At 57.2% G+C, this 216,661-nt stretch carries 204 protein-coding genes, 4 tRNA genes, 2 pseudogenes and 1 riboswitch; of the genes and pseudogenes, 112 read left to right on the top strand and 98 right to left on the bottom strand.

The genetic code is table 11. The features are described from left to right. The coding region (locus ACR0L9_RS17820) for a COG4223 family protein (RefSeq protein WP_480896309.1) at nt 1-1,120 on the top strand (1,120 nt) is incomplete at its 5' end. Nucleotides 1,121-1,130: 10 nt separating this feature from the next. Further along, nucleotides 1,131-2,642 (top strand): heme biosynthesis HemY N-terminal domain-containing protein, encoded by a 1,512-nt coding sequence (locus tag ACR0L9_RS17815; protein WP_480896308.1) that lies wholly within the window; start codon nt 1,131-1,133, stop codon nt 2,640-2,642. A gap of 127 nt (nt 2,643-2,769) precedes the next feature. Here the strand turns inward: ACR0L9_RS17815 and ACR0L9_RS17810 are convergent, their stop codons facing one another. The 3 genes from ACR0L9_RS17810 to ACR0L9_RS17800 are packed head-to-tail and all read right to left on the bottom strand — an operon-like array spanning nt 2,770 to nt 6,520. Further along, nucleotides 2,770-3,519, bottom strand: coding sequence for a PhnD/SsuA/transferrin family substrate-binding protein (locus ACR0L9_RS17810; protein ID WP_170625375.1), 750 nt, complete (start codon nt 3,517-3,519; stop codon nt 2,770-2,772). Then, on the bottom strand, nt 3,516-4,133 hold the full coding sequence (locus ACR0L9_RS17805; RefSeq protein WP_170397932.1) for a response regulator transcription factor: 618 nt from the start codon (nt 4,131-4,133) through the stop codon (nt 3,516-3,518). Before ACR0L9_RS17805 ends, ACR0L9_RS17810 begins: the two co-directional genes overlap by 4 nt. Then, complete coding sequence (locus tag ACR0L9_RS17800; protein ID WP_480896307.1) at nt 4,130-6,520, bottom strand: ATP-binding protein; 2,391 nt, start codon at nt 6,518-6,520, stop codon at nt 4,130-4,132. The genes ACR0L9_RS17805 and ACR0L9_RS17800 overlap by 4 nt, the downstream gene beginning before the upstream one ends. 242 nt (nt 6,521-6,762) lie before the next feature. On the opposite strand from ACR0L9_RS17800, the gene ACR0L9_RS17795 reads away from it, so the two are divergent. The 5 genes from ACR0L9_RS17795 to ACR0L9_RS17775 all read left to right on the top strand — a co-directional run bounded on the left by ACR0L9_RS17795 (nt 6,763) and on the right by ACR0L9_RS17775 (nt 13,998). Continuing rightward, a complete protein-coding gene (locus ACR0L9_RS17795) occupies nt 6,763-7,725 on the top strand; it encodes a TAXI family TRAP transporter solute-binding subunit (protein WP_170397937.1) in 963 nt (320 codons plus the stop codon). A 107-nt stretch (nt 7,726-7,832) separates the two neighbouring features. Then, nucleotides 7,833-10,442, top strand: a complete 2,610-nt coding sequence (locus tag ACR0L9_RS17790; protein WP_480896306.1) for a TRAP transporter permease — start codon at nt 7,833-7,835, stop codon at nt 10,440-10,442. Continuing rightward, a complete protein-coding gene (locus ACR0L9_RS17785) occupies nt 10,439-10,870 on the top strand; it encodes a universal stress protein (protein WP_170397943.1) in 432 nt (143 codons plus the stop codon). Before ACR0L9_RS17790 ends, ACR0L9_RS17785 begins: the two co-directional genes overlap by 4 nt. A gap of 84 nt (nt 10,871-10,954) precedes the next feature. Next, entirely contained in the window at nt 10,955-12,706 is a 1,752-nt protein-coding gene (ggt, locus tag ACR0L9_RS17780; RefSeq protein ID WP_170636616.1) for a gamma-glutamyltransferase, read from the top strand. Between the two features lie 86 nt (nt 12,707-12,792). Continuing rightward, the gene (locus ACR0L9_RS17775) at nt 12,793-13,998 is read left to right on the top strand and encodes an MFS transporter (protein ID WP_170407966.1); all 1,206 of its coding nucleotides are present in this window, start codon (nt 12,793-12,795) and stop codon (nt 13,996-13,998) included. Between the two features lie 59 nt (nt 13,999-14,057). Here ACR0L9_RS17775 and ACR0L9_RS17770 read toward each other — a convergent pair whose 3' ends face one another. Together ACR0L9_RS17770 and ACR0L9_RS17765 are read right to left on the bottom strand one after the other, a co-directional pair. Continuing rightward, nucleotides 14,058-15,533: an NAD-dependent succinate-semialdehyde dehydrogenase gene (locus ACR0L9_RS17770; protein WP_480896305.1), complete on the bottom strand. Its 1,476-nt coding sequence runs from the start codon at nt 15,531-15,533 to the stop codon at nt 14,058-14,060. A 2-nt stretch (nt 15,534-15,535) separates the two neighbouring features. Next, nucleotides 15,536-16,813 carry a 4-aminobutyrate--2-oxoglutarate transaminase gene (locus ACR0L9_RS17765; RefSeq protein WP_480896304.1) on the bottom strand — a complete coding sequence of 426 codons (1,278 nt, stop codon included), beginning with the start codon at nt 16,811-16,813 and terminating at the stop codon, nt 15,536-15,538. 149 nt (nt 16,814-16,962) lie between these two features. Between ACR0L9_RS17765 and ACR0L9_RS17760 the strand changes: the two genes are divergently transcribed. The 12 genes from ACR0L9_RS17760 (at nt 16,963) to ACR0L9_RS17705 (ending at nt 30,311) form a co-directional block, all read left to right on the top strand. Beyond that, entirely contained in the window at nt 16,963-17,529 is a 567-nt protein-coding gene (locus tag ACR0L9_RS17760) for a cupin domain-containing protein (protein WP_170397957.1), read from the top strand. A gap of 137 nt (nt 17,530-17,666) precedes the next feature. Further along, complete coding sequence (locus ACR0L9_RS17755) at nt 17,667-18,140, top strand: VOC family protein (RefSeq protein ID WP_170397960.1); 474 nt, start codon at nt 17,667-17,669, stop codon at nt 18,138-18,140. Continuing rightward, nucleotides 18,137-18,487, top strand: a complete 351-nt coding sequence (locus ACR0L9_RS17750) for a hypothetical protein (protein WP_170397963.1) — start codon at nt 18,137-18,139, stop codon at nt 18,485-18,487. The genes ACR0L9_RS17755 and ACR0L9_RS17750 overlap by 4 nt, the downstream gene beginning before the upstream one ends. A 130-nt stretch (nt 18,488-18,617) precedes the next feature. Next, nucleotides 18,618-19,586 carry a carbon-nitrogen hydrolase family protein gene (locus ACR0L9_RS17745; protein WP_170407972.1) on the top strand — a complete coding sequence of 323 codons (969 nt, stop codon included), beginning with the start codon at nt 18,618-18,620 and terminating at the stop codon, nt 19,584-19,586. A 42-nt stretch (nt 19,587-19,628) separates the two neighbouring features. Next, a complete protein-coding gene (locus ACR0L9_RS17740) occupies nt 19,629-22,361 on the top strand; it encodes an aminotransferase class I/II-fold pyridoxal phosphate-dependent enzyme (RefSeq protein WP_170819078.1) in 2,733 nt (910 codons plus the stop codon). A 22-nt stretch (nt 22,362-22,383) separates the two neighbouring features. Beyond that, nucleotides 22,384-23,832, top strand: coding sequence for a biotin carboxylase (locus tag ACR0L9_RS17735; RefSeq protein WP_170407976.1), 1,449 nt, complete (start codon nt 22,384-22,386; stop codon nt 23,830-23,832). Between the two features lie 8 nt (nt 23,833-23,840). Next, nucleotides 23,841-24,830 (top strand): C45 family autoproteolytic acyltransferase/hydolase, encoded by a 990-nt coding sequence (locus ACR0L9_RS17730; protein ID WP_480896303.1) that lies wholly within the window; start codon nt 23,841-23,843, stop codon nt 24,828-24,830. Nucleotides 24,831-24,968: 138 nt separating this feature from the next. Next, the gene (locus tag ACR0L9_RS17725; protein WP_480896301.1) at nt 24,969-26,453 is read left to right on the top strand and encodes an ArnT family glycosyltransferase; all 1,485 of its coding nucleotides are present in this window, start codon (nt 24,969-24,971) and stop codon (nt 26,451-26,453) included. Nucleotides 26,454-26,594: 141 nt separating this feature from the next. After that, nucleotides 26,595-27,356 carry a glycosyltransferase family 2 protein gene (locus tag ACR0L9_RS17720; RefSeq protein WP_480896300.1) on the top strand — a complete coding sequence of 254 codons (762 nt, stop codon included), beginning with the start codon at nt 26,595-26,597 and terminating at the stop codon, nt 27,354-27,356. Continuing rightward, nucleotides 27,353-27,652, top strand: a complete 300-nt coding sequence (locus ACR0L9_RS17715; protein WP_039542759.1) for a lipid-A-disaccharide synthase N-terminal domain-containing protein — start codon at nt 27,353-27,355, stop codon at nt 27,650-27,652. Before ACR0L9_RS17720 ends, ACR0L9_RS17715 begins: the two co-directional genes overlap by 4 nt. 175 nt (nt 27,653-27,827) lie before the next feature. Continuing rightward, on the top strand, nt 27,828-28,463 hold the full coding sequence (locus ACR0L9_RS17710) for a GNAT family N-acetyltransferase (RefSeq protein ID WP_480896299.1): 636 nt from the start codon (nt 27,828-27,830) through the stop codon (nt 28,461-28,463). A gap of 78 nt (nt 28,464-28,541) precedes the next feature. Beyond that, nucleotides 28,542-30,311 (top strand): adenylate/guanylate cyclase domain-containing protein, encoded by a 1,770-nt coding sequence (locus ACR0L9_RS17705; protein WP_170407986.1) that lies wholly within the window; start codon nt 28,542-28,544, stop codon nt 30,309-30,311. Between the two features lie 27 nt (nt 30,312-30,338). On the opposite strand, the gene ACR0L9_RS17700 is transcribed toward ACR0L9_RS17705, so the two are convergent. Then, nucleotides 30,339-30,716 (bottom strand): winged helix-turn-helix transcriptional regulator, encoded by a 378-nt coding sequence (locus ACR0L9_RS17700; RefSeq protein WP_170397987.1) that lies wholly within the window; start codon nt 30,714-30,716, stop codon nt 30,339-30,341. Nucleotides 30,717-30,897: 181 nt separating this feature from the next. On the opposite strand from ACR0L9_RS17700, the gene ACR0L9_RS17695 reads away from it, so the two are divergent. Beyond that, nucleotides 30,898-31,662, top strand: a complete 765-nt coding sequence (locus tag ACR0L9_RS17695; protein WP_170664116.1) for a nuclear transport factor 2 family protein — start codon at nt 30,898-30,900, stop codon at nt 31,660-31,662. Nucleotides 31,663-31,763: 101 nt separating this feature from the next. Here ACR0L9_RS17695 and ACR0L9_RS17690 read toward each other — a convergent pair whose 3' ends face one another. The 4 genes from ACR0L9_RS17690 to ACR0L9_RS17675 all read right to left on the bottom strand — a co-directional run bounded on the left by ACR0L9_RS17690 (nt 31,764) and on the right by ACR0L9_RS17675 (nt 36,672). Next, entirely contained in the window at nt 31,764-32,684 is a 921-nt protein-coding gene (locus ACR0L9_RS17690) for a pentapeptide repeat-containing protein (RefSeq protein ID WP_170397991.1), read from the bottom strand. 137 nt (nt 32,685-32,821) lie between these two features. Continuing rightward, entirely contained in the window at nt 32,822-34,132 is a 1,311-nt protein-coding gene (locus ACR0L9_RS17685) for a gluzincin family metallopeptidase (RefSeq protein ID WP_170397993.1), read from the bottom strand. A 12-nt stretch (nt 34,133-34,144) separates the two neighbouring features. Continuing rightward, nucleotides 34,145-35,482 (bottom strand): TfuA-like protein, encoded by a 1,338-nt coding sequence (locus ACR0L9_RS17680; protein ID WP_170625383.1) that lies wholly within the window; start codon nt 35,480-35,482, stop codon nt 34,145-34,147. After that, a complete protein-coding gene (locus tag ACR0L9_RS17675) occupies nt 35,479-36,672 on the bottom strand; it encodes a YcaO-like family protein (protein WP_480896298.1) in 1,194 nt (397 codons plus the stop codon). Before ACR0L9_RS17675 ends, ACR0L9_RS17680 begins: the two co-directional genes overlap by 4 nt. A gap of 160 nt (nt 36,673-36,832) precedes the next feature. Between ACR0L9_RS17675 and ACR0L9_RS17670 the strand changes: the two genes are divergently transcribed. Then, nucleotides 36,833-36,908 (top strand) — tRNA-Thr (locus ACR0L9_RS17670). A gap of 27 nt (nt 36,909-36,935) precedes the next feature. On the opposite strand, the gene ACR0L9_RS17665 is transcribed toward ACR0L9_RS17670, so the two are convergent. From ACR0L9_RS17665 to ACR0L9_RS17570, 20 genes are all read right to left on the bottom strand, one after another. Further along, nucleotides 36,936-37,832 (bottom strand): FAD:protein FMN transferase, encoded by an 897-nt coding sequence (locus tag ACR0L9_RS17665; RefSeq protein ID WP_480896297.1) that lies wholly within the window; start codon nt 37,830-37,832, stop codon nt 36,936-36,938. After that, complete coding sequence (locus tag ACR0L9_RS17660) at nt 37,829-38,344, bottom strand: nitrous oxide reductase accessory protein NosL (RefSeq protein ID WP_170648283.1); 516 nt, start codon at nt 38,342-38,344, stop codon at nt 37,829-37,831. Before ACR0L9_RS17660 ends, ACR0L9_RS17665 begins: the two co-directional genes overlap by 4 nt. After that, nucleotides 38,341-39,162 (bottom strand): ABC transporter permease, encoded by an 822-nt coding sequence (locus tag ACR0L9_RS17655; protein WP_170566627.1) that lies wholly within the window; start codon nt 39,160-39,162, stop codon nt 38,341-38,343. Before ACR0L9_RS17655 ends, ACR0L9_RS17660 begins: the two co-directional genes overlap by 4 nt. Continuing rightward, entirely contained in the window at nt 39,159-40,052 is an 894-nt protein-coding gene (locus tag ACR0L9_RS17650; protein WP_170566629.1) for an ABC transporter ATP-binding protein, read from the bottom strand. The genes ACR0L9_RS17655 and ACR0L9_RS17650 overlap by 4 nt, the downstream gene beginning before the upstream one ends. Further along, nucleotides 40,042-41,298 (bottom strand): nitrous oxide reductase family maturation protein NosD, encoded by a 1,257-nt coding sequence (locus ACR0L9_RS17645; RefSeq protein ID WP_480896296.1) that lies wholly within the window; start codon nt 41,296-41,298, stop codon nt 40,042-40,044. Before ACR0L9_RS17645 ends, ACR0L9_RS17650 begins: the two co-directional genes overlap by 11 nt. Nucleotides 41,299-41,300: 2 nt before the next feature. Then, nucleotides 41,301-43,208 carry a TAT-dependent nitrous-oxide reductase gene (nosZ, locus tag ACR0L9_RS17640; RefSeq protein ID WP_170466506.1) on the bottom strand — a complete coding sequence of 636 codons (1,908 nt, stop codon included), beginning with the start codon at nt 43,206-43,208 and terminating at the stop codon, nt 41,301-41,303. Between the two features lie 15 nt (nt 43,209-43,223). Then, the gene (locus ACR0L9_RS17635; RefSeq protein ID WP_480896313.1) at nt 43,224-45,374 is read right to left on the bottom strand and encodes a 4Fe-4S binding protein; all 2,151 of its coding nucleotides are present in this window, start codon (nt 45,372-45,374) and stop codon (nt 43,224-43,226) included. 17 nt (nt 45,375-45,391) lie between these two features. Beyond that, a complete protein-coding gene (locus tag ACR0L9_RS17630; protein ID WP_170398112.1) occupies nt 45,392-45,856 on the bottom strand; it encodes a DUF2946 family protein in 465 nt (154 codons plus the stop codon). Between the two features lie 102 nt (nt 45,857-45,958). Then, nucleotides 45,959-46,222 carry a hypothetical protein gene (locus ACR0L9_RS17625; protein ID WP_170398115.1) on the bottom strand — a complete coding sequence of 88 codons (264 nt, stop codon included), beginning with the start codon at nt 46,220-46,222 and terminating at the stop codon, nt 45,959-45,961. Beyond that, nucleotides 46,179-47,732: a cytochrome D1 domain-containing protein gene (locus ACR0L9_RS17620; RefSeq protein WP_480896295.1), complete on the bottom strand. Its 1,554-nt coding sequence runs from the start codon at nt 47,730-47,732 to the stop codon at nt 46,179-46,181. The genes ACR0L9_RS17625 and ACR0L9_RS17620 overlap by 44 nt, the downstream gene beginning before the upstream one ends. Beyond that, complete coding sequence (gene nirJ / locus ACR0L9_RS17615) at nt 47,707-48,921, bottom strand: heme d1 biosynthesis radical SAM protein NirJ (RefSeq protein ID WP_480896294.1); 1,215 nt, start codon at nt 48,919-48,921, stop codon at nt 47,707-47,709. Before nirJ ends, ACR0L9_RS17620 begins: the two co-directional genes overlap by 26 nt. Nucleotides 48,922-48,924: 3 nt before the next feature. After that, complete coding sequence (ahbB, locus tag ACR0L9_RS17610) at nt 48,925-49,407, bottom strand: siroheme decarboxylase subunit beta (RefSeq protein ID WP_480887280.1); 483 nt, start codon at nt 49,405-49,407, stop codon at nt 48,925-48,927. Next, a complete protein-coding gene (locus tag ACR0L9_RS17605; RefSeq protein WP_480896293.1) occupies nt 49,404-49,853 on the bottom strand; it encodes an Lrp/AsnC family transcriptional regulator in 450 nt (149 codons plus the stop codon). The genes ahbB (ACR0L9_RS17610) and ACR0L9_RS17605 overlap by 4 nt, the downstream gene beginning before the upstream one ends. Beyond that, a complete protein-coding gene (gene ahbB / locus ACR0L9_RS17600) occupies nt 49,850-50,839 on the bottom strand; it encodes a siroheme decarboxylase subunit beta (protein ID WP_480896292.1) in 990 nt (329 codons plus the stop codon). Before ahbB (ACR0L9_RS17600) ends, ACR0L9_RS17605 begins: the two co-directional genes overlap by 4 nt. A gap of 1 nt (nt 50,840) precedes the next feature. Then, nucleotides 50,841-51,986, bottom strand: coding sequence for a cytochrome D1 domain-containing protein (locus ACR0L9_RS17595; protein WP_480896291.1), 1,146 nt, complete (start codon nt 51,984-51,986; stop codon nt 50,841-50,843). After that, a complete protein-coding gene (locus tag ACR0L9_RS17590; RefSeq protein WP_170566648.1) occupies nt 51,983-52,354 on the bottom strand; it encodes a c-type cytochrome in 372 nt (123 codons plus the stop codon). The genes ACR0L9_RS17595 and ACR0L9_RS17590 overlap by 4 nt, the downstream gene beginning before the upstream one ends. Next, on the bottom strand, nt 52,347-53,108 hold the full coding sequence (gene cobA, locus ACR0L9_RS17585; protein WP_170425532.1) for a uroporphyrinogen-III C-methyltransferase: 762 nt from the start codon (nt 53,106-53,108) through the stop codon (nt 52,347-52,349). The genes ACR0L9_RS17590 and cobA overlap by 8 nt, the downstream gene beginning before the upstream one ends. A 189-nt stretch (nt 53,109-53,297) precedes the next feature. After that, nucleotides 53,298-53,699: a plastocyanin/azurin family copper-binding protein gene (locus ACR0L9_RS17580; protein WP_170398140.1), complete on the bottom strand. Its 402-nt coding sequence runs from the start codon at nt 53,697-53,699 to the stop codon at nt 53,298-53,300. Nucleotides 53,700-53,753: 54 nt separating this feature from the next. Then, nucleotides 53,754-55,538 carry a NapC/NirT family cytochrome c gene (locus ACR0L9_RS17575; protein WP_480896290.1) on the bottom strand — a complete coding sequence of 595 codons (1,785 nt, stop codon included), beginning with the start codon at nt 55,536-55,538 and terminating at the stop codon, nt 53,754-53,756. A gap of 125 nt (nt 55,539-55,663) precedes the next feature. Then, nucleotides 55,664-57,340 carry a cytochrome D1 domain-containing protein gene (locus ACR0L9_RS17570; protein WP_170398146.1) on the bottom strand — a complete coding sequence of 559 codons (1,677 nt, stop codon included), beginning with the start codon at nt 57,338-57,340 and terminating at the stop codon, nt 55,664-55,666. Between the two features lie 242 nt (nt 57,341-57,582). On the opposite strand from ACR0L9_RS17570, the gene ACR0L9_RS17565 reads away from it, so the two are divergent. Continuing rightward, complete coding sequence (locus tag ACR0L9_RS17565) at nt 57,583-58,773, top strand: NnrS family protein (RefSeq protein ID WP_480896289.1); 1,191 nt, start codon at nt 57,583-57,585, stop codon at nt 58,771-58,773. Nucleotides 58,774-58,788: 15 nt separating this feature from the next. Here the strand turns inward: ACR0L9_RS17565 and ACR0L9_RS17560 are convergent, their stop codons facing one another. After that, a complete protein-coding gene (locus ACR0L9_RS17560) occupies nt 58,789-59,901 on the bottom strand; it encodes a Hint domain-containing protein (RefSeq protein WP_480790611.1) in 1,113 nt (370 codons plus the stop codon). A 272-nt stretch (nt 59,902-60,173) separates the two neighbouring features. Here ACR0L9_RS17560 and ACR0L9_RS17555 point away from each other — a divergent pair, with 272 nt between their 5' ends. The 6 genes from ACR0L9_RS17555 to ACR0L9_RS17530 are packed head-to-tail and all read left to right on the top strand — an operon-like array spanning nt 60,174 to nt 65,592. Next, entirely contained in the window at nt 60,174-60,623 is a 450-nt protein-coding gene (locus tag ACR0L9_RS17555; protein WP_170398152.1) for a c-type cytochrome, read from the top strand. A 16-nt stretch (nt 60,624-60,639) separates the two neighbouring features. Beyond that, a complete protein-coding gene (locus ACR0L9_RS17550) occupies nt 60,640-62,007 on the top strand; it encodes a cbb3-type cytochrome c oxidase subunit I (protein WP_170398155.1) in 1,368 nt (455 codons plus the stop codon). A gap of 5 nt (nt 62,008-62,012) precedes the next feature. Further along, nucleotides 62,013-62,822 carry a CbbQ/NirQ/NorQ/GpvN family protein gene (locus tag ACR0L9_RS17545; protein ID WP_170398158.1) on the top strand — a complete coding sequence of 270 codons (810 nt, stop codon included), beginning with the start codon at nt 62,013-62,015 and terminating at the stop codon, nt 62,820-62,822. 9 nt (nt 62,823-62,831) lie between these two features. Continuing rightward, on the top strand, nt 62,832-64,754 hold the full coding sequence (locus ACR0L9_RS17540; protein ID WP_480896288.1) for a nitric oxide reductase activation protein NorD: 1,923 nt from the start codon (nt 62,832-62,834) through the stop codon (nt 64,752-64,754). Continuing rightward, the gene (locus tag ACR0L9_RS17535) at nt 64,751-65,299 is read left to right on the top strand and encodes a cytochrome c oxidase subunit 3 (RefSeq protein WP_170613128.1); all 549 of its coding nucleotides are present in this window, start codon (nt 64,751-64,753) and stop codon (nt 65,297-65,299) included. Before ACR0L9_RS17540 ends, ACR0L9_RS17535 begins: the two co-directional genes overlap by 4 nt. Nucleotides 65,300-65,304: 5 nt before the next feature. After that, a complete protein-coding gene (locus tag ACR0L9_RS17530; RefSeq protein WP_480439537.1) occupies nt 65,305-65,592 on the top strand; it encodes a cytochrome C oxidase subunit IV family protein in 288 nt (95 codons plus the stop codon). Between the two features lie 59 nt (nt 65,593-65,651). Here the strand turns inward: ACR0L9_RS17530 and hemA are convergent, their stop codons facing one another. Beyond that, the gene (hemA, locus tag ACR0L9_RS17525) at nt 65,652-66,875 is read right to left on the bottom strand and encodes a 5-aminolevulinate synthase (protein WP_480896287.1); all 1,224 of its coding nucleotides are present in this window, start codon (nt 66,873-66,875) and stop codon (nt 65,652-65,654) included. Nucleotides 66,876-67,060: 185 nt separating this feature from the next. Between hemA and ACR0L9_RS17520 the strand changes: the two genes are divergently transcribed. Beyond that, a complete protein-coding gene (locus ACR0L9_RS17520) occupies nt 67,061-67,762 on the top strand; it encodes a Crp/Fnr family transcriptional regulator (protein ID WP_480896286.1) in 702 nt (233 codons plus the stop codon). 27 nt (nt 67,763-67,789) lie between these two features. Here the strand turns inward: ACR0L9_RS17520 and ACR0L9_RS17515 are convergent, their stop codons facing one another. The 14 genes from ACR0L9_RS17515 to ACR0L9_RS17450 all read right to left on the bottom strand — a co-directional run bounded on the left by ACR0L9_RS17515 (nt 67,790) and on the right by ACR0L9_RS17450 (nt 79,665). Next, nucleotides 67,790-68,047, bottom strand: a complete 258-nt coding sequence (locus tag ACR0L9_RS17515; RefSeq protein WP_170566660.1) for a hypothetical protein — start codon at nt 68,045-68,047, stop codon at nt 67,790-67,792. Nucleotides 68,048-68,060: 13 nt separating this feature from the next. Continuing rightward, nucleotides 68,061-68,753 carry a NapC/NirT family cytochrome c gene (locus ACR0L9_RS17510; RefSeq protein WP_170471354.1) on the bottom strand — a complete coding sequence of 231 codons (693 nt, stop codon included), beginning with the start codon at nt 68,751-68,753 and terminating at the stop codon, nt 68,061-68,063. A gap of 26 nt (nt 68,754-68,779) precedes the next feature. Continuing rightward, the gene (locus ACR0L9_RS17505) at nt 68,780-69,214 is read right to left on the bottom strand and encodes a nitrate reductase cytochrome c-type subunit (protein ID WP_170398181.1); all 435 of its coding nucleotides are present in this window, start codon (nt 69,212-69,214) and stop codon (nt 68,780-68,782) included. 12 nt (nt 69,215-69,226) lie between these two features. Next, nucleotides 69,227-70,138, bottom strand: coding sequence for a quinol dehydrogenase ferredoxin subunit NapH (gene napH, locus ACR0L9_RS17500; RefSeq protein ID WP_480896285.1), 912 nt, complete (start codon nt 70,136-70,138; stop codon nt 69,227-69,229). Next, nucleotides 70,135-70,953 (bottom strand): ferredoxin-type protein NapG, encoded by an 819-nt coding sequence (gene napG / locus ACR0L9_RS17495; RefSeq protein ID WP_170664133.1) that lies wholly within the window; start codon nt 70,951-70,953, stop codon nt 70,135-70,137. Before napG ends, napH begins: the two co-directional genes overlap by 4 nt. 27 nt (nt 70,954-70,980) lie before the next feature. Beyond that, nucleotides 70,981-73,473 (bottom strand): nitrate reductase catalytic subunit NapA, encoded by a 2,493-nt coding sequence (gene napA, locus ACR0L9_RS17490; protein ID WP_170625402.1) that lies wholly within the window; start codon nt 73,471-73,473, stop codon nt 70,981-70,983. 17 nt (nt 73,474-73,490) lie between these two features. Further along, nucleotides 73,491-73,763 carry a chaperone NapD gene (locus tag ACR0L9_RS17485; protein WP_170425561.1) on the bottom strand — a complete coding sequence of 91 codons (273 nt, stop codon included), beginning with the start codon at nt 73,761-73,763 and terminating at the stop codon, nt 73,491-73,493. Then, nucleotides 73,760-74,269 (bottom strand): ferredoxin-type protein NapF, encoded by a 510-nt coding sequence (napF, locus tag ACR0L9_RS17480; RefSeq protein WP_480896284.1) that lies wholly within the window; start codon nt 74,267-74,269, stop codon nt 73,760-73,762. Before napF ends, ACR0L9_RS17485 begins: the two co-directional genes overlap by 4 nt. A gap of 140 nt (nt 74,270-74,409) precedes the next feature. Then, nucleotides 74,410-76,338 carry a 1-deoxy-D-xylulose-5-phosphate synthase gene (gene dxs / locus ACR0L9_RS17475; protein ID WP_480896283.1) on the bottom strand — a complete coding sequence of 643 codons (1,929 nt, stop codon included), beginning with the start codon at nt 76,336-76,338 and terminating at the stop codon, nt 74,410-74,412. Between the two features lie 14 nt (nt 76,339-76,352). Further along, entirely contained in the window at nt 76,353-77,219 is an 867-nt protein-coding gene (locus tag ACR0L9_RS17470) for a polyprenyl synthetase family protein (protein WP_170625405.1), read from the bottom strand. Then, nucleotides 77,220-77,462: an exodeoxyribonuclease VII small subunit gene (locus ACR0L9_RS17465; RefSeq protein ID WP_170613140.1), complete on the bottom strand. Its 243-nt coding sequence runs from the start codon at nt 77,460-77,462 to the stop codon at nt 77,220-77,222. Beyond that, a complete protein-coding gene (locus ACR0L9_RS17460; RefSeq protein ID WP_480896282.1) occupies nt 77,459-78,385 on the bottom strand; it encodes a histone deacetylase family protein in 927 nt (308 codons plus the stop codon). Before ACR0L9_RS17460 ends, ACR0L9_RS17465 begins: the two co-directional genes overlap by 4 nt. A gap of 69 nt (nt 78,386-78,454) precedes the next feature. Further along, complete coding sequence (locus ACR0L9_RS17455; protein WP_170513633.1) at nt 78,455-79,156, bottom strand: response regulator; 702 nt, start codon at nt 79,154-79,156, stop codon at nt 78,455-78,457. Continuing rightward, the gene (locus ACR0L9_RS17450; protein WP_480896281.1) at nt 79,153-79,665 is read right to left on the bottom strand and encodes a MarR family winged helix-turn-helix transcriptional regulator; all 513 of its coding nucleotides are present in this window, start codon (nt 79,663-79,665) and stop codon (nt 79,153-79,155) included. Before ACR0L9_RS17450 ends, ACR0L9_RS17455 begins: the two co-directional genes overlap by 4 nt. A gap of 158 nt (nt 79,666-79,823) precedes the next feature. Here ACR0L9_RS17450 and ACR0L9_RS17445 point away from each other — a divergent pair, with 158 nt between their 5' ends. The 4 genes from ACR0L9_RS17445 to ACR0L9_RS17430 all read left to right on the top strand — a co-directional run bounded on the left by ACR0L9_RS17445 (nt 79,824) and on the right by ACR0L9_RS17430 (nt 82,713). After that, on the top strand, nt 79,824-80,690 hold the full coding sequence (locus tag ACR0L9_RS17445) for a branched-chain amino acid aminotransferase (RefSeq protein WP_170819098.1): 867 nt from the start codon (nt 79,824-79,826) through the stop codon (nt 80,688-80,690). Nucleotides 80,691-80,806: 116 nt separating this feature from the next. After that, the gene (locus ACR0L9_RS17440) at nt 80,807-81,757 is read left to right on the top strand and encodes an AraC family transcriptional regulator (protein ID WP_170408132.1); all 951 of its coding nucleotides are present in this window, start codon (nt 80,807-80,809) and stop codon (nt 81,755-81,757) included. Between the two features lie 111 nt (nt 81,758-81,868). After that, nucleotides 81,869-82,234: an SPW repeat domain-containing protein gene (locus ACR0L9_RS17435; RefSeq protein ID WP_170664135.1), complete on the top strand. Its 366-nt coding sequence runs from the start codon at nt 81,869-81,871 to the stop codon at nt 82,232-82,234. Between the two features lie 269 nt (nt 82,235-82,503). After that, a complete protein-coding gene (locus tag ACR0L9_RS17430; RefSeq protein WP_170398221.1) occupies nt 82,504-82,713 on the top strand; it encodes a hypothetical protein in 210 nt (69 codons plus the stop codon). Here ACR0L9_RS17430 and cobO read toward each other — a convergent pair. The 5 genes from cobO to ACR0L9_RS17405 all read right to left on the bottom strand — a co-directional run bounded on the left by cobO (nt 82,710) and on the right by ACR0L9_RS17405 (nt 86,656). Continuing rightward, nucleotides 82,710-83,309 (bottom strand): cob(I)yrinic acid a,c-diamide adenosyltransferase, encoded by a 600-nt coding sequence (gene cobO / locus ACR0L9_RS17425; protein ID WP_170625409.1) that lies wholly within the window; start codon nt 83,307-83,309, stop codon nt 82,710-82,712. The genes ACR0L9_RS17430 and cobO overlap by 4 nt on opposite strands. 58 nt (nt 83,310-83,367) lie before the next feature. Then, on the bottom strand, nt 83,368-84,303 hold the full coding sequence (locus ACR0L9_RS17420) for a DMT family transporter (protein WP_170613150.1): 936 nt from the start codon (nt 84,301-84,303) through the stop codon (nt 83,368-83,370). A 54-nt stretch (nt 84,304-84,357) separates the two neighbouring features. After that, a complete protein-coding gene (locus ACR0L9_RS17415) occupies nt 84,358-85,041 on the bottom strand; it encodes an HD domain-containing protein (protein ID WP_480896280.1) in 684 nt (227 codons plus the stop codon). Next, nucleotides 85,004-86,104 carry a chorismate synthase gene (aroC, locus tag ACR0L9_RS17410; protein ID WP_170733829.1) on the bottom strand — a complete coding sequence of 367 codons (1,101 nt, stop codon included), beginning with the start codon at nt 86,102-86,104 and terminating at the stop codon, nt 85,004-85,006. The genes ACR0L9_RS17415 and aroC overlap by 38 nt, the downstream gene beginning before the upstream one ends. A 111-nt stretch (nt 86,105-86,215) precedes the next feature. Further along, entirely contained in the window at nt 86,216-86,656 is a 441-nt protein-coding gene (locus tag ACR0L9_RS17405) for a 6,7-dimethyl-8-ribityllumazine synthase (protein ID WP_170733830.1), read from the bottom strand. 72 nt (nt 86,657-86,728) lie between these two features. Next, nucleotides 86,729-86,875: riboswitch (FMN riboswitch) on the bottom strand. A gap of 55 nt (nt 86,876-86,930) precedes the next feature. Between ACR0L9_RS17405 and ACR0L9_RS17400 the strand changes: the two genes are divergently transcribed. Beyond that, nucleotides 86,931-87,545: an FMN-binding negative transcriptional regulator gene (locus ACR0L9_RS17400; protein ID WP_170595101.1), complete on the top strand. Its 615-nt coding sequence runs from the start codon at nt 86,931-86,933 to the stop codon at nt 87,543-87,545. Between the two features lie 22 nt (nt 87,546-87,567). On the opposite strand, the gene ACR0L9_RS17395 is transcribed toward ACR0L9_RS17400, so the two are convergent. After that, nucleotides 87,568-88,014: a c-type cytochrome gene (locus ACR0L9_RS17395; protein ID WP_170425585.1), complete on the bottom strand. Its 447-nt coding sequence runs from the start codon at nt 88,012-88,014 to the stop codon at nt 87,568-87,570. A 485-nt stretch (nt 88,015-88,499) separates the two neighbouring features. Here ACR0L9_RS17395 and petA point away from each other — a divergent pair, with 485 nt between their 5' ends. From petA to ACR0L9_RS17380, 3 genes are read left to right on the top strand one after another with little or no spacing between them, the layout of a single operon-like run. Continuing rightward, the gene (gene petA, locus ACR0L9_RS17390; protein ID WP_170398293.1) at nt 88,500-89,084 is read left to right on the top strand and encodes a ubiquinol-cytochrome c reductase iron-sulfur subunit; all 585 of its coding nucleotides are present in this window, start codon (nt 88,500-88,502) and stop codon (nt 89,082-89,084) included. Between the two features lie 14 nt (nt 89,085-89,098). Beyond that, on the top strand, nt 89,099-90,430 hold the full coding sequence (gene petB, locus ACR0L9_RS17385) for a cytochrome b (protein ID WP_170398296.1): 1,332 nt from the start codon (nt 89,099-89,101) through the stop codon (nt 90,428-90,430). 17 nt (nt 90,431-90,447) lie between these two features. Further along, nucleotides 90,448-91,233, top strand: a complete 786-nt coding sequence (locus ACR0L9_RS17380; RefSeq protein WP_170398299.1) for a cytochrome c1 — start codon at nt 90,448-90,450, stop codon at nt 91,231-91,233. A gap of 144 nt (nt 91,234-91,377) precedes the next feature. Here the strand turns inward: ACR0L9_RS17380 and mtaB are convergent, their stop codons facing one another. Continuing rightward, entirely contained in the window at nt 91,378-92,634 is a 1,257-nt protein-coding gene (mtaB, locus tag ACR0L9_RS17375; RefSeq protein ID WP_480896279.1) for a tRNA (N(6)-L-threonylcarbamoyladenosine(37)-C(2))-methylthiotransferase MtaB, read from the bottom strand. Next, entirely contained in the window at nt 92,631-93,473 is an 843-nt protein-coding gene (gene dapF / locus ACR0L9_RS17370; protein WP_480896278.1) for a diaminopimelate epimerase, read from the bottom strand. Before dapF ends, mtaB begins: the two co-directional genes overlap by 4 nt. Nucleotides 93,474-93,682: 209 nt before the next feature. Between dapF and ACR0L9_RS17365 the strand changes: the two genes are divergently transcribed. Further along, nucleotides 93,683-93,758 (top strand) — tRNA-Lys (locus ACR0L9_RS17365). A 338-nt stretch (nt 93,759-94,096) separates the two neighbouring features. Here the strand turns inward: ACR0L9_RS17365 and ACR0L9_RS17360 are convergent. Together ACR0L9_RS17360 and ACR0L9_RS17355 are read right to left on the bottom strand one after the other, a co-directional pair. Beyond that, nucleotides 94,097-95,398, bottom strand: coding sequence for a hypothetical protein (locus ACR0L9_RS17360; protein WP_480896277.1), 1,302 nt, complete (start codon nt 95,396-95,398; stop codon nt 94,097-94,099). A gap of 226 nt (nt 95,399-95,624) precedes the next feature. Continuing rightward, nucleotides 95,625-95,831, bottom strand: a complete 207-nt coding sequence (locus tag ACR0L9_RS17355) for a helix-turn-helix domain-containing protein (RefSeq protein WP_480896312.1) — start codon at nt 95,829-95,831, stop codon at nt 95,625-95,627. Between the two features lie 741 nt (nt 95,832-96,572). Between ACR0L9_RS17355 and ACR0L9_RS17350 the strand changes: the two genes are divergently transcribed. Both ACR0L9_RS17350 and ACR0L9_RS17345 read left to right on the top strand, forming a co-directional pair. Continuing rightward, nucleotides 96,573-98,036 carry an AAA family ATPase gene (locus ACR0L9_RS17350; RefSeq protein ID WP_480896275.1) on the top strand — a complete coding sequence of 488 codons (1,464 nt, stop codon included), beginning with the start codon at nt 96,573-96,575 and terminating at the stop codon, nt 98,034-98,036. Between the two features lie 49 nt (nt 98,037-98,085). Beyond that, on the top strand, nt 98,086-99,126 hold the full coding sequence (locus tag ACR0L9_RS17345; protein WP_480896273.1) for a 5-methylcytosine restriction system specificity protein McrC: 1,041 nt from the start codon (nt 98,086-98,088) through the stop codon (nt 99,124-99,126). Here ACR0L9_RS17345 and ACR0L9_RS17340 read toward each other — a convergent pair. From ACR0L9_RS17340 to ACR0L9_RS17275, 14 genes and pseudogenes are all read right to left on the bottom strand, one after another. Continuing rightward, nucleotides 99,076-100,371, bottom strand: coding sequence for a DNA cytosine methyltransferase (locus tag ACR0L9_RS17340; protein WP_480896272.1), 1,296 nt, complete (start codon nt 100,369-100,371; stop codon nt 99,076-99,078). The two genes, ACR0L9_RS17345 and ACR0L9_RS17340, sit on opposite strands and share 51 nt — an antisense overlap. Nucleotides 100,372-100,383: 12 nt before the next feature. Further along, nucleotides 100,384-101,559, bottom strand: a complete 1,176-nt coding sequence (locus tag ACR0L9_RS17335; RefSeq protein WP_475211987.1) for a DNA cytosine methyltransferase — start codon at nt 101,557-101,559, stop codon at nt 100,384-100,386. A 653-nt stretch (nt 101,560-102,212) separates the two neighbouring features. Then, entirely contained in the window at nt 102,213-104,372 is a 2,160-nt protein-coding gene (locus ACR0L9_RS17330) for a glycosyltransferase family 2 protein (RefSeq protein WP_480896269.1), read from the bottom strand. A 411-nt stretch (nt 104,373-104,783) separates the two neighbouring features. After that, nucleotides 104,784-105,395, bottom strand: a complete 612-nt coding sequence (locus ACR0L9_RS17325; protein WP_480896268.1) for a hypothetical protein — start codon at nt 105,393-105,395, stop codon at nt 104,784-104,786. Between the two features lie 79 nt (nt 105,396-105,474). Next, a pseudogene (locus tag ACR0L9_RS17320) lies at nt 105,475-105,627 on the bottom strand (transposase); the annotation flags it as partial. Nucleotides 105,628-105,777: 150 nt separating this feature from the next. Then, nucleotides 105,778-106,875 carry a M56 family metallopeptidase gene (locus tag ACR0L9_RS17315; RefSeq protein ID WP_170567383.1) on the bottom strand — a complete coding sequence of 366 codons (1,098 nt, stop codon included), beginning with the start codon at nt 106,873-106,875 and terminating at the stop codon, nt 105,778-105,780. After that, entirely contained in the window at nt 106,862-107,257 is a 396-nt protein-coding gene (locus ACR0L9_RS17310) for a BlaI/MecI/CopY family transcriptional regulator (protein WP_170392848.1), read from the bottom strand. Before ACR0L9_RS17310 ends, ACR0L9_RS17315 begins: the two co-directional genes overlap by 14 nt. Before the next feature lie 66 nt (nt 107,258-107,323). Beyond that, complete coding sequence (locus ACR0L9_RS17305; RefSeq protein ID WP_170392847.1) at nt 107,324-107,725, bottom strand: DUF2160 domain-containing protein; 402 nt, start codon at nt 107,723-107,725, stop codon at nt 107,324-107,326. A gap of 8 nt (nt 107,726-107,733) precedes the next feature. After that, the gene (locus ACR0L9_RS17300) at nt 107,734-108,531 is read right to left on the bottom strand and encodes a carbohydrate ABC transporter permease (RefSeq protein WP_480896265.1); all 798 of its coding nucleotides are present in this window, start codon (nt 108,529-108,531) and stop codon (nt 107,734-107,736) included. Continuing rightward, a complete protein-coding gene (locus ACR0L9_RS17295) occupies nt 108,528-109,391 on the bottom strand; it encodes a carbohydrate ABC transporter permease (protein ID WP_170392846.1) in 864 nt (287 codons plus the stop codon). The genes ACR0L9_RS17300 and ACR0L9_RS17295 overlap by 4 nt, the downstream gene beginning before the upstream one ends. Then, nucleotides 109,388-110,464: an ABC transporter ATP-binding protein gene (locus ACR0L9_RS17290; protein WP_170401961.1), complete on the bottom strand. Its 1,077-nt coding sequence runs from the start codon at nt 110,462-110,464 to the stop codon at nt 109,388-109,390. Before ACR0L9_RS17290 ends, ACR0L9_RS17295 begins: the two co-directional genes overlap by 4 nt. 1 nt (nt 110,465) lies before the next feature. Next, nucleotides 110,466-111,515 (bottom strand): ABC transporter ATP-binding protein, encoded by a 1,050-nt coding sequence (locus ACR0L9_RS17285; protein WP_480896264.1) that lies wholly within the window; start codon nt 111,513-111,515, stop codon nt 110,466-110,468. An 81-nt stretch (nt 111,516-111,596) separates the two neighbouring features. After that, complete coding sequence (locus ACR0L9_RS17280; RefSeq protein WP_480896262.1) at nt 111,597-113,336, bottom strand: ABC transporter substrate-binding protein; 1,740 nt, start codon at nt 113,334-113,336, stop codon at nt 111,597-111,599. Nucleotides 113,337-114,097: 761 nt separating this feature from the next. Next, on the bottom strand, nt 114,098-114,697 hold the full coding sequence (locus ACR0L9_RS17275) for a serine hydrolase (RefSeq protein ID WP_480896261.1): 600 nt from the start codon (nt 114,695-114,697) through the stop codon (nt 114,098-114,100). Nucleotides 114,698-115,390: 693 nt separating this feature from the next. Here ACR0L9_RS17275 and ACR0L9_RS17270 point away from each other — a divergent pair. Then, complete coding sequence (locus ACR0L9_RS17270) at nt 115,391-115,879, top strand: hypothetical protein (protein ID WP_480896259.1); 489 nt, start codon at nt 115,391-115,393, stop codon at nt 115,877-115,879. 200 nt (nt 115,880-116,079) lie between these two features. Here the strand turns inward: ACR0L9_RS17270 and ACR0L9_RS17265 are convergent, their stop codons facing one another. Continuing rightward, nucleotides 116,080-116,349, bottom strand: a complete 270-nt coding sequence (locus tag ACR0L9_RS17265) for an HlyU family transcriptional regulator (protein ID WP_170402606.1) — start codon at nt 116,347-116,349, stop codon at nt 116,080-116,082. 47 nt (nt 116,350-116,396) lie between these two features. Next, nucleotides 116,397-117,596 (bottom strand): ROK family transcriptional regulator, encoded by a 1,200-nt coding sequence (locus ACR0L9_RS17260; protein ID WP_480896311.1) that lies wholly within the window; start codon nt 117,594-117,596, stop codon nt 116,397-116,399. A gap of 186 nt (nt 117,597-117,782) precedes the next feature. On the opposite strand from ACR0L9_RS17260, the gene ACR0L9_RS17255 reads away from it, so the two are divergent. The 5 genes and pseudogenes from ACR0L9_RS17255 to ACR0L9_RS17235 form a co-directional block, all read left to right on the top strand. Beyond that, the gene (locus tag ACR0L9_RS17255) at nt 117,783-118,802 is read left to right on the top strand and encodes a sugar ABC transporter substrate-binding protein (RefSeq protein WP_170392952.1); all 1,020 of its coding nucleotides are present in this window, start codon (nt 117,783-117,785) and stop codon (nt 118,800-118,802) included. A 117-nt stretch (nt 118,803-118,919) separates the two neighbouring features. Then, nucleotides 118,920-119,990 carry an ABC transporter permease gene (locus ACR0L9_RS17250; protein ID WP_170392953.1) on the top strand — a complete coding sequence of 357 codons (1,071 nt, stop codon included), beginning with the start codon at nt 118,920-118,922 and terminating at the stop codon, nt 119,988-119,990. Then, the gene (locus ACR0L9_RS17245) at nt 119,990-120,772 is read left to right on the top strand and encodes an ATP-binding cassette domain-containing protein (protein WP_170392954.1); all 783 of its coding nucleotides are present in this window, start codon (nt 119,990-119,992) and stop codon (nt 120,770-120,772) included. The genes ACR0L9_RS17250 and ACR0L9_RS17245 overlap by 1 nt, the downstream gene beginning before the upstream one ends. Continuing rightward, nucleotides 120,769-121,440 carry a nucleoside/nucleotide kinase family protein gene (locus ACR0L9_RS17240; RefSeq protein ID WP_480896257.1) on the top strand — a complete coding sequence of 224 codons (672 nt, stop codon included), beginning with the start codon at nt 120,769-120,771 and terminating at the stop codon, nt 121,438-121,440. Before ACR0L9_RS17245 ends, ACR0L9_RS17240 begins: the two co-directional genes overlap by 4 nt. A 92-nt stretch (nt 121,441-121,532) precedes the next feature. Beyond that, nucleotides 121,533-121,691, top strand: a pseudogene (locus ACR0L9_RS17235) (transaldolase family protein); the annotation flags it as partial. 262 nt (nt 121,692-121,953) lie between these two features. On the opposite strand, the gene ACR0L9_RS17230 reads toward ACR0L9_RS17235, so the two are convergent. After that, complete coding sequence (locus ACR0L9_RS17230) at nt 121,954-123,165, bottom strand: TIGR00180 family glycosyltransferase (protein WP_480571822.1); 1,212 nt, start codon at nt 123,163-123,165, stop codon at nt 121,954-121,956. A gap of 615 nt (nt 123,166-123,780) precedes the next feature. On the opposite strand from ACR0L9_RS17230, the gene rfbF reads away from it, so the two are divergent. The 10 genes from rfbF (at nt 123,781) to ACR0L9_RS17180 (ending at nt 133,305) form a co-directional block, all read left to right on the top strand. Beyond that, complete coding sequence (rfbF, locus tag ACR0L9_RS17225; RefSeq protein WP_170408162.1) at nt 123,781-124,548, top strand: glucose-1-phosphate cytidylyltransferase; 768 nt, start codon at nt 123,781-123,783, stop codon at nt 124,546-124,548. Continuing rightward, the gene (gene rfbG, locus ACR0L9_RS17220) at nt 124,530-125,594 is read left to right on the top strand and encodes a CDP-glucose 4,6-dehydratase (RefSeq protein WP_480896255.1); all 1,065 of its coding nucleotides are present in this window, start codon (nt 124,530-124,532) and stop codon (nt 125,592-125,594) included. The genes rfbF and rfbG overlap by 19 nt, the downstream gene beginning before the upstream one ends. After that, complete coding sequence (rfbC, locus tag ACR0L9_RS17215; RefSeq protein ID WP_480571815.1) at nt 125,594-126,142, top strand: dTDP-4-dehydrorhamnose 3,5-epimerase; 549 nt, start codon at nt 125,594-125,596, stop codon at nt 126,140-126,142. Before rfbG ends, rfbC begins: the two co-directional genes overlap by 1 nt. Beyond that, nucleotides 126,139-127,362 carry a methyltransferase domain-containing protein gene (locus tag ACR0L9_RS17210; protein ID WP_480896252.1) on the top strand — a complete coding sequence of 408 codons (1,224 nt, stop codon included), beginning with the start codon at nt 126,139-126,141 and terminating at the stop codon, nt 127,360-127,362. The genes rfbC and ACR0L9_RS17210 overlap by 4 nt, the downstream gene beginning before the upstream one ends. Then, entirely contained in the window at nt 127,359-128,471 is a 1,113-nt protein-coding gene (locus ACR0L9_RS17205; RefSeq protein WP_480896249.1) for a DegT/DnrJ/EryC1/StrS family aminotransferase, read from the top strand. The genes ACR0L9_RS17210 and ACR0L9_RS17205 overlap by 4 nt, the downstream gene beginning before the upstream one ends. A gap of 9 nt (nt 128,472-128,480) precedes the next feature. Then, complete coding sequence (locus tag ACR0L9_RS17200; RefSeq protein ID WP_480896248.1) at nt 128,481-129,164, top strand: class I SAM-dependent methyltransferase; 684 nt, start codon at nt 128,481-128,483, stop codon at nt 129,162-129,164. Further along, nucleotides 129,161-129,847, top strand: a complete 687-nt coding sequence (locus ACR0L9_RS17195; RefSeq protein ID WP_480896245.1) for a formyltransferase family protein — start codon at nt 129,161-129,163, stop codon at nt 129,845-129,847. The genes ACR0L9_RS17200 and ACR0L9_RS17195 overlap by 4 nt, the downstream gene beginning before the upstream one ends. Beyond that, nucleotides 129,826-130,554, top strand: coding sequence for a WbqC family protein (locus ACR0L9_RS17190; RefSeq protein WP_480571800.1), 729 nt, complete (start codon nt 129,826-129,828; stop codon nt 130,552-130,554). The genes ACR0L9_RS17195 and ACR0L9_RS17190 overlap by 22 nt, the downstream gene beginning before the upstream one ends. Next, nucleotides 130,541-131,317: a cephalosporin hydroxylase family protein gene (locus ACR0L9_RS17185; protein ID WP_480896243.1), complete on the top strand. Its 777-nt coding sequence runs from the start codon at nt 130,541-130,543 to the stop codon at nt 131,315-131,317. Before ACR0L9_RS17190 ends, ACR0L9_RS17185 begins: the two co-directional genes overlap by 14 nt. 131 nt (nt 131,318-131,448) lie before the next feature. Further along, nucleotides 131,449-133,305, top strand: coding sequence for an SLC13 family permease (locus ACR0L9_RS17180; RefSeq protein WP_170398548.1), 1,857 nt, complete (start codon nt 131,449-131,451; stop codon nt 133,303-133,305). A 9-nt stretch (nt 133,306-133,314) separates the two neighbouring features. On the opposite strand, the gene ACR0L9_RS17175 is transcribed toward ACR0L9_RS17180, so the two are convergent. Further along, the gene (locus tag ACR0L9_RS17175) at nt 133,315-134,415 is read right to left on the bottom strand and encodes a Gfo/Idh/MocA family protein (protein WP_480896241.1); all 1,101 of its coding nucleotides are present in this window, start codon (nt 134,413-134,415) and stop codon (nt 133,315-133,317) included. 12 nt (nt 134,416-134,427) lie between these two features. Then, complete coding sequence (locus ACR0L9_RS17170) at nt 134,428-135,138, bottom strand: GntR family transcriptional regulator (RefSeq protein ID WP_480896239.1); 711 nt, start codon at nt 135,136-135,138, stop codon at nt 134,428-134,430. A gap of 105 nt (nt 135,139-135,243) precedes the next feature. On the opposite strand from ACR0L9_RS17170, the gene ACR0L9_RS17165 reads away from it, so the two are divergent. The 6 genes from ACR0L9_RS17165 to ACR0L9_RS17140 are packed head-to-tail and all read left to right on the top strand — an operon-like array spanning nt 135,244 to nt 140,821. Continuing rightward, the gene (locus ACR0L9_RS17165; protein WP_170613198.1) at nt 135,244-136,398 is read left to right on the top strand and encodes an LLM class flavin-dependent oxidoreductase; all 1,155 of its coding nucleotides are present in this window, start codon (nt 135,244-135,246) and stop codon (nt 136,396-136,398) included. Continuing rightward, on the top strand, nt 136,398-137,288 hold the full coding sequence (locus tag ACR0L9_RS17160) for an aldo/keto reductase (protein WP_170733834.1): 891 nt from the start codon (nt 136,398-136,400) through the stop codon (nt 137,286-137,288). The genes ACR0L9_RS17165 and ACR0L9_RS17160 overlap by 1 nt, the downstream gene beginning before the upstream one ends. Continuing rightward, entirely contained in the window at nt 137,288-137,803 is a 516-nt protein-coding gene (locus ACR0L9_RS17155) for a flavin reductase family protein (RefSeq protein ID WP_170408253.1), read from the top strand. Before ACR0L9_RS17160 ends, ACR0L9_RS17155 begins: the two co-directional genes overlap by 1 nt. A gap of 53 nt (nt 137,804-137,856) precedes the next feature. Further along, the gene (locus tag ACR0L9_RS17150; protein ID WP_170398319.1) at nt 137,857-138,444 is read left to right on the top strand and encodes a TRAP transporter small permease; all 588 of its coding nucleotides are present in this window, start codon (nt 137,857-137,859) and stop codon (nt 138,442-138,444) included. Beyond that, entirely contained in the window at nt 138,445-139,734 is a 1,290-nt protein-coding gene (locus tag ACR0L9_RS17145) for a TRAP transporter large permease (protein ID WP_170398321.1), read from the top strand. A gap of 25 nt (nt 139,735-139,759) precedes the next feature. Then, nucleotides 139,760-140,821 carry a TRAP transporter substrate-binding protein gene (locus ACR0L9_RS17140; protein ID WP_170408182.1) on the top strand — a complete coding sequence of 354 codons (1,062 nt, stop codon included), beginning with the start codon at nt 139,760-139,762 and terminating at the stop codon, nt 140,819-140,821. 30 nt (nt 140,822-140,851) lie between these two features. On the opposite strand, the gene ACR0L9_RS17135 is transcribed toward ACR0L9_RS17140, so the two are convergent. Next, complete coding sequence (locus ACR0L9_RS17135) at nt 140,852-141,322, bottom strand: tetratricopeptide repeat protein (protein ID WP_170408184.1); 471 nt, start codon at nt 141,320-141,322, stop codon at nt 140,852-140,854. A 15-nt stretch (nt 141,323-141,337) separates the two neighbouring features. On the opposite strand from ACR0L9_RS17135, the gene ACR0L9_RS17130 reads away from it, so the two are divergent. The 3 genes from ACR0L9_RS17130 (at nt 141,338) to ACR0L9_RS17120 (ending at nt 145,239) form a co-directional block, all read left to right on the top strand. Further along, nucleotides 141,338-142,606, top strand: coding sequence for a cytochrome c peroxidase (locus ACR0L9_RS17130; protein ID WP_170425629.1), 1,269 nt, complete (start codon nt 141,338-141,340; stop codon nt 142,604-142,606). 75 nt (nt 142,607-142,681) lie between these two features. Next, nucleotides 142,682-144,067: a bifunctional enoyl-CoA hydratase/phosphate acetyltransferase gene (locus ACR0L9_RS17125; protein WP_480737584.1), complete on the top strand. Its 1,386-nt coding sequence runs from the start codon at nt 142,682-142,684 to the stop codon at nt 144,065-144,067. Continuing rightward, entirely contained in the window at nt 144,067-145,239 is a 1,173-nt protein-coding gene (locus ACR0L9_RS17120; RefSeq protein ID WP_480737586.1) for an acetate/propionate family kinase, read from the top strand. Before ACR0L9_RS17125 ends, ACR0L9_RS17120 begins: the two co-directional genes overlap by 1 nt. 213 nt (nt 145,240-145,452) lie before the next feature. On the opposite strand, the gene gph is transcribed toward ACR0L9_RS17120, so the two are convergent. After that, on the bottom strand, nt 145,453-146,115 hold the full coding sequence (gene gph, locus ACR0L9_RS17115) for a phosphoglycolate phosphatase (RefSeq protein WP_170613205.1): 663 nt from the start codon (nt 146,113-146,115) through the stop codon (nt 145,453-145,455). 225 nt (nt 146,116-146,340) lie between these two features. Between gph and hemP the strand changes: the two genes are divergently transcribed. After that, nucleotides 146,341-146,508 carry a hemin uptake protein HemP gene (hemP, locus tag ACR0L9_RS17110; RefSeq protein ID WP_170398358.1) on the top strand — a complete coding sequence of 56 codons (168 nt, stop codon included), beginning with the start codon at nt 146,341-146,343 and terminating at the stop codon, nt 146,506-146,508. Beyond that, complete coding sequence (locus ACR0L9_RS17105; RefSeq protein ID WP_480896237.1) at nt 146,505-146,981, top strand: hypothetical protein; 477 nt, start codon at nt 146,505-146,507, stop codon at nt 146,979-146,981. Before hemP ends, ACR0L9_RS17105 begins: the two co-directional genes overlap by 4 nt. A 46-nt stretch (nt 146,982-147,027) precedes the next feature. On the opposite strand, the gene ACR0L9_RS17100 is transcribed toward ACR0L9_RS17105, so the two are convergent. The 3 genes from ACR0L9_RS17100 to ACR0L9_RS17090 form a co-directional block, all read right to left on the bottom strand. Beyond that, a complete protein-coding gene (locus ACR0L9_RS17100; protein ID WP_480896235.1) occupies nt 147,028-150,093 on the bottom strand; it encodes an aminotransferase class III-fold pyridoxal phosphate-dependent enzyme in 3,066 nt (1,021 codons plus the stop codon). 105 nt (nt 150,094-150,198) lie between these two features. Further along, nucleotides 150,199-151,125, bottom strand: a complete 927-nt coding sequence (locus tag ACR0L9_RS17095; protein WP_480459897.1) for an NAD(P)-dependent oxidoreductase — start codon at nt 151,123-151,125, stop codon at nt 150,199-150,201. Between the two features lie 114 nt (nt 151,126-151,239). Beyond that, on the bottom strand, nt 151,240-151,881 hold the full coding sequence (locus ACR0L9_RS17090; RefSeq protein ID WP_480896233.1) for a pyridoxamine 5'-phosphate oxidase family protein: 642 nt from the start codon (nt 151,879-151,881) through the stop codon (nt 151,240-151,242). A gap of 219 nt (nt 151,882-152,100) precedes the next feature. On the opposite strand from ACR0L9_RS17090, the gene ACR0L9_RS17085 reads away from it, so the two are divergent. Continuing rightward, nucleotides 152,101-153,258: an acyl-CoA dehydrogenase family protein gene (locus ACR0L9_RS17085; protein ID WP_170513737.1), complete on the top strand. Its 1,158-nt coding sequence runs from the start codon at nt 152,101-152,103 to the stop codon at nt 153,256-153,258. 217 nt (nt 153,259-153,475) lie between these two features. Beyond that, nucleotides 153,476-154,228 (top strand): nuclear transport factor 2 family protein, encoded by a 753-nt coding sequence (locus tag ACR0L9_RS17080; RefSeq protein ID WP_480896231.1) that lies wholly within the window; start codon nt 153,476-153,478, stop codon nt 154,226-154,228. A 7-nt stretch (nt 154,229-154,235) separates the two neighbouring features. Here ACR0L9_RS17080 and ACR0L9_RS17075 read toward each other — a convergent pair whose 3' ends face one another. Next, nucleotides 154,236-155,135, bottom strand: coding sequence for a LysR substrate-binding domain-containing protein (locus ACR0L9_RS17075; protein WP_170613215.1), 900 nt, complete (start codon nt 155,133-155,135; stop codon nt 154,236-154,238). A 217-nt stretch (nt 155,136-155,352) separates the two neighbouring features. Between ACR0L9_RS17075 and ACR0L9_RS17070 the strand changes: the two genes are divergently transcribed. Genes ACR0L9_RS17070 through ACR0L9_RS17060 form a run of 3 tightly spaced genes read left to right on the top strand, consistent with a single transcriptional unit; the run spans nt 155,353 to nt 159,889 of the window. Next, the gene (locus ACR0L9_RS17070; protein ID WP_480896229.1) at nt 155,353-157,545 is read left to right on the top strand and encodes a dehydrogenase E1 component subunit alpha/beta; all 2,193 of its coding nucleotides are present in this window, start codon (nt 155,353-155,355) and stop codon (nt 157,543-157,545) included. Continuing rightward, entirely contained in the window at nt 157,542-158,576 is a 1,035-nt protein-coding gene (locus ACR0L9_RS17065; RefSeq protein ID WP_170398386.1) for an ACP S-malonyltransferase, read from the top strand. Before ACR0L9_RS17070 ends, ACR0L9_RS17065 begins: the two co-directional genes overlap by 4 nt. Before the next feature lie 41 nt (nt 158,577-158,617). Next, on the top strand, nt 158,618-159,889 hold the full coding sequence (locus tag ACR0L9_RS17060) for an NAD(P)/FAD-dependent oxidoreductase (RefSeq protein WP_480896227.1): 1,272 nt from the start codon (nt 158,618-158,620) through the stop codon (nt 159,887-159,889). Between the two features lie 2 nt (nt 159,890-159,891). On the opposite strand, the gene ACR0L9_RS17055 is transcribed toward ACR0L9_RS17060, so the two are convergent. After that, entirely contained in the window at nt 159,892-160,593 is a 702-nt protein-coding gene (locus ACR0L9_RS17055; RefSeq protein ID WP_480896225.1) for an SDR family oxidoreductase, read from the bottom strand. A 103-nt stretch (nt 160,594-160,696) separates the two neighbouring features. Between ACR0L9_RS17055 and ACR0L9_RS17050 the strand changes: the two genes are divergently transcribed. After that, complete coding sequence (locus ACR0L9_RS17050; RefSeq protein WP_170425659.1) at nt 160,697-161,548, top strand: LysR substrate-binding domain-containing protein; 852 nt, start codon at nt 160,697-160,699, stop codon at nt 161,546-161,548. On the opposite strand, the gene ACR0L9_RS17045 is transcribed toward ACR0L9_RS17050, so the two are convergent. Further along, nucleotides 161,539-162,441, bottom strand: coding sequence for a LysR family transcriptional regulator (locus ACR0L9_RS17045; protein WP_480737605.1), 903 nt, complete (start codon nt 162,439-162,441; stop codon nt 161,539-161,541). The genes ACR0L9_RS17050 and ACR0L9_RS17045 overlap by 10 nt on opposite strands. Nucleotides 162,442-162,518: 77 nt before the next feature. On the opposite strand from ACR0L9_RS17045, the gene ACR0L9_RS17040 reads away from it, so the two are divergent. From ACR0L9_RS17040 to ACR0L9_RS17020, 5 genes are all read left to right on the top strand, one after another. Further along, entirely contained in the window at nt 162,519-165,731 is a 3,213-nt protein-coding gene (locus ACR0L9_RS17040) for a reductive dehalogenase (protein WP_480896223.1), read from the top strand. 129 nt (nt 165,732-165,860) lie between these two features. Beyond that, the gene (locus ACR0L9_RS17035) at nt 165,861-166,727 is read left to right on the top strand and encodes an FAD binding domain-containing protein (protein ID WP_480896221.1); all 867 of its coding nucleotides are present in this window, start codon (nt 165,861-165,863) and stop codon (nt 166,725-166,727) included. After that, nucleotides 166,724-167,203: a (2Fe-2S)-binding protein gene (locus ACR0L9_RS17030; protein ID WP_170613227.1), complete on the top strand. Its 480-nt coding sequence runs from the start codon at nt 166,724-166,726 to the stop codon at nt 167,201-167,203. The genes ACR0L9_RS17035 and ACR0L9_RS17030 overlap by 4 nt, the downstream gene beginning before the upstream one ends. Next, nucleotides 167,203-169,458 carry a xanthine dehydrogenase family protein molybdopterin-binding subunit gene (locus ACR0L9_RS17025; RefSeq protein WP_480896219.1) on the top strand — a complete coding sequence of 752 codons (2,256 nt, stop codon included), beginning with the start codon at nt 167,203-167,205 and terminating at the stop codon, nt 169,456-169,458. Before ACR0L9_RS17030 ends, ACR0L9_RS17025 begins: the two co-directional genes overlap by 1 nt. Continuing rightward, complete coding sequence (locus ACR0L9_RS17020) at nt 169,451-169,696, top strand: MoaD/ThiS family protein (protein WP_170408213.1); 246 nt, start codon at nt 169,451-169,453, stop codon at nt 169,694-169,696. Before ACR0L9_RS17025 ends, ACR0L9_RS17020 begins: the two co-directional genes overlap by 8 nt. A 28-nt stretch (nt 169,697-169,724) precedes the next feature. On the opposite strand, the gene ACR0L9_RS17015 is transcribed toward ACR0L9_RS17020, so the two are convergent. Further along, entirely contained in the window at nt 169,725-170,597 is an 873-nt protein-coding gene (locus tag ACR0L9_RS17015; protein WP_480896217.1) for a LysR family transcriptional regulator, read from the bottom strand. A 99-nt stretch (nt 170,598-170,696) separates the two neighbouring features. Between ACR0L9_RS17015 and ACR0L9_RS17010 the strand changes: the two genes are divergently transcribed. The 6 genes from ACR0L9_RS17010 (at nt 170,697) to ACR0L9_RS16985 (ending at nt 178,343) form a co-directional block, all read left to right on the top strand. Continuing rightward, a complete protein-coding gene (locus ACR0L9_RS17010) occupies nt 170,697-172,139 on the top strand; it encodes an aldehyde dehydrogenase family protein (RefSeq protein WP_170566730.1) in 1,443 nt (480 codons plus the stop codon). After that, complete coding sequence (locus ACR0L9_RS17005; protein WP_170625438.1) at nt 172,139-173,116, top strand: membrane dipeptidase; 978 nt, start codon at nt 172,139-172,141, stop codon at nt 173,114-173,116. Before ACR0L9_RS17010 ends, ACR0L9_RS17005 begins: the two co-directional genes overlap by 1 nt. Continuing rightward, on the top strand, nt 173,116-174,798 hold the full coding sequence (locus ACR0L9_RS17000; RefSeq protein ID WP_480896310.1) for a hypothetical protein: 1,683 nt from the start codon (nt 173,116-173,118) through the stop codon (nt 174,796-174,798). Before ACR0L9_RS17005 ends, ACR0L9_RS17000 begins: the two co-directional genes overlap by 1 nt. Further along, nucleotides 174,795-175,424: a DUF3726 domain-containing protein gene (locus tag ACR0L9_RS16995; RefSeq protein WP_480896215.1), complete on the top strand. Its 630-nt coding sequence runs from the start codon at nt 174,795-174,797 to the stop codon at nt 175,422-175,424. Before ACR0L9_RS17000 ends, ACR0L9_RS16995 begins: the two co-directional genes overlap by 4 nt. A 13-nt stretch (nt 175,425-175,437) precedes the next feature. After that, the gene (locus tag ACR0L9_RS16990; protein ID WP_480896212.1) at nt 175,438-176,448 is read left to right on the top strand and encodes an Ldh family oxidoreductase; all 1,011 of its coding nucleotides are present in this window, start codon (nt 175,438-175,440) and stop codon (nt 176,446-176,448) included. Between the two features lie 77 nt (nt 176,449-176,525). After that, on the top strand, nt 176,526-178,343 hold the full coding sequence (locus tag ACR0L9_RS16985; protein ID WP_170514568.1) for a BCCT family transporter: 1,818 nt from the start codon (nt 176,526-176,528) through the stop codon (nt 178,341-178,343). Between the two features lie 147 nt (nt 178,344-178,490). Here ACR0L9_RS16985 and ACR0L9_RS16980 read toward each other — a convergent pair. Then, nucleotides 178,491-178,565 (bottom strand) — tRNA-Thr (locus ACR0L9_RS16980). A gap of 83 nt (nt 178,566-178,648) precedes the next feature. Between ACR0L9_RS16980 and ACR0L9_RS16975 the strand changes: the two genes are divergently transcribed. The 10 genes from ACR0L9_RS16975 (at nt 178,649) to ACR0L9_RS16930 (ending at nt 185,359) form a co-directional block, all read left to right on the top strand. Further along, nucleotides 178,649-178,804, top strand: a complete 156-nt coding sequence (locus tag ACR0L9_RS16975; RefSeq protein WP_170425679.1) for a hypothetical protein — start codon at nt 178,649-178,651, stop codon at nt 178,802-178,804. Between the two features lie 6 nt (nt 178,805-178,810). Continuing rightward, complete coding sequence (murA, locus tag ACR0L9_RS16970; protein ID WP_170398447.1) at nt 178,811-180,079, top strand: UDP-N-acetylglucosamine 1-carboxyvinyltransferase; 1,269 nt, start codon at nt 178,811-178,813, stop codon at nt 180,077-180,079. Beyond that, nucleotides 180,076-180,552, top strand: a complete 477-nt coding sequence (locus ACR0L9_RS16965; protein ID WP_170408222.1) for a DUF2948 family protein — start codon at nt 180,076-180,078, stop codon at nt 180,550-180,552. Before murA ends, ACR0L9_RS16965 begins: the two co-directional genes overlap by 4 nt. Continuing rightward, the gene (locus tag ACR0L9_RS16960) at nt 180,549-181,070 is read left to right on the top strand and encodes a GNAT family N-acetyltransferase (protein WP_480896210.1); all 522 of its coding nucleotides are present in this window, start codon (nt 180,549-180,551) and stop codon (nt 181,068-181,070) included. The genes ACR0L9_RS16965 and ACR0L9_RS16960 overlap by 4 nt, the downstream gene beginning before the upstream one ends. Nucleotides 181,071-181,130: 60 nt before the next feature. Continuing rightward, a complete protein-coding gene (gene hisD / locus ACR0L9_RS16955; RefSeq protein WP_480896208.1) occupies nt 181,131-182,432 on the top strand; it encodes a histidinol dehydrogenase in 1,302 nt (433 codons plus the stop codon). A gap of 98 nt (nt 182,433-182,530) precedes the next feature. Then, nucleotides 182,531-183,010: a UPF0262 family protein gene (locus tag ACR0L9_RS16950; RefSeq protein WP_170398457.1), complete on the top strand. Its 480-nt coding sequence runs from the start codon at nt 182,531-182,533 to the stop codon at nt 183,008-183,010. Between the two features lie 3 nt (nt 183,011-183,013). Next, nucleotides 183,014-183,466 (top strand): arsenate-mycothiol transferase ArsC, encoded by a 453-nt coding sequence (locus ACR0L9_RS16945; RefSeq protein WP_170398460.1) that lies wholly within the window; start codon nt 183,014-183,016, stop codon nt 183,464-183,466. Between the two features lie 2 nt (nt 183,467-183,468). Then, nucleotides 183,469-183,867 carry a ketosteroid isomerase-related protein gene (locus ACR0L9_RS16940; RefSeq protein ID WP_170398462.1) on the top strand — a complete coding sequence of 133 codons (399 nt, stop codon included), beginning with the start codon at nt 183,469-183,471 and terminating at the stop codon, nt 183,865-183,867. Continuing rightward, nucleotides 183,860-184,453, top strand: coding sequence for a GNAT family N-acetyltransferase (locus ACR0L9_RS16935; protein ID WP_480896206.1), 594 nt, complete (start codon nt 183,860-183,862; stop codon nt 184,451-184,453). The genes ACR0L9_RS16940 and ACR0L9_RS16935 overlap by 8 nt, the downstream gene beginning before the upstream one ends. 144 nt (nt 184,454-184,597) lie before the next feature. Then, a complete protein-coding gene (locus ACR0L9_RS16930) occupies nt 184,598-185,359 on the top strand; it encodes a hypothetical protein (protein WP_170513804.1) in 762 nt (253 codons plus the stop codon). Nucleotides 185,360-185,414: 55 nt separating this feature from the next. On the opposite strand, the gene ACR0L9_RS16925 is transcribed toward ACR0L9_RS16930, so the two are convergent. After that, complete coding sequence (locus ACR0L9_RS16925; protein ID WP_170398471.1) at nt 185,415-186,188, bottom strand: FadR/GntR family transcriptional regulator; 774 nt, start codon at nt 186,186-186,188, stop codon at nt 185,415-185,417. A 330-nt stretch (nt 186,189-186,518) separates the two neighbouring features. Here ACR0L9_RS16925 and ACR0L9_RS16920 point away from each other — a divergent pair, with 330 nt between their 5' ends. The 3 genes from ACR0L9_RS16920 (at nt 186,519) to dld (ending at nt 191,463) form a co-directional block, all read left to right on the top strand. Beyond that, a complete protein-coding gene (locus ACR0L9_RS16920) occupies nt 186,519-187,571 on the top strand; it encodes a TRAP transporter substrate-binding protein (protein WP_170398473.1) in 1,053 nt (350 codons plus the stop codon). A 128-nt stretch (nt 187,572-187,699) separates the two neighbouring features. Beyond that, the gene (locus ACR0L9_RS16915) at nt 187,700-189,766 is read left to right on the top strand and encodes a TRAP transporter large permease subunit (protein WP_480896204.1); all 2,067 of its coding nucleotides are present in this window, start codon (nt 187,700-187,702) and stop codon (nt 189,764-189,766) included. Nucleotides 189,767-189,780: 14 nt separating this feature from the next. After that, nucleotides 189,781-191,463: a D-lactate dehydrogenase gene (gene dld / locus ACR0L9_RS16910; protein WP_480896202.1), complete on the top strand. Its 1,683-nt coding sequence runs from the start codon at nt 189,781-189,783 to the stop codon at nt 191,461-191,463. A 33-nt stretch (nt 191,464-191,496) separates the two neighbouring features. On the opposite strand, the gene ACR0L9_RS16905 is transcribed toward dld, so the two are convergent. After that, a complete protein-coding gene (locus ACR0L9_RS16905; RefSeq protein WP_170398478.1) occupies nt 191,497-192,120 on the bottom strand; it encodes a DnaJ domain-containing protein in 624 nt (207 codons plus the stop codon). A 107-nt stretch (nt 192,121-192,227) separates the two neighbouring features. On the opposite strand from ACR0L9_RS16905, the gene ACR0L9_RS16900 reads away from it, so the two are divergent. The 8 genes from ACR0L9_RS16900 (at nt 192,228) to ACR0L9_RS16865 (ending at nt 202,299) form a co-directional block, all read left to right on the top strand. Further along, complete coding sequence (locus ACR0L9_RS16900) at nt 192,228-192,482, top strand: BolA family protein (protein WP_170398480.1); 255 nt, start codon at nt 192,228-192,230, stop codon at nt 192,480-192,482. A gap of 162 nt (nt 192,483-192,644) precedes the next feature. After that, the gene (locus tag ACR0L9_RS16895) at nt 192,645-193,748 is read left to right on the top strand and encodes a cytochrome c peroxidase (protein WP_170398482.1); all 1,104 of its coding nucleotides are present in this window, start codon (nt 192,645-192,647) and stop codon (nt 193,746-193,748) included. Nucleotides 193,749-193,759: 11 nt separating this feature from the next. After that, entirely contained in the window at nt 193,760-194,944 is a 1,185-nt protein-coding gene (locus ACR0L9_RS16890; RefSeq protein WP_170625463.1) for a cytochrome c peroxidase, read from the top strand. 5 nt (nt 194,945-194,949) lie between these two features. Continuing rightward, nucleotides 194,950-195,519, top strand: coding sequence for an arsenate reductase (azurin) small subunit (locus ACR0L9_RS16885; protein WP_170425700.1), 570 nt, complete (start codon nt 194,950-194,952; stop codon nt 195,517-195,519). A gap of 13 nt (nt 195,520-195,532) precedes the next feature. Continuing rightward, on the top strand, nt 195,533-198,214 hold the full coding sequence (locus tag ACR0L9_RS16880) for an arsenate reductase (azurin) large subunit (RefSeq protein ID WP_480896200.1): 2,682 nt from the start codon (nt 195,533-195,535) through the stop codon (nt 198,212-198,214). A 143-nt stretch (nt 198,215-198,357) separates the two neighbouring features. Next, entirely contained in the window at nt 198,358-200,562 is a 2,205-nt protein-coding gene (locus ACR0L9_RS16875) for a HEAT repeat domain-containing protein (RefSeq protein WP_480896198.1), read from the top strand. Between the two features lie 14 nt (nt 200,563-200,576). Further along, nucleotides 200,577-201,062, top strand: coding sequence for a plastocyanin/azurin family copper-binding protein (locus ACR0L9_RS16870; RefSeq protein WP_170513830.1), 486 nt, complete (start codon nt 200,577-200,579; stop codon nt 201,060-201,062). Beyond that, nucleotides 201,055-202,299: a molybdopterin molybdotransferase MoeA gene (locus ACR0L9_RS16865; protein WP_480896197.1), complete on the top strand. Its 1,245-nt coding sequence runs from the start codon at nt 201,055-201,057 to the stop codon at nt 202,297-202,299. The genes ACR0L9_RS16870 and ACR0L9_RS16865 overlap by 8 nt, the downstream gene beginning before the upstream one ends. Nucleotides 202,300-202,452: 153 nt before the next feature. On the opposite strand, the gene ACR0L9_RS16860 is transcribed toward ACR0L9_RS16865, so the two are convergent. The 8 genes from ACR0L9_RS16860 to ACR0L9_RS16825 all read right to left on the bottom strand — a co-directional run bounded on the left by ACR0L9_RS16860 (nt 202,453) and on the right by ACR0L9_RS16825 (nt 206,757). Beyond that, nucleotides 202,453-202,971 carry a GNAT family N-acetyltransferase gene (locus tag ACR0L9_RS16860; RefSeq protein ID WP_170425708.1) on the bottom strand — a complete coding sequence of 173 codons (519 nt, stop codon included), beginning with the start codon at nt 202,969-202,971 and terminating at the stop codon, nt 202,453-202,455. Continuing rightward, entirely contained in the window at nt 202,968-203,522 is a 555-nt protein-coding gene (locus ACR0L9_RS16855) for a helix-turn-helix domain-containing protein (protein ID WP_170513838.1), read from the bottom strand. The genes ACR0L9_RS16860 and ACR0L9_RS16855 overlap by 4 nt, the downstream gene beginning before the upstream one ends. 116 nt (nt 203,523-203,638) lie before the next feature. After that, the gene (locus tag ACR0L9_RS16850) at nt 203,639-204,655 is read right to left on the bottom strand and encodes a Fe(3+) ABC transporter substrate-binding protein (RefSeq protein ID WP_170398498.1); all 1,017 of its coding nucleotides are present in this window, start codon (nt 204,653-204,655) and stop codon (nt 203,639-203,641) included. A 141-nt stretch (nt 204,656-204,796) separates the two neighbouring features. Further along, nucleotides 204,797-205,360: a hypothetical protein gene (locus ACR0L9_RS16845; protein WP_480896195.1), complete on the bottom strand. Its 564-nt coding sequence runs from the start codon at nt 205,358-205,360 to the stop codon at nt 204,797-204,799. 20 nt (nt 205,361-205,380) lie between these two features. Beyond that, entirely contained in the window at nt 205,381-205,902 is a 522-nt protein-coding gene (locus tag ACR0L9_RS16840) for a hypothetical protein (RefSeq protein ID WP_480896193.1), read from the bottom strand. Then, nucleotides 205,892-206,278 carry a hypothetical protein gene (locus ACR0L9_RS16835; protein WP_170398504.1) on the bottom strand — a complete coding sequence of 129 codons (387 nt, stop codon included), beginning with the start codon at nt 206,276-206,278 and terminating at the stop codon, nt 205,892-205,894. The genes ACR0L9_RS16840 and ACR0L9_RS16835 overlap by 11 nt, the downstream gene beginning before the upstream one ends. Nucleotides 206,279-206,464: 186 nt before the next feature. After that, nucleotides 206,465-206,590, bottom strand: a complete 126-nt coding sequence (gene ykgO, locus ACR0L9_RS16830; protein ID WP_005648635.1) for a type B 50S ribosomal protein L36 — start codon at nt 206,588-206,590, stop codon at nt 206,465-206,467. Between the two features lie 92 nt (nt 206,591-206,682). Continuing rightward, nucleotides 206,683-206,757: transfer RNA gene (locus ACR0L9_RS16825), tRNA-Val, on the bottom strand. Between the two features lie 149 nt (nt 206,758-206,906). Between ACR0L9_RS16825 and ACR0L9_RS16820 the strand changes: the two genes are divergently transcribed. Beyond that, a complete protein-coding gene (locus tag ACR0L9_RS16820; RefSeq protein ID WP_480896192.1) occupies nt 206,907-207,779 on the top strand; it encodes an N-formylglutamate amidohydrolase in 873 nt (290 codons plus the stop codon). A gap of 2 nt (nt 207,780-207,781) precedes the next feature. On the opposite strand, the gene ACR0L9_RS16815 is transcribed toward ACR0L9_RS16820, so the two are convergent. Continuing rightward, complete coding sequence (locus ACR0L9_RS16815; RefSeq protein ID WP_480896190.1) at nt 207,782-209,035, bottom strand: DNA polymerase IV; 1,254 nt, start codon at nt 209,033-209,035, stop codon at nt 207,782-207,784. 91 nt (nt 209,036-209,126) lie between these two features. Here ACR0L9_RS16815 and ACR0L9_RS16810 point away from each other — a divergent pair, with 91 nt between their 5' ends. Next, nucleotides 209,127-209,525: an NUDIX domain-containing protein gene (locus ACR0L9_RS16810; protein WP_480896189.1), complete on the top strand. Its 399-nt coding sequence runs from the start codon at nt 209,127-209,129 to the stop codon at nt 209,523-209,525. Between the two features lie 257 nt (nt 209,526-209,782). On the opposite strand, the gene pyrF is transcribed toward ACR0L9_RS16810, so the two are convergent. Continuing rightward, nucleotides 209,783-210,487 carry an orotidine-5'-phosphate decarboxylase gene (gene pyrF, locus ACR0L9_RS16805; protein WP_170514647.1) on the bottom strand — a complete coding sequence of 235 codons (705 nt, stop codon included), beginning with the start codon at nt 210,485-210,487 and terminating at the stop codon, nt 209,783-209,785. A 141-nt stretch (nt 210,488-210,628) separates the two neighbouring features. Here pyrF and ACR0L9_RS16800 point away from each other — a divergent pair, with 141 nt between their 5' ends. Both ACR0L9_RS16800 and clpB read left to right on the top strand, forming a co-directional pair. Continuing rightward, entirely contained in the window at nt 210,629-210,949 is a 321-nt protein-coding gene (locus tag ACR0L9_RS16800) for a hypothetical protein (protein WP_170636920.1), read from the top strand. A gap of 127 nt (nt 210,950-211,076) precedes the next feature. Next, nucleotides 211,077-213,695, top strand: coding sequence for an ATP-dependent chaperone ClpB (clpB, locus tag ACR0L9_RS16795; RefSeq protein WP_170566798.1), 2,619 nt, complete (start codon nt 211,077-211,079; stop codon nt 213,693-213,695). A 72-nt stretch (nt 213,696-213,767) separates the two neighbouring features. On the opposite strand, the gene ACR0L9_RS16790 is transcribed toward clpB, so the two are convergent. Further along, on the bottom strand, nt 213,768-214,145 hold the full coding sequence (locus ACR0L9_RS16790) for a VOC family protein (protein ID WP_480896187.1): 378 nt from the start codon (nt 214,143-214,145) through the stop codon (nt 213,768-213,770). Nucleotides 214,146-214,185: 40 nt separating this feature from the next. Between ACR0L9_RS16790 and ACR0L9_RS16785 the strand changes: the two genes are divergently transcribed. The 3 genes from ACR0L9_RS16785 to msrQ all read left to right on the top strand — a co-directional run bounded on the left by ACR0L9_RS16785 (nt 214,186) and on the right by msrQ (nt 216,375). Beyond that, nucleotides 214,186-214,725, top strand: coding sequence for a winged helix-turn-helix transcriptional regulator (locus tag ACR0L9_RS16785; protein ID WP_480754663.1), 540 nt, complete (start codon nt 214,186-214,188; stop codon nt 214,723-214,725). 131 nt (nt 214,726-214,856) lie between these two features. After that, the gene (msrP, locus tag ACR0L9_RS16780) at nt 214,857-215,756 is read left to right on the top strand and encodes a protein-methionine-sulfoxide reductase catalytic subunit MsrP (RefSeq protein WP_480896185.1); all 900 of its coding nucleotides are present in this window, start codon (nt 214,857-214,859) and stop codon (nt 215,754-215,756) included. Nucleotides 215,757-215,760: 4 nt separating this feature from the next. Continuing rightward, a complete protein-coding gene (gene msrQ, locus ACR0L9_RS16775) occupies nt 215,761-216,375 on the top strand; it encodes a protein-methionine-sulfoxide reductase heme-binding subunit MsrQ (protein WP_480896183.1) in 615 nt (204 codons plus the stop codon). The last annotated feature ends 286 nt before the right edge of the window (nt 216,376-216,661 follow it).

Genomic DNA, 216,661 nt, shown 5'->3' with positions numbered 1-216,661 from the left:
CGAAGCCGAAGCCGAAGCCGAAGCCGAAGCCGAAGCCGAAGCCGAAGCCGAAGCCGAAGCCGAAGCCGAAGCCGAAGCCGAAGCCGAAGCCGAAGCCCTGAACAGGGCCGAGCCGACCGAAGAAAAGGTGATCGAACGCACAGTCGAAAAACGCGGTGGGTTTGTTCCGGCTTTGTTGGGCGGGGTTATTGCTGCAGGCCTCGGATTTGCTGCAGGCAACAGCGGGTTATTGTCTCAAGGAGCAGATAGCTCGGACGCAATTTCCGCGCTCGAGTCGAAGCTGGCGGAACAATCCGATCAGATTGCCCAACTGACAAAATCTCTTGCTGAAGGCCCCGATGTCTCGGGCTTGTCAGATCAGATCAAGGCGTTGTCGGATAAGCTTGCTCCGGTCGAAAGCGATCTGACTGCCGTGAAGAGCAGTGTTGATGGCCTGACCGGTAAGGTCGACCCGCTTGAGGAACGCCTGACCGCGCTTGAGAAGCAGCCGCTTGAAGCAAATGTCTCGCCCGAGGCCACAGCCGCGTTCGAGGCAGAATTGAAGAAACTACAGGATTCTCTGGCCGCTCAGCGTAGCGAAGTGGAAAAGATGGTCTCAGACGCGCAGGCTTTAGAGGCTAAAGCTTCGGCCGAAGCGCGCGCGGCGACCAACGCTGCCATCCTGTCGCGTTTGCATGGTCAATTGGATGCCGGTCAACCCTATGAAGATTTGGTCTCTGAACTGAAAGCCGGTGGTGTCGATGTGCCCGATGCTTTGGCTGCATCTTCGAAGGACGGAGTTGAGACGCTTTCGGCGCTGCGCAGCTCGTTTGCCCCCGCAGCCCGCGCCGCACTGGCGGATGCCCGTGATGCCGATAAAGGCACAGGCTTGGTTGCTTTCTTGCAGCGCCAGACAGGCGCGCGGTCGGTGACCCCGCAAGAGGGCGACGATCCGGACGCGGTCTTGTCACGCGCTCAAGCGGCGTTGGCGGATGGTGATGTCACTAAGGCGTTGACCGAACTGAAATCCTTGCCCGAAGCGGCGCAGACCGCATTGGCGGATTGGGAGCAGGCGGCGCAGACACGGGCCTCTGCCGTCGAGGCCGCAAATACGCTTGCTTCAAGCCTGAACTCGAACTGAAGGACCTGCCATGCTGTGGTCATTGTTAAAGATCCTTGTTTTTGTTGCGATTATCGGCCTGCTGGCCATGGGTGCTGGGTTCTTGATGGAATCATCCGGCGGCGTGCAGATCACCGTCGCAGGCACCGAATACACACTGGGCCCGCTGCAATCAGTGATCGCGCTGGGCGTGCTGGTGTTTGCGGTCTGGTTGTTCTTCAAGCTGCTTACGCTGCTGATCGCCACGCTGAAATTCCTAAACGGTGATGAAACCGCCCTTTCACGTTATTTCGATCGCAGTCGGGAAAAGCGAGGATATCAGGCGCTGGCGGACGGGTTGATGGCGCTGGCCTCGGGTGAGGGGCGCGTGGCGATGACCAAGGCTCATAAGGCCGAGAAGCTGCTGAACAATCCGGAACTGACCAATTTGCTGGTGGCGCAGGCAGCCGAGATGACCGGCGATACCAAGAAAGCGTCCGAGACTTACAAGAAGCTGGTCACCAACAACGCCACGCGATTTGTCGGTGTGCGCGGGATCATGAAGCAAAAGCTGGCCGAAGGCGATGATGAAACCGCGCGCAAGCTGGCCGAGAAGGCTCTAGCCCTCAAACCCCGGCATGAAGAAACGCAGGATGTGCTGTTGAACCTGCAGACCAAAGCGCAGGATTGGGCCGGTGCGCGGTCCACGTTGACCTCGAAGCTGAAGGCCGGGTATTTGCCGCGCGACGTGTTCAAACGGCGCGACGCAGTCCTGGCTTTGTCCGAGGCCAAAGTGCTGCTGGACGACACGGCGACGGTCGAACAGCAGGAACATGCGATTGAGGCAAACCGCCTTTCACCCGATCTTGTCCCAGCAGCCGCCATGGCCGCGCGCGCCTATATCGAAAAGGGCAAACCGCGTGCAGCCACCAAGATTCTGAAAAAGGCGTGGGAAGTACAACCTCACCCCGATCTGGCCCATGCCTTTGCCGAGATTGCGCCAGACGAAACACCTGAACAGCGGATCAAGCGGTTCACCGCTTTGACCCGCATTCATTCAAAGAATATGGAAACACGCCTGATTTTGGCCGAGCTGAACATCGTAGCCGAAGACTTCCCCGAAGCGCGACGCGCGCTGGGTGATGTTGTCGAAAAGCAGGGGGATGCACGGGCCTACACGCTGATGGCTGCGATTGAACGGGGCGAGGGCGCCTCGGACGCGGTGGTTCAGGGTTGGCTGGCCAAGGCGCTGAACGCACCGCGCGGGCCGCAATGGGTATGCACCAATTGCCACGACATTCAGCCTGAATGGGGACCGGTGTGCCAGAACTGCGGTAGCTTCGATACGCTCAGCTGGCAGACGCCTCAGACGCCCGAGATTGCTAGTGCGACGGGTGTGCACATGCTGCCTCTGATCGTTGGCGCGCTTGAGGATCAATCAGAGGCTGAAGAGGCAGAGGAACCTGAAGAAAGTGCTGAAGAGTCAATTGAAGAGCCGGTCGAAGAGGACGTGATCGAGGGAAAGGCCGAGCCGGTCTCGGAGGAAGTCGCGCGACAGACCTAACGCGCGGTCTCGGCGTTGAAAGCGTCGTTCCGCAGCTTAAACAACCCGGCCCACCGATTTTGATCAAGGACGACCAAAGCCATTATGTGCGATCGGCTGTCGTCGGCGACACCGGCACACAAGACGACTAAACCGATCCCGGCGGGTTCTGCACGTCCAGATAACGTTCGGCCGGAATCCTCACGAGACCTTTGATCCCCAAGGCAGTACGATCCGCATCATCCAACTGCGCAATCGCCCGTTCAACCGCTGTAAAAATCGCTTGCTGATCGTTACCCTCCGCAGTGATCAATGGTAGGCTAGGCGTCGGGTCCGTCCACTCTAACACCCGCAGAGATGCGGCAAACTCTTCATACTCAGCCATCAATCGCCAAGAAACCGCATCAAGGGCGGCGATATCGGCGTGACCTTCCGCAACGGCATGCGCCGACTTCAGGTGACCTTCGGTTTGCACACGGTGCTTGAACCAGAAGCCATGCGGCTCAAGATGCCAATAAGGCGCGGCGTAGCCAGATTGCGAAAAGGTCTGGTTGTAAGCGAACACCGCTTCCCGAAACGCCATCAGATTTGTGCGTGGATCATCGGCGCGCACGACCAGAGCACTGCGGTAATAGCCGGGCGGACACCCGTCGAGACCATAGTCTGGCGTGCCAACCAACGCGACCTTATCGTGTAGCCATGTCCGGTACGGCATGCCGCAAGTCTGGCTCAGCACCAGTTCCGGGTGCTGCCAGACCGAGAATTCCTCGACGTCCTGCGACAGATGCTCAGGGCTCTCGATCCCGGCGCGGTTCAGATTGTCACGGATGAGGCTCCAGTATCGCAGATGTGCCTCATCAAGCTGAGGGCGGGCATACATCATCAGGCTTGCGATCATTGCATCTGCCCGAACAGTTCATACAGCTCTATCGTGGTTTTCACGCCGACCTTCTGCTGGATGCGCCCGCGATGAATTTCTACCGTGCGGGGGCTGATACCCAAGGCAGTTGCGATCTCCTTGCTCGACGTGCGCGCGGGGTGGGTCAGAATATGTTGCAGGACCTGCTCCTCGCGGTCGGTCAAAAGTCTGCGCTTATCCGCAAGCATCTGACGTCGCGATTTCTCGGCGCGCAGACGGTCGCCTATTTCAAACGCGGCCTGTATCCGTTCGATCAGCACCTGCAGGTCAAAGGGTTTTTCCAGAAAATCAATTGCACCTGCCTTGGTGGCCCGCACGGATTCCGGAATGCCGCCATGACCCGAGATGAAAATGACCGGTATGGTCGACTCGCGCCGGTTCAGATGTTCCTGCAATTCCAGCCCGTCCATGCCGGGCATGCCATAGTCCAGGATCAGGCAACCTTTTGCGTCCTCATGCACCTGATTCAGAAATGTCTGCGCATCGGCAAAATGCTCGACCCTTAGTCCGCGTTTGCTGAGCGAGCGTGATAAGGCGACGCGCACATCTTCATCGTCATCGACGATATAGACGACCAGCGGCTCAAAGGTCATGCGTGATCCTCCTTGGGCTGATCGCGGCGCTGCAGGGTGAAACAGAAGCGCGCCCCGGACGTCTCAGTAGGCTCGTACCAAATGGCTCCGTCATTGGCTTTGACGATGGTCCGACAAATGGACAGGCCCAGCCCCATCCCGTCGGTCTTCTGGGTGTCAAACGAGTTGAACAAGGTGACACCATCGCTAATCCCGGGCCCGTTATCCTCAACCCGCACCTCGACCAGTTCATCGCTGGTCTTTGTAGTGATGGTGATTTTACCCTTGCCATCCGGATCCAGGGCCAAGGCGTCGATCGCGTTGCGCAACAGGTTAACCAGAACCTGAGCGATCTGCGTCCGGTTTCCGATGACAAGAGGAAGGTCGGTTTCTTCATAAAGCAGCTTGATCTCGTGTAACTTCGCCTCGGCGTCCATCAGGCTGACGGTTTGCCGGATCAGCCCGTTCAGTTCAAACGGAGTCTGACGTCCGCGATCCTTACGCACCACATCACGCAGGGCGCGGATGATGTCGCCCGCACGGCGCGACTGGCGGTCGATGTCCGAAAGGATTTCTATAACCTCAGGATCGGGATCGCCGATTTCATCCAGCGTGATCTTCGCGGCGTCGACATTATAGGAAATCGCGCTTAGCGGTTGGTTCAGCTCATGCGCCAGCCCCGAGGCCATCTCGCCCATCAGGTTGACCCGTGCCACATGGGACAGATCGCGGCTGAGGCGGCTTACTTCATCCTCGGCCTGCTTTCGATCGCTGACGTTGTCGATAATGGCAACCGCATGATCAGGGGTCCCGCTTTCATCGCGGATGAGGATGGCATTGACCCGCAACCAGATGGGGGATCCGTCTTTTCGAATAAACTGGTTCTCGGCGATGAACTCGGAATCCTGCAGAAGGGTTTCGCGAAACTTGACCGCGATCTGCTGTTCATCTTCCGGCAGGATGTCGGCCAGCGTCATCTTCTCCAATTCATTCGGCTGATATCCCATGATATCGCACAGCTGTTCGTTGGTCCGCAGAAACCGCCCCGTTTCGGGCGAGATCTGCGCCATCCCGCGCGAGGCCAGATCGAAGGTGCGGCCATAGGCGGTTTCGAACCGTTGCCGTTGCCGAACTTCCTGAGTCAGAGCCGCACCGGTATCTTCCAGCTCGCGATAGGGGCTGTGCAGGCCTTCTTCGGTGGTGATCTCTCCGCTGCGCAATTGCTGGCTCTGGCTGGCGAAGGTGCGCACAGGGGCATAAATCCGGTCGGCCATGGCCAAACCAATTGCGCCCGTCAGAATGGCAATGGCAAGCGCGATCCAGACGCCTTGCGTCCGGTTCTTCTTGATCTCGCCAATAAAGTTGTCCTCGGCCGCATAAAGCCCGATCAACCAACGCAGCCCCGGCTCGGACACCTCGATCAGCATCGCCACATAGTCCTGACCGTTCAGCTGGAAATCGGTATGAACCGGTCCTTCCGTGTCGCTCAGACCGGTTTGCACGACATCTCCGAACGCCTTTTGCGCGATGGGGTCTGCGATTTGGTCCACACGCGTCAGCTCGGGCGCTTCCATATGTGCTTCCTGCCGGATCAGCACCAGCGTTGGATGCGCCAGCACCGCGCCATTTTCGTTCAGAACCAGCGCGGCACCGCGTCGTTCCGACCAGATGTCCAGCAGGAACCCCGACAGGGCGTCGATCTGGATATCGACACCCAAAATGGCACGGATAGCTCCGGTATCGTCCAATATGGGGACACTATAAGTGATTCCCGGCTGGCGCGTGGTGAAGAAGATATAAGGCTCTGTCCAGATCGGTGCTTTGGCTTCGGTCACCATTCTGAACCAGGGCCGGGTGCGCGCCTCATAGGTGTCAGTCTGGGTAGTGGCCGTTTCCAGCAATGTGAACTGATCGTTGCGCCATTGGAAATCGGCGGGATGTTCCGCGGTGCCGGGCAGGAATGGCGGAACGAACTTGGTGCGATAGCGTCCGGGCTCTTCCGCGCGCATGACGTAGACAAACCTGCCCGTCGCATCGGCCAGATACATCCCTGCGAGTTGAGGCGCGACCTGTAGCTGCTGAAAAAAATGGCTTTCCAATACGCCAGGATCGCTGATATCCAGTACGTCATTTTCAGCAAGTCGCCGAGTTGCATCCAAGGCCTGCCGGGCGGGGTTCAGAAAACTTTTGACTTGGCCGATGACATTGACACTGACTTCGTTCAGTGATGTTCGGGATTGCCGCAACAGCGCGTTCTCCGAGCTGACAAAGGTCGACAGGATCACCGAAAGGATGGCGATGAACTGCAGCCCGCCCAAACACAGCGCAAGCGTGGCGCGCAGCGATCTTCGCCTGCGGGCTGGCTCAGTGTGGTCCTGGCGTATTTCTTGTTGCCCTGCGTAGTTCAATTCTTGTCCAAACGACCTTCTGCACGGGTCGGTATCACAGTCACAGAATGTGATCAGTTACCCTCTTTCCCCTATATCTGAATCCGAGCCTATACGTAATCTACCGTATAGACACCTGCTGTTTGGTTTCGCTTTCCTCTTTATCATCGGGGGGCCTGATTCCAGTGCGATTTTTTCTGTTGTGTTCTGAAAGGTTTCAGGCACCCCACAGATCAAAAAAGACTGACAACAGGAGTGTCAAAGTGTTCAAGAAAACCTCAATCACCGCATTTGCCGCGGCGGCCCTGATGGCACCAGCGGCATATGCTGAAGAATTTATCACGATCGGAACTGGCGGCGTTACGGGTGTCTATTACCCGACGGGTGGCGCGATCTGCCGTCTGGTCAACAAGGGCCGGAAAGAGCACGGGGTCCGGTGTTCGGTGGAGTCGACTGGGGGGTCGGTTTACAACATCAACACCATTCGCGAAGGCGAGCTTGAGTTTGGGGTGGCACAGTCGGACTGGCAGTACCACGCATTCAACGGCAGCTCGAAATTCGAAGAAGCCGGCCCGTTTGAGAACCTGCGTGCCGTGTTCTCGGTACACCCAGAGCCGTTCACGGTTGTGGCGCGTGCCGACGCGGGTATCTCGAATTTCGAAGACCTGAAGGGCAAGCGCGTCAATATCGGCAATCCCGGTTCCGGTCAGCGTGGCACCATGGAAGTGCTGCTGGGCGAAATGGGTTGGACCACCGACGATTTCGAACTGGCGACCGAGCTGAAGGCGGCTGAACAGTCCGCTGCCCTGTGCGACAACCAGATCGATGCGATGGTTTACACCGTTGGTCACCCATCGGGTTCGATCCAGGAAGCAACCACCGCCTGTGACTCGGTTCTGGTGAACGTCAGCGGCGACGCGGTTGACAAGCTGGTTGGTGACAACTCCTTCTACCGTACCGCAACCATCCCAGGTGGCATGTATCGTGGTTCGGATGGTGACACCTCGACATTTGGTGTTGGTGCAACCTTCGTGACTTCGGCTGACGTGTCGGAAGACGCGGTTTATGCGGTTGTCAGCTCGGTCTTCGAGAACTTCGATGACTTCAAAAAGCTGCACCCGGCATTTGCCAACCTGAAACCAGAAGAGATGATTGCGGACGGCCTGTCGGCACCGCTGCATCCGGGTGCTGAGAAGTACTACAAAGAAAAAGGCTGGATTCAGTAACCAGACCTGACACGGGGCGCCTTTCGGGGCGCCCCGATTCATATCCGGGCTAAACCGGAGACAAGACGGCCGTAAAAACCAAGGCCGAAGGACAGGGAGATACCAACATGAGTTCCGACACACAGGGCAATCGCCCTCTTTCCGAAGAAGAGCTTCAGGAACTGGTTGCCTCATCAGATGCAGGCGCGCGTGATCCGGCGGGAAATGTCGGGCTGTTTCTGGCGATCGTTGCGGTCTTGTGGTCGGTGTTTCAGGTCGTTCTGGCCTCACCCTTGTCGAATTATCTGCTGCCGGGCAGCGTGGTGAACAACTCGCGCCAGATTCATCTGGCCTTTGCGATGTTCCTGGCCTTCTCGGCCTATCCGGCGCTTAAATCCAGCCCGCGGGATTACATTCCGATCCAGGATTGGATCATGGGCATCGTGGGCGCGTTTCTGGCGCTGTACGGTTATTTCTTCTACCAAAAGATCGTTGATGCAGGCGGTCTCGCGGACGACACAGACAAATGGTTCGCCCTTGTTGGCCTTCTGTTGTTGTTCGAAGCCGCGCGTCGCGCGCTTGGCCCCGCGATGGCCATCATTGCCACGATCTTTCTGGCCTATGTCTTCTTCGGCGCATCCGAATGGGTACCCGAGGTGATCCGTTGGAAAGGTGCCAGCCTGCAAAAGGCGATGAGCCATATGTGGATCACGTCCGAAGGTGTCTTTGGCATCGCGCTGGGCGTGTCGACCAAGTTCGTCTTCCTGTTCGTTCTTTTCGGCGCCCTGCTCGATAAGGCGGGCGCGGGCAACTACTTTATCAAGATGGCCTTTGGCGCGCTGGGGCACCTGCGCGGTGGCCCGGCCAAAGCGGCTGTTGTTGGTTCTGCGGCGACCGGCCTGATCTCGGGCTCGTCCATTGCGAACGTTGTCACGACCGGCACCTTCACTATCCCACTGATGAAGCGTGTGGGCTTTTCCAGCGAACAAGCGGGCTCGGTTGAGGTCGCCTCATCCGTGAACGGCCAGATCATGCCACCGGTGATGGGCGCTGCTGCCTTCCTGATGGTGGAATATGTGGGCATCTCATACGTTGAGGTGATCACCCACGCCTTCCTGCCTGCTGCGATTTCCTACATCGCGCTGGTCTACATTGTGCATCTTGAAGCGGTGAAGCGGAACATGCCGACGCTGGGCGACCGCGTCGTTTCGATGGGGCGCACAATCGGTGGAATGGCGCTGTTCTTCGTGGGCTTTGCCGGGCTGTGCTATGGCATCCAGTACCCGATCAAAGCGATTGTCGCGCTCATGCCCGATGCGTCGGGTCTGGTCCTGTCGGCGCTGATCGTTTTGGCCTATCTGATCCTGCTTTGGCTGGCTTCCGGAGTAGAGGACTTGGTGCCTGACGATCCTAATGCCAAAGAGGTTGAACTGCCGGTAATTGCCGAAATCTACAAGGCCGGTCTGCATTACCTGCTACCGATCATCGTGCTGGTCTATTTCCTGATGATCGAACAGAAATCACCGGGCCTATCAGCCTTCTGGGCGACTTCGCTGTTGTTCGTGATCCTGCTGACGCAGAAACCGCTCAAGTCGATCTTCCGGGGTGAAAGTGACACCGCGAATGCCTTCAAGGCCGGTGTCGTCGACCTGTGGAATGGTCTGATCGACGGCGCGCGCAACATGATTGGTATCGCGCTGGCCACCGCCACTGCGGGTGTGATCGTGGGCACCGTGACGCTGACCGGCGTGGGCCAAGTGATGGCCGATCTGGTCGAGTTCCTGTCAGGCGGTAACCTGATCGCCATGCTCGCGCTGGTGGGTCTGCTCAGCCTGATCCTCGGGATGGGTTTGCCGACTACGGCGAACTATATCGTGGTCAGCTCGCTGATGGCGGGTGTGGTCGTGGAATTGGGCGCGCAGGATGGGCTGATCGTGCCGCTGATCGCGGTGCACCTGTTCGTGTTCTACTTCGGTATCATGGCTGATGTGACACCGCCGGTTGGTCTGGCGAGCTTTGCAGCCGCCGCCGTTTCTGGTGGGGATGCGATTAAGACCGGTTTCACCGCCTTCTTCTACAGCTTGCGCACCGTGGCACTGCCTTTCGTGTTCATCTTCAACACCGATCTGTTGCTAATCGATGTGGGTTGGGTACAGGGCATTCTTGTGGCCGTCTCTGCGACCATCGCGATCCTGATCTTTACCGCCGGTACCATGGGCTGGTTCCTGACCAAGAACCGCATCTATGAAAGCGTGGCGCTGATTCTGATCGCCTTTGCGCTGTTCCGTCCGGATTTCTTCATGAACCGCATCGCACCGCCCTTTGCGCAGATCGAACCGGCACAGCTGACACAGGCCGTGGGTGAGGCCGCACCCGGCAGCACCATGCGGATTGAGGTCGCAGGTCCGGACTTTGACACTGGCAATATGACCGAAACCACCGTTGTTCTGGACATTCCGGAAGGGGCCGACGGCACAGCACGCATTGACGCTCTGGGCCTGATGACGCTGGAAGAGGATGGTCTGGTCAAGCTCGACGAGCCGATGTTCGGTACGCCGGTCGCGGATGAGCTGGATATGTTCGACTATTATGCTGACGATGCCGTTCGCATCACCAGCATTCAGGCCCCGCAAAGCCAGCCCGCGAAAGAGCTGATCTTTATCCCGGCGCTGATCCTGTTGGGTCTTGTCGCCTTCCTCCAGCGCGGCCGCGCCGCAAAACAGGGAGAACCCGCATGACCCAAGCAATTCTGTGCGCCGTGGATATCAGCAATGGCGATCTTGATGTTGCTGTCCTTGAACGCGCCGCAGCGCTGGCCGAAATGGATGGCGCGCGGCTGGATGTCGTGACCGTGACACCTGACTATGGCGAAGGCTTTGTCAGCAGTTTTTTTGAGCCCCACCACCACGAAAAGGTGATTGAAGAGGCTCATGAAAAGCTGGTCGCCCTCTGCGCCGCCACGCTGGGGGAAGAGCGCAACGCCAAGGTCCGTCATGTGGTGGCAACTGGCAGCGCCTATCAGGAGATTCTCAAAACCGCGGAAGGCGCGGGCTCGGACTTGATCGTGATCGGCGCGCATAAGCCTGACTTGAAAGACTATTTGCTTGGTCCGAATGCGGCGCGCGTCGTGAGGCATTCGCACACGTCAGTATATGTTGTGCGGTAAATCGATCGGATTTAAGCTGAGAATCTGCCATTTGAAGCTTGTTACTCAGTAGCCAATCTCGCAGATCCTTACCGGGAGATTTCTATGATGAAGACATTCATGAAAACCGGCGCCGTTCTGGCGTTGGGTGTTGTCGCTTGCGCGGCCAATGCGCAGGACCCTGCGCCGGAATATGGCTATGGTTGGGAGGACAAAAACTCGGTGACTGGCACCGAGTTCATGGTCTCGGCCGCCAATCCCATTGCTGCCAAAGCGGGATATGATGTGCTGGCCGCAGGTGGCACAGCCGCAGATGCGATGATTGCCGTGCAGCTGATGCTCAATCTGGTTGAACCGCAATCATCGGGCATCGGCGGTGGTGCGTTCATGCTGTATTGGGATGCGTCGGCTAAAACTCTGACCACCTTTGATGCGCGCGAAAAGGCGCCGGCCAAGGCCACGCCTGAACGGTTCCTGTTGCCGGACGGGGAAAAGATGCCGTGGCCCGAAGCTGTTGTAGGCGGACAATCTGTTGGCGTTCCGGGCATTCTGCGCCTGATGGAAGTGACCCATAACCTCTATGGCAAGAAAGACTGGGCCTCGCTGTTCCAGTCTACCATCGATCAGGCCGAGCAGGGGTTTGAGGTTTCGCCCCGCATGGCAAACTCGATCCAAAGCACGATTGAACGTGAGCGCTCAGTCGGTGTGTTCCCGGCGGGCAAAGCGTATTTCTTCAACGAAGATGACACGCCGCTGCAGGCTGGAACCTTACTACGGAACCCCGAGTTTGCCGAAACCCTGCGCATTCTGGCCGATCAGGGCGCAGGCGCCTTCTATAGCGGCCCCATCGCCGAAGATATCGTGGCCGCAGTGGATGCCACATCCAAGGTTGAAAACAACATCACGCTTGAAGACCTGGCCGACTACCGCGTCAAAATCCGCCCCGCCGTCTGCGCCGATTATCGCGGTTACGATGTTTGCGGAATGGGCCCACCAACCTCCGGCGGCCTGACCGTCGGGCAGATTCTGGGGATCCTCAGCAACTTCGACCTCGAAGGCACCGGTTGGAACGCCGAGATGGCGCATCTCTATGCCGAGGCCGCCAAGCTGGCCTATGCCGACCGCGCGCTTTACATGGCCGACGGCGATTTTATCGATGTACCGGTCAAGGGTCTGCTGGACGCGGACTATCTAAAGCTGCGCTCGGAGATGATCGACCCTGCTGCAGCCAGCGAGAAGCGTCAGGCAGGTGAGCCGCCACGTGATCACACCGCCCTGTTTGCGCCCTCGCAAAACCCGGGTCGTCCCGGCACCAGCCATATCGTGATCCGAGATCAGTACGGCAACGCGCTGTCGATGACGACCACTATTGAGACCGCCTTTGGCAGCCGAGTTTTTGTGCGGGGTTTCTTGCTGAACAACGAACTCACCGATTTCGACCGCGCACCAAAGGATGGCGACCGTCTGGTGGCCAACCGCGTTGAGGGTGGCAAACGCCCGCGCAGTTCGATGTCACCAACTATCGTGATGAAGGATGGTGAGCCCTATCTGCTGATCGGTTCACCCGGCGGTAGCCGCATTATCAACTATGTGGCCAAAACGATCATTGCGATCCTGGATTGGGAAATGGACCCGCAGGATGCCATCGAAACCGGGCATTTTGTGCATCGCAACGGGTCTGCGATGGATCTTGAGCAGGGAACATCCGCTGCCGAATTCGCTGATGCTCTGACAGCCAAGGGGCATGAGGTCAAACAGGTCGATCTCAACAGTGGGCTTCACGCCATCCTGATCAAGGATGGCCAGCTGATCGGAGCGGCTGATCCGCGCCGCGAAGGCGTGGCACTAGGCCAATAAAGGCGAACTGCAAAAGGGCTGTTGGACAATTGTACCACGCAGCCCTTTTCTCTTGCTTTAACAGCGTACTCGTCCGATAGGGCGGTATGTTCAAAAGCCGCGCGATAACCTTTATCCTGATCACGCTGATGATTGATGCCATCGGTATCGGCATCGTGTTCCCGATCATGCCCGACCTGATGGATCGCGTCGGTGCGGGCAATACCGGGCAGGGGGCTTTTTGGGGTGGGCTGCTGATGGCCGCCTATGCCGGGGCGCTGTTCCTGTGCGGACCCATTGTCGGCAGCATTTCAGATGCGGTCGGCCGCAGGCCGATCCTGATCGCGGCACTGACCATGTTGGCGCTGGATTATGTGATCATGGCGCTGGCCGAAACGTTTTGGCTGCTTCTTCTGGGACGGACGCTCGCGGGGCTTGCGGGGGCGACCTATATCACCGCAACGGCTTACATCGCTGACATATCATCACCGACCGAGAAGGCGGCGAATTTCGGCCTGATCGGGGCGGCCTTCGGGATTGGGTTTGTGCTTGGACCGGCCATCGGCGGCATCGCTGCCGGGATCAGCATTACTGCGCCGTTCTGGATTGCCGCGGTCTTGTCCGCCGCCAACGCCTTGTTCGGAGTATTCGTCCTGCCCGAGAGCCTGAAACCAGAAAAACGCCGCCCCTTTGGCAAGCGCGACCTGAACCCGTTCAAATCGATCTTTGACGCCTTCCGCTTTCCGGGGCTGGCAGTGCCGCTGCTGTGCATTTTCATCTTTGAATTTGCCAACATGGTCTACCCCACCCTCTGGGCCTTCTGGATACGAGAGGTGTTTGGCTGGTCCACGCTGTATATCGGCCTGTCGCTGGCTGCATACGGCGTGCTGTTGGCCTTCGTCCAAGCCGGACTGATGCCGGTCTTCATTCGCTGGATCGGCGACTACCGGACCCTGCTGCTGGGGATGGTATCGGCATTGGTCGGAATGATCGGCTTTGGGTTTACCGTAACGGTTACGGCCCTTGTCATCTTTATTCTGCTTGCCGCGCTGTCCGACCTCGTGCCTGCCTTGATCACGGCTATGGCCTCGAACCAGGCGGACGAAGACCGGCAGGGCGTGGTGCAGGGAGTCATCGCGTCACTGTCTTCTGTCGCTGCGGTTCTGTCGCCTTTGGTGATGACCGGCATCTTTCAGGCGTCGGTCGATGGCGAAGGCACTTATCTGCCCGGCGCACCGTTCTTTTTCTCGGCGGCTCTGGTCTTGGTGATGATGCCGTTGGTGTTCCGTCTGCGCGGGCACGCATCGGTCTGAAACGAAAAACGCACCCGCAGCGGACTGCGAGTGCGTTGAATTTTCAAGGCACGAGGCGCTTACTGAATTTCACCCATGCAGAGATATTTCATCTCAAGGAAATCCTCGATCCCGTATTTCGAACCCTCACGGCCTAGACCGGATTGTTTGACACCGCCGAACGGGGCGACTTCGGTCGAGATCAGGCCAGTGTTGATGCCCACCATGCCCGATTCCAGCGCCTCGGCCACACGCCAGACGCGCGCCAGATCGCGGCTGTAGAAATACGAGGCCAGGCCGAACTCGCTGTCATTGGCCATGTTGACGACGTCGTCTTCTTCCTCGAATTTGAACAGCGGAGCGACGGGGCCGAAGGTTTCGTCCTTTGCCACAACCATGTCGCGGGTTACGCCAGTCAGAACGGTGGGTTCAAAGAATGTCCCACCCAGATCCGAGCGTTTGCCGCCCAGCGTTACAGTCGCCCCTTTGGAAACCGCGTCCGATATATGTTCTTCAACTTTGTCGACCGCCGCCTGATTGATCAGGGGACCTGTGGTGATGCCGTCGCCAAAGCCGTCGCCGACATTCAAAGATTTGGTCTTCTCGGCCAGCTTGGCAGCAAACTCGTCATAGACGCCCGCCTGCACATAGATGCGGTTGGCACAGACGCAGGTCTGGCCATTGTTGCGGAACTTCGCGATCATCGCGCCATCCACGGCGGCATCCACGTCGGCATCGTCAAAGACGATGAATGGTGCGTTACCGCCCAGTTCCAGCGACATCTTCTTGATGGTGCCCGCCGCCTGACGCATCAGGATCTGTCCTACACGGGTCGAGCCGGTGAATGTGATCTTGGCGACCTTGTCATTGGTGCAAAGCTCATTACCGACGCCTGAGCTGTCGGTGCCCGGGATCACGTTGAACACGCCCGCCGGTATACCTGCACGTTCACCCAAAACCGCCATCGCCGTCGCCGACAGCGGCGTCAGCGTCGCTGGGCGCGCCACAAAGGTACAGCCCACGGCCAGCGCCGGGCCAACTTTGCGCGCGATCATCGCGTTGGGGAAATTCCAAGGCGTGATTGATCCCACTACGCCCACGGGCTGCTTCAGCACCACGATGCGCTTGTCGCGCTGGTGGCCGGGGATGACGTCGCCGTATACACGCTTGGCCTCTTCCGAGAACCACTCGATAAAGGACGCGCCATATAGGATTTCACCGCGCGCCTCGGGCCAGGGTTTACCCATCTCGGCGGTCAGGATGGTTGCCAGATCGTCTGCGTTTTCGACCATCAGGTCGAACCATTTGCGCAGAATGGCGGCGCGTTCCTTGCCAGTCTGAGCAGCCCATTCCTTCTTCGCAGCGTAAGCTGCATCGATGGTCTGTGTTGTGCCTTCGATGCTGACATCTGTCACATTGGCGATCAGATCACCGGTTGCAGGGTTGTAGACAGGGAACGTTGCCTCACCTTCGACCCATTCACCGTTGATATAGGCGCGGGGTTCCAGAAGGCTGGGATCTTTCAGCTCCAGCTTGGTCACTTTGGTATCCAGCATGTTCAGGCTCCTTTGGCAGCGTCGATCGAGGCTTCGAGGATATCCATGGCCTCGGCGAAGATTTCGTCCTGCACCGTCAACGGCGCGAGGAAACGAATTACGTTCCCATATACGCCACATGTCAGCAGGATCAATCCACGCTTCAATGCCTCGACCCGTATGGCGTTTGCCATATCGGGATTCGGGGCGCTGCCGTCGGTCGTGTTGAACTCGGCCGCAACCATAAGGCCCGGACCACGAATATCTACGATCTCGGGCGTGCGGGAACGGATCGATTCCAGACGCTGTTTCAAGCGCGAGCCCAGCTCATTGGCGCGCGTGCACAGGTCTTCTTCCTCGATCACATCCATCACAGCATGGGCGGCGGCGATCCCCAGCGGGTTGCCGCCATAGGTTCCGCCCAAACCACCCGGGTGCGCGGCGTCCATCAGCGCAGCACGACCGGTGACGGCGGCCAGCGGCAGACCACCGGCCAGACCTTTGGCCATAGTGGTGATATCAGCAGAGACGTCATAAGCGTCCATCGCGAACAGGTTGCCAGTGCGGGCAAAGCCGGTCTGTACCTCATCGGCAATCAGAACGATGCCATGTTCGTCGCAAAGCGCGCGCAGACCACGCATCAACTCAGCCGGAGCGGGGTAGAAGCCACCTTCGCCCTGAACCGGTTCGATGATGATCGCGGCCACCCGGCCCGGATCAAGATCGGCCTTGAACAGTTTAGTCAAAGCACCCAGCGAATCTTCGGTCGAGGTGCCATGCAGATCGATCGGGAACGGGACGTGATAGGTATCGGGCATCATCGCGCCGAAGCCCGCTTTATATGGCTGAACCTTGCCGGTCAGTGACATGCCCATGAACGTACGGCCGTGAAAAGCGCCGCCAAAGGCCACTACAGCCGGGCGGCCAGTGGCAGCACGCGCGATCTTGACGGCATTCTCGACCGCCTCGGCACCTGTAGTGACAAAGACGGTTTTCTTGGTGAAGTCGCCGGGCACTTTCTCGTTCAGGCGCTCGGCCAGACGGATGTAATTCTCATAAGGCAGAACCTGATGGCAGGTATGGGTGAAGTTTGCGGCCTGTTTCTGAACAGCCTCCATCACCTTGGGGTGGCAATGCCCTGTGTTCACAACGGCGATGCCTGCGGCGAAATCGATATAGCGTTTGCCTTCGACATCCCAGACCTCGGAATTCACGGCACGGTCCACATAGACTTGCGTTTGCATCCCCACGCCCTGCGCGATCGAGGTATTCCGGCGTTCAGCAATCTGAGCGTTCAGCATCTTGCGTCCTTTCCCGTTTCCGGGCGCGGTGCCCGTATGTTTGACTGCGCGACTGTAGTATCTGCGCCTGCAAGCGAAAGCCTGTTTCTTGTGATTCATAAGCCATTGATTTACCGTCCCGGCAGGATCAAGTGTTGCGGATACTGAACATGAAGAACACCAGCCAAGAGGATTTGACCCTCGGATTGCGCCTGCGAACCTTGCGAGAGAGTGCAGGCTTATCTCAGCGGGCGCTGGCCAAGAAGTCGGATGTGCCGAACTCAACCATCTCACTGATCGAGTCGGGCAAGATGAATCCATCGGTTGGTGCGTTACGGCGTATTCTGCAAGGCATACCGATTGGCATGTCCGATTTCTTTTCCTTCGAAATCGAACCTGAGCAGACCGTGTTTTACGCCTCAGAAGAACTTACTGAGATCGGAAAGGGTGGGCTGTCTCTGCGGCAGGTAGGATCAAACCTGCATGGTCGCGCGATGATGATCTTGCAGGAAACTTACGAGTTAGGGGCTGACACCGGTCGCGTGATGTACGGGCATGAGGCGGAAGAGGGCGGTATTGTCATCTCGGGTCGGGTGGAGGTGACCGTGGGCGATAAGCGCAAGGTACTGGGACCAGGCGATGCTTATTATTTCGACAGTCGCACCCCGCACCGGTTCAGGCAGGTCGGCCCCGAAGTTTGCCGGGTCATCAGCGCCTGTACTCCGCCTACATTCTAAGCATTACGGCAGAAAATTCAGCACTATGCATCATAGTGTTGCAGTATCTCCTGGTTTGATCCACAGTATGATGCATAGTGCGGGAAATTCCTGCAGATAATCCAGGGTGTCCGCCGCCCAATTCAGAGAGTACCGGAATGAAAAAGAAACCTGCCACTCTGCCACGTGGCTATCGCACCTGCACCGCATCGCTTGCCGTCGCCGACGTCGATGCCGCGCTAACTTTCTACGAAAGCGCCTTTGATGCGAAGATACAGGCCTATGACGCGGATGAGGCCCCCGGCTTTGCCTCGATCAAGATCGGCAACTCGATGCTGTTTGTCACCGCCGGATGGGGTGCGCACGGCCCCGCCATTCCGGGCACAGTCACTCCGATTGGGCATCATATGTATGTCGAAGATGTGGACACTGCCCTTGCAGTCGCGTTGGAAAGCGGTGCCAGCCTGATCGCTGAGGCGGCGGACACCTATTGGGGCGAACGCTGCGCCACGATTGCCGATCCGTTCGGTCATGTCTGGACGTTGGCGACCCGCGTCGAAAACCTGAAGCCAGCGGATATCAGTGAACGGCGCAAAGCGTTGCTGGACGCGGCGCAGATCGAGGCTGCATGAACGACGCCCCCCTTCCCACATTCACGATCCGTCAAAACGATCTGGCCATTCTCGCGGCTGAGGGTCGCATCGGCGACTATCCGGTCGCCGTTCGCACGGCGCGTGAGGTGATCAGCGGCGGCTTTGCCAACCACTCGGCGCATCCCAATACTTGGACTGTATACTTTCTGGTCGATGGCCAATGGGCGCTGGTCGAATCCACGCGCGGGCTGCGGCGGGAGTGGTCCAGCCTTGATCGGCTCGAGAAATGGCTGCGCAGTTGCGGATTCCGGTTCTTCTGGGTTCGCAACGACATCGATTTTGTGGAACCGCAGGCAGAAGATACCGCCGAGGAAGCCGCAGTATGAGGGCAGTCGCCTCGGAAAACCATAGCCTGAGGACAGCAGGCTTGCGTGACCACACGGTTTTATGTTCCGATGAAGAACGCCGGATCAAATCGGCGGTCGCAATCGGCAAGAAAATGAGAAGAAACGAAAAATGACCCCTTTTGCGATAACCGGAATCCAGATGCATGTCGGTGCGTTGCAGTCGAATGTCGACGCGATGCTGCACCGGATCGACATTATGATGGCACGGTTCCCCTGGACCCAGATGGCCCTGTTCAGCGAACTGGCGCCTCATGGTCCGCTCGACCGGTTTGCCCAGCCCTTTCCCAATGACGACCTGTCGCGCTTTCAGGATGCCGCTCGGCGTTATGGGATCTGGCTGATCCCCGGTTCGATGTTCGAAAAGCACGAAGATGGACGGATTTTCAACACCTCGGTGGTGATCAACCCCGAAGGTGAGATCGTCTCAAAATACTCCAAGATGTTCCCGTTCAAGCCTTATGAGCAGAACATCGCATCGGGTACCGAATTCTGCATCTTTGATGTGCCGGATGTGGGCCGGTTTGGCCTGTCGATCTGCTACGATATCTGGTTCCCCGAAACCACCCGCCACCTGACTAGCCAAGGGGTCGAGGTTCTGCTGCACCCGGTTCTGACCGGCACAACCGACCGCGAGGCCGAGCTGTCGATCGCCAAGGCGACCGCTGCGCAGTTCCAATGCTATGTGTTTGACGTGAACGGGCTGGCCGCCGGGGGCGTGGGCCGCTCACTGGTCGTTGATCCCTCGGCCACCGTGCTGCACCAGTCTGCGGGACAGGAGGATATCTTCCCTATCGAGATCGATCTTGATCAGGTCCGCCGCCAGCGCGAGGTCGGACTGAAAGGTCTGGGGCAGGTTCTCAAAAGCTTCCGCGACCGCGAGGCGGAGTTCCCGGTCTATGACCGTACTAGCGGGGCGGATGCCTATCTGCACACGCTCGGCCCGCTGCGCATTCCGCAGAAAGGCGACGTTGCGGGCGTCGCTGCATCCGACCCCAGAACGGCGCTGGGATATACTGAAGACGCCGCGACCAAGCCCGACAATCTGTATCTCTATAAAGGGCGCTCTGGCACAGACTGATACCGGCCCAGCTTTTCGGTATCGGCAGAAAGGAAAAATTTCATGCACGGCATTTCCGATAGCGAAAAGCTCCACACCATCTCGGACTACTACAGCGCCTCGCAATTGAGGGCAGACCGATGGAGCGCGCTGCGGGAAACGGCCGAGTCTCTGGATCAGGGCGGTAACGAAAAAGATCGGGACCGGGCACGGCAGTTGCTGCAGGCGCTGGCCCCGATCGAGGTGTATTTCGCTTTTCCGGGCGGATCGGCGTTCGACTATCTGCGTCGTTTGCTGGACCATGGAAACTTTGGCGATTTCTCAACCGCCGTGCGCCGGGTGTCGCGGGCGCTAACCTCAGGGGCGTATCGTCGCCGCTCGATCCCGCTGATCGCGGATGAGACCGAGGTTGACGAGTTTGAAGACGAGTCCACCCAAAGCCATGAAGCCCGCGCGCTGGGCCGCCCTTATTTCGAAGTGATGATCGTTGACAAGGTCAACGAACATCAGGAACGGTTCCTGCAAACCAGCCTGCAACGGATGCGCCGCAGCGAAGATCCGTTTATTTATGAAACCGTTGTCGTTCCCAGTGTCGAGGATGCGCTGATCGGGGTTCTGTTCAACCAGAATGTACAGGCGGTCATTGTTCGCCCGGGCCTTAGCCTGAAGTCCAAGAACGAAACCAATGTTTTGGGCCGCTATATCAGCCTCTATGGCGAGGGCGCCGATCTTGATGCGCTGTCCCCCTCGGAATACGGCCCTGAAACCTGCCGCCGGATCGGCATGCTGCGCCCCGAGCTGGACGCTTATCTAATCACCGACCGTTCGGCGGAAGATATTGCCGGTCTCGATCTGGGCCTGTGCCGGCGGGTCTTCTACAATCAGGAAGACTTTCTGGAATTGCACCTGAACATCCTGCGCGGAGTGCAGCGGCGCTATAAGACGCCGTTCTTCACGGCGCTCAAGGAATACTCAAAACAGCCCACGGGCGTGTTCCACGCAATGCCGATCAGCCGGGGTAAATCGATCAGTCGCAGCCACTGGATTCAGGACATGGGGGCGTTCTACGGATCAAATATCTTCATGGCGGAAACTTCGGCCACCTCGGGCGGGCTGGATTCTCTGCTGGAACCCAAAGGTCCGATAAAAGAGGCGCAGGAGGCTGCCGCACGCGCATTCGGCTCTAAACAGACGTTTTTTGCGACTAACGGCACCTCGACCTGCAACAAAATCGTTGTGCAAGCACTGGTACGGCCCGGAGATATCGTGCTGATCGACCGCGATTGCCACAAATCGCACCACTACGGCATGGTGCTGGCGGGGGCGAGCGTGGTCTATATGGACAGCTATCCGCTGCACGATTACTCGATGTACGGCGCGGTGCCGATCCGAGAGATCAAGCACAAGCTTTTGACCCTGAAGGCCGAAGGCAAGCTGGATCAGGTTCGTATGGTTCTGCTGACCAACTGCACATTCGACGGCATCGTCTACAACGTGCAGCGGGTGATGCAGGAATGCCTGGCGATCAAAAAGGACCTTGTGTTCCTGTGGGATGAGGCGTGGTTCGGTTACGCGCGCTTTGCCCCAAATTCGCGCGTACGTACTGCGATGCGATCAGCCAATATCCTGCGCGAACAATTCCGCACCCCAGAACATGCCGAGGCTTATGCCAACCAGCAGGAGGAACTGAAGGGCGCGGATGATGAAACCCTTCTGAACACCCGCCTGATCGCTCCGCCCGATGCACGCGTTAGGGTCTATGCCACACAATCAACGCATAAAACGCTGACTGCGCTGCGGCAGGGTTCGATGATCCACGTCAATGACCAGCAGTTCAAAGGTGCGGTCGAAGAGGCGTTTCACGAGGCCTATATGACCCACACCTCGACCTCTCCCAATTACCAGATCATCGCCTCGCTGGATGTGGGCCGCAGGCAGGTCGAGATCGAAGGGTACGAGTTCGTCCAGCGGCAGGTCGAAAGCGCGATGGCAATCCGCCGGGCCGTGACGACCCATCCGCTGCTTAGAAAGTATTTCAAGCTGGTCACGGCGGGCGACATGATCCCCGAGCAATATCGCGAAAGCGGCATGACCAGCTATTTCGATCCCGATCAGGGCTGGGCCGATGTTTGGGATTGCTGGGCCAAGGACGAGTTTGTTCTGGATGCCACCCGCATCACGCTGCATGTAGGCGCGACGGGCTGGGATGGGGATACGTTCAAGACCAAAATCCTGATGGATAAATACGGCATCCAGATCAACAAGACCTCGCGCAATACCGTGTTGTTCATGACCAATATCGGCACCACACGCAGCTCGGTCGCTTATCTGATCGAGGTTCTGGTCGAGATCGCCAAGGAGTTGGACGATCTGATGGACGATGCCTCGAAGATGGAAAAACGGGCCTTTGAAAAGCGCGTCAGGAATCTGAGCGAACACGTCCCACCTCTGCCCGATTTTAGTCGGTTCCACGATGCGTTCCGCTGTGAAGCAGGTACCGAAGCCGGTGACATCCGTACGGCGTTTTTCCTGTCCTATGACGAAGACAATTGCGACTATGTCGAACCCGACAAGGAGATGTTGGAACGGCTCGAAGCCGGGGAAGAGATGGTCTCGGCCACCTTCGTGATTCCCTATCCGCCGGGCTTTCCCATTTTGGTACCGGGGCAGGTGATCAGCCCCGAAATCCTCAAATTCATGCAGGAACTGGACGTCTCGGAAATCCATGGATTCCGTGCCGATCTGGGCCTGCGCATTTTTACCGAAGACGCTTTGAAATCAGTAAAGAACCCCTAAGGGGTCAGGGAGGACAACAATCATGCCAAAGAAGGTGCTGAAAAACATCTCGGAAATCCGCCGGTATTTCCATACCAACAAGGACCCGATCTATTTCGTATCGGCAACCAATTTCAACCTGTTGGGGCTGGATGAATGGGTGATGAACTTCACCTATATCTGCTACATGGATTGCTTTGACGGGCGACATCCGAACGTGTTTGTGCCTTCGGAAATGCCGCATGATGAGTTTCAGTCCATCGAAGACATCAACAATTATCTGCTGCAGCACAAAGAGGTCATCGACCTGGTCAAGCGGCGCGGCGGCAAGCCCAAGTTTGTCTTCCTGATGTTCGACGAGACGACCGAGAAGCTGGTCAAGGAGCTGGGCGGTCAGCTGTGGTTCCCCAAAGCCAAGCTGCGCACCAAATGTGACAACAAGATCGAAACTGTCCGTATCGGCAATAAGGCGGGTGTGCCTTCGGTGCCCAACACGCTGAGCGTTGTCAAAAGCTATGATCACCTGAAAAAGATCTGCGAAAAGGCCGGATTGGGGAATGATCTGGTGCTACAATCCGCCTTCGGCGACAGTGGCCATACGACGTTTTTCATCAAGTCCGAGGCCGATTTCAACAAGCACAAAGACGAGATCATCGGCGAAGGCGAGATCAAGATAATGAAGCGGATCGACTGTCGCGGGGCGGCGATCGAGGCCTGTGCGACCTCGGAGGGTACCATCGTTGGCCCGCTGATGACTGAGCTTGTGGGCTTCAAGGAACTTACCCCCTATCGCGGCGGCTGGTGCGGGAATGAGATTTTCTCGACCGCTTTCCCACCAAAGGCCCGCGAACAGGCCCGGCAGCTGACGTTCCAGTTCGGTGAAGAACTGCGGAAATCCGGCTATCGCGGCTATTTCGAACTCGACTTTCTGATTGACAAGAAAACCGATGAGCTGTGGCTGGGTGAACTGAACCCCCGTATCACTGGCGCCAGTTCGATGACCAACCACGCGGCCTTTGCGCACGCTGATGCGCCACTGTTTCTGTTCCATCTGCTTGAGTTTTCAAAGAAGCCCTTCGAGCTGGATGTCGAGGAACTGAATGCCCGCTGGGCGGATCCGGACATGATCGACAGCTGGTCGCAAATGGTAATCAAACACACCGATGACAGTGTCGACCGGATCACGCAGGCCCCACAGTCGGGCATCTACAAGATGCTGGAAGATGGCCGCGTCGTGTTCGACCGCTTCGACTATCACCGCCGCGCGGTGGGCGAGAACGAAGCGTTCTTCCTGCGTATCTCGAATGTCGGTGATTACCGCTATGAGGGTGCTGATCTGGGTATCCTCGTGACTCGCGGGCGGTCGATGACCAAGGGCTTCAAACTGACAGACAAATCGAAGAAGTGGATTCATGGGATCACTTCGGCTTATACGGCTGAACCGCTGCCCGCCGCACAACCGATGGAAGACCCCGCGTTCAAAATTATGTAGAAAGCCCTATGGCGCTTGTTTTTCGCTCAATCGACGAGGAGCAGCCCGGTCCCAAGCTGGCCGGGCTGTTTGCCGAATACTGGCCCGCCTACCGCAAATGGTGGGCGCAAGAGGGATATTCGGCCCGCCCCACCTATCGCGAATGCCTCCGCGCCTTGCAAAAGCACATGCCCGAGATTCTGCCGCTTTATGAAGAGATCGTCGAATTGGTCGGCGGCAGCGACAGCCAGGCGCGGTTTCTCAGCTTTTACTGCCCCCCGAAATATCTTTCGGGCTGCAGCCAGGCGATCTGGCGCGGCAACCCCCCGTTTCTGGTGCGCAATTACGACTACCATCCGAAAACCTTTGATGCGGCCCTGCTGAAAACCCAATGGGGCGGGCGCGGGGTCATCGGGATGAGCGACGGCGTTCTGGGTCTGCTTGATGGCATCAACGATGCTGGTCTGACGGTCTCGCTCACCTTTGGCGGGCGGCGCGAGGTCGGCGACGGCTTTGGCGTGCCTCTGATCCTGCGCTATGTCCTTCAAACCTGCGAGACCACTGCGCAAGCGGTTGACTGCCTGTGCCGCATCCCTTGTCATATGAGCTATAACGTCACCGTTCTGGATGCGAAACACAATCATAGCACGGTGTACCTTGCCCCGGACCGGCACCCGCAAATCTCGGACCAACCAGTGGCGACAAACCATCAGGGCCATGTCGAATGGTCCACCCATGCGCGCTTTACGGCCACCGTGGAACGCGAAAGATTCTTGCTCAACCGTCTCAACCAGCACCCGGAAAGCGAGAAGCGGTTTATCGATGCGTTCCTGCGTCCGCCGCTTTATTCAACGGCTTTCAGATCAGGTTTCGGCACGCTCTATACTGCGGTCTATCGGCCTGCGAAGAAGCAGTTGCAACTGCTTTGGCCCGGTGCCAGCTGGGACTTGTCCTTCGATGGCTTCAAAGAGGGTGAGCTGAGCCTGATGTTGCCCGACGAGGCCGAGCCTGCAGTCTGACAAGCGCGGTCGCCCTTCTAAACTTCTTGCTCTTGGACGGGCGACGCAATAATGGGAGCGCGACGCGCGGCAGTTTCAAACAAGGCCCGGCGGGATCAACACCACATATTTCTATGACGCGATAGGACCTCGGAAAGCATGACCGGTACCTCCCCAAATTGGCTAAGATTGCTTCCTTACTTCGTCACCGCATTGGTGATGGTCCTGGTCTGGTCCTGGTATCTGACTGATCTGGGTGTTGGGAACATCTATCACTACGATGAATTCTACACTTATGACCGCAGTACAGGCTTTGCGCGCAATGGGGACTGGCTGGCGGTTTATTCCAACAACGAACCCAGCCTGAAAAAACCGCCCATGCAGTATTGGATGTCTGCACTGCTGATGGAGTTTGGCGTATCCGATATTCTGGCCTTGCGCCTGCCGTCGATGATCTTTGCGCTGGGCGCGCTGATGGCAACTGCCGTACTGGCGCGGGTGATGATCCCGGACAGCCCCTGGGCCATGCTGCCTTCGGTCCTGCTGGTGGCCACGTCGCTTCAGTTCTGGCAACACGCCACATCCGCGATGCTTGATACCGGTGCGGTTTTCTTTTCGACCCTTGGAATTGCAGCCCTGTTGGCAGCGTTGGAAAAGCCGAAATACTGGCCTTATTTCGGCGCAACTCTGGTGTTGGCCGCCTTGCAGAAAAGCCCAACCCCGCTGGCCTTTCTAGCGCTGGCACTACTGACGCTGAAGTTGACCAACAGATGGCAGACGGAACCGTTCAGCGAGATCTGGCAGAACAGAACGTTTCGCCGGACACTCAAGATTGCGATCCCGCTGGCCTTCGCCTGGCCGATCCTGCAAGAGCTTCGGTTCCTCTTTGGCGACTCGCTTGATGGCAACATCAAAGGCGAGATGCTGGATCGTTTTCGCCCATCGCTCAGCGATCGCGGCTTCGGGAAACTCTATGATCTGATCATCGCGGGCGAGCCTTGGTTGCGGCTGCTGGGTTTTGTCGGCATCTGCGCTCTGCCATTTCTGCAAAAGCGGCCCAGACTTCTTGCTGCAACAGGGATAGCAGCGTTCTTCGTTATCATGATGTGGGCCGCAGCCGGCAAGGTCTATGCACGCTACACCCTGCTGATCCTGCCGATGCTGATGGTCGCGGCAACCGGTTTGTTGTTTTCGGTCAAGCGCCTGCGCTGGGCCGGGATGGTGGCCGCGCTGGGTCTGGTCTTTGTTGCAGGCGGCCTGTTCTATGACCGCGATGCCACCGATCTGGGCAAGGGCCGCGTGCGCTTGGGCGTGCCCGAGGCCGAGATTTTGACCCCTTTGGGTGCAATGCTGCAGCCGGATGAAACCCTGCTGCTCTGCGCCTATGACCGCAAGTTGCGCGTACCGCCCGGGGCCGCATCGGTCTTTGCTTCCAACGGTAGGCGCTTTGTCTATCTAAGACGGCTGGAGCTGCACAAATACCTCGACAGGTTCGGCTATACCACCGGCCCGCTGCGAGGGCTCTGTTCGGAGGGTGAGTTGTCTGAGCTGGCACCTGACCTAATCGGGCTTGAGACGCAGACAACTGCGGTTGAGGGTTTGGTCTATTGGTCGGCAACCGGTGTCACGCCCGCCCCTGAATAGGAAACACGGTGCAATCCGCCCCATCGCTGAACAATGCCCCAACAAGTTGCGCAGATGTTGGCCTGCGATGCGGTGGCCACTTGAATTTTCGCCGTTGATCCCGCAAAAGCCCTGAGACTGAAACAAGTAAAGCTATCCACCATGCATGCTGATCATGATGCCAACGCTGACAATCGACCCACTGTGTCGATCGTGATTCCCATGCATAACGAACAGGGGGCTGTTCCTGGTCTTATCCAGGGCATCTGCACTGCTGCGACCGCATTGCCCGCGTTCGAGATTGTCGCGGTTGATGATGGATCGACCGATGGCACTTTTGCGGCGCTGCAACAGATGCAGAAAGACTGTCCGCAACTGCGCATCCTGCAGCACCAAACGGCCGGTGGCCAAAGTGCTGCCGTGCATTCCGGCGTCAAGGAAGCACGCGCGGATATCTGCTGTACGCTGGATGGCGACGGACAGAACCCGCCGGAAGAGCTGCCAAAGATTTGGGCGCCGCTGGTGTCGGGTGGTGATGCCTCGATTGGCCTGGTGGCGGGGCAACGGGTTGGCCGGCAAGACACTGCGTCAAAGAAGCTTGCCTCGCGCTTTGCCAATGCACTGCGGGGCTGGATGCTGAAAGACGGCACCCGTGACACCGGCTGCGGTTTCAAGGCGTTCCGACGGCAGGCTTTCCTCGATCTGCCCTTTTTCAATCATATGCACCGTTATCTGCCCGCCCTGTTTAAGGCCTATGGCTGGAATATCGCGCTGGTGGATGTCGCGCATCAGCAGCGTTTGTCGGGCGAATCCAAATACACCAATTTCGGTCGGGCCATGGTCGGCATCTGGGATCTGTTCGGCGTCGTCTGGCTGACCCGCCGCGCCAAATCCGTTTCCGCAACCGAGGCGTCCCGGTCATGAAAGAAACCATTCTGGAAATCCTGCATGTCGACAGCCCGACCGAGGCGCTCTGGGTCTTTATCGGTCTGGCCGGTCAGCTGATGTTCAGCGCCCGGTTTATCGTGCAATGGATCACTTCCGAGCGCGCCAAGAAATCCGTTATCCCGATGGCGTTCTGGTACCTTTCGATCGGCGGCGGGCTTATCCTGCTGAGCTATGCGATCTATCGCCGTGACCCGGTCTTTATTCTGGGTCAGTCGATGGGCCTGTCCATCTACCTGCGCAACATCTTCCTTATTCGCGCTGAAAACCGCTGATTGATCGTAACGCTTCTTTACGACCTGCCACCCATTACAAGTTTGTCGGCTGCACCCGTTCAGCGGGTAGCGGCCTACGGCTGCGTTGTGTGAACAACCTCTTATTGTTTCTGAAATTTTCGTGCTAGTATCCCGCGAATAGATTTTCAGAATTGTACTCGGAGGATATTTTCTCTTGCCCGATAGCTCACCCCGGTTGTTCAGATTGCGCCCTTTGGAAAAGGCGGATCTGGGAACAGTTGCGCGCTGGTTTCAGGATATCCATGACCTGGCCCTGTTCGACCGTACGTCGCGCATTCCGCAGAACCTGGTACAGACCGAGCAATATTGGGAAGACGCGATAAACGCCTCAAAAGACTGCTGCAAATGCTGGTTCGCAATCGAATCTGACGGTGGTGATCTGGTGGGGATGACCGGGCTTGAAGCAATTTCCAGCGTCAACAGGGATGCGGTGGTTCCGGTATTTGTCGACAAATCCATCCGTCGACATGGCGTGGCGGTGCGTTCGGTTGCGCTGATGCTGGATTTCGCATTCCGGCAATTGGGGCTGAACCGTATCACCTCGTATTACCGGGCCGACAATCACAGCAGCCGCGATCTGATCCAGCGAATCGGCTGCGAGATCGAGGGCACGATGCGTCAGGCCTGGTTCGCGGATGGGCAGTTCCATGACATGGTTGTCGTGGGGATGTTGCAGCAGGACTGGCTCGCGCGTCGAGAGGTGCTCGCGCAGGAGTTAGGCGCCCAAACAGTGGTCAGTTTTGATGCCTCTGGGTGGTCTTGGCCCCCCGATTCCGGTGCAGATACCTAAAATGTTACGTATTCTGAGTCATTTTTTGCTAAAACAGTCCTGTCGGATTCGACATGACAACACAATTGAGTATTGCCAGTGAACACGACCGGTTCGGACGCATCAATAAAACAGAAACTAGGCGCGGTGCTTTTTGCCGACGTTGTCGGCTATTCCCGCCTGATGAGCGAGAACGAGATGGATACGTATAACGCGTTGAAGTCTTTGCTTTCGCAGCTTGAATCGGCTTGCTCAAAGTATCAGGGCAAAATCATCGAAGTGCGCGGTGACGGCATCCTTGCCTTATTCGACACGGCGACCAGTGCGGTAGAGTTCAGCATCGAACTGCATCGGATCGCTGCGGAACATAATCAGGCGCGCGATGATGAGCACAACATCAAATTCCGCGCTGGAGTTCACATGGGCGAAGTTCTGATGGACGAACGCGGCATCCATGGTGACAACGTCAATATCGCTGCCCGCCTGCAGGAGATTGCCGAGCCAGAACGGGTTTATGTCAGCGCAGCCGTCTATGAACAGATCCGTAACCGCCTGCGCTATGGCTATGAATTCCTCGGTCCCAAGCAGCTCAAGAACATTATGTCTCCGGTCGCGACCTACTGTGTCCGAACCGAGGTCGAGGGTGCAACAATGGCCGCAACCCTACGTCCTGAGATGCAGCTGGAAGTGCTTGAAAGGCCCGATAACCCGTCGGTTGCGGTGCTGCCCTTTACCAGCCAAGGCGGGGATGAAGATGACAGCTGGGTCGCCGAAGGGCTGACCGACGACATCATCATGAACCTGTCCAAGTTCCGGAACCTGTTCATCATTGCCCGGAATTCCTCGTTCTTCTTCAAGACCCAGTCGATGTCGCCGCAAGAGGCCGCTCGGCGTCTGAACGTGCGCTATATCGCGCGCGGCAGTGTGCGCCGCTCGTCCAGTCGTATCCGGATCACGGCCGAGCTAATCGACGCCAACACCGAACGCACCATCTGGGGTGAACGGTTCGACCGTAAGCTCGATGATATCTTCGACATCCTGGATGAGGTGACCGAGTGCATCGTTGCCGCCACTGCAGTCATGATCGAATCGCATGAAAAGCTGCGCATGGTGCAGGCAATCCCGTCCGACCTGCGGGCCTATGGCTCGGTCCTGCAGGGGCAGCACCATATCTTCAAATACACCCGCAACGACAATCGCAAGGCGCAGCATTGCTACGAATCCGCGCTTGAGCGCGACGGCGGGTATGCTCGGGCTGCGGCGGCGCTGTCACGCACGCTCAACATCGATTGGCGCTATTCCTGGACCGAAGACCCAAACAGCGCGCTGGACAAGGCGCTGTCGCTGGCTCAGCGTGCGGTGGAGCTTGACCCCACAGACGCGCGCGGGTTTGGAGAGCTGGGCTATGTGCAGCTTTATCGTAAAGAGCATGACTCGGCGATCGAATCCTACAAACGCGCCCTGCAGCTTAACCCCAACGATGCGGACATGCATTCGGACTACGCCGATGCGCTGGCCCATTGGGGCGACAACGAAACCGCCATCAAACATCTGCAGCAGGCGATGCGCCTGAACCCCTATTTCCCCGATCAGTACCTGTGGCATCTGGGCGGGGCCTATTACAATCTCAAACGCTATGACGACGTGATCTCATGCGTGAACAAGATGAACAACCCGACCGAAGGGCAGCGCGTGCTGGCCGCCAGTTATGCCCATAAGGGCGAGTTGGAAATGGCCCGCCAAATCGCAGACAAACACCGCGCAGCGCATCCCAATTTCTCATTGTCGCGCTGGGCCAAGGTTCAGCCAGACCGCCTGTCCGACGACACGCAGCATTTTGTCGAGGGGCTCAAAAAGGCCGGGTTCTGAGCTGCTGCCCGATCTCGCCTATAAAAATCAACTCGCCTGTTCGCGGTCGAACTGCATGCGTAGTCGTCTGACTTCATCCATCTGCTCATGCGACCAGAAGACGAGCGGTTTCAGCATTTCAAGCAGGCTTCGGCCTAAAGGTGTCAATTCATAAGACACTGCCACTGGCGGTCCGGGATCGACGGTGCGGGTCAAATAGCCATCACGTTGCAATCCGCGCAGGTTTTCGGTCAACACACTTTGTGTGATGTCTCCGATACAGCGCTTGAGATCGCCAAAGCGTTTCGGCTCATCCTCCAGCGCAAGGATGATGATCATCCGCCATTTGCCCGTCACATTGGACAGTACGGAACGGATTGAGCAGTTGGAAGCTTCTGCCTTGTTGGCAACACCAATTGGTAGCATCTCAGTCTCTGGTATTGTTTCGAAACTTAATCGCACAATAGCGTCACGTTGGCCTCGGTACAACTCCCTGAAAATTCAGGCAGTAGCCTCAAGCATACCAGGTCATTTTAAAGTACGTAATTGAAATGTAGTATGGATTTGCTACCACGTATCCAGTAGATACGAATCACAGGAAATCAACATGTCCCCCAAAGAACTTGTAATCGCACTTTTTACGGCTGCCTTTGCTGAACATGATCCGGAGGCAGCGCTACAGCTCGTTACCCCGGACTATATTCAGCACAACCCGCAAGTCCCGACCGGAGCCGAAGGCCTGGCCGGCCTGATCCCTTTGGTCGAACAATCCGGGATGACTGCAACTACCCACCGGGTCATCACCGAGGGCGATATGGTTGTATTGCACAGCACGTTCGACAACGCGGACGCTTTTGGTGCACCGACCCTCGCCGCCTTTGACATATTCCGCGTCGAGAATGGCAAAGTTGCTGAACATTGGGACAATTTGCAGCCCGTTCCTGAAACAACAGTGTCGGGCCGTGGCATGACAGATGGGCCGACCGAGATCACCGATCTTGAGAAAACAGAAGAAAACAAGGCGCTGGTTCTGGGGTTTGTGCGTGACGTTCTGGGCGGTGCCGCGCCCGAGAAAGCTCCGATGTATTCCGAGGTCTATATGCAGCACAATCCAATGCTTGCCGATGGGATCGATGGCCTGATCGAGGGCACCAAAGCCTGGGCAGAGCAGGGGAATGTGATCACCAAATTCGAGCCGCAGATTGTGGTGGCCGAAGGCAACTTTGTCTTTGTCGCCTCAGATGCCACCGTCAGCGGGAACCCTTGGGCCTTCTTCGACCTATGGCGCGTCGAAGATGGAAAGATCGTTGAACATTGGGACGTCGTTTCGCCTACGCCAGCCGAAATGGCGCACGAAAACGGCAAGTTCTGATCTTCGAAAGGGATGGCGGGTCAGGCATAAATGGCCCGCCAACCCAAAGCAGACGTTGGAATAAAACCAAACGTCAATCGGTCAGGATCATTTCAACCTTCCTATTCACCACGTGCCTTTGCGCCGCTGACTTTGGCACCTGACACCTTAGCACCGGACACCTTGGCCCCGCTGACCTTGGCGCCCGAGACCTTGGCCCCGCTCACCTTGGCGCCCGAGACCTTGGCTCCGGACATCATCGGTGCGTCATACTCAAAATAGACGTCCAGCAGCACGTCTTCGATCTGACCGGCTGCGATATCCATGCGGATGGTGTAATCGGCCTGATCGTAGTTCCAGACGCGAATATCATTGGCCATCTGGTAATCCGCTGCCGCGACGCCCGAAACCGAGGGGTTCATCGGCGCGCGTGCGGCCTGTTGCGTGGTGTCCGGCGCGTTAGCGTCATTGCTGGTCTGCAGCTTGAAGCCATGGGGCAGGTTGCCACCCGTCGCGCTCTCGCCTTCGCCATGCACCAGAAAGATCGTGGGTTCCGGCATCTCGTAATAGGTGCCGTCATAGGCGAAGCCGTAAATCCGGGCCAGTCGTGCATCGCCTCCGAACTGGTCCCCGATGAAATTATTGACGCCGCGACCCCTCCGGCGGCCATCCTGTTCGATGAACAGCTGCTCCGAGTGACGGTTCGCGATCTGCTGCCAGTGGGTATGTTTGAACTGACGTCCGCGACGGATGTAGACAAACGAGTCGTGCGGAACCTTCTTCCGCTTGTCGAACTTGAACTTATCGCCGTCCTTGATGACCTTGTAGATGCCGGACTTTTCGTTTGCCGCATCCCCGACCTGGACCAGAACACGATCGTCTTCCCGGACATGTACGCCGTCGATTTTGGTGAATTTCTTACTGAAGTCGTAGTCTTCCTCAACCTCTTCGGCCAACCGGACCGAGCGTTGTTTCAGTTTTAAATCACTTAACTCTCGCCCAAACAGTAATACCTCGGAAAAACTGAGTAAGGACTCAGACATATCACTTTCTCCCTATCGGGGGTCGACGCTGCCGATTGCCTCGCCTGTCCCGGTTTGCGCATTCAGTGCGCGTTGAATGTCACTATTATCACCCCGTGCGCGTAACCTGCCACAATAGCGGGGGAAAAACAAAGACTTTAAGGTTCATTCACCTCGGGTGACAGCGTACGAACCGACGCGGCATGGCTCGTGCCGTCGGGCTTGGTCAAACGGGGGCCGGGCGCTGTCAATCCGATGTGGCGCATGCGGAAATTGCCTTCGATAATCTGCCGGAATGCGCCGCCGGTGACCTCGTGATCGACCATGACCAAGGCGCGTTCAACGCCGAAGTAGCTCAGCATATCGGGGTCCAGTTTCTCCCACGCATCTGCAAGGTAGGACCCCAGCAGGTCCCGCGCTTCGATCAGGGCGACCCGAAAGCCTTCGGGGTCGGCTGCGTAATGTTCGTCGAACAGGTCCTGCATGATCGCATTGTATTCGTCGGTTCCTTCCAACTCGTCCGAGAGCTCCTCCATCTCCGGGTCGATCACGTCATGTGCTACCAGTCGTTCGTGGTAGATATCGACCAGAATATCGAACATCGCCCCGGTCAGTGGTTCCGAAAGGGCGTGTTCGCTGGACCATCCATGCGAGAATTCAGAAAGCGTCCGGTCATTGGCGGCGATCCGAATTTGCGAGTTCTGCGACAGCTCGGCAAAGCGGCTCAGCCGGTTATAGGTATAAAGGTTGCCGCGCGTGTTTTTCAGCAATTCATCCACGACCGAGCCGAAATGCAGCGACGCCAACAGCGCCACCATATCGGCCGCCGATTCATGGAACCCGTAATACTCGCCGGTCGCATCCTCTTCGGACGGCATGCCGACCACGCTGTAGATGATGGCATGGCCGATCTCATGCGCGACCACATCGAAGTTCAGGCTATAGGGGCGGTATTCGTCACCGATATCGCGGGTGCCACCTGTTTCCAGAAATCCCCAGCCGATATGCGCGTTATCTAGACTTGGCAGCAACGATAGCTCAAGCCGCTCGAAATCACGCGCGAAATGCCAGGGGATCGGGCGATTAAAATAGCCCTCCCAAACATCCATGGTGAAATGGGCCGCTCCGAACAGATGGGCGGCTTCAAAGGCCGGGTCCTCGGGATCGATATGGATGAAATTGCCAAACTCATCGGGCTCGGGCGGCGGCAGGATATAGCCGTCCCATGCGGGCAGATACATCTCGGGGCCGTCTTCACCCTCGATCATCGCGCCATAGGGGGTCGTTTTGTCGACCGGGTACATCGCATACATGCGGGGGCCCGATGGGCCTGGGCCTATGGTCCCTTGCGGGGCCGATATTTCGACCAGTTCGGGCTTGGAATTCGGCTCTAAAAAGGGCGATTGCGGATATAGTAAGAACCGCGTGCCGGGGGGGTCATTCTCTGAATAGTCGGGCCAGATTGCCATTTTTCCCTCCCGTTATCCGCCTGCGCGCAGACCTGTTGCCAAGCCTGGCTCTTGATCAATCTGATCGCCGCTGGTGTGGCAAAACAGGAACTCGGCTTCAATCAGATCGACCAAGGCATCGCGCCCCTCAAGGCCAAGCCCGATCGCGTAGGAGTCAAGATCATCCGGCACCCTCTGGTCAAGACGTGTTTCAAAATACCAGACCAAGGCACGCGTTCGAATTGCGGCGTTGCTCGGGTCCAGCGGCAGCGCCGCTTTGCGCTGGGCCCGGTCGCGCAACGCGCTGTAGTCGCCCGAGCGTCGAAGCTCGGCTAGCAAAGCGGCATCCATTGTCTCGGCCAGCGTTTGGATTGCGATATCGACACGGGATTTGTCGGCCAGCATCGCCTCGTACTGCACAAGGGTCAGGTCATTTTCTTCCAGCCATTCAAGCAAATCCGCATGGCGGGGTAGCCGGGCCTCCAGCCGATGTTCGGTCATCTGCTTGACCACGGCGTCTTTATCCGGGTCCAACCCCTGTCGGCGGGTCTCGTCCTTAGACAGCAAGCCTAACGCTGCGCGATCACGCAGATGCGCGTAGAGAACCGGATCAAGCCGCAGCTCATCCACTAGCGCCCGCGCCTCGCTATCCTGTTGTGCGGCTTCCCCATCCACACGAGCGCAGAGGTCACGCCAGACCAGCGTCCGTTCGGTGCGATGTGAGTCTGACACATTCGTTCCAGCATTCAGAAAGCGGGCCATCTCAGCCAGCATCGCGCGGGCGTCATCCCCTTTCGCATCCACCTGCCCCTCGGGCAACCATCGTTGAAAGGGTTGCGGGTCCGAAGCGCCCTCAAGGATGCGATCCCAAACCCGGTCACGGTAGTGCAGGTCTTTCGCCTTTTGCTGCAACGCGTCGCCCGTCTCAGACGACAACACACCCGCTGTCTTGGCTTGCGCAATGGTGGCGCGGATCGAGACCATAGGCTCGCTCAGCGGTGGAAAGCCAAGCTCGGCAGGGCCGTGCAGCACCGCCACCTCGTCATCATCTTCGATGGCACCATTCAGGTAACCCTCAAAAATCTGGCCGATCCCGATCATCCCGAAATCCGCCAGCTCTGCCGCGCGCAGCGCACCCATGCTGGCACTGCCAAAGACCGGTATACCTTGCTCCAAGGCCCACAGGATTTCCTTGTGCCAGACCGAGGGCACCCCGTCGAAATACCCGTCTATAATCCCGATCGCACGCGGCTTTTCCCGCACTGCCCGATACACATCGCCCTGCTGAACCGGGGGTAGAATAGTGGCGTTCAGATGTTCGCGCACGGCTTCGGCCCGTAGCGTCGGCCCGACAAATACAACCACACTCATGACATCACCGCTCGCGCACGGGGGCCTGCGACAAAGTCGGGATCGTCATGGGGCGCTTCCAAGCCCGGTATCACCGCGCGCACCACTGCGATGTCAATTTCGGGTCGCGACAGATCAACAGTGACCACCTGATCAATGCCTGCCTCGGACAGGCGCGCCAGCAACAAAGACAGGTCATCCGTGAAAGATCCGGTCACGTAGGTTGGGCATTCGGTGAAATCACCGATAGGCGCCGAGCCATCGATCAGTTCGCGGATGTATCCGCTGCGCCAGTTCCGGGCAGTGTCCGAGAACTCTTCCGGGTCCAGATCATCCCGCGCGCCCGAGATATAGGTCAACCGTGTTTGCGCCGCCTCGGTCAGCGCCCGCAGCAGGGCAATGGCGCGATCCGGGTGGCAGCCGTCGCCGATGCCGATATGGCCCGTCGTGCTTCCGCCCTCACAGATCGCGCAGCGAAAGCTGGCGATGCCGATGTCCGAGGTCGTTTCCCAGATTCCCAAATCCAGCCCCGCCGCAGTAATCTGTTCCATCGCCTCAAGGCAACGCGGGTCGTCCACTGTACGGGGATCAACACGCGGGGTTGCGCCCCGGTGGTGCCACAGCGTTGTGGCGTCACGCTCGATCAACTCGCAGATCGCGTGGCAACTGGCTTCGGTCAGGTTGTTGCCGGACGCCAGCCCGTTTGTCGTTCGCGGAAACGCCCGCTGCCCAGCCACGGGCGAGGTGGTATAATCGGTGTCCACCATCTCATACGGCACCCAGCAGGGCTGGCCTGAGGGCAGATCGCGCCCCAGCACCCACAGTATCGCCTGATGAGGGTCGAACTGCCCGCCGGTGACGCTGGGCAGACGGTCGGCATCGACCACATACTCCACCGCCAGATCAGCAAAGCTGGACAGCCGTAGCGGCAGTTCGATCCGCTCTGCGTGCCAGGATTCAATCGCTTCCATCACGCCCGAAGCCCGGGCTGCGCTCAGCGACAGCCCCTTGCCCAGCGACACCGCGACCGAGCGCGAGTTTGGCCGCGTCACCATCACTGTCGGCAATCCAACCCGGTCCAGTCCCGTCAGGTTGGCGATCCGGGTTATGCCCATCTGCTTGAAGAATGGTTTGACGATGGCCAGGGTCTCTTCCGGGTCGCGCAGCCGGTGGGTGTCTAGCACATAAGACTTCTGCGAATTCCCGGACATCCAAATGACCTTGCCAAATATCTGATAAACCACCGTAACCCGCCGGGCGGATCATGTTGGCGTCAGGATGCGGGATGAATGCGTAGTGGTCAACCGCGCACCGGCCCGGCAATCCACGCTTGCATGACCCGCGCGCTGCCGTTAAACGAGCTTCCGCATCGCCTCAATAGCTCAGCTGGTAGAGCAGGTCCTTCGTAAGGACAAGGTCGGGGGTTCGAGTCCCTCTTGAGGCACCATCCCCTTACGACAAGCTTTACCCGAGTTCAGATACTCATCTCGATACGCGCGCCCGGAAAACGCGATATCAGCGCGTTTGCTTTGGCACGTGGGGTCAGGCACAGGGCGGTTGAGAGCCCGTCTGCCAATGCTGCCTGCGGGGCTGAGATTGATACAGCCTGATAGGGCGCACCCAACCCTTTCGGGTTCAGGATATGCCCCTGATCGCCCTGCAGCATGGTGCCTTCGGGGGCCGAGGTTGCGACGGCGCGGTCCTGCAGTGTGATCCGCTTGGCGACAGCACCGTCGGGCTTGGCCAGCCCGACGCGCCACGGCTCGCCATTGCTCCGCTGGCCAAGGGCGGCGACCTCGCCCATATCCACCAGCACATCGCGCAGATCGAAGGATCGCATCAAAGCGGCAATCCGGTCAGTGATCGCACCTTGAGCAATCCCGTTCAGGGTAATCGCCGAGAGTCCGGGATGCGGCAGGCGGATCTCACCGGCGCTTACGTGAACCTTGTCCCAACCAATCGTCTGGCGTGCACGTTCCACTTGCGACCCCGCCGCGCCACTGGCGAGTGCTAGCCACAGGGGCTGGATCGTCGGATCAAACACCCCGCCCGAAGCGTCGTGAAGCGTGGTACACAGGCTCAGCACCTCCAGCAGCTCAGGCGCCGGGGTGACCACGTGGCCGATCCGGTTAAGCTGACTGATCTGCGAGTGCGTCCGGTAGAGACTGAATACATCCTCCAGCCGATTCAGCTCTGCTTCGACCGCAGCAAAGATCGGCGCGGCCTGTGCGTCCGTCGAGCCTTCCAGCCTCAGGCTGGCGGGTGCGCCCAGCGCGATACCGCGCCATTGGGCGACGTTGCCAGCAGCAGCGGGTACGGCGGCGCAGGCGGCTGAGATGGCCAGGAAACGGCGGCGGGTCAGAATGGTCATGCGGGCGTCTCCAGCGCGAGGTTCAAATCGACGGGGCCCAGCACTTCGGCATCGGGAATATCAGACAGTGGCAGGGCGGCGCCGCCATATTCGGCAATGAACGCCTCTGCCGCAGCGGGGTCGCCAAAGGGCACGACTTCTCGCGCACCCATGCCACCGGCCACATCGGCGCCGACGACAAAGGTCGCACCATCGGCTGCGATCCAGTTGGAAATCCCCGGTTGCCGCCAGCTGGGCGCGACGCTCATGTCACTGACATAGGCAGCGGTGATCTTGGCGTCACGTTCGGGGCTTTTCAGATAGGCCAGCATGTCGCGCACCTGCGCAAAGAACAAAGGCGCGGGATAGCCTTCCAGATGGATCTGCCCTTTGGGCCCGCCGTGTTCCGCGATGTTCATCTGGCAGAAATAACTCAGCGCATCCGGGGTGAGATCAACCGGGTCGGGGGCCTCGGCCACCTCTTCTTTGCAGGCCGTCAACGCGACCAGAGCGATCAGGGCAAGGTATCTCATGGCTCAACTCTCCGAAATGCGAGACGCGCAAGGGCAAAGCCCAGCACCGGCCAGATCAGCAGCGAGGCGGGCGCGGCCCAGACCGGCAGGGCCTGCGCCGCCCCGGTCATGCCCGAGGCCATGGCAACGCCCTCGGTTGCGGCGATGTTCCACAAACGGAATGCGTCGGCCGGGTTGGCCACCATCACCCATGGAAAGACGGATTGGGTGAAGGTGCCGCCCTTGTCCATGACGACGGCCCCCAACAGGCCCAAATCATAGAGGACGACAAAAACCAGCCAGAGCCCGGCCGACAAACCTGCCGCCGCCGTGGCCCCCTTTGCCAAAGCGGACAGCAGGTATCCCAGCGCCAGAAACACGGCGCCCAGCAGGATAGATGTGAGGATCAGGCGGGCCAGAGCCATCAGGCTTTCCGGACCCGCGCCGCCAAAGAAGGCGGCCACTGCGCCAGCGGTGCCGAAACCGATGGTCATGGCAAAGGCCAGCGCGGCCAGATGGGCGGTGAACTTGCCCAACAGGATTTCTCCGCGCCCGGCCGGGTAAGACAGCAGCAGTGACAGGCTGCCGCGATCCACGTCGCCCGCGATGGCGTCAAAGGCGATCATCAGCGCCAAGAGCGGTGCAAGATAGACCGAAAGCGTGGTCATCGACGCGACCGAGACGGTCAGCATGTCGACTCCCAACGTGCCGGTTGGTGCGCTGCCCGCAAAGGTCAGCGCCAAAGCGAACAGCACCATGATCAATGTGGCGACCAGCAGCCAGCGATTGCGGCGCAGGATCAGCATTTCGGTGCGGGTGATGGCGAGGAAGCGGGTCATTGCAAATCCTCCTGTGCGTAGTGGCGATAGAGGTCTTCCAGCTTGGGCGGGGTCATCTCGACATCCGCCACCGCGTCGCCCAGCCCGGCGATCCGGCGCAGGGCCTCCATCTTGTCAGCGGGGGTGCAGAGCAGTTCCACCGATGCGCCGTTGATCCGGTTGCCACCCAGTTCTGCGGCCAGCGCATCGGCATTGGCGCTGGCGCGCACCTTCAGGCGGATCGGCAGACCGGCCAGCGCCGACAGGTTGTTCAGCGTGTCGTCGGCGACCATCCGACCCTTGCGCATGATGGCGATGCGGTCGGTGCGGGCCTCGACCTCGGTCAGCGCATGGCTGGCGATTAGAACGGCTGTGCCTTGGGCAGCCAGTTCGTCGATGATGGCGTACAGGTCCTGCCGAGAAATCGGGTCCAGCCCGCTTGTCGGCTCATCCAGCAAAGCCACTTTCGGTTGACCCAACAGCACCTGCGCCAGACCCAGACGTTGCCGCATGCCTTTGGAATAGGTACCGATCCGGCGGTCCAATGCGTCGCTGAGACCAACGCGCTCCAACAGGCCAAGCACGTCGGCCTTTGCACCTGAAAGCTGCGCAAACAGGGTCAACTGCTCGCGCCCTGTCAAAGCGGGATGAAACGACACCGCTTCGGGCAGATAGGCCGTCTCGCGACGCGCCTGCGCGCTGCCGGGGGTGGCGTCTCCGATCCGAATGGCTCCGCCATGGATCGGCGTCAGGCCGAGGATGGATTTGATCAGCGTCGACTTGCCCGCACCGTTATGGCCCAGCAGCGCAACGCGCTGACCAGGGGCAAGAGACAGGGTGATATCGTCAAGAACGCGGGTTTTTCCACGGTCCTTGAGAACATGGTCGATTGACAGGGCCTTATCCGTCATGAGGCACCTTTTTCATAGCTGGGGGTTCAGGGGCTTGCATCAATGGGTTGCTGTCCATCACACCCCCCGGCAACAGCGCCGGGAAGGCCGATTGCGACCAGCGCACCAGTTGCACGGCAGGGGAGCCGAGCAACAATTTGGCTGCGGGTTGGGTCCACAGAACATGGTCCATACTGTCATTGGGGCGATAGGGGGCATCGGCAATGCCGTTGCCATCCACATCATAAGCGGCGAAATCGGACCAGTAGTTGCCGCGCCCGTCCTCGGACCACTCGACCCATTTGGTCGAGACGTATTTCACCTGCGTCCGGTTCCCGATGAATGAATTGCCAACGATGCGGTTGCGCTCGCTGCCAGCGGTAAAGTGGATGCCGATGCCGCATCCCTCAAACCAGTTATCGGTGAACTCGTTCTTGTTCGAGTTATAGAGGAAGGTGCATTTCTCTTTCGCACCTTTCACAACGTTTCCGGTGATGGTGCTTTTGTTGGCGTAGTTCAGCATGACGCCATGTTCGCGGTCGCCGATCGAGACGTTATTGGCCACGGTCACATTGGTCGTGAACATCACCGCGTAGCCCAGATCATTGCCGATCGAGACGTTGTCGCTGACCACCGAATTGTCCGCATACATGTAATGAACGGCAAAACGCAGATCACGGAACAGGTTACCGGTGAAGGTGTTCTTCTTCGACGAGTTTACAAAGATTCCGTCGCGGCCATAGCGAATATCGTTGTCCTCAACCACCGCACCCGGCGCGTTCCAGACATAGACGCCATTGCCACGCTCGTTCATGCGCTGGTCTTGCCGCCCTTCGATCCGGTTGCGGCGCACGATGCTGTCCTTGGCACCGTGAATATCGACGCCATAGAGATTGCCCAGCAGCACGTTATCCTCAACCACCGGCGCATGGGCCGTTTTGGTCAGCTGGATACCGCTATCGATCCCGTCATGGTCCGAGCCTGAGCCGATCACCGTCAGTCCGCGCACAGTCACGCCCGGCCCGGTCACGGTGATGACGCTGCCTTGGCCTTGGCCGTCGATGGTGGCCTGTCCCAGCCCATCAATTGTGATGGGCCGGTCCAGTACCAGTCGTTCGGCATAAACGCCGGGGCTCAGGCGGAGGGTGTCCCCATCCGCCGCCTGCGCCAGTATCTCGTTGATGGCCCCTGCCCGGTTGGGCACATCCCAATCCGCCGCCCAAAGGGGCGAGCCGAGCAGGAGCGGTATGAGCAGGGACCAACGCATGGTTACGCGCTCCGCGGCTCAACGAACATCCGGCCGCGCATCTCCATGTGCAGCGCGTGGCAGAACCACTGGCAATAGAACCAGTGCACGCCCGGACGGTCGGCAATGAAGGTGACCGAGGCGGTGGCCTGCGGCGCAACCTCCATCGCGATGCCGAAGTTCGACAGACACAACCCGTGGGTCACGTCATCCACGTCATCCAGGTTGGTGACATACAACGTTACCTCGTCACCCTGTTTGACGGTGAACTTCTCAAGGCTGAACACCGGCGCGGTCGAGGTCATGTAGACCCGCACCTTGTTGCCATCGCGGATCGGCTCCTCGGCGCCCTCTTCAAGGTCCACACCATCGGCGGCAGCCTGCTGGCGCGCTTCTTCCCACATCGGATCGTTGCGATCCCAGACATTGACCGGGTTCACCTTGGACCGGTGCACGAGGATCGAGTCATGCGGTTCCGCGAAGGTCGGGCCGTCATGGACCACCTTCATCTTATCACCCGAGATATCGATCAACTGCTCGTTTTCCGGCTTCAGTGGCCCGACGTTCAGGAAGCGGTCTTTCGAGAACTTGTTCATCGAAATCAGCCACTTGCCATCAGCCTCAGCCGTTTCGCCCATCGAGGTCGAATTGTGGCCCGGCTGATAATGCACATCCACTTTGTCGAGGATCGGATCAACATCCGCACCACCGTAGGCTTCGATGGCCTTGGCGATGTCCCACTTCACCACCTGGCTGTCCAGGAACAGGGTGGTGTAGGCGTTGCCTTTGCCATCAAACGCGGTGTGAAGCGGGCCAAGACCCAGCTGCGGTTCCGCCACGATGGCCGAGCGTGGATCGGCATTGTCGGCAAACAGCGCATCGACCTTTTCCACATCGATCACGGATACGGTCGGGGACAGCTTGCCGTTGATCATGATGTGTTTCTTGTCGGGTGCTGCGTTCACTCCGTGCGGCGAGTTCGGGATCGGGATGTAACGGGTCAGGTTACCGCCCGCCTCTTTGCGCCCGTCCACGACCTTGACGCCGTTCAGCTCCTGATAGTTGCCAGCAGCAATCGCGTCTTCGATGCCTTTCAGGTTGAACACGACCACGTGGTCCAGCTCATTCTCGGTCATCTCGGCCAGGTTCATACCCATTTCCGAGTTATACGAGGTCGAGAATGCGTATTTGCCCTGATAGTCGCAGTCAGTGTTGTCGAGGTTGCCCGACACCATCACCTGCCATGCGATCTCCATAGTATCACCGTCGATGGCGGTAAAGATGTTCACGTATTGCGACGGATCGTCGAGGATTTCGCCATCATTGACCAGCGGTGCCTCGTGTTCGCCATTGGCGAAGATATAGCCGGTGCGCGGGTATTTCTGCGGACGCAGACCGTGGATGTCATGCGCGTTCGGGATTTCGATGATCTTGTCGCATTTCATCACGTCGCAGCGGATGCGCGCGACGCGCGTGTTGGCCTTGTCATTCATGAACAGATAGCGGCCATCATAGGTGCCATCGGTGAAGGACATGTGCGGGTGGTGCAGGTCGCCATTGTCGTAGGTGACTTTGCCATTGGCGGCCAGGTACTGCTTGGTCTCTGGCAGCAGCCCTTCGGTCAGGATCTTCAGCGACTCGTTGGTTTGGCCCCAGCCGGTGGCCGAGCAGCGGTTGAATACCGGAATGCGCATCAACTCGCGCATCGACGGCACACCGAGGATACGCACCTCGCCGGTCTGACCCGAGGACCAGAAGCCGTAATATTCGTCCAACTCGCCGGGCTCCAGCGCGGCATTGGCGGCGGCGCTGGCCTCTTTCGCGGTCATCAGGGTGCTGCCCAGACCGGTTCCGGCCAACACGGCGCCGGTTGCAGATGCACCCAGCAGTCCGCGGCGTGTGACGTTCAGTTTCTTATCGTGTTCCGACATGATCGTTCCTCCTTTTTAGGAAACGGATTGCGGTTTGGCGTTCGGATGGTTCGCCGGTGGTTGTCCGAGGGGGGTTTTCGGTTGAACCGACCCTGTCTTGGCCCGCCGTTTCAACTGGCGGATAACGACGGGACATTTGTCCTCGGACTGGTAGAGCACCTGACAATGCAGGCAGGTGACGCACTCGTTCGGATTGATCTCACCGGTTGGGTGGATCGCCTGAACGGGGCATTCGTTGGCGCAGGTCTGACAGGGGGTGCCGCAATCCTTGTAGCGGCGCAGCCAGTCGAACATGCGGATACGGGCAGGGATCGCCAGCGCACCACCCAAGGGGCAGAGATAGCGGCAATAGAACCGTTCGATGAACAGCCCGATCCCCAGCAGGGTCAGCGCAAAGACCACGAAGGGCCAGTCGCGCATGAACTTCAGAATGATCGCGGTCTTGAACGGCTCGACCTCGGCATAGGTTTCAGCCAGCGGGATCGAGACAAAACTGATCCCGAACAGCACGAGGAAGATCATGTATTTCGCAGGCCACAGCCGTTCGTTCAGACCCCAGGGCAGGGTCCATTGCGGTACTTTCAGCGCCCGCGCGATCTTGTTGGTCAGTTCCTGCAGCGCGCCAAACGGGCACAGCCAGCCGCAATAAGCACCCCGACCCCAGAACAGCAGCGCGGCAGCGACAGCGAACCATTGGATGAAGACCAACGGGTCCAGCAAGAAGGCATCCCAGGAGAAGCCGGTGCGCAAGCTGCCTGCCAGCGCCATCAGGTTCACCACGCTCAGCTGCGCATTGGCGTACCAGCCGATGAAGAACAGCGTCATGGTCAGGTATCCGATGCGGAACCAATAGAAGACGCGGGCGTTCATGGTGGCGTGGAACTGGAAGAAGAATGTCGCCGTCAGCACCAAAAGCATGACGCCCAGCACCCCGATCTCAACCGTGCGATCCTTCCAGATGCGTTTCCAAAGCGCGGCCTTGGCTGCTGCCTCGCCGGTGGCGTCATCGACGACTACAGGGGCCGTAACGGGCAGCAGATACTGCTCGGGCAGTTTGTAGCCCAGATCGAAGGTCAGAAAGGTCTTCTCAACCGCGCCCACAGCCCGCTGCGCCAACAGTTGCAGGCGGAAGGGCTCGGCCGGATCAAACTCGGCCTCAGCGGGGATCTTGAAGATGTCCAATTCCGTGAAGCTTGGGGCATCGGGTGCCGCAACCTTGCCCAACCGGCGCTGCTGCTTGTCGAAGAATCGCACCGAATTGTCGCCTTGGATCAACTGAATCCGGTCGAAAATCCCGCCCCGGACATAGCCCGAGCCCTTGAAGCTGTAGGCCCCACGCCCCAGCACCAGAATGGCCTGCTCGCCTTCGTCCAGCCAGTCGACCATGTTTTGATATTCGGCCTCACCCAGCAGCGACTTGCCGATCGACGGCACGGATACCAACGCCATATGCATATCAATATAGGTGTCATCTGGTTCGCCGGGTTCAGGGCGTTTGATGGCGCGCTGATCTCCGGTGGCTTCGAACGCAGCGTTGACCTGCCCGATATCCAGCGTCAGTCGCCGGACCGAGCCGTCGCCGGACAGGGTGGTCCAGTCGTATACCGCATCCTGCGCCAGATCGACTTCGCGTTTCGGCCCATCGGCCTGCAGCGGAGACAAACCGCCCAACCCCAGCGCCCGCGCCACCTTGATGCCGCCGCGCACAAGACTGTCATCAATCACCATGATCGTGACGGTGGCCCCCGAGATGATATCGAGGTCATGCCCCTCACCGCCGGTTTCAGCCTCAACCTTCAAGTCCAGACCGGCATAGCCTTCGGTCAGCTCAACCATGCGCGCGTTGGGGATGCCAATCAGAACGATGGGCTCCGAGTGTTTGACCAGTTGCACACCGGTCAGCACCGCTTGTTCATCGATGGCGGCGACCACATGGATCGGTTTGCCGGAATAGCCGGTGGTGCCAACGAAGTCAGAGGTTAGGAAGGCCCAGGCAACGGTCTCGCCGGCCTTCAGAACGGGTGCAACCGGAACGTCATCGCGGACCGGCCCAATGGCATCAGCACCGGGGGCCAGATCGGCGGGTTCAATCTCGGGCAGGAAGCTGGCAAGGCTGTCGGCATGGGCACTGATCGCCATCAGGCAGGACAGGGCAAGGGCCAGCATTATGTGGATTGCGCGACTTACGACCACGGCGCACCTCCGATACTTAGGGTGGACGCCATGGACGCGCGCAGGGTGCGTTCAGCAGTTTCTTGGGTCGGGCGCGGAGGTCCCCGGGTTTCGGGCCACAGCTTATGCGACTTGTACAACATGGAAGATTTGCTGTTCTGAAGCTGTACAACACGGAAGTTTCCGATTTGCGGTATCTGCACCAGCTCGGGTGCGGGCGCTGCACTGGTGACAGCGCACAGCGCGCAATCGGCGCATTTTGGGCAGTACGCGGTCGGGTCTTCGGTGTCCTCCTCAAGATCAACTTCAACCCAGACCGCGCCGCCTTCCGAGCAGATCTCCATCCAGACACTTTCACCGGGACTCGCCAGCACCGGTCCAAAGGCCTGCAACAACAGAAGGAATATGCCTGCCAACCCACATGCCGCGCGAGTTGCGCGTACAGGGAGATTGTGCAGAGGGATCAGGGCAGGCATGGAGTCTCCGACTCGGAAAGCTATGCCTTTGGGGTATTGGATTCTACCGAGTCGCGACTTGACTTAGGTTAGGTGAAGCAAATTTCTGATTTTCTTTTCAAATCAATCGTCTGCCTCATCCATCAGGCCACGCACCCAGCGCCCTGCCAGCCATGAGGCGGGCACGCCCAAGGGGATGGACCATAAGATCGCAGGTACTGGTTCAATCGCACCAAACCCCGCGCTGTGCAGGATCAGCCCAGCCAGAAACAGGTTGATGGCCACGGTCAGAGCCGTGGCCGGATAAAGCAGGATGGCCAGCTTCCAGACCGGCCATTTGCCTTCAGTGGCTGGTGCCTTCCGAGAAGGTGATTTTGTTCCAGACATTGTACTTCCCAGACGGTTTGCGCATCGGCAGGCGCCGGACCTCTTCCAGCGTTTGCGCGTCATAGACGATCACCGCGCCGTCATCTTCCCAGATCGAAACCAGCGCGTGACTGCCATCCTTGGTGAATTCTACATGCGCCACGGTTTTGCCCGGCGCGGGGCGCAAAGTCTTTACGATTTCAAGGCTTTGCTTGTCGATCACGTGCATGGCATCCTTGTTCGGGCCAAAGAACACATCGGCCCAGACGTAAGGCGAGTTCTCATGGCTGCGCATGAAAAATCCTGGCCCTTCGGTTTTGATCCGCTTGACGGTTTTCCATGTTCCCATGTCGATCACCGAGACCGTGCCATCGGTCAGATGCGGCGTAGCCATCACGGTGGTGTCGCCCTGCTGCCAGGTGATCCCCGAACCTAAGTGAGGCATCCCCGGCAGGTCCAGATCTGCGATCTTATGACCGATCACCAGATCAATCACCTGCCCGCCCTTGCCATCACGCGAGGCGCCCATAACGTATTCATAACTTTGATCGAAAAAGAAATCGTCCAGATAATCAGGCGTGGTGATCTTGCGCACGGGGAACGGGTCGGGGTTCTTGAACTGCCCCTCGATGCGGAAATCGTGGCCTATACCGGATTGCGGCGGGTTGGCCCCGTAGAACACCTCCCAAAACTCGGGGACATCCTTCAGCGCCAGAACAAAGCTTTCGCGCGGCGGTGCCTGATAAACGGCGGAAACACGGCTGGGAACGCCCTTTTTGCTTTTGACTTCAATGACTTTCGCGACCGACAAGTCCTCTGTCGACAGCAGGGTCAGCGAGTTCGGTAAATAGTTCGCTACCGCCACCCATTTGCCGTCACCCGACATGGCGATGTTGCGGCTATTTAACCCCGCGCGCACGCGGCCCACCTGTTTCAGCGCCCAGATATCATATTTCTGCACCCAGCCATCGCGCGACATGATGAAGACATAGCGCCCATCGGGGCTGAACTTCGGCCCACCATGCACGGCGAACGGGGTTTCGAACCGATCCAGAACCTCGAACGTATCGCCGTCCAGCACGCTGACATGATGATCGCCTGTTTCCACCACCAGCGTGATGTTCATCGGGTCGCTGTCCCAGACAGGCGCGTCAACCGATACGTACTCATCATCCAGAGTCCGGCTGGCCATGATATCGGCCTCACCCCATTCGGGATCGGTCTCCAGCGGAGATTTCAACCATCCCGCCAGTTCCTCGATCTGCAACGCGTCCAACTCGTGCGAAAACGCAGGCATCTGGGTGGCCGTACGCCCTTCGGCAATCACCGCCGCCACGCGTGGCCCACGCATCCGTTTCAACGTCTCGGGGATCAGCGCCGGACCGACCCCACCCAGACGGTTTTCGCCATGACATGAGGCACAGAATTCAGCATAATCCGAAGGTGCATCAGCCCAAGCTGCGCCGGTCAGCAGCAGCGAGCAGAATGTGCCGATTTTCAAGGTGTCAAAAGAATTGATGCGCCGGATCATGGCTTTTCCCTCGGAACGGCGTGACCTGCAGACGCTCGCCTGCGCCCTGCACGCCGATTTCTTCGTTTGATAGATAGCAGGCCGGGTCCTCGGCCCACGGGTCGCCGGTCAGTTGCAGAGCACGGATGCGGGTGTTGCCGCCGCAGACATCCTTTAACTGACAGGCCCCGCAACGCCCCTTCAAAGGACGCGGACGGGTACGCAGCATCGCCAGCATCGGGTCATCGCTGGTCCACAGCTCGGAAAACGGTTTGGTCTTCACATTGCCGACCGTGTAATCGGACCAATAGGTGTCGGGATGCACGCGGCCCAGATTGTCGATATTGGCCACGCCCAGCCCGCTGGAGTTTCCACCCCACGCCGCCAGATGCTCTCGCACATGCGCTGCCTTATCGTCGTCGAAATGCGCCCGGACCCAGTTCAGGAAATACCCGGCATCGGCATCGTTATTGCCAGTCACGATATCCAGCGAACGACCGCCCGAGACGGCTTCCCACGCACGTTCCAACAACAAATCCAAACCCTTACGGGTGCGCAAATGCTCGGCATCCTCGCCTCGGTTCTTGTCACCGCGCCCGGCATAGACGAGGTGAGACAGGTAGAACTTGTCGACACCCTCGTCGTCGCACAGTTGCAGCAGGTCAGGCAGGTGGTGCTGTGTGCCCTCGGTCAGGCAGAAACGCAGACCCACTTTGATGCCGCGTTTCTTACATTCGCGAACACCGCGCAGGGCGTCGGCAAAGGCCCCTTCGACGCCCCGGAACCAGTCGTTTGTGGCCCCGATCCCGTCCAGCGAAATGCCGACATAGTTGAAGCCCACGTCGGCGATCATGTCGGCGGTTTCGTCGTAAATCCGCGTACCGTTGGTCGACAGTGCCAGCATCGGCACCAGATCGCGGGCGCGTTTGGCGATGTCGAAGAAATCGAACCGGTCCAGCGGTTCCCCACCCGAGAGGATCAGGGCCGGGACGCGGAATTGGCCCAGATCCTCAAGGGTTACCATGGCTTGCTCGTGACTGAGCTCACCGGGGAACGCGACATCTGCTGAAACGGTGTAACAGTGGCGGCATTTCAGATTGCAGCGCCGCGTCAGGTTCCAGATTACTACCGGCTTCACCGGGCCGGGACGGCGTCTGCGCACCGGTGTCGGTTTGACGAGCTGCTGCATGTATTCGGTCAGGCGGAACATGTCTCAGCCTTTCTTTTTCAACCGCAGCCCTGTCTTCTTCAGGATGCGCGTGGAATAGAGGATGTCCTTGGCCCGGCAGGCACCACCCAAAATTGCGGTGATCTCGGCGCGTTTTTCCTCGACCTCGTCCCGGTCAGAACCGTGGACCATGGCGAACAGGTTATATGGCCAATCGGGCAGGGCGCGGGGACGTTCGTAGCAGTGGGTGACAAAGGGCAGCGCCCCGATCTGAGTGCCCAATTCCGCAATCTGGCTGTCGTCTACATCCCAAACAGTCATCCCGTTTGCCGTCATCCCCAGCTTGTAGTGGTTCGGAGCGGCGGCGATGCGGCGGATAACACCATGGGATTTCAGCTCTGCCAGACGATACAAAAGGGCATCCTCGTCCAACCCAAGCGTTTCGGCAACGGCTGCGTAAGGCGCAGGCACAAGCGGCAGACCGCTTTGCAGCGCTTCGATAATCTCTCTATCCTGAACGTCGATCATGCTGCCACCCGGAAGCCGATGAAAAATTCCTGTAGTTTGGGGAAACGGAGAACTTCGATCTCCGTTTCCCGTTCGATCGCATCAGCGGCGGCTTCGATCCCCTCAGGCGTTTCGGTGGCCAGCACGAACCACATGTTCAGCCGGTGCGTACGCTCATAATTATGGGCAACCTCGGCGTGCGCATTGACTTTGGTCAGGACGGTATCGAATTCATCCTCTGGCACTGCCATGGCGCACAGGCAGAACGCTCCACCCATTGCAGCGGCGTCGAAAAACGGGCCGAAACGTGTGATGATCCGCTGCTCTTTCATTCGTGCGAGACGGGTTAGGAGTTCGTCTTCGGGAATCCCAAGTTCCTGGGCTACACTGGCAAAGGGATGCGCGGTCAGCGGCAGGTCATCCTGCATCCGGTTCAGGATCGCGCGGTCGGTGTCGTCGCGCGTCATGCGGCGGCCTCCTTCGGTTGGATCAATGCACCGGTCTGTTTGAAACAGCGGGTCGAGAACAGGACTTTGCGCTGCGCGCCAAATAGTTCGGGCAGCGCGGCGGCCCCGGCCAAAACTTCCATCGCCTCAGGGCGCGAACGGGCATGGATCATGGAATAGAGGCGATAGGGCCAGACATCCTCAACCGGGTTGCGCTCATAACACAGTGTCACGCCGGGATGCGCCGCCAGTGCCGGGCCAGCGCTGCCGACCTGCTCGGCCGGCATATCCCAGACCACCATTGCGTTGGCGGACCAGCCAAGGGCGCGGTGGCGTACGATCACGCCCAGGCGAGAGACGATCCCGGCCCGGTGCAAGGCGGCTACGCGATCCATCACGTCTTCTGGGTCGCGGTTCAGGGACCGGGCCAGCGCCGCAAAAGGATCAGAGACCAGCGACAGGCCGGAACTGAGAGCCTGCAACAGGGGTCGGTCGCCTTCTCGCATGGCCGATCGATCCACTTTCCGCGGGCCAGGGGCATTGCGGGTCTCACCCGACATACGAAAGCCCAGATCAATGTTGAACGGCCGCACCAGCCGCAGATCCAGAACCCGCAGCCCCGAGCGCTGCGAGATCCTTGCGAGGGTGTCATTCACATGTGCCCGGTCCGGGCCGGTGGCCACGAACCACAGGTTCCAGTCATCCTCGCGCTGGTAATTGTGGTTCACACCAGGTTCTGCATCGATCAGCGCCGCGACCTCTTCCAGCCGTTCTTCCGGAGCGGCCACGGCCGCCAGCGTACTGGCCGAAACCGCGCCGGGTGCAATCGTCGCACCAACCCGCGTTATGCGCCCGGTTTTGCGCATCCGGGCCAGACGGTCGAGCACTTCTGCCTCTTCCAGCCCAAGCGCGTCGGCCAGAACCTGAAACGGGCGCTCTACGATGGGAAAATCACGCTGGAAATCGTCCAGAAGACGGCGGTCGATCGGGTCGGTGATATGCTGCATGTCAAAGCCCCGTTCTGTGCGCACGTGCGGTGAAGAAAATACCCGAGGGGCTGTCGGCCTCGATCTCGCGCAGCTTTTCAAAGGTTTGGGTGTCGTAAACCATGACTTTGTTGGCATCGCGGACGCTGAGCCAGACCTCGTGACCGCGCGGGGTGAATTCCATATGGAGCACCGCCGGACCCGGTTTGAATTCGTGAATGATCTCTTTGCTCACTGAATCAATGACCTGAATTGTATCGTTCAGCGGGTGCGCAAAGTTCACCCAGACCTGTCGTCCGTCGGGTCGGGCCATGGCAAAGACTGGCTGGCCGTGGGTCTGCGTGCGCCCGGTCTCGGTCAGGGTGTCGGCGTCGATCCACAGAACCTCGTGATGGCCGACGGCGGGCAGCACGAATTCGCGCCCGGTCAGCGCCCAGCCTTCGAGGTGGGGCATCTTGTAGACCGGCATTTCTTCTTGCCCGCGCCCATAGTTGGGCAGCACGCGGATGGGTTCGGGCGTCTCGGCCCAAAGGTCCAGCGCGGTCAGGCCATCCTCGCCAAACAAGCCGGTGATATAGGTGCGGCCATTTGCGGTGATCAGCGCGTCGTAAGGATTCTTGCCCATGTCGGGGATCTTGGTGATCGCGGGTGCGCCGTTGGAGAAATCAGCAATCCAGGTCTCGCCCGTGTCCCACATGGTGAAGACGAACCGGCGGCCGGGTGCATCGACCAATCCGATGGTTTTGCTGTCGGTAGGAATGTCCGCGACCATCTCTAGCGTGTCCGCATCGAAGACGCGCACACCGCCAGGTTCATAATTCGATACAGCGACCAGCTCGCCGTCATCCGAAATGGCACCGCCAATGGCGTTGCCCGCCTGCACGACCCGGTTCACGATCTGGCGGGTGACGATATCCACCTTAGTCAGGCCGCCGTCTCGTCCAAATACATAGGCAAAGCGTTCATCGGGTGAATAGACCAGCGAGGCATGGGACAGATCGCCCAGACCTTCGATCCGCGCCAGCGCTGCGCGGTCGGATTGGTCCACCAGAAGAACCGAGCCCTTGGCGCGTTCGATCACAAGTCCTAGGTCGCCGGTCGCCGTGGGTTCAGCCTGGGCGGTGGTCATCATTAGGGTGGCGGCGAGGGTAAGGATGAGCTGTTTCATTGTGCCTCCTGTGCCAGCAGGTAACGGGCGATCCATTCGGCCTCTTCTTCGCTGATCAAGGGCCGCCATGGGGGCATCGCGGTGTCGGGAATGCCGTCGAGGATCACGCCGGTCAGTACCTCGGCATCGTAGTGTTCCAGTGTTTTGGACCGCAGATCGGGGCCGAGACCGCCTTTCAGCGACAGCCCGTGGCAAGAGCCGCAGTCCTGATGGACAAGACGCTTCAGTGCGTTGGGGTCAAGAGTGTCGGCGGCGAAGGCCGTGGTGGCAACAAGCACTGCGGAAGTGAGAACAGCACGTGCCGCCCATCCTTTGCGTCCTCTCACAGCCGGTTGCTGTGCCGGCCTTCTGGAACCGAACTTAGCCATGCGCCTGCTCCAAAAGGTCGGCCACAGGCCGTTCTGCGTAAAGTGAAACTACCTTGCCGATGATGAACAGCGTGGGCGCCTTTAGCCCGGCCTTGCGCACATCAGCGGCCAGCCGATCCAGCCGGGATACCATCCGGCGCTCATCAGGTGTGGTCGCTTTGCCAACCGCCAAAACCGGAGTTGAGCCGGGCAGGTTCTCGGTCATCAGTCCCATGGCGATCTGGCCGATATTGGCGACGCCCATATAAACGACTAAGGTCGAGTCCGGGTCGGCCAGACGTTTCCAATCCAGATCCAGCACCTTGTCGGCCTGTCGGTGCCCGGTGACATATTGCACCGATGTCGCCAACCCGCGATGGGTCAGCGGCACGCCTGTCGAACAGGATGCCCCCTGCGCTGCGGTAATGCCTGGCGCGTATTCGACTGGGATGCCGTTTGCCATCAGGTACGCGGCCTCTTCCGAGCCGCGTCCGAAGATCATCGGGTCACCCCCCTTGAGGCGAGCAACGGTGTGACCGGCGCTGGCTTCCTCGACGAGGATTTCGTTGATGCGATCCTGCGGCACGGTATGACACTTGGGGGCCTTCCCAACCGGGATCAGCCGTGCGCCATCAGCGTGCAGATTGAGGATATCGGCCGAGACCAGACGGTCATAGACCACCACGTCCGCCTCTTGCAGCATCCGCAGCGCGCGCAGGGTCATCAGTTCGGGGTCACCGGGGCCTGCGCCAATCAGAAAAACCTTACCGCTCATGTGCAAACTCGCTTGGTCTGAATGTCTTCGGAGCCCGGAATTCCTGCGCGATCAGGGGACGTTGCTGGGTGAGCCGGGCGTGTCATGCGGCCAGACTGGCGTAATCGGAAAGGAACCTCCTTGACTAAAGTTAAGGAGCGCGGGAATTGCCCCGCGCTCCTTTCGGCTTGCCTGTATGATTGCCTCGGCTCAGGGTTCGACGGTGATCATGCCGATCATGTTCTGTGTCTCCCAATGTGGGCCACACAGATAGTCCTGTGGACCCGGGGTGAGGAAGGTCAGGTCAACCGTCTCCTCAGGAAACAGACGGTCGCTTTCGGGCTCGCTGCCGTCTTTCAGCAGGACCGAGTGACTGGTGCGCTTATCGACATTCACCCAGCGCACGGTTGTGCCCGGTTTCACGGTTAGCTCGGCTGGGCAGAACGTGTATTTGTACATCAGCACCACATCGGCACCCTCAACGGCGGAGGAGGGCTGACCGAACAGCTCGACATAGCGCTCTTCGGCTTCGGCACACAGCGCGGCGGTGTCCTCTGCCCATGCGGGCGCGGCCAGAAGCAGCAGCGCAGGGAGAAGGTGTTGGGGTTTCATTGTCCAAGTCTCCTCTTTTGAGCGGAAGGGACCGGATCGCCCGGTCCTTCTTCCTTATTGTTTGACGACGTTGATGAAGGCGTTGTCGTCGTCCAATGCCAGGCTGGTATCCAGCGTCACATGGTGAAACCGTGCGGCGGCAAAGTCATCGTGGATGGCAAAGCCCACCGTATAGGTCTGACCGGCCTCCAGCGGCACGTCACCAGCAGCGCCCGAGTTCAATGGGCGCGTGAAGACCACGGTCCACATACCTGCATCAAGGCTGGCCGAGGCGGCGATCTCACCGTCATTGACCACGCGCTGTTCCAGCAGATAGCCGTTGGTGGCGCTGCCGTCCGCGTAGACGCGCATCAGATCCAGATAGGTGCCATCGGCCAAATACTGCTCGATCTGATCGGCGGCCTGCAGCTTGTCCCAGCCACCCAGCGCCTTACCGCGGCGGCCTTTGATCTCGACCTCGGTGCGGCTTTCGCTGATGTATTTGGTCACAGTGTCCTGCGTGCTCAGCCGACCCGAGACATCGCCATTTGCGGCAATCGCCTCGGCACCCGGGTCAAAGGGCATGTAGCTGTTGTCTGCATGGCAGGAGGCCCAGCAGCCCACTTGATCGCCCAGCTCGATCCCTGTGCCAGTGATCATCATGGCCACCTTGATCTGGTTGTCCGGGTCCATCTTGCCACCATCCACAAACGGGGCAGGGTTGTGACCCGCATCCGGCCATTGCAGACGGATATAGAGGGTCTCATCATCATGTGCGGCTTGAACGGTGGCGTCTATCACGCCGCGTTTGCCCGGGATCGGGGTTGGTTCCAGATCCCCACCGGCCACGATCTTGTTGCCGATCGCGTCCAGTTCGGCAGCGTGACAGGTGGTGCACTTATCTCCGCCCTTGGTCAAAGGACGTGCTCCTCCGTGGGATCTGCCGTTCTGAACCCATTCAAACGAGGCCTGACCAGGATAGAACAGTTTCATATCTGCACCGGGGACAGCGGCCCAATCGATATTTGTGCCAACTCCGCTGCCGCCACCTGCCGGGGCTGCGGCTTCTTCGCCAGAAGCTTTGGCACGCTCTTCCGCGACGGCTGCGTCAACCGCTGCTGCGATCTGGGCCTGTACGGCCTCTTGCTGGGCTACACGCGCGGCTTTCTCAGCCTCGGCATCGGCGGCTTCTTTGGCTTCGATGCGTTCGAGACTGGCCAGATATTCGGCCGGGATTTCGCGAATGAAAGCGGGGTTCGGCGCTTCAAGCTTTTCCAGATACTCTTCGTCGGCCCGGTCGCGGGCGTCCGAGTGCGCAATCCCCTTGTGGCAGTCAATACAGGTCTGACCGACGGTCATCGCGTTCAGGTGCTGCTGACGGGCGCGGGGTTTCTGGAACTCAGGCATCATCGACTCGAAGTCATGGCAGTTGCGGCATTCGCGCGAGTCCGTGGATTTCATCCGCTCCCATTCATTCATAGCCAGATGCACGCGCTTGGCTTCGAATTTCTCGCGCGTGTTTATGGTGCCGACCACCTTGCCATACAGCTCTTTGGACGCCTTGATCTTGCGGATGATCTTGTGAGTCCAATCCTTGGGCACGTGACAGTCGGAACAGACCGCGCCTACGCCCGAACGGTTCACGTCGTGGATTGTGCCGGTGTATTCTTCGTAAACGAAATCTCGCATCTCGTGGCACGAGACGCAGAATTCCTTGGTGTTGGTAGCTTCCATAGCGGTGTTGAACCCGCCCCAGAAGATGATGCCGGCGGTAAAGGCCGCAGCGATCCCGGCCACGGGCATTCCCCACAGGAAATACCGGCGCCAGATTGGTTTTTTCTTTTCCGGTTCGGAGGTCATATCCGGTCTCCGTTTTGGCTTCTTTTTCTGGCCCTGGATGTCAGGCCTGTGGATTTGGCTGATGAGTCAAACGAGGAAAGGGCGGGCGAGGGGCCCGCCCTTTCCGGTGCTGAGTACAAAACCCGTCAGGTGACGTGGTTCGAACGGTTGTAGACGTTGAACTTGCCGGTGGGTGCAAACAGTCCTTTCACGCGGCCGATCTCTTCCAGCGTCTTGGCGTCGAAGATCACGATCTCACCATTTGGCTCTTTCGAGGTCGAGCGGTTCCACTTGGACACCCAGACCTCGGATCCGTCTTGGTTGAACTCGAAGTGGACGGCGACGTTGCCTTCTTCTTCTGTGATCTGGATCGTTTTCACGATCTCACCGGTTGCCTTGTCGATGACCTGCACCGATTGCTGGATCTCAGGCTCGGGGTGCTTGGTCTGGTCGGCCCAGATGTAGTCCGAGTTCGGATGGGTCCGGATGAACAGACCGGGTCCGTCGGTTTCCACCTCGTAGCAGACTTTCCAGGCATCGTCCGGGCGGCCTTCGGGGTCGTTGCCCCAAACGGTAACCGTGCCTTCGCCCAGGTGGGTCGTACCGGCAACAGGACCGCAATTCGGGTCATCCCAGTTGGCGCCCGGGCCGGGGTGCGGCAGCGGCGCGGTATCGATCATAGCTTCCAGCTTATGAGTCTCGGTATCGACCACGACCATCTTGTTCGACGCGTTTGCGGCGATCTGGAAATAACGGCCGGTCGGATCAAAGAACCCGTCATGCAGGAACTTTGCGCTGTCGATCTTGTCGATCCGCAGGTTGTCCAGATCGGAGTAGTCCACCTGCCAAAGCTGACCGAGCTCCTTGACGGCCACGATCCATGTGGGCTCGTTCGGGGTGGTGTAGATGGCGGCCACGCGGGCCTCTTCCACATAATCCCCGTCCACGTTGTAACCCCGGGTCGAGACAACCTTTTTCGGCTCCATGGTTTCGGCGTCGACGATGGCGAAATGAGGGGGCCAGTAGGCGCCACCGATGACGTATTTACCGTCACCCGATACCGCCACGTCGCGCGCGTCATAACCAATGGTAACCTCGGCAACCAGCATGTTCTCGGGGTTCTGCCACAGGTCGATCTTGGTCATCTTCCCGTCGCGGCCCATGGTGTACCAGAAGCGGCCCGGATTTTCGGGTTCTTCCAGTTTATGGTGCTCGGACGCTTTCAGGACGTGCACGGCGTAACCGGTCGGGATATGCGCCAGCACCTCTTTGGTGTCGCCGTCGATCACGGCCACTTTGCCCACGTCACGTTCGATGACGACAAAGAAGTTTTCCCAGTTGCGGCCATGCAGCGGCTCGGTCGGGTAATCTTCGGGTTCGACATAGACCTTGCGGGTCGCCATCATCTGTTCAAGCGACATTTCCGGCGGTTGGGGCGGCTCCATCTGGATGTAGGTCGCCATATCGCGGATTTCTTCTTCGGACATCACGTCCGAGAAGTTGTTCATCCCGCCTTCGGTGCCCCATGCGATGATTTTTTCCAGTCGCTCCTGCCCCAGTTTCAGGGTGCCAGACTCGGTTACGGTACCATCGTCATTCTTCGTTTCAACCAGAGGCTCAAGGCTTTTGCCGGTTGCCCCTTTGCGCAACACACCGTGACAACCGGCGCAGCGCTCAAAGTAAAGTTGTTTTGATGATTCAAAGGCTTCCTTGCTCAGGGTTGGCTCTTCGGCAAAGACTGGCGCAGCGACGCTGCCCAGCAACATTGCCAAACCGACCCCTAAGGCGCGGCCAGTTCTGTTGTAGCTGATTCCAAGTGACATGATCACTCTCCATTTGCTGGTGAGGCAGGTCCTAGGGTGAAACATCACGCGTTTGTCATCCTTGACGAAAGTCAACGGAACGCGCGCAAATTGGAAATTGACGGGCTATAATGAGCCATAAAACAAAGGGAAAACCTGAGTTTCAGGGACATGTTTTTCGGATGCTTGATTTCGGTTAAGTCCATCACTGGTCGGCCTTGCTAAACCTGTTCCAACAGCCATTGAGGCCGAGGAGAACAGGCATGTCGGCAGTGATCGCGCGCGTATTGGGCGAGGGGTTTCGCATCTTTTTCCTGTCCGCCGGACTTTTTGGTCTGTTCGCGGGAGGCGCGTGGGGTTTTTGGTTGATGACGCAGACCGGGTTGGTCGGATACGAAGACCCAACCTATTCCATGAGTCCCCCAATGTGGCACGCGCATGAGATGATCTTTAGCTATGCCACAGCAGCTCTGGGCGGGTTCTTTCTGACGGCTGTTCCCAACTGGACCGGGACCCCAGAGGCGCGCGCCAGGTTCATCATGCTGGCCGCAGGTCTCTGGTTGGCCGGGCGGGTAGCGATGTGGTTCTCCGGTGCGCTGCCGCCGGTTCTGGTCGCTGTGTTCGATCTGGTCTTTGTTCCAATTCTGGCGGCAAAGATTGCTACTCAGCTGATCCGACGCCCCAAACCGCAGAACATGGTATTCCTTTTGCTGCTCAGTGCGATCTGGATTGCCAACTTGTTAACCCATTTAGAGTGGATCGGTGTGACCAGCGATACGCTGGACATCGGATTGCGGGCGGGGTTGCTGACGCTCTGTAGCCTAATCGCGATACTTGGCGGGCGCATTACGCCAGCTTTCACCCGAAATGCGATGAAACGCGCGGGAGAGCCCGAATCCAACTGGCCTATTTCGGTAGGAGCGTTTGATAAAGCCGCCATGGGGCTTGCACTGTCACTGCCGCTGAGCGTGCTCGTCTTTGGAATCGCACCTGTATCAGGCGCTATCGCGCTAATGCTTGGCGTTGCTCAGATCCTGCGCATGGCACGTTGGCGCGCACGCTGGGCACTGCGGCAGCCGATCCTGATCGCGTTGCATCTGGGGCTGGGCATGCTGGCGCTGGGCCTGATCCTGTGGGGGCTGGCTGTGCTGGGGTTCGGCAGCGAGATCGGGGCGCTGCATGTTCTGGGCATTGGCTGCGTCGGCGGCATGACCCTTGCCGTGATGAGTCGGGCCGCCCTTGGCCATAGTGGCCGTGCCCTCGTGGCCCCGCCACCCATGGCGATCGCTTACGGTTTGATGGCGGCAGCCGCAGTTTTGCGCTGGGTCGGGTCGGCGTTTGACCAGGGATATCTGGTTGCGATGCTGGCCTCAGATGGGCTGTGGATCTGCGCCATCGTCTTGTATCTGGTTGCGATGTGGCCCGCGTTGACCGGGCCACGTCTAGCGGCCTGAGCAACGGTTCTTAGATTAAGAAAGTCGGAGCAACGCCCTGTCATTTTTAATATGCCGTTGCAGCAAAGTATGGATTTGTCTTCCGCGTTTTGGAATCTGGCGGGCTGCGATTGGTTGATGGTCTGGCAAAGCTAACTCTGGGAAGAGCGCAACAATTTCGGCCAGCGCCTCGGGCTGTATTCCTTTCAAGGCTTGCTTGCCTGTGAATAGGCTTTCTGACGGCGCGCCTTCCGCCAGCACGATCTCATGCCGGTCGAACAGAACATGGAAATACACAACGCCCTGAGCTGTCTCGTCGACGGTTATGCCGGGTATGCCGACCAGCTTATGGGCTGGGACCAGAACCTCTTCGCTGTCGAACATGCGATCGGCGATACTCGAACGGATCAACATGCGATGCTGCGGTGAGACCAACAGATCGCGTCGCGGCAGGTTGCTTCCCAGACTGCCCGCTGCGATTCGGATCGGGCGCAGCTTGGGATTGAGCGCAAATTCAGACCTATCCAGAGCGCGCGCGCCGATCCAGCGAATTGGTTGTGGTCCATGATCCAAGGTGACAACCTTGTCACCAGCGGAAAGCGTTTCTATCGCGACATCACCATCAGGTGTCGCAATAAGCGTTCCGGCTGAGAAACAAGGAACATCAACGATGGAATCGGGGTCAGTCGTGTCCGGTGCGTTGCTCGGTGTAACGTTGACGACGCTCATCGAATACGTCACCCCGGGATCTAGGGGCTCAGAGGTTATGTAGCCAGCGTTGGTTCCTTCAACCTCGACAAGGTACACAGTGATTGTCCCACCACTGGGATTCGTCAGAATGTAGGATTCTTCCAGATAGATGTCGCCGCTCAGAAACGTTGTCGAACCATCAAGGTTTGTTACTGTTCCGGTCTGTGTATCGTCGTCGCCATTTTCGTTGTTGAATCTGTCGCCGTTGAAAACATCCCCGGTATCGGGAACTGGCGGGCCAAACCCATTTCGAATGAAACCACCGGCCTCGTCCTCAACATTGAATACCCTTCGGTCCGTCGCGGGGTCATAGCTTGCGTCCAGGGTGATCGTATCAGGCCCAATTGTATTCACCGTAATAACGCCGGGTGCGTACCCGATGTATGAGTAGTTCGCCATTCTTTAACCACCACGCTTCAGGTGCCATCTACGCACCTCTATTCACCAATAAATCGAGAACGCTCGCTTCAACTGTTCGAACGTCCGGAAACATGCTGTTCTAAGTACTATTTTTCAAGGCAATCTGAGGGCATTTTAGTGATACTGGCGCAATTATGATCACTGGTGTCCAATTCCGCGCTTACTTTGGCATGCTTGACTTTCGTTAAGGCAGCCCTGCGACCCACCCGCCATTGTCATCAGACTAGCTAATCTGCGCAAAGGAGAGCGCAATGCGAGAAGTCATGACAAAGAGCATGGCTCGCAACATATTCTATGGCGGGTCACTGTTCTTCATCCTCATCTTCCTGGCCCTGTCGGCCCACTCGCACTGGTACATCGTCAACTCCGAGAATTCGGCGAAGCTTGATGACAGTGTGGTTCGGGGCAAACATGTCTGGGAAAAACATGCCTGCATCAACTGTCACACGATCCTGGGTGAGGGCGCCTACTACGCGCCGGAAGTCGGGAATGTGATGACCCGCTGGGGTGTGCTGGACGACCCGGAATCGGCCTTTGAAGCGCTCAAGGGCTGGATGGAGGCGCAGCCGACCGGCATTCCCGGTCGTCGGCAGATGCCCAATTTCAACCTCAGCGACGAAGAGATCCGCGATCTGACCAACTTCTTGATCTGGACGGACAACATCGATGCGCAGGGCTGGCCGCCCAACGAGGCAGGCTGAGAAAGGGAACGGAGCAATGAAATACGAATCCCAAAAAATCGCCTACGCCTACTTCGCAGTAGCGATGGCCCTGTTCGCGGTACAGGTAATCGGCGGCCTGCTGGCCGGTTTCATCTATGTATTCCCGAACTTCCTGAGTGAGCTTCTGCCGTTCAATATCGTACGGATGCTGCACACCAACTCTCTGATCGTCTGGCTGCTGCTGGGCTTCTTCGGTGCGGCCTACTTCCTGATCCCCGAAGAGACCGAGCGCGAGATCCATTCGACCAAGCTGGCCTATCTGCAGTTGATTATTCTTGTGGTTGGCACGCTGGGCGTGGTCGTGACCTATGTCTTCAACCTGTTCGAAGGCAACTGGCTGCTGGGCAAAGAGGGGCGCGAGTTCCTTGAACAACCCAAATGGGTCAAGGCGGGCATCGTCGTGGCCGCGCTGATGTTCCTTTACAACGTGTCACTGACCGTTCTGAAGGGCAAGAAGACTGCAATATCGAGCATCCTTGTTCTGGGCCTCTGGGGTCTGGCGCTGCTGTTCCTGTTTGCTTTCTACAACCCGGGCAACCTGTCGCTCGACAAGCAATACTGGTGGTATGTCGTCCACCTATGGGTCGAAGGCGTATGGGAGCTGATCATGGCCTCGATCCTGGCCTACCTGATGCTGAAGCTTACGGGCGTTGACCGTGAGGTGGTCGAGAAATGGCTCTATGTCATCGTCGCCGCCGCGCTGTTCTCGGGCATCCTTGGGACAGGTCACCACTACTATTGGATCGGTACACCCGGCTATTGGCAGTGGATCGGTTCGATCTTCTCAAGCCTCGAGGTGATCCCGTTCTTCGCGATGATGGCCTTTGCCTTCGTCATGGTCTGGAAGGGCCGTCGTGACCACCCTAACAAGGCTGCTCTGCTGTGGTCACTGGGCTGTGCAACGCTTGCCTTCTTCGGTGCCGGTGTCTGGGGCTTCCTGCACACGCTGCACGGGGTGAACTACTATACCCATGGCACGCAGATTACCGCAGCCCACGGTCACCTGGCTTTCTACGGTGCTTATGTCTGCCTCAACCTGGCGATCTTCAGCTATGCGATGCCGATCCTGAAGAACCGTGATCCCTACAATCAGGTTCTGAACATGGGCTCGTTCTGGCTTATGACCAGCGGCATGGTCTTCATGACCTTCGTCCTGACCTTCGGTGGTACCGTGCAGACTCACATGCAACGTGTGGTCGGTGACTACTTCATGGACGTGCAGGACCAGATCGCGATCTTCTACTGGATGCGTCTTGGCTCTGGTGTGGTCGTGGTCCTTGGTGCGCTGCTGTTCATCTACTCGATCTGGGTGCCCCGGAAAGAGGTGATTGAACCCGGTGCCTCTGAAACCCCGGCGGAGTAATGGATATGGATGGCTCCATGAAACTGAATGAGGGGGCGGCGAACGCCCCCTTCTACCTCGCCCAAAGCGATGAATGCGATGTGTTCACCGCCGCCTACAACAACGACCTGCCGGTTTTGCTGAAAGGTCCAACAGGTTGCGGTAAGACCCGCTTTGTGGCCCATATGGCCGCCAAGCTTGGCCGCCCGCTTTACACCGTGGCCTGCCACGATGACCTCGCCGCCGCCGACCTGATCGGTCGCTACCTTTTGAAGGGCGGCGAAACCGTCTGGGTTGATGGCCCTCTGACTCGTGCGGTGCGAGAAGGCGCGATCTGCTACCTTGATGAGGTGGTCGAAGCCCGCAAGGACGTCACCGTTGTGCTGCACCCGCTGACCGATGACCGGCGCATCCTGCCGATCGACCGCACCGGTGAAGAGCTTGAGGCCGCGCCCGGCTTCATGCTGGTGGCCTCGTACAACCCCGGATACCAGAATATCCTGAAAACCCTGAAACCCTCGACCAGGCAGCGGTTCATCTCGCTGGAATTCGACTTTCCTTCGCCCGAGATGGAGGCCGAAGTCGTCGCGCAAGAAAGCGGTCTGCCGCTTGAACGCTGTAAACCGCTGGTACGCCTTGCAGGTAAGTTGCGCGGGCTTAAGGGTCAGGACCTTGAGGAAGGCGTGTCCACCCGGCTGGTCGTTTATGCCGCGACGCTGATCGCACAGGGCATGTCCACCGACCGCGCCATCCTCGCCGCAATGATCGAACCTCTGACTGATGATGAGGATATCAAACGCGGGCTCCTCGATCTTGTCACGGCTGTCTTTGGGTGAGGCCGGCCGATGGTCAGGATCGATTTTGAGCCATGGGAACCCGAAGAAACGATCGGGAAACTGTGGCACACCCTTGCCAGTCGCCTTGATGCACCTGAAGTGCATGATGGAGCCGCGGTCGACCTCTCAGAGGTCGCAGGGCGGCTGGCAGTCCTCTTTCGAGGACTTGGGGGTAGTCCGGGCGTAGAATTGCGCCCGGTCTCGCCCGAGATTTCGCGCCACCGTCTGGGGTGGCGTCGTCGTCTGGCAACCGAGGCCGAGATGATGCCGCGTGCGTCGTTCGATGGCGAAGTTCTGCGTTTGCCGGATCGGCTGGCGGTGTTTCCCGCGCGTGAAGCCAACGGTGCGCTTTATGTCTGGCTGGCCGCCGCCGCTGCACATGCCGGAACTCGTATCGACGAAGACGACCCGTTGCGCGCCGATCTGCGTGCGCTGAACGCCGCGCAGCAGATGGTTGCCGCCACGCTGGACAATGCCCCCGGGCTGCGCCCTCTGTACACCGAACTGTGCAAAGGTCTGCTGTATCAGCGCGACATCCCGGCCCTGCCGTCTGTCGAGGCCGCTGTCGAGGAACTGGTCCGCCAAATGCTGGGCGATCCGACACCATTGTCGAGCCAGGCCAGGCAACTGCGATCGCTTGCGGATGACCTGACCGCCCCGCGCGGCTATCAGCATTTTCGCCCCGTCGCCCTGTGGCCCGATCTGCGCGCCGTGGGGTTCTCGGAACATAACGAGGTTGAAAACCCCGAAACCGAAGGCCCGCCCGAGGAAACGGGCGAGAAAACCCACCGCGCCCGCCGCCGCAAATCGGATCAGGCCAACCGCAGCGACAGTTTCATCCTGCACAAGTTCGAGGCGATCCTCAGCTGGGCCGAGTTTCTGAACATCAACCGGCGCATCGATGATGACGATCCCGACAACGCCAAGAAAGCTGCCGATGATCAGGACGAAATCGGGCTGGGCCAGATCTCAAAGGCGCCGCCGACGCGGCTGAAACTGCATCTGGATCTCGCACCCGAGGATGTGAACCGCGAACGCCTGTCGGGCCGGGTTCTCTATCCCGAATGGGATGTGCGCACCGGCCAGTACCTGCCGGATCACGTCAATGTGCTGACCTCGGATGCCGAGATTCGCGAAGACGCTGCTGAGTTTGGCAAAGACCCCGCCACCGCCCGCCGCATCCGCGCCGTCAAACGCCAGTTCGAGGCGCTGCGCCCGGGCCGTGTGATGACACGCGGCCATCTGGATGGCGATCAGCTGGATATCGAGGCCGCCGTCCGGGCGCAGGTCGACCGCTGCGCCAATGGCGAAGGCACCGAACGCATCTGGATGCAATCCCGCCCCGAGGCGCGCGATCTGGCAGTATCGATCCTGCTGGATGTCAGCCGCTCGACCGAAAGCGCGGTGACAGGCCGTGCCGTGATCGATATCGAACGCGAGGCGCTGGCGGCACTGGCCTGGGGTCTGAACGCCTGCGGCGACGATTTCGCCATCCAGGCCTTCAGCTCGCTGAAACGCCAGCGGGTTTACTTGCAGCGCTGCAAACGCTTCGATGAGCCGATGGGCGGCTTGGTCGAACAACGCATCGCCTCGCTGCGCCCCGGCCACTATACCCGCCTCGGTGCCGCGATCCGCCATTGCTCGGCCGATCTGGCCGGTCAGACGCGCAAACGCCGGTTGCTGTTGATCATCACTGACGGCAAACCCAACGACCTGGACCATTACGAGGGTCGCCACGGTATCGAAGACACCTGCATGGCCGTGCGCGAGGCGCGTAGGGCAGGGCAATCGGTCTTTGGCGTTACCATCGACAAAACCGGCAAAAGCTGGTTCCCGCGCATGTTCGGTCAAGGCGGCTTCGCCGTCATCCCCGACCCGCACCGGCTGATCATGGCCCTGCCTCAGATCTACCGCCAACTGGTTGGAGCATGAGCAACGCCTCTTTGATCGATGAGCTTCCGGGCGAGCTGCTGATGTGGGTTCTGATCATCTCGGAATTGCTGGTTTTCGGCGCGGGCCTGATTGCCTTTATGGGCGTGCGCCTGACCGACCCGACAGGATTTGCCGAGGCTCAATCGCACCTTTACCGGACAGGGGCGGCGCTCAACACGGTGGTGCTGGTCACCTCGGGCTATCTGGCGGCGCAGGCGCTGCAGTGGCGAAAAATCGCGCGCCGGGGCGTGGCTCGAATGGCCTTGGTCACTGCCGCCGTGCTGGGTGTCGTGTTCCTGATCATCAAAGGTGCGGAATACGCGGGCAAAGCTGCACAGGGGATCACCTATGAGACCCACCCATTTTTCCTGTTCTATTATCTGCTGACCGGGTTTCACGCCGCACATGTGTTGGCAGGGGTCGGTATCCTGCTGTTGGTCGCCTGGCGTGACGATCGACGCAACATTGAGGCAGGTGCGCAGTTCTGGCACATGGTCGATCTGGTCTGGATCATGCTTTTCCCCGTGATCTACCTGCTGGGATAATCCCGATGCCTGCAGCACCATCTTTTCCCAAATACTGGCGAAGAGCGCTCCATAATTCGCTCACACGTGCATGGCTGACCCTTTTGGTGCTCAGCGTCGCATCAGCACTGCTGACTGTGCTGCCCATCCCGCCAGCCGTTCTGGCGGGGTGTATTCTGGTCCTCGCACTGGCGAAATGTCGCGTTATCCTGGCTTGTTATCTTGATCTCGTAAACAGCCCGGCCTGGCTGCGAGGTTTCACCATGGTGCTGACGGGCTTTGCCATCATTGTCTTCGCCCTCTACCTGATCTGACTCAAAAAACGCCGCCTCCGGGGAGACGGCGAAGTATTACGCTAGGGGGCGCTTCTTGGTTACTGGGCTGCCATCGGCATGCGCGCAATCTGACAGCGTTGCCAGAGGGTGGACAGCGCGCCAACCAGATGCTCGATATCCTCATCCGTATGTACCGGAGACGGCGTGATCCGCAGACGCTCGGTCCCTTTTGGTACGGTGGGATAATTGATCGGCTGAATGTAGATGCCGAACTCTTCCAGCAGCGTGTCCGAGATAAACTTGCACTTCACCGGATCGCCAACCATCACCGGGATGATGTGGCTGGGGTTAGGAATATGAGGAATACCTTCCGCATCCAAACGGGCCCGAACCTTCGCTACACGGGCTTTCTGCAGGTCGCGTTCAGCATTCGATTGTTTCAAATGCCGGATCGAGGCCGCGGCCCCGGCGGCAATCGACGGCGGCAGGGCGGTGGTAAAAATAAACCCGCTGGCGAAGCTGCGCACGAAATCGCACAGCGCAGCCGAGGCAGCAATATACCCGCCCACCACACCGAACGCTTTACCAAGCGTGCCTTCGATCACCGTCAGGCGATCCATAAGGCCTTCTCGTTCAGCGATACCACCGCCGCGTGGCCCATAGAGGCCAACGGCATGAACCTCATCCAGATAGGTCATCGCGCCGTATTTGTCGGCGAGATCGCAAATCTCTTTGATGGGGGCGATGTCACCATCCATCGAATAGACCGACTCGAACGCGATCATCTTCGGCGCATCGGGCTCAGCTGCGGCCAGTTTGGCTTCAAGGTCATCCAAATCGTTGTGTTTCCAGATCACCTTCTGCGCCCGCGAGTGGCGGATGCCTTCGATCATCGAGGCATGGTTCAGTGCATCAGAGAATACGATCAGGCCGGGGATTTTCGCGGCGAGAGTGCCAAGGGCTGCCCAATTCGAAACATACCCGGAAGTAAACAGAAGCGCGGCTTCCTTTCCATGCAGATCGGCCAGTTCGGCCTCAAGCAGCACGTGGTCGTGAGTGGTGCCTGATATGTTTCGCGTGCCCCCGGCCCCCGCGCCGCAGCGATCCAATGCGTCATGCATTGCATCGATAACAGATGGGTGCTGACCCATGCCGAGATAGTCATTGGAACACCAGATCCGCACATTTCGCTGGACAGATCCATCCGTCTGACGCGCGTTCGGGAAAGAACCACAGCGACGTTGCAAGTCTATGAAAACACGATAGTTCCCTTCATCCCGAAGGTCACTGAGGCTTTGACTGAAATAACGCTCGTAGTCCATGTTACGTGCTCCCCGGAATACTGGCTTTGAGCCGAGAATAGGGCAGCGAACCAAGCCGCAACATGACAATAGTCAAGTTTAGACAACATAAAACTATGGTGCACAACTGCCGGCTCTGGCATAGCGTGGAACAGGGATGGACCGACCGCGCCCATGCGCCGGCAGGAAATAACAGGGGTATTCTCTTGTCTCACGAAGCACAAAAAACGATCGCACGTCAGTCGCTGCTGCTGCGCAGTTTACCGGAACAGCATGTGGAAACACTGCTGAGCCACGCGATCTGGCGTCAGTATGACCGTGGTGAGACGATATTCCTGCAGGAGGAAAAAGCGCAGGCCATCCACGTCGTGCTTGAGGGTTGGGTCAAGCTGTTCCGCATGACCCCCACCGGGGCCGAAGCCGTCGTGAGCGTCTTCAAACGTGGTGACAGTTTTGGCGAGGCCGTGGCGCTGCGTAACGTGCCTTACCCCGTTTCAGCTGAGGCCGTATCGGCCTGCGAAGTGATGCACATCCCCAGCCCGATCCTTATCTCGTTGATGAAGGAAAATCCGGAGATCGGGATTTCAATTCTGGCCGCGACCTTTACGCATCTGCACTCGCTGGTGGCGCAGCTGGAACAGCTCAAGGCGCAGACCGGTGCGCAGCGGGTCGCCGAGTTTTTGCTGAACCTCTGTGACACTGATGCGGGTGAGTGCGAAGTATCGCTGCCTTATGACAAGATGCTGATCGCGGGTCGTCTAGGGATGAAGCCCGAAAGCCTGAGCCGGGCGTTTTCGCGGCTCAAGGCGGTCGGGGTAAAGATAAACCGCAACCACGCCGAGATTTCGGATATCGGCAAATTGCGGGATTATGCCGAAAGCGATCCGGCGGAAAACTGGGGGCGGTAACCCGGCACTGCCGCCGGGTTGACCTGTTCAGACCGTCGCGCCCTTGCGGCGAATGGCGGTGCCAAGGCTACCGGCACAGACACCGACGATGATGGCGATGACCAGCGCCATGGTCCCGACATGGGAAAACTGCCACCCTGCAAAAAGCAGCGGTGCGATCAGACCAACCAGACCGCCCAAAAGGGCTCCCAGCCATAATTGGCGTGTCATCATGCCCAGTGCCAGACCAAGAATGCCGGGCAGGCCCAATACGTTACCGCCGATGGTTCCAAGTAACTCTAACATCTCTGTCCCCACCTTAATCCGAGCTTTTGTTCAGGAACGCGCGGATGTCGTCCCCTGAAGCGGCTGCGTGTTCCTGCAGAACCTCGCCGTCTATCTCTTTCGCAATCTTTTCATACGTTTCCAGATAGTTGGGTGGGAGGCTGTGCGCGATACCCTGATGGCAGTCGATACAGGTCATGCCGTTATCGATCGCGCGCTGGTGTTCATTGGCGGCCCGGGTTTCCTGAATCGTGAAGTCCATATAGTCGAAGTTGTGACAGTTACGGCATTCCCGGCTGTCGGATGCTTTCATCTTCTTCCAAACGGCCGTCGCCATAGCGAGACGATGATCCTCATACTTCTCGGGCGTGCTGATCGTGCCTGCCAGTTCGTGGTAGACATCCTTCACGGCCATGATCTTGGCTTTGATCTTATGGTTCCACTCGTCCGGGACGTGGCAATCCGAACAGATCGCCCGCACGCCCGAATGGTTGTTGTAGTGGATCGTTTCCCGGTATTCGCCGAGATTGACCTCCATCGTGTGACAGGAGGTGCAGAACTCTTCTGTATTCGTCAGTTCCAGCGTCCAGTGGAACCCACCCCAGAACAGGATGCCTGCCAGAAATCCGGCAAGCAGGGTGAAGCCAACGCTGAGGACGGCGATCGGGCTCCAGAACCAGGTCCAGAGGCGCCGGATGAGTCCTTGTTTTTCTTGGGAGTCGGACATGTCGCGCTCTCCTTTTCGACCTGTGTTCAGTTTCCGGAGGAAGGTTCAAAAGTGTTATCGACCAGAGGCAGCGCATCGGCCTGTGGTACGTGGCACTGATTGCAGAAATACCGTGTGCCGGCGATCTGATCCAACTCTCGCCCTTCGCGGTCCAGATAGTGAGTCATCGACAACGTCGGAGCGTTGCGTTCACCAGCCTTGGTCCAGTCATGGCAGGAGAGGCACTGATTGGTGCGCAGGTCGATCTGGTACTGTTCGATCGAATGTGGGATCAGCGGCGGCTGCTGGCGATAATTACGCTGCATACGGCCTTCGACTGTCCGATGCACCTGATCCAGGACGGCGGGTTCATCGACTTCGGCACCGCGTAGGCTGTTAACTCCGGCAGACTGCGCGAGGGCCAGGCCACCGAGGAGCAGCGGCGGGATCAGGGCAAGGCCCACTAGGATCGGCTTTTTCATCTTCTCACTCCTTCAAAAAGGTCTTGAGGCGCGCGGCTGGGGCGCGGCGGTTGATTCCGGTGGCGCGACGGTCAGGGCGTCGAACCGATGGGTGAATTTGAAAACGTCTTCAGCGCAGACATCGATGCAGCGACCGCAATTGGTACAGTCGGGCGACAGGATCAGCGGGGTGTCTTTGCCTTTCAGCGCCGAAGAGATCACATGGTTTTCCGGGCAAACCGCGTAGCAGTCCATGCAATCGTCACAGGCGTTGCGATTGGCGGCGCTGACCCGCAGCATCGCCTTGCTGCCCACCAGTCCGTAGAATGCGCCCACGGGGCAGACATGGCCGCACCATCCATGGCGCGAGACAAGCAAGTCAAACAGGAAGATCGCGGCGACCATCGTCCAGACGAAGCCCATGCCAAAGATCAGTCCGCGATGCAGCATGGTGATCGGGTTGACCAGTTCCCATGCAATTGCGCCGGTCAGGCCGGACACGACCAGCACGGTGGCCATGATCCACAGCCGCGTTCCGCGTTTGGGCTGCCAGCCTTTTTGCAGGCCCAGCTTGCGGTGCAGCCAGTGCGCGCCGTCGGTTACAGGGTTGATCGGGCAGACCCACGAGCAATAGACGCGGCCTCCGACCAACGCGTAGGTCGCCAGAACGATGACGGCACCTATGGCGGCAGTCAGCTCGGGCCAGTGCCCTGCGATCAGACTTTGCAGAAAGACAAACGGATCGGTCAGGGGCAGTACGCCTAGGGTCAGCGACCCGGCCAGAGTGCCCTGCACGATCCAGAGGCCGAACCACGGGCCCAACAGGAACAGTACCAGGAAGAACACTTGGCTGGCGCGGCGCAGCAGCAGGTATTTATGGGCACTCAGCCAACCTTTGGCGGCGATAGCTTCATGCCCCAGCGGCATGTTTGTGCGGACGGTCATTGAGTGACCTCCGGCAATTTGAAGCTGGGCTCAAACCCGCCCGGTGCGACAAGGTTATCGGTGCCCGGTCCCGGCAGGCGATCAGGCAAATCGATGATACCTTCGACGACGGGCGCGCCTTTGGCTTCTTTCTCTTCCCAGCCCTTGCGGTAGTGATCGGCGCTGCTGCCCCGAGCCAATCGGGCGGGCAGCACCTTGATCGCCGCTTCGGGCAGAACGCAGCTTTTCTCGCAAACGCCGCAGCCGGTGCAATGATCGGCGTGAACGGTTGGAATGAAGATTGCATGACTGCCCGAGCGGGCGTTGTGTTCGGTCTCCAGCGTAATGGCCTCGTCGATGACAGGGCAGACGCGGTAACAGACATCGCAGCGCAGGCCGAACAAGTTCAGGCAGTTTTCCTGATCGACCAGAACGGCGACACCCATCTTGGCGTCGTCGATATTGTCCAGGCCGGGGTCCAGCGCCCCGGTCGGGCAGGCAGCGACACAGGGGATGTCGTCACACATTTCGCAAGGGATATCACGGGCGGTGAAATACGGCGTGCCGGTGGCCACCGCATCGACACCCAGCTCGGCCAGTTTCAGCGTGTCATAGGGACACTCTCGCACGCACAGACCACAGCGGATGCAGGCTGACAGAAAGTCTTTTTCCGGCAAGGCACCGGGGGGGCGCAACGCCTCGGCCGGCAACGCCCGTGCGTCCCGCGCCAGCCAGGCCAGCAAGGACCCGGCTGCTACGCAACCACCCGCTGCGCGCGCCGAGTCCTGCAGGAACCGGCGCCGCTGCGGCGAAAGGGGTGTGCCAACACGAGACATGGGGACGACCTTTGCCTTGCCAGCCTTTTACGCGCGCTCGACCTTACAGGCGCATTTCTTGAAGTCGGTCTCTTTCGAGAGCGGGCAGGTCGCGTCCAAAGTCAGCTTGTTTGTCAACTGGCCTTCGTCGAACCATGGCATGAACACCAGGCCACGCGGCACTTTGTTCCGGCCTCGGGTTTCGACCCGGCTGTTAACTTCGCCGCGGCGGGTGGAAAGAACGATCTCCTGCCCGCGGCGCAGACCGCGGTCGCGCGCATCGTCCGGGTGCATGTAGACAACGGCGGCGGGATAGGAGCGGTGCAGTTCGGGCACGCGGCGGGTCATCGAACCTGAATGCCAATGTTCCAGCACACGCCCTGTGCAGAGCCACAGGTTGAATTCCTCATCCGGTACCTCGGGGGCGGGTTCGTATGGCGCGAAGATGATCTTTGCCTTGCCGTCCTTATGGCCATAGAATTTCACGTCTTCGCCTTCAGGCACATACGGATCATAGCCTTCTCGGAAGCGGTACAGTGTTTCCTTGCCATCCACGACTGGCCAGCGCAGGCCACGCGCCTGGTGGTAGGTTTCGAATGGGGCCAGATCGTGCGCGTGGCCGCGCCCAAACTCGGCATATTCCTCGAACAGGCCCTTTTGCACGTAGTAGCCAAAGTGCTCGGACTCGTCGTTGTCGAATCCTTCTGCGGTCTCTGACAGCGGGAACTTGTCGATCGTGCCATTGGCGAACAGCACGTCATACATGGTCTTACCACGATGTTCTGGCATGGTGGCCAGCAGTTCCTCACCCCAAACCTCTTCAACGGTGAAGCGTTTGGAGAACTCCATCAACTGCCACAGATCGGATTTCGCTTCGCCCGGAGCTTTGACCTGTTGCCGCCAGAATTGGGTGCGACGCTCGGCGTTGCCATAGGCGCCTTCCTTCTCGACCCACATGGCGGTAGGCAGGATCAGGTCAGCCGACAGGGCTGTTACAGTAGGATAAGGATCGGAGACGGCAATGAAGTTCTCCGGGTTGCGATAGCCGGGATAGCCTTCTTCGTTGATATTGGGCGCGGCCTGCATGTTGTTGGTGCACTGCACCCAATAGGCATTCAGATCGCCGTCCTTCAGCTTGCGGTGCTGCAAAACGGCGTGGAACCCGGGTTTGGGTGGGATGGTGCCCGCAGGAATTTTCCACGCGGTCTCGCAAATCTCGCGGTGTTTGTCGTTTGCAACAACCATATCAGCTGGCAGACGGTGAGCGAAGGTTCCGACCTCACGTGCCGTACCACAGGCCGAAGGTTGACCGGTGAGCGAGAAGGGCGAGTTTCCGGGTTCGGAAATCTTACCCACCAGCAGGTGCACATTGTACATCAGCGAGTTCACCCACGATCCGCGAGTGTGCTGGTTGAAGCCCATGGTCCACAGACTCATCACTTTGCGGTTGGGGTCGGCATATTGCTGGGCCAGACGCTCAAGCTGAGCGGCAGGAACACCGGAGAGTTCCGATGTGTATTCCAGCGTGTATTCCGATACCGCTTCGGCATATTCTTCGAAGCTGATCGGCTCCATCTTGCCAGAGTTTGGATTCTCTGCCTCTTCCTGCAGCGGGTTGTTATCGCGCAGTCCATAGCCAATATCGGTGGCGGTCTTGGTGATGTTGACGTGTTTGTTGACGAACTCTTCGTTCACCGCGCCGTTCTGGATAATGTAGTTGGCGATATAGTTCAGGATCGCCAGATCGGTCTGCGGCGCAAAGACCATTCCATTGTCGGCCAACTCGAACGAGCGGTGTTCATAGGTCGACAGTACATGCACTTCGGATCCCGGTTTGGTCAGACGTGTGTCGGTCAGGCGTGACCACAGAATCGGGTGCATCTCGGCCATGTTCGAGCCCCAGAGCACGAATGTGTCTGCGTGCTCGAAATCGTCATAGCAGCCCATTGGTTCATCAATGCCGAAGGTGCGCATGAAGCCGACAACCGCCGAGGCCATACAGTGGCGCGCGTTCGGGTCGATGTTGTTGGACCGGAAACCAGCCTTCATCAGTTTGGCAGCGGCGTAGCCTTCCCAAACGGTCCACTGGCCCGAACCGAACATGCCGACACTGGTCGGGCCTTTCTTGGCAAGGGCCTCTTTCCACTTGGCAGCCATGACGTCGAAGGCTTCGTCCCAGCTGACGGGTTCGAACTCACCATTCTTGTCATATTCGCCGTTGGTTTTGCGCAGCATCGGCGTGGTCAGGCGGTCTTTGCCGTACATAATCTTGGACAGGAAATAGCCCTTGATACAGTTCAGACCGCGGTTCACCGGCGCATCCGGGTCGCCTTGCGTGGCGACCACGCGCCCGTCTTTGGTGCCAACCAGAACCGAGCATCCGGTGCCGCAGAACCGGCAGGCGGCTTTGTCCCAACGGATATCAGGGTTGCCGACCTGAGCGCTGGCTTGTCCGGTCGCAAGGGGAAGTCCTGCGGCTGATGCTGTCGCAGCGGCGGCGGTTGATTTCAAAAAGGTCCGGCGGGATTCAGAGATGGTCATGACATGGGTCTCCGGCTTTAGATCTGGCGAGAAGCGTTAAGGTGCGGACGGGTCTCCGCGAGGTCTTCGAAATGGTGGTAGGTCAGGGTCAGAGAGATCACACCCGGGATCTGATGCAGATCCATGATCGTCTCAGACGCCATTTTTTCCGGCGTATCCTCGACCACAACAACAATGCGGCCATCCTCGGATGCCGCGTGAACTTCTGCCCCGTTTGTACCTGCAATCGCGGCCTGTGCACTCTGCGTGGTTTCGGGTGTTACATGGACGAGGCATCCACAGATATTCATAAGGCTACCTCCTGAGCGGGCGGGGTGTGGCGTTCGAAGCTGACAGAACCGGCAGGACAGGCGCTGGCACAAGCGCCACAGCCGGTACAAATATCGGTGTCGAGTTGGGGTTCAGCACGACCACCGGTTTGCAGCCGAAAGCGGATCGCGTTTTGGTCGCACACATCCTGACAAACCCGACAGCTGACACCATTCATCGACAGGCAAGAGGCCGACACCGCAGCGCGCCAAGGCCAATCAGCCACGTGTTCAGGATTCAGCGCCCCGGTCGGGCAAGCGTTGGCGCAATCACCGCAAAAAGTGCAGGGGCCTGCGTCCAATTGCACAACAGGCCAGCCTTGCGCGTCGAAACGGATGATATCTTCAGGGCAGGCCTCGCGGCATTCGTCGCATTGGGTGCAAAGCTCAAGAAACTCGTTCACCGCACCCGGTGGGTGGATGGCTGATGTATCCTCGCGCAGCACTTTCCCTTTCAGGAATGCGCGTCGGCTGGCTAGCTTGTTCATTCGCTCGCGACCTTTGAGTGATCGACAGGGGTTGGCCTGCCTGACTCGGGTGTTAGCGTAGCACAGCGTGTAAGGAATTGACCTAGATCATTTTTGAACTGCTTATTTTTTCAGCATCCAGGGGCGGCAACACCCGAATATCAGGCGCGTTTCTCACCGATTGTAGCAACGCCAAGAACCGAGAGAACCTTTGCCTCGATCTGTTCTGCGTTCATTCCTGCGACGGCGTACATATCCGCCGGGCTCGCCTGATCGATGAAGATATCCGGCAGCACCATCGAGCGATACTTCAACCCTTCGTCAAACATGCCCTCATCCGCAAGCAATTGCGCAACATGGCTGCCAAAGCCGCCGATGGCCCCTTCCTCGATGGTGATCAGTGCCTCGTGATTGGCAGCCAGATCAAGGATCAGTTCCCGATCCAGCGGTTTGGCAAAGCGTGCATCGGCGATGGTGGGCTTGATCCCGCGCGCCGATAGCGCCTCTGCTGCTTTCTGCACCTCGGCCAGCCGCGTACCGAAAGTCAGCAGCGCCACCCGGGCGCCTTTCTGGATCAACCGGCCCTTGCCGATCTCCAATACTTCTCCGCGCTCGGGCAGATCAACGCCCGCTCCTTCGCCGCGAGGATACCGGAAAGCGATCGGGCCATCGTCATGTGCCACCGCAGTGGCGACCATGTGCATCAATTCGGCCTCATCTGCAGCCGCCATGACAACCATACCCGGAAGGTTGGCCATGTAAGCAATATCAAACGACCCCGCATGGGTCGCACCGTCTGCCCCAACCAGACCCGCACGGTCGATGGCAAATCGCACCGGTAGGCGTTGGATCGCCACATCATGTACAACCTGATCATAGCCACGCTGCAGGAAGGTCGAATACATCGCACAGAATGGTTTCATGCCCCCGGCGGCCAGCGCAGCCGAGAAGGTCACGCCATGCTGTTCGGCAATCGCAACGTCGAAACAGCGCGACGGATAGCGCTCGGCAAACAGGTTCAGCCCGGTACCGTCCGGCATCGCGGCTGTAACCGCGACGATCTTGTCATCCCGCGCTGCTTCATCGACCAGTGTCTTGCCAAAGACCGAGGTATAGGAAGGCGCGTTCGAAGGCGCCTTTTTCTGCTCGCCCGTCACCACATCGAACTTGGCGGTCGCGTGACCCTTGTCGCGGGCCTGTTCGGCGGGGGCATACCCCTTGCCTTTCTTGGTCAACACATGGATCAGGATCGGTCCGCTTGCCTTCGCCTTGACCGCACGCAGAACCGGCAGCAACTGGTCCAGATCATGCCCGTCGATCGGGCCAAGATAGGAAAAGCCGAGCTCTTCAAATAGCGTCCCGCCCATGGCCATGCCCTTCAGCATATCCTTGGCGCGCTTTGCCCCTTCGCGGAAGGGTTCCGGCAGCAACGACACCGCACCTTTGGCAGCAGCTTTCAGATCGTGAAACGGTTCTTCGGCATAGATGCGCGATAGATAGTTCGATAGGGCACCCACCGGCGGTGCAATGCTCATCTCATTGTCATTGAGAATTACGATCAAGCGTTTCTTCAGGTGGCCTGCGTTGTTCATCGCCTCAAAGGCCATGCCGGCGGACATAGAGCCATCGCCGATCACAGCGATCGCATCGCCCAGCCCTTCAGGCGTAACGCCGCCCAGATCACGCGCGACAGCAAAGCCTAACGCGGCACTGATCGAGGTACTGGAGTGTGCAGCGCCGAAAGGATCATAGGCGCTTTCACTGCGCTTGGTGAATCCGCTCAGGCCGTCTTTTGTGCGAAGGGTGCGAATTCGGTCCCGGCGTTCTGTCAGAATCTTGTGCGGATAACACTGGTGACCTACGTCCCAGATGATCTTGTCTCGTGGCGTGTCGAATACCGCGTGCAGCGCCGTGGTCAGCTCGACGACACCCAGACCCGCGCCCAGATGCCCTCCGGTCACCGAAACTGCTGAAATCGTCTCGGCCCGCAACTCATGTGCGACCTGATGCAACTGCGCATCTGAAAACTGCTTCAGATCCGCTGGGCGGCTCACAAGGTCCAACAAGGGCGTATTCGGGCGGTCAGACATTTGGCGTTCCTGGCTTAGCTGTCCCGGGCAATAACGAAGCGGGCAGCCTGCTTCAAGGTTTCTGCAGCGGGGCCATGTTCGTCCAGCGCAGCACAAGCCTGATCCACAAGCTCAATTGCACGGGATCTGGCGGCGTCCAGACCAAGTAGCGAGACAAAGGTCGCTTTGCCCGCCTCGGCGTCTTTCTGCAGCCGCTTTCCGGCCTTTTCGGCATCTCCTTCGACATCCAAAATGTCATCCGCGATCTGAAAGGCAAGCCCAAGCGCCTGGGCATATTGGCGCAAGGGGGTGGGATCGGCCTGCGCCAATCGCGCACCCGCACAGGCGGACCATTCGATCAACGCACCGGTCTTGCCCGCTTGCAGATGTGTAATCTCATCCAGTGTCAGCGGCTCCGCCGCCGTCTCAGCGGCGATATCCAGCGCCTGACCCAGAACCATACCCTGTGCGCCGCTCGCTTTTGCCAGTGTTAGAGCCAGTTCAGCGCGTATTTCAGCATTTCCGACCTCTGGCCGCGTGCAAAGCTCAAACGCAAGTGTCTGCAGCGCATCCCCGGCCAGAACGGCGGTGCCCTCATCCCATTTCACGTGCACCGTTGGGCGTCCACGCCTCAGGTCGTCATCATCCATGCAAGGCAGGTCGTCATGGACCAGAGAGTATGCATGCAGCGCTTCGATACCCGTCGCTGGCCAGATTGCCCGAGCTGTATCGACGCCAAGCAACCGCGCGCTTTCCAATACCATAAACCCTCGCAGACGCTTGCCGCCCTCGGTGGCATAGGCCATGGCCCGTGTCACATCCAGATCATCCAGCGCGCTCAGAACCAAATCGAAATGGCTCTGAATCAGCGCGGCATCCTGTGCCAGCTTTTCACGAAACATTTACTGACCTTCGACAGGCGTCGTCCCGGTTGGCTGACCACCTGCGTCCAGAGTGATCGCGGCCACTTTTTCCTCAGCACGCTTCAGCTCATCCTCGCAGCGCTTCTTCAATGCGGCGCCACGTTCGTACAGCGCAATCGATTGATCCAGCGCCACATCACCACGTTCCAACTGGCCAACCACGGCCTCAAGCTCTTTCATCGCTTGTTCGAACGTCATCTGTTCAACTGGGGTATCGGTCATCGTGCTGCCTTTATCAGTTCTTCCACATGGGCGCGTGTCGCCTCGGCCAATGCGTTCAGATCATAACCGCCTTCCAGAGTCGAGACGATACGGCCATCACACACGTCATCGGCAATCTTGCACAGCTCCGCCGTGATCCAGGCGAAATCGCCCGTGGACCAATTGAGATTGGCCAACGGATCATCCTGATGCGCATCAAACCCAGCGGAAATAATGATCAGTTCCGGCCTAAACGCCCGCAGACGCGGAAAGGCTTGCGCCTCATAGGCTCCCCGCATCTCGGCCCCACCCGTGCCCGGAGCCAGTGGTATGTTCAAAACGGTTTCATAAGCACCGGTCTCATCCGGGCGGCCCGAGCCGGGCCATAAGGGCATCTGCTGGCTGGTGATCACCAAAGCGCGTTTCTCATCCCAAAGCAGGTTTTGCGTGCCATTGCCATGATGCACGTCGAAATCCACCACTGCCACGCGGTTCAACCCGTGATGATCCAACGCGTGCTTTGCAGCCAGCGCGGCATTCCCAAACAGGCAGAACCCCATGGCCGTCTCGGTCTCGGCATGATGCCCCGGAGGCCGAATAGCGCAAAACGCGTTCGGCGCTTCGCCGGTCAGTACCAAATCAACGGCCCGCACCACCGCGCCCGCCGCACGATAGGCCGCATCAACAGATCCCGGAGACATGAACGTATCCCCATCAATCTGCTTGAACCCATCCGGGGGCCTATGGTCGAGAATATCGCTGATATGGTTCTGCGGATGCACCCTTAGCAGATCATCATCCGCCGCCAACGGCGCCGTCACACGCTGAACATCCAGCCCCTCAAGCGCATGCAGGATATGCTCCAACCGCGCAACCCGTTCCGGATGTCCCTCAGGTGTCACATGGTGCAAACAATCTGCATGGGTCAATAGGGCGGTTTTCATCAGGATCCCATCTTCATCTGGCTAAAAATACCTTCGCCGAAGGCTTAAGATCGCCGCGCAGCGGCAAAATCAATCCGGTGCCAACATATACCCTGCACCCCGTACGGTCTGCAGATACCGGGGTTGCTTCGGATCTTGCTCAAGCTTCCGACGCAAGCGGGTGATCTGTACGTCCACAGCGCGCTCCTGTGCCTGACCTTTGTCACGCCCCAGATCTTCGACCAGCTTGGCCCGGCTGATCGGTTCGCCGGGTTGAGCCGAGAATATTTTCATCAACTGGCTTTCGGTCGCGGTTAGGCGCACCGGGTCTTCGCCCTGCCACATCTCACCGCGTTCGATATCATAGCGAATGGGCCCAAGATGTAGAATCTTCGCCGCCGTGTCCTGTGCAGGTGTCTCTGGCATCCGACGCAGAATGGCGTTGATCCTCAGCAGCAACTCTTTCGGCTCGAATGGCTTGGCCAGATAGTCATCCGCGCCCGCCTCAAGCCCGGCAATCCGATGCTCGGTCTCGCCCTTGGCCGTCAAAAGCAGGATCGGGGTGGAATGGGTGTCGCGCAGGGATCGGGTCAGGCTAACGCCGTCTTCGCCGGGCATCATCACATCCAGTACAATCAAGTCGAAATCGAGCCCCGACAAAACCCGCCGTGCGTGCGCTGCATCCCGCGCCGCGGTTACAAGAAAACCGCTGCGCATCAGGAATTTCTTGAGCAAATCACGAATACGCTCGTCATCGTCGACGATCAGAAGATGGGCGTCCATTTCGCTCATGAAGTCGTATCCCGCAGTTTCGTATATGCACGACGCATATCAGCATCCATCATCGCTTCAAGCACTTTGCGAAACCCGGCCACCGCTTCGGGGCCCGCATCTTTGAAGGCCGCACGCATCCGGGCGCGCTGGGCGTCAGATAGTTTGGCCTCGAGTGCCTTTCCCTTATCCGTCAAAAATAGGTGGCGTTCGCGTTTGTCCACTGTTCCGACCCGGCTTTCGACCAACCCATCTTCAATCAGGCTGCGCAGGACGCGATTCAGCGATTGCTTCGTGACACCCAATATGGCCAGCAGATTGTTCACCGTCGTTCCCGGCGCTCGGTTGATAAAGTGGATGGCCCGGTGATGCGCCCGGCCATAGGCCAATTCAGTCAGGATGCGATCAGGATCAGCGGTAAAACCTCGATAGGCAAAAAACATGGCCTCGATGCCCTGCCTCAGTTGTTCATCTGTCAGAAACAACAGGCTTTCTCCGCCAAAGACCGGGGCGGGACGGATGTCGGTCATGTTGGGCCTCATTCGCAATATAATCTGACTTTATGTCAGCCTTATTGACATTCCAAGAGCGCACAGGTATCGAATCGCAGTTTTTGCGCAACATTGTGTCCGATACGGACCTAAACGGCGCAACATTCGGAAATATCGACCGGTTCAGGAGGTTTCGCATGGCTGGATATGACGATCGCGACGGTGTCATCTGGATGGATGGCGAATTGGTGCCCTGGCGTGAGGCCAATGTGCACATCCTGTCCCACGCGATGCATTATGCGTCTTCGGTGTTCGAGGGTGAGCGCGCTTACAACGGCAAGATCTTCAAAAGCCGCGAGCATTCCGAACGCCTGATCGCGTCGGCAGAGGCGCTGGATATGCCGATGCCATACTCGGTCGATGAGATCGAGGCCGCCAAGGAAGAAGCGCTCAAAACCAGTGGTCTTCAAGATGCGTATGTACGTGCGCTGGTCTGGCGTGGCTCGGGCGAGGATATGGGTGTGGCGTCCGCCAAGAATCCGGTTCGGATGGCCATCGCTGTTTGGCCTTGGGGTGCCTATTACGGTGACGCTAAGATGCAAGGCGCCAAGTTGGACATCGCCGAGTGGAAACGACCCAGTCCGGAAACCATTCCAGTCCATGCCAAGGCAGCAGGTCTTTACATGATCTGCACCATTTCCAAACACAAAGCTGAGGCCAAAGGCTGCTCGGACGCTTTGTTCATGGATTATAATGGCAATGTCGCCGAGGCGACGGGGGCAAATGTCTTCTTCGTTAAGGATGGCGAAGTGCACACCCCGCTGGCCGATTGCTTCCTCAACGGCATCACTCGTCAGACGGTGATCCAGATGCTGAAAGACAAGGGCATCACTGTTCATGAACGTCGGATCCGTCCCGAGGAGATGGCCGATTTCGAGCAATGCTGGCTGACTGGCACTGCAGCCGAGGTTACACCTGTCGGGCAGATCGGCGATTATACCTTCGAGGTTGGCGATCTGACCCGCGAAATCGCCGAAGATTACGAGAAATTGGTCCGCGCGTAAGTTAACACCGTATTGAACCCCCGCTCAGGCGGGGGTTTTGATTGCAGATCATGCAAATATGCATGCAGATCGTTCGAAGGTATGGACGCTGCCGGGCCAAGCCGTATCGTTGGCTCATGTTAGATCTTCTCAGCGATATCCTTACACGCCTGTCTCTGCGTGGCACATTTTATTTCCGCACATCCTTTACTCCGCCGTTTGGGATACAGGTGCCGGGTTTCGAGAACGTGGCCCGGTTTCACTTTGTGCAACGCGGTGAATTGAAGGTGCACCTGCCAACAACCGGCGAGACCTTGCGGTTGCGGCAGGGTGATCTGATTCTTATTCCCCACGGTGCGCCGCATGCGCTGCTGTGTAATGAAGTCAAACCCTATGATGCCTTGCCCCTTGAGCGGGTGTTAGAGCTGTCAGGCTACAAAGGCGATGGTGTCCTGGTCTATGGCGGTGAGGAAGACGAGCGCGATACGCAACTGATTTGCGGACATTTCTCATTCACCGGGCCAGCCGGGCGAAACGGAACCGGTCATATGCTGATCGACCGGTTGCCACCTTTTATACTGATCGAGAATTACGGTGAAGAAGCGGGTGCCTGGATCGAGGCGACATTGCGTATGATCGGATCTGAAGTGTCCGGTGCTCGTATCGGCGGTGACCTGATCGCGCTGAAACTGTCCGAAGTGCTGTTTGCGCAAGCGATCCGGGCATACCTTGAACATCAAAGTCCTCATGATGCCGCGCTTGCCGGATTTGCCGATCCGCGCATCTCGCGGGCGCTGACTGCATTTCACCAGTCTCCGGCGCAGGAGTGGAGCGTTGCGATGCTCGCGCGAGAAGCAGCAATGTCACGCACCGCATTTGCGCAGCTTTTCTCACAAAAGATGGGGACTACCCCGATGCAGTACCTGACGGACTGGCGGATGCAGATCGCCTGCCATGGGTTGACCGAAAATCGCTGGAACGTTGCGGATGCCGCAGCAGAAGTGGGATACGCGTCCGAGGCTGCGTTTTCACGCGTGTTTAAGAAGCAGGTCGGACTGTCGCCCGCCGCGTACCGTGCGATGCACTAATCGTACTGATCAATTGAACGATCTGCAATAAATGCAAAACGAACTGAGATGTTACGTTCAATCGCGCGCCCCTAATCTTTGATCATCACTGATTGAAGAAAGGAAGTTCACATGTCCCTGCGTTTTGTCACCCGCTCTGTCCATGCCTATCTTGACTACCCGGTTGCGATTGCGCTGATGGTTTTGCCTTTTGTACTGGGGTTGGGCCAGTCCAACCCGCTGGCACTCTGGCTGTCCGTTGTGACCGGCATTGCAGCATTCGTGCTGACCGTTCTGACAGACCATCACCTTGGGATTTGGCGGGTTCTGCCATACAAGTTCCACTTGGCTGTTGATCTGCTTGTCGGCGTCACGTTCCTGTTTGCGCCCAGCCTGTTTGGATTTTCTGGGCTTGATGCGTTGTTCTACTGGGTGAACGGGGCCGCAGTCGTTGTGGTGATCTCGCTCAGCGCGCCCGAACAGAGCGCTATTGCTTGAAGTGAGTCAGAACCGTAGCGATCAGCTGGGCCATGCGGGCATCCGGATGGCCTTTTTTTGTTTTAGACACTAATAAGGCCAAATTTGCCCCAATGGGTCGCCCCTGTTGCATCAGATTTTCAGGCTTGAATTTTCCGACAAAAACCATCAGATATAACGCAACGCCAGATGACACCATCAAGCAACTGGTTCCGGGGCGATCTGTGGGCTCAGCAAAAGCAGATGTGAAAGCCCGCCATCGCCCCGGGAACGACCAAAGGAGCCCGCGATTGCGTGATCGATTTGAAGAACTGATGGCCGATCCCTGCTGTGCATCGTGTGATTGCGACGCGCTAACCTCAGAAGTCGCGGCCTATCTCGATCACAAGACCTGCAACGCCGAGCGCTGCCGGGCGCTCGAAGAACGCTCAGCCGCAACGATGTACGCAGTCAGGCGCGATTCGATGCGCGCGCTGAATGAGGGTGGTGCGCGGGCCTAGAAATCCACACCACGTTGGGCTTTGATGCCGGCTTGGAACGGGTGTTTTTCTTCGGTCATCTCGGTTACCAGATCCGCATAGTCCCTGAGGGCTTGCGGGGCATCCCGGCCAGTCAGGAACACACTGGTTTTGTCTGATCGGGTCTGAAGCCCTTCAATAACAGTGTCTACTGAAAGGTATTCGTAGCGCAGGGCGATATTGATCTCGTCGAGGACAACCAGATCGTAGTCGCCGCTTTTCATCAGATCACAGGCCTTGTTGAAGGCCGAAGTCGCTGCCGCGATGTCGCGCTCGCGGTCCTGCGTATCCCAGGTAAACCCTTCGCCCATCGTGTGCCAGGTGACCAGATCGCGTCCCTCAAAGAACCTGCGCTCACCGGTTTTCCACTTGCCCTTGATGAACTGAACCACAGCCACTTTCTGGCCCCAGCCCAATGCCCGGATCACCACGCCAAACGCAGCCGAGGATTTTCCCTTGCCCTTACCTGTATTGATCAGCACCAGTCCCCGGCCGGGATCGACCGCTTCCGAGACTTTCTTGCGGTGCTTGGCTTGCACCTCTTGCATCTTTTCTTTGTGGTTCTGTGCGTCGCTCATCGGGAAACCTCATAGGTGTATCGCGACCCAACCTAGGGAAAGATTGCGAAAGGTAAAGTCAGGCTTTGGGATCCGTTGCTGATCGCGCTTTGGTCCGATCAAGGCCAAGTTGTCGTTCACGCAGGATCACCACGACGTTGCCTGCAATCACCAACGCCGCGCCGCCCAGCATCACCAGGGTTGGCAACTCATCGAACCAGAAATAACCAATGACAATGGCGAACAGCATTGTGGTGTAGTCATAAGGTGCCAGCATTGACGCTTGTCCAAACTTGTAGGACGAGGTCACCAGAATCTGCGCCACTCCGCCGATCAGGCCGATTGTCACCAGCAATGTGGCTTGCTCCCATGTCGGGATAACCCAGCCCCAAAACACTGTGAGACCCGAAAGCAAGGTCGCTGTGAGAGAGAAATAGAACACGATTGCGGCGGGATGATCCACCTGTACCAGTTGGCGAATATGTATCTGCACAAAGGCACGGGCAACGGTTGCAGCCAGCACGCAAAGCGCACCTATTGTTGCGGCGGTTTCGGCAGTGCCTGAACCCAGCCGGGGCCAGATCATGATCAGAACGCCGACAAGGCCAAGCGCGACGGCCCCGATACGAATCATTCGTATCCGCTCGCCCAACATGATTGCTGCCAGAATCAGCGTGAAGATAGGGGTTGCATATCCGATGGCGGTTACCTCGGGCAGCGGCAACAGGCTAAGACCAGTAAAGGTCAGCCCCATCGCAGAGGTTCCCAGAACCCCGCGCCAGAAATGGCCCATCGGCTTCTTGACAACAAAGCCATGCACCAGCTCTCCTCGCCAGACCAGCCAGGCGATGATAACCGGAATCGCGAAAAGCGAGCGAAAAAACACCATCTCTCCCGGCGGGAAATCATCTGACAAAGCCTTGACCAATGCAGACATCGTCGTGAACAGCACGAGCGCACTGAGCTTGAGCGCCACGGCCAATGCCGGACGATGCGATGTTAAGGATTTCGCCATGGTCGCGAACCTGCGCCTTTGAGGCGGAAAGATCAACTGGCCAAAGTTGACGTATCAGAGATTGGACCAGTCTAGTGGAAGCGGAGCTCCGATTTCCTCTGACAGGTCCTTTAGAAACCTCATCATCCGCGCGGCTCGGTCCTGCGCGATAGCCCTGCCTTTTTCGGTCAGCATATCATTGGGTAAGCGCAGCAGTTTTATTTGCCAGTGATCGATTGAAAAAATCAGGTCATTCGGCAAACGGTTTTCGGCAAACGGATCTGACGGGTCATAAAGGGTGCGTCCCAGGGCGCCCGATACTGAAAAGTTGCGGGCGATACCGATAGCACCCAACGCATCCAGACGATCGGCATCCCGTAGTATTCGCGCTTCGAGTGTTTCGGGCGGGATGTTAGCCGAAAAGCTATGGGCGGCAATCGCGTGCTGCACGGCTCCAATTTCAGTGGTGGAATAGCCGAATTCTTCAAGAATAGGCTCTGATTCAGCGGCGGATCGCATCGAGGCCAGATGCCGATCCGGATCATCTTTTGACAGGTTGATCAGATCATGCAGATAACACGCCGCCAGCAAGACACGCGGGTTGGCTTCATCATCCGCAATCGCCTGCGCATTCACCCAAACCCGATCCAGGTGCGCCAGATCATGCGCCGGATCCGTCTGCATCCGTTGCCTGACGACCGCGCGCAGCGAAGCGCGCAGATCAGCCAATCCGTCCACGGTTCTTGCCGATTTGACCACGGTGCAGGAGCAGGTGATCAAGGATCACGCAAGCCATCATTGCCTCACCTACCGGAACGGCGCGGATGCCGACGCAGGGGTCGTGGCGGCCTTTGGTAATGATCTCGGTCTCTTCGCCGGATTTGGTGATGGTCTTGCGGGTGGTCAGAATGGACGAGGTCGGCTTGACCGCAAAGCGCACCACAACATCCTGGCCGGTCGAAATGCCGCCCAGAATACCGCCTGCGTGGTTCGAGCTGTATTGAGGGCCGTCCTGTCCCATGAATATCTCGTCAGCATTGGCCTCGCCGGTCAGTTCGGCGGCGGCCATGCCTTCACCGATTTCGACCCCTTTAACGGCGTTTATCGACATCATGGCTGCAGCCAGATCAGTGTCTAACTTGGCATAAACCGGCGCGCCGAGCCCCGCCGGAACGCCGCGCGCGACGACCTCGACCACTGCGCCGACCGAGTTGCCGGATTTGCGCAGGCCGTCCAGATAAGCGGCCCAATCTTCGGCTGCTTTGGCGTCGGGCGTCCAGAATGGATTCTGTTCGATCTGCGACCAGTCGAAATTGGCACGACTGATTTTGTGCGGACCGATCTGCGTCATGTAACCAGTGATCTGAACATTCGGAGCAATCTGCTTGATCGCCTCGCGCGCCAGTCCACCTGCGGCTACACGTGATGCCGTTTCCCGTGCGGAGCTGCGCCCGCCGCCGCGATAGTCACGGATCCCGTATTTCTGCCAATATGTGATGTCGGCGTGTCCCGGACGGAACTTGTCCATGATGTCGCCGTAGTCTTTTGAGCGTTGATCGGTGTTCTCGATTATCAGCTGCACAGGTGTACCGGTTGTCTGGCCTTCGAATACGCCAGACAGGATCTTCACCTGATCGGGCTCACGCCGTTGGGTGGTGAATTTGTTCTGACCCGGTTTGCGCTTATCCAGCCAGTGCTGGATCATCGCTTCATTAATCTCAACGCCCGGGGGGCAGCCGTCGACCGTGGCCCCCAAGGCGGGCCCGTGGCTTTCACCCCAGGTGGTAACGCGGAAGAGGTGGCCAAAACTGTTCATCGACATGGGGCATGCTCCTTTGAGCGACGTGATTAGCGGGGAGTGCCTTGGTCCTCAAGCGGATTTGCATTTGCAGAGAAGCAAGCGCCGCCCTGTGGGCGGCGCGATTGGAATAAATCAGGCGGCTTGAGCCACCATGGCGCGGGTTGCGTTGATCTTGAGCGCTGCATGAGCTGCCTCGCGCCCTTTTTCGATGAAATGCGCGCGATAGATGGCGTTGTGGTGATCCGTTTCCTGATACTGATGCGGTGTCAGCGAGACCGACAGGACCGGAACACCTGAATCGAGCCCGGCCCGCATCAAGCCATCGACAACCGCTTGTGCGACGAAGTCATGCCGGTAGATGCCGCCATCCACTACAAAGGCAGCGCAGGCTACGGCGGCGTAGCGCCCCGTTTGCGCCAGGTCACGGGCCAGCAGGGGCATCTCGAAAGCGCCCGGAACGTCGAAGACATCAACCTGATCAGCTGGAATTAGTTCGAGAAACCCATCCAGCGCGCGATCCACAATATCTGAATGCCAGTTGGCTTTGACAAAAGCATAGCGGGTGTGTGTCATCATGATCTCCTTTCGTAACAGACACGTCACCCAAGGCGATCACGAGCAGGCACACCGCATTACCGGCGCGCTGCACGTTCTCTTTCATCCGGACTGTAACCGTCGGCTCTGGCTTCTCACCAGATCTGCTGACACCCCGGAGACCGGGGCCGCTCGCGGGCTTACGGGTCATGCCCGCATACCGCCGGTGGGGAATTTCGCCCCGCCCTGAGAACGAGTGGGACCTTGCCAAGGAGACATCGCTTCTGCAAGAGAAATTGGCAGGAGGACGAATATGCATCCCAATCCCACCTTTCGCGCCGAGACGCGCGAGCGTCACATCGAGTTTGCGCGTGACCGCGCCTTTGGTGTTCTGGCAGTGTCGACATCGGATGCACCGTTATTAAGCCACGTTCCCTTTCTTCTGAACGAGGATGCTTCATCGGCTGACCTGCATCTGGTCCGGTCAAATCCGATTGTTAGGGCGCTGAAAAAGCCGCAACCTGCGAAGATCGCTGTGTTAGGGCCGGATGGGTATATCTCGCCTGACTGGTACGAAGTCGATGATCAGGTGCCGACCTGGAACTATGTAGCGGTGCATCTGACTGGAGTGCTTGAGATGCGGCCAACGGACGACCTGCGAAATCTGCTCGACCGGCAGGCGGCAGACTTTGAAAATCGCCTGCTGCCAAAGCCGCCATGGTTGGCGTCTAAGATGACACCAGACGCGCTGGATAGAATGATGCGCATGATCGTTCCCTGCCGACTCATGATCTCGGATATCGACGGCACTTGGAAGCTGAATCAGAACAAACCCGATGAGGCGCGACATCGCGCGGCTGATCACGTGCACTCAACAGGACTTGGCAGCGAGGTGGCGCGCTTGGCCTCGTTGATGCGCAAGGCCTGAGGCACGCGTTCTCGCCTTCCATTCATTGAGCGCTGAATGTGGCGAGATAAGCAGCGATGTCATCTGCGCCTTTTTTCAGCTTGACGCTCATGTTCGGGCGGGCGGTGTCATCATCCAGATATTCCTTGATGAACCCGATCGGATCCCGAGAATAGGCGGCGATGTTTTCTTCAGTCCACACAAGCCCTTCTTGCCCGGCGCGGATCATGTCGTCGGTGAACATCCCGATGGGCAAACGTTCACTTCCATAAAGATAATCGTTCTCAGTTCCGGCGGTGCGGCCAACTACGCCAAAGAGATTCGGCCCGGTGATGCCGCCTTTGACCAGAACCTCGCCATTTTTGATGATCGCATGGCACGAAGAGCATCTGTTATAGAGCTGTTCGCCTTTCGCCGGATCGCCGGCTGCGATCGCCTGTACTGAAGTCAGAAACGAAACAAAAACTACGGTTGCTGCTATCTTGAGCATTGAACATCTCCGGCTGGGAATATTGCGCCTGTGGCCTTTCACGCATTCCCGTTTAGAGTGCAATCGAATTCTGGTAGATAATCACGTGTTTGAAATATCTATTTTATATTAATAATTTAAGAGAAATCGTATCGCGCTAAAATAGAAGGAATACAGTGTTCTTAAGGTAGAGCTGCACGTGAAATCGGCGGCGTTCGCATAGGGTGAGGAGATTTCAATTTGGGGATCTACCAGCGCGGGTCGATGCCGAATCACGTCCCATCTGCCTGGCGCAAATTCGCCGCTCTGAGGGTTAAAATCTGCATTTGAGATTGAAATTTTGCCCTTTCACCGTGACATGAATGCTTAGATGCGGCGTATTGCGCGTTTAAGAGCGCTGGACGAACTCTATTCTCCCCGATAGATACCCCGTTTAAGACGCCGCACTTGTGCGGTGCGCGAGCTTTATGCCCGTTCGCGGGCGCCAGATAATCGGAGATAACCTCGTGTCCCAAGCTGAAGACCACGAAGGCACCCGCAGAGATTTCCTCTACTACGTCGCTGGCGGCGCAGGTGTCGTTGCCACCGGGGCTGCCGTTTGGCCCCTGGTAAATCAAATGAACCCATCGGCAGACGTTCAGGCGCTGTCCTCGATCCGTGTGGATGTAAGCGGGGTAGAGCCGGGTACGCAGCTGACTGCAAAGTGGTTGGGTAAGCCTGTTTTCATCCGTCACCGCACAGGTGCCGAGATTCAGGAAGCTCAGGAGCAGGACGCTGAAGGTGTCGACGCGCTGCCTGACCCGCTGGCTCGTAACTTCAACCTGAACGCCGACGCACCAGCGACCGATGCCAATCGCGTCATGCCTTCGCCCGAAGGCGAAGGAGAAGGGGCGTGGATCGTTCAGATGGGTGTTTGTACACACCTGGGTTGTGTGCCGCTTGGCGATGCTGGCGACTTTGGCGGTTGGTTCTGCCCCTGCCACGGCTCGCACTACGATCTTGCCGGTCGTATCCGCAAAGGCCCCGCGCCTGAAAACCTGCCCATTCCGCCCGTTGAATGGGTGGACGCCACCACCATCAAGCTCGGCTAAGGGAGACCTAACTTATGTCCGGAATTCCCCACGATCATTACGAGCCGAAGACAAATGGCGAGAAGTGGCTGAACAGCCGTCTGCCCATCGTCGGCCTGCTTTACGACACCCTGATGATCCCAACCCCCAAGAACCTGAACTGGTGGTGGATCTGGGGCATCGTCCTGGCGTTCTGCCTGGCGTTGCAGATCGTCACCGGTATCGTTCTGGTGATGCACTACACCCCGCATGTTGATCTGGCCTTTGCCAGCATCGAACACATCATGCGCAACGTGAACGGCGGCTATATGCTGCGCTATCTGCACATGAACGGCGCATCGCTGTTCTTTGTAGCAGTCTACATCCACATCTTCCGCGGCCTGTTCTACGGCTCGTACAAAGCCCCGCGTGAGATTACGTGGATCATCGGGATGCTCATTTACCTGATGATGATGGGCACTGCGTTCATGGGCTACGTTCTGCCCTGGGGTCAGATGTCCTTCTGGGGTGCGACCGTGATCACCGGCCTGTTTGGTGCGATCCCGTTTGTTGGTGATGCGATCCAGACCTGGTTGCTGGGCGGTCCTGCGGTGGACAACGCCACTCTGAACCGCTTTTTCTCGCTGCACTACCTTCTGCCGTTTGTTATCGCGGCGCTTGTGATCGTGCATATCTGGGCCTTCCACACCACAGGCAACAACAACCCGACAGGTGTTGAGGTTCGCCGTGGCTCGAAAGCCGAGGCAGAGAAAGACACGCTGCCGTTCTGGCCCTATTTCGTGATCAAGGACCTGTTCGCGCTGGCGGTCATTCTGGTCGTGTTCTGGGCCATCGTGGGCTACATGCCGAACTACTTGGGTCACCCGGATAACTACATCGAAGCCAACCCGCTGGTTACACCTGCGCACATCGTCCCTGAATGGTACTTCCTGCCATTCTACGCGATCCTGCGTGCGTTCACTGGCGAAGTCTGGGTCGTTCAGTTCGCCAGCTTCATCACCGGCGGCATCATCGACGCCAAGTTCTTTGGTGTGATTGCGATGTTTGGTGCGATCCTGGCCATGGCCCTAGCCCCTTGGCTGGACACCTCGACCGTGCGTTCGGGCAAGTATCGTCCGATGTTCAAATGGTGGTTCTACCTTTTGATCATCGACTTCTTTGCTTTGATGTGGCTGGGTGCGATGCCCGCGGAAGAGCCCTATGCGACCTTCTCGCTGATCGCTTCGGCTTACTGGTTCGCCTATTTCTTCGTGATCCTGCCGATCCTGGGTGTCATCGAAAAACCCGAGGCGCAGCCGGAAACCATCGAAGAAGACTTCAACGCGCATTATGGCAAGGCAAACGCCGACGCCACGCCGGCCGAGTAAGAAGAGGGACCGGAAACATGTTCAAGAAACTTGCAATCGGTGCCGCGTTCGCTTTGGCCCTTGCGCCCGCCTCGACTTTTGCGGCAGGTGGCGGTGAGCAGCACATCGAAGATTTCGACTTCTCGTTCGAGGGACCGTTTGGAACCTGGGATCAGAACCAGCTTCAGCGCGGCCTACAGATCTATACCGAGGTCTGCGCAGCCTGCCATGGTCTGCAATATGTACCTCTTCGGACCCTTGAAGATTTGGGGTATTCGGAAGAGCAAGTCATCACCTACGCGGCCGACAACTTCGAGGTGTTCGATCCCGAGCTGGACGATTTCCGCCCGGCAATCCCGACCGACCACTTCCCGGCCAACAACGGTGTCGGCGCGCCTGACCTGAGCCTGATGGCGAAGGCCCGTGCCGGTTTCCATGGTCCTTACGGTCTGGGCATCAACCAGCTGGTCAAAGGCATGGGGGGCGCGGAATATATTGCCTCGCTTCTGGATGGTTATACCGGTGAAGAAAAGGAAGAAGCCGGTACTGTTCTCTATGAGAACAAGGCCTTCCCCGGTGGTTGGATTTCCATGGCTCCGCCGCTGGCAGAAGATCAGGTTGAATTTGCCGACGGACATCCTGCAACCGTTGAGGCAATGTCCGAAGACATAGCAGCCTTCTTGATGTGGAGCGCCGAGCCGAAAATGATGGAGCGCAAAAATGCCGGTTTCGTCGGTGTTCTGTTCCTGACAGTTCTGTCTGTTCTGCTGTACCTTGTGAACAAGCGCCTGTGGGCACCGATAAAGGGCAAACGTCTGGACTAAGGTCGACGTATAACTAAAAACTAAACCCCCGCGCCATCACGGTGACGGGGGTTTTTTTTGTTGCGATGGTGTGGAAGGGGCCAGCCCCTTCTTGGCCTGCGGCCAATTCATCCCCGAGGTATTTTGGGCCAGATGAACAACGGATCACACTTGTAATTGAGCTTTGCTGTGCCCCCGGATCGTCGCGATTACGATCTCGCCTTCGGGTTGGGCGTTGCCGAAGGTTACTTCGGCAAATTGTTCGGTGCGGCCCATTGTGGGATTTTCCATCAGGATATTGTGGGTTTTGCCGATCTGTGCCGTCAGATGCTTGATGACCTGTGCATCGCCGGCGGCGCGTAGGCGCGCGGCGCGTTGTTTGATGACATTGCTGTTGATCTGTTGCGGTATGCGGGCTGCCGGAGTGCCTTCGCGTTTGGAATAGGGGAATACATGCAGCCAGGTCAGGTTGCACTCGGTGACGAGCTTGAGGGAATTCTCGAAATGAGTCTCGGACTCGGTCGGGAAGCCAGCGATGATGTCCGCGCCAAAAGTCATGTCGGGTCGTAGTTTGATGGCGTCTTCAGTGAAACGAATCGCATCTTCGCGCAGGTGGCGGCGTTTCATGCGCTTCAGGATCAGATCGTCGCCATGCTGCAAGGACAGATGTAAATGGGGCATCAGGCGCGGCTCGGTCGCGATGGCATGCATCAGGTTCTCGTCGACTTCGATCGAGTCGATTGAGCTGATGCGCAGACGAGACAGATCGGGCACCAGTTTAAGGATACGCATCACGAGATCGCCCAGTTTCGGCTGAGCGGGCAGATCCGCGCCCCATGAGGTCAGATCGACCCCGGTCAGAACAACTTCGTTGTAGCCCCTATCGACCAATCGTTTGATCTGATCCACCACAACGCCCGCAGGGACGCTGCGAGAATTGCCCCGGCCGTAAGGGATAATACAGAAGGTGCAGCGATGATCGCAGCCATTCTGAACCTGTACATAGGCGCGTGAGCGGGTTCCGAAGCCATCAATCAGATGCCCGGCGGTTTCCGTGACAGACATGATGTCGTCAACCTGAATCGCCTCGGTCTGACCGATGAAATCGGCGGCCATGCCTTTCCAGGTATCCGGTTGCATCTTTTCGGTGTTGCCGATGACCGCGTCTACTTCGTCCATAGCAGCAAAGGTCTGCGGCTCGGTTTGCGCCGCGCACCCGGTGACGATCAGACGTGCCGAGGGGTTTTCGCGGCGCAGCTTGCGAATCTCCTGCCGCGCCTTGCGGACGGCCTCGGCGGTCACCGCGCAGGTGTTGACGATCACAGCATCCGTTAGGCCAGCCTGCTGAGACAGTTCTTTCATCGCTTCGGTCTCATAGGCGTTCAGGCGGCAGCCCAGAGTGCTGAACTTAGGCGGGTTCATTCCAGTGACCTCAGGTATTCAGGCGTCAGCGTGCCCGAAAACACATGGGCTGTGGGTCCCGTCATCCAGACCCCATCCTCGCGCCAGTCGATCCAGATTGTGCCGCCATCCAGGTCAACTTGTACTTTGCGCCCAGTGAGACCTCTGCGTGCTGCAGCGACGGCCGTGGCACAAGACGATGACCCCGAGGCCAGAGTGATCCCCACTCCTCGCTCCCACACCCGCATGCGGATGTGGTCGGGTGTGACTATCTGTGCGACCTGAACATTGGTGCGTTCGGGATAGAGTGGATGGTATTCGTAACGCGCGCCGAACTCTTCCATCGGAATGGCCTCGGCGTTGTCGACAAAGAAAGTGCAGTGCGGGTTGCCCATGCCGGTCGCTGTTGGACCACCTTCTATCGGCAGTTCCAGCGTGTCCATCTCTTCCGCCAGGGGAATCTCGTTCCAAAGAAGTTGGGGGTGCCCCATATTCACCGACGTCAGTCCATCGCCAGCGTCGCGGGCCTGCAGTGTGCCGCGTTCAGTTGTGAGCGTGAGTTCGGATTTGCCTGTTTCGTTCATCAAAAACCGGGCGATACAGCGCGTGGCGTTGCCGCACGCAGCCGAAGTCGACCCGTCGGCATTGTAGAACACCAGATGCGCATCCGCTTCACCGCGTTCGATAACCGCCAACTGATCGAATCCCACGCCGAACTGCCGGTGCCCGATTCCCCTGGCAAGGGCCGAGGTGACCGGCACGGCATGCGCGCGCGCATCGACAACGACAAAGTCGTTGCCCAACCCGTGCATCTTCATGAAAGCCAAACCGGTGTCGAGTATCTGTTGCATGGCGGGCATATAACGCCGGTCCGGACATGAATCCACCCTGTCGCGTAGATTCCTGAAAAAAGGGGTTGACCCCCCAGTTCCACCTGCCTAATTAGGCCGCCTATCGGGGCGCCGAACTCATACGAATGACGGCGAACTGAAGTACGAAATAAGGTCTTGAACCCGGTCGGGTATTTACCTTACAGAGTGCTGCGGATCGAAGAGATCCTAAGAAGAGTGGGCCGTTAGCTCAGTTGGTAGAGCAACTGACTTTTAATCAGTGGGTCGCAGGTTCGAATCCTGCACGGCTCACCACTTTTTTAAAAGGGTTAGCAAGAATAGGCGAGAATTTCTCACGCCTACAGCAACCACCTAGTAACCACGCGGCATCGATTGACGTAGAAACGTGTAGAAAACCGTTTCGTTGAGTGCGTGGATTCCCTCTTATGCTGATCCCGTAAGACATTGTTATTTAAATGTTTTTTGACATTTGAAAGAATTTTTGGTACACTGACAATGTACAGAGTGGCAACCAACTGTCGCGTGCAACTTCCAAATGAGCGCAGAAAACTAGAACGGCTACGCTATGAACTTTCCCTTCAGATCACCCTAAATGCAAACTGCACCCGCAATGGTTCTTTGCATCAGTCTCGTTAGAATTGGGAAAGAAAACTAAAGTCATTCCGGTTAGCTTTCCTGTTAGATTCAAACAGCTTAATTCTGTCTTCAACACCCTTGGTGCCTAACATTGCAGCACCCGCAGTAGCTGCTGCGCTGACGACTCCAAAAAGGTCTAAGCCAGCAAAGGTGCTCACTGCCATCGCTGCCACCCCGGCTGAACCCGTTCTAATCGTGACTTTGCCGAAGAAGTCATTCCAGTTTGAAAGCAACTCGTCTTGAGCTCTTTCCAGTTCTCCGATGATTTTTGTGTCAACAGTTCTTTCGATCCGATGTCCTAAGCTTTGCCCATCTGAATTTCTGGCTAACTGATAGCTGAGTTCTGCGATTGCGCGCCGCATTCTTGCGAGAGAGCGTTGATTTTTCTCTCTGTACTGAAGAATGTCAGGGATACTCTTTTTTGAGATCTCTTCCTCAGAAACTAATCGTTCGCAAAGGATTTTCGAAAGATTGGCTTGAAGCACACTTTCGGTCGCTGCCTCTGTCAGTTGCAAAACAAGTTGGCCAGAATGGTCAGCCGCAACGGCACTTTCAATTTTTATCCGCAAGAGTCGATCGTGAAGGGGGCTATCGGTAAAGGGGACATAGCCAAGAGCGGACGACACAACAAGCGCCTCGTTTATTCGCAACGCCGACGCAGCCAAGGATGGAACTTCATAAGCCGGGAGACTCCTATGAGGATTGCCACCGATTACATGCCTGAAGTTCCTTAGCTTCTCCCAAGCATCGTTAGCTTGGATGTCGCCCCAACGAAATTTTCGAAACCGCTCTATGTCGGCAGGGGCTTTGCCAGAACTGTTTATAGATGCTTGCAGCGAGTAGCTTTCGAGAAATGTTCCGGCACCCGGATAAAACGCACCGACGAAACCTTCGGGCAAACGGTCAGACAACATACTCCAAACTGAAGTACCCTCAGCGAGTGACGCAGCCGCAAATCTGTCGTTTGCTACGTCAGCAACTGTCGCGGAAGTCAAAATTGAACCGTGCTCGCGGATAGCTGGGGTAGTATCAACTAGGCGTACTACTCCCTCACTAATTCCGAACGAAATGGCGGTAGATACGTCCTCCAATTCCCTCGATTGTTCGCAATCCAAAGAGTCTTCTTGGGCGATCTGCTTTCGGACATAGTCTGGTTGGCTGTCAAGAAAGGCAACTTCATCGAACAGGAGAATTGATCGCTTTACAGAGGAAAGGTTGCGTGGTCTTGAATACGGATAATAAAGGCAATTAAGCGCCATTTTGATCTCGACATGACAAAGGTTATGGTTAGGAGCCAATTTCTCCTATGCAATCTGCTTATACTATCAGTGTCCGGATAACAGACATAGGCGCAACCGCGGCGAAATGACACTTTGTCCCGCAACTTGGACATTTATGCCCGTCATTGCGATCGTCCGCTTCTTTGCCGCGCAGAGTTCTTTAGCCTTTGGACTTGGACGCCAGTTTCAGAAAAAGTGCCATTTTTCTTTCCTATGTCGTCAGAGAGTCTGCCCGAGAAGTACACTATGGTTCTACCATCTCTGTGAGAATTTTGCAGAATGCCTCAATGCCGGTCGTTACATCCGCCCATCTTGCAAATTCGACCACGTCCATTCGTCGTTCACCAGTTTCTGATTTAGCAACGAAGGACTGAACAGTGCCCAGACGTTCCGCAAGCTGCGCTTGCGTCAAGCCTGCTTGGAGTCTGGCCTCCTTGAGGCCAGCTATCAAAATTTGATGCTCTCTGGTTCTGAGGGATTTCAATTTCAGGTGCCGTACTGATCAGTCGTTGGCGACCTGACAATCCCAAGTTAGAATAATCCCATTTTGGAATAAGGCTATCTAACTTGCTAAGAAATTTGCTTACCTTCTTGCTGTTTGCCTTCGGCAGCGTTGCTTTCCAAAGAGCATGCTATTCAGAATAGTGGTGTCACGATGCAGGCCCTCGTGAACATATCGACAGAGTCTCAGTCGCCAAAGGAAGTCAATTGCATCGGCCGTGCGACTTGGTCGAATAATAACAACAGCAAGGTCGAATACTCGAAAACGTACAGGGACGGAGAGGCGTGGATTGAGTTTCAAGAATTGTTGTTTTGATAGTCAGCGTCACCCCTCCAAGCATCGTGATAAAATACACGGCGACGAAAGCGCTAACCCATAGATAACGAGGAGCATGTGCTGAGCGGCGCTCTAACGCGCAGAGCGTGGCCGTTCAGCAAATTTATGCATGTTGGCATTGGCGCGTAGTTCGTGCGTCGGTGCCACGCTCTAGCGACGCCAGTATTAAACCAATAATTGGGCAGAGTAAGCGGCACTTGATAATGTTGGTTTATCGCAGTCGGCCGACAGTTGAAGCCATCACTCTGCAACGAAGCAAAATCAAATTTGCACGGGCACAATTTTTTGACCTGTGCTCATTCCAAAGTTGAATCTAAGGTAGCCGCCGAAAGAAGAGATTTCAGGGCGGTATTGATGGGCGAGAACGAAACTGACTCGAATGTGCAGAAGTCGGATACATCCGGTGGTCAAGCGCGGGGCATCTCGTTAGAAGAACTGTTTTCCCACCTTGGCGAAGCCTACAGGGGCCAAGGAAGAGACCAACTTACTAACGCTCAAAAAGATGGTTTCCTAGAACCACTTGCTGACATAGCCGATACGCCTCGGGCACATGTGGATATTCGATCTCTCAATGACGATAAGCAAACCCGCAGATCGATATCAGAGTCCACATTTGCACGTGTTCAATCTGACGTGGAAATGCTGGACTGGATTTTCGTGGGCCGCTGCTCAGGAGAGGAAGACAGCTATGAAAAGATTCTGAACTATATGGCCGAAAAGGTACATATCCTCGCGGGCATATCCGTATTTGTTGGGGCAAGGCCTAACTGGCATGTGATTGGGATCTATTACGACGCTGAGAATATTGAGCGGGCCCGGAAGATTAGTGCTTTCCTGGATTTCAATTTCTCTGAAGCTCACGAAATCCGGGTCCGAGATCGTAGAAACCTTACAAAGAATCTCAGTGACTTAGATGACCCTATTGCATCGGATGTATTCCTGACCGAAGGTGCTAGGTCACAACTCGTTTCCGAACTCATGAGAAAGAAGTGCATTGCCATTCAAGGGCCACCAGGGACGGGCAAAACAGTTGTGGCAAAAAGTATTTCTTTGGAAGTTGCCCGCGACGCAGGTAGAGTACTCTCTCTTCAATTTCATCAATCTTATTCGTACGAAGATTTCATTCGTGGATGGCGACCGACAGGTGATGGCAACCTTGAGTTGGCTGATGGTACATTCCTACAGTTCTGCGAACGTGCGAGGAAGGATTTGGCTAACCCCTATGTGGTGTTTATTGACGAGATCAACAGAGCCAACATCTCTCTAGTCTTTGGTGAAGTACTATCACTCATCGAGGCTACCAAACGAGACGACAAGTTTTCAGTTGCCCTTGCATATAACCGTTCCGGCGACGATAGCGTTTCTTTTTATGTTCCAAAGAACATCTTTCTTGTTTCGACGATGAATACAGCCGACCGCTCGCTGGCTGTGGTTGATTATGCGCTCAGAAGACGATTCTCGTTTGTAGACTTAAACCCTGCCTACGGTGAAACCGAGTTTCACGACTTCGTTGAAGCTAACGGAGTGGACAAAATGTCAGCACAAGAAATATCTAGAAGGATGAACGCGTTAAACAGCGTGATTAGAGAGGACAACCGAAATTTGGGACCCGGTTACCAAATTGGGCATAGCTACTTTTGTGGAAAAATACCGAAGGGCGCGAGCGTTCAAGATTGGTACTTGAATATCATCCAGCATGAAATCACCCCACTCTTGCGAGAATACTGGGCCGATGAAGTGGAACTTGCAGACGACCGCATCGCGCAGCTTTCTTTGAAGCTACCCGAAGCGGAAAATCGTAGCGATGGTGCGGTATAGCGTATTCTGAAAAATGCCCCCTAGGATATCTGTTTCAAACTTCTTTCTGATGCTTGTTTATGCTTGGTCTCATTATCGGCCAGACCAGCTCAAACTGTTCGGTTCTGCCGACTACGACAAGCCAGTTGATTTTCTTTCTGGCTTGTTGTGCGAAGTTGTTAGGGAAGCAGTTGTACACAATCTCGCTCGCCGCCACTCATTCAAGTCAGAGAGGCTGAGAACTGTTCGTGGTAAAATTGAACTAAGGAAAACGCTTCTGTCACCGGATTGGAAGGCGGGGTCAGTAATTTGCAGACACCCAGTTGTTGTTGTTGACACTTTGGAGAACCAACTAATCAAGGCAACGTTATGTCAGATTTCATCCTCTTCTAGCGTAACTAAGCAATTGAGGTCCGATGCAAAAAAGCTTCAATCGGAATTCGTAAGTGTCTCCGATATTGCGCCGTCAAAATCGTATTTTCGTCAAGCTTTGGTTGACAGGTCAATGAAGCGGTACAGGTTTCCTTTGGCGATATGTGAGCTACTGCTCACGCGTGAAATGGTGGAGGACGGCACAGGTAGGACATGGTTTGCTGACTACATTCGCGATGAAGTTGCGATGCGAAGACTGTTCGAAGCCTTTGTTCGCGAGTTCTTGCGATACAAGCTAAAAAGCAAGGCAAAAGTAGGGGGTAGAAGGCTGTCCCCTTACATGCTTGCTATGAAGGAAGGTCATAGCGCAGTAGTCCCATCCATGACTACTGATGTCACCGTTCAAACTGAAACGACAAACCTTGTAATCGATACCAAGTATACGCCTAACTCAATCCAGAAGAAGTTTGGAAATACCACAATACGTTCTGATCACTTCTATCAAATTCAGGCGTACGCAACACACACGGACCGCCATCAACCTGGCCGGTTCACTATGGGAATGGTCTTGTACCCATTGGCTGATTTGGATTTGAATGTTGAATTTAGTTCCGACAATCTCAACTATATTTTTCGGACGCTCGACCTATCCAAGAATTGGCAGGAGGTCGAGGCCGACCTTCTAAGTCTAGTCCAAAACTGCCTGCAGAGAAGCAAGACCGACGTAGTAAGCCAGTAGTGGCGGAACGGCATTTCCAATCATCCGCGCGTACTTCCCCCTCTTTTGCTTCCCGAAGTCAAAAAAGTCTGGGAAGGTTTGAATCCGAGCCCCTTCGTGTGGGGTAATCGTTCGCCTTCGAGTCGGATGAACAAATCTGCCTTGCCCCATAACTAGAAAACCTGTGGTCATCGTCGGCGCTGGAGTGTGTTCCCGCATCCTTCCATAAACCGAGTTATAAGTGTGTGACTTGAGTCTATGGCAATCTGGTCGCATGCTGTCGTCTAACTCATACATGGAGTTGTCGAACAGCCAGTCGACCCGCGCTCTACTTTCGTCGGAAAGGTTGGAGGGTTCGTCAAATTGAGTGCTTGGTTCAATATCTACCAGATCGATCATTGACCAAAGTGGCGTCCGGTACTGAGAGTCGGAAAGCCCATCAAGGCTTTCTCTCCATTGCGTAACTGTTGCGTGACGCTGCGCTGCGAAAACAAACGTTCGCTTTCGACTCTGAGGAACGCCGTAGTCCACCGCATTAAGCGTCACTACTTCAACGAAGTACCCCAATTCTTCTAAGGCGAGTATCGTCCGACCAAAGTTACCCGTTCGGTCCCTCTTAACACCGGGAACGTTTTCAATGATTACGGCGGAAGGTTGGAGGATCTCAGCCGCGCGCGCCATAGTGAAATAGAGCGAGTTTCTGGGATCGTTTCTTCGAGTGTAATTATTGAGGTCCGAGTGCCCTTGGCAGGGCGGCCCACCGCAGAGTAGGTCGACGTTGCCGATTTTTTCAATAATTTCGTTTTCCGCTGTGGTCGGTCTTTGTCCAAACACACCGTCGAAAATTTCTGAGATATCACCAACATGCAACTGACACGGGTTCAAATTTCTCCGGTACACGTCGGCGATTTCTGGATCGTGCTCTGCTGCGAAAATGTGTTTAGTACTTCCACCTAATGCTGACGCCGCTTCAGCAAAGCCAAGACTCATTCCGCCGCAACCTGAAAACAGATCAACAATCGAAAAAGTTCTTTCAGCAGATCGGTTACGTGAGCTTTGGGTTCGCTTTAGCCACGCTTGATAGAAGTTATCTGATAAGCGGTTTTCTTTATATGCAGCAAAAGGCTTGGTGACGTTCAGAAACTGTCCATCACCTTGCCCATGCGTTTGGCAAACAACAGTGCGAGTTATACCGTTTGCTTCGGGCGCAAAGTCTTCCCACACTTTTCGATCGAATACCTTCGCAAAAGTATCTTTCCTCAACATCTCCATAGTAGGTTAAGCCGCTTCTGATTTTTTGATTTCTTTGATTGCCATGCCGTTTGCGTGGTTTTCAATGGCCTCTAGAAACCCATCCACAAACTTCAGTTTCCCTTCTCGCGCGCGTTTCAAGAAACCGCGTGATGCCCTCTCCGACAAGGGCTTTACTGGAGATTCTAGGAACTTGTCTAAGCCGACGCTTGGAAGTGTTTCGGGAAACTCTCCAATTTCCACCCTCATAACGCCATCTCCTACATCGTATGCCGCGTTAGGCCAAACTCTGGCTGTCCAATGACTTGTGTCAAATTCGATCTTGTTAGAACCAGGCGCATTCAGCCTCCTGAAAACCCAATCAGCCAGTCCAACTGGAACTGCATTTCCGACTAGTTTCCACCGAGCTCCCAATTGTCCTCTTGATCCAGTTGCCGACTCAGTCCAGTTGGCTGGAAACCCTTGTAAACGTTCAGCGTCGGTAATGTCTGGTGTTCCAATCAAGCCATTTTTTCTAAACCAAATCGCTGGCGGGGATGGAACGCCGACTCTTGATCCACCCTTAATCGTAGGTACGCAATTGGGTGCCCAGCCGAGCCCATAACGGCCTTCGGTCCAAGAAAACCCACAGGAGGACTCACCGTCATCCAAAATCCACTTTGGCGACGGCACATTGTCTGAAAATAGAACTCCACGAGGATCGTGTGTTCTTGACGCAACGATAATCACTCTACGGCGACGTTGCGGAACGCCTGAAGCTCTTGCATCTACAACCCTGTAGGCCCATCGGTACCCGATTTTTCTCAGCGTCTCAGTAACGAACCGAATTGCTTCGCCTTTTCTCTGCCAAAGCATAAAGGGAACGTTCTCAAGTATTAACCATTCATGGCTTCGTGACTTCTCAAGCAACTTAAAAAGATCAAAAACAATCTTCGTGTCTCTGCCATCTATACCGCTATTGTCGCCTACTAAGCTTAAGTTTTGACAAGGAAAACCAGCTGTAACGGCAAACGCTTTTGGTAGGCTTTGGAGCTCGGATACATCCTGATGCAATTCTGTGCCAGGAAACTTCTCGCGTAGGACCGTTTGTGCATTTGCTTCAATCTCGCATGCCAGACTTGTATCAATGCCGTTGGCTTTCGCTCCCAGTTCAAAGCCGCCAATGCCCGAGAACAGGCTTACTATTGTTTTTTTGTTTTCCAAACTGCTCTGCCCCTCTGCCTGTAAGTCGCCATGCGACTGTCGTATATAGCTACCAATAGACTATTGATAACAATATATCGAGGAAAATCGCCTGCGTTCTCGTTTTCTTGTTTGCGCCCTGCGTTATCGTGAGTACAGTCAATAACAAGCGAAACTTCCAGTGTTCTTTATGTGTTCTTATCCCCGGTGGGGGCCAGATGTCTACAATACTGACTCCACAAAATTCTTACTTGGTTAAGTTCTTTTACATAAAAAGATCCGCTAGGTTGCTCCATCTACAGTAAAATTCGTTTGTCGCCAGCCCACGGGCAGTGCATGTCCGTTTGGGGCTGCGACCATCGGTAACTATGTCGATATTCTGTGAGTTTTGGGCCTATCCAATGGACTCACTTACGACCATGCCAATAGCATTGGCCGCAGCCAATGCAGGGTCGCTATCAACGTGCGCGTAACGCGCCGTCGTTTGGGTTTGCGTATTGTGCGCCTTTGAAGGAGATCATGAATTGGCTTTCGACTAGTTTGGACCGAAAGCCATCCACGCGCGAAATCCCAGCGCGTCAACAGCTAAATCTTTGCAACGGAGCCCCATTCACTTGAAGCACTTATGAGCGTCAGCAGTCAAAAGTTTGCAACAAATCCCCCTAGTACAAAGTTTAAGTTCTGAACGAATTTAAAAAACTCTCAAAGTCGGGTTGCGATCTCAATGCTTCGGCCATTCTCCGATGCAGGTCCACCGATGTATCGTGCAGGTCGCGCAACGTTGCATCGCATTTAAGCTTATCCAGTTCTTCTCTGAATCTGCCCCCTATTCGCAATATCCTTTGATCCTTGACAGCAGATTCGTTTCGCGCTGACCAATAGCTTTCGTCAAAAAGACGATGAGGGCTGTTTACGTCACCCCTAGAACGTTTCACCAGAAAACTATCCAGAGAGCGAAGTGCATAGTGGTTTAGCGTTGCAAAGTCGTGCGCAATTGCAGAGGGAAGTCGTAGGCGTTTGCCTTTTTCAGCTCTTTTGAAGTGGTCAGGCACTTGTTGCCCGGATCCATTTACCCATCGAATTGTTTCAAGCGCTTTCTCAACCACAAATGGGCGATGTGCACCGATACGACCTATCGGGAGATCTCCGCGAAACAAAGATTTGACAGGGCTTTCATCCTTTCCATTCCATGACGTGTAGTCGTTTCGAAAGATGAACTGTTCGGTAATAGGTTCATCCCTGAAGTCGTTGATGCCACCATTGGCAAACATAGCCATATTCACAGAAATAACATCTGCGTAATTTACTGCCTGAAGAAGTTCCGGAATTGTTCCATTCCCAACGTGGATATTCAGGAATTCGTCAAGATCAACTATTAGCTTCCAATCTGCGTTCTCGAACTCGGGATGATCTCGAATTTTTCGCAGCGCGACGATTTGGTGCTTTCCATTTTTGGCTGGGTTATCATACCGAGAGACAACACCCATTTCACTTAATCGGTCCAAAATTTCGTCGGTGCCATCACTACAATCGTTTGTATAAACTACAAAATCTGTGACGCCGATTGCCTTATAAAACGCAATCCACTCTAGTATGAAAGGGCCTTCGTCACGAGCACAGGTCCCAATCGCGATCTTGATTTTTTGACCTGAAACCTGAGATTGAGAAATCACTGGAGGCGCTGTTGCCCCAACTCGTCCAACAGCTACCGCTGAGAGTTCAGGGTGCAACTTTTTCTGAAGTGTCATCCGTATGCTAACACGCGCATGCTTGACAATTTTGGGGGTTTTTTCGCCCATAACGTCGGGGTCAAATTTCCTCAAAAGAGAAAAGAGCTCGCCCAAGAATGAGAGCCTTACTTCATCCCATCCCTCTGCGCGTGCCTTGGAGACAATGCAATCAAACTTTGGATCAAGCTGACCTATCGCGTTCATACCATCATCAACTTGCAGTCGATTAGATATGATACGCCGGAACTCGGACTGGATATCCTGAATTGTTGCTGGATTGATCAAGGATAGCTCTGTTGGCTTCAGGCTTTGCAGCTCCTTCAATAGTTCGCCCAACAGTGTTAGATGAGTTTTCCAAAGACCTTGAGCATTGGCTTCGCGCATGATCTGCAATGCGTCTTCGTTCAATGACACGTTATCCGAAGCGGCAAAGGACAACTGCGACAATACAGTCTCTGGGACTTGGCAGTGTCGAAAAAGGGCCGTTCCCAATCCAGTCGCCTCGCCAACATCTGTTTTCATATCGACGAAAGTCACATTTGAAGGGGCAACGCACTCTTCCACGGTTTTCCTTATGGAGTCCCAGTCTAGTGCGAATGGCAGATTCCTTCTGTATTCATCAAAAGTAATTGTGTACCCGCGCATCAAAACGCTTTGTCGATAAGTGCTGAATAACCAACTTTCTGGTTCCCGGGTGTAAAACACACATTCTAGCTCGTGGTCTGAAAATGCTTTCGCAAAAAGCGGAAGTATCTGTTCCATCCACGACACCAAATTTCCAGACTCCGAATAGATATCGTTGCCAAACAGGATTTCGCTAGACATCAGGACAACAGGTTGCTGTATCGAAGCAGTGTCGCTAGCCAGTTCCTGTAGCGCCTCGAGAAGCTTTTCGCGCCCTCTTGAGGATGGATTTCGAATCGCTTGCTGGGCAAATTTCTTTAGGTCTTTTAGGTCGCGTTTTCCCAAATAGTGAAAGTATGGCGACAAATGGTCAATATTGCCCAGAATTCGGTTCTGAACCGCTGTGGAACCTGTTTTTTGAAAGCCTGCGTGGAAAACGATCTTTTTCAAAACCCACCTATCGCCCATTTTCTGCCTCATCGTGCCCGTCCGGTTGAAAGGCGTCTATAGAACTTTTGCGGTTACGACGACTTCAATCATGTAACCTTCGTCAAGGTCTACCACCACAAATGCCCGTTCTAGATTGCCTTCGATACTATTCTTCCGAATGTCTAGCATTGGTTCGCAACGTCCAAATGACGTCTATGAAGCCGAACAAACCGGCAAGCAGGGTCTGAAGCGTTCGATGAAGTCGAGTATTTCGGGGTTAATCAAAGGTTTGCCCTTTCTAGTTTGCAAGTAGGAAGATGTAATGAGGCGATCACATAAACAAGGGTTTAATCAAGAGTATTTCGAGGTACTGCGCATCGAAGAATTGCTTCATGGAATAACAGGTAGAGACACTGCTTCCCAAATGGACGCGTCAGAAAAAGTTGGGTGCTGGTCAGTGCCTCACGCAATGAACCGATATCTGTTCCTGGCTTCATGCAGTTTGTTTGCGGCGCGCTCAGGGTCCGCTCTTATGTTCTCTGCGAGCCTGCTTCCAACCCTATCCATGAAATCACACAGCTCAATTTCCCGAGTATCTTCCAACGCGGTCAGCGTGATCCCAAGGCCCGCAATTTGCGCTGATATCAACCTTTTTTGCTCAACTTGATTTACGTGCTTGATGCTGGTTGCGTCGACGTGGCTACGCATTTCCAGCAAATCATCGTCTGACGATTCAGAAACCAAGTCCCAGATTTCATGGTTAGACCAGCGCGCGCGGTTTCCGTCGTCCGGATCAGGCTCGCAGTAACGAATCTTCTTTAGCGCCTCGGAAATTACATCACCGAACATAGCATCGAACTGGGGCCATGTTCTGATCTGCCAACGATCCTTGAGCAAGTCCTTCCCGGCACGTACTTCAACGCGCCATACGCGGCTCTGAGACGCATCAGAAGGGTCTAAATGGGCTAAACCGTCTCGCTCAAGGTTAGCGTTCCAGATATCCCACCAGATCAGTTTTTTCTTATCGATCACTTCGCGGCGCTTGTCATAAATGATGACTTGTCGTCCCGGCATTTTACCGAGCGTAGACTGATCATCGGATGCTGCATTTGCACGGACATTGCCGACAATCGCTGCATTTGCAAAAATTGGCTAGGCTCCGGGCAATGCCTTTACCGCTGCACAACTCCGCGATGCTGTCTTCGCCCTTCAGGACGTCCAGCACAATCCTGATCTTCTCTTCTGCTGAAAATTGCTAGCGGGTCACATGGCGAGTGTCCTTTACCACCTTCTCACTGTGGCTCAACTTGGTCCCTGGGTTCTTTTTCCTCTCCACTCCTTGGCGGTTATGTTGAGCCAGAAACCCTCTACTATCAGATCAACCTAAACTATCCCATTGGTGCTGGCGTCAGACACGTCTGCATGCTTGGTCCGATTCGGCACATTGTTAACACCGTCAGTTCCCTCGATTGCGAGCCTCCAGCCGTTCCAGATTGATGACTGTAGACAGCATTAGCCGATCGTGGCTCCAGTCCTGTGTTTGGCGAACTGATGCTGATCCGATGGCGAGAACTAATGCAAATGAAAGTATCAGTCCAAGAAATACGGCAGGTAGTCGGGTGTCTGCCATCGGCGCTTCGGTCAACGCTAACACGCGCTGCCGCAGTACGTGCTTTGCCTTTGTTCCGTAAACCAGTGCCACATTAAGAACACGTGGATTGTTCAACGTAATCGATCGCGCGCAGAATTCCAGCAAACAGGTCGTATACTCCTTTGAATCTATGCCCTTACGAGACACGACGGATTGGTCACAGGCCAATTCGCGTAGCCGGTCGAATTGGTGTTTGAGCACCAGATAGGCCGGGTTCCAGAACAGCAAAGGTCGCAAAAGCTCGAACCCAAGCTCCCATTCCACGTCATTGGCTCGGATGTGCTGAAACTCGTGCGCCAGGGCAAATCGCAACTCATTTGGTGTGTTCAACAGATGACTGGGCAGCACGACGTGCCGGCGGCGAAGGCCACGCACAGCGAACGGTACGGTAATCCGATCTGACAGGCGAATGTCCACCTTGGCGGATTGCCGCCAAAGAAAACTGGTCGTGATCGCGCTGCGGATGGCCCATGCATCGCGCATCACACGAACTGTCAGCACCGCTGCAATAAGAGCGAATGCGATCAAGGCGCAGTTTGCGGCCATGCTTGCGCCTGCCAGTACGTGGTCCAGCCACCGCTCGCGCGTGTTCAGTAGGGTTTCAAACTGTGCTGCTGGCATGGCAATGTCGCCGCGCAGATAAGCGGCCACGGCAATATCCCCCAGTGCAACAGGTTGCCCCGGCCAGACCAGTCCTGCAAGGCTCGAGACCCCTGTAGCCAAAATGGGGCTGACAAGAACGCAGATACAAAGTGCCTTGAGCAAGCGAAGCTGAGCCACAAATCCATATCGCATCGATGTCCTATCCAGCGCCGCGCGCACTGCCAACCAGATAAAGGCCGACAATCCAAGCACGACATTCAGATCAAGAAACGTATCGAGAACCGGTTTAACCGCTGTCATTTTGCAGTCTCCTCTCTACCAGTGCTCGAATTTCCTCCAAATCATCTTCTGTCAGCCCCTCATCGTCGACCAGCCTTGCAACCAGCGTCGCGGGTGTGTCGTCAAACAGGGTCCGAGAAAGATTCTGCAGCGACCGCGACTGGTACCTGTCCTTTTCCAGCAGGGGTCTGTAGATCAGCGACTTGCCGTTCTTCTCGCTTTCGACGAACCCTTTTTCATCAAGGATACGCAGAATAGTCGCGCCGGATGTATAGGCCAAATTACGATCAGAAGGCAGGCGATCAAGGACATCACGGACCGAACCCTGACCCAGCGCCCAGAGTTCGTTCATGAACTCAAGTTCCACGTCGGTCAGAAGATTTGTTGTCTTTTTCTTTCGCATCGATCTCGGTGTCGCCATTTTTTAGTATGCCTGACAGACAAGCATCCTTTCGCTGTTTCTCAAAGCTTAAACTTTCCAGAAGACGAAGACGCCCCAACCGATGGACAGGAAAAGAGGCGTCCATACAGGTTGGCCTACCAGCCCAAGCCAGGCCAGGAAGATATAGGTCGAGCCGAGCAGTGTTATGAACAACCGATCGCCCAACGTGGTTGTCAGACCAAGTACACCGCGACGTTCAAGGCCGTCGCGGAACTTGAACCCTTCCAATAGTCCAATTAGTGCGATGGCCGCGAAGATACCCACGAATACCGCCAACGTCGCCGGGGTCCAGGCCATCCAGAAATCAGGCCAAAGAGGGGCGGTCCACGAGAATCCCTTTTCCTCTTGCTGGCCAACATTGCCCCATCCGGCTTGCTGGGCGAATGCCATCGAAGGCAGGAAGGAGAGGGTGAGAAGAAGTCTACGCATATCGAACCTCACACACGGCCCATCGCGAAACCGCGCGCGATGTAGTTGCGGACAAACCAGATGACAATGGCACCAGGGATAATGGTCAGTGTTCCGGCTGCTGCCAGCAGACCCAACTCATACCCCGCGCTGGAGGCGGTGCGGGTCATCACGGCGGCGATGGGCTTGGCCTCGACCGCGGTGAGGGTCTTGGCCAGCAACATCTCGACCCATGAAAACATGAAGCAGAAGAAGGCCGCGACGCCGACACCCGCTTTGATGTTGGGCAGGAAGATCATCACGAAGAAGCGCGGGAAAGAATAACCGTCGACATAGGCTGTCTCATCCAGTTCTTTCGGGATGCCGCGCATGAAGCCTTCGAGAATCCAGACCGCCAGCGGCACGTTGAACAGCGTGTGCGCGAGCGCCACGGCCAGATAGGTGTCGAACAGGTGGATTGACGAATAGAGCTGGAAGAAGGGCAGCGCGAACACCGCCGCTGGCGCCATCCGGTTGGTCAGCAGCCAGAAGAATAACTGCTTGTCGCCCAGAAACCGATAGCGCGAGAACGCATAGGCCGCTGGCAGCGCTACACAGACCGACAGCACCGTGTTGATCGTCACGTAGATTATCGAGTTGATATAGCCCCAATACCACGTCGGATCGGTGAAGATGGTAATGTAGTTCTCCAGCGTGAAGGTCTGGGGGAACAGGGAAAAGCCCGACAGGATCTCGTTCGTGGTCTTGAAGGACATCGCCACCAGCCAATAGATCGGCAGCATCAGGAACGCGATATAGAGGATCGGGATAAGGGACCGCTTCTTCATTGCGCGTCATCCTTTGTCATCAGAGTGTAGAAGACCCAGCTGACCAGCAGCGTGATGGCGAAGTAGATCAGGCTCATCGCGGCCGCAGGGCCAAGGTCGAACTGTCCCAGCGCGATCTTCACAAGGTCGATCGACAGTAAGGTGGTTGAGTTGCCGGGACCGCCGCCGGTCAGAACGAAAGGCTCGGTATAGATGTTGAAACTGTCCATAAAGCGCAGCAGAACGGCGATGGTTAGTACAGTCTTCATCTTGGGCAGCTGGATATAGCGAAATACTGACCAGGGGCTGGCACCGTCTATCTTAGCGGCCTGATAATAGGCATCCGGGATCGACACGAGGCCCGCATAACACAGCAGCACAACCAGCGACGTCCAGTGCCAGACATCCATGACGATCACGGTGATCCAGGCCGACAGTGGCTGTTGTGTCATATCATAGTTGATGCCCAGGACGTCATTCAGGAAGTAGCCCAGCAGGCCGATCTTGGGCAGAGTGAAGATATTCCACATCGAGCCGACCACATTCCACGGGATCAGCATCGGCAGGGCCATCAGGACCAGACAGACCGGCACCCAGAACCCTTTGCGTGGCATCGACAGGGCGACGATGATGCCCAAGGGCACCTCGATCAGCAGGATCAGGAAGGTAAAGAGGAACTGCCGACCGAGGGCCGCCTGAAACCGGTCGGAACGCAGGATCTGTTCGAACCAGCCCAGTCCTTCCCAGAAGAACTGATTGTTACCGAAGGTCTCCTGCACCGAATAGTTGACCACCGTCATCATCGGCACCAGCGCATTAAACGCGACCAGCGCCAGCACCGGCAGGACAAAGAACCATGCTTTTTGGTTTTCAGTTCTCATTGCGTCCGCTCCTCGGTTGCGATCCAGCCGTCGCGGTAGACGCGAGATTGTTCGGGTTTGAATTGCAGGTACACATGTGAGCCAGGGTTGGGCGCATTGTGTTCTGCTACGGCTTTCACCGGCGTATCACCGACCATGGCACTGACCACATAGTGTCGTCCGATATCTGCGACCTTGGTGACATGGGCAGGGATGCCGGTTTCGCCAAAGCTTATATATTCAGGCCGGATACCCAGATCGGTGCGGCCTCCGTCACCGTGGGTCTGGCCTTCCAGCATCACTTCATGGCCTTCGAACAGGGCCCGATCGCCCTTCGCTTCGCATGGCAGCACATTCATGCCGGGTGAGCCGATGAAATGGCCGACAAATGTGTGCTGAGGGCGTTCGAACAGTTCCACAGGGGTGCCGATCTGCACGACTTCGCCTTCCTGCATCACGACTACTTCGTCCGCGAAGGTCAGCGCCTCGGTCTGGTCGTGCGTGACGTAGATCATCGTGGCTTTGACGCGCTGGTGCAGCTCTTTCAGCTTGGACCGCAGTTTCCATTTCAGATGTGGGTCGATAACAGTCAGCGGCTCATCGAACATCACCGCGTTCACGTCGTCGCGCACCAACCCACGACCCATCGAGATTTTCTGTTTGTTGTCCGGGCTCAGACCTGAGGCCCGGGTATTCAACATATCCGTAACATCCAGCATCTCTGCAATCTCATCGACGCGACGTTTGATCGTTGCAGGGTCGACTCCCCGGTTTTTCAACGGGAAGGCCAGATTTTCGCCCACAGTCATCGTGTCGTAGATCACCGGGAATTGGAACACCTGCGCAATGTTGCGTTGATCTGGGGGCAAGGCAGTAACGTTCTGACCATCGAACAGAATTTGTCCCTCGGAAGGCGTCAGCAACCCCGAGATGATGTTCAGCAGCGTTGACTTGCCGCATCCTGATGGTCCCAGCAGCGCATAGGCCCCGCCGTCGCGCCAGGTGACGTCGATTTCCTTCAGGGCGTAATCCTGTGGCCCCTTGGGATTGGGGAAATAGCTGTGTCGCAGGTTTGCAAGCTTGATCTGTGCCATGTCAGGCTATCCTTTTGCCGTCTTGGCCGAAATACCGGCAATGGGCCGGGTTCATGTAGAAGCTGTGGTCTTCACCCACCTGATAGGGATGGACACCCGAGGCCAGGGATACCCACGCGTCATCCCCATGTTGGAAGTGCGCGCTGGAATCCGAGCCCGAAAGCTCGGTCACGATGACACGCCCGGTCAGCTCCACGTCGGCGTCGGAAGAGCGGAACGGGGTCACCCGGTGCGGACGCACGGCGACCAAGTAGTCACCATCGGCTATATCGGTGACTTTCCAGCCACCACCGCCGACCAATTGCGCCTGCGCATCAGACACAGTGATGCGCGCCACGTTGATGGGCGGGTCAGAGAACACACGAGCTGCAGAGATGTTCTCGGGGTTGCGATAGATATCTGAGGTGGGGCCAAATTGGGTGACGCGCCCGTCCTCCATCAAAGCGGTGTAGCCGCCAAGCATCAACGCCTCTTCCGGTTCCGAGGTGGCATAGACGACCACGGCCCCGCGCCCGGCGAACAGGTCGGGCAGTTGTTCACGCAGTTCTTCACGCAGCTTGTAATCGAGGTTGGCCAGTGGTTCGTCAAGAAACACCGCGCGGCTTTCCTTTGCAATCGCGCGGGCCAGTGCTGTACGCTGCTGTTGGCCGCCTGACAACTCATGCGGACGGCGCTGTAGCATTGGGCGCAACTGCAGCAAGTCGGCGGCCTCTTCGACACGGCCTTCGATTTCGGATTTTGCCATCCCCGCCACGCGTAAGGGCGAGGCGATGTTGTCGAAAACGGTCATATGCGGGTAGTTCACGAAGAACTGGTGTACCAAACTGATCTGCCGCTTTTGCGTGTTCAGCTTGGTGACGTCCTGCCCGTCCATCAGAACTTTGCCTGAGGCGATCGGGTCCAGCCCGGCCATCATCTTGATCAGCGAGGTTTTGCCCGACCCCGTCGCGCCCAGCAACACGTTGAAATGGCCAGTCTTGAGCGCCAGGTTCGTAGGCTTGATATGGATGACATTGCCAACCCGTTTGGTGGCGTCTTTAAGTTCGATCATGTCCGTGGGTTCCGGTCCTTCAGTGCGTCGCACTGGCCTTGGGGTGGGGATGCCGCACACGGCACCCCCGGTTTCGCTTGCTTACTGAGACTGCCAGCGCTGAACCAGTTCGTCATAGTTGACGGTCTGGCCCTGCGGCTTTTCGTTCTCAAGCTTGGCCTTGGGCGAGCCCGGCTTTTCCAACCAGAATGCGGCATCCTGCGGCTCGTTCAGACGCGGACCACAGCCACCGTAGACACCGGCGCTTTCGTCAGCGGCCTGCATTCGGGCCATAGTGATGTCCATCTCTTCTGCCAGACGGTCCATCGCCTCTTGCGGGGTGAAGGCGCCCGAGTTCACGTCACCGATCTGCTGCCACCAGATCTGGGCCAGCTTCGGATAGTCCGGCACGTTGATGCCGGTCGGTGACCATGCCACACGGTCGGGTGAGCGGTAGAACTCGACCAGACCACCCAGCTTGGGTGCGCGCTCGGTGAACGACTCGTGGTTGACCGAGCTGTCGCGGATGAAGGTTAGGCCCACATGGGATTTCTTCACGTCGACAGTCTTGGACGTCACGAATTGGGCATAGAGCCAAGCCGCCTGAGCACGATCCGCAGGCGTCGACTTCAGGAAGGTCCACGACCCCACGTCCTGATAACCAACCTTCTGGCCTTCTTCCCAATAGGGGCCGTGCGGGCTGGGCGCCATCCGCCACAGCGGCGTGCCTTCGTCATCCACGGTGTTGTTGCCTTCGGACTTCGGCTTCACCATGTCTGCGGTGAAGGCGGTGTACCAGAAGATCTGCTGAGCCACGTTGCCTTGGCTAAGCGCTGGCAACGACTGGTAGAAGTCATAAGACGCCGCACCCGGAGGCGCATAAGCCCGCAGCCATTCATCCCACTTGCGGATCGCATAGACCGCAGCCGGGCCGTTCGCAGCACCACCACGCGAAACGGATGCGCCAACAGGGTTACAAGTGCCCGCTTCCATGCGGATGCCCCATTCGTCGACGGGAACGCCGTTCGGTTCACCCACGTCACCAGCGCCGGCCATCGACAGCCAGGCGTCAGTCATGCGCCAGCCGAGGTCAGGCGCGCGCTTACCATAATCCATGTGGCCATAGATCGTGGTGCCATCGACTTCTTTCACGTCATTGGTGAAGAACTCGGCGATGTCTTCGTAGGCCGACCAGTTGACCGGAACGCCTAGATCATAGCCGTATTTCTCTTTGAACGCGGCCTTGTTGGCTTCGTCATCGAACCAGTCCTTGCGGAACCAATATAGGTTCGCAAACTGCTGGTCAGGCAATTGATACAGCTTGCCATCAGGGCCGGTGGTGAACTGAATGCCCATGAAGTCATCCAGATCCAGCGTCGGTGAGGTTGTCGCTGCCCAGTCGCCTGCCATCATGTCGGTCAGCGGATAGGCCAGCTGCAGGCGCGAGTGCGTGCCGATCAGGTCGCTGTCGTTGACATAGCCATCATACAGATTCCGTCCGGTTTGTAGCTGAGTCTGTACGGCCTGAACCACTTCGCCTTCGCCGAGAATCTGGTGATTGACCTTGATCCCGGTTATTTCCTCGAACGCCTTGGTCAGAACCTCGGATTCATAGGAATGCGTCGGGATACCCTCGGACAGGACATTGATTTCCATTCCCGAGTACGGTTGTGCAGCATCGATGAACCACTTCATTTCGGACAACTGTTCTTCCTTCGACAAGGTCGATGGCTGGAATTCGTCGTCGATCCAACGTTGTGCTGCGGCTTCGTCGGCCCAAGCAGGACCATGCCCCGCAATGACGGCCGCTGCCGCCACGGCGGAAAGTAGATGTCTCCGCATCTGTCTCCTCCCAAAGATTATGTGTTCCGGTGCAGACCGGATGGCAAACAGCATCGATGATATTCGGCGCTGCTGTCAAACTAATTTTTTAGTAGAAAGAAAGAAGTAGAACAACCCATTGTTTTATATCAATTAATACCATTTATGTTGGAGGAAGAACTTCATGGATCACGCCAATTAGCATCAATTACGTGCGCTGCAAACGGCCCATTCCTGCCGCCCAACGTCCCCTCAAGACACTGCACTGCAGTCAGCAGAACCGGACATTCGTTACAACCGAAATACATCATGCTTACAGCCTGAGACATAAAGTCGTACGTCCCACATCAAAAGGGGGCTTTGTTGATACACGGCGAAAACTGTTCGAGCACAGTTCAATGCATCACGCCAAATTCAGAACCGGTCCATCTAGAAACCGGATCAAATTCCCGAAATAACCAGCAGATCTCGCGGGACGGGTCGGATCGGATGTGATTGCGACTGCAAGATTGCGCCTGTGATGGGCCGCTATGATTTGACCTCCATACCCTCGGGCCAGAGCGTATCCGGACGGTGAGAGAAACCAGCCGTATCCGTATTCCAACTCAGAAAACTGTGACCGGCTGTAGGCCTTGGTGGCTGCGGAAACCCAACTTTCGGGACTAATAAGATTTTTTTTCAAAGACTCCGCTGTCCCTAAGTAATAAGGCGATCTTCAACCTCGATCTCGGTGATATTGTCATCTAGTTAGCGCCTAGATAATATCCCTGAGGATCCTGGGTCTAGGCGGGTATCTCAACTTCCAGCAGAGTCCCCAATCGCGCCCGCGCCAGCGTTAGCAGGCTTTGCCCCGTTGCCTCGTTTAACGCCGCCCCCAGGATTTGTGTTGATTCCGTTGAGTACAACATGCGTTGCCCGGGCTTGGCCACCATCGGTCGGGTGAGTGCGTCGGCGATCCAGTTGGGCGAGCTGATCCATGCTCCGCAATTCCCGCCAGACGTCCGTTCCAGCCCTGCCCGGAGCGTGACTAGATCCTCCATCGTGATACTTTCGGCGCCCGGAGTTGCATTCGGCGGCAGCAAGCGCGGCGCCACGTCTTGCAGCGTAGCATCGTCTGAAGAGATTTCCTGCCTATCGATTGCGGTTTCTAGCAACAGGGCAACGATGCTTTTCGAACAGGGTCTGATGTTTGCCGGGCGATCCAGTCCAGGCTCTTTGGGAGCTTGCGCAAAGATGACGTCCTCCCCGCGCTGAATCTGAAGCGAATGGAGCCGCGGCAAGCGGCCGATCATCTCGCCAATCTCTGGGGATTGCCCCCGCACAACGATCGGCGCGGACACAGAGACGGTCGAAGCAATCAGGCACGAACGACGTGCAAACATAGCCTTTCATGTGGACGCTAACCCGAAGATGTCCAGTCGCTTGATTTCTGTTTTTGACCGAGCCCCATCACAAACAGGACCTAAGGCTTACAAGTCGGGACATAAAGCAACAGTACCTATCGATCCCGAAATCATCCCAAAGGTCGGGCCAGGTTTCCGTGTTAGAATAGGCACGAGAATAGTCTAGCAGGAGCAGTCCCGTTGCGACCCAATTCACTCTGTCTCTCCATCGCCGTCTTAGTCGTCGCCACCATTGCTGGGTCTTTCCCCAACCGAGGCGACGCATTATCAAAAGAAATACCAGCCTGGCTACGGAAACACGTAGGCACGGCTGAAGGGCAAATCGCGCCGATCGTCCTCGAGCGTGCGAGAGCGCTTTATCTGCAGAAACTCCGGCAAGGCAAAATCTCGAACTCCTGCTACCTAGCAAAAGACGCCACGCGTCCCAGTACGGCGCGGACCGGAAACCCTGGGCGTCGGTTCTACGTGATTTGCGAAGCGCATAAGTCATTTCGCGCCGTTTCATCCGGCTATGGCAATGGTCGAAAGTTGCAGCGGGCAAATTTCGCAAATGGTCGGCAATGCGCGAAGAACTTCAGCAACGCAGAAGGTTCGAAACTGACCGCAGGTGGGTCATACCTTACGGCCGAGGCCCGAACTTCATTCAAAGGATATTACCAACACTCCGGTAAGATGAAGCCACTTTACCGCACGTTCCTGTTGTTTGACGGGGAAGGAGAGACAAGCAATGCCCGGGAACGCGCCATAGGCGGTCATCCTGCTGTTTTTCTAAAGTGGAAGTGCCGCTTCAAAAACCCGCAAAGCGCGAACGCTGACAAGGATGGATATGTACCGTACGGCAAGCTTGTGAACTACGTCGGTGGGCGCAGCAACGGCTGCACAACCTGGTCGCAATCCGCTTCAAAAGAGATTTTGGAGCTTGTCGAAGGAAACCCGACCACGCTCTATATCTACCCGGAATCAAAAGACATTAACGCGGTTGCCAAAGCGGTGGAGCAAGGAAAATCGCTTTCGCGCGCGGGCGTCTACTGGAACGCAGCATGTCTGAAGGCGATTGACGCACCCAAGTTTTGGCCGAAAAGAACTTTGCAACCGATCATCAATCAATGGCGGGCGGCCCTGCCCAAGCAGCCGCCGCTAGAACTGCCAATTTGCCAGTAGCGGTAGGTGCACTTTTTTAGGTGCACTTTCTTTTTGCATAGAAAACACCTGCGGGACCTTCTTGTTTCGTAGTTTGGCCTTTGGTGTCTGGACAAGAGTTGGGGAGGAAACATGTCTCGCAGCATTATGGAGGGCAAGGCCGAGAGATTTGACGTTGACGCCGTAGCGCTCGTGGAAAGGGATGATAGCCAACAGTTCCCTTAACCGAAAATACACTCGCCTTGCTCGTCAATCACCTGTTTCGCCTTGGTGATGCTAAAGCTCTCGGCCTGATCCCGGCTTTCGAAGACATCCGCCCGGATCAGCGCATAGGTCTTACGATCTCCGTTGATGATTTTTTCGATACGGGCCGACAGGCGATACTTTCCGCCCTCGGCAATCAAAACGGGGAAGATGTCGAACCCTTTGTACGAGACCGGTTGCAGCTCCGACTTTTCACCGCCACCAAAGAGTTTTGAGAAGATTGACATTATGCGGTTCCTTTCTACTTAGGAAATTTGACCCCTATGAATTTCGACTACATCCCAGAGAGCCCAGCATTAGTGTTCAATAGAAACTGGCGGAAAATCGGGCTGCTTGCCGCCCCAATCCCGCGGGCGTTTTCTCCAACAGCCGCAGCTTCTACAACCGGAGGAATCAAACCGCGTTTATCTTGGTTGACTAGGTAACGACGAACCCGTGAGACCAACTCCTCCCGTATTTCAGATGGGAATGCGCCGTCGATAAAAATTGCCTCAAAGTCGATGACTGCGCAAATAGACAGCGCAGCTTTGGCCAGTTCCTGCGCGGTGGTACCGATCCATGGTTCGACATAGCGAGAAATGCTGCTCCAGTCCTGCGGCTTTTTCCACAAAATTCCCGGATCAACACCCGCTTCTATCAACCTGTCCTCGAGCAGGAACAGCGATGCAGTGTCAATCAGTTGCTGGCTTTCACCCAAAGGACCCGTCGTTCGCATGGCACCCAAGGCACCGGCATTGCCTTGGTTGCCCTCAAATACGGTGCCATTCAATGCAACGCCTCCGCCAATCATTGAGCCTATGAAGAAATAAAAATAGTCTCGATACTCAGCCCCGCGGCCATAGAGGTGCTCCGCGTGACACGCGGCAGTAGCATCATTGACCACAAAGACCGGCAGTTCGCTGAACTTGGCCACCTCGGAAAAGAAGTTCACGTTTCTCCAGGACCTGAATTTCTGAGCCGCAAGCCCAGAAAGGTCGTGCCACTTCCACAGCTCGAACGGTGTTCCGATTCCAATCCCGCATACACGGTCCCGAAGTTTCTGGGGTTCATTGGCCAGAAGCTCTTCCAATCCTACCTCCAGAAACCCGAACACTGCTTCGGGTAGCGGGTAGTCATAAGTCGTCGAGAGCTGTTGGCGTGGCTTACCGGTGAAGTCGATCAAAAGAAGATCGGCGCTGCGGCGACCGATCTTCATTCCCACCGACAGAATGCCTTCGGGATTGAGCTCCATGGGGATCGAAGGTTTCCCAACTTTGCCCTTCAACGGCGTCCCACGTTTGAGAATCTCGTCCTTTTCGAGCTTACGCAGAATGATCGACACGGTCTGGGGTGACAGGCCCGTCAGCCGCGCGACGTCCGCCCCGGCAGCAGGTCCATGCCGTTGTAAAACCGTCAGAATGAGGCGTTCGTTATGATCACGAACACCGCTTTGGCTTACGCCGCCGGTTAGTAATTTCAACGCCTCTCTTTCCATAACCTTAAACATAAACACCTTGTTTTCTTATGAAAAGATACGTGGGCAAATTAATAAATAAACTTTATTTATTTATTGACACAGAGGCTAGAATCACGGTTTCTTGAACGGGACCTTCATTGGAGGATGGAGGCCCGCCTTGTCGCTATTCCGCGCGGGGCCACAACAATTTTCTGGGAGGACAACATGAGAAATCTACTCAAGCTCGCCGCATCCGCGACTGCGCTGACTTTGGCCGCTGCATCCGCGCAAGCGGCTGGTGAAACCGTCTGCCTGATTACCAAGACCGACACCAACCCCTTTTTCGTTAAGATGAAGGAAGGCGCAACCGCCAAGGCAGAAGAGCTGGGCATGACGCTCAAGGCGTTTGCCGGCAAGGTTGATGGCGACCATGAAACTCAGGTTCAGGCCATTGAAACCTGCATTCTCGATGGCGCAAAAGGCATTCTGCTGACAGCATCCGACACCAGCTCAATCGTTCCTGCGGTTAAACAGGCGCGAGATGCAGGCGTTCTGGTCATTGCGCTGGATACGCCGCTGAGCCCGATTGACTCGGCGGACGCGACATTCGCGACGGACAACTACAAGGCCGGTCTGCTGATCGGTCAATGGGCTAAGGCCAAAATGGGCGACGCCGCAGCCGATGCCAAGATCGCGACGCTGGATCTGAACGTCAGTCAGCCGACAGTGGACGTTCTGCGCAATCAGGGTTTCCTCGACGGGTTCGGCGTGGACTTGGCGGACCCAAATGTCATCGGTGACGAAACCGATGCGCGGCTGGTTGGCAGTGACGTGACCGACGGTAATGAAGAAGGCGGGCGCCGCGCGATGGAAAATCTTCTGGCTAAGGATTCATCCATCAACGTTGTTCACACGATCAACGAACCGGCTGCTGCGGGCGCCTATGAGGCGCTGAAATCCATCGGGCGTGAAAACGACGTACTGATCGTTTCGGTTGACGGGGGGTGCCCCGGCGTCCAAAACGTCGAAGCCGGTGTGATCGGGGCGACAAGCCAACAATACCCGCTGTTGATGGCCTCGCTTGGGGTTGAGGCCGTGAAAAAATGGGCCGAAGAGGGCGTGAAGCCCGAAAACACACCCGGCAAAGACTTCTATGACACGGGTGTGGCACTCATCACCGACCAGCCGGTTGATGGGGTCGAGTCGCTGTCTGTCGCAGAAGGCCTGGATCTCTGCTGGGGCTAAAGCCAGCCCTACAAGGTGAGGCGCGCCGTAGCGCCTCATCAATCCTTTAACCAGCAAACCTAAACTTCCTGTAAACTGATTTCGTGGACGCGATGCCAGCCACGAAAAGGGGGAGAGATGTCTGAAGCAAACCAAAACGCCCAGGAATTCGAAACCGCCGCCAACGCGTCAGAAACCGTAGCGGAATTTGAAGATCACCGTCGTGGTGTTCTGGGGAAGTTGCAGCATCTTCTCCATGTCAACCCTTCCTTTGTGCCGTTGATCGTTCTGGTCGGCGCCATCGTAATTTTCGGTCTGCTGCTGGGGTCCAAGTTCTTCTCCCCCTTTGCGATGACGCTGATCTTGCAGCAAGTTCAGATCGTGGGCATCGTGGCCGCAGCGCAAAGCCTTGTCATTCTGACCGCCGGCATCGACTTGAGCGTCGGTGCGATCATGGTGTTTTCATCCGTCATCATGGGTCAGTTCACCTTCCGCTACGGTATCCCCGTGCCCATTGCTGTGATGTGCGGGCTGGCAATGGGAACGCTGATCGGGGCTCTTAATGGCTGGCTGGTCAGTCGCGTAAAGCTGCCGCCATTTATTGTCACGCTTGGCATGTGGCAGATCGTTCTGGCGACAAACTTCCTGTATTCCGCAAACGAAACAATTCGCAGCCAGGATATCGAAGCCAACGCCCCGTTCCTGCAATTCTTTGGTACCAAATTCAGCATCGGTGGCGCGACCTTTACGGTCGGCGTGATATTCATGCTCGTTCTGATTTTCGTTCTGGCTTACGCGCTCAAACACACGGCCTGGGGCCGACATGTCTATGCAGTGGGGGATGACCCTGAGGCGGCTGAACTATCCGGTGTGAACGTGCACAGAACGCTGATGTCAGTTTATATGTTATCCGGTTTGATCTGTGCCTTTGCGGGCTGGGCCTTGATCGGGCGCATCGGGTCGGTTTCACCTACATCCGGTCAATTAGCCAATATCGAAAGCATCACCGCGGTTGTGATCGGGGGCATCTCTTTGTTTGGCGGGCGGGGATCCATCCTGGGATCGCTGTTTGGCGCGCTGATTGTTGGCGTGTTCACTTTGGGGCTTAGGCTTCTGGGCGCAGACGCACAATGGACCTTCTTACTTATCGGACTTCTCATTATCGCTGCGGTTGCCGTCGACCAGTGGATTAGAAAGGTATCGGGCTAATGTCAGACTCAACTCCAGTCGTCCAAGGCCGCGGGATCGTAAAGCGTTATGGCCACGTTACCGCCATCGACCATTCCGACTTTGAACTGCGCCAGGGGGAAATCCTGGCAGTGATCGGAGATAACGGCGCGGGCAAATCATCCATCGTGAAGGCGATCTGCGGCGCCACAATCCCGGATGAAGGCGAGATTCTGATCGAGGGCAAAAAGGTTAACTTCTCCTCTCCGATCGATGCGCGGAATATGGGGATTGAGATTGTCTATCAGCAGCTCGCCATGTCTCCTGCCCTTTCGATTGCGGACAACATGTTCATGGGGCGCGAAATCCGCAAGCAGGGGTTCATGGGCAAATACATGCGTAAGCTTGACCGTCCAGCGATGGAGAAGTTTGCCCGAGAAAAACTGACCGAGCTTGGGCTGATGACTGTACAGTCGATCAATCAGGCGGTTGAGACTCTCTCTGGTGGCCAACGCCAAGGTGTTGCCGTTGCTCGTGCCGCTGCCTTTGCAACCAAGTTTATCATCATGGACGAACCGACGGCTGCTTTGGGCGTCAAGGAAAGCCGCAAGGTGCTTGAACTGATCCAGGACGTGCGTGCGCGTGGCATTCCGATCATCCTGATCAGCCACAACATGCCTCATGTTTTTGAGGTTGCCGACCGCATTCATGTGCATCGGTTGGGCAAAAGGCTCTGCACAATTGATCCCAAGGATTACACGATGTCCGATGCAGTCGCCTTCATGACCGGTGCCAAGGAACCCCCAAAAGAGGACGCAGCGTGATCGAGCAGGACGTACAGCGCGTTTGCGACCTGATCTCCTCCCGGCGGCAAGTTGGAGTCCGGACGATTATCGCAATCGCCGGCCCCCCCGCATCCGGAAAGTCGACCTTAGCGGAAGCCGTTGTGCAATCGCTGAACACACAACAGAGCTCGGCGGTTCCGTCAGCCACACTTGTACCAACGGATGGTTACCATTTGGACAACTGCGTGCTGGAAACGCGTGGATTGCTGGCGAGAAAAGGCGCGCCAGAGACTTTCGACGGGGTCGGGTTTTGCGCTGCAATCAGAGAGCTTCAATTTACGCGCCACGAGTCCTTTCATCCCAAATTCGACCGCACAATGGACCTCGCTATTGCCAACGCCATTGCGGTTCACCCGGCAACTCCGGTCGTCGTCGTTGAGGGTAACTATCTTCTGATGGACAGCGACCCGTGGAGAAACCTGACGGATGTCTATGCCGCAACGGTTTTTATCAGCCCAACTTTGGAAGAGCTTGAAAACAGGCTGCAAAACCGCTGGATCAACCATGGCTTTGACCCGATCACGGCATTGAAACGCGCGAAAGCGAACGATCTGCCAAATGCAAAACTCGTCATCAGCACTAGTCGAAATGCCGACCTAAGATTAAACCAGAACTACACCGAATTCGGGACGCGCCACGCGTTCTGAATTTACGCCCTGGACCCCGCCATCCGTCGATGCAGCTCCTCTGGGCGAATTCACGTGCAACCAAATTAAGTTCACACACATGAGGAAAACTCATGAAGTTTTTTGCGGATACTGCAGAAGTAAGCGAAATCAAAGACCTGATAGACTTGGGACTTCTTGACGGCGTCACCACCGATCCAAGTCTGATTGCGAGATCCGGTCTCGATCTTAAAGAACTCATCGCAGAAATTTGCACTCTGACGGATGAACCATAAGAGTGCAGATTTAAAGCATAATGGTATAATTGTCCAATTTTAGGGGCATTTGCGCCACCACTCTATTTAATTATCCTAAACAGGCGCCTAAAGGAATCGCCAATCTAGCCATGAGAATGAAACGGGTACGGTTTCTGCATCCATACTGCCCGGTTCAAAGGCGCTGGGTCAGTGGCCATGTGGTTCCACCAATCTCCTAAATATAGCGGAGAAGCACTTCCAAGCGGGAAGATCATAACCAGAGGTTGGGATTGAACAGTTAGTCTGGCCGCGTGTGTTTTTGACTTTCATCATCACACGTTGAAAAGGTGGATCGGTCTGCCGTAAATCCTAAAAGTTGCACTACTTTTTTGATCTCACTCAAGTTAACAAGCACACCTTCCTCGCGCAAATCCTCAACGGCGAGAAAGATGTCTTTTCTTCTTGGAGCTTTTGACTTTTGACTTGATGAGCCTTTCTCCATTGCGGGTTTTTGCCGTCCTTTCGTGGAATGAGTGGATTGCGGGGTTTTGTCACCGGCTCCAAAAATTAGTTTTTGAAACCTTTGCAATAAGTTTTGTTTCTTTTTTACTACCCGATCAGATCGAGCAGCCGAGTTTCGTGTTTGCCAAGCTGTCTTTCGTTCCTGGATGGTATTGTCATAATGTGTGAACGCTTGTTCTAGATCATGTACAATTTGACGCTCTTCATCTGACGCGGCATCTGTTCGAAGATGCTCGGCCATTAAGCTTAGAAACTCGCAGCGCTGATCAAATTTGTTTTCGTCATTCCACCATTCATGGAATGTGTTGCGCACATCTAAGGTTTCATCTTGTCCGCGTTTAGGCGGTTCGCCTACGTTTCGAAGCCAACTCAGTACCGGTATCACTCGGCTTGGACCTTGGTACGCGATTGCGGCCTCGAATCTGAGTTCAGGAAGGGCAAATACGGGGAAAGACTTTGCTACCGATGCACGTAATGCCTTTTTCCAAATATCTGTCCTTGTCACTGCATAAATTGTGGAAGGCCGATAGTCTCCCAAGTGTGCTCTCACCCTCTCGGCAGCAGTCTTTTGGTCAATTCGGCGCCCGGCCATTTCAGGGTAGGCAGGAATTCCTTCAACCCGATCGGATGTTGCATCAAAGGCAAGTGCCCTTCCAATGCATGCGACCAGTTCTGGGTCGTTCGAAAGTTCTGTCAAACATGCTCTCAGGCCGGTTGGTAAGAAAAATTCGTCATCTGAGATCAGACTGCAGAATGGCGTCTGGACTATTTCTGTTGCGAAACTCAATCGGTCGAACAGAGGTGCAGGCATATGATAGTAATGTATTTTTTGACTCTGCGGTAGTGCTTCAGTGGGAATTGGCTTCGCCGATCCGTCGATCACATGCAGCTCGACACCTAACTCATTCCAATATGACATTGCTAACAGCACTAGCTGTTGTCGCTCAAAAGTTGGGATGACAAGAGTTAGATCTTCAAAACATACCATCGTTTTATGCGTCCAAGCTTGATACTAAACCTAGTTTGACTGCTTCGGTTCTTGCAGCAAACCTAGACGACTGCAACCTTCCTTCTATTCGCAAAATTACAGCTGACAGAAACTACTTCATTGTGCTGGTTCGCGACACTACCAACTGTATTGTGCAGGCCGCGCGATTGGATCGCCATCGTTATGCAGCACCTTCCTTAATTGGGATTTGCACTGCCGGAATAGAAACTGCGGCAAAGGGTCGTCTCAATGTTACAGGCAAGTATGATTGTAACGCTTTTTAATGGATTGAAGCAGCGGCTTCACGGTACATATCATGACTTAAGCCAACATCCCGGCTCAGTTGCATTTGTAGTTGGAAACTGGTTTAGAGTTCCCGAATTTACTGTTGGCGAGCGGTTGGAGCGTGCAAGCTTCCTTTGTTTGGACTCGTCTCGCTTGTAGTAAAAAGATGTGATTGTGGGGTTAGGCTTAGGCGATCGAACAGTGCGCCGCTACTGGATGAATACTGGGTATAAAGCTATGCGGTTTTAGGGAAGCATAGGGCGGCTAGGTGGTATATCTTTGCGCAAGTCAGCGCGTCATAGCAAAATTACAGAAGGTCTTAGGAACTAGATGAAAGCTGTTTTGCTTGCCGGTGGACTCGGTACCCGGATTAGTGAGGAATCTCACTTGAAGCCTAAACCGATGATTGAGATCGGTGGCCGTCCACTACTGTGGCACATAATGAAGATTTACGGAGCTTATGGGATAACCGACTTCGTAATATGTTGCGGCTACAAGGGATTCATAATCAAAGAGTATTTCGCAAATTATTTTCTGCATATGTCAGACATCACGATCGATATTCAGGAAAATCGAATGGAGGTACATCAACGCCATGCGGAACCTTGGCGTGTCACACTTGTTGATACGGGAGAGATGACACAAACGGGTGGAAGAATCGTGCGTGTGCGCGAGCATCTGGACGATCGGTTCCTGCTTACTTACGGAGATGGGGTTAGCGACATTGATATCAGCGAACTTATAGCATTCCACGAGGCAGAAGGTGTGGAGGCAACCGTGACCGCTGTTCAACCGGCCGGACGCTTCGGCTCAATTCAGGTCGAAGGTGCGCGGGTCAAAAGTTTCTTAGAGAAACCGAAAGGTGACGGACAATGGGTATCTGGTGGTTTCTTCGTATGTGAGCCGTCCGTTCTGGACCGTATTGACGGTGATGACACGCTTTGGGAGCGTGAACCAATGGAGGCGCTGGCGGCTGACAAACAACTGGCAGTCTATAAACATAATGGTTTCTGGTCGGCTATGGATACGCTGAGAGACAAGAACTTTCTGGAAGATCTTTGGGCTAGTGGGAAGCCGCCGTGGAGAGTCTGGAGGTGACGACCGACTGGAAGGGACGCCGTGTCCTGCTCACGGGACACACAGGATTCAAAGGCGCCTGGTTGTCGCATTGGCTGCTATCGCGCGGTGCCAAAGTCTTTGGTCTTTCATTGGCGCCCGAAAATTCACCCTGTCTTTTTGATGAGCTCGAGTTGGCCGAGCGTTTGGATCACTCGATTTGCGATATCCGCAATTCGGCGAATGTCAACGCACGTGTTGCCGATGCTGATCCCGACATTGTGTTTCACCTCGCAGCCCAATCACTTGTCCGCCGATCCTATCGCGAGCCGCAAGGCACGATGGATGTTAATGTGATGGGGACGGTGAACGTTCTTGATGCCTTGCGAGAGAGAAACAAGCCCACTGCGGTCGTGATCGTCACTACCGACAAAGTTTATAAGAATCTTGAACAGAATGCGCCCTACTTCGAGGATGACCAGCTTGGTGGTCATGATGCTTATAGCGCCAGTAAAGCAGCAGCGGAAATTGCTATTGCAAGCTACCGATCATCGTTTTTTTCGGGTTCGCCAGTTCGAGTTGCGACGGCCAGAGCGGGTAACGTAATTGGTGGCGGGGATTGGGCCGAAGACCGCATCTTGCCCGATTTGGCCCGCGCGTTTGGAGATGGTCAAGCTTTGGTCGTGCGCAACCGGCACGCGATAAGACCTTGGCAGCATGTTCTGGAACCTTTGAAGGGATACATGGAACTGGCTGATGGTTTGCTTGATGGTCGTGGTGATTTGGAAACTGCCTTTAATTTCGGTCCTGTGGTTTCCGATCAACGTCCCGTTCAAGATTTGGTATCCACCAGCTTGAACGCTTGGCCGGGTGAGGTCAGATATCAAAGCGAAACAAATGCACCACACGAGGCTGGCCGCTTGACACTGTCAATAGACAAGGCGAATTCCCTGCTGGGGTGGGCGCCTCGCTGGAACTTTGACCAGGCAGTAACCCGCACAGTCGATTGGTATCGGCAATTCAGCTCAGGCGTCGATGCAAAAACCCTAGTAGATGCTGATATTGAAGAGTTCGAAAAGGCCGAGTGATGAAATTCGAACCGATGATGATCAGTGATGTGCTGCGTATCGACTTAAATCGTATTGAGGATGATCGCGGTTTTTTTGCGCGTTCTTTTTGTAGCGAAGAATTTCAGTCGCGACACTTATTCTCGGAAATCGCACAGATTAACACTTCTTATACTCGGCATATGGGCACAATCAGGGGGCTTCACTTTCAACGAGCCCCGGCGGCAGAGGCAAAGGTTGTGCGCGTCGTGCAGGGCGCGATTTTTGATGTTGCCGTTGATTTGAGATCCGGATCAGAGACCTTTGGACATTGGATCGCTCAGGAGCTCAGCGCAGACAACCGCGTTGCGTTGTACATTCCGGAGGGATTTGCCCATGGTTTCCAGACCATGACAGATGATGTCGAGATGGTGTACTTGCACTCGATTCCCTTCAGTCCTGAGTACAGCGGTGGAGTCCATTTCGACGATCCTGAGATTGGTATCGGCTGGCCGTTGTCAAAAACTGTGATCTCACCTAAAGATCGTGCTCTGCCACTACTTGCCGAACTGGAGCCGCTAGAGTCATGAAATGCCGTCACTGCTATCATCCGCTCGGCCCTGCCTTTCTTGACCTCGGGTTTGCACCACCTTCCAATGCCTATCTTACGCAGGCCGATCTGCATGCACCTGAAGTCACCTTTCCTTTGCGGTTACGTGTGTGTGAACAGTGTTGGCTGGTCCAAACAGAAGATTACGCCAGAGCAGATGAGATTTTTCGCGCGGATTACGCATATTTTTCATCGACTTCACAGTCTTGGGTTTCGCATGCCGCTGAGTATGCAAGCACAATCACCCAAAGGCTAAATCTGGGTGCTGACTCCTATGTGATCGAAGTAGCCTCCAACGATGGTTACTTACTGAAGAATTTCGTGCAGGCAGGAATACCTTGCCTGGGTATCGAGCCTACTGATGCCACGGCAGAAGTTGCGGAACGCATTGGCATTCCAGTAATGCGGGCCTTCTTCGGTGAAACGCTGGCGCAGCAATTGGTAGCCCAAGGCCACAAGGCTGATCTTGTGTGCGGCAACAATGTATTTGCACATGTGCCCGACATCAATGACTTTGCTCTGGGGTTGGCAACAGTGTTGAATTCAGAGGGTGTTGTTACTCTGGAATTCCCTCATTTGCTCCGGCTTCTAGATGAATGTCAATTTGATACTGTGTATCATGAGCACTTCTCGTATCTTTCGTTAGGCGCGGCGCGGCGGATTTTTGAAATGGCGGGATTGCGTATCTTCGATGTCGAAGAACTATCAACCCACGGTGGCAGCCTGCGAGTATACGGATGTTTGCATGATGCGTCACATCTTCTAACCGACTCGGTTGCAAGCGTTTTGGCTAGGGAACAAGCCGCGGGTCTAGAGACCCATGAACCATATATTGCCTTCCAATCTCGCGTAGAAACGGTAAAGGACATGGCGCTTTCTTTCCTACTGGAGGCCAAGCGTAGCGGCAAGACCGTCAGCGCGTATGGGGCGGCCGCAAAAGGCAATACGTTGCTTAACTTTGCAGGCGTCGGCAGAGACCTGATTCAATTCGTATCGGACGCGGCTCCATCCAAGCAAGGCAAGTTCCTGCCGGGTAGCCATATTCCCATCCGCCCGCCCCAAGAGCTGAACGACAGCCGGCCTGACTACATCTTAATACTGCCATGGAATATCGCGGGTGAAATTACCACTCAGTTGGCGGATTTGGCTGATGCAGGTTCAGCCTTCGTGACATTTGTGCCTGAGTTATGCATCAGATGACCAATCGGATACCATATACAAAGCCATCAATTACTGAACTTGAGGTCGAATACGCTGCAGATGCAGCGCGGCATGGATGGGGTGCCCAATGCTATGAGTACATTGATCGGTTCGAAAACGAGTTTGGGAAATATCTTGGTGTGAATCACACCATCGCCACCTCTAGCTGTACGGGTGCGATGCATATGGGCCTTGCTGCGCTAGGTATTGGACCTGGCGACGAAGTAATTCTGGCCGACACCAATTGGATTGCCACAGTGGCTCCAGTGAAGCATCTGGGTGCAAGCCCGGTCTTCGTTGATATTGACCCGGTCACATGGTGCATCGATCCTGAACGGGCTGATGCGGCAATTACCCCTCGTACTAGAGCCATTATCGCGACGCATCTTTATGGTAATCTGGCAGACATGACGGCCTTGTTGGCGCTTGGTGAGCGTTATGGAATTCCAGTGATCGAAGATGCAGCAGAGGCGATCGGATCGGAGTGGTTGGGAAAAAAAGCTGGTTCGATGGGTTTGTTTTCCACGTTCTCATTCCATGGCACCAAGACCCTGACAACCGGCGAGGGCGGGTTATTCGCAACCAATGACACAAAGCTGTTCGAAAAGGTTCTGACGCTGTCTAATCATGGGCGCGTGCGAGGGCAAAGCCGCCAGTTCTGGGCCGATATGATTGGCTTCAAGTATAAGATGTCCAATATTCAGGCAGCGATCGGTTGTGCCCAGCTTCAGCGCATCGAAGAGCTTACGGCGCGAAAGAAGGAAATTCTGGCGGGCTACAAGGCAAGGTTAATAAATGAAACAGGCATTTCACTAAATCCAGAACCATCCGATGGCATAAATGGCGCATGGATGCCGACTGTCGTTTTTACAAAAGAAACTGGGGTCACTCGCGAGATATTGCAGGCCGCGTTTGCTGAAGCCAACATTGATGCTCGGGTGTTTTTCTGGCCCCTGAGTTCGCTTGAAATGTTCGAAGATTGTTCTGAGAATATTCATGCATGGGATATCCCTTGCCGTGCGATAAATTTGCCGAGCTATCACGATATGACAGATAGAGATCTGGATCAAATCGCAGGCGTAGTCGCTGTATTTGCGGGACAAAGGTAGAATTACACGTTGCCGGATCTTAAGAAAATAAGCGTGAAATTGGGCGCACATTACTCTGGAACTTTTGCCCGTCACGGTGCCACGGGTGAGGGTGTGGATTGGGGTTCTGACCCATCTGACCACCTTATACGCCTCGACCGAATGATTGCGGTAACCAACTTAGGTGATCTGACACAGCCAAGCATAATTGATGTTGGATGCGGCTATGGCAGCCTGTTGGATCGAATGAAAGATAGGAAACTCAATATAAAATTCACCGGCATCGATATGGCGAGTTCAATGATTGAAACTGCAAGAGATCGCCATCGAGACGCAACTTGGATAGCGGGTGATGTACTCGACCTACCGTCGGAGCCTCAGTATGACTACGCGGTTTGCAATGGTATACTCACTCAGAAGCTCTCGGTGTCACAACCTGACATGGACGCTTACTTACGAAAACTGGTAACCCATATGTTTACTATGTCGCGAGTTGGGATCGCCTTCAACGTTATGACGACCCATGTAAATTTTCAATCTTCTAACCTTTATTATCGCAACCCAGCTGAATTACTCGCCTGGTGCATGTCGCAACTCACATCTCGTGTCCAACTTGATCATGCTTATCCACTGTATGAGTACACTCTTTACCTGTACCACCCTGATGCGCCTGGTCTTGCGTATGGTGCGCACCGTTCGGTCACCGCGAGATGAATCGAATTGGTCTCATTTGTTCTGGTGGCGGTGCGGTAATGGCTGCGGCCTACGATATTCTGACTGAGCTTTCTCGCGTTCCTAATTGGGTGATGGTTTCCGACCGGGCCTGCAATGCTGAGCAAAGGGCAGATATCCGAGGTATCCCCATCAAGCGAGTGGAATACCGAAATGCCGTGGACTTCAGTTCCAAAGCCTCATATTGGCTGTTTGAGGAGAAGAAATGCGATTGTTCTGTTCTGCTTTTTACTCGCCTCGTAGGGCCTTCAATCTACGACTTTAAGCCCTGCATTAATCTTCATCCGTCGCTGTTACCGTTGTTCCCGGGATTAGGTTCTCTGACGGCGACGCATGCATCTGGGATGACTATCATGGGCGCGACCGCTCACCGAGTCGATCAATCGATGGATGGCGGCCCCATAATCGCTCAGGTCTGGTCCCCCCGGCCGACTACCAGGGAAACAATCCAAAGAGTGTCTTTCGCGCAAAAGCTCTATTTGCTTTTGTTACTTCAAGAAGCTCTGGCAAACGGGGATATAGAGCGGGCGTTGACGCTAATGGGGACAAAAGGCACCAGTTCAAGCGTGGTCGCAAAACCTGCGATTGCAGATAAGAAATTGAACGATGCGTTTCGCTCTTTCCTTAGAAACGAGGGCATCTCGTGGCCAACGCAACCGTCGTAATATCGCAATCTATGTATTTCCCTTGGTATGGCTTGCTCGAGCAACTTCGCCTGGCGGATGTATTTGTTCACTATGACGACGTGCAATTTGCGCGAGGTTTTCTTAACCGAGTCCAGATAAAGTCAAAGGATGGAGTTCGTTGGATGACGGTACCAACGCGCGACCGTCATCGCGGGCAGAACATTAATGAAGTGAAGATTGATGACCGAAGGCCCTGGCGTGAAGAACATTTAAATTTGTTGAAACAAGCATACTACTCGGCGCCGTATGTCGATGATATGCTAGAAGTGGTCTATGACGTTTTCCAGCAGCCATCGCAGACGCTTGATGAGCTAACCAGCTATTCGGTTCAGGCACTTGCAAGATATTTCGATCTTGATCAAAAAACGACCTTTATGTCGTCTGAGCAATTGAACGTTGCGGGGGCTTCGAGCCAACGACTACGCGACCTAACTTTGGCGGCAGGTGGAAGCGTCTATCTAACCGGACATGGTGCTAAAAACTACCTGGATCACTCAATTTTCGAGGATGCAGGGTTGGAAGTTCGTTACATTTCATATGATTGTGCACCTTATCCTCAATTACATGGCGCTTTTACGCCATATGTCACAGCACTCGACCTTATTGCTAATTGTGGTAGAGCGGGCGAAACGATGATCCGATCAGGATCAGTCAACTGGAAGGAGTTCATCAATGGATCCGATTGAGGCTTTTCAGGCGGAAGTCCGAGATAACATAAATAGTCTTGGAGCGGATCAGGACCTGCAAGCCTTATCCCGCATTTGGGTACGTGAAATTGCGCCGCATAAATGGGCGTACAATTTTTCTTGGCTTGGTCGTCCTGCAATTCAATTCCCCAATGACGCTTGGGGGTTGCAGGAGATCGTCTGGAATGTTCGCCCGGACTTGATCATTGAAACGGGCATCGCACATGGCGGATCACTGATTTACTCGGCCTCACTTCTCGCGATGTTAGAGTATTGCGACGCTGTAGAAGCGGGCAAGACGCTTGACCCCGCTAGTCCCAAACGCAAAGTGCTTGGCATTGACATTGATATTCGCGCCCACAATCGTGCAGCCATAGAAGAGCATCCGATGGCCTCCAGAATCGAGATGATTCAAGGCTCATCTATTGACGAAGACATTGTGGACCAGGTTCGAACTGCTGCTGAAGATTACCAAAAGGTACTTGTTTGTCTCGACAGCAATCATACACACGATCATGTGCTTGCCGAGTTAAATGCGTATGCCCCGCTTGTTTCTTCGGGTAGCTATTGCATTGTGTTCGATACAATCGTTGAGGATATGCCTCCCACTATGTTCACTGATCGTCCATGGGGACCTGGAGACAACCCAAAGACTGCAGTTCATGATTGGTTGAAAGTCAATCCTGATTTCGAGATCGACAAGAGTATCGATCACAAGCTGCAAATTTCGGTGGCACCGGACGGCTTCTTACGACGCCGGTAGTTTTGTCACGGTGGATTTCGACCAAACAGACAAAGTCCATGACAGGCCCGCGCTGATTGCCTAGAAATGCCTATTAGATTTGCTTTTGGAACCAGGTGATCCCAGTGGAGCAATTGGCGTTTACATACGAAATGGGTGTGGTCTCGGCGCTTTTGGCCTTCACGGTGTTCTTGTTTGTGTCCGAGATTGTAAGGATCGATCTTTCGGCCATCCTGGTGTTGGTCATTGTGGGTCTGCTGAGTTATGCACCGGGTCTCGAAAATCTGGCAAATGTTCCTCATCTGTTTGACGGGTTTGCGTCCAATGCCGTGATTTCGATCATTGCGGTCATGATCGTAGGGGCGGGTTTGGATAAAACGGGGCTGATGAACAAGGTCGCGTCCGTCATTTTGAAATATGGTGGTAAGTCTGAAAACCGAGTGCTGCCGATCGTTTCGGGCACAGTCGGTGTTATCTCATCATTCATGCAAAATGTCGGGGCGGCGGCGTTGTTCCTACCGGTGGTTAGCCGTATCTCATCGCGATCGGGTATTCCGTTGTCACGTTTGCTTATGCCCATGGGGTTTTGTGCCATTCTGGGGGGGACAATGACGATGGTCGGGTCCTCACCGCTTATTCTGTTGAATGACCTGATCCAAACTGCAAACGAAGGGCTGCCCGAAGCCCAGAAGATGGAACCCTTTGGATTGTTTTCCGTTACCCCCATCGGTGCGGTGCTGATCCTGACGGGGATCGCATATTTCCTGCTGCTGGGACGTTGGGTGCTGCCGGGTGATTCAGGGTCGGAGAGTACGGGTACCGGGCGCGGGACTCAGGAATATCTTCAGCGGGTCTACGGGCTGAAGGCCGATGTGTTCGAGGTTGTGGTTCCGGCCGACAGCCCGCTGGTCGGGCAAATACTGGCCGACATCAACTTTGAAAATCATCTCTATATCATCTCGACCTTTTACCGCGGCAAGACCTCGATGGTTCAGGTGCTAACAGCCGAGATTGCTGCGCCTTGTCGATTAGCGATTGTGGGTCGGCGCTGGGTTGTCGAAGAGTTTGCCGAAAAGTACGGGCTGACGGTGCTGCCTGATCTGGATGTGTTTGTCGAAGAGTTCGCACCCACGAATGCCGGGGTCGCAGAGGTGGTTGTTACGCCTGACAGCAAACTGATCGGCAAATGCCCTCGCGAATTGCTATTCCGCAAAACCTACGGAATGTCATTGCTCGCCATCCACAGGGGTGAAGAGACGCTGAGTCATGTCGAGACTGAGACGCATGAATCCACCCAGATCGGGCTTGAGAAGTTCAAGGCTGGCGACATGTTGGTTGCTCATACCCGCTGGGACAACCTGATGCGGATAAAGCGTGATCCGGATTTTGTTGTGGTCACGTCTGATTTCCCGCAGGACGAATTGCGCCCGCAGAAAGTAGGCTGGGCGCTCTTGTTCTTCTTGATCTCATTGTCGCTGATCCTGTTCACGGATGTGCGTTTGTCGCTCTGTTTGCTGACCGGAGCCGCAGGAATGATGTTGACCCGGGTGCTCAGTGTTGACGAGGCGTATCGAGCAGTTGGATGGAACACGGTCTTTCTGCTGGCGTGTCTGATCCCGTTGGGTCAGGCGGTGCAGAATACCGGGACTGCGGCATGGATTGCGCAACAGATCATGATCATCTTGGATGGATGGCCGAATTGGGCGCTACAGGCGGGCGTCGCCATTCTGGCGACGGCATTTTCTCTGGTCATGTCAAACGTCGGCGCGACGGTTCTGTTGGTGCCCCTTGCGGTTTCAATTGCGGTTGCGGCGGGTGCCAACCCGGCGGTCTTTGCATTAACCGTCGCGATTTCGACCTCGAACAGTTTCATTATCCCGACCCATCAGGTGAATGCGCTGATCATGGGGCCAGCTGGGTACAAAGTGACCGATTTCGTCCGTTCGGGCGGGATCATGACGATCATTTTCTTGATCGTCTCACTGTTGATGCTGAATGTGATTTTCTGACCCTGTTAATCACCCAGCTAGGCTGATCGTTTGGCCCTGCTCTGACGCCTGTTGTGCGGCAAGGCCGATACGCACGGCCCAAATCCCATCACGCAGTGAGACCTCGGGTTTGGCGCGCTCGCCCCTGACCAGCTCCAGAAAGCCTTTGTGCTGGTAATAAGTTGAGCCATTGTGGTCGCCAGCCGCCAGCAACTCGGGATCAACGGGGATGTCGCGCTGGATTGGACCTTTCGGTGCGCGAGGGCTGATGATCAGCTGTGGTACAGGCGCGTCGCCCAGATGTTCGGGCCAGAAGCGGCCCGGGCCGGGCACAAGCGCTTCGATTTTGGTATCGCGCCCAATGGCCGAGATTTCTTCTTGATACCGCGAACCCTCGGCAAACATGCAAAGCTCGAGCAGCGCGCGCGCGCCCGAAGCAAAATCGACAATGACATAGCCGTGGTCCAGAATATCTGGAGTATCGCCGTCATAAACTTCGTCCAAATGATTGACGGCTTGGCCTCCGCTTGCGGAAACACGAACCGGGTCTGATTGCAGGATCAGGCGCATGAGGTCGAAGAAGTGGCAACATTTTTCGACGAATGTACCGCCAGTGTTACGGTTGAACCGGTTCCAATTGCCGACCTTTTCGAGAAACGGAAAGCGGTGTTCGCGGATCGTGAGCATCTTGATCCCACCACCTGCGGTCGCTGCTTCATCGATCAGCGCCGTGATCGGGGGCATATAGCGATATTCCATCGCGACCCAGATCGGGTGTGGAAAACTGCGCTCTAACTCCTCAAGCCGTGCAAGATCGGCGGGATCAGTGAACAACGGTTTCTCTATCAACAGTGGCAGTGGGCGGGTTTCCGCTATCTCGGCCAGTTGATCAACATGCAGGTGGTTGGGGCTCGCGATGACCAAACAGTCCAGGTCAGTGACCGCCAGAAGATCCTGAACTGATGCCACCATCTGCGCCTCGGGCGCAATCACCTGCGCCTTATGCGCCATCTCCGGGTCGGGTTCGAAGATTGCGGCGACGCGCGTGCCCTCAAGCAGAGCAATGTTGTGCAGGTGTTCCTGCCCCATCATGCCGCATCCGATCAGCCCGTAATTGGTGGTCCGGGTCATGCGCAGTTCCTTTTATTTCAGGCGTTGAACGTATGTGGCTCGATCTGGATCAAACCATGTTTTTGAAAACTCGATAGGTTCAGCTTTCTCAGACCAACTGAACCGTTCGATATACCCTGCGGCTTGGCCCGCAGGTTTGGTGAAGCCTTCAGGTGTCCAGTCGGGCAGGGCACTGACAGAAACGCGATCCTCTGCCCGTGTGATCCAGAAGCCAAGTTGTTGCTGGTAATAGCGATAAAGCGAGTCGGACAGCAGGTTCTGGTCGATGGTCCCGGCTGATTCGTCCAGCCAGATTTCTTCGACCGCGATGATTGTGTCATTCAGATAACGCATCCGGCGTACGCGCGAACCGCTATCAGACAGGCCGAATTCCGGCAGCTTCGCAGGCTTCTTGAGATGATCAACTGACAGAATATCGGCACGCGGTAACCCGCCGCCTTCGGGCAGTTCCAGCCGGAACATAGCATAGACGCTGTTCTGCGTTCCGGTCTCTCGGATGTAGTTGCCCGAACCCTGAATACGCTCCAACATGCCTTTTTTCTCAAGCTCGGCGAGGGATTTTCGCAAGGTCCCGACCGAGACATTTAGGTTCGAAGCCATGTCCCGTTCAGGTGGAAGACGCTCACCATCCATCAGACGGCCCGCAGCTATATCGCGGATCAGAAGCTCTGAGATCTGGACATAGATCGGCAGGGCATTTGGATTGCGGCTGTTGGCGGACATTGAGGGCGCTTCACTCGGTCGCAGGAAAAATTGATACACTATTGATCTACATCAATGCGCTTGCTACGCAAGAGGAAAGTCAAAGATGTACGGAGCGTGAATCAAATGACCATCGTCCCCATCACATCCCCCGACCTGGATGCGGCCGAGGTTTCGTGGTTTGCAGCGCTTTGCTCGGATGACTACCAGTTTCTGGGCGTGCCCGATGGTGAACTGCGATCCAGTTGGGAGCATTGTTCAGGCATCGTGAAAGAGGCCGAGGCGCAAGGCTTTCGCAACATCCTGTGCCCATCGTCTTATCAGGTCGGACAGGACACCCTGAGCTTTGTTGCAGGTTGCGCGCCGATTACCGAAAACATCAACCTGCTGGCCGCCGTGCGCTGTGGCGAAATGCAGCCCATCATGCTGGCCCGTACCATCGCGACGCTGGACCACATGCTTAAGGGGCGGTTGACGGTCAATATCATCTCGTCCGATTTTCCCGGTGAAAAAGCCGATAGCGCTTTCCGATATCAACGCTCGCGCGAAGTGGTCGAGATCCTGAAACAGGCCTGGACGCAGGACGAAATCAACCATGCGGGCGAGGTCTATAACTTTTCAGGCCTGACCACCGACCCGGCTCGGCCTTACCAGACCGGTGGCCCACTGCTGTATTTCGGCGGCTACTCGCCGTCTGCTTTGGACCTGTGCGGCGAGCATTGCGATGTCTACCTGATGTGGCCGGAAACAAAGGATCAGTTGGCCGAGCGGATGAAAGCCGTTCATGCGGTTGCCGAGAATTACAATCGTACTCTGGATTACGGCCTGCGCGTCCACATGATCGTGCGGGATACCGAGGCTGAGGCACAGGAGTACGCCGACTACATCGTCTCGAAACTGGATGACGAATATGGTCGTGCGATCCGCGAGCGGGCACTGGACGCGACATCCTTGGGCGTGGCGCATCAATCCAAGAACCGCGATCTGGCGGATGAGTATGGCTATGTCGAACCCGGGCTGTGGACCGGCGTCGGACGTGCACGTTCGGGCTGTGGCGCTGCGCTGGTCGGTTCGACCGATCAAGTTATGTCTAAGATCGAAGAGTATCAGAAGATGGGCATTCGCGCTTTCATCTTCTCGGGCTACCCGCACATGGACGAGGCCAAGCATTTTGGCGCCCGTGTGATGCCCAACCTGAAAACCTGCTCGCTTCCCGAAGCCTACGGGCGCGTGCCAGCAACCACCCCGGCAACCCCGCTGGGCAACGGAGTTCGTCGCTGATGCAACGTGTGAAACTATCTGACACGCTGGAAATGAGCCGTCTTGTCTATGGTATGTGGCGCTTGGGTGATGACAGTGACACCTCGACTGCGCATGTTGAGGCCAAGATTCAGGCCTGTCTGGATCAGGGCATCACTACCTTCGATCAGGCCGACATTTATGGCGGATACGCGGCCGAAGCCGTTCTGGGCAATGCCTTGCGCACCAATCCCAGCCTGCGCCAGAAAATGGAGATCGTCACCAAATGTGACATCGTCGCGCCGATGGGGCGTTATGCCGAGGCCAAGGTCAAATATTACGACACGTCGCGTGCGCATATTCTGAAATCGGTCGATACATCTCTGTCGGAAATGGCGATCGACCACATCGACTTGCTACTGATCCACCGCCCGGATCCAATGATGGATCACCATGAAACCGGTGCAGCGCTGGATGAGGTGGTTGCCAGTGGCAAGGTCGGCGCGGTTGGTGTGTCCAACTTCCGCTCTTGGGACTGGTCTTTGCTGCAGTCGGCGATGAAAACCCAGTTGGTCACCAATCAGATTGAAATCTCGCTTGGGGAGATTAGCCCGTTTACCAATGGCGATCTGGCGTTCCATCAACAGCATGGTCACCCGCTTATGGCGTGGTCCCCACTGGGTGGAGGCCTTTTGATGGCCGGGAACCCTCCGGTCGGCGTTGTAGCGGATGAGATCGCCGCAGAATTCGGGGTGGATCGCGCCGCTGTGGCCGTTGCTTTCCTGCTCGCGCATCCGGCGAACATTCTGCCGGTTCTCGGGACGAACAATCTGGGCCGCATCAAGCGCGCCTCAGATGCGTTGAAAGTCAAGCTGGATCGTGAAAGCTGGTACCGCCTGTATGAGGCGGCGCTGGGACATGAGGTGCCATGATGAACGCAATCTCGCGCGATATGAACCATACATTCGTCCCGCATAAGGACGACACGCGAACCCTGCGCGATGCTTTTGGCCGTTTTGCCACCGGAGTTACTGTCGTGACCTGCGACAGTGAGGATGGGCCAATCTGCATTACCGCCAACAGCTTTTCGTCCCTGTCGCTGGATCCGCCGCTGGTGATGTGGGCGGGCGACCGCAATTCGCGCCGGTTCCGCTATTTTCACGCGGCGCGTCACTTCAGTGTGCATGTTCTGTCTGCTGAACAGGCCGAGCTGTGCTTTGGCTGTTCAAAAGACGCCCATGCGCTGCGTGATATCGAACATGACCGTTGTGAAAACGGCACCCCGTTGTTGCCGGGCAGTCTTGCCCGGTTCGAATGCGAGCAGCACGCTTATCACGATGCAGGCGATCATGTGATCGTGGTGGGCAAAGTTCTGAAAGTCAGCATGGCGGATGGAGACGCGCTGACGTTCTTTGCCGGAAAACTCGGCCAATTCGCGCAGAGCTAAGCGCGATATGACGACTGCGGGTCAAACCCGCAGCTGACAGTGGGAGGATCCGCATGGGCGGACTGGCATCGGCGTTGACGCCGATTGCATTCGTGAACGAAACCGTGCTGCGTCTGGGCCGCGCGGTCGGTGTTGTTGCGATTGCAGTTATGGTTATCGCGATCCTGATTCAGGTGTTCTTCCGATATGTCTTGGGTAACGCACTGCCATGGCCGGATGAGGCTGCCCGGTTCTGCATGCTCTGGATGACGGGCCTGATGGCCCCCACAGCTTTCCGTCGCGGAGGGTTCGTCGCCATCGATATGCTTGCGCGCTTCCTGCCGCGCGTGCTTGGTCAATCGCTCAATTTGTTCCTGCTGCTGATCTCGCTGGCCGTGCTGCTTGTTGCGGTCAATATCGGCTGGTCTGAGGTTACGGGCTTTGGTGGCCGGTTCGCCACTGCGGCGTTGTACCTGCCTACCTCTTTCGGGTTCGATGAATGGTACCGTATTCCGCGCAGTTGGATGATGGCCTCGCTGCTGGTTGGGATCATCTTGCTGATCTCGGTTAATATCGAACTGATCTTGCGGTCGATAGTAACCATGTTGGGCGGAGCACATCTTTTGCCTGAAATTCCCGAAGCTGCGGTGGGGGCTGAATAAATGCTGATTTGGTTCCTGCCCACCTTCCTGATTTTCCTGCTGATCGGCCTGCCGGTCTTTTTCGCACTGCTGGCGGCGCCCGGCATTCTGCTATGGCTCAGCGGTCAGACCAACGACATTACGCTGCTCTATCGCAATGTCTATAACGGTATGGATAGCTTCCCGCTGATGGCGATCCCTTTCTTCATGCTGGCCGGAGAACTGATGAACCGGGGCGGCATCACCATCCGACTTGTGGAGTTCAGCCAGGCCCTGATGGGCCACCTGCGGGGCGGCCTTGCGCATGTGAACGTCCTCAGCTCGATCCTGTTCGCGGGCCTTTCAGGGTCCGCTGTCGCCGATACTTCGGCGCTTGGGTCAATGCTGATCCCGGCGATGGAGAAGCAAGGCTATACCCGTAAATTTGCCGCCGCGATCACGGCAGCCAGTTCGGTGATCGGGCCGATCATCCCGCCCTCGGGCATCATGATCATCTATGCCTATGTCATGGGTGAAAGTGTGGCTGCGCTCTTTCTCGCTGGCATCGTGCCTGGGGTCATGGTCGGTGTCGGTTTGATGCTCATGATCAAGCTGATGGCGGATCGCTACGACTTCCCGGTCGCCAGCCGCAAATACACTTGGCCGGAACGCCGTCAGGCCAGCCTAAAGGCGTTCTTCCCACTGATGACCCCTGTGATCATCCTGGGCGGAATACTGGGTGGCATCTTTACCCCGACCGAAGCGGCCGCTGTCGCCGTAGGGTATGCCTTTATAATCGGTTTCTTCGTCCTGCGCACATTGACGTGGAAAGAAGTCCCCGAGGTGCTCAGCAATGCAGGTATGACCTCCGCTGTCGTCCTGTTGTTGGTCGGGGCGGCAATGGCCTTCAAGACGGTCGTTAGTCTTAGCCATGCGCCGGAGCAGCTGGCCTCGCTAATCCTCAGCCTGTCGGAAAACCCGCTGATCCTGCTGTTCCTGATCAACCTGCTGCTGTTCATCGTCGGAATGTTCCTGGATGCAGGCCCCGCTATTATCATCCTTGGCCCGATCCTCGGTCCGATCTTCACCAGCCTCGGTGTAGACCCGATCCATTTTGCCATTATCATGAGCGTCAACCTGACTGTCGGTCTGGCCACCCCGCCCATGGGGCTGGTGCTGTTCGTAGCCGCCGCCGTGTCTCGGGAACGGGTTGAAACCATCGCCAAGGCAATCCTGCCGTTTCTGGCGGTCGAAATCATCGTGATCTTCTTGATCACATACATCCCCGCACTATCCATGACGATCCCGAGGATAACGGGATTTGCAAACTGAACAGAGTATCACAGGGAGGAAACGCATGCTCAGAAGATTTATCAAAACCGCAGCGGTGGCCACGTCGCTAGTGGCCGCGTCTGCGATTGCCGCGGCAGCCGCCGACTACACGCTACGCGCCACAGCAAACTCGAATGAAAACGACGAAGACTATGACGGTCTGGTCGTTTTCAAGAACTACGTTGAGGCGGCCTCGAACGGAGCCATTGAGGTTGAGCTGTTCATCGGTACGCAGCTCTGCTCGAACGGTGCTGAGTGTCTGCAGGGCGTGGCAGACGGTACGATCGACATCTACATCTCAACCTCTGGAGGGGCCTCGGGCATCTTCCCTTACGTGCAGGTTCTGGACCTGCCTTACCTGATGGCCGATGACCGCATTGCCGAACATGTCCTATCTGGTGATTTCACCCGGCAGATGCGCGACATGGCGCTGGAGGATTCCGGCGGTGCGATCCGTCTGATGACAATCGGCAATACAGGTGGCTGGCGCAACTTCGCCAATACACAACGCCGTGTCGCCGAGCCGGCTGACATGGAAGGTCTGAAAATCCGCACCGTGGTTGCCGACCTGCCGCAGGAGCTGGTCAAAGCACTGGGTGCATCACCGACCCCGATCCCGTGGCCAGAACTGTTCACCAGCTTCCAGACCGGCGTGGTTGAGGGCTCGAAAAACGGCATCACGGACATCATGGGTATGAAGTTCCCTGATGCAGGCCTGCAATATGTCACGCTGGATGGGCATGCCTACATGGGTGCGCTGTGGTGGATGAACAACGCCAAGTTCCAGGAGATGCCAGAAGATATGCGCCGCGTGGTAGTCGACGGGTTTTATGCGCTGCAGCAGGCGACCTTTGCCTCACCCAAGCGCAAGTCGATCCAGGCGTATGAGGATTTCGTTGCCGGCGGTGGTGACCTTTATGTCCTTACACCCGACCAGAAAGCTGCGTTCAAAGAAGCCGCAACCCCGGTCTATGACTGGTTCCAGTCCAATGTGGCACGTGGTGATGAGATCTTTGTAGCGTTGACTGACGCTGTGGCAGCAGCCGAGGCGGATGTTAATGCCTCACGTGATGCGGATCTGAACTGAGTTGCTGGGCCGGGCCCTGGGGTCCGGCCCTCACCGAAACGGGTACATCCACCCTTTGTAGTCGTTGACCAGAACATGCGCCTTCTCGATCTGCTCCGGCGACATTTTTTTGACCACTTCTTCAAGGCTGATCGCCGCATCGGGGTCGCCGCCGATGGCGCTGAGCGTATACCACATGTACGCTCGAACCAGATCAGGAGCGGGCATGCCCAGACCCAACTCGTAGTACCAACCGATACCGGATTGCGCCCCGGGATGACCTTTCATCGAGGCGCGCAAGTACCATTCAAACGCGCGTTCATAGTCCTGTTCGACCCCAAGGCCCAACCCGTACATCACACCGATCAATTCCTCGGCTTCGGCATTGCCGGAGCGCGCGGCGGGCAGCAATTCCTCGCGCGCGGCTTCAAACTCTCCGGCCTCCATCAGATCGCGTGCTTGTTCCAGTTCAGCCAGCGCTGGTGTGGCGAGAAGGCAAAGGGCAAATACAAACTGGCGCATGGGGTTTCTTTCCTTTTGGCAGGGGCTGCGGCAGCTCAGGATCTGCCGCGCCCGCTGACGGATGACGATTTCATCCCCTTTGATATGGAACAGGCCGCTATCGGTCATCAACTGTTTTACGATCCCATTCTATCGGGAAACCGGAACATAAGCTGCGCCCATTGCCATCACCCGGATTTCGGCACCTCGGACGGCTTGTCGCTTGGCATCGGAGAAGGCGGGATGGGCTTGGGGCCAGACCGGACGCCTGGCATCGGAACAGACAAAATCCGCAAGCGAATTCCCCGCAATTCGCCGGGGCTTTGGAACCTTGGTGCAAAGGAACTTCACACGGTTTTCCATGATGGCCGTCTGAGTATCTCTGACGTCTACGGTAACGGTTTCAACTCACCCGCGCAGGAGTGGTTGCCGGACGGCTTGAATTCGCTGCTGGCCGCGCAGGCGCTTTTCCCGCTGACTTCGCAGTTTGAAATGGCCGGGAATGTGGCCGAAAATCAAGTCACCGGCGCGGTGCATGACCGCATCGACAAGGGCTGGCCGATCCTCGCCAAACGGGTACGCACCGATCCGCGCTATGGGCCCGCCATGGTCAAGGCATTCGATGACATCGACACGACCGAGGACATCACGATCACCCAAGTAGCCAACGCGCTGGCGGCATTCATGGCGCTGGAATGGCGCAGCATGGACAGCCCGTTCGATCAATATCTGGCCGGAGATAACACAGCCCTGACGCCTCGGCAAAAGGACGGCATGACCCTGTTTTATGGTGAGGCAGGTTGCGCAAACTGCCATTCCGGCCCGTTGCTATCGGATCAAAAATTCCACGCGCTGAGCCTGCCGCCATTTGGACCGGGCAAGACCCGCCAATGGGACCCCTATGCCCGCGACGTGGGTCATATGGGTGAAAGCAACCGTCTTGAGGACGCCTATCGTTTCCGCACACCGATGCTGCGCAATGTGACAGAGACGGCGCCCTATGGTCACAACGGTGCCTTTCCCGATCTGGAAGGCATTATTCGCCACCACTTGAACCCATCTCAGAGCCTCGCTGCCTGGACCCCTGATTTGGCCGGGCTGCCCAACGTGCCGTGGCTTGAGAATGTGGATTTCATCGTCTGGCAGGACCGGTTTGAGATGGAGCGTCATCGCCAGAAAATTGACATCGAACCGCTGGAACTGACCGATGCCCAGGTCGCAGATCTGGTGGCGTTCATGGGTGCATTGACCGGGACCACACTGGATGCGCCACTGTTCGGTGTGCCAGATGGGTTTGAGCCCTAGAAACCCACCAAACGTCATTGGAAATTTACGTGAAATCTCATAATGATCGGTGCAAAACAGCCGCCGAGAGTTTCAATGCAGTATCACAACAAGCCCTTTGATCAGCTTCAGATCGGAGACACCGCCGAGTTGACCCGGTTCTGCACAGAGGATGATTTTTATGCCTTCGCATCGAATTCCGGCAACCATAACCCTTTGAACCTGGCCGACGAAGATGGGGACGGTGATAACGTAAACGAGGCGATCGCGCCCGAGATGTTTCTTGGGGCTCTGATCTCGGCCGTTTTGGGGAATATCCTGCCGGGCGCGGGTACGCTGTATAAGTCGCAAAGCTTGGATTTTAGCGCCCGGGCATATGCGGGTGAAGAACTGCTGGCCAGAGTTACGGTTATCAAAAAACGCGATAACCGCGAGGTAGTTCTGGAAACTCAGGTGATGCGCCCTAGTGATGCGGCGCTGATCGTGTCCGGCATCGCGGTCGTGATCGCTCCGGAGAAAGAACTGTCATTCAATGAGATTGAAGTGCCTGGTCTGGTCGTCGAGCGGCACCGGCATTTTGATGCACTGCTCGATCGCTCGCGCCCGCTGCCTCCGATCCCCACGGCAGTTGTCGCCCCAGAAGAGCCCAACTCGCTGGGGGGGGCCTTATTGGCGGCGCGTGAAACCATCATCAAGCCGGTCCTGATAGGTGACCCCGACAAGATTGCTGCAGCAGCGCGTGAGATTGAGTTGCCCTTGGGTGACGTTGAGATCGTTCCCGTTAAGGACCATCTGGACGCCGCCAACAAAGCGGTTGATCTGGTTGTCGAAGGACATGCCGAAGCATTGATGAAGGGGCATCTTCATACGGACGAACTGCTACGGGCGGCGTTGCGGCGGGATCGTGGACTTCGCGCGGGGCGCCGTTTTACGCATGTCTTCGTCATGGATATACCCGGCCAGCCGCATCCCTTGCTGGTGACCGATGCGGCCATCAATATCGAGCCGGATCTGGAAACCAAGATCGACATCACGCAGAACGCGATCGATCTGGCAATCTCAATCGGAATTGGCGCTCCGAAAGTGGGTGTTCTGTCGGCGGTCGAGACGGTGAATCCAGCAATCCGGTCGTCGATTGATGCCGCATTGCTGTCGAAGATGGCCGAGCGGGGACAGATCAGGGGTGGCTTGGTCGATGGGCCGCTTGCCATGGACAACGCGGTCAGCCTGGCCGCGGCGCGCACCAAAGGGATCGTGTCCGAGGTGGCCGGACGGGCAGACATTCTTGTCGTACCCAATCTGGACGCAGGCAACATGCTAGCCAAGCAACTGACGTATATCGCGCACGCCGAGGCTGCCGGGGTGGTGCTGGGCGCGCGCGTACCGATTATTCTGACCAGTCGCGCAGATGGCGAAAAGGCGCGACTGGTTTCCTGTGCCGTCGCGGCCCTGCATGCGGCGCGGATGTCGGGTAAGATCTGATGGACCATATCATCACACTGAATTCAGGCTCGTCCTCGCTGAAGTTTGGGTTGTTCTCCGCGGGCGAAGCAGATCCGACCCTTGTCTGTTCGGGAGAGGTGGAACGCATCGGCAGCCGCGCGGCGCGCATCAAAGCAGAGACCACGGATGGCCGTGTGCTGGCCGATACCACATCCGAGGCGCTGCGTGATCAGGCCAGCGCCCTGGACTATATTCTGGATTTGCTGGAACGGCAGTTCCCGTCGGCGCGTGTTGCGGCTGTAGGGCATCGCATCGTGCATGGCGGACCGGATAATGACAGACCCATTCTGCTGACCTCCGAAAGCTTGCAGATGCTTGAAAAGCTAGAGCCCTTTGCGCCCCTGCACCAACCTTACAATCTGCAGGGCGCACGTACTGCGATGGACAGGTTCCCCAATGCCAAGCAGGTTGCTTGTTTCGATACCGCTTTTCACCGCCACCACCCTTGGGTCAATGACACCTTCGCATTGCCGACCGAGTATTACGATATGGGCGTTCGCCGCTATGGCTTCCACGGTCTGAGCTATGATTACATCTCGGACCATCTGGCCAAGACTGCGCCGCTGATACATGGCGGACGGGTGGTTGTGGCGCATCTTGGCAACGGTGCCTCGATGTGCGCCATGATCGGAGGTCGCTCGGTCGGTTCAAGCATGGGGTTCTCGGCCATGGATGGTTTGCCGATGGGAACGCGTTGTGGCCAGCTGGATCCGGGCGTTGTGCTGTATCTGATGGATCAGCAAGGCATGAATGCGGATGAGATCTCGGACCTTCTGTATCGTAAATCCGGGTTGCTTGGCCTTTCCGGGATGACCAATGATATGCGTACGCTTGAGGCGTCGAATACGCCGGGTGCACGCAATGCCATCAACTACTACACGTTCCGGATACGCCGCGAGCTGGGCGCTTTGGCCGCTGTGTTGGGAGGTCTGGACGCCGTCGTGTTTACCGGCGGGATCGGAGAGAACTCGACCTATATCCGTGATCGTATCTGCACTGACATGGGGTGGTTGGGTCTTGAACTGGACCACGATGCAAACGCGGACAATCTGCGCGTCATCTCGACCGACCTGTCACGTGTGAAACTGATGGTCATTCCGACGAACGAGGAACTGGTGATCGCGCGTGCCGCGGCTGAGAAAGCCGCGTAAATCCCAGTTTTTAGGCTTCTGCGCGCAAAATAATTTGGAAGATCGGGGAAAAAATCGCAGCACTACGGGAATCCCCCAATTTCGCGATCCGCGCAGGTGCGTTAACTTCTCATTAACTACCGGGCCAGTGCGCCCAATCCACTTTCACTAATTTCCCCCGATGAGGGGCTGGCTTCTTACCCCCTTGGCCGGCCCCTCGACCTTTTTTGGGGTCTATGCCTGCGTCAGGATTTTCCGAACAAGTGCAGGCAGTGCGGTACTGTTATCATAGCTGAGCGTGTGCGGCATGTCCGAAACCGGCGACTTTCGATATCCCTGTTCAAACAGCAAAAACGGAACCTGAGCCCGTTGCGCAGTTTCGGCATCAACCTCACTGTCGCCAACGAAGATCTGTGGGCCTGCGGCTTGAAGGGTCTTGAAACAGGCGTGCAAGTGCTCTGGATCGGGTTTGCGTATATCCAGCGTGTCTCCACCAAATACCGTGTTGAAATAGGGTAGCAGGCCAAGTTCGCCCAGCACATGCCGGGCAGGGGCTTCGGGTTTGTTGGTGCAGACCCCAAGCGCACAGCCCATATCGCGAAGCTCATCCAGCGCCTGGATCACGCCGGGATAAACTACGGTCTGATCGCAGGCGCCTGCATTGTAGTGCTTCAGAGTAAGCTGTGTCAGGTCCTTGTGAAGCGTTGGCTCAAGCCCGCAATGCGTCATCGCCCGCTCGACCAGCTTGGGTAATCCGTTCCCGACGAATCCCCGGATCGTATCCTGAGGCAAGGCGGGGTGCCCCTGATCGTGCAGCATTCGGTTTACCGCAGCTGCAAGGTCGGCAAGGCTGTCTATCAGGGTGCCATCCAGATCAAATACGACAACTGCTGCCATCTGCGAATCCGCCTTTGTTTGTTGATATCCAATGCCTAGGTCGTGCTGTGCGACGGCGCAATAGAGACCCGTGGGAGCGATTGAAAAAACAGCAGCTTGACAAACCTTACTATTTTTATCAGATTAATCACACGAACAGATAGCCAGCCCAAAACAGGGTCAGCCAGATCAAGCGAAACGAAGACAGACAAGGCCAAGTGCCACAGATGCTCTGGAGATGCCCCAATGAACGCGCAAACCCCTACCTCGACCCTTAGCTACGCTGTTTCGATGCTTCCGGCCCACAAGGCGGAAGACCTCACCAATGGCGGCAATTTGGCCCATATCGAGCTGGGCGATCAGCTTTATACGCTGCGTATCACCCGCGCAGGCAAACTGATCCTGACAAAATGAGCGGACCTTCTTCGCGTGGCGGGGCGGCTGTTGGCCGTCTGGCTGACCTGAACCCCATTGAGGCCGGAGCCGTCATGTATCTGCGGCTTTGGGGTGATGGGGTCGAAGGCCGGGCAAATGCCGCAAGCGATTTTGACATCGCGCTGGGTGCAGATCAGGGACGCGCCACGATGCTGACGCTGGACCGGCTGTGTTCACTTTGTGCACATCACGGTCGCCGTCCGCTGGTGCGTCATGGGCTGGGATGTGCATGTCTGGGCGCTGATGAGAATTGTTTTGCCCAGATGATCGGTGCCGCCTCTGAAGGGGCGCGTGAAGATGCAATGATGATGGCCTCGCTGATCGTACGGCTCGATTTCGCCCCGGCACTGGCCTCGTTGTCCGAGGAACTGGGCTTGGCGTTACGCCGGATGACCGTTTCGATCCCTTTGCCGACGACCGGGCACCACCCCCCACATTCAGTGCTCCACTGATCGACGGCGACAAAACCCCAGCAATTTCGCTGGGGTTTTGTGTTTCTTAGCAGCAGCCGCAGCCCGCATGATGATGATCGTGATCGCACATGGGGGCAGGGCTGTAGTCACCCACTTCGCCAAGAACCTCCCGCATCGCCCAAAGAATCATGTCGACGTCCTCTGCTTCGATGGTTAGCGGTGGCCGGATTTTCAGGATATTGTCCTTGGGTCCCTCGCTACCGATCAGAATGCGATGATCGCGCATCCGATTCTTGACGTAGCTGCAAATCTCACCGCTTTCCGAACCGTCAGGATTGACCAGTTCCACCCCTAAAAACAGACCCATGCCGCGTACATCGCCAACGCAGGCAAAGTCCGCTTCGATCTTTCGGAGGCCGTCCATCAGACGAGCCCCCATCACACGGGCGTTCTCTTGAAGGCCTTCATCGTCGACGATGTCCAACACCTCTTTTCCGATCCGGCAAGACAGGGTCGATCCTCCGAAGGTCGAGAAAAACTCGATCCCGTTGTCGAAGCTTTGGGCGATCTCTTTGGTTGTAACCAGCACGCCCAGCGGATGACCGTTACCGATGGGCTTCCCCATTACCACGATGTCAGGCAGCGCGCCCTGATGTTCAAAGCCGAAGTAATAGTCGCCCAGGCGCCCGAGGCCAGTCTGGACTTCATCGGCAATGCAGACCCCTCCGGCGGCGCGGATTTTTTCATAGACCGCAGACAGATAGCCTTTTGGTGGAATGATCTGTCCCCCGACCGAGGGGAATGTTTCAGCGATGAACCCGGCTAGGCCTTGCCCTTTTGCCTGCAATGCCGAAATCGCCGGATCAATCAGGTCAGCAAACTTCCGGGCACGCTCGGGGTCATCACGCCGGAACGAGCCGCGATAGTCATCCGCGACCTCAACCAGTTCCACCCAATCTGCCTGCCCAATACCGCCAGGTTTGTTGAATTTGTAGGCCGAGATCGCCACCGCAGCGTTTGTGTTGCCGTGATAGCCGTGATCGGGCGTCACGATCCCTTTTGCCCCGGTATGCGCGCGCGCCAGACGCAGAGCCAATTCGTTGGCCTCAGTCCCTGAGTTGACGAAGAAACAGACCTCAAGGTGATCCGGCAGTTTCGACAATACCTTGTCGGCAAAGGCGGTTTGCGCCGGGTGCAGATAGCGCGTGTTCGAATTCATGCGCTTCAGCTGATCCGCTGCAACCGCCTGAATACGCGGATGCGCATGGCCTACATGCGGAACGTTGTTGTAGGCATCCAGATAGGGTCGCCCCCATTCATCGAACAGGTGATGCCTCCAGCCACGCACCAGCATGACCGGGTCGTCGTATGTCAGGCTGAGATTTCCGCCGAAGTGTTCGCGCCTGTCCTGCAGGATCGCCTGCTTGTCGGTTGGTCGATAGAAAACCTTTTCATCAGGCAAGTTCAACAGTGCTGCAGGGTTGGGGCAGACCGCGTGCCAAAGCTCGAGCTCATCAGGATCCGCTACGCCCGGCCAGTCGGCCTGCATACCGTCGGTTGTCAGCGCCAGTTGGAAATGCACATGCGGGGCCCATCCGCCATTCTGACTGGCATCGCCCAGGCGGGCAAAAGCTGCACCCTGAGCCACCGGGTCACCCGGTTTCAAACGCTCGCTCACCTCAGGGTCCAGATGGCCATAAAGCGTGTAGAATGCATCCCCTTCGGGCGTTTCGTGGTGCAGGATCACAACCCCGCCATAGTCGAGATGCGCGTCCCTGTTTTCAACCGCTTCGACCCGACCGCTGAGAGGTGCATACAGCACTGTTCCGGCGGGTGCAAACACATCCACGGCCAGATGCACTGTGCGCCGATCCGACGCTTTCCACGGTCCCTTGCGAAACCCCGGCTCAGCATAGATCAGGCGAGGCTCGCTGTAATACCCAAGCCAGGGACTTTCCCCAAACTCCTCACCAACCCGCGCCGCCTCGTCCAACGGCATGTGGAACGGGTTTTGAGGCCAGGTTGAGTTTTCCACCGACAGTGAGCCCATTGGCGTGTCGCTCAGATCCTGCCCGAACATCTGCGCGAAATGTCCACGATGGTTGGACAGATAGGCATGGATGCGCTCGGCCCCATCCACAACGGGCAAGCCACACGCGGCGCGCAATCGGGCGGGCATGAGTGCGCCATTGATTGCCTCATTTTCAATCAATCGCCACGCTGGGGCCTGGCTGATCGTGACATACGGATCATCCGGGTTCTCAATCGCCATCAGCGTCGAATTCACCACGGACACCGCCAACCGTGCTTGCAACAAAGGCCAGATCAGGTCGATCTCATCCGGGCGTAACCGATTGGCGGCGTGATACCCGCGTACCAGCGCAGCCAATGCGCGCTCGGGTTTAGGGTGGTCCAGAACGACATAGGCCCCGGCAATAGCCAGATCGCAAACGCGCGGCGCCGCGCACATGTCGCCAAGATCGATCAGACCCGAGATGCTGCGTCGCTCGCCCAGTTTGCCTTCAACAAGGATATTGTAATCATTGGCATCATTGTGAATCGCCTGCTTTGGCAATGCACCCAGTTGATCAGAGATCGCCTCAAAATCCGCAGCGATTTGTTGAACGCGCGCGCGTCGTGCCGGATCAGAGATGGCCTCTAGTTGGTCGACGATCCAACTCGCCCGCGTCAAATCCCATTTGAAATCGGCGCGCTGCAAACCCTCATGGGTGAACCCCTCCAGCGCCCGGTCGGTTGCGCCCAGAACACGGCCCAGTTTTAGTATCAGGTCTTCGGTCTTGGGCGCGCTGCTTGCATAGCATGCCCCCGGCAGTCGTTCCTGCAGCCAGACCTGTCGCGGTTGCCCATGCGCGTCGGCAATCTCGGGCAACATCATCCCGTTCAAATCGGGATAAACGGCAGGAAAGGGCAATCCGGGCGCTGCTGCGCTGAGATGTCCCAGCGCCTTGATCTGTAGATCGACCAATGCCGCATCGCACCCCGCGTGCATCACCTTGAGCACACAATCCTGCCCGTTGGTGGCTTTGACCAGAAAGTTGAGGTCGTACTCCCCATCCAGACGCGTCAGACGGGCGTCCAAACCCCAGTGTTCACGCAGGCGACCAGCCCAGAAAGTGTTCAAGTCGCTCATGCGCTATCTCTTGCAACTGCCACGGTGATCCTCTTCATCTGGCCAAAAATATCTTCGGGCGGAGTCGCGCCCTGGCGCGATGGGGCAGACAGCCCCCCCCTTTGCTCAGTCCAGTGCTCGCAACCTTTTGAACAACGAGGACGTATCCCACCGGCCCCCGCCAAGTTTCTGCACGTCTTTGTAGAACTGGTCGACCAGCGCCGTCACTGGTAGTGAAGCCCCGGTCTCATTGGCGGTATCCAGACAGATTCCCAGATCCTTGCGCATCCAGTCGACTGCAAAGCCATGCTCAAAATGGTCATCCAGCATGGTCTCATACCGGTTCGCCATCTGCCAGCTGCCTGCCGCGCCTTGGCTAATCACCTCGACCACAGCCCGACCATCCAGCCCAGCCTTTTCGGCAAAATGTAATGCTTCGCTCAGGCCCTGCACCAGCCCTGCAATCGCGATCTGGTTGCACATTTTGGTCATTTGACCCGCGCCGCTGTCTCCAATGCGGCGGCAGATTTTGGAATAGACCTGCATCACCGGCTCAGCAGCACGATAAGCGTCCATGTCACCGCCGCACATGATCGATAGCACACCATTTTCGGCTCCCGCCTGACCGCCCGAGATCGGGGCGTCCACAAAAGCAACCCCCTGTGTCTTGCCAGCCTCGTACAACTCGCGCGTGACCTTGGCCGAGACGGTGGTGTGATCAACAAATACCGCACCCTTGGCCATTCCGTGAAAGGCGCCATCTTCACCTGTGCAAACCATACGCAGATCGTCGTCATTGCCAACGCAGGCCATCACGAACTCTGCCCCTTCCGCGGCTTGCCGCGGTGTCAGGGCCATCGCGCCGCCATGCTGGGCGACCCAAGCCTCGGCCTTGGATGCGGTGCGGTTGTAGACGGTGACTTCGTGGCCGGCAGCCTGAAGATGCCCGGCCATCGGGTAGCCCATGACGCCTAGGCCAAGGAACGCAACTTTTGCCATGTGATGATCCTCTCTGTTATCCGCTCCTGCCTCAAGCGGACGGCAGGTCGTGATGTTTAGAAAGGACAAAGCAAAGCTTGGACCAAAGGGCAACCCTGCGTCACAATTTGCCGCTCAGATCCATAGCGATCGCGCGCCATTCGTTTCACATCTGAACCGGCGCGGATTTCATCTTCGAAAAACGGCCGCAGCTTTGAGCTCAGCCAATTCCCTCTGTAAACGCTGGTTTTCTGATTGCAGAACAGCCAGTTGCTGACCCAGATCATTCAGATGTGGCCGAAGCTCGGCCTCGGTAAAGCGCGGCGTGATGTGGCGGGGGCAATTCCAGTCAAGCGCTTCAACTTTGATGATCGCGGCACGTTCTGCCTCGGTCTCGGAGCCTTTGGTGTAAAGATCAGCCGCTGCTGCGGCACCTTCCGAGAATGTCATCTGGCCAAGTATCTTGAGGCGGCGCTGGTTCGCGTAATCCATCAAGATCAACGCCACATGGTCGTTTCCATCCAGATTGCCGCGCGAGATATATTGTTTGTTACCAGACAGGTCCGCATAGCCGATGGTGTGCGGGTCCAGCACTTTCAGAAACCCTACCGGCCCACCGCGAAACTGCACATAAGGCCAGCCGGTTTCTGAGACGGTGGCCTGATAGAACCCGTCGCGGGCGCGAATGAACGCCTCTTCGGTCGGTCCGATTTGATGGCCCTGTTTTGGTCCTCGGCTCAGGAATTTCGCATAGGTCGCGGCGGATCCCATCCGCTCTTGATGGGCGCGAACGGCAGGTGTGAAGGTCAGTTCAGAAAAGGCGCGGGGCATTATGCTGTCTCCTGGGTCGTCCGGGGCGTATGCGCAATATGGTCGATGATGGCCTGCTCTGTCAGGCGTGGGAACACAGATGTGAACGTTTGGCCCCAAATTCGGCAACGGTGCCAAGGACGTTGCGTAGTATCTGTCCTGGACGCCACGTCACATGGATTGGAAGGAATCACACACCCGGCTAGTTTTGGGCAAACACCTGATCTGGAGAGCTATTTGATGTCGCTTTTTACCAGCACCGCCGCCTGGGTTACTGACGAACACCGAATGTTTGCTGAAATGGCGGGCCGGTTCATGGATGATGCCTTGGTACCCAATACCGAGAAATGGGCCGAGAACGGGGCGGTTGATCGTACTTTTTGGTTGCAGGCGGGAGAGACGGGTCTGATGGCCGGTTCGATTGCTGAGGAATATGGTGGCGTCGGCGGCGGGATGGGTTTCGATTCCGTTACTTTGTATGAGCAGACTGCGCGCGGGGACGCAGGATGGGGATATGGCATCCAGTCTATCGTGACCCACTACATCACCGCTTATGGCAGTGAGGATCAGAAACAGAAGTGGCTGCCGAAACTGGCCTCGGGTGAGATGATCGGCGCGCTGGCCATGACCGAGCCGGGCACGGGATCGGATGTGCAAGCGGTGAAGACGACCGCTGAGAAGGATGGCAATTCTTATCGGCTCAACGGGTCCAAGATATTTATCACCAACGGGCAATCGGCTGATCTGGTTATCGTGGCTGCCAAAACTGACAAGTCGTTAGGGGCGAAGGGTGTCTCTCTGATTGCGGTTGAAACCGACGGGGCTGACGGATTCCGGCGGGGGCGGAACCTCAAGAAGCTAGGCATGAAGGGCAACGACACAGCCGAGTTGTTCTTTGAGGATGTCAAAGTTCCAATGACCAACCTACTGGGTCCGGAAGAGGGGCAGGGGTTTTATCAACTGATGAAACAGTTGCCGTGGGAGCGCCTGACCATCGGGATCATGGCGCTGGGCGCAATCGATTTCGCCATATCGGAGACGGTGAAGTACGTCCAGGAGCGCAAGGCGTTCGGTCAGCGCGTAATGGATTTCCAGAACACACGTTTCAAGCTGGCCGAGTGCAAAACCAAGGCCGAGGTGCTGCGCAGTTTCGTCAATGACTGCATCGGCAAGCTGGAGGCCGGTGAGTTGGATGCCGCGACGGCCTCGATGGTGAAATACTGGGGCTCTGAGGTGCAGAACGAGGTTATGCACGAATGCCTGCAACTGTTCGGCGGTTATGGGTTCATGATGGAGTATCCGATCGCGCGGCTCTATGCGGATGCGCGGGTCCAAATGATCTATGGAGGGACGAATGAAGTCATGAAAGAGCTCATCGCCCGTTCGCTGGACGTCTGAACCAAAACACTCCCGCCCGTCGTCCACATTCCTTACGGAACGTCTCATCCCGTTGGGCCAGGCAAGCGCGGGCGCAGCCCGCGCTTGCCTGGCCCCGCTACCGTCCGCCGGACGCAAGGCCGAAGGCCGCGCAGGGTTTGGCTGTTGCTGGCGTTGATGCCTGACACTTCGCCTGTCATTGTGATCACGGAATAGTCAGACTTGGAGGGAACCTGGTATGGAGAATTCCAACAAAGATCGCATATCTGCCCTGCTCAAAAGCATCGAAACGGGCGATCCGGGCCCGGTGTCGGTGGTAGATGAAGCACGATATATCCAGCACAATCCGCAAACCCATGAAGGCAGCGAAGGGCTTGCATCCCTATTCAAACGGCTGTCCCAGACCTCACCGCGCGTGAATATCGTACGCGCCTTTGAAGACGGCGATTTTGTCTTCGCGCATACGGAATATGATTTCTCACGGCGGAATATCGGCTTCGAAGTGTTCCGGTTCGAAGACGGGCAAGCGGTAGAGCACTGGGACAATATCCAGAAACGGATGGGGCCAAACGGCTCGGATCACAGTATGGTGGATGGTCCGACCGAAGTTCGGGATGTCGAGAAAACCGAGGAAAACCGGGCCTTTGTTCGCGCCTTCGTCGAAACCGCGTTGATTGCCGGGGATCTCGACCAGATAGAGGCCTGTATCAATACTTCCGCTTACGTAGAACACAGCCCGCAGCTCTCGGATGACTTGACTGCCTTGAGAACCGCATTGGCTGACAGTAACGCCCTAGATTATCAGCACCTGCATCGTGTGTTGGCAGAAGGAGATTTTGTTCTGACCGTGTGCGAAGGAGCGTATCAGGGCAAACACAGCGCATTCTATGATCTGTTCCGCGTTGCAGATGGAATGATCGTTGAACACTGGGATACGGTTGAGTCCATTGCACCACGCAGCGAATGGAAAAATGACAACGGTAAGTTCTGAGGTTGCGTTAGGCGTGGGCGTCTGCCCCAATCTGTTCACTGATCCAGGCTTGGAAAGACCGTAACGGCTCGGGCATCGAGCGGTCATTCGGCCAGACCAGATAATAGCTGCCAAGGCTCACGCGCGGCCCGTCCCATGCCTGGACAAGCCGCCCGGTGCGCAAATCATCTTGCACCAGATATGACGGCAACAGAGCCACGCCCAACCCATGAATCGTGGCCTGAATCATGGTCGAAAACTGATCGAACAGCATTCCCCGTAGGCCGGTGACTGGCTGGCCCTGTATCTCAAACCAGCGCTCCCAGGCATCCGGACGCGACTCCAGATGCAGCAGTGGCGCGGCGCGGAGAGCATCCAAGCTATTGAAATTGACGGCGGTAAGGGCAGGGGCGCAGACGGGCAGGACCTCTTCCTGCATGATCGGCAGATACTGAACACCCGCCCAGTGCTGCTGACCGAAATGGATCGCGGCATCAAATGGCTCAGACGTAAAATCAAACGGTTTGAGGCGGGTCCCCAGATTGACCGTGACCTCGGGATGACGTCGCGCAAAATCCTGAAGGCGCGGTGCCAGCCAATGCATGCCGAACGCGGGAAGGATCGACAAGTCAAGTGATCCGCCCGCCGGGTTAGCTTTGAGTTTCAGTGCGGCCTGCGCCAGATCCTGAACAGCAGACCTTGCGGTTTGCACATAGACTTTGGCTGCAGGCGTCAGGTGCAGCCGCATCTGGCTGCGTTCGATCAATTGCACGCCCAGCTGATCCTCCATCGTCTTCAACTGCCGACTGATTGCGCTTTGTGTTAAGGACAGCTCAGCCGCAGCAGCAGATGCGCTGCCCAGCCGATCTACGGCTTCAAGCGCAAGCAAGGACGAGATTGAAGGCAAGAAACGGCGGGGTGCAATCATATGACAATTCCTCATACCTATTGAACGCAATAGCACTGGTTTTTTCCTACCGCCAGAGCGATGACTGGTGCGCCACATCACCTTTGTGGTCGAGCGGGTGCCGTACCATCCGCGATCTTGAAATTTACGTCGGAGCGCGGGACAAATCAGCAAGCGGGTCGGGCCCGCGCAGAGGTTCCCCAAGGCCGATGACACCAACAAGACAAAAGCGAGAGACATGGACCGCGCCCAGATCGTACATGAGAATTTCCTGACCCGTGTCGCAAATCGTGATTTTCCCGACGGAGCCCCACCGCGCGTCGGTCTGGGCGATGCTGAAGCCGTTTCGCTATTCCGGTCGCAAGTTCTCAGCCGCGCGTTGGATCGGACCAGCCGGGTGATGCAGAAGGCGGGGCAGGGGTTCTACACCATCGGCTCATCTGGCCACGAAGGGATGGCCGCCGTCGCGCACGCATTGCGCCCAAGCGATATTGCCTTTCTGCATTACCGGGATGCTGCGTTTCAGATCGCGCGTTCTGAACAGGTGCCGGGCCAGCAGATCGCGTGGGATATGCTGCTCAGCTTTGCGTGCTCGAGTGAGGACCCGACCTCGGGCGGGCGGCACAAGGTACTGGGGTCAAGGGCGCTGATGATCCCGCCGCAGACCTCGACCATCGCCAGCCATTTGCCCAAAGCGGTGGGTGCGGCTTACGCGCTGGGTGCGGCCCGGCGACATGCGCCCGAACATCGCGTGTTGCCGGAAGACGGGATTGCGATGTGTTCATTTGGGGATGCCTCGGCCAATCACTCAACCGCGCAGGGGGCGATCAACACGGCAGGCTGGACCAGTGTGCAATCGACGCCGCTGCCGCTGCTGTTCGTGTGTGAAGACAACGGGATCGGGATTTCGGTCAAAACGCCCAAGGGCTGGATTCAGGCGTCGATGGAGCATCGTCCGGGGATCAAGTATTTTCAGGCCAATGGGTTGGACATTTATGAAACCCATGCGGTCGCGAAAGAGGCTGCAGATTATGTCCGCAAGCGCAGGAAACCGGCCTTCCTGCATCTCAGAACCGTGCGGCTTTATGGCCATGCCGGGGCGGATGTGCCCACGACCTATCTGCCGAAAACTGAGGTTGAGGCGGATGAGGCCAATGATCCGCTTTTGCACACCGTACGACTGCTGGATCAGGCGGGTGCATTGTCGCCGGATCAGGCGTTAAAAATCTACAGCGATACCTGCACCCGAACGGATCGTGTGGCTACAGAGGCTGCCAGCCGTCCCCATCTGGCCAATGCGGCCGAAGTGATGGCAAGCCTGATCCCGCCTAAGCGCCCTTGTAAAGCGACCAACGGCCCGAGCGCTGAGGCGCGTGCGAAGACCTTTGGCGCAGATATGCGCGCGATGGATGAGCCGCAGCCGCTCAGCCGCCTGATCAACTGGGCGCTGACCGATCTGATGTTGGAACATGCCGAGATCGTTTGCATGGGCGAAGATGTGGGCCGCAAAGGTGGCGTCTATGGCGTCACACAAAAGCTGCAGCAACGCTTTGGTCCGGACCGCGTGATTGATACGCTGCTGGATGAACAGTCCATTCTGGGTCTCGCGATCGGTATGGGCCATAACGGTTTCATCCCGATCCCCGAGATCCAGTTTCTGGCATATCTGCACAATGCCGAGGATCAGATCAGGGGGGAGGCGGCAACCCTGCCGTTCTTCTCGAACGGGCAGTTCACCAACCCGATGGTGCTGAGGATTGCTGGGCTCGGATATCAGAAGGGCTTTGGCGGACATTTCCATAACGACAACTCTCTGGCCGTCTTGCGGGATATCCCTGGTGTCATCATCGCCTGCCCGTCGACCGGGGCCGATGCAGCACTGATGCTGCGCGAATGCGTGCGGTTGGCGCGCGAAGAGCAGCGGGTCGTGGTGTTTCTTGAACCGATCGCACTCTACCCGATGCGCGATCTGCATGCGGCGCAGGATGGCGGGTGGATGACCATCTATCCTGCGCGGGATCAGAAAATTGCGCTGGGCGATGTGGGAGTACAGGGGGACGGCACCGATCTCGCCATCGTGACCTATGGCAACGGGCATTACCTGTCGCAACAGGCCCTGCCCGAAATTGAGGCGGCGGGTCTGAAAACCCGGATTATCGATATGCGTTGGCTAGCTCCTCTGCCGGTTGAGGCTTTGCGCGAAGCCACCAAAACATGCGCGCATGTTTTGATCGTCGACGAATGCCGCAAGACCGGCAGTCAGTCCGAAGCGCTGATGACTTTCTTCGCCGAACAAAGTTCTTCTACCCGAACTGCCCGCGTTGTGGCCGAGGATTGCTTTATTGCAACTGGCCCCGCCTATGCCGCACCTCTTCCTTCGAAAGACGGTATCGTTGCCGCAGCGCTGGCTTTGACAGGAGCAGCCTCATGACCCGCACCGCCGTTGTGATCTGCCCGGGCCGGGGCACTTATAACAAGCCTGAGCTGGGCTATCTGCACCAACATCATTCGGATCGTATGGACTTGTTCCGCAGCTTCGACGCCATTCGCGCCGGAACCGGACAGGATGCGATTACTGCCTTGGATGGGGCTGATCGCTTTAGCGTCGGGAAGTACTCGCGCGGCGATGTGGCCTCACCCCTGATCTATGCTGCCGCGTTGGCCGATGCGCAGGCATTGGCCAACGATATTGAAGTCGTCGCCGTCACTGGTAACTCGATGGGCTGGTATATTGCGCTGGCCACCGCAGGGGCATTGACCCCTGGGAACGGGTTTCGCGTGGTCAATACGATGGGCACGCTGATGCAGAAGCACCTGATCGGCGGTCAACTGGTTTACCCATTCGTCGATGAGACATGGGCGAATGATCCTGCCCGCAAAGCCGCATTGCTGGATGAGGTGGCGAGGATCAATGCGTTGCACGATCACACTCTGGCGCTTTCCATCGATCTGGGCGGGATGCTGGTATTGGCAGGCAATGAGGCGGGTCTGACGGCGTTTGAGGCGGCACACCCCACCGTGCAGGATCGGTTCCCATTGCGGCTGGCCAATCACGCCGCCTTTCATACGGCGCTGCAGGCCCCGGTGGCGGCGGAAGGTCGGGCGCAATTGAGTTCTGATCTTTTTGCTCAGCCCAAGTTCCCGATGATTGACGGGCGTGGCAAAATCTGGTGGCCCGGCGCAACTGACACGAGTGAGTTGTGGGACTACACCCTGGGCCATCAGGTGACCGAGACCTATGACTTCACACATGCGATCCAGACGGCCGCACGCGAGTTCGCGCCCGATCTGTTCATCGTCACCGGCCCCGGTGCAACGCTGAGCGGCGCGGTGGCGCAGTCACTGACACTGGGGCGCTGGCGGGGCATGACAGATAAGGCGTCATTCCAGTCGCATCAGGAGGCGGATCCATTCCTCATCGCCATGGGGCGGGCTGACCAGCGCGCCCTTGCAACCAACTGAGACCAGCCTGATGATCGGCGAAACTTTGGCGAGGCCCGGGCATGCGCGACTATGATCAATCGTTATGGCGGCAGACCTGTCGCGAGCGTATCGACACGCAAAAGCTGTCTGATGACGTAAGCGTTGATCTTGCCGTGATCGGCGGTGGTTACACCGGGTGTTCTGCGGCCTTGACCGCAGCAAAAGCGGGGGCTTCGGTGTGCCTGCTCGAAGCGCATCAGATCGGCCATGGTGGATCGGGGCGGAATGTCGGTCTCGTCAACGCAGGGCTTTGGCTGCCACCCGATCAAATTCGGTCGCATCTGGGGCAAATGGCGGGGGATCGGTTGATCGATCTGCTGGCTAACGCGCCGTCAGACGTGTTCGAGTTGATTGAAGCGCACGGGATTGACTGCGAGCCTGAGCGGCAAGGCACGTTGCATTGTGCTCATTCGGCCTCGGGCTTTGGTGATCTGCGTACCCGCCACGCACAGCTGAGCGCTTCTGGTGCGCCGGTCGAATTGCTCGATACTGACGCATCACGACAGCGTACGGGCAGCCCGGCAGTCCACGGCGCATTGTTTGACCCCCGCGCGGGTACAATTCAGCCGCTGGGCTATGCGGTGGGACTGGCCCGCGCCGCACAGAATGCGGGGGCGCAGATATATACGCAAAGCCCGGTTCGATCTTTGCGGCAGGAAGCCGGGGCTTGGGTGCTGCAGGGGGATGGTGGAACCGTACGCGCAAGATCGGTTATTCAGGCGACCAACGCTTATCATCTGGGCATCGCCGATACGGCACCTGACTATGTGCCGGTCTACTACTTCCAATACGCCACCGCGCCGCTGTCCCATAACCTGCGGGCCAGCATATTGCCCAAAGCAGAGGGATGCTGGGATACCGGCCTGATCATGACATCCTTCCGTTTGGACCAGGCAGGACGGTTTATCATTGGCGGTATGGGCGACCTAAGCAGCGCCGGAGGATTTGCACACAAATCCTGGATCAAGCGCAAACTGGCTGCACTTTATCCGCAATTGGCGGATCAGCCGTTGATTGAGGGCTGGCATGGGCGGATTGCCATGACTTCGGATCATATTCCCAAAATCACTCTGATCGGTCCAAATGCGTTAGCAGCGCATGGGTTTTCGGGGCGTGGGATCGGGCCGGGCACCGTGTTCGGGCGTTTGATGGCCAAAAGCCTGCTCAAGGACGATCCGTCTTTGCTGCCGGTTCCGTCGGTGGCTGAGTATAACGAAAACTGGATCGGCCTGCGCCGCGCCTTCTTCGAAACCGGCGCGGCGCTGACGCATCTTGTTAAGGCGCGGTTCTGAGTTCAGACAGACCGGGTGATACCGCCATCGACGCGGATGTTCTGCCCGGTTATGTAGCCTCCGCCTTCGGAGGCGAGCATAGCCACGACCGAGGCGATCTCATCATAGCTGCGCCCGTAGCGGCCCATCGGGATGCGTGTGCGGAACTCTTCTTTTTCCGGAAGGCTGTCGATGAACCCGGGCAAGACGTTGTTCATGCGGATGTTGTCGGCGGCGTATTTGTCCGAGAACAGCTTGGTAAACGCCGCCAGCCCGGCGCGGAATACGCCCGAGGTAGGAAAAACCGGGTCCGGTTCAAACGCAGCAAAGGTTGAGATGTTGATGATCGATCCACCGCCCTGCGCTTGCATGATAGGGGTCACCAACCGCGTAGGTCTTACGGCATTCATGAAATAGACATCCATGCCGGTGTGCCAGTCCTCATCGGTCAGCTCAAGCACCGCTGCGCGGGGTCCGTGCCCGGCTGAGTTCACCAGTACATCGATCCGCCCCCAATGGGACATTGCTGCATCAACCAGTTCTTGCAGGTCATCATTTGACTGGTTCGAGCCGGTGATGCCCACACCACCCAATTCATGTGCCAGCGCCTCGCCCTTGCCCGACGAGGACAGGATGCCGATTTTGAAGCCATCAGCCGCCAGTCTGCGCGCGGAATCCGCGCCCATGCCGCTGCCGCCTGCGGTGATCAAAGCTACTTTTTCCATCTTCACGCTCCTATGCATTGTTTCGCAAGAAGATGGCGCAGCAACCTCGATTTGACCAATCAGTTCTGTTGCGCAGCGACAGTAGAAAATCTACAGTTTAGCTATGCCCGCTCTTCCACCTCTCAACGCGATGCGCGCCTTCGAGGCCTCGGCACGCCATCTGAATTTTCGTCTTGCTGCGGAAGAAATCGGCGTAACCCAAGGGGCCGTTGCGCAACAGGTGCGCGGCTTGGAAGCGCGGCTAGGGACGGCGCTGTTCGAACGCCTTCCGCGTGGGTTGCGCCTGACCGAAGCGGGGCGTCGGTTCCACGCGCCGCTGCGCCGGGCATTTCGGCTGATCGAAGAGGCTGTAAATGATCTGACCGACCAAAAGCAGATCACGATCTCGGTCACGCCCAGCTTTGCCTCAAAATGGCTGGTTCCGCGTCTGAACGATTTTGTGACCCGCTACCCCGATATCTCGGTGCAGGTTGACGCGCGCGAGCGGTTGGCGGATTTCCAGTCTGATGGAATTGATATCGCGGTACGCCAAAGTCGTTCACCGGTTGCGCGCGGTCTGCAAGCGACACCTTTGTTCTCGACCGAATTCGTTGTCGTGGGCAGTCCGGACCTCGCATCACAAATTTCTGGTCCAGACGACCTGATGCAACACGTTCTGCTCAGCGATTCCCATGGTCTGTGGCCTTTGTTTCTTGAACGCGCCGGGGTCGAGGGAAGGCCCCGGATGATGAGTTTCAGCCAGACAAGTCTGGCGATAGACGCCGCTGTCTCGGGGCAAGGCTTTGCGCTGGCCAATGCGCCACTTGTGTCTGCGGAACTGACTTCGGGTCGGTTGGTGCAGCCGCTCTCTGAGGTGCTGGTTGATGATCTGAGCTTTTTCATTGTCACCCCGCAGAAACCGCGCCAACCGGAGCTGGTGAAACAAATGCGCGACTGGTTGCTTTCTCAGGTCTGAAGCGAAGCCGCAATCGCGTCGATCCGGTCGCGTAACCAACGATGTGCCGGGTCGTTGGCCGAGCGCTGGTGCCAGACCATATAGATTGACACTGCTTCGCATTTGAACGGCAGTGGTGCGCTGTCCAGCGTGGCAAGCGGCCCGCGTTTCATCAGTGCTGTGTCGGTCGAGATCAGGTCGCTGCCTTTCACGAAAGGCGGGATTGCGTTGAAATGCGGCAGGGTTACGACGGGCGGTCTGATCTGGCTTTGATCCACGCCACGCATCACGGCACGGGCGTTGCGCCCGTCGGCAAATCGCACCTCGACATGATCGCTATTGCAATAGGATTGCCAATCCTCAGGCGGATCACGGTGAGCGGCATCATAGAATACCAACAACGGGCTGGTGATCAGCCGCTTCTGAAAGATATCCGGCCCGTCCGGTGGCAGCGGGGTGAGCATCAATTGACACCGGTCGCTGCGCAGCAAGTCCGGGTCGGGAACACCCGACGGGATGAACTCCAGCCGCAACCTGACGCCTTCGGCGCGTGTCGCCCGCAGAAGTTCGGGAAAGATCAACTCACGCGGCATGTCGTTGGTGGCGATCTGAATGTCCATCTGTTCGGACAGCGGATCAAACGGGCGACCTTCGGTCAGGGCGCGCATGTTGTCCAGCACCTGTTGCACCGGCTCTTTCAACGACAAAGCGCGTTCGGTCGGGGTCAGCCCCTGTCCGGATCGGACAAATAGTGGATCGCCCAGCACTTGCCGCAACTTGCCCAGCGTATGGCTGATGGCCGATTGCGTCACCCCTAACCGGTCGGCAGCTTTCGACACCGAGCTTTCTTCGAGTATCGTCAGGAACACCCGTAGGACCTTGCCGTCCAGATCTGTGAAATCAATTCTGCTCATACCATTTATGATTATTCATGAATGGATTTGGTGTCCATGCCGGGGTAGGGGAAAGGGCAGCTAACTGGAGGCGCGCGATGGGGATCCGCTTTTTCTCGGACAAGAACAGACCTGTTCACATGGGTCCGTTCCCGCTGGAACGGCTGGCGCGGCTGGATCGGATGCCTGATCTGGCGCAGGTCGAACCGATGTGTGCGCTTAGCTTTCGCAGGCCCGAGCAGCCCGAAAGCATCGTGAATGCGATGGGCGAGTTTCAGGCGATGATGGACGCAATCCGGGATGGATTTGTGAACCCCGTCGCATCGGAAATTCCTGCCAACCCAGCAGATCGTGCCAACCATCTGAAAGCGTTTGGCTATTTCAACGATGCGTCGATGATGGGCTGCGGGCCGCTACCCGCGGAGGCGATGTTGGCTGAGCCTCGCCGCAACCCGGATATCGACCGGCTGGCTCATGCGCTTAGGACGCGGCAAACCAAAACGCTGGCCTCGGGCATCGATCTGATCATGGCGGATTTAAAAGAAAGCATGGAGGCCGCGCCACGCCCGATGGACTGTCATCGCCATACGCTCGTGTTTCTCTATGAGTTCAACCGCGATCCGGACCTCTCGGAGCCCGGGTCCGATTGGATCATGGATGCGCAGGATCACCGCGCCTGTTTGCTTGCCACCGAGAATGCAGTGGTCATTGCCAACTACATCCGCCTCCTGGGTTTCGATGCGCGGGCGCATACGGCGATGTCCTCTGAGGTTGATCTGGGCAAGCTGGCAGTTGCTGCGGGTCTGGCCTCGGTTGAGGATGGTGCGGTTGTGGTGCCCTGGTTGGGTAAGCGGTTCGGATTGGCGGCTGTGACCACCGAAATGGAGATCGCGCATGACCGACCCTTGCAACCGCTGGCCGAACAGCCTTGGTTCCGCACGCAAGGACCCGCTTGGTGGCTGGGTGCAGGCTTCGCCAAGAACGCTGTGAACCGGGATGCCTATGCCAAGCGGCGCTATGTTGACGGGGCGCATCCGTTTGAGAACCTCAAACGGGTCGACACTCCGACCACCTATATCGATGAGGAAAACGTAGCCCGCGTGCCCAAACGCGCGGATATGTTCGCACGGGCTCAGTTCGGTGACATGGGTAAATCGCTGCAGGATGCGACCAAGGGCGGGCATTACGTGCGCAAATCCGCCCCCAGCTTTGCCCAACGCCGCGCATTGGGTGCATTTGTTTTGCTGCAAGACGGTGACAGCGCCGAGGCTGTACAGCCCACAGATACCGAAAGAAATGCCGCGAATATCAAGGCTGCAACCTATTTCCTTGGGGTCGATGCGGTCGGGCTCAGCCGGTGCCCCGAGTGGAGCTGGTATTCCCATGACGCCACCGGAGAAGAAATCGTTCCGCCCCATGATCAGGCGATCAGCATGATCATCGACCAGGGCTATGAGACGATGGAAGGCGCCAGCGGGGATGACTGGATCAGCGTGGCCCAATCCATGCGCGCCTACCTGCGGTTTTCACTGCTGGGGGGCGTGATCGCGCAGCAAATCCGAAATCTCGGCTACAAGGCCAAGGCGCATACGGTGATGGATGGCGAGGTGCTGCAACCGCCGCTGCTGCTGTTGTCGGGGTTGGGCGAGGTCAGTCGGATCGGTGAGGTGATCCTGAACCCCTATCTTGGCCCGCGCCTGAAATCCGGTGTCGTGACAACCGACATGCCGATGACGCATGACAAACCCATCGATTTCGGCCTTCAGACGTTTTGCGAAAGCTGCAACAAATGCGCTCGGGAATGCCCTTCGGGCGCAATCACTGCCGGGCCAAAGCTGATGTTCAACGGCTATGAAATCTGGAAATCCGACAGCCAGAAATGCGCCACTTACCGTATCACCACGCCCGGGGGGGCGATGTGCGGACGATGCATGAAGACCTGCCCATGGAATCTGGAAGGTATATTCAAGGAACGCCCGTTCCGATGGGCCGCGATGAATATTCCGCAGGCCGCGCCTGCATTGGCCAAACTGGATGATGCGGTCGACAATGGTGGTCTGAATGACATCAAGAAATGGTGGTGGGATATCGAACTGGAAGCCGACGGAGCCTATCGCCCGTCGCAGCACCCATTGAACCGGCGGGACCTGCAAAAAGACCTCGATTTGAAGTACGAGGATCAGACGCTTGCTGTCTACCCCGCTCCGCTCGCTCCGCACCCATGGCCCTATCCCTTCAACATGGACCGGGAAGCCGGAATTGCCGCCTATGAGGCGATGGTCACAGCTGAAGACTACAAAGCGCGCAAAGCGGCAGGCGATATGTCTGTGATCCACCGTTATCAGGTCGCCGGGGACGCCCCGGTGATGCGGGTGGAATTAACCAAGGTCGACAAGATGACCTCGGATGTCACCAAGTACGAGTTCTCAACCCTCGACGGTGCGCCCTTGCCGAAATGGACGGCGGGTGCGCATCTGGACGTGCTGGTTTCGCCCGAATTCCTGCGGCAGTACTCGATGTCGGGCGATCCCTCCGACCGCAACACTTATCAGATCGGCGTGCTGCGCGAGGATGAGGGGCGCGGCGGCTCGGCCTTGCTGCACCGCATCTTCAACGAAGGGCGCAAGGTCTTCATCTCAAAGCCGATAAACCATTTTGAGCTGGACGAGACTGCAACCAAAACCTTCCTGATGGGCGGTGGTATTGGCATCACGCCGATGATTGCTTTTGCCCACCGACTGTATGCGATGGGCAAACCGTTCGAGTTACACTATTCCGCCAGCACACGAGCAGGTGCCGGATATCTGGATGATCTGGCGGCTGTGCCATGGGCCGATCACGTGCACTATCACTTCTCGGACGAGGGCACACGGGCCGATCTGGAGGCTGTTCTGGGCGGATATCAGGACGGATGGCACGTTTATACCTGCGGCCCTGACCGCTATATGGACGGCGTCATTCACGCAGCCGAACGGCAGGGGTTTCCGGAAGGTGCACGGCATCTCGAATATTTCTCGGTGCCGGAACAGCCTGAATATGAGAACCATCCGTTCACTCTGAAATTGGCGAAATCGGGTCGGGAGTTGACTGTACCCGCTGACAAAGATGCGGCGCAGGTACTTAATGAGGCGGGCTTTCACGTGGATGTGAAATGCGCTGATGGGATCTGCGGGGTCTGCAAATGTGACGTGATTTCAGGTGATATCGAACACCGCGATTTCGTTTTGTCCAAAAAACAACGCGAAGGTGCGATCATACTGTGCCAAAGCCGGGCGGCCCGGGCAGACGGGGTGATCGAGATCGATCTGTGATTGCTCTCGATAAAACGACAATTTGAATCCCAAAAATTGGTCGTTCCAGCCATGGACGCCGCCGACTTGCTGCACTAACGTCCCCGGCGAACCCCAGTCTATCCTGATCAACAGGTGCGAGGTACTTTCATGGATTATCACAGCCCCGCCAGCTTTGCCGAGGCGTCGGCTCTGGCCGCAAATGCAACGGGCATCACTCGGTTTCTGGCAGGCGGCACCGATGTGCTGGTGCAGTTGCGCTCGGAATTGGTGACGCCCGATACGCTGATCGACATCAAGAAGATCGATGGCGTTAGCGAAATTACCCGCAATGCCGATGGCAGCTGGACGCTGGGCGTCGCCGCGACCGGCGCCGAGATGAGCGAGCACGCCGCGTTGGGCCGCGATTGGCCGGGTGTGGTCGAGGCGATGGACCTGATTGGATCGACTCAGGTACAGGGGCGTGCGACGCTGACCGGGAATCTGTGCAACGGTTCTCCGGCAGCGGATTCGGTGCCTGCGATGGTTGCGGCGGGCGTCACGGTCACTGTGACCGGCCCGGACGGCGCCCGCGAGGTTGCGGTTGAGGACATTCCCACAGGCCCGGGCAGGACATCACTGGCCAAAGGCGAACTGATCTCGGCGGTCAACATTCCAGCGCGTGGCGACAACGCCGGTGACGCCTATCTGCGCTTTATCCCGCGCACCGAGATGGACATCGCGGTGGTTGGTGTGGGCGTAAGCTTGCGGCTGGATGGTGATACCATCACCGAAGCGCGTGTCTCGCTGGGCGCTGTCGCGCCGACCGTACTGCTGGTCGAAGACTGTGCGAAAGCGATTATCGGCAGCACGTTGGATGACGCGGCGCTGGACGCGCTCGCTGCAGTGGCCTCGGCTGCCTGCAACCCCATTGATGACAAACGCGGCACTATTGCATTCCGCACCGAAGTTGCTGGCGTTCTGGCTAAACGCGCCGCGAAAATCGCCTATGCCCGCGCGAAGGGAGAACAAGCATGAGCAAGTTCCACGTATCCACCACCGTGAATGGGGACGCGGTTGAATACCTCTGCGACCCGCGCGAAACCCTGCTGGACTGTCTGCGCGACAAGCTGAACCTGACCGGCGCGAAAGAGGGCTGCGGCACCGGCGATTGCGGTGCTTGTTCGGTCAGCGTCGATGGCCGTCTTGTGTGTTCATGCCTGATGTTGGGCGTCGAGGCTGACGGCAAGCAGATCGAAACGGTTGAAGGGATCGCGGACGGTGACGTCCTGCATCCGCTGCAGAAGAAGATGATCGAATATGCCGCCCTGCAATGCGGCATCTGTACCCCGGGCATTCTGGTGGCGGCCAAGTCGCTGCTGGAAAAGAACCCCAACCCCACCGAAGAGGAAACCCGGTACTGGCTGGCGGGCAACCTCTGCCGCTGCACCGGCTATGACAAAATCATTCGCGCCGTGATGGATACGGCGGCTGAGATGCGGGAGGCTTCGTAATGGCACTGGACGATCGCAAATCTGACTTCACCTTTGTCGGCACCCGCCCTGACCGCCCTGACGGTCTGGACAAGGTGACGGGCCGCGCCAAGTTCGGTGCGGATATCTCAGCCCCCGGCATGTTGCATGGCGCTATCCTGCGTTCACCCCATGCCCATGCGCGGATCGTCAAGATTGATGCTTCAAAGGCCGAGGCCCACAAAGACGTCAAAGCCGTTGTTACCCGCGCCGATTTCGCCGATGTCCCCTTCAAGCCGGGGCTGGAAGGGGAATTCTGGAACGTGCTGGAAAATGTCATGGCGGGCGAAAAGGCTCTGTATGACGGCCACGCGGTAGCAGCAGTTGCAGCGACATCAGCCTTGGCGGCACGCGATGCGCTGAAGCTGATCGAGGTTGAATATGAAGTTTTGCCCCATGTCACAGATGTGGACAAGGCGATGGCCCCCGACGCGCCCGTCATCCGCGAAGGCGCGGCGGACTACTCGGTGCCCGAGGGGATGCACCCCAACGTAGTGCGCTATCACGAAAGCGGCCACGGAGATGTCGAAGCCGGATTTGCCGAGGCGGATCTGGTAATTGAGGACAGCTTCGTTACCGAAGCAACCCATCAGGGTTACATTGAACCTCATGCCTGCATGGGGTCTCTGGGTACTGACGGCAAAGGTGAGCTTTGGTGCACCACCCAGGGCCATTGGATCGCACAGAAAACCTGCGCGGCGTTGCTGGGCATCGAAACCTCACAACTGCGTGTGACCGCGTCTGAGATCGGGGGCGGCTTTGGTGGTAAGACCACTGTGTTCATCGAACCGGTTGCGTTGGCGCTCAGCCGCAAGGCCAACCGCCCCGTAAAGATCGTGATGACCCGGTCCGAGGTGTTCCGTGCGACCGGCCCGACCTCATCGGCGTCGATGGATATCAAGATCGGTATGAAGAAGGACGGCACCATCACGGCAGCCCAGGGCATCTTCCGCCTGCAGGGCGGTGCCTTCCCGGGTGCGCCGGGCGACATGACCGCCATGTGTGCCTTTGCGCCCTACAACCTGACCAACGTTCGCCAGGTCGGTTATGACGTAATGGCCAACCGCCCGAAACAGGCCGCCTATCGCGCGCCAGGCGCTCCGATGGGTGCGTTTGCGGTCGAATCCGTTCTGGATGAGCTGTGCAATCAACTCGGCCTCGACCCGGTGGATGTGCGCCTAAAAAACGCCGCGCATGAAGGCACCAAAGCCAGCTATGGCCCGACCTATGAACGCATAGGTCTTGTCGAAACGCTTGAGGCCGCCAAGGCGCATCCGCATTACTCGGCCCCGTTGAAGCCGGGGCAAGGGCGCGGGATTTCCTGTGGGTTCTGGTTCAACCATGGTGGTGAGACCTCAGTATCTCTAGCACTGTCCGAGGACGGCTCGGCCCAAGTCATGGTCGGTACGCCGGATATCGGCGGATCACGCGCGTCAATGGCGCTGATGGCGGCCGAGGTTCTGGGCATTCCCTACGAGAATATCCGCGTGACCGTCGCCGATACGGCAACGCTGGGTTACAATGACGTAAGCCATGGCAGTCGCGTGACCTATGCCTCGGGTCTGGCGACAATCAAGGCGGCGCGCCATGCGGTCGAGCAGCTATGTGCCCGCGCAGCGGCCAGTTGGGGAATTCCGGTTGATGCGGTGAAATGGGAGAACGGTTGTGCCGTGCCCTCAGGCCCCAATGCCGGTGACTTCGATCCGCGCCCGCTGGCCGATATCACCGCCCATATGGGCGCGACCGGCGGCCCGATCTCGGGCCATTTCGAGGCTACGCCGGAAGGCGCGGGTGTATCCTTTGGCACCCATATCGTGGATGCCGAGGTCGACCCGGAAACCGGCAAGACCAGCATCACCCGCTACACGGTCATTCAGGACGCGGGCAAGGCGATCCACCCGACCTATGTCGAAGGCCAGTATCAGGGCGGAGCTGCGCAGGGCATTGGCTGGGCGCTGAACGAGGAATATATCTATGGTGAGGATGGCCGCTTGCAGAACTCGATTTTCCTCGATTACCGCATCCCGGTCGCCAGCGATCTGCCGATGATCGACACGGTGATTGTCGAAGTGCCCAACCCCGGCCACCCGTTCGGTGTGCGTGGTGTGGGAGAGACCGGCATCGTGCCGCCCTTGGCCGCCATCGCCAACGCGGTCTCCAACGCGGCCGGTGTACGCCTGAAGCAACTGCCAATGTCCCCGCCGCGCATTCTTGCCGCGCTCAAGGACAATGGTTGAGGTCCACCTCTGGTCTAGCCTCCGGTCTTTGACCGGGGGTCGCGAGGTGGTCGAGGTTGAGGCCGCCACCACGGGCGAATTGCTGCAGGAACTGGTGCGTATACATCCCCGGCTGCAGGCACCGATCGATGCTGGGGTCTCGGTGGCGTTGGACGGGCGCATCATCGCGACCGGACTGTCCGAGCCGATTCCGGAAGGTGCCGAGGTTTATCTGATGCAGCGTCTCAGGGGCGGTTGAAGGCGAAAGGTCTAATCGACCCCCTCCCTCACGCGAAATCACGGGATAGGATGAACGCGCAACACTGCTCGGTCAGATCTTGGAAGCGCGAACGCTCGCGGACATAGAGATACACTTGCCTTTTGTCGTGAAGGTCCGTGATCGCGCGGTAAGACACCGCCTCCGGCAAGAATTCGGCAACGGTTTGAGGAAGCACCGTGATCCACTCGCCCGATCGCACTAGTGTGATAAGTGAATGCGTGTTGTGAATTGTGATCTCGGCGTTTTTGATTGCCGTATGGAAAGCCGGCGTTTGAATCAGATCGCATAACATGTTTCGGACAAAGGGCGCGGTGGCCATGTCGGGGATAGTCAGCGGTTCAGCGCGTGTGATCAGAGGATGATCCGAGGCCGCGACCAATCCAAAGGAGTCCTGAAATAGCGGAATGGTTCGGATGCCGTTCAGGGCGTGATACCCGGATGCGATTCCGATATCTGCCTGATCCTGAGCGATAGCATCCAACACCTGCTGAGTGTCGGTGTCGCGCAGCTCGATCTTCACCCCGGGGGATTCGCTGCTCATGTGGTGCAATAGTGGTGGAAAGATCAACGCGCCAACCGACGGGACGGATACGATCCGGATCAAACCCTGTTCAGCCAGCGCGGCGGCTTCGATATTCTGGACGGTCTGATCGAATTGGCGCACTTGCCTCAAGCCCAGATCGAGTACCTGCTCACCCAGCGGGGAAAGCTGGTTCTTGCGCTCGCCTTCGAACAGCTTTTTGCCCAGATGGTCTTCGAGCTGCTTCAATGTCATTGAGACGGCTGATTGCGTTCGACCAAGGCGGTCGGCGGCCTCGGACAGGTTCCCGGTCTGGGCCACCGTGCAAAAGCAACGCAGCATCTCAATCTTGATTGCCAACTTCAGGTTCCTTGAAGTTTGTTTAAGTTATTTGAGTTTGACTGATGTGCATCGGAAAATCCATCCTGTGACAAACGAATTCTGACTCTGGGGCGCATTGTGACCAAACTGAACCTGATCGCTGGCGAATGGCTGGCAGGCGAAAGCGAAATCGAAAACCGCAACCCTTCTGATTTGACTGACCTGGTTGGTATGTTCGCGCAAGCCAGCAGCGACCAACTTGAAGCGACGCTGGATCAGGCGCGTATCGCGCAAGCTGAATGGGCTGCCTATGGGCTTGAACGTAAGCAGGCCGTTCTGAACGCCATCGGTAACGAGCTGATGACCCGCGCCGAGGAACTGGGCACGTTGCTCAGCCGGGAAGAGGGCAAACCGCTGGCCGAAGGTAAGGGCGAAGTCTATCGAGCGGGTCAGTTCTTTACCTACTACGCCGCTGAATGTCTTCGGCAGATTGGGGAAAACGCTGACTCTGTTCGCCCCGACATCGAGATTGACGTGCGCCGCGAAGCGGTGGGTGTTGTCGCCATTATCAGCCCGTGGAACTTTCCCACCGCGACCGCTTCGTGGAAGATTGCGCCCGCGCTGTGCTATGGCAACGCTGTTGTGTGGAAACCGGCGAACATCACCCCGGCCTCGGCCGTGGCACTGACCGAAATCATCGAACGGCAGGACATTCCCAAAGGTCTGTTCAGCCTCGTTATGGGCTCAGGCCGCAGTATCGGGCAGCGTTTGGTCGAAAGTCCTAAAGTCAACGCGATTTCTTTCACCGGCTCGGTTCCAGTTGGCAAGGGCATCGCGGCGGCGGCGATCCAGAACCTGACCAAAGTTCAGATGGAGATGGGGTCCAAGAACGCGCTGGCCGTGATGGACGACGCGGATTTGGATCTGGCGGTTTCGCTGGCATTGGGCGGCGCGTTTGGCGGCACCGGTCAGAAATGCACCGCCTCGTCGCGGCTGGTGGTGCATGCAGGCATCCATGATGCTTTTGTCGAGAAACTCGTCGCAGGCGCGCAGGCGATGAAAGTTGGCCACGCGCTGGAAGAAGGTGTTCAGATGGGCCCCGTCGTAAGCCAGCAGCAACTAGGCGAGAACCTCGCCTATGTCGATCTGGGTAAATCTGAAGGGGCCGAACTGGCCTGCGGTGGACAGCGCCTAGAGATGCCGCATGAGGGCTTCTACATGTCGCCGGGCGTGTTCCTGAACACCACCAACGACATGCGCATAAACCGCGAGGAAATGTTCGCGCCGCTGACCAGCGTCATCAAGGTTGGCAGCTATGACGAGGCGCTGAGTGTGGTGAACGACACCAATTTCGGCCTGACCTCGGGCATTGTGACTAAATCGCTGGCACGGGCCACCCACTTCCGCCGCAATGCCCGCACCGGCGTGGTGACCGTGAACCTGCCAACGGCAGGCACCGATTATCACGTACCCTTTGGCGGTCGCGGCGACAGCTCGTACGGGCCGCGCGAACAAGGCAAAGCAGCGGCAGAGTTCTATACCACCGTCAAGACCGCCTATATCAGCGCAGGCCCCGTCTGATGCGTATCGACGCGCTGCAATATGCCAACTGGTCGGAGAAGATTTTCCGCCAACTGCGCGAAGGCGGCGTGGATGCGATCCACGTCACCATCGCTTATCATGAGAATTTCCGTGAAACCGTTCTGAACTTTGAGAAGTGGAATCGCTGGTTCGAGCAATACCCGGACCTGATCATGAAAGGCCGTTGGGCCAGCGACATCGACATCGCGCGCAAAACCGGGCGGACGGCGGTGTTCTTCGGGTTCCAGAACCCCAGCCCCATCGAGGACGATATCGGGCTGGTCGAGATTCTGCATGATTTGGGTGCCCGCTTCATGCAGCTGACCTATAACAACCAGTCGCTGCTGGCGACCGGCTGTTACGAGGCCGAAGACACCGGCATCACCCGCATGGGCAAGCAGGTGATCAAAGAGATGAACCGCGTGGGCCTTGTTGTAGACATGAGCCATTCGGCGGATCGGTCGACCATCGAAGCGGCGGAATTGTCCGAGCGCCCCATTGCCATCACCCATGCCAATCCGCACGAATGGTCACCTGCTTTGCGCAACAAGCGCGATGCGGTGATCCGGGCGGTGACGGAAAATGGTGGGATGCTGGGCTTTTCGGTCTATCCTCATCACCTCAAGGACAAGTCCGACTGCACGTTGGAGAGTTTCTGTGAGATGATCGCCCGAACGGCTGAGAAATACGGTGCCCAGCATCTGGGGATTGGCACCGACCTGTGTCAAGATCAGCCCGACAGTGTGGTTGAATGGATGCGCGTGGGGCGCTGGACAAAACAGATCGACTATGGCGAGGGTTCGGCCTCGGCCCCCGGTTTCCCGCCAATGCCGGGCTGGTTTTGTGACAATCGCGACTTCGGCAACATCGAGTCCGGCTTGCGCGCCACTGGCATGAACTCCGACGAGGTCGCGGGGATCATGGGCGGCAACTGGTACCGCTTCTTTGCCGATAATTTTGGGCCACAAGGCATATGATGGACCAAAGCCCGCATATCGCACGCCGCGACCCGGCCACTGTGATGCGCCTGTCCCGTCTAGGATCGTTGCATCAATGCCGTCTTAGTTTCATGCGGCAATTGACCCGTCGGATGGCTGCCGAAAACTGGACGTTCACCCGCCCAGTCTTCCAGATTGATGAAAAGGGCGTCGGTCACGCGGTCTACACCGCACAAGGTCCGGAACGCGGCTATTCGTTGGTGGCGTTTGCCCATGATTTGCCACCCGAGCAACGCTCGGATCGTGTGATCGCCGAGGCATGGGACGCGACCTTTGCGTTGTTTGACGGAATTCCTGACCCGGAAGACATTGAGCGGCTTTCGCAAAACGTACCTCTGCAAGAGGCCGGGCGCGTAAGCGAAAGCGAGCTGTCCTTGTCACGCGCCAACCGCTCGGTGCGTCTGTGGGCACATGTTGTGGATCGTCTTGCCACCGGTCAGCAGCCCGACCTCGAACAGATTTACAAGGTCGGTTACCTGATGCGGACAACCGCCGTGTATGGCTCGGGCAAGTTCGGCGCGGCAGATCGTGAGAGGATTGCAGACCGAGACGAAGTCAGCGCGCCATTTCAGGCCGAGATGCTTTCGGTCTACTTGACGCGGACCTTCGTGCGCGATCTGGTGCAACATATGGCCCGCACCAAGGGTGGCGACCAGACCGCAGAGTTGAACCCGGAAATCGCGCGTTGGCTGGGCATCGGCAATTCGACCGGGCTAGGTATGGCGCCTTTCATCGTCAATCACCCGATCCTGTTCAACAACTGGATCATGGTCCGGGAAGAGGCGATCTCGCGGGTTCGGTCCATTGAGACCGCAACAGAGGCAGAAGCGGCCAAGTTTCGCAACATCTTCGCCCGTAGCAAATTGTCGATCTCGTGGTGGAAGTCCGAACATCCAATCCAGATCGAAAAGCTCGCGGCGCTGAATGCTGACTTGTGCGCAATATCGGACTATCTCGACAAGACCGATCTGACGGGCAATCAGCCCTGGGACCGCTTGATAAAGTGGTCTCAGGCTGCGCTCAGCGAAGAAGGGCAGGAGTTGCTGGCCTCGCTGATCCTTGAACCCTACGGAGAACTGGTCGATGGGCTGACCAGCTGTATGGCAGACAGCAACGGAGCGGCGCATGTGATTGATGGCACGATGACCGTTGGCGCGGTGCGCGACCTGATCCGCGCCAGCTTTGGCTGGGCAATGGATCTGGACTGGAACGCGCCCGAACACTGCGCGCGCGCTTGGTATGTGTCCGAGGAAAAGCTCGAGCCCCGGCTGGGTGAGCGGTTTGACGAACCGATTGCAGACTACGAACAGCCGCTTGCCCCGGCGCGCGACGCGGCTCTGGCCGAAAGCGCGCTTTCGGAATGGGCGGATGGTGCACCCATCGCCGAGTTCCTACTTGAACACCCTGAACACCGCCACACGATCCGTCGCGCGCAAATGAGCCGCGTCGCGCCTTACGGCGAAATTCGCGACAACACGATCAGCGCGGATGTTCTGCCGATCGACATGCTGCGTGCCAAACTCTCGTTCTTTGGCGCCACGCATTTCGATCCTCGTTCAGACCGCTGGGTGCGTATCTGCATGTATGCTGGCGCGCCTTATCCCGAAGAGTTAAGCAGCAAGACTGCCGATCTGTGGGTCTATCCGGAGCTTGGACCGTGAACGTATCGCTGAATGAGGTCGAAGCCACGGCCAAACGCGCCGCGCGCGGAGCCGGATACCCCTGGGGACTGGCGGAAGAGGTCGGCAAAGCCACACGTTGGCTATGCGCGCACGGGATTGATGGCACGAATTCCCTTGCGCAATTGTTGGAGCAAGGTCTGGCAGCCTCACTCAAGAATCACCGCCCGGTTGAGATGCAGTCGGCTTGGGCGGGGCAAGGTGTGCTTTGCCCGATCATCACGGGCGCTTTGCTGTCTGATCGGTCTGACCTGCTGCACGCAGGTCCCATACGTATCCAGAAGCTCGCAGTACCTGTTTTTCTGCTGCCCTTCGTAGCCTCGGCGGCACGCGCCCAGAATAACGTGATCACGCATACGTGCGATCTGTTCAGGGCCGCAACGGATGGCGATCGTCTAGAGGCGGGGCAGGATTGGCCATCGTTTTCTGATCACACCCAGATCACGCTGGGCGGCCAACTTACCACCCCTCGACCGCACGTGACCCGCGCAACCCCGGACCCGGTTTGCTGGGACACCCTCAACCGATTTGCCCATCGCACCTACGCGCCTGCTACCGAAGAATCCCGACTGTTGGGTGCCGGCGCTGGCCTGTCCGACAATGACTGAATGAGAGAGCGACATGATCGAAACCCGTACCCTTAGCCTTGCTGAAATCGAGGATCTTTCTTTTCGTGCGTTGGTGTCCGCGGGCACCAGCGAAGAAAACGCGCGCCCATTGGCAATTGCAACCGCCGCAACCGAGGCGGACGGGGTGGCGAGCCATGGTCTGGCCTATATCCCGATCTATTGCGAACATGTTCAGTGCGGCAAGGTAGATGGGCAGGCCACCCCTCAGCTGTCCCAGCCGCGCCCCGGCGTAGTGACGGTCGACGCCGTGACCGGGTTCGCCCACACGGCGATCGACGCGGGGTTCGAGGCATTGATCGCTGCGGCGCGCACGCAGGGCGTTGCGGTGCTGGCGATCCGCAACAGCTATAACTGCGGCGTTCTGGGGTATCACACCTACCGGCTGGCGCAGGCTGGTTTTGTGGGACTTGGGTTCACCAACGCGCCCGCCTCCATCGCGCCGTCCGGTGGTGCCAAACCGGTGGTCGGAACCAACCCATTTTCAATCGCGGTCCCTGGAAACGACGGCCAACCCGCATTACTGATCGATCAAAGCGCCAGCACCATCGCCAAAAGCGAGGTCATGAAACACGCGCGCGAAGGCAAACCAATCCCGGTTGGCTGGGCGTTGGACGCAGATGGCAACCCTACGACCGACCCGAATGTTGGGCTTAAGGGTTCCATGGCCCCATCGGGTGGGTACAAGGGGGTTGGCGTTGCCCTGATGACCGAGGTTTTGGCTGCAGCGCTGACCGGTGCCACGCTTGGGATACACGCCTCACCTTTTTCGGGAACCGCCGGTGGGCCTCCGAAAACAGGCCAGTTCTTTATTGCAATTGACGCTTCTGCGACTGCGGATGACGCATTTTCTTCCAGAATTGTCGATCTTGTCGAAGCGATCCGATCTCAGAACGGCGCACATTTGCCCGGTGACGGCCGCCAGGCAAAGCGTTTGGTGGCCAAGAACGATGGTGTGGCTGTCAGTGTAGCGACCCTCGACAAAATAGAAGCTCTGCTGACGTAGGGCTCGATGGCGAAGCTCCGGGACGCTCATGAAGATCTTTCTGGAAATCAGGACACGTGCGAATAGGGAGGAAACACATGTCTATGAAGGAACCTTTTACCGATCTGGAGATCAAGCGATCTTCGGGCGGGTTTTATGAAGGGCACAGTGTTGAGATTGCCTTGCTGAGCAAGTCAATCATGGTCGCGCTGGTTATCTGGGCGCTTGTCTGGCCCGCAAATGCAAACGGAGTTCTTGGAAGCCTGAACTCGCGTCTGCTGGAAGATTTCAATGCCTTCTATATCATTATTGTCGGCTTTTTTGTCTTTTTCCTGTTTGTCGTGGCGGCGCTGCCGCAAACCGGTAAGCGGCTTATGGGCCCGGAGGGCGAAAAACCAGAATTCTCGGATTTCTCATGGTTTTCGATGATGTTTGGCGCGGGCTTGGGCGTCGGTCTCATGGTGTTCGCTACCGCTGAGCCTTTAGGGCTGTGGGGATCGAACCCGGTTGTCATCGCGGGCGATGTCGTCGGCAATAGCGAAGACGCATTGCAGTCGGGATATCGCTACACTTTCCTGCATTACGGGTTTCACGCCTGGGCGATCTATGTGGTGACCGGTCTGTCGCTGGCCTATTACGCCTATACGCGCAACATGCCCCTGACTATTCGCACCGCGCTGACACCTCTGTTCGGCAAGCTGATGAACGGCTTCCTGGGCCACGTCGTGGATGTACTGGGCGTGGTGGCAACCATTTTGGGTGTTTCAGTTACCATCGGGTACGGGGTTTCGCAGTTCATCGACGGCCTATACGCCATTTCGGGTATGGAATGGATGATGGATCTGACCGGTGACGCACCAGCCCCCAGCACTGTTGGTCTGCTGGCTGGCCTCATTGTGATCATGGGCCTCTCGATCATCTCGGCTGTCTCTGGTGTTGGTCGTGGCGTCAAGTACCTGTCTAACCTGAACCTGGTGTTGTCGCTGATCCTATTGTTGGTCTTTGTTGTCTTTGGGTCGTTCCTGTTCGCGATGACGACTTACGCAACTGCATTTGTCGATTACATCCAGCACTTCATTTCGCTCAGCTTTGGTGCTTTCAATCCGCAATCGGCGGCGGCGTTTGATGCTGCCCTGCCGAGTGAAGCAGCGCCGTTTGCCGATGCGCTTTATGCCGGTGCGACCAATCCTTGGGGATCGTTTGACGGGTTCAAATCTGGCCTGGAAGGCGACGCCGCCGCGCTGCCGGAATCTGTTCTGGCTTCGGTCTACGCCGCAGGTGATCCGGGTCGGCAGTTTGGCTGGCAAGCGGGCTGGACCACGTTCTACTGGGCCTGGTGGATCGCGTTTTCGCCGTTCGTCGGCCTGTTCCTGGCGCGCATTTCCAAGGGACGCTCTGTGCGTGAGTTCATCATCGGTTGTGTCTTTGCCCCTGCGCTGGTCTGCTTTGCGTGGATGACCATTCTGGGTGGCACCGCGATCGATCTCGAACTGAATGGCACCGCCGAAGGCGCCATCATCGGGGCGTCGAACACCGCCAAGCTGTTTGTTACCTTGCAAGAGATGATCACCGGTGGGCTGTTATCCGGCATCACCGTGATGTGCGTCATCCTGATCATGACCTTCCTGGTCACCTCGGCGGACTCGGGCATTCTGGTGATGAACACCATCATGTCTGGCGGAGATCAGAACATCGGTAACAAGCACAAGATCGTCTGGGGCCTTATCCTGACAGCGGTGATTGGCGCTCTGATCCTCGCTGCGGGTGAAAACAATCCGATGGACGCCTTGCGAAATGCGATGATCATCGGTGCGCTACCCTTTACGATGGTCATGGGCCTGATGTGCATAGCGCTCGCCAAGGCGCTTTATCGCGATGGTCTGAGGCAAAAGCAGACCACAGCACCTGCGGAATAAACCTAGGCACGGGCGGTTGTGATGCAACCGCCCGCTGTCGTCGGGCGCTTTTGCGCGCGTCAACTTCAACTCAATTCAATGAAAATTCCAGTGGCAGAGACGCCACGTGATCGTGCACCATTCGAAGCATTATGTCGGACGTGAAGATGGTGCTGCTGGAGAGAATTGAACTCTCGACCTCTCCCTTACCAAGGGAGTGCTCTACCTCTGAGCTACAGCAGCGCTGTGGGCGGGTGATTAGACTCAAACGAAACGCGGCGCAAGGGTGTCTGGACGGTTTTTTTCTACTCCTGTAGAGAAAGGCAATGGCAGACAAAAATTCACCTAAAAAACACGGCAAGTCCGGGGAAACGCGCGAAGACCGTCTAAAGGCGGCGCTAAAAGCGAATATGGCGCGACGCAAGGCTCAGGCCAAGGCGCGAGCCACCTCCGGGGACAAAGCCGGCAAGGACGAGGGATAAGAGCAAATGGATTCGATTCTGGTAACGGGCAATGGCCCGCTGAACGGGCAGATTCCCATTGCGGGGGCCAAGAATGCATGTCTGACGCTGATGCCCGCGACCTTGCTCAGCGAAGAACCGCTGACGTTGACCAATGCGCCGCGTTTGAGTGACATCAAGACCATGACGGCGCTGCTGCGGTCGCTGGGGGCCGAGGTGTCTTCGCTGCAGGATGGTCAGGTCATTGCGATGTCCAGCCATGACCTGAACAGCCACACGGCGGATTATGACATCGTGCGAAAAATGCGCGCTTCGAACCTGGTGTTGGGGCCGATGCTGGCGCGGCTGGGGCAGGCCGTGGTGTCGCTACCTGGTGGATGTGCGATTGGCGCGCGCCCGATGGATTTGCATGTCGAAGGGCTTGAGGCGCTGGGCGCCGAGATCGAGCTTAAAGATGGCTATCTTCACGCGAAGGCGTCGGGCGGGCTGAAAGGCGCTGTGCATGAGATGCGCTTTGCCTCGGTCGGCGCGACCGAGAACATCGTCATGGCCGCCACGCTGGCCAAGGGCACCACGGTGCTGAAAAACGCCGCGCGCGAGCCCGAGATTGTCGATCTGGTCGAATGCTTGCGCAAGATGGGCGCTCAGATTTCAGGTGAGGGGACCTCGACCATCGAAATTCAGGGTGTCGATCGTCTGCACGGCGCGACCCATCAGGTGGTGACCGACCGGATTGAGCTGGGCACTTATATGCTGGCCCCGGCGATCTGCGGAGGCGAGGTTGAGCTGCTGGGCGGGCGCATGTCGCTGGTCGAATCCTTCGCTGCCAAGCTGGATGCGGCGGGGATCAGTGTTTCCGAAACCGACAAGGGGCTAAAAGTTTCTCGTAAGAACGGGCGTGTGACCTCGGTCGATGTGGTCACCGAACCCTTCCCCGGCTTCCCGACCGATCTGCAGGCGCAGATGATGGCGCTGATGTGCACTGCCGAGGGTGTGTCCGTGCTTGAAGAGCGTATTTTCGAGAATCGCTTTATGCATGCGCCCGAACTGGTGCGCATGGGCGCGAATATCGAGGTACATGGCGGCACGGCCACCGTAACCGGGGTCGAACGATTGAAAGGTGCTCCGGTGATGGCGACAGACCTGAGGGCCTCGGTCTCGCTGATCCTTGCCGGAATGGCGGCGGAAGGTGAGACGGTTGTCAGTCGGGTCTATCATTTGGACCGCGGATATGAACATGTGGTGCGCAAGCTGGAAGGCGTGGGCGCAAAGATCGAACGGATTAAAGGTCAATGACAGACGCGAGTTTCAAAGACGGCCGCGAGGCACCGCTGAACCTTGGAGCCGAAGATGCCGATGACCTCCAGGTGATTGCGACCCTGACGCAGGATGCGGTTTTCCCGGTGACCGAGATGACATGGCAACCCGGCCAGCGCCGCTTTGCGCTGTTGCTCAATCGCTTTCGCTGGGAAGACAAGGATGCCGCTGCCCGGCGCGGTCGCGCCTACGAGCGGGTGCAGGCCGTTTTGATGTTCGGCTCGGTTCTGTCGGTAGCCAGTCAGGGCATCGACCGCAGCGACAAGGACATGATCCTGTCTCTGCTCTCGGTCGAATTCGAGCCAAGCGAGGATGGTGCGGGGCAAATCCTGTTGACCTTGGCAGGCGACGGCGCGATCCGCCTGTCGGTTGAGGCCATCGATGCAACGCTCAAGGATGTGACGCGTCCCTACAAGGCGCCTTCTGGACAAGCGCCCCATCACCCCGAGTGAAGAATAAACGTGGCATCGCTCAGGCCTTCCCGAATCCGCCACGCGGCATCGCGGTGCGGCGGGCAACCGTGTTTGATGTATTCGACATCAGCCGTGTTCTGATCCGATCGATCCGTGACCTCTGTCGGGCGGATCATCTGGATAATCCCGGAAACCTTTCCCGCTGGTCTGCCAATAAGGATCCGGCTTCGGTCCGAAACTGGATCGATAGTGGAGCAATCCTTTGGGTCGCTACGCAAGTGGGAGTGGTTACTGCCGTGGGCGGTATAAGTGGCGAGGGTGAGATATCTCTGCTCTATGTCGATCCCGATCACGCAGGGCGCGGGCTCGGAGCAGCGCTGCTGCACCGGTTGGAAGAGGAACTGCAAGCACGTGGCGCCTCTGAGGCGCATCTGCACGCGACCAAAACGGCACATTCGTTCTATCTGGCGCACGGCTGGCATGATGTCGGCGACCCGACGGAATGGCACGGCATCCCCCAATTCCCGATGCGCAAATCGCTGCAACCAGTGGCCTAAGGGTTGAGGCCACCCGGCCCGGGCGATAAGACCCGTTGAAACGCTTCCGGAGTCTCTCACATGCCCGTTTTCCTCGATACGACCTCCGCCGATTTCGAACCTGCATTTCAGGCGCTGTTGTCCGCCAAGCGCGAGGACAGCCCCGACGTGGATGCGGTTGTGGCGCAGATCATCGATGATGTGCGGACCCGTGGTGATGCTTCGGTGATCGAACTTACCGCGAAATTCGACCGGCTGGAGCTGACGCCCGAGACCATGGCCTTTTCATCCAATGAGATTGCCGAGGCCGTCGCGCAGGTCACGCCCCAGGACCGCGCCGCGTTGGAACTGGCAGCAGAACGCATTCGTGCATATCACGAAAAGCAGATGCCCGAGGATCATCAGTGGACCGATGAGGCAGGCGCAACACTCGGCTGGCGCTGGTCGGCGGTGTCGGCTGCGGGGCTTTATGTGCCGGGCGGATTGGCTTCATACCCGTCGTCGGTTCTTATGAACGCAATACCTGCGAAGGTGGCGGGCGTAGACCGGTTGGCCATAGTCGTCCCCACACCTGAGGGTCAGGCAAACCCGCTGGTCCTGCTGGCGGCACAACTGTCGGGCGTGGATGAGATTTATCGCATCGGCGGCGCGCAAGCTGTGGCCGCTTTGGCCTATGGCACCGATACGATTGCGCCGGTGGACAAGATCACCGGGCCGGGCAATGCTTTTGTCGCCGCTGCCAAACGTCGGGTTTTTGGCAAAGTCGGCATCGATATGATCGCGGGCCCCTCGGAGATTCTGGTAATCGCCGACAAGGATAATGACCCCGACTGGATCGCGCTGGACCTGCTCAGCCAGGCCGAGCATGACGAAAGCGCCCAGTCCATTTTGATCACGGATGACGCAGAATTTGGTCAAGCCGTGACGCAAGCGGTGGAAAAACGTCTTGAGACCCTGCAACGCCGCGCCATCGCCCGGGCCAGCTGGCGCGACTTTGGTGCCGTAATCACTGCGCGCGATCTGGACGAGGCTGCCGCGTTGTCCAACCGCATCGCGCCCGAACATCTGGAACTCTGCGTGGCCGACCCGGTGGCGTTAAGCCAGCAAACGATCCATGCCGGTGCCATTTTCCTTGGCCAGTACACGCCCGAAGCCATTGGCGATTATGTCGGCGGCCCCAATCACGTGCTGCCCACAGCGCGTTCGGCGCGCTTTTCGTCTGGCCTTAGCGTGATGGATTTTCTCAAACGCACAACGCTCAGCCAGATGACACCCGAAGCTTTGCGCGCCATCGGCCCGGCGGCTGAAACGCTTGCGCAATCCGAAAGCCTCGAAGCGCATGGCCTGTCCGTTTCGGCGCGCCTTAACCGGCTGAATGGCTGAAGTGACGCAATGACTTGGCGCTCATGGCGCTTCTGTACGTTGCTCAATGAAAATCGTTGTTATAGGTCTGTGCAGACGCAAGGATTGTGACCGTTAAGATGACCCGTATTTCGCATATCGAACTGGACGACCGAAATCTGCCCCCGCCGACACCGGAGATCGAGCAGGAGCGGAAGGTCGCCATATATGATTTGCTTGAAGACAACTCGTTCACGCTGCCAGCACGCGACGATCGGATGATCCCCGACGGGCCCTACCATGTGCAGCTATCAATCCGTGATAAGCGACTGGTTTTCGATATCGCCACCGAAGCCAGCGAGAAGGCGGCTGAGTTTCATCTGTCGCTTGGTCCATTCCGGCAGGTCGTAAAAGACTATTTTCAGATCTGCGAGAGCTATTTCGATGCGGTGAAAACACTGCCGCCCAGCCAGATCGAAACGATCGATATGGCTCGGCGCGGCATCCACAACGAAGGCAGCCGCGTGTTACAGGAAAGGCTGGAAGGCAAAGCTGAGGTTGATACTGATACTGCCCGCCGCCTTTTTACGCTCATCTGCGTCCTTCATTTTGGAGGCTAACGGGTGACGCCTCTGCCGCAGTCCATTCTGTTCTGTTGCGACCACAATTCGGTTCGGTCACCCATGGCCGAAGGCATCATGAAGAAGTTTTACGGCACCGGCACCTATGTGCAATCTGCTGGCGTGCATAACGATCTTGAGATCGATGGGTTCTGCATCGCAGCCTGTCAGGAGATTGGCGTTGAGCTGTCCCGTCACCGCTCGCGTTCTTTTGACGAAATGGAGCAATGGGGCGATGACCTCAGTTCATTTGATCTGATCGTGGCCCTGTCACCCGCCAGTCAGCGAAAGGCGCTGGAACTGACGCGGTTTTTTCACCTCGATGTCGATTATTGGCCAATTATGGACCCTACCGGACTAGGTGAAACCCGCGAGGACAAGCTACGTCATTATCGACAAACCCGAGATCAGATCATCGCGCATCTGAAAGACCGCTGGGGCGAACCGACGGAGTGACCATGAACCCGACCGTGAAAACTTATTTTGATGCTTTCAATGCCGGTGATGTAGATGGCATGCTGGCCTGCCTGTCGGATGACGTGGCCCATCATGTCAACGAAGGTCAGATTCGCGTCGGCAAAGAGAAATTTGCCGCCTTCTGCGCGCATATGAACCGCTGTTACCGCGAGAACCTGACGGATATCGTGATCTTCGAGGCCGAAGGCGGTACCCGTGCTGCGGCTGAGTTCATCGTCAACGGAACCTATCTGGAAACTGATGAAGGTCTGCCAGAAGCGTATGGGCAGACCTACCGCTTGCCTGCGGGTTCGTTTTTTGACCTTAACGACGGGAAGATCACCCGCGTGACCACGTTCTACAACCTTGCGGACTGGACCAAACAGGTCTCGAATGGCTGAGATTTCGCAGGTCCGCGCAATGACCGGATCGACATTGGTCGACGCGTTGGATGAAGTCGCGCGCCTGCGGATCGACGTATTTCACGCCTGGCCATATCTCTATGATGGCGATCTGAAGTATGAGCGGAAATACCTGCAGTCTTACGTCGATAGCGCCAGGGCCATCGTTGTCGGAGCGTTCGACGGTGAAACTTTGGTGGGTGCTTCGACGGGTGCGCCCTTGACGGATCACGCCGACGATTTCGCGGCCGCGTTCGAAGGCTCGGGCCTATCGCTGGGCGATATCTTCTATTGCGCAGAATCGGTTCTGCTGCCGGGGTATCGCGGGCAGGGCGCAGGCCATACGTTCTTTGATCTGCGTGAAGCCCACGCCCATGCGATGGGATTCACCAAAAGCGCCTTCTGCAGTGTAGTACGCCCTGACGACCACCCCATGCGACCAGATCATTACCGCCCGTTGGATGCCTTCTGGCGCGCGCGGGGATATGCGCCACTTCCTGGCGTCGTGGCGCAATTCTCGTGGAAGGATCGAGGCGACGATTGCGAAACCCAAAAGCCGCTTCAATTCTGGATTCGGGATTTATAATCCATCCATGCGCGTCGCGCCGGGTGTTTGAAACGGGTTGTGGCATTGTGAGTTGGCGATGACATGTGCGGCCGAATTTGCCTGAAACACCCTGTGATTGTATAGTTTCACTTATTCAATTGCGCGTTTTCATGGGGAAATTTGATGAAATCCGTTTTCAATCGCCTGATTCCGGCCTTGGTGCCGCTGACTTTGATCACCGGTTGTGCCTACGAGAACAGGGCCTTTAATGCCGAGCAAACCGTGCTGTCGAATACATCGGGAGACGTTATCCAGCACGCTGTAGGGATCGGGGGTGCGTTTGAAACGGCACCAAAAACATTTCAGTCCACAAGCCTGTTGCTTGAACGCGGTCCTATTCGTACGTCGTATTATGCGCTGCAACTTTCAGATGCCTACAAAAGGCTGGGCGACGAAGCAGCGCGCAATCGGGACCTGACAGCGGCGGCACTGATCACTGTAGCAGGCGGTGCCGCGCTTGGAAGTGCGGCCTCGATCTCAGGGAAAGACCTGGCCTTGGTCTTGGCCGGTGGAGCTTTGATCAATGAAGGCGTTAAATACGTAAACCCTAACAGCGCGGCGCAGGCTTTCTACGTGGCATCCGAGTCAATGGCGTGCGCAAGCGCTGCGATTGCCGCCCATGTACCTGTGGACACTCCACCAGACATTCGTGTGTCTTCTCTGACCCTTTGGTACATTCGAAAAATTGAGGTTTTGCTGCGCGCGGGATTGAAACGGGACGTACCGGACTGGAACACGTTGCTCAAAAACCTTGGTTTGACGAGGCAAGGAGCCAATGAGGTGGACGCTCTGCGAGCTGGAGACATAAACCTCAGTGCATTGGAAGTAGACTTGGAAAAGTGCCTGAGGCGAGAACCGGTCGAGAAAGGCAAAGCCAAGACTTAGTACGTCGTGCGGGAGACTTTTCCTTAGAACAAAAAATACGCCTCTGTTTTTGACCTCAATCCGAAAACTGCCGCCGTTTTGCTGCGCGGATCTCGCGAGCTTGTTGTTCTTGTCCAACGCGAAATGAATCCTCGACGAAATCCATATGCGTGCGTGCAGCGGTTTCTGCGCGGTCCGGGTCGCCGTCGATGATGGCCTGCGCGATTGCCTTGTGCTGATCAAGCAGTGCTTCACCCGTGCCGTCCATCGAGCGCAGGAAGCGGCGGTTGTAGAACACGCCTTGGCGCGTGAGGTCATAGATGGATGCCATCATGTGGATAAGGGTCGTGTTTTGGCTCGCATCGACAACGGCGGCGTGCAGTCGAAAATCAGCCTCTTCACTGGCATCCTGATCATCATTCTTCCAGGCTCGCTGCATTTCATCGATGATTTCAGCAATCCGTTCCTTGTCGGATTGTGTAGCGCGCTGTGCGGCGAGGCGGCTGGCAAAGGCCTCTTGCTCGCGCCGGTATTCAAGATAATCGTAGAAAGCACTGCCGTGTCGGGCATAGAGAGACAGAAGGGCGGGCGACATGGCACGACCGGTCAGTGGGGCGATAAAGGTGCCCTCGCCATGTCGCACGGTCACCAAGCCGCGATTTTCGAGGATTTGGAGTGCTTCGCGCAGCTTGGGGCGTGAAACGCCTAGGGCTTCCGCAAGCTCCCGTTCAGACGGGATTTTGCGACCCTCTTTCAGGATTCCATCAACAATCATTGTCTCGATTTGTGCAACGACAGCATCGGCAATTGATTCGTGACCAACGGGATCAAAGAGGCTGTTCGTGCTCATAATTCCTGTCCGGTAGTTAGATTAAAGATCGTCGAAGTTGTTTATAATATTTACCACTAGCTTTCGACATTGCAAGAAAAACTACCCAAAAATACGGATGCTCGCTGCGCGTATAAGCATTTGTTTTTATTGAGTATCGCAAAATTATTCGAAAATTCTATGTTATGAAAGGTCAATCTTGGTTAAGAGCCACACCACCGCGGTGTAGCCAAATTGGTAAATAAAATTGTTGACTGAATTACAAGGTAAACAATATTTACCACTTAAGCCGTGCTCGCGGCGAGAGTGACAGCCAGACCACCGGCTGATCTTTACCTTGGAGGAGAACCCATGAAGACCACCCTGACATCGCTTGCCGTTGCGGCCTCGCTGCTGGCAGCCCCGGTTGCCCATGCGGCGGATAAGATGCTGCTGAAGACCCCAATCGCGTTTTCAACCGCTCTACCGGGCCTCGGCTCGCCGATCCCGCGCGTGGCCGAACAGCTGGACCTGATGTCCGGCGGCACGCTGAAGATGAAGGTTTACGAACCGGGCAAGCTGGTCCCGCCGTTTGAAATTCTGGATGCGGTGTCTTCAGGCAAGATCAATTCGGGCTATACCACTGCCGGCTACTGGGCGGGTAAGATCCCGGCTGCACCGTTGTTCTCGGCCGTTCCGTTTGGCCCTGAGGCGGGCGAATACATGGCGTGGCTCTACTATGGCAACGGCATGAGCTTGTATCAGGAGATGTATGATCAGGCCGGTTTCAACGTCCATGTCATTCCCTGCGCAATCATCGCCCCCGAAACCTCGGGCTGGTTCGCGAATGAGATCAACAGCCCCGAAGACCTGAACGGCCTGAAGATGCGCTTTTTCGGTCTGGGCGGTGAAGTGATGCAGAAGCTGGGTGTGGCGACGTCACTGCTGCCCGGCGGCGAAATCTTCCCGGCACTGGAAAAAGGCGCAATTGATGCGACCGAATTCTCGATGCCTGCGATCGACGCGCGTCTCGGCTTCCACAAGTTGGTCAAGTACAACTACTTCCCCGGCTGGCACCAGCAAGCGACGGTGTTTGAACTGATGATCAACAAGGACGTCTGGAACGAAGCCAGCGATCAGCACAAAGCGATCATCGAAAATGCCTGTAAGGCTTCGATGGCTGACAGCTTTGCCGAAGGTGAGGCGATCCAACACGCTGCGCTGCTGGACAACGTTGAAAACAATGGTGTTCAGATCAAGCAGTGGAACGACGAGATGCTGTCGACCTTCCGCGCGACCTGGGAAGAGGTTGCCGCAGAACAGGCCGCCAATGACGAATTCTTTGCCAAGGTTCTGGCCGACATGAACGAATTCCGTGACGGTTATGCGGTCTGGAAAGAGAACGCATTCCTCCCCCGCAAGTAAATTTGCCACTTGCGATTATCCGGGGGCGGCTTCCTTCCGCCGCCCTCGTACAACTCTGATTTTCTTCATTTTCCCAAACATTCCGGGCGCATTCACGTCCCCACCGCCAAACTCTTGAGGAGGAGACCATGGCCGAGACACAGCGTCATCAGGACGACCCGATTGAAGTCTATGAAAGCATCCTTGAGCATGGGGAGCCCGATCGCCAGAAACTGGCCGTTGCCATCGACAACGGCGTCAAGGCGGTGGGTCATGTGGTCATGTGGGCCAACTTGCTGCTGGTTGCGGCCATCGTTTCGCAAGTGGCGATGCGCTATCTGCTGAACCAGAACTATCCCAAGCTGGATGAGATTCAGTGGCATTTCTATGGGTTGGTGACGATGATCGGCATTTCTTATGCGCTGGTCACCGACAGCCATGTGCGGGTGGACCTGCTGCACATGCAGCTCAGCCAGCGCGCGCGGCGGATTATCGAGATCATCGGAATCTTCACCCTATTGGTGCCGTTCATCTATTTGATGATCGATCAGGGGTATGACTATTTTTACGAAAGCTGGCGCGTCAATGAATCCTCGGACAGCCCTACTGGTCTACCTGCGCGTTGGGCTTTGAAAGGTGTCATCCCGGCTAGTTTCATTCTGCTGGCTTTGGCAGCTGGGGCCCGCCTGATCCACGACGTGCACGCCCTGATCGTCAATCTCGACGAGGAACGGCAAGGCAAGGGCCTGCGTCTGATCGTCTGGGCGCTGTTGGGCTTTGCTGTGGTGGCGACCGCGCTGACCTTCCTGGTGGAAACGACTGAGGAAAAACTGGTCATCGCGATGTTCCTGACCTTCATCGCGCTGCTTTTCACCGGCTTCCCGGTGGCATGGACGCTGGCCGGGGTCGGGGTCGCATATTGCGGGCTCGCTTATCTGTTCGACAACGGCATGATGAATTGGACCGGGCTTGAGGAAACTCTGACCGGTTTGGACTATCTGACGCTGGGCGCGGTGGTGAACCGGGTCTATGCCACCATGTCAAATGCGGTTCTGGTGGCCTTGCCGATGTTCATCTTCATGGGCCTGATGCTGGACGAATCCGGTGTGGCCGAGCGTCTGATGACCTCGATGCAGCGCCTGTTTGGTACGGTGCGCGGCGGGCTGGCGATCACGGTGACAATGATCGGTATCATCCTGGCCGCCTCAACTGGCATTATCGGAGCCTCGGTGGTGCTGCTGGGCGTGCTTTCGCTGCCGTCGATGATGGAGCAGAAATACAGCCCCTCATTGGCCGCCGGTGTGGTCAGCGCTTCAGGCACGCTGGGCATCCTCATCCCGCCGTCGATCATGCTTGTCATCATGGCGGACCAGATGGCGCTATCGGTCGGCGACCTATTTATGGCTGCAGTGTTCCCCGGCGTGATCATTGGCGCGCTCTACCTGACCTATATTTTTGTCATCGCCCTGATCAAACGCGACGTGGCCCCAGTACCCGAAGGCGCAACCCGTCCTGACTGGAACGCAGTCAAGGACGTGCTGATTGCAGTCTTGCCGACGCTGGCCCTGATCCTCGCCGTGCTGGGCTCGATCTTCGCGGGTTTGACCACACCGACCGAAGCCTCGGGCGTGGGCGCGTTGGGAGCCACTCTGCTGGCGCTGGGATATCGCAAGCTGACGCTGGCCAAGCTGGTGAATGTGCTGAAAGCAACGTTCAACACCACCGCCTATATTTTCGCGATCTTCCTTGGTGCGACGGTGTTCTCCTATGTCTTGCGCGAACTGGGCGGCGACGCGCTGATCGAGGATATGATCCACGGTACCGGGCTCGGCCCAAATGGCACTGTCTTCATGATCCTGTTCATCGTCTTCCTGCTGGGCTTCGTGCTGGACTGGATTGAGATCACGCTCATCGTTCTGCCCTTGATGCGACCCATCGTGAACGGGCTGGGCCTGGATATCGACGGCTTCGGTGTCATCGATGAACCTGCGCTGGTGTGGTTCGTAATCCTTGTGGCGGTGACGTTGCAGACCTCTTTCCTGACACCTCCGGTTGGATTTGCGCTTTTCTATCTGAAAGGGGTCTGCCCGCCCGAGATCAAGCTGACTGACATCTACAAAGGGATTATCCCATTCGTGATCCTGCAGCTGACCGGCCTGTTCTTTGTCTTCTTGTGGCCGCAACTGGCCACGTGGTTGCCCTCGGTCGCGTATTAACGGAGGGTAGCGGGATGAACGATGCCGATCTGATCAAGCGTCTTCAGGCCATTTGTGGGCGGCGGCGCGTTTTGACTTCGTCGCGCAGCACCCGCCGCTTTCGCCGGGGGTTCAGATCGGGTGAAGGGGACGCGCTCGCGGTGGTTCAGCCCGCTACGCTGCTGGAACAATGGCAGGTGCTGCAGGCCTGTGTTGCCGCTGACAAAATTGTCATCATGCAAGCCGCCAATACCGGCCTGACCGAAGGGTCTACGCCCAAGGGCAGCTACGATCGTGATGTAGTGTTGATCAACACGCGGCGGATGGACGATCTGCATCTGATCAATGATGGCAAGCAGGTCATCAGCTTTCCGGGCAGCACACTGTTTGCGCTGGAAAAGCTGCTGGACCCGATTGGCCGCCAGCCGCATTCGGTGATCGGATCTTCGTGCATCGGTGCCTCAGTCGTTGGCGGGGTGTGCAACAACTCGGGCGGTTCGCTGGTCGAGCGCGGCCCCTCCTATACCGAGCTGTCACTGTACGCGCGGATCACTCAGGACGGCGAGCTTGAGTTGGTCAATCATCTGGGCATGCAGTTGGGTGATACACCCGAAGAAATCCTGACCCGGCTGCAGAACGGTGATTTCTCAGCAACTGATATCGAGACCGACAATCGCAAAGCCTCTGACACCGATTACGCCCGTCGGGTGCGTAATGTAGATGCTGAAACGCCAGCACGCTTTAACGCTGATAAGTCGCGTCTATACGAAGCAGCGGGCTGCGCGGGTAAACTGGCGGTTTTTGCGGTTCGGCTGGATACATATGCCAAGAACGAAGCAGAACGTACATTCTACGTCGGGGCGCATGACACCGAGGTATTCACGGAATTGCGCCGTCGCATCCTGTCCGACTTCAAAACCCTGCCGGTCAGCGCTGAATACATGCATGAGGAGGTATTCGATATCTCTGACCGCTATGGCAAGGACACCATGGTGATGATTGACAAGTTGGGAACCGACCGTTTGCCCACTTTCTTTGCGCTGAAGGGCGCGGTGGACGCGCGTTTGGAAGGCATTCCGGTTCTCGGCAATTTTACCGATCGTTTCATGCAGTTCGCGATGCGACTTTGGCCCGATATCCTGCCGCGCCGGATGCGGGCCTATCGGGATCGGTATCCGCATCACCTGATACTCAAAATGCGCGATGGCGGTATCGATGAAGCGCGCGATCTACTCAATGACATGACTGCCGAAGACAAGCTGGATTTCTTTGAATGCGACCTGCGTGAGGCAAAGATCGCTGGGTTACATCGTTTTGCTGCCGCAGGTGCAGCCATTCGTTATATGAAGGTTCATGCAGCCGAAGTGGAAGATATCATCGCCCTAGATATCGCGCTGCGCCGCAATGACGTCGACTGGTTCGAAGACTTGCCAGCTGAGATCGCGGATCAACTGGTCGGCAAGCTCTACTATGGCCACTTCATGTGTCATGTTCTGCATCAGGATTACATCGTCAAGAAAGGCGCAGACCCGAACGCGTTGAAGGCCGCAATGCTAAAGTTGCTGGACAAACGCGGCGCTGAATACCCGGCGGAACATAATGTTGGCCATCTCTATGCAGCCAAACCCGATCTGGCAGCTTTCTACAAGTCGATCGATCCCACGAACAGTATGAACCCGGGAATCGGAAAGATGTCCCGCAACAAGCACTATTCGTGAGACGGAACGCTGCTGACCCGTATCCGTTGGATACTACTTGAAGCTGCGGCTGTCCTTGATCTGATCCCAGGCCCAGACGACCTCTTGCAACTGCTCTTCCTGAGATCGGTCACCACCGTTCATATCCGGGTGCAGCACCTTGATCAGCTTCTTGTAGGCTTTGCGAATCTCTGCCTTCGACCAGCTATCTTGCGCTTCGAGGATCTCAATCGCGCGGCGCTCGGTCGGCGGCAGGCGTCGACCGCCGGAATTGGCGCGGCCGGGATTTTTGGTGGCGTTTTCGCCTAGAACCTGATGCGGGTCCTCGATCCCCAGACGTGCCCAGGCACGGGCCTCAGGGTCGCCCATCGGTTTGGTCTCACGCTCCCACACTTTGTCCTTCGAACGCTGCGCGTTCAGTTCGGCCTCGGTGGTGCCGTCGAAGAAATTCCATTTCTGGTTATATTCGCGCACATGTTGCTGGCAGAACCAGAAAAAATCATCCAGCACGTCCGGAGCTTTGGGCGCGCGAAACTTACCGGGTTCTTCACAGCCCTCATGATCACAGATTCGCACCGAAGTTTCGGACGCACCTGACATACCCCGACGGCCGCGCGGCTTCTTTTTCTTAGCGCTCGACACGGACATATCGAATCCGAAGGGATCTGACTTTACCATCTGCACAACCTCACGAAGGCATCTTTTCGACTCGGAGGCAGCAGTTTAATCTAAGCAGCCGAAAGTAGAAGAGGGGGACGGCAATTTATTTGCCGTTGAGCATAAAAATGAGCGTGACCGACGAAATCCGTGAACGATTGCAGGCAGCATTTAACCCGCGTGAGCTGGAGGTGGTTGACGACAGCGAGAGCCATCGTGGTCACGCTGGATATCAGGAGGGCGGTGAGAGTCATTTCAACGTCCTTATTCGTTCTGCGGCTTTCGAGGGGCAATCCCGCGTTGCCCGCCATCGCGCAGTACATACGGCATTGGGGGATATAGTCCCCCGTATCCATGCGCTTGCTCTGGATATCGACGTCTGACAGTCGCGGCCTTGGTTCAGATAAGCGACGATTACGTCGCCAATTCTCTGCGGATTTAATCTCGATCAAGGCATCGCGATACATGACCCTTTAATATTCGCCTCGTCGATCTCCGGTTAACCGGAGCGATCAGATTTGCGGATAATGAGGGCTTTTTAAATGATGACCAAAGCCAGAACGTGGTTCTCGGCACTGTCGACAGTTTCATTGCTGTCGGTGGGTGTTGCGTTCCCGGTTCACCATGCCCAGGCGGAACAGCCGGGCCCGGTAGAAGCCATTGAGTTCGACCAAGCCAAGGCGGCACTTGGCAAACGTTTGTTTTTTGACCCGCGCCTGTCTGGCGACACCGAACTGTCCTGCGCCAGCTGCCACCAGCCGGAAAACGGCTTTACCGACGGGCAGGCCCTATCGGATGCCTATGCAGGCAGCCTGCATTTCCGCAACGTGCCGACGCTGATTAACAGCGCCAAGCGCGCCGCGTGGTTCCATGACGGGCGCATTGGCACCAACCTCAACGACGCGACCCGCGAAAGCATCACCGAGACATATTCGATGAACATGGATATGCGTTTGATGCAGGAACGCATCAAGCAAGATCCGGTTTATGTCGAGATGTTCGAAGCCGCCGGATTTGGCGAGCCGTCGAACGGCGGGGTCCGTAACGCCATCCCGGAATATCTGAAAACGCTGATTTCGCGCGGCGCGCCGTTCGATACAGGCGAGATGTCGGAAGAAGCCAAGGCGGGTTATGAGCTGTTCAATGCCAGCGGCTGCAATTCCTGCCACTCGGGCGAGCGGTTCACGGATGATCTGCCGCACAATATCGGCGTGGGCGACAACCCCGATATCTGGGCGACCCCGGAACGTCACATCACCTTTGTGACCATGATGAAGTTCCTCGGCGTCGAGAATTACATGAACCTGCGCGCCGACCCCGGTGCGTATATCCGCACTCACACCGCCGATACCTTCGGCACGTTCATGACCCCCACGCTGCGTGAGCTGACCTATACCGCGCCATATATGCATAACGGCTCGATTGCGACGCTCGAAGACGTGGTGGCCTTCTACAACGCCGGTGGCGGCGACGATGAAAACAAGGATCCGCGCATCAAGCCGCTGAACCTGAACGAGACCGAGCAAGCGCAGCTGGTGGCCTTCCTGAAGACATTGTCCGGCGACCCGCTGACCGGCCCCGACTTCGTCGCCGAGGATATCGATACGGACTATGCGCCGATCGAAAACTGGCAAGACGCGACAAACTGAGGAGTGGACCCATGAAAGACCTTAAGTCTTACCTTTCAGGTACAATCGCCACCGCTGCTCTGGTTGCCGCCCTTGGTTCGCAAGCCTTTGCAGAAACCAGCATGGAGATTGAGGCCGGTATCGGCGGGGCAGACCCCGACCCCGATGCGCCATTGGTGGCACTGGGTGAGCCGCCGATCCCGCTGGACAACCCGCAAACCGACGCCAAGATCGAACTGGGCAAGATGCTGTTCTTTGATGCCCGTCTTGGCGGGAATCCGTCGACGCCCTGTTCGGCCTGTCACATGCCAGATGTCGGCTGGGACGTCGAGGCACCGATCTCGTTCGGCTATCCGGGCACGACCCACTGGCGCAACAGCCAGACCATCGTGAACTCGGCCTATTACGGCAAGCTGTTCTGGGCAGGTTCCTCGAAAAGCCTTGAGAGCCAGGCCAAATCCGCCGCAGGCGGTGCGGTCGCCGGCAACGGCGAGGCCGACATGATGGAGGCCCGTCTGGCCTTTGTCCCCGAATATGTCGAACGCTTTAACGATGTCTTCGGCGATCAATGGCCGCGCATCAGCAACGCATGGCGCGCCATCGCAGCGTTTGAACGGACCATCGTTCAGACCGACACGCCCTTCGACAACTATCTGCGCGGGGATGATGCGGCGCTAACCGACGAACAGAAACGCGGGCTGGAACTGTTTACCGGCAAGGCGCAATGTTCCGAATGCCATAACGGTGCGTTGCTGTCGGATGAAAAATACTACAACACCGGTGTGCCCGCCTATGACGGTTGGCAGGACGATGGTCTGGCGCAAGTGACCTTCCGGTATGAGCTTTACGCCAAAGGCTCGACCGAAGAAATGTACCGCCACACCAAGGACGACCCCGGCTTCTATTTCCGTACCAAGGAAAAGGCCGACAAGGGGAAGTTCCGCACGCCAAGCCTGCGCTACACCCTTTATACCGAACCCTACATGCACAACGGCATGTTGGAGACGCTTGTGGATGTGGTCGAGTTCTACAACCAGGGCGGCGGCGAGAATGAGTTCTCGGCCAATAAATCTCCGCTGATCCAACCCCTTGGCCTGAATGATCAGGAAAAAGCGGATCTGGTGGCCTTCCTGAAATCCCTGTCCGGTGACGAGATTCTGGTCGAAGAACCTGATCTGCCGGATTACCAGCCGCTTCCCGCGGCAGCAGAGGAGTAAGCGTCATGAAAGATCATAACGCAACCGGATGCAGCTGTTCGGGCGAGGCCAAAAAGGCCTGCACCGTGAACCGCCGCCAGTTCCTGTTCGCCTCGGGTGCCACCACCTTTGCCGTGATGGTGACCATGCCCACCCGCCATGGCCAGGCGGAACAGGTGCCCGCTTTGGTATCGACCTATCCGCGCAAGCTGATCGGCAAACTGTCCGAACTGGAACAGGATGTGCCGGTCGAGTTCTACTACCCGGACGAGGGCGACTATTCGGACTCGATCCTTGTGAAAACCGGCGTGGAAAGCGGCGGCGGCATTGGTCCGCAAAAGGATGTTGTGGCCTTCAACCTCACCTGCACCCACCAGGGCGGGTCGATGTATGACAGCTACAAGCCTGAACATAAGGTGCTGGGCCCGTGCCCGTTGCACCTGTCCACCTATGACGTGACACGGCACGGCATCCTCGTCTCGGGGCAGGCCTACCAATCGTTGCCACAGGTCCTTTTGGAACTGGATGGTGACGATATCTACGCCGTTGGCATGTTCGGCCTGATCTACGGCCGTTACGACAACCTCATTGCATAAGGGAAGCGGAATCATGGCAACCCCGTATTACGTACCCGAAACCAACGTTCCGCTGCCGCCCAAAGGGGCCGAGGTCATCTCGACCGCCTGCGACTACTGCATCGTGGCTTGTGGTTACAAAGTCTATCGCTGGCCCGTGACGGCCAAACCCGGCGGCCCCACCGCGGACGAAAACGCGTTTGGCGAGGATTTCCCTGTTGCACCGCTGGGTGCCTGGGTCGCGCCGAACCAACACAATATCGTCCTGCACAAAGGTCAGCCGCACCACGTTGTGATCATCCCCGACAAGGACACGCAATACGTCAACACCGACGGCGACAGCTCTCTGCGGGGCGGGTGTATCGCGCAGAAATGCTACAACCCGCAGACGCCCACTCGTGACCGTCTGAAGACGCCGCTGATGCGAATCTATGGCACGCTGATGCCGGTTCCGTGGGATCTGGCGCTGGATGTTGCGGCTGAGGTGGGCAACCACGTGATCGCCAAGCACGGTACCAATGCCTATGGCGTAAAAACCTTCAGCTATCAGTATATCGAGAACACCTATGCGATCTCGAAATACGCGCTGCGCCATATCAACACCGCGAACTTTACCTTCCACGACACGCCGTCCGATGTCACCTCGACCCCCGGTTTCCGGGATGCGGGTTTCGACAATTTCGGCCCGTCGTATGAGGACTGGCGCGATGCGGAAACCCTTCTGGTCTGCGGCACCGACCCGTATGAGACCAAGACTATCCTCTATACCCAGTGGATGATGAAGGGGATGCAGAACGGTCAGAAAGAGATCTATCTGATCCCGCGCCGGTCTGCCGGTGTGGCCCATGCTGAAAAGATGGGTGGCCTGCATATCGACGTTCTGCCCGGCACCGACCTTCTGGTCGTCAACGCCATCGCCCGCGTCATCGTGGAAAATGGCTGGGAAGACAGCGACTGGATCAAGAAATGGGTCAACAACAAGTGGGAAAGCTCGTCGGGCTTCGGTCAGGGTACGCGCAACACGCCATGGCAGTGGCGTACGACCTGGGGCAAGTTCCAGACCCAAGGCTTCGAGGATTGGAAAGAGTGGCTGCTGTCGCAGGACGAATTCGCGCCTGAAACCGCTGCTGCTAAGGCCGAAATCGACGAGCAGAAAATCTATACTGCCGCCGAATGGCTGGCCAAACCCAAGGCGGATGGCACCCGGCCCAAAACCTCGGTCATGATCGAGAAAGGGTTCTACTGGTCGAACAACACCGGCAACACACAGGCGATCTCCGCGCTGGGCATCATCTGTGGCTGTGGCGGTCGTCCGGGTCAGGTAATTGGCCGGGCCGGTGGGCATCAGCGGGGCGGCGTGAAGGGCGGGAAATACCCGCGCAACAAATCGCCCGAGAAGCTGCCCGGTCGCCGTCGCCGCGCCATGGATACCGACCGGTATCTGATCGCAGGTCATACCCGTATGGCCCATGTGATCGGCACCACATGGATTCAGGCGATGTGTGGTTCGCAACAGTTGGCTGACAAGTTCGAGGAACTGACCGTCCGCAACCCGCATCAGATTGCGTCTTTCGACAAGCAAGAAATGATCGACACGCTGAAGGCCCGCGCCGACAGCGGTGGCATGGTGGTGATCAACCAGGACATCTATCTGCAGGATCCGATCGGCAACCGCTATGCCGACATCGTGTTCCCTGCAGCGACCTGGGGCGAAGAGGACTTTCTGCGCGCCAATGGCGAACGCCGCCTGCGCCTTTATCAGAAGTTCTATGATGCGCCCGGTGCGGCCAAGCCCGACTGGTGGATCATTGCGCAACTGGCACAGCGGATGGGCTTTGACGGGTTCGACTGGCAGAACTCGAACGAGGTTGCCGAAGAGGCCGTGCGCTTTACGCGCGGGTCGCGCAAGGACTTCCACGCGGTCTACCGTCTGGCCAAGAAAGAGGGCAAAGGTCTGCACCAGAAGGTCCGTGAGTTCGGCACCGATGGCGTGCAATGCCCGGTCATGCTGGATGCCGACGGTGTCACGCTGATTGAAACCAAGCGTCTGCATGACACAACCCGCACGCTGCCTGATACCGGTGCGGCTGGTGCGGATGTATTCAACAAGAAGCTGACGCACTTCAACAGCCAGACCGGCAAGTGCAACATCCAGAAATCGCCGTGGGGCCTGTTCTCGGATTACTGGGAATGGCTGAAACCCAACAAGGACGAAGGCGAGTTGTGGGCCACATCCGGTCGGATCAATGAACGCTGGCAGTCCGGTTTCGACGACCGCCGCCGCCCGTATATCGTGCAACGCTGGCCGGAGAACTGGATCGAGATTCACCCCGACGATGCGGCTGAGCGTGGCATCGAAAGCGGCGACTATGTGATGGTCTATTCGGAGCGCGTTCCGGGTAACAAGCACACGCTGCTCGGTGTGGAAGGCGACGACTTCCAGTTCTCGAAACTGATGGAGAACGGGCATATCGAACTGACCAAAGCGGCGATCACCGCCGTGGCCATGGTTACGCCCGCCATAAAGAAAAGCGTCGTTTACATGGACTTCCTGCACATGCAGCAGCCCGCCAACGCGCTTGAGGGCCGGATCGTCGACTGGATCAGCGGCAACTACAACTACAAGATGGGCGTTGCCAAGGTCCGCAAGCTGGGGCCGAGCCCCTACAAGACCTCGTTTCGCACGATGTCCTTCGCGCCGCGCGACATCGCCTGACGCTTTTCCGGGGGGCGGACGCCATGCCGCCCCTCGGGTCCGGTCCCGCTGCAGAAGGGACCACCTGGAAGGCAGGCTTCGGTTGGGAAACCTGTCTTCCACTTTACCCAACCCGTCCCAACGCAAAACATGGCAGACCTGATATGAACATGCATTCCGATACCGCCCTGCGTGACGAGGCCACCAGCCTGTTCTCCGACTACGCAAAATCCGATTATGACGTGATCCGCCTGCGCGCCATTCAGGCCCTGACCGCCATTGGGGCGGCCAACAGCCCGGCCTTGGTCGAGGCGCTGCTGGATGATGACGAAGACGTCCGTCAAGACGCAGCCCAAGCGCTGGGCGCGCTGGGCGTAACGGAGGCCGCGCCGCAACTGCTGGAAAACCTGATCCACGATCCCTGCGGTGAGGTGAAACTGGCCTGCGTCACCGCCTTAGCACAGCTGAACGCCAAGGACGCCACGCGGTACCTGCGCACCCTCGTCACTGGACGCGGCGAGGATATCACGTGGGACGAGGACGAGCTGCATCAGGATGAATGGGACGACTGGCTGGATACTCAGATCGCGGCGATCAAAGCGTTAGGTCGCATGGGCGATGCGGCTGCGATTGAACCCATTGTCATGGCCCTGATGGACGAAGACGGGCAAGAACTGGGGGATGTGGCCTGCGAAGCGCTGGGCCAGATCGGTACGCCGTCCGTGCCGACCTTGGGTGTGTTCGCTCAATCCTCGAACCGCCGTCTGCGTCACCGCGCTCTGCGCACGCTGGCCACCATCGGAGGACCCGAGGCCGAAGCCATTTTGCGCAAGGCTGTCACCGACAAGGACGGGGCCGTGCGTCTGATCGCCTATGAGGCGCTGATGCCAAGCGACCCCGCATTGGTCGAACAGGCGCTGACCGACGCAATCGAGGATATTCGTATCGCGGCGCTGAACCTCTCGGGCTTCTCGGAACCCGAACTGCTGGACCGCATGATGCGCGACCCCGGCGCCAAGGTGCAACTGGCGCTGATTGACCGGTTAGACCGCAGCCGGCCTATCGTTGATCAAGACGACCTGCGCTGGCAGGTGCTGGATTTCCTCGCAACCGGACAACAGCCCGAGGTCTCGGCGCAGGCGCTGGGCCTGCTGGCGGCGTTGGCCCCGCAACTGGTGGCAGATCGGCTGAACGCGCTGTTTTCGGTCGATGCCGATGACCTTAAGGCCGAGCGTCTGCAATGGGCGATCGTAGACGCGCTGGCGACCTCGCCCTTGCTCGAGGCGGCAGAGTGGTTGCAGCGCGCCTGCCGCTCGCCTTTTCGGTCGGTGCGGCTGAAAGCAGTTGCGTCAGTGGCGATGATTGTTACTGACACCCACCGCCCGCATGTGAACCAGCAGCAGGGCCGCGAATTGCTGCTGTCCTTCGCGCTCGTCCCGATGAGCGTGGTCGAAGACGCGCACGAGGAAGAGGCCCCGCAAACCGACATCGCCGCGCTGGAAGAGGCAGGGCTGGATGTATCCGACGGTGGTGAAAACGGCCCTACCTCCAGCCTCGGCGCGATCCTTGGCCATGACGCTATCGCGGCAGAGATGAAGAAAGAGGCCGAGGATGATGACCTGCACCCCTTGACTCCACGCGAGCAGGCATTGTTGGTCAAGGCCACCCGCCATCCCAAACGCCGCCGCGTGGCGTTGGATGACAATGCCGAAGCCTTGGAGCGTGAGACCCGCATTTCGGCCATCCGCCTGCTGGGCGACGTCACAGGTATGCAGATCATGCTGGCGCAGATCGCGCAGGACCCCGAGACCGAGATCGCTGCGCAGGCGCTGGCGGCACTGGGCTTGTCGGTCGCGCGCAACGGGTCCGAACTGAACCAGTCGCATTTGATCGAGCTGATCACACAGGGGCTTTCGCATACCGATGCCAATCTGTCCCTGCAGGCGCTGAACCTGCTGCAACAGGCTGACCTGCCACCGCAGGATGCGCTGCGGGGCAAATTGCGGGCTATGCTGAAAACCGGAGATACTGCCTTTCGTATCGACGCCATGCAGATTTTGACCCGCTGGGACGGGACGGCCGATGTGGCGCGCAGCTTGCTGGACGATGTCTCGGCCCCGGTACGGCAGGCGGCGATGCGGCTTTTGTCTGAAACGGCCCCGGATCAGGCAGGTGCGGCCATCGTACCCTTCCTTCTGGCCAATCCTGAGCAACGGATCGTGACCTATGTCAATGACAGCACCCCTGCCTTGGTGTCCATTGGGCGCGAATTGTTGGCCGGATTGCGCGACGAGAACCGCCGCGCCCAGTGGCCGGTGTTGATCAGCGCTTTGGCCGACCTGTTGGGAGACCCCTACCGGGCGGTCTGAAACCGGAGGGATAGATGGCGATTTCGCTGAAACTAGGCGCGGCGATTCTAACGGGGGCAATGGCTTTCGGTAGTGTCGCACTGGCCGAGGAGATCCCCAAAGTTGCCGTAGTTCATCAGGTCATCGACCTGAACGCCGACACTCCGGCGCATGCATTTCGGTTCGAACCCAAATTCCTGCAGGTTCCCGCTGGAGCGACTGTGCGTTTCAAAGGCTCGACCGGGCGGCACACGGTCACTGCCATTCCTCGAATGATACCCGTGGGCGCGCGCGTCTTCGAGATTCGGGGCAAACCCGAACTGGATCTGACTTTCGAGAAAGAGGGAGTCTACGGCATCCGCTGCCGCGTTCATGGGCGTCATGGAATGGTCATGCTGCTGGTAGTTGGTGATCCAAGCTCGAATCTCGAAGAAGCCAAGGCCTACCTACCTAAACTTGGAGAGGCCGAGCGGGTCGGTTTCGAAGAGCTCTTTGCGTATATGGAGGCCCAAAATGGCTGATGGATGTGCCTGCGACCACCATGCTCATATGTACCTGACCGTAGATGACGCCCTAAGGCGCGGTTTGTCCGTGGCCAACCCCATCACGGATATCGAGACACTGCCGCTGGTGCAGGCCATTGGCCGGATATTGGCCGAGGATTGCGCTAGCAATGTAGACATGCCCGCCTTCGATAACTCGGCCATGGACGGCTATGCCGTTCGCAGCGCCGATCTGGGCGAGGGGCCTGTGTTCGAACTGCTAGTTGGCGGGCGCATAGCCGCCGGTGATAGCGGCGCACACGATGCGCCGGATGGCAGTGCCTTGCGTATATTCACAGGAGCGCCGGTGCCGTCCGAGTTCGATGCGGTATTAATGCAGGAAGACTGTGAGTTACAGTCCGATCGCATCCGGTTCAACCGCCGTCCAAAATCCGGTCAGCATATCCGTCGCGCGGGCGAGGATTTGAAAGCTGGTGCCCCGATCCTGCGGCGCGGGTGTGAAATTACTGCGCGTGAGGCCGCCGCATTGGCCTCGGCTGGTTATGGCGAGGTGAAGGTTTATCGCAAGCTCAAGGTCACGATCTTCTCGACCGGTAGCGAGCTTCGCCAGCCGGGTGAAGCGCTTGGCCCCGGACAGATCTACAACTCGAACCGCTACATGCTTTTGGCTTTGCTGGATAAACCCTGGATCGAACTAGCCGACCGAGGCCCGGTCGAAGATGATCCGGTGCTGTTGAAGCAGGTCTTGAGGGAGGCCTGTAATAGCTCGGACCTGATCATCACCACGGGCGGTGTTTCGGTCGGGGACGAAGACCACATGCCGCGCCTGTTCAGTGAAATCGGTGGCGAAACCGAGGTGATGAAAGTGGCGATGAAACCTGGTAAGCCGATCATGTTCGGTTGTCAGGGTGATGCGCTTTATGTGGGCCTGCCGGGAAATCCGGTTTCGGCCTTTGTGACGTGGCAGATCATTGGTGCGCGGATGATGGAACGCCGTGCCGGTCTGCATCGGAACGAACGCACCCCCGAGCAGGCGGTTTTGGCAGAACCTCTTCAACGCCGCGCGGGGCGGCGTGAGTACCGCCCGGTAAGCATCGACGGATGTACACCGAATGGCGCACCGCGTTTGCGCCTGATGGCCGAGTCTTACAGCGGGCGCGTTGCCCTTCTTGCACAGGCCGATGGTCTGGTAATTATTCCGGCAGAAACTGAGAAGCTGCCAGCCGGAGAAGCTCTGGAGTTCCTTCGATTCTAGATTGATCCCGATGCGCTTGAGGTATCAAATTCTTTGGTCAACGAGCGCCCTTTGCTGTCGATGGCGCGCGGCTGTAGGCCTTTGGTGCCGACCTATGTCGGGACCTTCGGGGATCGCCGAATGCTCTGTCGCGAATGTGCGCGCGACGGGCAGCTAGGTGACGTCCTTGAACATGTAAGTGGTCGGCTCCAGCCGATCCTCAAACGGGTTTCGGCAATAATTCGGGATCTCTCCGGCAATCTGAAAACCCATCGACTGATACAGCAAGCGTGAAGGATCGCTGCTACGGGTGTCCAGCACCAGCATCGTGCGTTTCAATTCCCGAGCTCGCTCATGCAGTGCCTCCATCAGCGACCGACCCAAACCGCGACGGCGAGCCTGCGGATGAACCAGCAGCTTTGCCACATCCGCGCGATGTGGCTGGTTTGGCATTGCGGCGGGGATCAGTTGCACCGTGCCCAGAATGCGTCCGTCACCATATGCGACAAACAGATCGAGTGTCTCCGCGCGGAGTTCGGGCTGCACCCTGTCCCGCCAATAGGCGCGGGCATCGTCCCGCGAAAAAGGAAGGATGAACCCGATACTGGCACCGGTATGGACACAGCGGTGCAGGATATCGGTCAGATCCTCAAGCGCTTCGTCGAAATATTCCTGTGGCAATCGCGTAATCATATCAGCACCAACAGATAGCGCGCACCGCGTTTGGGTCCGGTTTCGAACTGCGTTGGCCCCGACAGGTGATAGCGAAGGCAGTCGCCGCCGCTGAGCGCATGGGCAATCCCGTCCACTGTCAACGTTAGCCCTCCATCAAGTAGGATCAGGTGGTGCTCCTGTCCCGGCTTGGGCGGAGTATCGTAGGTGATGACAGTACCTGGGGGCAAATGACCTTCCATTACTTCCCCACTGAGGCCAGTCGCCGGTGGTGAAACCGAACGGCGGGTAAACCCGCTTTCTGGGTCATGCCATTCAGGCTGCTTCTCGAAAGGTACTTTGGGATCGAAACTGTCTTCGACCATCATCAGCAGGCGTGACATGGGCAGGCCGTATGCCGCGCATAAACGGCCAAGCGTTTCAGCGGTAGGGCTGACATCACCGTTTTCCATTCGCGACAGTGTCGCCCGGCTGATCCCACTTTGGTCTGCCAGCTGCTCAAGCGACCAGCCATGACCCTGGCGCAGCTCGTTCAGACGCTTAGCGAGGCGGTTTGATAGTGTGTCGAGCATGGCTCACATATGGGAATCAGTTACGAATATGGGATTATTGCCTTGCTTTACATCAAACACAATAGAAAAAGGGCGCAGAAATCTGCGCCCTTTTGCTGCTCGGGTATCGGACTGGATTACTTCCAGCCAACTTCGTTATAGATTTTCTGTGCCTCGGGGATGTTTTTGGCGGCCTCTGAGAGGTTCACCTCATCTGCTTTGAATTCCCCCAGAGCGGCCACGTTCTCAGCCAGCGCGACGCCTTCGACAGCGGGGTATTCATCGTTTCCGTTCGAGAAGTAGACCTGCGCCTGATCGCTTGCGAGATACTCAAGGAACTTAATCGCGTTTTCTTTGTTCGGCGCGTTTGCTGCAACACCCGCACCCGACAGGTTCATATGTGCACCTTCGGCGTCCTGTGCCGGGAACTGTACGCCGATCATCTCGATATCCGCGCTTAGACCCTTGACGTCTTTGCGCATAGCGCGGGCCATATAATATGTGTTGGCAACCGCAATCTCGCACTCGCCTGACACGATGCCGCGCAGCTGGTCTGTGTCACCGCCCTGAGGTTCGCGTGCCATGTTGGCGGCGACACCTTCAGCCCATTTCCTGGCTTCTTCCGCGCCGTGATTTGCAATGATCGATGACAATAGCGTCTGGTTATAGATATTGCCGGACGAGCGAATGCAGATCTGCCCTTTATACTCCGGTTTTGCCAGATCCAGATAGGTTGCGGGTGGGTTGGCGACATCAGCCTTGTCAAAGAAGATGATCCGTGCGCGCTGAGAAAAGCCGTACCACTGATTGTCTTCGTCCTGAAGGTTTGCCGGAATACGCTCCTCTAATATTGCGCTCTCGACCGGCTGCAGGATGCCTTCGCTCTTGGCGCGGGCCAGGCGCGAGCTGTCGACCGTCAGCAGGACATCAGCGGGCGAATTCGCGCCTTCTGCTTTCATCCGTGCGATCAGTTCGTCGGCCTTGCCTTCGATGCGGTTGATGGTGATGCCGGTGGCCTCTTCGAAGTCGGAATACAGGCGTTCGTCGGTGTCGTAGTGGCGCGAGGAATACAGGTTCAGCTCGCCCTCGGCTGCGGCAGAGGTGGCGATCAGGGCCGTCAGGGTGGCGGCAAAGCAGGTAGAGGATTTCAGCATCATTTGTCCCAACATTGAAAATCGTGACGGGAATTAACCCGACTGATTTGGTCAATTAAACGATTCTCGGTGGGATGCAAGGAAATCCGACAAAATTAGTTGGTCAAAACGTCGCTGAACTTACCTTGCCGGACGGCCCCTTCAGGATTGACGCCGCCTACTTTGTTTTCTTTCGGGTTGCGGTGGGACGGGTGACGGTGCCGGCTCGGGGTCCGGATCGTCGCTGAGCACCGGTTCTTTGGTCAGCATCGCCTGTGTTACTGCTTCCATGTATTTCTGCAGCATAACCGGCGGATCGGCTGGGGCCATTTTGATTGATAGCCTGCTTGCGCCTTCCTGATTATAGGCATAGCGCGAGGAATAACTTGCGTTGACCTGCGCCGCCACGGGTCCCCAGCCACCTTTGACCGATGCGCTGCCTGATTTCTCGGTCTGTTTGGTCATCGAGATCGCCATCTTTACCTCGATCTCGGCCTCTTGCACCGCATAGAACGCGGGCAGGAAACCCATCGACACGAGGCTGAATTCCTTTGGGGGACCATCGGGGTTGGATAGGTCGGGAAGCTGGATCTTCTGATCCGCCATGTATTTGGCGATATCAGTCGAATGTCTATCCAATTCAGTTTGCGACTCTGCCACGGAAATCGCCAGTTTCTGAACCATTTCCGCGAAAGGGACGTTTAGCAGTTCCTGCCCGATACTCATTTCCAATCTCCTTTGTGAATTCAGTCTCTATCAATAATCTTCGTTGCGGACCGTCTTTTGACCGAGAACGAGACCTTCGCTGCGTTCTGGCTGACCGCCTGTTTCTTCGCGTTTGTAGCGAACTGGGCTTTGTCGCCATCCCGACCAAGCCCAACAAAGGCTTCGACCTGGACATTGTCGATGGTGAAATCGTCGCTGCCGTCGGATCCTGCAAGGATCTGTTCGCCCAGGGCCTGCGAAAAAACCTGCGCATCCACGATCTGCGTATCTTTGTCTTCAACCTCTATTCCGCTCTGGCCTCCGGCCATTGGGTTCACCACCGGAGAACCCGAGCCCATCAGCATGCCACCGCCTCCTTTTTCCAGATCGTCGATCTGGTCTTGCAGGTCTTGGATCGTCTCCAGCAACACGACCTCGCGCGCCTCCAACGCGGTCAGGCGGTTTTCCAATGACTGAAGCAGTGTGGTGAAGGCCTCGGGCAGTTCGGTGATGCGCACATCTATAGGATGTTTTTTGGGGGTCTTGTCCTTTTTAGTCGCCATCGACCCCTCCACCGGAACCACCTTCATCCACCGGTCCCGGCGCGAACCGCATCCGCATGGTCGACGCGCTGCTGGCATCGAGCGTATCTGTCTGCGTCAGTTTTGGCCCACACAGAAACGCGCCAATGATCCCGCGTTTGCCTTCTTCTGTGGTACTGGTCATCTCCATGACGACCTTCAATTCTACATCGACATCCTGCATGTGGTAAAAGACTGGCGGAATGCCCATCTCGCGCAGTTCCTGAGGATAGTTCTTCAGCGCGTTCAACTGATCGAGGCTAAGCTGTTCGGCGGCTTGGGCCACGCTTCGGCCTATATCGGCCACCATCTCGGTCAGGGTTGTTCCTAATAGCGTATCCAGATCATCGTTGGCCAACCCGACCTCCCGTCATAAAAAACAGGGAAAGCGTAGCACGAGACCGTCTCATAACAATACTAAATCTCAGAACCGGACTTTCGGAGCGATTTCCGGCACTTCCGCCGACATGAAAGGGCGTTAGAAGCAGGGCATAAAAAAACCGCGCTCGAAAGCGCGGTTTTTCTAATTAGGTTCGTGCAGCCCTTAGCCCTGGCGAGCTTTGAACTTGCGCTGCGTCTTGTTGATCACGTAGACGCGGCCTTTGCGACGCACAACCCGGCAATCACGATGCCGGTTCTTGAGCGAGCGGAGCGAGTTCTTGACCTTCATGGGTCTGTCTCCAATCTGCGGCGCCTTCATCAAAGACGTGGCCAGCGCCTGGGTTAATCGGGTGCCCCGGAAAGACCAGAGCAATGAATTCATGGTGGGCGGTACAAGGATCGAACTTGTGACCCCTTCGATGTCAACGAAGTGCTCTACCGCTGAGCTAACCGCCCATGAAACCGTTGCGTGACCTGCCCCATAACGAAATGGGGCGCGGAACCCCGCGCCGGTAGCGGGGTCTATAAAAGGAGTCGTTGGGGGGATCAAGGGGTTTGGCAGAACTATTTTACGGTCTATGTTGAGTGCGAACAACGGAGAGCCCATGCCCGACGCCGCCACCAATGCAGCCTATATTCTGGATATGCCCGCAACGCGTACGTCCTGCGTGGTATTTGCCTCGCCCCATAGCGGTCGGACCTATCCCGAGTCTTTGTTGAAGCGGTCTGTTTTGAACCGCAATATGATTCGGTCCTCTGAGGATGCGTATGTCGATCAGCTTTTTTCCTCAGTCGCTGAATTCGGTGCACCGCTGCTCGCCGCGGCCATGCCGCGCGCCTATCTGGACCTGAATCGTAATTCTGATGAATTGGATCCCGCATTGATACAGGGTGCGCGTCGTCACGGACACAATCCGCGGGTTACCTCGGGCCTCGGGGTGATTCCCCGCGTGGTCGCCAACGGCAGGGCGATCTACAGCGGCAAGCTGACTATGGATGAGGCGCGCCTGCGGATCGATACCTATTGGCGTCCATACCATACGCGTCTGAAATCTCTGCTGGCGGAATCGCATCAGATGTTTGGGCAGGCCATTCTGATCGATTGCCACTCGATGCCGCACGAGGCGGTGGCGCTGGCCGGCGGCTCGCGCCGGGCCCGACCGGAAATCGTTTTGGGCGATCGGTTCGGTGCGGCCGCTTCCGGTGTGATCGTTGATCAGATCGAGGCCGCTTTTTCCGACGCGGGTCTGAATGTGGCGCGCAACACGCCTTTTGCTGGGGCCTACGTCACCCAGACCTATGGTCGACCTGCCCGCCATCAGCATGCGGTTCAAATCGAGATCGATCGGTCACTTTATATGAACGAGGAAACGATCCAGCCGAACGGCAACTTTGAGGCGTTGCGGGATGTGTTGCGGCAGGTCACCGCGCGGATCACCAGTATCGGGTCCGATCCAATGTCACTTGCCGCCGAATAGACCTAGCGCAGCGCACGACCTTTTACGATTGCATCACTGCCGAAACGGCGCCGGATTTCGTCCGTCGCACGTTCGGCCTGTGATCGGCGTTCTGCACCGGGATCCAGAAGGTCGCCCGAGATATCGGCCTGATCCTCTGAGCACAGGTCAGACAGGCCACATCCCAAAAGGCGATAGGGACCCTGATCGCCAACCTGATCAAATAGCCCACGAGCAGTGCGATAAATCCGATCCGCTATCTGAGTCGCATCGCGTAGCGATATCCGCCGGGTGATGATCTTGTGGTTGGCCTGTTTCAGCTTCAGCGTCACCACCCGCCCAGCCAATCCCTTGGCTTTGGCCCGGTCGGCTACCTTTTCAGACATACGCCACAGATGCCCGTCCAGAATTTCAAGACTAGCGGTATCCTCGAAAAAAGTGGTCTCATTACTGATCGACTTCATCGGCTCATGGGCCGATACGCGCCGTTTGTCCTGCCCTCGCGCCAGATGCCACAGACGGTAGCCCATTGATCCGAACCGCGCTGTCAGCGCCTCCTGATCCCAGCGCAGAAGATCAGCAAATGTGCGAATCCCTGCGCGATCCAGAGATTCCTGCGCCGCCGGACCAATTCCCCAGATTAATCGCACCGGCCGGTCATGCAGGAAATCAGCCGTCTCGGCCTGGCCGATCACTGAAAAACCCCGAGGCTTGTCGAGATCCGAGGCCACCTTGGCCAGAAACTTGTTATGGCTCAAGCCAATCGATCCTGTCAGGCCCAGCTCATTTTTCATCCTCTTGACCAGACGCGCAAGCATGACCGCTGGCGGTGCACCATGCAGCCGCTCGGTGCCGGATAGGTCCATGAACGCCTCATCCAGCGACAGTGGTTCAACATCAGGTGTCAACTCGTCCATCATGGTGCGTATCTCGCGCGAGACGCTGGCATAGAGCGACATACGCGGTTTGATCACCACCGCTTCGGGGCATAGTTGAAGCGCCTTGAACATTGGCATGGCTGAACGTACCCCGCGAACGCGGGCCACGTAACATGCAGTTGATACCACCCCGCGCTTGCCGCCGCCAATGATCACAGGCTTGTCGGCAAGTTCGGGATTGTCGCGCTTTTCGACCGAAGCATAAAAAGCATCGCAATCCATATGCGCGATCGTCAGGTCAAACAGCTCTGGGTGCGATTTGACCCTCGGGCTGCTGCAAGTTGGGCAGCGCGGCCCTTGCTTAATTTCCTTCAGGCAGTCGCGACAGATGGCGGGCATGATGTAGTTTCTTTCCGGCCAGCGGCGGATTGATCAAGACATTCGATAGGTTAATAAGTATCGCGAATGGATAAGGATAAAAAGAGGACCGATGGACTTCGCCGGGGCAAAAATAGCGTTGTTTCTGGGGCGCAAGCTGCTGGTCATTCTAAGAGATGATCGATCTGATATCCCGTTTCCAGGTCATCTCGATTTTCCAGGCGGCGGGAAAAAGTCAGGCGAAACACCGATCGAATGCGCGTTGCGTGAAACAGATGAAGAGGTTGGGCTGCGCCTGTGCGCAACCGATCTTGTCTGGTCACGGCAATATGGTCAAAGCTGGTTCTACGTCGCCCTGCGCCCGCCGGAAGATGTTGGTCTGATCCGTTTTGGGGACGAAGGGCAGGGGTGGAGGCTGAATTGTCCGCGGAATTTTCTGTCGAATCCGTTGGCCATTCCAAATTTTGCAGATCGCCTTCGGGATTATTTGTCGGAAACGGCGCAGCTTTGAACGGGACTTCGAAAGAAAACCCCCCGCGCCTGCGGGGGGAGGTAACGAGCCTCAGGAAGAGATGGCCCGTTGGGGAGTGTCTTGTGTGTAGAATCGCCGAAAATGGCGTTTTTCGATAGCCACAAGCCGAACGCCATAAAACTCATGTTTTTCATGTGTGTTTTCGGGCACAGGGACGATTTGGCGCGGCGGCGCGAAAAATTGACCTAACGTCAATTGCTTGAGCACCGTTCCTTCCGCAATTTTTGGCTTTTCGCCTAATGGTGAGTCAATGAATTTAACTCGCTCAAAACTGCTTGTGCGGCGGCTTTGGGGTCATCCGCCTGATAAATCGGGCGGCCCACGACGATATGATCGGCCCCATCGCCGATTGCACTGGCCGGGGTTGCGACCCGCTTTTGGTCGCCCAAAGCTGCACCAGCAGGGCGTACCCCAGGGGTTACAATCAAACGACCTTCGGATTGGGGCAGGGCGCGGATTAGCGCGGCTTCCTGAGGACTGGCGATGACGCCATCAGCTCCGGCCTCGAAAGCCTTGGCCGCGCGTTCTACAACGAGGTCCTGTACGTCACCCGCTTTCAGAAGGCTTGCATCCAGATCGTCCCTGTTCAGTGATGTCAGGACTGTTACCGCCAGAATTTTCATGTCCTTGCCTGCAGCGCCCTCCTTTGCGGCGCGTACGACATGCGGATCACCATGCACCGTCAAGAAGTCCAGATCGAACTGAGCCAACCCACGCACTGCATTTTCTACAGTGTTGCCGATATCGAACAGCTTCATGTCCAAGAAAATGCGCTTTCCGTGATCCTGTTTCAACTCGTTGGCCAATGCCAGACCGCCGCCAGTCAACATACCCAGCCCGATCTTATAGAACGAAACCGAGTCGCCCAGCCGCTCGGCCATGGCTAGACCCTGCAGGGCGTTTGGGACGTCGAGGGCTACGATAAGGCGGTCATCGGACATGGGGCGCTCCTTTTTGGCAAACGTTTGCGTCCTAACGGGTTCAGGGCGATCTGTCCATGTGTGAAGCCCGAGGTGACGCAGTTCACTCACTATTTTGCGCAATGTGCTAAAGTGCCGACGTTCAGAACAGGGATAGAAATGATGAAAAAGGTAATAGTACTTGGCGTGGCACTGATGTTGGCCGCATGCGAAGACGCGCCTCAAAGCGATCCGCCCGAAACCGGTGTCGCGCCGGCTCCAACCAATGACAATCTTCTGTTAGTGCGTGGGTACCGATCGGAAGACGACTGGTGTCAATTGACCGGGGAAACAGCCTATACCGGCAACTTCCTCGATCATACGGCTGATCTGGTTTCATGCCCCACAGGCAGCAGTGCCGAGCAGTCTTTGGTCGAAATGTATAACGCTGAATTGATGGGAGAAACTGGCGGTTATTCCGTCTACTCGATTCCGCGCGGATGACGCCGATTTATATGCTCTAGCCCCTTGAATGGGAAAAGACATTTCCCAAATTGAATGTGAGGCCCAGACCGACGCGTGCCGCCAAGCGGGCGCATCAATACGGGGCGCTTAAGAAAAGGAGAATGCTATGGACTTGAACAAGTTCACCGAGCGGGCACGGGGTTTCGTGCAAGCCGCGCAGACCATTGCGCTGCGCGAGGGGCACCAAAGGCTGGAGCCCACACATATCTTGAAAGCATTGATGGACGACGATCAGGGGCTGGCCAGCAACCTGATCACACGCGCTGGCGGCGCACCGAACCGCGTGGTTGAGGCGTTGGACGCGGCCATGGGCAAAATCCCGAAGGTCAGCGGCGACGCGAGCCAGATCTATATGGACGGCCAGACCGCCAAGGTTTTGGACGAGGCAGAGAAGCTCGCCACCAAGGCGGGCGACAGCTTTGTGCCGGTTGAACGCGTTCTGATGGCGCTGTGTATGGTGAAATCCAAAGCCAAAGAGGCTTTGGAGGCCGGTGCTGTATCGGCCCAGAAACTGAACGAAGCGATCAACGATATCCGCAAGGGCCGCACTGCTGACACCGCATCGGCGGAAGAAGGCTACGACGCGCTTAAGAAATATGCGCGCGACCTGACCGAGGCTGCAGCCGAAGGCAAGATTGACCCGATCATCGGGCGGGATGAGGAAATCCGCCGTTCGATGCAGGTTTTGTCGCGCCGCACCAAGAACAATCCGGTACTGATTGGTGAACCCGGCGTCGGTAAGACCGCGATTGCCGAGGGCATGGCCCTGCGCATAGTCAATGGTGATGTGCCGGAATCATTGAAGGACAAGAAGCTTCTCGCGCTCGACATGGGTGCGCTGATCGCCGGTGCTAAATATCGCGGTGAGTTCGAAGAACGACTGAAGGCTGTTCTGACCGAAGTGACCGAAGCCGCCGGTGAGATCATACTGTTCATCGACGAGATGCACACGCTGGTAGGTGCAGGTAAATCCGACGGTGCGATGGATGCGGCCAACCTGATCAAGCCTGCGCTTGCCCGGGGTGAGTTGCATTGTATCGGCGCGACGACGCTGGATGAGTACCGCAAATACGTCGAGAAAGACGCAGCCCTCGCCCGCCGGTTCCAGCCGGTGATGGTCACTGAGCCGACAGTTGAGGACACGATCAGCATCCTGCGCGGTATCAAGGAAAAGTACGAGCTGCACCACGGTGTGCGCATCTCAGACTCGGCGCTCGTGTCGGCGGCGACCTTGTCGCATCGCTACATCACTGACCGCTTCCTGCCTGACAAAGCCATCGACCTTGTCGATGAAGCGGCGTCGCGTTTGCGGATGGAGGTGGATTCCAAGCCCGAGGAACTCGATCAGCTGGATCGTCAGATCCTGCAAATGCAGATCGAGGAAGAGGCGCTGAAGCTGGAAGATGACGCGGCCTCCAAGGATCGTCTGGAAACCTTGCAAAAGGATTTGGCCGACCTGCAGGAGCAATCCGCCGAGATGACCGCCCAATGGCAGGCCGAACGCGATAAGCTGGCCGGTGCGCGCGATCTGAAAGAACAGCTCGACAAAGCGCGGGCTGATCTGGAAATCGCGAAGCGCGAAGGGAACCTCGCCAAAGCGGGTGAGCTGTCCTACGGTGTCATTCCTGAGCTTGAGAAAAAGCTGACCGAGGCTGAAAACGCCGAAAGCAACGCTATGATGGCCGAGGAAACGGTGCGCCCAGAACAGATTGCGTCGGTGGTCGAACGCTGGACCGGTATCCCGACCTCGAAAATGCTGGAAGGCGAACGTGAGAAACTGCTGCGGATGGAAGACGATCTGCATTCCCGCGTGATCGGTCAGGATGCGGCTGTGACGGCCGTGGCCAATGCCGTGCGTCGCGCGCGTGCTGGTCTGAACGACGAAGGGCGCCCGCTGGGCTCGTTCCTGTTCCTCGGGCCGACCGGTGTGGGTAAGACCGAGCTGACCAAGGCCGTGGCGAACTTCCTGTTCGACGACGACAACGCGATGGTGCGCATCGACATGTCCGAGTTCATGGAGAAACACGCGGTCGCCCGTCTGATCGGTGCCCCTCCGGGCTATGTCGGCTATGACGAAGGTGGTGTGCTGACCGAAGCCGTGCGGCGCAGACCCTATCAGGTCGTGCTGTTTGACGAGGTCGAAAAGGCACACCCGGATGTGTTCAACGTGCTGCTGCAGGTCCTGGACGATGGCGTCCTGACCGATGGTCAGGGTCGTACCGTCGACTTCAAGCAGACGCTGATCATCCTGACGTCGAACCTTGGCTCTCAGGCGCTCAGCCAGTTGCCCGAAGGAGCGGACAGCGCGCAGGCGCGGCGCGACGTGATGGATGCGGTCCGGGCGCATTTCCGGCCCGAGTTCCTGAACCGTCTGGACGAAACCATCATCTTTGACCGCCTCAAGCGGGCCGATATGGATGGCATCGTCGATATCCAGATGGCACGTCTGCAGAAACGTCTGGCTGCCCGCAAGATCGAGCTGGCACTGGACGATGGCGCGAAGGAATGGCTGGCCAATGAAGGCTATGATCCGGTCTTCGGTGCCCGCCCATTGAAACGCGTGATCCAACGCGCCCTGCAGAACCCGTTGGCCGAAGCACTGCTGGCCGGTGAGATAAAGGATGGTGAGACCGTTCCGGTGACCGCCGGAACCGATGGTTTGATCATCGGCGACCGGCTGGGCACGTCCGAGCGTCCGCGCCCGGATGATGCAGTCGTGCATTAAGTCTCAGGTAATGAAGAGACCCGCCATCCAGGCGGGTCTTTTTTTGGTGGCTTGTATTGCGACTATGAGCGTTCAGACCTGCCCGGTCAGATCCTGCGCCAGCATCATTGCATTGCCGTCCGGGTCGTAAAATGTGGCGGTGCTGACCATCCCCTCGATCGTCTCGGTTTCGCCGTCAAACCGAACGCCGGACCCTTCCAGAGCACCGCGTGCGCTTGCGATATCAGCAACACCAAAGACCGGAACGGAGTTTCCGGGCGCTGGTTCTGACTGCTCGCCCAAACCAAGGGTCACGCCTTCGGTTTTGGTGAGCATCTCGCTCCAACCCGCCTCATCAATATGATGGATCAACTCAAACCCGAGCTTGTCATTATACCAGCGCGCACTGGCGTGGCGATCTTTGACCGAAATGGCAAGAGTGATGGTGTTTTCTAAGGAAACGAGGGCCATGGAACTTTCCTTTTGTCCTAAAATAAAGTAACTATACTTTATGGACATTAAGGCACTTGTCAAGCTCACCTCTCGGGCCTGGTCGCTGAACATTCTTGCGCAGCTACACCAGGGGGTTCCGGGCAGGCAGGCCCCGTTGCTCGCCGCGACGGGGGCAAGCCGGACGGCGTTTGCGGCAAGTCTGGAGCATCTGGCAAGCCTTGGCTTGCTTGAACGGAATCCGGGCCACGGCCACCCTTTAAGACCTGAGTTCCGTTTGACCAAAGCCGGGGTTCAGGCGGCGGCAGTAGCGGCAGAAATCATGGCCTTGGTGCCGGATGATACTGAATTGAAGCTACTGCGCCGCAGCTGGACGGTTCCTATTCTGGCGCTGACCCGCCAACCGCGGCGCTTTTCAAGGCTCAGGTCGGATCTTCAGGTGATCACTGATCGCGCATTGTCATCCTCGCTCAAGCAATTAGAGGAGCAGGACTGGGTGCGACGCGATATCGAAACTTCGGCCCGGCTGCCTTTTCCGACCTATCAGGCGGTCAATCTTGGGTGCGAAATAAACCGTGTTGTCGGCTTGAACATCGGGTGACCGTTATCCTCGCGCCCAAGCGTACCTAATTTTCGTTACAATCTGTTCGCTCAATCGTGACGCCTGTTTCCTTGGCTCTGTGCTATCAGACCTTACCTCAGTTTCGAGGTTAATGGATAACGGAGAACCAAATGGCGCATCGCTGGACCAACAAACTGACGCATGCGGACGTCACCCCAAGGGCGGCGTTTCTGAACCGGCGACAGGTCATGGCCGGTTTGGCGGGTGTCGGGCTGGCGGGTCTGGCGCGGCCAGCGGCGGCCGAGGCGCTTGAACCGAATACATGGGAAGAGATTACTTCCTACAACAATTATTATGAGTTCGGGACACGCAAGGATGATCCGGCGAAATATGCACACACACTGGTAACCAAGCCCTGGAGTGTAACCATCGACGGTCTGGTCGACCGCCCTGGTGACTATGATTTCAAAGACATCATGTCTGAAATGACGGTCGAGGAGCGAATCTATCGGTTCCGCTGTGTCGAGGCCTGGTCAATGGTGATACCTTGGAACGGGTTTGAACTGGCAGATCTACTCGGCATGGCAGGCGTTCAGGACGGCGCGAAATACGTGGCGTTTGAGACCGCCTATCGTCCCGATGAGATGCCGGGTGTCGCATATCCGGTGCTCGACTGGCCGTATCGCGAAGGGCTGCGTTTGGATGAGGCGATGCATCCGCTGACCATTATGGCTACTGGGATCTATGGCAGGGACATCCCGAACCAGAACGGCGCGCCTTTGCGATTGGTGGTACCGTGGAAATACGGCTTCAAATCGATCAAATCGATCGTGCGGATTACCTTGACGGATACCCAGCCTCCGACAAGTTGGAACATGGCAGGTCCTAGGGAATATGGGTTCTACAGCAATGTGAACCCCAATGTGGATCACCCCCGCTGGTCGCAGGCTTCGGAACGTCAAATCGGCGGAGGTCTGTTTGCCAAGCGAATCCCGACGCTGATGTTCAACGGATATGAAAATGAGGTCGCCAGCCTTTACGAAGGCATGGATCTGGCGAAGAACTACTGAGATGATGCGGCGGCTCAACGACCTCTTGCGGCGGCTTCCCAATTGGGCCGTTTATCTGCTGGGCGCGCTGCCTGCGCCCTGGTTGTTTTATCAGGGCATGACCGGTGGTCTCGGGGTCGAGCCGATCGAGGCGCTCGAGCATGAGTTTGGCGAACTGGCGCTGCAGCTTCTGATTTTGGGTCTCGCGATTTCGCCCTTGCGTCGCTTCGCTGGCCTAAATCTGATGAAGTTCCGCCGCGCGATAGGTGTACTGACATTTTCCTATGTCGCATTGCACCTGTTGATCTGGCTGGTTCTGGATGTTCAGATTCCCACCCAAATCTGGGCGGACATTATCAAGCGGCCCTATATCACGGTGGGCATGGCTGCTTTTGTATTGTTACTGCCGCTTGCAATCACGTCTAACAACTGGGCGGTTCGCCGTTTGGGGCCTCGTTGGCGCAAATTGCATCGTCTGGTCTATCCAGCAGCAATTCTGGGCGCGCTTCATTATGTGATGCTGGCGAAGGGGTTTCAGATCGAGCCATTGGTCTACCTGGCTATTATTCTGGGCCTTCTGGTCATGCGCCTGCCGGTCACATCATTCCTGATCCGGTTTAGGCAAGCCGATTCAGCCTGACTCGCAGGCGAGTCTGTGGGTAACAGTGTGAATAACATATCCATGGCGCTGATTTGCGATGGTCTGTGTCCGCGACTTCCGGGTTGAATGGCTGGATACTCTTCGTAACCATTTGTTTTAGTAAGATAAAATACTGTTTTTGCGTTTTTTTGTGTTTTTTTGATTTTTCCACTTGCGGCTTCTGGGCGATATACTTAGAACGCCCTTCACCGGCGCTGCTGAGGTGCTGGGACGCGGTGGAAGCTGCGGAGACGCTCGGGAGAGACTGGGGGCATCTGAGGTTTTT

It is taken from the genome of Ruegeria sp. I3 (assembly GCF_056532525.1).
This window is presented reverse-complemented; position numbering and strand designations above follow the sequence as displayed.

Coding starts and splice junctions, on each gene's coding strand:
- ACR0L9_RS17120 (WP_480737586.1), top strand. CDS start 144,067: ATGGACCATATCATCACACTGAATTCAGGCTCGTCCTCGCTGAAGTTT.
- ACR0L9_RS17160 (WP_170733834.1), top strand. CDS start 136,398: ATGCAACGTGTGAAACTATCTGACACGCTGGAAATGAGCCGTCTTGTC.
- ACR0L9_RS17040 (WP_480896223.1), top strand. CDS start 162,519: ATGGGGATCCGCTTTTTCTCGGACAAGAACAGACCTGTTCACATGGGT.
- ACR0L9_RS16820 (WP_480896192.1), top strand. CDS start 206,907: ATGCCCGACGCCGCCACCAATGCAGCCTATATTCTGGATATGCCCGCA.
- ACR0L9_RS16885 (WP_170425700.1), top strand. CDS start 194,950: ATGAAAGATCATAACGCAACCGGATGCAGCTGTTCGGGCGAGGCCAAA.
- ACR0L9_RS17620 (WP_480896295.1), bottom strand. CDS start 47,732: ATGATCCGGCGCATCAATTCTTTTGACACCTTGAAAATCGGCACATTC.
- ACR0L9_RS17350 (WP_480896275.1), top strand. CDS start 96,573: ATGGGCGAGAACGAAACTGACTCGAATGTGCAGAAGTCGGATACATCC.
- ACR0L9_RS17045 (WP_480737605.1), bottom strand. CDS start 162,441: ATGAGCAGAATTGATTTCACAGATCTGGACGGCAAGGTCCTACGGGTG.
- ACR0L9_RS16905 (WP_170398478.1), bottom strand. CDS start 192,120: ATGGTAAAGTCAGATCCCTTCGGATTCGATATGTCCGTGTCGAGCGCT.
- ACR0L9_RS16860 (WP_170425708.1), bottom strand. CDS start 202,971: ATGATTACGCGATTGCCACAGGAATATTTCGACGAAGCGCTTGAGGAT.
- ACR0L9_RS17035 (WP_480896221.1), top strand. CDS start 165,861: ATGGATTATCACAGCCCCGCCAGCTTTGCCGAGGCGTCGGCTCTGGCC.
- ACR0L9_RS17295 (WP_170392846.1), bottom strand. CDS start 109,391: ATGAGAACTGAAAACCAAAAAGCATGGTTCTTTGTCCTGCCGGTGCTG.
- ACR0L9_RS17530 (WP_480439537.1), top strand. CDS start 65,305: ATGCCTGCAGCACCATCTTTTCCCAAATACTGGCGAAGAGCGCTCCAT.
- ACR0L9_RS16800 (WP_170636920.1), top strand. CDS start 210,629: ATGAAAAAGGTAATAGTACTTGGCGTGGCACTGATGTTGGCCGCATGC.
- ACR0L9_RS17750 (WP_170397963.1), top strand. CDS start 18,137: ATGAACGACGCCCCCCTTCCCACATTCACGATCCGTCAAAACGATCTG.
- ACR0L9_RS17030 (WP_170613227.1), top strand. CDS start 166,724: ATGAGCAAGTTCCACGTATCCACCACCGTGAATGGGGACGCGGTTGAA.
- ACR0L9_RS16840 (WP_480896193.1), bottom strand. CDS start 205,902: ATGGCGACTAAAAAGGACAAGACCCCCAAAAAACATCCTATAGATGTG.
- ACR0L9_RS16810 (WP_480896189.1), top strand. CDS start 209,127: ATGGACTTCGCCGGGGCAAAAATAGCGTTGTTTCTGGGGCGCAAGCTG.
- ACR0L9_RS17510 (WP_170471354.1), bottom strand. CDS start 68,753: ATGTCCGACTCCCAAGAAAAACAAGGACTCATCCGGCGCCTCTGGACC.
- ACR0L9_RS17470 (WP_170625405.1), bottom strand. CDS start 77,219: ATGTTTCGTGAAAAGCTGGCACAGGATGCCGCGCTGATTCAGAGCCAT.
- ACR0L9_RS17055 (WP_480896225.1), bottom strand. CDS start 160,593: ATGGAAAAAGTAGCTTTGATCACCGCAGGCGGCAGCGGCATGGGCGCG.
- ACR0L9_RS17205 (WP_480896249.1), top strand. CDS start 127,359: ATGACCAATCGGATACCATATACAAAGCCATCAATTACTGAACTTGAG.
- ACR0L9_RS17230 (WP_480571822.1), bottom strand. CDS start 123,165: ATGGTATGTTTTGAAGATCTAACTCTTGTCATCCCAACTTTTGAGCGA.
- ACR0L9_RS17810 (WP_170625375.1), bottom strand. CDS start 3,519: ATGATCGCAAGCCTGATGATGTATGCCCGCCCTCAGCTTGATGAGGCA.
- aroC (WP_170733829.1), bottom strand. CDS start 86,104: ATGTCGATGAACAGTTTTGGCCACCTCTTCCGCGTTACCACCTGGGGT.
- ACR0L9_RS17465 (WP_170613140.1), bottom strand. CDS start 77,462: ATGACCGATACCCCAGTTGAACAGATGACGTTCGAACAAGCGATGAAA.
- ACR0L9_RS17565 (WP_480896289.1), top strand. CDS start 57,583: ATGTCGGCAGTGATCGCGCGCGTATTGGGCGAGGGGTTTCGCATCTTT.
- ACR0L9_RS17100 (WP_480896235.1), bottom strand. CDS start 150,093: ATGAGCGACTTGAACACTTTCTGGGCTGGTCGCCTGCGTGAACACTGG.
- ACR0L9_RS16985 (WP_170514568.1), top strand. CDS start 176,526: ATGTCTATGAAGGAACCTTTTACCGATCTGGAGATCAAGCGATCTTCG.
- ACR0L9_RS16915 (WP_480896204.1), top strand. CDS start 187,700: ATGGCCGAGACACAGCGTCATCAGGACGACCCGATTGAAGTCTATGAA.
- ACR0L9_RS17050 (WP_170425659.1), top strand. CDS start 160,697: ATGCCCGCTCTTCCACCTCTCAACGCGATGCGCGCCTTCGAGGCCTCG.
- ACR0L9_RS17635 (WP_480896313.1), bottom strand. CDS start 45,374: ATGCTGGCCCTTGCCCTGTCCTGCCTGATGGCGATCAGTGCCCATGCC.
- hemA (WP_480896287.1), bottom strand. CDS start 66,875: ATGGACTACGAGCGTTATTTCAGTCAAAGCCTCAGTGACCTTCGGGAT.
- ACR0L9_RS17290 (WP_170401961.1), bottom strand. CDS start 110,464: ATGGCACAGATCAAGCTTGCAAACCTGCGACACAGCTATTTCCCCAAT.
- ACR0L9_RS17090 (WP_480896233.1), bottom strand. CDS start 151,881: ATGCCCCGCGCCTTTTCTGAACTGACCTTCACACCTGCCGTTCGCGCC.
- ACR0L9_RS16950 (WP_170398457.1), top strand. CDS start 182,531: ATGACCCGTATTTCGCATATCGAACTGGACGACCGAAATCTGCCCCCG.
- cobO (WP_170625409.1), bottom strand. CDS start 83,309: ATGAGCGACGCACAGAACCACAAAGAAAAGATGCAAGAGGTGCAAGCC.
- ahbB (WP_480896292.1), bottom strand. CDS start 50,839: ATGCAGCATATCACCGACCCGATCGACCGCCGTCTTCTGGACGATTTC.
- ggt (WP_170636616.1), top strand. CDS start 10,955: ATGATGAAGACATTCATGAAAACCGGCGCCGTTCTGGCGTTGGGTGTT.
- ACR0L9_RS17195 (WP_480896245.1), top strand. CDS start 129,161: ATGAATCGAATTGGTCTCATTTGTTCTGGTGGCGGTGCGGTAATGGCT.
- ACR0L9_RS17505 (WP_170398181.1), bottom strand. CDS start 69,214: ATGAAAAAGCCGATCCTAGTGGGCCTTGCCCTGATCCCGCCGCTGCTC.
- hemP (WP_170398358.1), top strand. CDS start 146,341: ATGAACGCGCAAACCCCTACCTCGACCCTTAGCTACGCTGTTTCGATG.
- hisD (WP_480896208.1), top strand. CDS start 181,131: ATGCCCGTTTTCCTCGATACGACCTCCGCCGATTTCGAACCTGCATTT.
- ACR0L9_RS17245 (WP_170392954.1), top strand. CDS start 119,990: ATGTCAGACTCAACTCCAGTCGTCCAAGGCCGCGGGATCGTAAAGCGT.
- ACR0L9_RS17790 (WP_480896306.1), top strand. CDS start 7,833: ATGAGTTCCGACACACAGGGCAATCGCCCTCTTTCCGAAGAAGAGCTT.
- ACR0L9_RS17275 (WP_480896261.1), bottom strand. CDS start 114,697: ATGTTTGCACGTCGTTCGTGCCTGATTGCTTCGACCGTCTCTGTGTCC.
- ACR0L9_RS17540 (WP_480896288.1), top strand. CDS start 62,832: ATGGTCAGGATCGATTTTGAGCCATGGGAACCCGAAGAAACGATCGGG.
- ACR0L9_RS17080 (WP_480896231.1), top strand. CDS start 153,476: ATGGAGAATTCCAACAAAGATCGCATATCTGCCCTGCTCAAAAGCATC.
- ACR0L9_RS17210 (WP_480896252.1), top strand. CDS start 126,139: ATGAAATGCCGTCACTGCTATCATCCGCTCGGCCCTGCCTTTCTTGAC.
- napA (WP_170625402.1), bottom strand. CDS start 73,473: ATGACCATCTCTGAATCCCGCCGGACCTTTTTGAAATCAACCGCCGCC.
- ACR0L9_RS17340 (WP_480896272.1), bottom strand. CDS start 100,371: ATGTTGAGGAAAGATACTTTTGCGAAGGTATTCGATCGAAAAGTGTGG.
- ACR0L9_RS16935 (WP_480896206.1), top strand. CDS start 183,860: ATGGCTGAGATTTCGCAGGTCCGCGCAATGACCGGATCGACATTGGTC.
- gph (WP_170613205.1), bottom strand. CDS start 146,115: ATGGCAGCAGTTGTCGTATTTGATCTGGATGGCACCCTGATAGACAGC.
- ACR0L9_RS16895 (WP_170398482.1), top strand. CDS start 192,645: ATGACCAAAGCCAGAACGTGGTTCTCGGCACTGTCGACAGTTTCATTG.
- ACR0L9_RS17700 (WP_170397987.1), bottom strand. CDS start 30,716: ATGCTACCAATTGGTGTTGCCAACAAGGCAGAAGCTTCCAACTGCTCA.
- ACR0L9_RS17515 (WP_170566660.1), bottom strand. CDS start 68,047: ATGTTAGAGTTACTTGGAACCATCGGCGGTAACGTATTGGGCCTGCCC.
- ACR0L9_RS16890 (WP_170625463.1), top strand. CDS start 193,760: ATGAAAGACCTTAAGTCTTACCTTTCAGGTACAATCGCCACCGCTGCT.
- ACR0L9_RS17065 (WP_170398386.1), top strand. CDS start 157,542: ATGACCCGCACCGCCGTTGTGATCTGCCCGGGCCGGGGCACTTATAAC.
- ACR0L9_RS16990 (WP_480896212.1), top strand. CDS start 175,438: ATGATCGAAACCCGTACCCTTAGCCTTGCTGAAATCGAGGATCTTTCT.
- ACR0L9_RS17450 (WP_480896281.1), bottom strand. CDS start 79,665: ATGACCGACATCCGTCCCGCCCCGGTCTTTGGCGGAGAAAGCCTGTTG.
- ACR0L9_RS16785 (WP_480754663.1), top strand. CDS start 214,186: ATGGACATTAAGGCACTTGTCAAGCTCACCTCTCGGGCCTGGTCGCTG.
- clpB (WP_170566798.1), top strand. CDS start 211,077: ATGGACTTGAACAAGTTCACCGAGCGGGCACGGGGTTTCGTGCAAGCC.
- murA (WP_170398447.1), top strand. CDS start 178,811: ATGGATTCGATTCTGGTAACGGGCAATGGCCCGCTGAACGGGCAGATT.
- ACR0L9_RS17260 (WP_480896311.1), bottom strand. CDS start 117,596: ATGGAAAGAGAGGCGTTGAAATTACTAACCGGCGGCGTAAGCCAAAGC.
- ACR0L9_RS17535 (WP_170613128.1), top strand. CDS start 64,751: ATGAGCAACGCCTCTTTGATCGATGAGCTTCCGGGCGAGCTGCTGATG.
- ACR0L9_RS17570 (WP_170398146.1), bottom strand. CDS start 57,340: ATGTCACTTGGAATCAGCTACAACAGAACTGGCCGCGCCTTAGGGGTC.
- ACR0L9_RS17330 (WP_480896269.1), bottom strand. CDS start 104,372: ATGAGGCAGAAAATGGGCGATAGGTGGGTTTTGAAAAAGATCGTTTTC.
- dxs (WP_480896283.1), bottom strand. CDS start 76,338: ATGTCTGACCGCCCGAATACGCCCTTGTTGGACCTTGTGAGCCGCCCA.
- ACR0L9_RS16930 (WP_170513804.1), top strand. CDS start 184,598: ATGAAATCCGTTTTCAATCGCCTGATTCCGGCCTTGGTGCCGCTGACT.
- ACR0L9_RS17595 (WP_480896291.1), bottom strand. CDS start 51,986: ATGAAACAGCTCATCCTTACCCTCGCCGCCACCCTAATGATGACCACC.
- napF (WP_480896284.1), bottom strand. CDS start 74,269: ATGAACAAGCTAGCCAGCCGACGCGCATTCCTGAAAGGGAAAGTGCTG.
- ACR0L9_RS17310 (WP_170392848.1), bottom strand. CDS start 107,257: ATGCGAAAGAAAAAGACAACAAATCTTCTGACCGACGTGGAACTTGAG.
- ACR0L9_RS16790 (WP_480896187.1), bottom strand. CDS start 214,145: ATGGCCCTCGTTTCCTTAGAAAACACCATCACTCTTGCCATTTCGGTC.
- ACR0L9_RS17255 (WP_170392952.1), top strand. CDS start 117,783: ATGAGAAATCTACTCAAGCTCGCCGCATCCGCGACTGCGCTGACTTTG.
- ahbB (WP_480887280.1), bottom strand. CDS start 49,407: ATGATCGACGTTCAGGATAGAGAGATTATCGAAGCGCTGCAAAGCGGT.
- ACR0L9_RS17675 (WP_480896298.1), bottom strand. CDS start 36,672: ATGTCCGGGAATTCGCAGAAGTCTTATGTGCTAGACACCCACCGGCTG.
- ACR0L9_RS17650 (WP_170566629.1), bottom strand. CDS start 40,052: ATGACGGATAAGGCCCTGTCAATCGACCATGTTCTCAAGGACCGTGGA.
- cobA (WP_170425532.1), bottom strand. CDS start 53,108: ATGAGCGGTAAGGTTTTTCTGATTGGCGCAGGCCCCGGTGACCCCGAA.
- ACR0L9_RS16940 (WP_170398462.1), top strand. CDS start 183,469: ATGAACCCGACCGTGAAAACTTATTTTGATGCTTTCAATGCCGGTGAT.
- ACR0L9_RS17785 (WP_170397943.1), top strand. CDS start 10,439: ATGACCCAAGCAATTCTGTGCGCCGTGGATATCAGCAATGGCGATCTT.
- ACR0L9_RS17135 (WP_170408184.1), bottom strand. CDS start 141,322: ATGCGCCAGTTTGTATTTGCCCTTTGCCTTCTCGCCACACCAGCGCTG.
- ACR0L9_RS17075 (WP_170613215.1), bottom strand. CDS start 155,135: ATGATTGCACCCCGCCGTTTCTTGCCTTCAATCTCGTCCTTGCTTGCG.
- ACR0L9_RS17630 (WP_170398112.1), bottom strand. CDS start 45,856: ATGCCTGCCCTGATCCCTCTGCACAATCTCCCTGTACGCGCAACTCGC.
- ACR0L9_RS17270 (WP_480896259.1), top strand. CDS start 115,391: ATGAAGCCACTTTACCGCACGTTCCTGTTGTTTGACGGGGAAGGAGAG.
- pyrF (WP_170514647.1), bottom strand. CDS start 210,487: ATGTCCGATGACCGCCTTATCGTAGCCCTCGACGTCCCAAACGCCCTG.
- ACR0L9_RS17645 (WP_480896296.1), bottom strand. CDS start 41,298: ATGCGTTGGTCCCTGCTCATACCGCTCCTGCTCGGCTCGCCCCTTTGG.
- ACR0L9_RS17250 (WP_170392953.1), top strand. CDS start 118,920: ATGTCTGAAGCAAACCAAAACGCCCAGGAATTCGAAACCGCCGCCAAC.
- ACR0L9_RS17300 (WP_480896265.1), bottom strand. CDS start 108,531: ATGAAGAAGCGGTCCCTTATCCCGATCCTCTATATCGCGTTCCTGATG.
- ACR0L9_RS17420 (WP_170613150.1), bottom strand. CDS start 84,303: ATGGCGAAATCCTTAACATCGCATCGTCCGGCATTGGCCGTGGCGCTC.
- ACR0L9_RS17455 (WP_170513633.1), bottom strand. CDS start 79,156: ATGAGCGAAATGGACGCCCATCTTCTGATCGTCGACGATGACGAGCGT.
- ACR0L9_RS17720 (WP_480896300.1), top strand. CDS start 26,595: ATGCATGCTGATCATGATGCCAACGCTGACAATCGACCCACTGTGTCG.
- ACR0L9_RS16965 (WP_170408222.1), top strand. CDS start 180,076: ATGACAGACGCGAGTTTCAAAGACGGCCGCGAGGCACCGCTGAACCTT.
- ACR0L9_RS17125 (WP_480737584.1), top strand. CDS start 142,682: ATGCAGTATCACAACAAGCCCTTTGATCAGCTTCAGATCGGAGACACC.
- napG (WP_170664133.1), bottom strand. CDS start 70,953: ATGTCTCGTGTTGGCACACCCCTTTCGCCGCAGCGGCGCCGGTTCCTG.
- ACR0L9_RS17070 (WP_480896229.1), top strand. CDS start 155,353: ATGGACCGCGCCCAGATCGTACATGAGAATTTCCTGACCCGTGTCGCA.
- ACR0L9_RS16870 (WP_170513830.1), top strand. CDS start 200,577: ATGGCGATTTCGCTGAAACTAGGCGCGGCGATTCTAACGGGGGCAATG.
- ACR0L9_RS17690 (WP_170397991.1), bottom strand. CDS start 32,684: ATGTCTGAGTCCTTACTCAGTTTTTCCGAGGTATTACTGTTTGGGCGA.
- nirJ (WP_480896294.1), bottom strand. CDS start 48,921: ATGTTCCGCCTGACCGAATACATGCAGCAGCTCGTCAAACCGACACCG.
- mtaB (WP_480896279.1), bottom strand. CDS start 92,634: ATGAACCCGCCTAAGTTCAGCACTCTGGGCTGCCGCCTGAACGCCTAT.
- ACR0L9_RS17185 (WP_480896243.1), top strand. CDS start 130,541: ATGGATCCGATTGAGGCTTTTCAGGCGGAAGTCCGAGATAACATAAAT.
- ACR0L9_RS17755 (WP_170397960.1), top strand. CDS start 17,667: ATGAAAAAGAAACCTGCCACTCTGCCACGTGGCTATCGCACCTGCACC.
- ACR0L9_RS17175 (WP_480896241.1), bottom strand. CDS start 134,415: ATGACCCGGACCACCAATTACGGGCTGATCGGATGCGGCATGATGGGG.
- ACR0L9_RS17060 (WP_480896227.1), top strand. CDS start 158,618: ATGCGCGACTATGATCAATCGTTATGGCGGCAGACCTGTCGCGAGCGT.
- ACR0L9_RS17380 (WP_170398299.1), top strand. CDS start 90,448: ATGTTCAAGAAACTTGCAATCGGTGCCGCGTTCGCTTTGGCCCTTGCG.
- ACR0L9_RS16900 (WP_170398480.1), top strand. CDS start 192,228: ATGAGCGTGACCGACGAAATCCGTGAACGATTGCAGGCAGCATTTAAC.
- ACR0L9_RS17665 (WP_480896297.1), bottom strand. CDS start 37,832: ATGACCATTCTGACCCGCCGCCGTTTCCTGGCCATCTCAGCCGCCTGC.
- ACR0L9_RS17575 (WP_480896290.1), bottom strand. CDS start 55,538: ATGACCTCCGAACCGGAAAAGAAAAAACCAATCTGGCGCCGGTATTTC.
- ACR0L9_RS17605 (WP_480896293.1), bottom strand. CDS start 49,853: ATGACGCGCGACGACACCGACCGCGCGATCCTGAACCGGATGCAGGAT.
- ACR0L9_RS17695 (WP_170664116.1), top strand. CDS start 30,898: ATGTCCCCCAAAGAACTTGTAATCGCACTTTTTACGGCTGCCTTTGCT.
- ACR0L9_RS17555 (WP_170398152.1), top strand. CDS start 60,174: ATGCGAGAAGTCATGACAAAGAGCATGGCTCGCAACATATTCTATGGC.
- ACR0L9_RS17005 (WP_170625438.1), top strand. CDS start 172,139: ATGCGTATCGACGCGCTGCAATATGCCAACTGGTCGGAGAAGATTTTC.
- rfbC (WP_480571815.1), top strand. CDS start 125,594: ATGAAATTCGAACCGATGATGATCAGTGATGTGCTGCGTATCGACTTA.
- ACR0L9_RS17730 (WP_480896303.1), top strand. CDS start 23,841: ATGGCGCTTGTTTTTCGCTCAATCGACGAGGAGCAGCCCGGTCCCAAG.
- ACR0L9_RS17405 (WP_170733830.1), bottom strand. CDS start 86,656: ATGACACACACCCGCTATGCTTTTGTCAAAGCCAACTGGCATTCAGAT.
- ACR0L9_RS17020 (WP_170408213.1), top strand. CDS start 169,451: ATGGTTGAGGTCCACCTCTGGTCTAGCCTCCGGTCTTTGACCGGGGGT.
- ACR0L9_RS16925 (WP_170398471.1), bottom strand. CDS start 186,188: ATGAGCACGAACAGCCTCTTTGATCCCGTTGGTCACGAATCAATTGCC.
- ACR0L9_RS17085 (WP_170513737.1), top strand. CDS start 152,101: ATGTCGCTTTTTACCAGCACCGCCGCCTGGGTTACTGACGAACACCGA.
- ACR0L9_RS17000 (WP_480896310.1), top strand. CDS start 173,116: ATGGACCAAAGCCCGCATATCGCACGCCGCGACCCGGCCACTGTGATG.
- ykgO (WP_005648635.1), bottom strand. CDS start 206,590: ATGAAGGTCAAGAACTCGCTCCGCTCGCTCAAGAACCGGCATCGTGAT.
- ACR0L9_RS17400 (WP_170595101.1), top strand. CDS start 86,931: ATGCATCCCAATCCCACCTTTCGCGCCGAGACGCGCGAGCGTCACATC.
- ACR0L9_RS17745 (WP_170407972.1), top strand. CDS start 18,618: ATGACCCCTTTTGCGATAACCGGAATCCAGATGCATGTCGGTGCGTTG.
- ACR0L9_RS17770 (WP_480896305.1), bottom strand. CDS start 15,533: ATGCTGGATACCAAAGTGACCAAGCTGGAGCTGAAAGATCCCAGCCTT.
- ACR0L9_RS16850 (WP_170398498.1), bottom strand. CDS start 204,655: ATGCTGAAATCCTCTACCTGCTTTGCCGCCACCCTGACGGCCCTGATC.
- ACR0L9_RS17155 (WP_170408253.1), top strand. CDS start 137,288: ATGAACGCAATCTCGCGCGATATGAACCATACATTCGTCCCGCATAAG.
- msrP (WP_480896185.1), top strand. CDS start 214,857: ATGGCGCATCGCTGGACCAACAAACTGACGCATGCGGACGTCACCCCA.
- ACR0L9_RS17170 (WP_480896239.1), bottom strand. CDS start 135,138: ATGTCCGCCAACAGCCGCAATCCAAATGCCCTGCCGATCTATGTCCAG.
- ACR0L9_RS17140 (WP_170408182.1), top strand. CDS start 139,760: ATGCTCAGAAGATTTATCAAAACCGCAGCGGTGGCCACGTCGCTAGTG.
- dapF (WP_480896278.1), bottom strand. CDS start 93,473: ATGCCCGCCATGCAACAGATACTCGACACCGGTTTGGCTTTCATGAAG.
- ACR0L9_RS17305 (WP_170392847.1), bottom strand. CDS start 107,725: ATGCGTAGACTTCTTCTCACCCTCTCCTTCCTGCCTTCGATGGCATTC.
- ACR0L9_RS17325 (WP_480896268.1), bottom strand. CDS start 105,395: ATGCCGGGACGACAAGTCATCATTTATGACAAGCGCCGCGAAGTGATC.
- ACR0L9_RS17765 (WP_480896304.1), bottom strand. CDS start 16,813: ATGCTGAACGCTCAGATTGCTGAACGCCGGAATACCTCGATCGCGCAG.
- ACR0L9_RS17715 (WP_039542759.1), top strand. CDS start 27,353: ATGAAAGAAACCATTCTGGAAATCCTGCATGTCGACAGCCCGACCGAG.
- ACR0L9_RS17265 (WP_170402606.1), bottom strand. CDS start 116,349: ATGTCAATCTTCTCAAAACTCTTTGGTGGCGGTGAAAAGTCGGAGCTG.
- ACR0L9_RS17165 (WP_170613198.1), top strand. CDS start 135,244: ATGACCATCGTCCCCATCACATCCCCCGACCTGGATGCGGCCGAGGTT.
- nosZ (WP_170466506.1), bottom strand. CDS start 43,208: ATGTCGGAACACGATAAGAAACTGAACGTCACACGCCGCGGACTGCTG.
- ACR0L9_RS17395 (WP_170425585.1), bottom strand. CDS start 88,014: ATGCTCAAGATAGCAGCAACCGTAGTTTTTGTTTCGTTTCTGACTTCA.
- ACR0L9_RS17440 (WP_170408132.1), top strand. CDS start 80,807: ATGTTAGATCTTCTCAGCGATATCCTTACACGCCTGTCTCTGCGTGGC.
- ACR0L9_RS16855 (WP_170513838.1), bottom strand. CDS start 203,522: ATGCTCGACACACTATCAAACCGCCTCGCTAAGCGTCTGAACGAGCTG.
- ACR0L9_RS16815 (WP_480896190.1), bottom strand. CDS start 209,035: ATGCCCGCCATCTGTCGCGACTGCCTGAAGGAAATTAAGCAAGGGCCG.
- ACR0L9_RS17740 (WP_170819078.1), top strand. CDS start 19,629: ATGCACGGCATTTCCGATAGCGAAAAGCTCCACACCATCTCGGACTAC.
- ACR0L9_RS17625 (WP_170398115.1), bottom strand. CDS start 46,222: ATGTCTGGAACAAAATCACCTTCTCGGAAGGCACCAGCCACTGAAGGC.
- ACR0L9_RS17145 (WP_170398321.1), top strand. CDS start 138,445: ATGCTGATTTGGTTCCTGCCCACCTTCCTGATTTTCCTGCTGATCGGC.
- ACR0L9_RS17105 (WP_480896237.1), top strand. CDS start 146,505: ATGAGCGGACCTTCTTCGCGTGGCGGGGCGGCTGTTGGCCGTCTGGCT.
- ACR0L9_RS17815 (WP_480896308.1), top strand. CDS start 1,131: ATGCTGTGGTCATTGTTAAAGATCCTTGTTTTTGTTGCGATTATCGGC.
- ACR0L9_RS17345 (WP_480896273.1), top strand. CDS start 98,086: ATGCTTGTTTATGCTTGGTCTCATTATCGGCCAGACCAGCTCAAACTG.
- ACR0L9_RS17725 (WP_480896301.1), top strand. CDS start 24,969: ATGACCGGTACCTCCCCAAATTGGCTAAGATTGCTTCCTTACTTCGTC.
- ACR0L9_RS17460 (WP_480896282.1), bottom strand. CDS start 78,385: ATGAAAACCGCCCTATTGACCCATGCAGATTGTTTGCACCATGTGACA.
- ACR0L9_RS16880 (WP_480896200.1), top strand. CDS start 195,533: ATGGCAACCCCGTATTACGTACCCGAAACCAACGTTCCGCTGCCGCCC.
- ACR0L9_RS17315 (WP_170567383.1), bottom strand. CDS start 106,875: ATGACAGCGGTTAAACCGGTTCTCGATACGTTTCTTGATCTGAATGTC.
- ACR0L9_RS17685 (WP_170397993.1), bottom strand. CDS start 34,132: ATGGCAATCTGGCCCGACTATTCAGAGAATGACCCCCCCGGCACGCGG.
- dld (WP_480896202.1), top strand. CDS start 189,781: ATGAACGATGCCGATCTGATCAAGCGTCTTCAGGCCATTTGTGGGCGG.
- ACR0L9_RS17760 (WP_170397957.1), top strand. CDS start 16,963: ATGAAGAACACCAGCCAAGAGGATTTGACCCTCGGATTGCGCCTGCGA.
- ACR0L9_RS17025 (WP_480896219.1), top strand. CDS start 167,203: ATGGCACTGGACGATCGCAAATCTGACTTCACCTTTGTCGGCACCCGC.
- msrQ (WP_480896183.1), top strand. CDS start 215,761: ATGCGGCGGCTCAACGACCTCTTGCGGCGGCTTCCCAATTGGGCCGTT.
- ACR0L9_RS17280 (WP_480896262.1), bottom strand. CDS start 113,336: ATGCGGAGACATCTACTTTCCGCCGTGGCGGCAGCGGCCGTCATTGCG.
- ACR0L9_RS17550 (WP_170398155.1), top strand. CDS start 60,640: ATGAAATACGAATCCCAAAAAATCGCCTACGCCTACTTCGCAGTAGCG.
- ACR0L9_RS17180 (WP_170398548.1), top strand. CDS start 131,449: ATGGGTGTGGTCTCGGCGCTTTTGGCCTTCACGGTGTTCTTGTTTGTG.
- napH (WP_480896285.1), bottom strand. CDS start 70,138: ATGACCGTCCGCACAAACATGCCGCTGGGGCATGAAGCTATCGCCGCC.
- ACR0L9_RS17445 (WP_170819098.1), top strand. CDS start 79,824: ATGGCTGGATATGACGATCGCGACGGTGTCATCTGGATGGATGGCGAA.
- ACR0L9_RS17485 (WP_170425561.1), bottom strand. CDS start 73,763: ATGAATATCTGTGGATGCCTCGTCCATGTAACACCCGAAACCACGCAG.
- ACR0L9_RS17580 (WP_170398140.1), bottom strand. CDS start 53,699: ATGAAACCCCAACACCTTCTCCCTGCGCTGCTGCTTCTGGCCGCGCCC.
- ACR0L9_RS17775 (WP_170407966.1), top strand. CDS start 12,793: ATGTTCAAAAGCCGCGCGATAACCTTTATCCTGATCACGCTGATGATT.
- ACR0L9_RS17680 (WP_170625383.1), bottom strand. CDS start 35,482: ATGAGTGTGGTTGTATTTGTCGGGCCGACGCTACGGGCCGAAGCCGTG.
- ACR0L9_RS17590 (WP_170566648.1), bottom strand. CDS start 52,354: ATGGCTAAGTTCGGTTCCAGAAGGCCGGCACAGCAACCGGCTGTGAGA.
- rfbF (WP_170408162.1), top strand. CDS start 123,781: ATGAAAGCTGTTTTGCTTGCCGGTGGACTCGGTACCCGGATTAGTGAG.
- ACR0L9_RS16975 (WP_170425679.1), top strand. CDS start 178,649: ATGGCAGACAAAAATTCACCTAAAAAACACGGCAAGTCCGGGGAAACG.
- ACR0L9_RS16865 (WP_480896197.1), top strand. CDS start 201,055: ATGGCTGATGGATGTGCCTGCGACCACCATGCTCATATGTACCTGACC.
- ACR0L9_RS17435 (WP_170664135.1), top strand. CDS start 81,869: ATGTCCCTGCGTTTTGTCACCCGCTCTGTCCATGCCTATCTTGACTAC.
- ACR0L9_RS17735 (WP_170407976.1), top strand. CDS start 22,384: ATGCCAAAGAAGGTGCTGAAAAACATCTCGGAAATCCGCCGGTATTTC.
- ACR0L9_RS17655 (WP_170566627.1), bottom strand. CDS start 39,162: ATGACCCGCTTCCTCGCCATCACCCGCACCGAAATGCTGATCCTGCGC.
- ACR0L9_RS17285 (WP_480896264.1), bottom strand. CDS start 111,515: ATGATCGAACTTAAAGACGCCACCAAACGGGTTGGCAATGTCATCCAT.
- ACR0L9_RS16875 (WP_480896198.1), top strand. CDS start 198,358: ATGAACATGCATTCCGATACCGCCCTGCGTGACGAGGCCACCAGCCTG.
- ACR0L9_RS16845 (WP_480896195.1), bottom strand. CDS start 205,360: ATGAGTATCGGGCAGGAACTGCTAAACGTCCCTTTCGCGGAAATGGTT.
- ACR0L9_RS17560 (WP_480790611.1), bottom strand. CDS start 59,901: ATGGCGAACTACTCATACATCGGGTACGCACCCGGCGTTATTACGGTG.
- ACR0L9_RS17150 (WP_170398319.1), top strand. CDS start 137,857: ATGGGCGGACTGGCATCGGCGTTGACGCCGATTGCATTCGTGAACGAA.
- ACR0L9_RS17805 (WP_170397932.1), bottom strand. CDS start 4,133: ATGACCTTTGAGCCGCTGGTCGTCTATATCGTCGATGACGATGAAGAT.
- ACR0L9_RS17660 (WP_170648283.1), bottom strand. CDS start 38,344: ATGAGATACCTTGCCCTGATCGCTCTGGTCGCGTTGACGGCCTGCAAA.
- petB (WP_170398296.1), top strand. CDS start 89,099: ATGTCCGGAATTCCCCACGATCATTACGAGCCGAAGACAAATGGCGAG.
- ACR0L9_RS17545 (WP_170398158.1), top strand. CDS start 62,013: ATGGATGGCTCCATGAAACTGAATGAGGGGGCGGCGAACGCCCCCTTC.
- ACR0L9_RS16920 (WP_170398473.1), top strand. CDS start 186,519: ATGAAGACCACCCTGACATCGCTTGCCGTTGCGGCCTCGCTGCTGGCA.